The organism is Williamsia sp. Y844, from assembly GCF_056786475.1.
The window spans coordinates 517,432-745,978 of sequence record NZ_JBXCJB010000003.1 but is presented as its reverse complement, the minus strand read 5'-3'; the positions used below and the strand labels follow the sequence as shown (position 1 = coordinate 745,978).

Sequence of the window (228,547 nt, the reverse complement as noted above, 5' to 3'; positions counted from 1 at the left end):
AACACATGATGGGAAGCCACCGGGGATTGAGTAGGAATCTCGGAATCAACCGAGGTGCCCACTGCTGCAATGCGTGGAGTCGGGCCGATGCGACGGGGGCGCTGATGAGCAGTTCTCGGATGTTCTGTGCGGTTTCCGGGTCCGCGTCGAGTTCCTCCGCTTGCTCCACCATGCGTAGAGCGAGTTCGCGGCGATGTGTCTGGAGGCCGCGGGCCACACCGTCGGCGGCGATGGCTGCCGCCGACGCGAGATTCTCGTTTGCGCTCAGTGGCCTGATCTCCCTCATGATCCGACCGATGATGATCACGACAACCACCAGCACGTACATGATCTCGGCCGACGGCCCATAGAAATAGTCGTTGTTCTTGGTGACGAACTTGCCGACCTCGTCGAGGAAGAGCCCGAACCCGATGCCGCCGAACAGGACCGTGGCCACCCGCGCCCCGTAACCGATAAACCACCAATTCACCAGCAGCGCAAGCATCATCAATCCGCCGCCGTACAGAGCGTGAGCGATGTGGAGGGTGCCGCCACCGACCTGCGGGTAGTCGGTCAACCAGAGATATGCCCTGGTGACCAGGATGGTGGCGATCGCGATGATCAGGAATGCCTCGGCCGAGGAGGTTCCCGTCGCATTACGGGTGAACAACCCGATTTTGGGCGCCTGGCGGACAGTCGATGTCACAGCATTCCTCGGCTCGTCGAAATATGTAGGCGGACAGTGGTGAATCGAATTGTAGGCGTGCGCCCCGCGCGGTATGTCGCCTTCATAAGGGATACAAGGGGAGATGTCCGTTTTTCTTTCGAAGTCGGGTGAGCTGCGGTAATCACGCATACGCTGTACTGATGATGAAACTAATCCGGTCGGTAACTGCGGTGGCGGCCTTGTCCTGTGCCGCACTGATGGTGCCGACCACCGCGAATGCAACACCCGGTGAGGGCATTTCTGCGGTGACGTACGCCGATATCGAGATCCCCGCCGATCTCTTGCCCTTCATTCCCGATGGTTTGCATGCGGTGGCCAAGCAGATCACCATTGCGCCTGGTGGAACTACCGGTTGGCATTACCATGACGGTCCTGTCGTGGGAATCGTGCAGGCGGGCACATTGACTCACCCCGGGCCGGACTGTAAGCCTGTGATTTACAAGACCGGAGAATTGATCAACGAACCTGCCGGCGACGACAACGTCCATCAAGGGCAAAACCTCGGCAAGGTGCCGGTCATTCTTGATGTTGTGTACCTCGAACCTCTGGGCGTTCCGCTGTTCGAGGATGCGGCTGCACCGCCCTGCGCCGCCAAATAACAACCCGCAATTCCGCCGATCGTGCCGATTAAACCGCTGAACGTGCCGAAATAACAATCGAGCGGATGAAAGTAGCAATCATGAGGCCGCGAACCTTCAGTGTTTCCAGCGCCTGATTGTATGTTCGCCCGGTCGGCGGCAATTAGGGCACGTTCGACGGCGTTTTGGGCCCTTGCGCGGGTGGGACCTCTAGCATCGGTTGAGTGAAGATCGCAGGAAAAGTTGCCGTTGTAACCGGAGGTGGCGCCGGAATCGGTGCGGCCCTGGCTCAGGCGTTGGCCGCCGCCGATGTGAGTGTGTTGGTCGCCGACCTCAACGCTCCGGCGGCCGACGCTGTGGCCGCGCAGATCGTCGCGACATATCCGGGCCGGGCGATCGCGATGGGCGGTGACGTCTCCGACCCTGAGGTTCTGGAGGCGATGATCGGCCGAGCCGCGGCAGAGCTGGGGCCGGTCGAGATCTTTTTCGCCAACGCCGGAACCACCGCAGGGCTGGGTCTGGACACCTCCGACGCACTGTGGGAAGTGGCTCTCGACGTGAATGTCATGGCGCACGTGCGGGCCGCCCGGATCCTGGTTCCGCTGTGGCTGGAGAACGGCGGCGGCTATTTTGTGTCGACGGCATCGGCGGCGGGCCTGCTGACCCAGATCGGTTCGGCGCCGTACTCGGTGACCAAGCATGCGGTGGTCGGGTTTGCCGAATGGTTGTCGGTGACCTACGGCGACCAGGGGATCGCGGTCAGTTGTCTGTGCCCGATGGGGGTGGAAACCGCCTTGCTGCGCGAGGGCTTTGAGACGGACACACCAGGTGCTTCGGTGGCCGCGCGGGCGGTGACCGAATCCGGTGTGGTGCTCAGTCCGGCGGATGTGGCCGATCAGGTACTGGCGGCGATGGAAGATGAGAGATTCTTGATTCTGCCGCATCCCGAGGTCCTGGACTTCTACCGTAACAAGGGCTCCGACTACGACCGGTGGATCGCAGGCATGCGGCGCTTTCAACGCCATCTGGTCGCAGACGGAGATTGACCGGGTCACCCGACGACAACGAATGTAGGTATGTGGCAATGGATTTTGGGTACTCCGACCGCTGCGCCGACTATCGTGGGCGCCTGCTGGCCTTTATGGACGAACACATCTATCCGGCTGAGGAGGTCTATGCCCAGCAGATGCGTGCATCCGGCGATCCGCATTTTGATCCACCGATCGTCGAAGAACTCAAAACCGAGGCAAAAGCGCGTGGGCTGTGGAACCTCTTTCATCCCGACCCCCGGTTCGGGCCGGGTCTGAGCAACTCCGAGTACGCGCCGCTGGCCGAGATCATGGGGCACAGTGCGGTGCTGGCCCCCGAAGCCTGCAACTGCTCGGCACCGGATACCGGGAACATGGAAGTGCTCAGTCTGTTCGGTACCGACGAGCACAAAGAGAAATGGCTCGCTCCACTCCTGGACGGGACGATTCGTTCGGCGTTCGCGATGACCGAACCCGGTGTGGCCAGTTCGGATGCCACCAACATTCAGATGAGCATGCAGTCCGACGGTGACCACTGGATCCTCAACGGCCGCAAATGGTGGACCTCCAATGCCCTGCACCCCAACTGCAAGGTGCTGATCGTGATGGGCAAGACCGATCCCTATGCGGCCGTGCACGCGCAGCAGTCGATGATGGTGGTGCCGATCGATGCGCCGGGAATCACTGTGCTGCGCAATCTTCCGGTCTTCGGCTATCACGATCGCGAAGGCCACGCCGAGGTCCTGTTCGAGAACGTTCGGGTGCCGGACAAGGATGTGCTCGCGGGCCCCGGCGCCGGGTTCATGATCGGGCAGGCCAGGCTCGGCCCGGGCCGTATCCATCACTGCATGCGCGCCATCGGTATGGCTGAACGCGCTCTGGAACTCATGTGCACCCGAGCCTCCCTGCGCATCGCCTTCGGGAAACCGCTTGCTGCACAATCGAATATCCAGGACTGGATCGCCGAGGCCAGAATCGAGATCGAGATGGCGCGTCTGCTCACGCTGAAGGCGGCGTGGATGATGGACACCGTCGGCAACAAAGCGGCACGGACCGAGATCGCCGCGATCAAGGTGGCTGCACCGAACATGGCGCTCAAGATCGTCGACCGGGCGATACAGGTCCACGGCGGTGGCGGCGTCTCCGACGACTTCCCGCTGGCCAGCATGTACGCCCATCTGCGGGCGTTGCGCTTGGCGGACGGTCCCGACGAGGTGCACAAACGGACGATCGCGCGTCAGGAACTCGGTCGGTACCGAAAGATCGGGGCACAGCCGTGAGTGGTGCGGTCGGGATCGATACCGACGCCGTCTCGTCCTGGATCACCGGTCTGGGAATCGGCGCCGAAGAACCCATCACGTTCGACCGCGTCGGCAACGGTCAGTCGAATCTGACGTTTCGGGTCCAGGATGGAGCCGGCTCCCGGTGGATCCTGCGCCGGCCGCCGCTGGGCACGTTGCTCGCATCGGCACATGACGTACTACGTGAGCACCGGATCATGTCGGCGCTGCACGACACCGCGGTTCCGGTGCCGGAGATGATCGCCGCCACCTCTGATCCTGCGATCACCGATGCGCCGCTGGTTCTGATGAGCTTCATCGATGGAGCCGTCATCGACAATCCGGGTGCCGCGGAAGCTTTGTCATTGGATCAGCGTCGCCAGATCGGACTGAGCCTGCCGCGTGCACTCGGAACGATCCACGCAGTGGATCTGGACGCCACCGGACTGTCCGATCTGGCCAGTCACAAACCATACGCGGCGCGTCTGCTGAAGCGATGGAGTGCGCAATGGGACCATTCGAAAACCCGGGAGGTCGCCGAGATAGCCGATGTGGCACAGGCTTTGGCAGAACACACACCCGAGCAGGACGAGTTGACGCTGGTGCACGGCGACTACCACCTCAGCAACGTCATCACATCACCGCAAGACGGTCGGGTGGTCGGCGTCGTCGACTGGGAACTGTGCACACTGGGGGAGCCGCTGGCGGACCTCGGCAACCTGCTCGCTTTCTGGCCCGAATCCGGTGACGGATTGACCGGACATTTCACGGTGCCCACCGCACCGGGCTTTCCCAAACGTGCCGAATTGATCGACGCTTACGCCGAGGCCACCGGACGGGACGTCAGCCAGATCGGGTACTGGCACACGATGGCGCTCTGGCGGCTGACGATCATCGCCGAAGGGATCCTTCGGCGGTTGCTCAATGATCCCCGGAACGCGTCGCGGGATGGGGGGCCGACCAGGCAGGTTGTCGACGACTTGGTCGCGCTCACCGTTCAGGTGGGCAAAGACGCATCGATTATCTGACCTCCTGACCCTCGGACCCCTGACCCTCTGGCGGCGCTGACCAGTGCGTACTGTTCAGGCCGGTCGCGGGATCTGCGACATCTGTCCCTGGCCGATCCAGGCAGGTACCTCGCTACGGATGTCGCGGGCGGCAGTGATCTCGACGTCGCCGCACTTCAGTGCAGAGTTCCAGGAGCGATCGCCACGCCAGATCGCGGTCAGGTCCCGCAGGGTCGCGTCCACGGTGGCGTCGATGTCGAAACCGGGGTCGTAGTCGCAGACATCGACGTCGCCCCCGGATACCACCAGCCACCACCGGGACGCCTTGGCCGGGACTCCGGCGAGGTGGAAGGCCACCACCGTCCGCGAACGCGGCCACTGATCGATGGGGACGGTCCGGCGAATATCCCACAACAACAGGTGCGGATCGAGGTCGGCTTCGCCGAGTTCACCTATCCAGCGCATGCCCCACGAATTGAGCGCCTGGACGACTGTCGACAACTCTTTTCCGCTCTCGGTGAGCGTATATTCTGTTCTGCCGCCATCGATCTCGCGAGTGATGATCCCGGCGCGTTCGAGCGTCCGCAGTCGCTTCGACAGCAGCGCCGGGGACATCTTCGGGACCCCGCGCCGTAGTTCGTTGAAATGACTACTGCCGGCGAGCAGTTCACGCACCACCAGTAGGGTCCACCGCTCGTCGAGAACCTCCATGGCCTTGGCGACGGGGCAGAACTGACCGTATCCAGACATCGGGACTCCTTGCGTTGTCCTTGCCAGTACACACCCCGTCCGTTCGGCGCACCAGTACAGATTCGAAACCGGGTTCGGTACAGATCTGGAACTGGATGACGCGGTGAGGTGGTTGCAACATCGAAGACGTCAGAAATCCGCAAACCGGTTACGCCACACGAAGGAGTCCGGCGATGGCAACACGAACAACGACCCCCGACCCGATCAAGATCAAGCACCGAGCGTTGTGGGCGTCCGGTGACTATCCCGCCGTGGCCACCGAGGTGATCGCAAACCTCGGTCCGACGCTGGTCGACGCGGTCAAGATCCACGAAAACGACCGCGTACTGGACGTCGCCGCGGGTTCGGGTAACGCAGCCATCCCCGCTGCCGAGACCGGTGCCACGGTGGTCGCCAGCGACCTGACCCCCGAATTGTTCACGGCCGGGCGACAACTGGCCACCGAACGGCAGGTCCAACTCACGTGGCAGGAAGCAGATGTAGAAGCACTTCCATTCGACGACAACAGCTTTGACGTCGTGATCTCGTGTGTGGGTGCGATGTTCGCGCCGCACCACCAGGAGACTGCCGATGAGATCGTCCGGGTCTGCCGCTCGGGAGGACGGATCGGTCTGATCAATTGGACTCCGCAGGGGTTCATCGGCCAGATGTTCGCGACGATGAAGCCTTATGCACCTCCACCGCCTCCCGGTGCACAGCCGCCGCCGTTGTGGGGTCAGGAGGACCATGTGCGGACGCTCTTCGGCGACCGGATTGCCGAAGTCGCCGCAGTCAGGCAGACGTTGAAGGTGGACCGGTTCGAGACCCCCGAAGAGTTCCGGGAGTTCTTCAAGGCGACCTACGGTCCCACGATCGCGGTCTACAAGGCCAACGCTGAAAACCCCAAGGCGACAGCGACTCTGGACACCGGGCTGGCCGACCTCGCACGCAATGCCCTCGATGACGACGGTGTGATGGAGTGGGAGTACCTGCTTGTCACCGCAGTCGTGAGGTGACAGGCAGATCGCTCACTCGACGACCTGGTCGGCACTTTTGCCCGCCGCATTTTGAAAATGGGGTCAATTGTTGGCGTCCACCGCGACAGCCGGCATGGCGATCCACGGTTCCAAAGCACCCGGATCCTGCAATTCGATCCAGGCGATGACGTCTTGGTATGTCGCGCAGAGTGTTTCGGGTTTGCCGCAAACCTCGCTCATGAAGTCCGCGGTGGCGGGATTGAAGGCGTTCCCGCTCCAGTCGTTGAAGTGATTGGCGATCACCAGCGGGGCACGATTTCCCTCGTATGCCGTTTGTACATGTAGTCGTACGACTCTTTGACGATCTTGCGTATCTTCGGGGCGTCGCCGGGTTGGTTTTTTGCCTTGTTGAAGGTGTACCAGTAGTTGTAGTCGAGCGCGGTCTGCCGATGATTGAGCGGCGGCGACCACGTGTACGGAACCGGGAATTCCCAGACACTGCCCACCTTGGTCGGCCAATAGACGCCCGGTTGGCGTGCCGCCTTGGACGAATCCCAGGTCATGTCGTGTGCACCGAGAGCCGGAAACAATTGACCCATACCGCCTTCGAGGCAAGGTGTGCGCCCGCCCTTGACGACATCGGTTCCGAATGCCAGGTCGGGCGCGTTCGGCAGGTCGTTGATGGTCTTCCATTCACTCATCAGGTGGAAGAACTCATCGAGTTCGTGGTTCCATTCCGCGGTCGACCAGTCCTTACCGGGATTCTTTGTGCCTGCGCACCAGTGTCCTACGTAGTGGGTGCCCATTTCGTGACCGTCGTACCAGGTCTTGTTCAAGTATTCGACCTGTTCGATGACTTCTTCTTCGGTGCCACCGAATGCCAGGGCCGATTCTCCGGGTTTGTATCCAGGGCCCTGATATTCGGATTTGTTGTCGTCGGTGAGGAAGTACAGGCCGGTCATCAGCGCAGTGAATCGTGCGTCGACCTCCTTGGAGGTCTCGAGGAACAGGTCCCAGTTCTCCGACACCCCGACTCCGTCGAATGAGAAGAGGATGAATTGCGGTGGCTTTTCTCCAGTCGCCAGTTTCTTCATCGGCACATTGCTTGCGGTTCGCACCGGTCCACCATCGTTGGAAGTGCCCGTGTCCGAACCGGATCCGTCGACGACTGCTTTCGGATCAGCAGGTTGTATATAGCCCAGAAGGACGTCGGGTCGTTCGGCGCCACAGGCCGTGAGGATCAGAGCAGTCAAAGCAATGTTGAGCGTCCACAGCTTCGCCGGCCTGCGGTGGTATTTCTGCACCCTGGTTCGCCTTTCGCCAGGGGAGCCGTCAGGAATCGGGCTTAGGCCTGGATCAGAGCGAGCCTAACACCGAAAATGTCCGATTTGGCCGAATGACACTGCCTGGACCAGGCATTATTCGTTTGGTATCGCTAGCTGCCGGTCAGTGGTCGGCGGCTCTTCCACCACCGTGCCGGTGCTTCGAGGGGATTCCACGGCCGGTTTGTGCGGCGACGGGTCAGCGGATAGCAGGCCATGCCGATCAGCAGGGCGCTGAAGTGGCCGATTTCGGTGAATGTGATGTGTGACAGGAGCGGACTGCCGATCAGTGCGATCACCCCGACTGCGTAAATCCATCGCCATGGGTAGGCGAGACGGTAGGTGAGCACGCCGACGATCCCGGCGAGGAAGTAGCTGACCCCGATATCGCGCACATTGATCAACGATTCGGGCGCATGTCCGTGCTGGATTGCCCAATAGAGCACGCTCTCACTGAGCAGGGTGGCGAGGATATGGGCGACCAATCCGATACACAGCCAGAGTTGTTGGCCGAGCCAGCGTTCCGCGGGTGCGAGGAAGATGCAGAACAGGAAGAAGTAGGGGAGCCAGTAATAGCCGTCGAGCCAGAACAGGCTGGTGATCATCACGCGTATCGGGTCTTCGGACAAATGTGCGATGTTGGTGGATCCGTTGCCGAGGATTATCTCCAGGCGTTCGGGTGCCACGGAATGTTGAATGATCGTGGTCGCGAGCAGGACAGCGAGCCACGTGAAAGTCAGTGGTGCGCTACGTAGGTATCGGGCCACCCGGGAGTCCTGGATTCGACGGGCGACCTCGGCAACGGACCTCGCCCGTGTGGTCATACCCACCCTTTCTCGGACGTATGTGCTCTTCAGGTTGCCCCGCCCGGCCAAATCTGGCAACGCTGAGCGGAACAGGCGCCGGCCAGAAGTAACGCCACCATCGCCGTTGCCTGCTTCGGGGCGGGCGGTTCGCCGGTGATCATGTCGCTCCAGATGAACGATTCCCCGACGCGCACGATCGCATATGCCAGTGCGGTGATGTCGACGTCCGGTCCGATCTCAGGAATGGCCTGAAGCCGCACCACATTCCATTCGATGAGCCGGCCCTGAACAACGCTGTACCGAGTGCTGAGTACGCGCAGCGCATATTCGGGATCGTCGGAGACAAAACGCGAGAGTGGACGGTAACCACGCACGGCCGTGGCCATCTCGCCGAAATTGTGCACAAATCGTTCTGCTGTCGCGGGGTAACCCTCGCGGTCCTCCACTCGGCGCAATGCCTCGGCCACGATGCGCCACACGACCTCACCGATGATCACCTCACGGCCCGCGTACCACCGGTAGATGGTCGCGCGGCCGATGCCGAGTTCGCGGGACAGTTGCTGGACGTCGACCCGCCGGCCATTGCGGAACCAGCTGTGGGCGAGATCGATGACGTCGTCTCGGGTCGGGCGTGAAGACACCGCGGCGTGACCGTTGACGGCTCCCTGAGACATAAGTAGATTTTGTCTCTGGTGGCCTCGGTGGTCAACTGTGGCGGAGCAATGCGGGGGAGCACAGATGGATTTGGATTGGTCAGAAGCTGACGCGACCTTCCGCGACGAGGTGGTCGCCTTCCTCGACGAGAAACTCACGCCGGACCTGCGTCAGGCAGGTCGCCTCATGACGAGTGTCTACTCCGAGCACGAGGCGAGTATGGAGTGGCAGCGCATCCTGAACGAGCGTGGATGGGCGGCGCCGGCGTGGGCCGTCGAACACGGAGGGTGTGACTGGAGTCTGACCCAGCACTACATCTTCAGTCGCCAATCTGTGCTGGCGGGTGCGCCCTCGTTGTCGCCCATGGGTATTCGGATGGTCTCGCATGCGATCGCCGCGTTCGGGACGCAGGAGCAGAAAGATTTCTTCCTGCCGGGCATCCTCACCGGCGAGGTGTTCTTTTGCCAGGGGTACTCGGAGCCAGAGGCGGGTTCGGATCTGGCGTCGCTGACGATGGCCGCTGTCGACGAGGGTGACGATCTGGTCTGTACCGGAAGCAAGATTTGGACAACTCATGCGGCCGAGGCGAATTGGATGTTCTGCCTGGTCCGGACATCCAAGCATGAGAAGAAGCAGCAGGGCATCACCTTCCTGCTGATCGACATGACCTCGCCCGGCATTGAAATCCGCCCGTTGGTGATGACCTCGGGCGAACAGGTTCAGAACCAGGTCTTCTTCGATGGCGTGCGCGTGCCGAAGTCGAATGTCATCGGCACGATCGACGACGGCTGGACCGTCGCGAAGTACCTGCTGGTCTTTGAGCGTGGTGGGGCAGCGGCAGCCCCCGCGCTGCAGGTCATGGCCGAGTCGGCGGCCAAGGCGGCAGCCGGGGTGCCCGGTCCCGATGGCCGTCCTCTCATCGAGGACCCGGCCTTCTCCGCAAAACTCGCCGAGGCCAAGATCCGGACGAAGGTCCTCGAGATCCTCGAATACCGAACGCTGTCGGCGATGGCTTCGGGTAAGGATCCCGGGCCGGCGTCGTCGATGCTGAAGGTCCTCGCGACCGAACTCAGCCAGAAACTCACCGAGATCACCCTCGAGGCCGCCGGACCACGCGGGCGGGTGTATCAGCCGCATGCTGCCCGACCGGGTGGCCCGATCGCGGAGTTCTCCGAACCTGCGGGCGGATATGTCAGTGGTGAGCAGTGGCAAGCGGTGGCGCCACTGCGCTACTTCAACGACCGGGCGGGTTCGATTTACGCCGGTAGCAACGAAATACAGCGAAACATTCTGGCAAAAGCAGCATTGGGGCTCTGATGGACTTCAGCCTGACAAAAGAGCAGGAACTACTTCGCGACGGACTCACCAAGTTCCTGGCCACGCGATATGGCCTGGAAAGCAGTAGAGCGGCGGCCAAGACCGGCGCCGGCTGGCAACCAGCGATCTGGGCCGGCTTCGCCGACGACCTCGGAATCCTCGGCGCCACCCTGCCCGAAGAGGACGGCGGACTCGGCGGTGGTCCCGTCGAGCTCATGATCGTCACCGAGGCTCTCGGATTTGCGCTGGTTGTCGAACCGTTTGTCGACACCGTGGTGATCGGATCCGGATTGCTCCGGCGGGCCGGTGGTGATCGGGCCGCAAAGATCGTCGGGAACATTGTTGCCGGTACCGCGATCACCGCGTTTGCCGCGACCGAGCCGACGTCGGGTCACAGCTACAGCGATGTGGCCACCACGGCACGCCGTGACGGTGACGAGTGGGTGATCAATGGGGTCAAGACTGTGGTGACCAGCGCGCCGCTGGCCAACCATCTCCTGGTCACCGCCCGCACCTCCGGATCGCAGCGGGACACCGACGGCATCTCCCTGTTCGTGGTCGACGTCGACCCGGACGATCTACCTGCGGGCATCGACTCTCACGCCTACCGCACAATCGACGATCGTCAGGCCGCAGACTTGACGTTCACCGACCTGCGACTGCCCGCCAACGCCCTGCTGGGGGCAGAAGGCGGTGCCTGGGCGTCGATCGACAAGGCAGTCGACGAGGCCACCGCGGCAGTTACGTCCGAAGCCGTGGGTCTGATGCGAAAGGTACTGGCGGACACCGTGGAATATGCAAAGCAGCGACGTCAGTTCGGGCAGGCGATCGGCAGCTTCCAGGCGTTGCAGCACCGGATGGTCGACATGTACATGGAGCTCGAGCAGTCCATCGCCGCGGTCTACCTTGCCGTACTCAATCTCGAGGCTGAGCCGGTGGAGCGTTCATTGGCGGTTTCGGCGGCCAAGGCGACCATCGGACGTTCGGCGCGGTTCATCGGCCAGAATGCGGTCCAGTTGCACGGCGGCATGGGCATGACCGAAGAACTGGCGATCGCGCACTACTTCAAGCGACTCACCGCGATCGAGTACGAGTTCGGTCCGGCCGATCAGCACATCGCCCGATACGCCGCGCTCTCCGCGCGCTGAGCAGGAGTCTGGATCAGTGGGTGAGATCGTCGATCTGGTGGGCGAGCACGGTGTCCTTGCCGGTGATCCCGCCCTCTGAATGCGTGCTCAGGGTGAATGTGACGTTGCGCCAACGGATATCAATATCCGGATGATGATTGGCGGCTTCGGCTGCCTCGGCAACGCGATCGACCAACGCGATCGCTGCCGGAAAATCCGCGCATTCGATCGTGCGTGTCAAGGAATCGCCGGAACGCGACCAGAAAGTCAGGTCGGCGAGGGCCTTGGTGATGTCGGATTCGCTCAGTAGACCTGCCATCACCTGATGCTGCCAGTCGCTCGCGGATCGGGCAATACCCGAATTGTGGTTCGGTCGCGCCATCGGGCGCAATCGGCGTCTGACGGGCGGCGCAGCTTCAGCTATGCAAATATGACTGTGACGCTCACAAATCCGCATAGGTTGGTTGATGAAACACAACGTCCCACGAAGGTGCTCGCTACTGACGGTCATCGCGCTTGTATTCGGTGTGTGCGCATTGCAGCTATCCGCGGCGCCGGGAGCCGGAGCTGCACCCGGGTCGCCGCATCGCGTGCAGTCCACGAGCACGGGCTTGACCCTGGACGGAAACCCCTGGTGGCCCAGTGGATTCAACGCCTATCAGCTGGCGACCGATTGGTCGGTGAACGCCGGATGCGGCGCGATGGTCGACCTCGACTCCTACTTCTCCGCACTCGAACCCGGGTCACTGACGCGGTTCAACGCGTTTGAGCGGCTGGCGGTGAACAAATACACCGGACAACTCGATTTCGGTCCGATGGATGCGGTGTTCGAAGCGGCGGCCGACCATGACCAGTTGGTGGTCCCGGTGCTGGCGGCCGGTGACGGTGCATGCGAGGACGAGCTCTTCAAGGGATACGACTGGTACGACGACGACTGGGACACCGTGGTCCCGGCCGGGTCGCCGCTGCGGTTTGATCAGTGGGTGTCGACCGCGGTCAACCGGTGGAAATCGTCACCGGCGCTGGCCGGGTGGGAGCTGGTGGGTGAGCCCGAGACCAGCCTGTGCGCGAACACCGCCTGCCACTGGCAAACCCGGACGTGCCCGGCAGACGCCGGAGAGGTGCTGCGCGATTTCTTCGACGACGCCGGCGCGCTTGTTCGAACGGCCGACCCCAATACGCCGATCTGGGCGGGTCTCCTCGGAGGCGGCCAGTGCGGATCGGCGGGCGACGACTATCGACTCGTCAACGCGTCGAGCAATGTCGATGTTCTGGAGTACCACGACTATGGCGCCGATGGGGTACCACTGCCGGGCGACACCTGGAACGGGCTGGCCACGCACCTCGTTCAGGCGCAACTACTCGGAAAACCCTTGGTGGTGGCCGAAATCGGGCAGAACGCCGGGTCGTGTGGATCGCTGCCCGACCGGGTGGACGACTTCGACACCAAGGTGTCGGGACAGAAGCTGGCCGGCACCGCCGGTGCACTGTTCTGGGCGTTCGTGCCGGATCCGCGGCCCACATCCTGCACCTTCGACATCGGACCCGACGATCCGGTCTTCGATCTCGTGGAGGAACTGAACACGATCGGGTGAGCTTCGTCGCGCGGCATGGCTAGCCTGTTGTATGACCGTTGAACAGAAGCAATCTGAACGTCTCGAATCCGAACGCCTGATCCGCGCGAGCGCAGCCGACATCTTCGCGGTGCTCACCGATCCTCAGGGGCACGTGGCCATCGACGCGTCGGGGATGTTGATGGATGCAACCGGGGAGCGCGTCAAAGCTGTCGGCGATACGTTTGTGGTCCACATGGACCGGGAAGCGTTGGGCGACTTTCCACTGGGGGAGTACGACGTGACGGTGACCATCAAGACTCTTATCCCCGATGTCGAGGTCTCTTGGACGATTCTCGGTCGTCTGCGACCGCAGATCGGTCACGTCTACGGGTATCGGCTCGAGCCGGCGGCTGATGGTGCGACAAAGGTCATCTCGTTCTACGACTGGTCCGACATCCATCCGGAATGGCGAGAAAAGAACATCTTCCCGGTCATCCACACCAACTCGTTGGCAAGCACGCTGGGGATTCTCGACAGAACCGTGCGCCGCGGCTATCCGCGCCAGGCCGCGCGCGACTAGTTCGACCGAGGCGTGGGATCGTCGATTGTGGATAGTAGGTGAATCGATCGACGAGAATGTGAGAACTGCACCATGACGAAATCCCTCGAAGTGATCGACCGGGGCGCCATGCTCGAGTTCGGATTCGACGACGCACTGCGCTACCACGGCCCACTTGCGCCAGGTGGTGTTGCCCACGCCTTCAAAGTTCTCGAACGAGCACTGCCGGCGCTGGCGAAGGACGGGCCGGTCGAACGGCGGGAGATCGCGGTCACCACCTCACACGGTGGTCCCGGCGTGCGGGACACCTTCGAGCTCGTGACCCGGGCGGTCACCGAGGGCCGATACACGGTCGACGGCGCCCTGAAGCGTCCGGAACGCGGAACGACGATGGAGATCTACGTCTTCCAACTCGACTATCGCGGCGTGAGTGTCACGCTCGTGATCCGGGAAGGATTCGTCGTCGACGAGTACATCACCCTCTCGCGTATGGCCGCCCGTAGCGCCGAGGAGGAAGCGCGTCTGGTCGTGGTCAAGCAGGAGATGGCCGATCGCGTGATGGCGGTTCCGGCGGAGGCGGTCTACGACATCGTTCCGAGTGTGGTTTCCGGGTGATCATCGTCGGCCGCCTCTGAACAAACGCGTGGTGAGCGGGACCGCGGACCGGGGTGATCGGTCGCGGTCTCGTTCTGCGTTGGGTGTCAGGAATATCCCCGCGGGCACTTAGTTGATTTCTACATGCAACCAACATATAGTTGCGTAGTGCAATCAATTAATTAAGGGGGGAGTCACATGGCCATGTCCACTGAGGCAGCCCGTGCGTTGATAGTCGATCTGCACCTACTCGGCCGGATTATGCGCAGAACGCTTGCGACCGAAGACGACGGTGACATTCACCAGGGTGGTCTCGGGGTGCTGGCGGCACTGGCCGCCGGCGAACCCTGCCGGCAGACGGAACTCGCCACAGACCTGTGCCTGAGTCAATCTGCGCTCAGTCGTCACATCACCGAACTTGTCAACGGCGGTTACGTTGTCAGGCAATCCGATCCCGAAGACGGCCGTGCGACCCAGATATCGCTGACCTCGACCGGTCGGGAAGCGTTGCACCGCAAGCGCGATACACGCGCTCGCGAACTCCAGAAGGTACTCGCCGACTGGCCTGAAGCCGACGCCGAAGCCGCAGGGGTCGCGGTGCAAAGACTCAAACAATCGATGAACGAATACATGCATCGGACCGGACGGTCAGAACCCACGTCCCATCGCAAGGAAAGCCAGGAAATCTATGTCTAGCTCGACGACGGCGGCTGTGAAGCACGATCCGCTGGCGATGACACACCAACAAATTCTCAAGACGATGATCGGGCTCCTCGCGGGTCTGTTCACCGCATTGCTCAGTACCACGATCGTCGCGACCGCCCTGCCGACCATCATCGGCGACCTCAAAGGCTCACAGACGGCGTATGCCTGGGTCATCACCACCGCACTGTTGGCCAATGCGGCCTCGACCCCGATCTGGGGCAAGCTTTCCGACATCTTCAACAAGAAAGTGCTCGTCCAGAGCTCGCTGGTGATCTTCGTCGTCGGGTCGATCATCGCCGGATTTGCGCATACCGTCCCGATTCTGTTGGCAGCGCGTGTGATCCAGGGTGTTGGCATGGGTGGTCTGACCGCTCTGGTCGTCGCCATCATCGGCAGCATCGTCTCGCCACGTGAACGTGGCCGCTACTCCGGATACATGGGTGCAGTGATGGCCGTGTCGATGTCGGGTGGTCCGATCCTCGGTGGTGTCATCGTCGACAGTCCACTCGGATGGCGCTGGTGCTTCTTCGTGTGCGTGCCGCTCGCAGTGATCGCACTGTTCTTGCTGCAGAGGACGCTGCACATCAAGACCGACCGCAAGGAAGACGTCTCGATCGACTGGCTCGGCGCCACGTTGCTGACCGCCGGGATCTCCGTCCTGCTGATCTGGGTCTCGTTTGCGGGCAAGGCCGGCTACTACGACTGGCTCTCCAAGGAGTCCGCGATGTACGTCGCCGGTGGTGTACTGCTGCTGTTGGCGACAGTCATGGTCGAATCCAAGGTGAAGTCACCGATCATTCCGCTCAAGATCGTCGTCGAGCGGACCACCGGCTTGGCCATCATCGCCTCGATCGCCGTCGGTTTGGGAATGTTCGGCGCGACCACCTTCCTCGGCCAGTACTTCCAGACCGCACGTGGTTTCTCGCCGACACTCGCGGGCGTCCTGTCCATCCCGATGGTCGCGGGCATGCTGATCGGATCGGTCGGCTCAGGGCAGCTGATCAGCCGCTTCGGTAAGTGGAAGCCGTACATGCTCGTCGGTGCGACGTTGCTGATCATCGGCTTCGGCCTGTTGGGGACCATCGATCACGCGACCAGCCTGTGGCTCGTCGGAGGGTTCACGATGGTCGTCGGACTCGGCACCGGAATGCTGATGCAAAACCTGGTCCTCGTCGTCCAGAACACCGTCAGTGTTCACAACATCGGCGCCGCCTCGAGCAACGTCGCGTTCTTCCGAACATTCGGTGGCGCGGTCGGTGTATCGGTTCTCGGTTCGGTGTTGGCCACCCGGGTCGCCGATCTGTCGGCGTCGGGTTTGTCCAAACTGGGCATCCCGGGCGGTTCGTCGGGAGGCAACCTCGACATCGGTGCGTTGCCCGATCCGGTTCAAACGATTGTGCGAGCGGCCTATGGCGACGCCACCAGTGCGATCTTCCTGATCGCCGCGGCCGCAGCCGTGGTCGCGTTGATCGCAGTGGCGTTCCTTCCGAATCGCCCATTGCGCCAGACCATCGACATCGCGGCCGACGAAGATCCGATGCGCGAGGGTGGCAAACCGCCGCGCGATCTGATCGACGCCTGATCCACCTCCACCACAAACGAGCCGGTTGTACGAATTCGAGCCACAAATAGGTGACTCGTCTTCGTATGACCGGCTCGTTTGCTGATGGGCCTGGAACTGGCGACGGCAGGTCGATGAGCTGATGATCGGTATTGCGCCCATACTGGTGGGTGACGGTGTCAGGCTGTTCGATGCGCCGGGGGTCATACCCGGTCAAGCTGGAACGAACCGGGCTCACTCACGCCACTGCCGACTAATGTCTGGTTCCGGGTCACGCAGTAACCCAATGGGAGGCGACATGAACGAACTCCAACACATAGACCTGCACGGCGAGCGAATTGCGTATCAAGACGAGGGGAGTGGCGACGTACTCCTGCTGATCCACGGGATGGCAGGCAGTTCGACGACATGGCGCGCGGTGGCGCCCCTCCTGGCCCGCACGCACCGCGTGATCGCGCCCGATCTGCCCGGCCACGGAGAGTCCGGCAAACCGCGCGGTGACTACTCACTCGGTGCGTTCGCGGCGACCCTTCGGGATCTGCTGCGTGAACTCGGCATCGACAAGGTCACGGTCATCGGCCAGTCGCTCGGTGGCGGTGTCGCCATGCAATTCACCTACCAGCACCCTGAGTATTGCGAACGCCTTGTCCTGATCGGTAGCGGCGGACTCGGTCCGGACGTCAACTGGACCCTGCGGCTCCTGGCGGCTCCCGGAACCGAACTCGTGTTGCCGATCATCGCGCCGAAGCCGGTCCTGGCCGTGGGGAACAAGATCGGATCATGGATGGGCTCGATCGGAATCCAGTCACCGCGAACCGCTGAGACGTGGCGGTCCTATTCGTCGCTCGCCGACCGCGAGACACGGCAGGCATTCTTGCGGACGCTGCGTTCGGTGGTCGACCATCGCGGACAGGCGGTCAGCGCGATGAATCGGCTGTACCTGAACTCGGAGCTGCCAACGCTGCTCATCTGGGGCGACGCAGACAAGATCATCCCGGTCGCGCACGGTTACGCCGCACATGAGGCCATCCCGGGTAGCCGGCTCGAGGTCCTGCCCGGTGTCGGACACTATCCGCATGCCGAGGCTCCGCTGACGGTTGTGGACATCCTCGAGGACTTCCTGGGGGTCGCACCCGCACGGACCCGCACCACCAGCTGAGATCACCAGCTCGGGCGGAGCCGTCCGGGACCGGCGAGAACATTCAACGCCCTGACGAACGTGTCGAAATCCTTACGCGGCAGCCGTCCATGCCACGAATCGACGCATTCCTCAGCTGACTCCTGTGCCGCCTGCGTACAGGCATGTCCACGCGGGGTGAGCTCGACCAGTTGGATGCGGCGGTCGGCGTCACTGACCTTTTTCGTCAGATAGCCCCGTTCGATCAGGTATGCGATGAGTTGTGCAGCAGCCTGCTTGGTCACCTGTAGCTGCTCGGCGATGTCCGTTGCCGTGGTCGGCCCCGATGATGCCGCGGCGAAGAGGAATCCATGGACCGGCCGGACGTCGGTGAAACCGCGCCGGGCCATGCCGTCCTGTATCCCGTCGACCAATTGCGCCGACAGCCTCAGTAGTGCCGAGGCGGAATTCCAGTCATTGTCAGTCATGTGGAGCAGTATGCCATCGACAGACAAGCCTCTTGTCTATATGGTCAAGTGACTTGTCTATTACGTCTGGAGGCTCCCATGCCGATCATCCCGTCCACCGATGCCACGGTTTTCTCCGTGCACGGAAGCACTTTTCACGCCTATGTGAATCCGTCCCGGGGCAGTGAGCAACTCTGTGCCTGGCGCCTAGAGGTTCCGACCCGCCAGATCGGTGTCGCGCACCGCCCCGATCGGGAGGAGGTCCTGCTGGTCCTGCAAGGGGATCTGGAGGTAACGCTCGACGGTGTGTGCGCGCAGGCGCGGACCGGAGATGTCGTCGTGATCGGCGCGAACAGTGAGGTCAGGATCGATGGTGGAGGCGAGGATGCATCGGTGTGGGTGAGCACCACTGCGGGACTGCAGGCCACCACCGCCGATGGCGAGGTGATCGCGCCGCCCTGGGCTCGGTGAGCCGTACGGGGTGAACCGCATGGGTGGTCTGAAACGGACATCGGTGGACTCACGAATAATCCAGGTGAGGATGGATCTGCAGGCTTGCTAACGTCAAACATGTGACTGCCCCATGTTGACCCGTTTGTTACGCACCTACATGGGTGCCTATCGGTCCCAGCTGATGTGTGTCGTCGTACTGCAATTGGTGGCAACTGCCGCGATGCTGTACCTGCCCACACTGAACGCCGACATCATCGATTACGGCGTGGCCAAGGGCGATTCGGGCTACATCCTGCGGATCGGTGGATGGATGTTGGCGGTCTCGCTGGTCCAGGTCTGCGCCTCGATCGCGGCGACGTACTTCGGCGCCCGCGCGGCGCTCGGAGCCGGCCGCGACATCCGCCACGACCTCCTGCATCGGGTGGACAGTTTTTCGGCCCGCGAGGTCGGCACGTTCGGGGCGCCATCGCTCATCACCCGGACGACCAACGACGTCCAGCAGGTCCAGATGGTCGGAGTGATGGCCTGTTCGATGCTCGTGACGGCACCCATCATGTGTATCGGGGGCATCGTGCTGGGTATCGGCGTCGGCGGCAAGCTGGCCTGGGTTCTGGTGGTGGCAGTGCCCTTCCTCGGCGTGAGCATGGCCTACATCATCTATCGGATGGTGCCGGGCTATCGCGCCATGCAGACCCGCATCGATGTGGTCAACCGGGTCCTGCGCGAGCAGATCACCGGCATTCGGGTGGTTCGCGCCTTCGTCCGGGAACCACATGAACGCGCCCGCTTCTCCCGGGCCAACGATGACCTCACGAACGCGTCGCTCTACGTCGGCCGGCTGATGGCGCTGATGTTCCCGTCGGTCCTGCTGATCACCAACGTGACCATCGTGGTCATCATCTGGTTCGGTGGACATCTCATCGAGGACGGGAGCGTTCAGATCGGCGCCCTGACCGCGATGATCGCCTACGTCACCCAGATCCTGATGGCCGTCATGATGGCGTCGTTCCTGGCGATGATGGCGCCGCGGGCGGCGGTGTGCGCCGAACGGATCTACGAGGTGCTGGAGACCGAATCGTCGGTGGTTCCGCGGGCCGACCCGACACCGATGCGCGCGCATGCCGGGTTTGTCGAATTGCGCTCGGCGCGTTTTCAATATCCGGGCGCCGACGAACCGGTTCTACGCGACATCACTTTCACCGCGCGGCCGGGAACGACCACCGCCATCGTCGGATCGACGGGTTCGGGTAAGACCACGTTGCTGTCACTGGTGCCGCGCCTGATCGATGTCACCGACGGCGCGGTGTTCGTCGGCGGCACCGACATCCGCGACCTCGACCCAGCGGTGCTGCGGGCGGAAATCGGATTGGTCCCGCAGCGGCCCTATCTGTTCTCCGGGACCGTCGCGTCCAACCTGCGGTACGGCAAGGAGGACGCAACAGAGGAAGAGATGTGGGAAGCGTTGACCGTCGCCCAGGCAGCCGATTTCGTCCGGGACATGCCCGATCAACTCGAGACCAAGGTCGCCCAGGGCGGCACCACGGTGTCCGGCGGTCAGCGGCAGCGGCTGGCGATCGCCCGCGCGCTGATCCGAAAACCCAAGATCTATCTCTTCGACGACTCGTTCTCCGCACTCGACCTCAGCACCGATGCGCGCCTGCGGGCGGCTCTGCGTCCGGCAACCCGTGAGGCCTGCGTTCTCATCGTGGCGCAGCGGATCACCACGATCGCCGACGCCGATCAGATCGTCGTCCTCGATTGTGGGGCGGTCGTGGGGATCGGCACGCACGACGAATTGATCGAGACCTGCCCGACCTACGCGGAGATCGTGCAATCGCAGCTGTCCGTGGAGGGACGGGCATGACGCGGCCGGGAGGTGGCGGCGGACCGTCGATGGGCGCCGTACCGGTGGAGAAGCCCAAGTCCTTCGGCCCGTCCGTCAAGAGGGTGCTGCGCATGCTGGTCGCGCGCCGGCTGGCGGTGGGTGTGATGGCGCTCTTCGCGGTCACCTCGGTGGTCCTGACCGCCGTCGGGCCGTTGTTGCTCGGGCATGCCACCGACCTGATCTTCGCCGGGGTCATCGGCGACCAGTTGCCTGCAGGCCAGAGCAAGGCGCAGGCGGTCGCGACGCTTCGGGAGCAAGGCGACGACACATTTGCCGACATGGTGTCGTCGATGGATCTCGTACCGGGCGTGGGCATCGACTTCGGTGACGTCGCTCGGGTCCTGATCCTGGTTCTCGTCCTGTACTTCGTGTCCGCGGTGTTGAGCTGGCTGATGGGCCGAGTGCTCAACGTGCTCACCCAGCGCACGGTGAGGGAGCTGCGCGCCGAGGTGGAGGCGAAGATCCACCGGCTGCCGTTGCGATACTTCGACGGCAATCAGCGTGGAGACATGTTGAGTCGGGTGACCAACGACCTCGACAACGTCTCGCAGAGCTTGCAGCAGACGATCGCCCAGGTGCTCAACTCCGTTCTGACGGTCCTCGCGATCCTGGTGATGATGGTCTGGATCTCGCCGCTGCTCTCGCTCATCGCGATCGTCACGATTCCCTTGGCGGTCATGGTCACCGCGATGGTGGCCAAAAGGTCCAAACCGCACTTCATGGCGCAGTGGTCCAACACCGGCCGGCTCAACGGTCAGGTGGAAGAGGCCTTCTCGGGCCACGAACTGATCAAGGCGTTCGGTCGGCAGGACGATGTCGAGCGGCGGTTCGACGATCGCAACGAAAAGTTGTACAGCGCCAGCTGGAAAGCGCAGTTCGTCTCCGGAATCATCATGCCCGCCATCATGTTCCTCGGAAACCTCAACTACGTGGCCATCGCCGTGGTCGGTGGGCTGCGGGTGGCAGCGGGTTCGCTGAGTCTGGGCGATGTGCAGGCATTCATCCAGTACTCGCGGCAATTCACCCAGCCGCTGACCCAGATCGGGTCGATGGTCAACCTGATGCAGAGTGGGGTGGCCTCCGCCGAGCGGATCTTCGACATCCTCGATGCCGAAGAACAGAGCCCGGATCCGGTGATGCCCGAGTCGCCGGCGACCAGCAAGGGGCTCATCACTTTTGACGACGTGTCATTCCGATACGTGCCCGATCGCCCACTGATCGAAAACCTGTCGCTGGTGGCCAAACCCGGACACATGGTGGCCATCGTCGGTCCGACGGGTGCAGGCAAGACCACCCTGGTGAACCTGATCATGCGCTTCTATGACGTGGATTCCGGGACGATCAAACTCGACGGTGTGGACACCTCGCTCATGACCCGTGACGATCTGCGTGAGCGGACCGGCATGGTTCTGCAGGACTCGTGGTTGTTCGGCGGATCCATCCGCGACAACATCGCCTACGGTGATCCGGACGCCGACGACGAGGCGATCATGGAGGCCGCCCACGTCAGCCACGTCGATCACTTCGTGCGGGTTCTGCCCCAGGGATACGACACCGTCATCGATGAAGAGGGTGGCGGCGTCAGCGCCGGCGAGAAGCAACTCATCACGATCGCCAGGGCGTTCCTGGCGAAGCCGACCTTGCTCATCCTCGATGAGGCAACCAGTTCCGTCGACACCCGCACCGAACTCCTGATCCAAAAGGCGATGGCCGCACTTCGATCCGACCGCACGAGCTTTGTCATCGCCCACCGGTTGTCGACGGTGCGGGATGCCGACACGATCCTGGTGATGGAGCAGGGCCGGATCGTCGAGCAGGGTTCGCACGATGAACTCCTCGTTGCCCGCGGTGCCTACTACCGCTTGTACAACAGCCAGTTCACCGGACCCATCGAGACCGACGAAGACGAGGCAGGCGAGTTCGAAACCCCGGAATTGTCGAAGAGCTGACCGCAGAAGCGTGACCCGCCGTCGCGCTGCTCGATGTCGCGATCATTCGATGTCCAGGGGAAATGAGTGGTGCTCGTGGGTCACCGTCCAGCGCCCGTTCTCTTTGCGCAACCCGACGGTGAGCCGTAGTCGCCGATCGGGATCCTCGACGAAATCTTCGACGGTGCCGCAGCGCAGCAACATGTTCGCGAACGCGACGTCGTCGCCGGCGGTGATGCTCATGTCGACGATGTCGAAGGTTGCGCCGGAGGCCTGCCACTTGAAGAACTGGGGCCATGTCTGCCGATACTCGTCGATACCCCGGACGCCGTTGTCGGGCGGTGGAACGTCGAACATGACGATGTCCGGGGAATGGTCGGCGACAACCGCGTCCAGGTCGCCGGCGCGAACCGCCTCGGCCCAACTGTTGACGAGTGTGCGGATCTGCGCGGTGTCATCGGACATGATCTCGACACCTTTCTGACGGTCAGGGCCGCCGTGGAAGGTTTGATCCCTACCTTGGGTCTGACCGCCCCGATGCCGAAAACTCATCGGTCTGCCGCGGCGTGATGGCGGTGGCTCATCAACCGGATGTGGGTGTCCACCCCAGCTTCGGGCCGAGGTGCACGGCCATGTCGGTGAGGATCTGCAGGTAGTCGGGATCGTCGAACGAGAACGGCAACGCAAAGGTTGTCTCCTGCGTTCTCTGGAATCCCGCATGGGAGAACAACACATCGGCGATCTCGTCCGAGGTGCCGACGATGTCAGGGGCGAAGAGCATTTTGCGCGGGCCTTGCGGGGACAGCGTCCGGTCGAAGCGGGCCGCGGCATAGGCCCGGTACCTCCGAATCTGCTCGGGTGTGGCCGAGTCGGTTGGGATCACCACCAAACCCTGTGACACCCGGGCTTTTTCGGGGTGTCGATGGTGTGCGCGATAGGCATCGATGTGCTGTGCCTGAATGGTTGCGAAGTCCAGTGAGTCCGATCCATCGGCGGTGACCACCGAACTGGTCAGATAGTTCAGACCCTGTTGGCCGGCCCAGATCGCCGACGACAACATCCCGCCGTACCAGAGTCGGTCGATCAATCCAGGGGAGTGAGGCTGGACGATGCGTGAGAACTCTTCTATCCCAACGGTTCCCTCGAAGTCGCTGACCGGGACACCTCGTATGTTGTCCATGAGCCTGCGGACCCGGTCTTTGCTGAAGTTCTCGATCGCGTGCGTCTCGGGGTACAGGCTGGTCTTGAAATTGTCGTAGCGCATCGGAGTACCGACGGAGACGCCGGGATTGAGTCGTCCGCCGGAGAGGATGTCGACCGTGGCGAGATCTTCGGCCAGGCGCAGGGGGTTCTCGAGACCGAGTGGGATGACAGCGGTGCCGAGATCGATTCGGCTGGTCCGTTGAGTGGCGGCAGCAAGGACCGCAACGGGTGACGAGATCCCGAACTGCAGATGACGATGCCGCAGCCAGACACTGTCGAATCCCAGGTCCTCGGCGAGCTCGATGATTCTCAGGGTCGACTCATGGCCGTCGGCCGGGTTGGCTGGATCGAATCGCCCGATCGTGAGAAATCCGAGTTTGTCCAGTGGTTCACCGGGTAGTGGCACCGTTACCGTCCTTCGAGTTGGGATGCTGCGGATGCAATGCCGGAAAGCAGCAAATCCTTGTCATCACGTGGGCGCTCTGCTTTCATTACGCAACCAGCGGTATCGTAATCTGCGTCACATTTTTGGTGAGGCGCGCAAGCTTCCGGAGGGAAATCGGTGGCAGCTGAACAACCACTTGCTGACATGAAGTTGACGCGTTCCAGTAGGGACGCGGCCACACTTCCCCGGCGGCTCGCCGCCTGGTTGTCGACGGTCCTGCCCGATGGGGTCACACCCTCGGTTGCCGTCGACAGTGGCATAAACAGCAACGGGATGTCCTCGGAGACAATTGTGCTCACCGCCACCTGGGACGAGGGGGGTGAAACGACATCACGCCGGTACGTGGCACGTGTGACCCCGGCCGACGAGGATGTACCTGTCTTTCCCGAGTATCGGCTCGACCACCAATTCGAGGTCATGCGCCTGGTGAGGGAGCTGACCGACATCCCGGTACCGCAGGTGCGCTGGATGGAACCCACCGGCGACGTCCTGGGCACACCGTTCTTCCTGATGGACCACGTCGACGGGACCGTTCCACCCGATGTGATGCCATATACATTCGGCGACAACTGGTTCCATGACGCCTCGGCACTGCAGCAGCGAGCCGTGCAAGATGCCACGGTGGCCGTCATCGCGAAATTGCACTCGATACCGGACGCAGAAAACACATTCGGCTTTCTCGATGAGGGAACTGCAGGAGACAGCGCCCTGCGGCGCAACGTCAACTGGTGCAGATCCTGGTATGAGTTCGCTGCCCGTGACCTCGGCAGATCGCCGCTGCTGGACCGGGCATTCGACTGGCTCGAAGAGCACTGGCCCACGGACGCCGAGGCGGCGCAGCCGGTCCTGCTGTGGGGTGACGCGCGATTGGGCAACACGCTATATCGCGACTTCGCACCGGTGGCCGTACTCGACTGGGAGATGACGACCGTCGGTCCGCGTGAGCTCGACATCGCGTGGATGATTTTTGCACACAACGTATTTCAGCACATTGCCACCACGCTGGGACTTCCCGGGATGCCGGACACCTTGACCGAACATGATGTGGTCTCCACGTACACAGAACTGACCGGCGTGGCCGTTGGCGACCTCGACTGGTTCTACGCGTACGCCGCAGTGATCTGGGGTTGTGTGTTCATGCGAACCGGGGCCCGGCAGGTGCACTTCGGCGAAATCGAGATGCCCGACGAGGTGGATGGACTGTTCCATCATCGGGCGCTCCTCGAACAACTCATCGGTACCGGCAAAGGGGAAGCACAGTGATCGAACCGCTCGACGAGTACCCCATTCATCAAACGCCGCTACCCATCGGACTCGTCGACTCGAGTGATCGAAACTTCTACGACCGCAGCTACTTTAATGCCCACGACCGCACCGGCGACATATTTGTGATCACCGGTGCGGGCTATTACCCGAATCTGGGCACCAAGGATGCTTTTGTGTTAGTGCGGCGAGGTGACGTGCAGACCGCGGTTCACCTCGGTGACGCCATCGACTCCGACCGACTCAACCAGCACGTCAACGGTTATCGGATCGAGGTGGTCGAACCGCTGCGGACCCTGCGTCTGATCCTCGAACCCACCGAGGGCATCGCCATGGACATGACGTGGCAGGGTTCGTTCGACGTCCTGCAGGAACAACCGCACATCATGCGCACCGGCAGCCGAATCACATTGCAGGCGCAACGGTTTGCCCAGGTGGGTACATGGAGTGGCACATTGTCGATCGACGGCACCGACATCGCCGTCGATCCTTCGACGTGGGTGGGCACTCGCGATCGGTCCTGGGGTATCCGTCCGGTCGGAGAGCCCGAACCGACGGGCCGGCCTGCGGATCCGCCATTTGAGGGCATGTGGTGGCTGTACGTTCCGATGCGCTTCGACGACTTCGCGGTCATTCTGATCATCCAGGAAGATCCGACCGGATTCCGGACCCTCAACGATTGCACCCGGGTGTGGTCCGACGGCCGCACCGAACAACTCGGCTGGCCGCGGGTGGCGATCCGATACGCCTCCGGCACCCGGATCCCGACCGGGGCAACCATCGAATGCACCACGCCCGACGGATCCCCGCTGGTACTCGAGATCGAATCCCGGCTGGCGGTACCGATACATGTCGGCGGTGGATACGGCGGTGACCCCGACTGGATTCACGGCAGCTGGCACGGAGAGAAGTTCGTCGAACGGGTCAGCTACGACATCACCGACGCCGCGGTTGCCGGCCGGATGATGTTCGGAGTCATCGACCATGTCGGAAGGGCGGTCTGTACCGGTCCCGGCGCTGACGGTGTGGAGGGATTCGGGCTGTTCGAACATGGTGCGCTGGGGCGGCACGATCCCTCGGGGTTCACCGACTGGCTGACCCTGGCGCCCTGATCATCTCGCTGTTCAGGTTGGCGCTGTTCACCGTAGTGGAGGCGAACCGGCGTTGATCCGTTTGCCGATCGCCGTGAGTTGGCGGAGCTGAGCGCGACTGAGTCGATCGATGACCAGGGATCGAACGTTGGCGGCGTACCCGGGAGCGGTTTCGACCACTTTGTCCCAACCTGCTTCCGTCAGAACGGCATTGGTGAATCGACCGTCGTCCGGGCAGGGAAACCGCCTGACCCATTCGCGCTTTTCCAGGCGGGTGACCACGTGGGACAAACGCGACAGTGAGCCATAGGACATCTCGGCCAGTGTGCTCATGCGAAGTGTGCGATCGGGGGCCTCGGACAAGGCCGCGAGCACCTCGTACTCGAAGTGGGTGAGCTGAGCGTCGCGCAGCAGCTGTGCATCGAGCGCGTGGGGCAGGCGCGCCAACGCGGTCGCCACCTGGATCCAGGCGTCCATTTCTTCGTCGTCGAGCCACTTCGGCTCCGGCCCGCTCTGCATTGTCGAAGTGTATTACGACTGGGAGCCCCTGCCGCATTACTTGACGCATCAAGTTAAATTTACGTACTATTTACTTGATACGTCAAGTTAACTTCGAACATTAAGGCAGTTCAGAGAATGAATAACCCCATCATTCGTAGCGTAGGCATCCTCGTTGCGCGCATCGGTCTCGGCATCGTCTTCTTGGCGCATGGACTTCAGAAGTTCCAGCAGAACGGATGGGCCGGACCGAAAGCCGGCTTCGAGATGATGGATGTGCCGCTGGCCCCGGTGTCGGCCTTCCTGGTCACCTGGCTCGAGATCCTCGGTGGCATCGCCCTGATTGCCGGCGCCCTGACCCCGATCGTCGGTGCTCTGCTGTTCCTCGACATGCTTGGCGCGCTTTTCATCACGCATATCGACAACGGCATCTGGGCGTCCGACGGCGGATACGAGCTGGTCTTGTCGCTCGGGATGGGCGCGCTGCTGCTCGCCGTCGTGGGTGCCGGAAAGTTCAGCGTCGATGCGGCCCTGGGCACGAAGGTGGGTTGGCTTGCCGCCGACAACAAGCGTTCGAACGATCTGGTCGGTGCCAACAGCTGACACCACCATTGAAATCGCCGCGGACCGGTGCGCTCACCAGCGCGCCGGTCCGCGGCGGATTGATGCGGTGGGTAGACGTCGGAGTGGGTAGCCTGTGCCGGTGGGGATTCTGACGCCGCTGGCGGTAAAGATTGGCGCGCTCTCGTGGATGCCGAAAATGCTTCCACTCATCGAGAAGACCGACGTGCGCCTGCAGCGCCTCACCAGGGGGCGAGTGAGTGTGCTCGACATCGCCGGACTTCCCAATATCGTTCTGCGGGTACCCGGACGCAAGACCGGAAACATCCGGTCGACACCTCTGCTCTGTGCCCTGAAGGACGACGGCTGGCTGATTGCCGGTTCATACTTCGGAAACCCGGAGATGCCCAGCTGGGTGCTCAACATCAGGGCCTGCGAGACGGCCGAGGTCGTGCATCGCGGAAAAACGTTGAAGGTCAACTGGCGGGAGATCACCGGACCCGAGCGTGACGAGGTCTGGAAGATCCTGCTCGACACCTGGCCGAACTTTGCGATCTACGAAGAGCGGACCGATCGATTGATCCCGGTGTTCTTCCTGAGTAAGGTCACCGCCGACTCTTAGGTCAGTGGGCAGGGGCGATCGCAGTGGACATCAACGAGGTGGCCGACGAACTGTACGGTCTGGAACCGGCCGATTTTGTCGAGACCCGCACGGCCCGGGCCAAAGAAGCACGCGCCGCGGGGGATAAGGCGCTCGCCAACAAGATCGCCGGCCTGCGACGGCCGACCACCGTCGCGTGGATGGTCAACATCCTGTCCCGAGAGAACTCCGATGACATCGAGAATTTGCTCGACCTCGGTGAGGCGATGCGCGACGCTCAGCGCCACCTGGCCGGCGACGAACTGCGGACTCTGACGACCCAGCGCCAGCAGGTGGTTCGCGCATTGGCCAGGCAAGCCGGTGCACTGGCCGCAGGCAATGGGCATCAGGCGAGTGAGACCGCGCTCCGGGAGGTCGGTCAGTCCTTGCATGCGGCCCTGGCCGATCCCGAGATCGGAGAACTGGTCCGGGCCGGTCGATTGCTCTCCGCGGTCAGTTATAGCGGAATGGGTCCGGCCGGACTGACATTGGTTGGCGGAAGCGAACGCAAGCGCACGTCCACGCGCGCGCCCCGTGACGAGGCATCAGACGACGCCGTCAAGGCGACTCGGGCGCAGCTTGCCGAGGCGGAGGAAGCCGAGCGCACCGCGGTGTCGACGACCCGAGAAGCAAAAAAGGAGGCCGCCCTGGCCGAGTCAGCCGTCGAAGACGCGTCGGTTCGGGTGGAGGAACTGCGCGGGCAACTGGCGCAGGCTGAACAAGAACTTCAATTCGCCCGCCGCGCCGAACGGGTCGCAACCGAACATGCCGCGGAGTCGGAGCAGGAGACGAAGCAGGCCCGCGAACGAGTGGTGCAGTTCCGCGAGCGACTCGAATCGCTCGCGGCAGACCCCGATGGGAGCGGCCGGCCGCCGCGTTGAACCATAGGACTGTCGAATATGTTCTGCCGCTGGTCAGTTGGGCTCGCCGATGTCGATGCGGTGTGCCCGACGCTCGAGCCACTGAGCAAGCACACTTGACCCGACGCCGTGTATCACCACGCTGGCCATCACCGTGACCGTCATCGCATACAGGGTGTCGTCGGCGATCGTGCCGTCCAGCGCATTGAACGCCAGGAGCCCGAAAACGATCGACGCCGTACCGCGTGGGCCGAGCATTCCGATCACCAGTCGGTCGACGCGGCTCAGATCGGTGCCCATCAGCGACAGATACACCGGTCCGATACGCAGGACGGTCAGCGCGGCGATGCCGAGAATGATGATCTGCCAGACGAATCCGAACTCGAACACCAGGACCGACGCGCAGCCGAACACGAACCACATGGTGAGCGCAGCGAGCGCACCCACGTCGTCGACCAGGCTGAGTTCTTCGTCGCGGGGTCCATCCCTGCGTGCCGCTTTGTAGGCGATACCGCAGATGAACGCGGCCACAAAGCCATTGCCGTCCACCTGCTGTGCGCAACCGTAGGCGAAGAGCGGAAAGATGACGAGACTGATCCGGATCGACTGCTCGGTGGCGAACCCTCGTCTCAAGGACTGGTTGGTCAACCAGGCGGCGACGATGCCGACAGCGGCGCCGACAACAACCGCCGACAGCGCCGCGGGCAGCGCGGTCTCGAGTGCATCAGCCGGAGACTGTGCGTGCGAGTGGTCACCGGCAAGGGTGAGGGCAAAGATGAAGAGCGGCGCCACGATTCCGTCGTTGTAGCCACTCTCGACATTCAGGAGGTGACGTACCCGCGGTGAGATGCGTTGGTCACGAACGATTGATGACGCGGGAGCCAGGTCGATCGGGATGATGATGCATGCGATGAGCAGAAGGACACCGATGGACAGACTCGGTAGCAGTGCAACACCCAACAGCATGGCCGCTGCGATCGACAACGGCATCGCGATGAGCAACAACCGAAACGAGATTCGGCGTTCGCCTGCGAAGTAGCCGCCCTTGACCTCGGAGGCGTCGACGAACAGCAGCACCGCCAGGATCAACTCGACAATTCGTTCGGCCACGACTGTGTCGAGTGCGTTGCCGATGTCGTTGTTTGTGGTCAGTCCGATGGTGATGCCGGCCATGACCATCAGGAATGGCCCGGAGATCCGGAATCGTGCCAAGCGGCCGGCGATGAGGGACCAGCTGACGATCACCAGCATGGCGATCAGAATCGACGTCATCGTGTTGTCAGCTGTTGGCCGAAGTCCCCGAGCACCCGGTGATCGTATACGTGGCCGTGGCGCGCTGCGACCGGACGTGGCCGGTCGCAGCGCTCGGCATTTGTTGTGCCGGTGAGTTGTTGGGCGTTCAGCTCATGTACTCAGTTGCCGGTGAGTTTGCCGACGTTGCCCGGGCAGTAGATCGGGACCGCGATGTTGATCAAGGTGCGCGACTTCGAGTCGCTCAGACCGGTGTCGTCGGCGGTCAAGGTAATCGTGTCGTTCAGACTTGTCCCGTTTGTCAGTTCATCGCACACCGTCCGCGCGGCGGCGATCTGCTCATCGCTGTTACCGAATGTTGCGTCCTGAGATTTCAGGGCCTCGGTATACGTCTTGTCCTGGACGTTTCCGGCGGCAGTGGAAGCACTGTCGATGGCCCGCTCAGCGCTGCTACGCACCTGTTCGGTTGTATCCTGGACCTCTTCGCTGCTGCAGGCCGAAGCAAACAGCAAGCAGCTGACAAAGGAAACCAGTGCCACAAGCTTTTTCATATCGTCTCCGTTTCGTTGACGCTCATGGAAGAAACGATAAGCGATCAGTCGACGGGCTTGTCGATCCCGACCGAACTTGTCGGCGGGATCGGGTCTGAGGGTTCGGGGCCCGACTCGGGCGGGGCGTAGCCGATGGCGGGGCGGGCGAGGAGTTCGACCGCCAGTAGCGCGAGTACGGCGATCAGAATGGTCATGATGACGACCAGTCCCGACGGGTAGTCCCAGAAGACCAGGACGATGATCGCGATCGCAATGATCCCGATGCGTAGCGGCAACCGGAACTTCGCCGCGTACACCTCGGCCGGGTGCGGGACGCGGCCACTGCCGTTGCCGCGCGTAGCGTTCAGCGCCTTGCTGAACCCGCGCCGGATCGCCGCTGCCGAGGCGGATGCGCCGGTGAGGTAGCCGATCAAGGCGATCGCAATACCCAAGACGGCCACCGCACGCAGACTGGTGCGCAAGGGGACCACGAGGGTGTCGAGGAGGACCGCCGCAGCATCGCTGGACATGACGTCGGGTGGAACCGCGTCGAGGTAGACGGCGCGCCCGATGCTGATCGAAATGGCGAGCAGTGCCATCGCGATGGCAATCACCACGCCGACCAAGGAGAACGCGCGTCGTCGGGATCCGCTGGGCGCGGCCCAGATCGCGGCGGCGGCGACGAGTAGGGTGACCCACGGCAAGATGGATGCGGCCTTGTCCAACGCGGAGACCGCACGCTGGGCCTTGACCAGGTCGGGGGACTGGAAGATCACAAAGGACTTGTTGATATCGGGGATGTTCGCGGCGAACGAGAATCCACGGTCGACCAGCGCGCCGCGGACGTTGTCGATGATCGGTTTCAGCTCGATGCTGACGGTGCCTTCATCGTCGATCTGTACGGCCTTGGCCGTGTCCCCGGTCAAGACCGCCACCAGATTCTCGTGGGCCCGCCGGTTGGCGGCGGTCCACAGGGTCTTGAATTGATCTGAGGCAAGTAGGCGCTGGACCGTTTCATCGATGAACGATCGTGCTTGCTGGGTGAGCACCGGGGCAAGACCGGTCACCGCGGGTGGAACGTTGGGAGCGTTCGCGGTCAGTGCGTTCAGAGCGTCGGTCGTGACCTGCTCGATGTTGGCGCGGGTCATGATCGCGTCGGTGATCTGCGCGGCCAATTCGTCGTGCAGAACGGTGTTTTCGGCCAGTGGCGCCACCGTTTGGATGTATCGGTCGGTGTCGAGTACCTCGGCGCGGGCGAACCGTGCGAGCACGGCTGAGTACGCCAGAATCGCCACCAGCACCAGAAGTATCGCGGCGGCGGTCCAGCGCAAGCCCCGGTGTCCGCGCCGGGCCGTCGCGACACCGGTTGGTGCGGTCGATGGCTCGGCGAGTTCGCGGCGCAACCTGAGAAGTTCAGCGCGCTCTGAATCGTCGAGCGGTTCGGTGGTATTCGAGTCCATGATCGCGCCTCGTATCGTTGGTGACTGCACGGCGGCGCACGCAGATCATGCGCCGATCATCGACGCGCCGGCCATCAGCGTAAACCGACCAGCCTTTGCCGGAGTGCGTCACGATGGAAGTTCACCCGTGGAAGGTGAGAACGATTGTGGGCAAGGCAGTGAACACATGAATGACGACCGTGACCGCGACTCGGCAGGGCGCGCGCGGCAAGCGCGTCCGCGCGATGCACTTGGCCGGCCACTGGCCTACGGCGCTGCCGGTGTGGAACCGGTGTCGGAGGAGCCGATGCCACCGGCAGAAACCATCGCCGTGGCCACCGCGCTACTCGAACAGGGCCGTCCGTTCTCGGCACATGAGGTGTACGAGGTCCGATGGAAGACGGGTCCCGATGCCGAAAACGACCTGTGGCAGGGGCTCGCGCAAATCTGTGTGGCGCTGACCCATCAGGCCAGAGGTAACCACCGCGGTGCGATGCGACTACTCGAACGGGCGACCGCACGGCTGTCGGCGTACGCGGACACCGCCGGACCGACGTACGGGCTCGACCTCGACGATGTGATCAGCGGTGCACGGCAGGAGATCGTCGGGACGCAGTGATCTGCGATCTCGGTGTGCCCTGCAGAGTTTTGCCCAGGTTTGCCCGCAATGTCGTCGCGGAGTCGAGCAGGTAGTTCTGCCGGACCTTCCAGGGGCTGCGGTCGCCCTGGCGGGGGAACGCATCGATCGACCGCTGGACGTAGCCCGATGCCAGGTCGAGCAGGGGGAGTTCCTTGAGTGAGGGGTCGCGTTTGGGGACCACCGCGGCGAAGTTGTTGCGGTCCATGAAGTTCAGGACCTTGCAGACCAGTCGCGACGTCAGGTCGGCGCGCAAGGTCCACGATGCGTTGGTGTACCCGATGCAGATGGCGAAGTTGGGTACGCCGGTGATCATCGCGCCCTGCCAGACGAATTGCTTCGACAGTTCGACCTCCTCGCCGTCGACGCGGAGTTCAAGACCACCGAAAGCCAGGAGTTCGAGGCCGGTGGCTGTGACGATCACATCGGCGGGTAGAAACCGGCCGGACTCGAGGCGGATGCCTTCGGGCAGAACCGAATCGATGCGGTCGGTGACGATCTCGGCGTCGCCCTTCTTCATCGCCTTGAACAGATCCGCGTTGGGGATGGCGCACAGTCGCTGATCCCACGGGTCATACGATGGAGTCAGGTGCTCGGCCACCACTGCGGCATCGCCGAGGATCTTGGTACTCAGCTTGGTCAGCAGTGCGCGGGCAGCTTGTGGTCGCCGCTGGCAGAACTGATAGACACCGATGGCGAACAGGATGTTCTTGGTGCGGATCAGTCGGTGGGCAACGCGCGGTGGCAGGACGGCACGGAGCTTGTCGGCGATCTTGTCGCGGCTGGGCACCGCGCTGATCCAGGTCGGTGAGCGCTGCAGCATCGTCACGTGGGCGGCAGTCGGGGTCATCGAGGGGACGAGGGTCACCGCGGTGGCTCCGCTGCCGATGATGACGACCTGCTTGTCGGCGTAGTCGAGATCTTCGGGCCAGAACTGCGGGTGGACAACGGTTCCGGAGAAAGTGTCGAGACCGGGAATGTCCGGTGAGTAGCCCTTGTCGTAGTTGTAGTAACCGGCGCAGGAGTACAGGAACCGGCAGCGCAGGGTCTGCTCGACGACGGCACCGACCGCGCTGGTCTCGTGTGTCGTCAGCGTCCACAGCGCGTCGGCGGTAGAAAAGTCGGCGGCCACGATCTTTGTGCGGTAACGGATCTTGTCGTCGATCCCGAACTCGTCAGCCGTCTCCTGGATATATCGCAGGATCGAGGTTCCGTCGGCGATCGACTTCGCATCGCGCCACGGGCGGAATTGGTATCCGAGGGTGAACATGTCGGAGTCCGAACGCACGCCCGGATACCGGAACAGGTCCCAGGTGCCGCCCATGACATCGCGTGCTTCGAGGATCGCGTACGACAATCCGGGGCATTCGGTCTGCAGGCGATACGCCGCACCGATCCCGGACAGCCCCGCTCCCATGATCACCACGTCAAGATCCGCTTCTGGCGCGGCTGTAGTGGAATCGCCATTTCGTGAGATCGACATGTATCCAGCCTCCGTACTACCGACATGCGGTACTTGATTCTGTGCGACAACTATTTGATCATGGACGACATGTCCGTGATCCGATCGGCCGGTCTGCGAGGCTTTCGGGCTCTGGCTGCCGAACTCGGCGGCGACGCCGAACAGATCGCACGACTCGCCGGGCTCCCGCCTGCGGCCCTCGACAGCGACGACCTTTTGGTTTCGGACCTCGCGATGGCCCGCACGCTCGAGATCGCAGCTCAGCAGTTGGCCTGTCCCGATCTCGGCCTCCGGCTGGCCGCGCGGCAGGACCTGGGAATGCTCGGACCGCTGGCGCTGGCGATCGTGAACTCGTCGACGCTGGCAGACGCTCTCGAATGCACGTCGAGGTACCTCTTCGTGCACGCCCAGTCGCTGAGTCTGGCGCTCGAGACCGATCCCTACGGAGTCGCGGGGGTGGTCGCGCTGCGATACGGACCCGGCGCCGGGGTCGAGACGACCATTCAGGGTACCGACCTCGGGCTCGGCTTCCTTCATCGTTCGATCGAGCGACTGCTCGGTGGCAGCTATGGGCTTCGGACGGTGGAACTGCCTTATCAGCCCGTTGCGCCACTCGCTCGCTACGAGGACTTCTTCGGAGTGCCGGTCCGGACCAACCGGCAGTCGGCGATGCTGCGTGTGCCCCGCAGCATCGCATCTCGGCCACTTGCCGGAGCCGACGAGAACCTGCGGATGTTGTCGCGGGCGTTCCTTGCGGAGCAGGTTTCCGATGCCGGCGCGGCCACGGCCCCGCGGGTGCGGGCGGCGGTGCAACAGGTCCTGGGGACCGCGCCACCCGAGATCGGTTCTGTGGCAAGGCTACTCGCAACCCATCCGCGAACGTTGCAGCGTCGGTTGGCCGCTGAGGGCACGTCGTTCTCCGCGATACTCGATTCGGTGCGCCGCACAGAGGCGCGCCGGTACCTCACCACCACCGACATGCCCATGGGGCAGTTGGCCGCCATGATCGGGTTGACCGAGCAGGCAACATTCACCCGCTGCGCTCAGAGATGGTGGGGGAGTACGCCCACCGGTGTCAGGAAGGCCGGCCTTCGGCAGTTGGATCCGTCAGGGCCGCCTTCGCCCGCTTGGCCAGATCGACCGTCGCCATCCGCAGATCGGCTGCTGCGGTGATCGGTGTGGAGTAACCGACCCGCGTGTACGCGATTCCGCGAGGTGTGACCACCCGGAGATCGAGACCGTAGCGGTCGGCGCCGGTGCAGGTGGCCTCGGTGGTGTCGGGGAATCCACCGAGTCCCTGCGCCATCTCGACGAGGGAACCGGCGTGATCGTTGTTGAGATGTTCGATGGCGCGCGCGGAACCCGGTGTCACCGGATCGGGTGTCGCAGCCAGATAGGCCTGTGCAGTCGCCGAATCCATCCGCCCGTAACCGCCGACCCACCGAACGCGCTCGACCCGCAGGATCCAGAGTGCGAAATCGCTGTAGTCCACGTAGTACTTCGCGGCGGGAACCGCGGCCAGGTGCGCCTCGCGAGCGGCGGCGAACTCGTCACCGGTCGGTCGTTCGACGTGGCCGGCCAGGGTGATCCGCGCGCTCGCCAACGGATCGGACACAGCGTTGGGCGCGACGATCGCGATACTCGCCCGCGGGTTGCCTGCCAGGTTCCGGCCGTGCTCGGCCATATTCGAAACGCATAGGACGGGCGCACCACCGAGTAGTCCGTAGGTGATAAATGACGCCCAGGGGTCGCCTTCGGCGGTCAGACTGGCGAGCGTGCCGGCATTTGTAGACGCGGCAATCGTCTGGGCCTCTTCAGCAGCCGACGGACGCGTCGAGTCGGCAACCTCGGTCAAGGGTGCTGGAACGGAGGGTGCATCGCCGGGATCGCCGTGATCGAGAGTCATGTGCGAATCCTACGTGTCGAACGCGTGGCCACATGGGCGCTCGAGTCGCGGGTGGTAGGAATGATCGATGAGCTCAGAGCAGGCGCGTCGGTCGCTGTCATCGGCCATCGTCGTTACGACCGAGGACGTCGATGCGAGCCGGCGGGCCTATGAGCGACTGCTGGGAATCGACGAAGGCGTGCCGTTGACGGTCAACAACGCGTTGATCGAATTGTGTGTCGGCAGTTCAGAGACGACACCACATCGGGCATTGTTCGGCACCGCTGATTTCGCTGCGACCACCCGCTTGCTTCGCAGGCGCGGGCTGGCGCTCACCGAGACCGCCCCGGGACGAGCCGAGGCCGACGGCGAATCATCCGTCGGCGTGATCGAGGCCGCGCAGCTTGCACCGACGGCTGGTTCGGAGCTGACCGCCGTCGACCACCTCGTGTTCAATGCCGCGAGTCGTGACGGCGCCGTGGCGCTGTTCGGTGCGACCCTCGGCATGGATTTCCGGCTGGAGCAGTCGATCCACGAAAAGATTCACCAGCTGTTCTTCCGCGCCCCGACGATGGTCGTGGAGGTTGTTGTCGGACAAGGTGATCCGGGTTCGGCGACGACGGCTGCCGCGACGACCCTGTGGGGTATCGCCTGGCGATCGACCGACATCGACCTGACTCATCGCCGTCTTGTTGCCGCCGATGTGGAGGTCAGTGAGATGCGTACCGGCCGCAAACCCGGCACCCAGGTGTTCTCGGTGCGCGACCGCGCGCTGGGATTGCCGACCCTGGTCATCGACTGACCCGCAAACGCTCCACAAATACAAAGACGCTCCACAAATATGTGGAGCGTCTTCGTAGAGGTGGAGCGTTTGCGGACTGGTTACAGCGACAGGACCGACGCGGCAGCCGTTCCGGGCGCGCCGTACACCTGGGCGTAGCCGACCTTCGGGTTGCCGGGCACCTGACGGTCGCCGGCCTGTCCGCGAAGCTGGAGAACCAGTTCGTGGACCTGACGGATACCGGAAGCACCGATGGGCTCACCGTTGGCGATCAGGCCGCCGTCGGTGTTGACCGGCATCGAACCACCGATTTCGGTGGCGCCCTCGGCAATCAGCTTCTCCTGATCACCATCGGCACAGAAGCCGTTCTCTGCCATGTGGATGACCTCGGCTCCGGCGTCGGTGTCCTGCAACTGCATGACGTCGACGTCTTCGGGTCCGATGCCGGCCATCTCGTAGGCGGCCTTGGACGCGTACACGGTCGGCGACACATCCTCATCAACCGCGGCCCAGGTGGCGTGCACCTCGTACGCACCGTAGGTACGGGTGCGGATTGCGGTGGACTTGAGGAACACCGGCTTCTGGGTGAACCGCGCAGCAAGATCGCCGCGGCACATGATGACGGCAGCGGCGCCCTCGTCGGGTGCGCAGAACATGTAGTGCGTCAACGGGTAGTTGAGCATCTGGGCGCCGAGGATCTCTTCCTCGCTGATCGGCTTGCGGCGGAAGGCCTTTGGATTGAGCCCACCGTTGCGGTAGTTCTTGGCCGCAACCTTTGCCAGGGTCTCGACGGAGATGTCGTGATCGCGGATGTACCGGCTGATCTTCATCCCGAAGAACTGGGTGGTGACGAACTGGCCGTTTTCGGCGTACCAGGCGGGCAGTCCGAGCATTGCGGGATCTGCGGTGAAGGCTCCGCGGGGGTGCTTGTCGGTGCCGACGGCGATACCGATGTCGTACTTGCCCGAGCGGATTCCGTCAGCGGTCTGTTCGATCGCGCTGGCTGAGGTGGCGCAGGCGTTGAACACGTTGGTGAAGGGGATGCCGGTCAGGCCAACGAGCCTGGTGACCGCGTCGGTGTTGTCGACCTCGTAACTACCACCGATGCCGAACTGGATGTCTTTCCACTCTGCGCCGGCATCAGCCAGTGCGAGTTGGATTGCGTCGGCAGCCATTTCGATGGCTGACTTGGCGCCGAATCGGCCAAATGGGTGCAAACCCACGCCGATGATCGCAACGTCGTTCATATTCGCCTCTCCTCGCTCAGCTGTTCTCTGCCACCGGCGCAAACGCCCAGGTGATGATCTCGGTGCCGTCTTCTTCGGTGTAGAAGGGGATGAAGGTGAGTTCGACGTCCGTGATGGCCGCCAGCTTCTCCGGATCCGCTTCGGTCAGACGTGCTTCGACGCGAACCACGTCGTCGAGCTGGATGAGACCGACACCGAAGGTTTCGAACGTCGCTGCCGTCTCGCCACCGGCGTACGGAAGCTTCGGTACAAATCCCTGGGTGGTGAAGGCGATCAGTTTGCCGCGCCGGGGCAATAGGAGATCCGACATGTCCGGGCCGCTGCAGCGCGGGCAACGATTCTGGCGGGGCCAGGTCGTCGCGCTGCAGGCATCGCATTTGCTGCCGATGAGCTGCGGATTTTCCGCAGGCCAAGTTGAAACGTCGGGCGCGAGCGCCTTCGTCATGAGCCGTCCTCCATGGTCTGGGGCCCCACCTGAGTCCGGAGGGACCGGGGCTATCCATTCACACTATACGGAAATGACATTCTCGTCTACGAAAGTGCGATGCTCCGTGTGTCGGGCTGGGCCGGTGCTCAGTCCGATGGGACGCCCTGCCTCAGTGTGATCCACCAGGCGCTGTGCGTGAGAATAAAATTGTCTTTGTCTGCAATTCGAATTCTCAAACGGTGAACCCAGATATGTTCCGCTCGTACTTCTTCGACTACGTAAGGAACCTGAGTTGTCTCGAATTCTCGCCGGTGCGCATCGCCGGAATGCTGGACTCGCCGTCACCCTCACAGTGGCAGGTTCGCTCCTGCTGTTCAGTTCGCCGGTTGCGCTCGCAGCCCCGGTCGCTGATCCGGTCGGTGGGCTCGGCTTCGGCTCATCGGAATCGCCATCGATCCCGGCGACCCCAGTCCTGACCTCCGTCGACAATTTCCGTGACATTGCGGGATCTGTTGCCGGTTACCAGGGCATCGGGGGGCTCGATCTCAATCGTGGCACCATCTATCGTTCGAATGCGTTGCTTGCCAACGACATCGATTTGGCGACGCTCAACACGCTCGGCATCACCAGGGTCTATGACCTGCGGACGGCTCCGGAAATCGAGGGCAAAGCGGACCGCCTGCCAGACGGGGCGACCCGGACCTGGCTCCCGACCCTGGCCGGCGACATGCTGAGCCAGGTGAGCCAGCTGAAGACTCCTGCGGACTCGGTCGCCTTCATGGAGGACATGAATCGACGGTTCGTGACCGACGCCGAGGTGAGGAAGAGTTTCACCACGCTTTTCAACGATCTGGCATCTACGCGTGGTGCGCAGGTCATTCATTGCACCGCGGGCAAGGATCGCACCGGTTGGGCCACCGCTGTCCTCCAGAGCCTCGCGGGCGTCTCGCCGCAAACGATCATGTCGGACTACCTGCTGACGAACGAGTATTCGGCAGTCTCGATCGAGCGTCAGCTCGCTGGGGTCGGGGCCGCGCGCGGGCCCGAGGCAGTGGCGCTCTATTCGCCGCTCCTCCACGTGAATGAGAGCTACCTGCAAGCGGGACTGACACAATTGCAGGCCGACTACGGCTCGGTGTACAACTACCTGCTCTCCGGATTGGGCTTGAGTCCGCAGACAATTGCCGCTCTGCTCGCCAAGCTCATCGGCTGACCCGACCTGACTGAGGAGTGATGTGCCGGGGTGGCGCGGTGGACACCCCGGCACTGACCTGGGTATAGGCCTACCAGTGAACCCCGCCGAGCACGCGCGCCAGGATGAGCTGCTCGGATTCGCGTCGACCGGATTCCTCGCCGCGGGCAGCTGCTGAATCAGGGAAGACCTGATACGCCAGGTTCAGGATTCGGAATGCGAGCTTGGGCGTCAGCGTGTGGGCCAGCGCTCCGAGGTTGCCGATCTTTGTGTTGATCTCGTGTGGCTTGTCGACCAGTGCGGCGATGACCTTGTCCGCTGCCTGGCCCGGGCTGATCGTGGGGAACCGGTCGTAGATCTTTGTCGGCGCGATCATGGGTGTCCGGACCAGTGGCATGTGGATGCTGGTGAAGGAGATCCCGTCGCCGAAGAGTTCCGACGAGACCACGTTGGACCAGGAATCGAGGGCGGCTTTGGATGCGACATAGGCGCTGAATCGAGGCGGGTTCGTCTGAACTCCGATGGATGAGACGTTGACGATGTGACCGCGCCCCTGTTGACGCATCGTCGGCAGCAACCCGATGACCAACCTGATGGCACCGAAATAGTTGAGCTGCATGGTCCTTTCGAAGTCGTGGAAGCGGTCCTCGGACAATTTCAGCGACCGGCGAATCGATCTGCCCGCGTTGTTGACCACGAAGTCGATCCGCTCGAAATCCAGACTCAACTGTTTGGTGAGCGCGTCGATCGCGTCCAGATCCGATAGATCGCAGCCGTATGCGTGCGCGGTTCCGCCCTGACTTTCGATGAGATCTTTGGTGGCCTCGAGCTTTTCGATTCCGCGTGCGACAAGAATCGGGATGGCGCCCGCCTTGGCGACTTTGACCGCGGTGACCAGCCCGATACCCGACGATGCCCCGGTGATCACCACGGTCCGTCCGGCAAGGGCGTCGACCGTGCGGCGATCGGAGATGATCGAATCGTCGAGGAACTGCTCCCAGTAGGCCCACAACCCCGGTGCATAGGAGTCCAGGTCGGGCATTGTGATGCCCGAACCCTCCAGTGCGCTCACCGTCCGAGCCGAGGTGTACACCGCAGGGAAGGACACATGGGCCAACACTTCTGGCGGGATCCCGAGTCTTCCGACGGTCTCGCGCAACGCGAACTGAACCGCACCGAAGCGCATGGCGCTACCCAGCAGCTCTGCCGGTTGCAGTGCCTGCGGCAGGAGTTGGGTCGGGATGCGATCGGTGACCGACCTGTCGATGGGCAGAGCGAACTGAGGTGCCTTCGCCGCTGCGGCGAAGCTGTTGACCATACGCACGGTGTTCTGTGGCTTGGGATTCATCAGGTGGAAGGCCTGGCCGTCCAGGTCGGGTACATGCGCAAGGTGATCCATGGCGCGGGCAACGTAATCGACCGGTACGAGGTTGGTGTCTCCGAGGTCGATGGCGACGAGGGGAACGCCGGCAGACAACAGGTTACGAATCCGTTTGATCGCCGGGAAGAAGTAGTAGGGGCCGTCGATCTTGTCCATCTCACCTGTCTCGGAGTCCCCGACCACGATGGACGGCCGGTAGACCCGCCACGGAACAGTCGACTCTTCGCGGACCATCCGCTCCGACTCGAACTTGGTGCGGTGATACGGGGACGGCAGCCCCTGACCCTCGTCGAACATCGTCTCGTCGAAGACGCCTCTGTGGTCACCGGATGCCGCGACCGATGAAACATGGTGGAAGCAAGAGGCTTCGAGTGCTCCGGCCAACGCCAGTGCCGCCCGGGTGCCGCCGACGTTGAACAGTTCATTGGCCTCGTCCGAGGCAGTCATGTCGTAGATCGCGGCGAGATGAAAGAAGTGATCGATCGTGCCCCGGTGTTCATCGATCCAGTCGGCATCGACACCGAGTAGATCCTCTTGGAGGTCGCCGACCACCGGGATCACCCGGTCGGTGTTCCAGATCCGGATCTGCCGGTCGAGTGAGGCCCGCGATCGGTTACGCACCAGGACGAAGATCGGCCCGACACGGTTGTCGAGGAGTTGCCCGACAAGATGCCGACCGATGAACCCGGTTGCGCCGGTGACGAAGTAGGCCACGGGACCAGCGTAAGTCCACAAATGACACACGTCCCCGGGTTGCGAATACGCGAACCCGGGGACGTGTGTGGAAAAGCTTTGGTCGTGACTACTGCGCGAGTTGCGGTGCCAGTTGCTCGACGACGTAGGGGATGGTGAGCACGGACGGGACCGACATCGCGCCGCCGAGAACCTGGTCCACCCATACGACCCCGCCGCGCTTGACGACGTCGAGGTTCATGAACGCGGCATTCTGCTTGAGCTTGTCGTTGGATCCCTGCCAGTCCACGACGACGATCTTGTCGAGCGAGTTCAGCAGGTTCAGGTTCTCCGTAGAGATCGAACCGTAGAAACCGCTGGTGATCGTCGGCAAGAGTTCGGCCGGGAACGTCATGCCCAGTTCCGCCAGCGTTTGGCCACGTCCGTCGGTGTCACTGTAGATCGCGACGCCACCGTCGGTTCCGTTGGTGATCACCGCGCCCTTCTTGCCCACGATGGTGGGGTACTCGGTCTGGGCATCGGTGAAGACCTGCTCGGTCTCATCGATCAGCTTCTGAGTCGCCTCGGGCATCCCGACGGCCTTGCCGATCTGCGTTGCGGCAGCCTGCCACGGCACCTGCCAGTCCGGGTACTGGGCCTCACGCAGGATCGTCGGCGCGACCTTGCTCAGGGAGTCGTACTGCTCCTTGGTCACCGAGCTGTTCACGGCGACGATCAGATCGGGGTTCGTTGCCAGGATATTCGGGATCTCGGCACCGAGATTGGAACTGGCTTCGGCCAGCACGACCGGCGCGTTGTCGCCGATCAAATCCTCGTTCCAGGGCTCGGTCACGCGTTTGGCCTCAGGATCGCTGAACGGGGTCATCGTGGTCGGGACGATGCCAAGCGCCAGCAGGGTGTCGGCATCACCGACGCCCACCGAGGCAACGCGAGTGGGTTCTTTGTCGATGGTCACCGGACCGAAGTTCTGCTCGATGGTGACGGGGTACGCACCGGGCTCCGCGGAAACCGTTGCCGACGTGTCGTTGTCCTCGTCGGGTGAGGAGCACGCCGAGGCTCCGATGAGAGCGGCCACCGTCGCGGACGCGATGACAATCTTTGATACGGCGGAACGGCGGTTCTTCCAGTGCACTGGGGCTTCCTCACATAAATGGCTTAGGGCAGGCTCACCATACAGCGTTTGCCGGTTGGTAGGAAGAAGATGGTGCTTCCGGGTCGAATTGCGCACGTGCGGTGGCAGTATCGGGACGATGACCAGGAGTGCTTCGTATGTTCGGGTCGGCGGGGCCTATCTGATCGCGCTGGCGCTCGCCGGTGCCTGGCTCGGGTGGGGCCCGCGGACCGACGCCCTGTGGTTCGACACCTTGATTGCCGATGTGCTGGGAACCGTGGTGATCTTCGCCTTCAGCCGGTGGTACGGCAACTCGAGTTTCTACGACGCCTATTGGAGTGTGGTCCCGCCGCTGTTGCTGTTCTACTGGTGGTTTGCCGGCGGGCTCGGCATCGATCAGGTTCACTGCTGGCTTGTTTCGGTCGTGGTGGTCCTCTGGGCGATCCGGCTGACGGCGAACTGGGCTCACTCGTTTCCCGGCCTGCATCATGAGGATTGGCGGTACGGAATGCTCCGCGCCCGATCCGGCCGGTTCGGTTTTGTCACCGATCTGGTGGCGATCCACCTGATCCCGACCGCACAGGTTTTCCTCGGCATGATCCCGGTCTATGTCGCCGTGACCACCGGTGGCGACAACCTGTTGTGGCTCAGCGTGTTTGCGTGTGCGCTGGGGTTGGCCGCGGTCCTCCTCGAATGGGTGGCCGACGGTCAGATGCGTCGGTACGTCGGTAGCCGAAGTCCTGGTCAGATCATGGATCAGGGGGTGTGGAGCTGGTCGCGGCATCCGAACTACTTCGGAGAGTTCATCTTCTGGTGTGCGTTGGCGTTGTTCGGTGTTGCCGCTGCGCCCGCAGATGCGTGGTGGCTGTTCGTCGGTGCTGCCGCGATGCTTGCGATGTTCCTCGGGGCCAGTATCCCGATGATGGAGGAGCGCAGTCTGCAGCGCCGGCCCGGATACGAGGATGTGATCGATCGAGTATCCCGGTTTGTCCCACGGCCGCAACGAAAGGTGACGGTGTGAGCCGCAGGCGCGTGGTCATAGCCGGTTTGGGTGACAGCGGTGTCCTGGCCGCCATCCACCTCGCGGGGCGCTGCGACGTGGTGGGGATTTCGGTCAAACCCGGTCTCGTCAGTGGTCAGGAGTTGGGGTTGCGGCTCAGTCGTCCGGACTCGTGGTCCCGGGACTATCGGGTCGATTTCGACAGATTCCGGGGATTGGACGGGGTGCGAACCGTCCATGGAGCCCTGACCGGTGTCGACGTCGGAGCCCGGCACGTCACGATCACTGGCCCGGACGGGTCTGCGAGCGTCGAAAATTATGACGCCTTGGTGATTTCAACCGGCGTCGCCAACGGGTTCTGGCGGCGTCCCACGCTCCAGTCCAGCGCGGAGATCGACGACGATCTTCAGCAGGCGCACGACACCATCGCGCGGGCGCACTCGGTCATCGTCGTCGGTGGTGGTGCGGCCGCGGTCGGTTGCGCCGCAAATATCGCTGCTCGCTGGCCACATACCCGCGTCGATCTCTACTACCCGGGGCAGCATGCGTTGCCGCACCATCACCCCCGCACCTGGCGGCGCGTCAGGGACCGCCTGGACGACCTGGGAGTCCACCTGCATCCCGGGCACCGGGCTTTGGTGCCCAACGGATTTGAATGTGACCGGATCATCGACGACCCGGTTCGATGGTCGACGGGCCAATCACCTTCGGAGGCCGACGCCGTTGTGTGGGCGATAGGACGGACTCGTCCGAACACCGAATGGTTGCCCGATGAGTTCCTCGACGACGGCGGATTCGTACGGGTCGACAATCGTCTGAGGGTCCCCGGATGCCCCGGGGTGTTCGCAGTTGGCGACGTCGCCGCCACCGACGCGCTTCGAACATCGGCGCGCAACAGGGCCGATCGTCTGGTCGCACACAACGTCCGGGCCCACTTCGAAGGCCGTCAACTCAAGTCTTACCGGCCGAAGGGGCATCGGTGGGGTTCGGTACTCGGGGCGCAAGCCGACGGCCTGGAGGTCTTTGCGCCGACGGGTCAGGCTTTTCGATTCCCGGCGTGGTCCATCGATCGGGTGTTGCAACCCTGGATCGTCCGGCGCGGGATCTATCACGGGGTGCGGGATCGCGCCGACCTTTGAAAAGCAGCCGACCCCGCAACATCGGTGAGATGTTGCGGGGTCGGGAGACTGCTGGTGGGGGCAGCGACGTTGGTGCCCGATCAGCTGTGGATCACGGCAATCCGGCAAGGAAGAACCGAAGGATTTCCATCGCCCACGGAGTCGAGTTGAGGAATGCGTCTATGGCGGCATCAATTGGTGAGTACAAAGAAATCCTTGCTCCTCCAGATATGTCCGCAGCCCTCGTGTGTGCACGAGGGCTGCGGAGCGAGTGTCAGTTGATTACAGTACTGGACCCTCTCCGACGGTGATGATCAGATTCGGCTGATACCGGTTCCGCAGGGGGATATCGTTCGGATCCGCGCTGGTCGTGGCCGGTGGTGTGAGCACCGATGACGCGACATGAGAGAGTGGCGAAGACAAATCACTGAGTTGTCGGGGCAGTTCGCCGCGCCGGGCGTGTCCTGATGAGGCCGGTCTGGGACGGGTAGGGAGTTTTGCATGGGTGAGACGACGACGGATGTCTGGGAAGCGATGTCGACCGCTCGCGCGATCCGGAGGTTCACCGACGAACCTGTCGACGACGCCACGCTGGCCCGCTGCCTGCAAGCCGCGTCCTGGGCACCCTCGGGTGCCAATGCGCAGGCCTGGCGGTTCGTGGTGTTGCGCTCTCCGGAGCAGCGAATTGTTGTCGGCAAGGCCGCCAAGCACGCACTCGACGTGATCGAACCGGTGTATGGGATGTCGCGGCCTGCCGACGACGACAACAGTCGTCGCGCGCGGACAAACCGGGCGACGTACGAATTGCACGACCGGGCCGGCGAATTCACGTCGGTGCTCTTTGTTCAACAGAATTTCACCACCGCCTCTGAGCTGTTGCTCGGCGGCTCGATCTTCCCGGCGATGCAGAACTTCCTGCTCGCAGCCCGGTCTCAGGGGTTGGGCGCCTGCCTCACCGGGTGGGCGTCGTACGAAGGTGAACCGTTGTTCCGGGAGGCGGTCGGTGTCCCTGCGGACTGGATCATCGCCGGACATGTGGTGGTTGGATGGCCGCGCGGGCGCCACGGCCCCGTCCGTCGAAAGCCGCTGAGCGACATCGTGTCTTTGGATCGGTGGGACGGCGAACCGGGTGCGCTGGCGGATGCTCCGCCCCTGGTGAGCTGACGCGTCAGGCCTTGCGGTGAAGTTCGAGGATGGTGATCTCTGGGGGTGCCCCCACCCTCACCGGGGGTCCCCAGGCGCCGGCGCCGCGCGTCGTGTAAAGAATCGTGTCGCCGATCCGGTCCAGCCCTGATACCGAAGGTTGTTGCAAGGCAACAAGATAGTTGAACGGCCACATCTGGCCGCCATGGGTGTGCCCGGATACCTGCATGTCGATTCCGAGGTCTGACGCCTCGAATGCCTGGCGTGGTTCGTGCGCAAGCAGCAATGCGAACCGGTTGGGATCGCGCCCATCGAGCGCGGCGGCAAGATCAGGTTCGTAGGGTTCGGGCGAGGTGTAGTCGTGGATCCCCACGATGTCGATGCTCGCATCGTCCCGCTCGATCGACAGCCGCTCGTTTCGTAATGTGTGGATGCCCAACCGATCCCACACATCGAGCCAGCGACCACCGTCGTCGGCATAGAACTCGTGATTACCGCTGACGCCGTACACACCCAATGGTGCCGACAAGTCGGCCAGCGGTTCGAGGTCTGCGGCGACGTTTGCCACCGTTCCGTCGATGAGGTCGCCGGCGACGAGTATCAAATCAGGGCGCTGTTCGTTGACGAGCTTCACAACTCGTTTGGTGAACCCGACGCCGCGAGCCGGCCCGACGTGCAGATCCGATATCAGTGCGACTCTGAGTCCGTCGAATTCCGTGGGCAGACGGGGGAGCGCCACCGAGGCATCGACGATCTTCGGTTGTGCCGCAACAACTACGCCGTATGTTGTGGTGACCAGAGCCCCGACGACAACCGCCGCGGTGGTCAGGCGCACCACTAACAGACGTGTGCCCCCGGCTGCCCGATCACCGCTCGGCTCATCGGTGTCAATGCTCGATCGACTTCTGCGCAATACTCCGATCAGTCGGGCGGTCGCAGATCCGGCGGCGACCAGGATGAGGCCCAGGATCAGATAGAAGCCGACACCGAGCCATACCCACCCGGCGAATCCGAGTGGCCGGGCCCAGGATGTATCGAATTGATCGCCGCTGCCCATCCCGATGACCGCGAGCACCCACAGGAGGGCCAGTGCACTGTCGACAACAATCGACCACGGACGTGGAAGCCTGGTTGCCCGGACAAGCCTGCGGTGAAACCAATAGGTCAGCAGTGCGGCCACAACCGCAAAGACCATCAAACGTGTCATCGACGCACCGGGAACGGGAGATGGGGCAAGCTCTGCTCAGTCATATCCCGACCAGGCTAGCGGCGAATGCGCAGGAGGTGGTCATCGCCGGCCTGGTCACCGCTGATCGGCCACATGCGTGTGGCCCACCGGATCAGATCCGATGGGCCACAGACACTAAGCGCTGCTCTACGTGTTGGCGAGCTCGTAGCGGCGGCGGTATTCCTCTTTGGACGTCTCGTTGGTGTCGATATCCTTGGCTCGTGCGCGCAGTGCCCCGACGGTCGCCTGTTCGCGTGGGGTGTGCTTGAACGGATCCCAGTTGAAGAACTTGGCGACGTTTCCGAAGGTGATCTTGTCGATCTCTTCGTCGGTGAGTCCGGCGGCGTCCAGCTCCGGCTTCAGCGTCTCCGGTGACAACGGCCAGGTGGAGTCCGAATGCGGGTAGTCGCATTCCCACGCGATGGTGTCGATCCCGATGTGGTCGCGGTTGTTCAGACCGCTCGGTTCCGTGATGTAGCAAGCCAGGAAGTTGTTCTTCCACACGTCGGTGGGCGACATCCCCTTGGGGGTGAAGCTCTTACCTGTCCACGACTGGTTGACCACGTGGCGTTCGAGTCGATCGAGCCACGGTGCAACCCAGCCGACGCCACCCTCGCTCATCGCGAACTTGAGGTCGGGGAACTTCAGGAATACGCCGCTGAGCATGACATCGTTGGCCGCGATCGTGGAGATCAGCGGTGTCAACACCATCATGTCGTCGATGTTGAACCCTTCGGGCCGCTGGATCAGGCCGAAGCCGCCACCGATATGCAGGCTCAGGACGATGCCGTGCTCCACGCATGCGGCAAAGATCGGGTCCCAGTAACCGGATTCGAAACTGGGGAAACCCGACCCGTACGGGGTTTCCGGGATACTGATCGACCGGCATCCCATGGCAGCAAGGCGGTGGACCTCCTTCACCGACTCGTCGACGTCGAAGAAGGGGAGAATGCCCAGCGGGATGAAGCGACCGGGATGGGCGTCCGGGACCTCGCCGACCACCCAGTCGTTGAACGCCCGGCATGCAACCAGCGACAGGGCCTTGTCGGGCAGGCTTGCCAGGTGGGTTCCGGCAAAGCCGGGGAAGGTGGCAAAGAGCGTGGCCGCGAGGGTGCCGTTGGCATCCATGTCACGGACGCGCAGGTCCATGTCGTAGACGCCCGGCCGCATCTCGGCGTATCCGGTGGGGTCCATGCCCCACTCTTCCTTCGGCCACGAGACAACGGCGTTGAGGCCGGAGCTACCGACCACCTTGTCCTGGAACAGCCACGCTTGGACCTTGGGATTGCGCGGATTGGCGGTCAGCTTCGGCGCCTGATCCATGAGGCTCTTCGGGAAGTGCTTTTCAAAGATGTCGGCGGGCTCGACCACGTGATCGTCGATGCTGACCATCACCATGTCGTCAATATTCATCAAAGTCCTCTCGTACTGGGCAGCAGTGCCCGGGGGCAGGCCTATGAGAATGATACTCTCATTCACAGAGAAGATGGATCTTTTCAGGTGATTGAAGTCCGTTTTCGGTGCTACTGCAGCCCGTTCGAGAGGATGATGGACTCGCCTGATTTGCACCGTCCGTGGTCGGACACCAGATACAGAACCGCGTTGGCGACGTCTTCGGGCTCGAGAAGTCCGGGCCGTGGATGTCCCTGGGAGAAAACGGATTCGACATCGGCGGAGGTGGGTTCGTCGAGATCTGGACGGATCATTCGGTACGTCGATGGGTTGTGGATCATCGGCGTGTTGACGCCGGACGGAAGTACGGCGTTCACGGTGATCCCGTACTCGGCAACCTCGTATGCCACTGACTTGACCAGAGCGACAACCCCCGCTTTGGCGGCGGCGTAGTGGCCGGAATTGGCTGCCCCGGTGCCGGCGATAATCGATGAGGTGGCCACCAGTCGGCCCGCGCCTGCATCGATCATGTGGGGGAGAGTCGCCCGAAATGTGTTGAAGACGCCGGTGAGATTCACGTCCAACATGGTCTGCCACCGCTGAGTCGACATCGTTGCGATCGGTCCGGCGCTTGCGATTCCCGCGTTGGCCACAACCACATCGATCGCGCCGAATATGGTGGTCGCTCGGTCGACGAGATCCTGCAGGGCCATCAGGTCTCTGACGTCCGCGATATCTGCGAGGCAACGCCGGTCGAGCGACTCGACCATCCTGACGGTCTGTTCGAGGTCGTCGGGGGTGGCCCCCGGATAGTCGACCTCCTCGACCGAAGTGGCGATGTCGCACAGGACGATGTCCGCACCTTCGCGCGCAAGCGTCACCGCATGCGCGCGGCCCTGCCCGCGAGCCGCTCCGGTCACGAATGCGGTCTTTCCCTGGAGTGCAGCCACGTCGATACACCTTTCGCCGTCCTGGATGTCTGAATCCGTTCGATTCAGAGTTCCGCTCTGACGGTGTAGACCAGAACCGACGGCGGAAATCACCGAGCGGCAGCTCGACCAGAATCACCGAGCGGCAGCTCGACCAGAATCACTCCGTGGTCAGCGTGACCCTTCGGGTGGATCGAGCATGGGCACCAGGAACTGCCAGGCGATCGCGGCCAATTCGTCGTCGTCGTCGAGGTTGACGACGTGGCTGGGGATGGCCAGGAACGACGCGGAGATCCGGACCATCATCTCGGCGACGAGGTCGGTGTTCAGCGCGGCGGACACGTTGCCCGCACGTTGTTCCTGCCGTAGCTGGGCGGCCAGGAATTGGCGGACGGTGGCGAGCATCAGGCCGTCGTCGCCGATCATCGATCCCGCGATCAGGTTCGGTTCGGCCGAGATGAGGCCGCCGATCATCGGGTTGCCGCGGATCGCGCGAAGTGAGCTCACGAATCCCAGCACCACACGATCAGCGGCGGACTCGGCCTGTTGGATGTCGACGAGAAATCGGTCGAAGTATCGCCGGAACTCCCGGAGAATCACCTGCTCGACCAGTTCGTCTTTGGTGGCGAATCGGCGATAGACGGTGATCCGGGACAGGCCCGCCCGGCGCGCGACGTCCTCCATGGATGACCGCTGAATGCCCATCCGGCAGAACTGTTCGTATGCCGCGTCCAGCAGGCGGGTTCGGGTTCGATCGCCGTTATCCGCTTGCTCCAGCGCCTGGTGAAACGCACGTTCGATCAAGGATTTGGGTTCGGGTGATCGGGGGCTGTCTGTCGGCGCAGATGCCACTAGCCCTCCTTGTTCGGCGTCGCTGTCTCGTAACGATCATATTCCAGCCTGGGCTCACTTGTGATGTGCAGCACACTCTGATACGTATGATACAAGGAAACGCTCGTTGTTTCACTGAAACAGGATGAGGGATGGGGATAACGGAAATGGACAATCTCAACAGGCGCAGTCTGCTGAAGGCGGGCGGGGTCGTGGGGGCCGCCGGAGCAGTTGCGCTGGCTGCGCAGACAACGCCGTGGACGTGGTCGCCTGCCGGTTCGGTACCCGGCACGGGGGCGGGTGCCGACCCGCGTGGTGTGTGGGATGTGGAGGCCGATCCGGTTGTTGCGGCACTGTTCGACCGCGGTGAGGTGCCCAAGGTCAACGAACTGCTGCGTCACTGGACCAAGAATGGGCAAGCCCTCCCATCGGGTTTGCCTGCGGACCTGCGGGACTTCATGGAAGAGGCTCGCCAACTCCCCGGCTGGAGTGACCAGGAAAAACTCGCCGACGCGGTCAGGTTCAACCAGAAACGGGGTACGTACCTCGGCGTGATCTACGGGTTCGCCAGCGGGATGATGAGCACGGTCATCCCGAGGGAGGCCCGCGCGGTGTACTACTCCAAGGGCGGCGCGGACATGAAGGACCGCATCACCAAAACCGCCAAACTCGGCTACGACATCGGATCGCTCAACGCCTACCAGCCTGATGGTGAAATGGTGGTCACCTGTGTGAAGACCCGGTTGGCGCATGCTGCGGTGCGTCACCTGCTGCCACAATCCCCGCATTGGGTGAACTCGGCCCCAGAAGAGGTACCCATCAGTCAGGCCGACATCATGGTCACCTGGCATAGTCTGCCGACCACTGTGATGCGGAATTTCAAACGGTGGGGTGTGCCGATCGCGGCAGACGAATCCGCGGGCTTCTTGCACTCCTGGCAGTTGAGCGCCTATCTGCTCGGCGTGAAGGACGAGTACATCCCGGCATCGTGGGCCAGCGCCGAGTCTCAGGCACAGCAGGTACTCGATCCGATTCTCGCTCCGACCAATGAGGGCATTCAGCTCGCCGACATGCTGCTCGACCTCGGCATGAACCTCGATCTGACCTTGTTGAGCCGACCCATCCTCGGCGCGCTCACCCGATTCATGTTGGGCGACAAGATCGGTGACTGGCTGAGGCTCCCCACGGAGCCGGTGTGGACCCCGTTGCTCGAAACTGCTTGGGGCCCATATGTTGCCGTCCGTGAAGGGCTGCTCGATGTGGGTGTGCCCAAAGAGGCCTACTGGTTGTTCGACGAGTTCCTCCGCCAGTTCGTCCTTTTTTACATGTCCGAACTGAGAATGCCGATCAACATCACCATTCCGGTTGGCAACAACCCGCACTACAAGTAGCTGATCGACAGCCGATTCAGGACAGAATCTGTCCTGGTGGTGTGCAAGTCTGAGGTTTGAGCAGACTCGCCGCCGGTCCTGTGGCCGGTGGCGCCACCGCACACTACAAGAGGGGTAAGGCGATGAGCCGCGACTTTCAGGTGACTTTTGATTGTGGAGACCCGGCTGCGTTGGCGGGGTTTTGGGCGGACGTCCTGGGTTACGAGCTTCAGTCCCCGCCGCCGGGTTTCGATTCCTGGGATGCCGCGCTGGAAGCGATGAACATCCCGCCGGAGCGGCGCAATGATGCCTCGGCCGTGGTCAGTTCGGATGGAACAGGTCCACGACTGTTCTTTCAGCGCGTTCCGGAGGGCAAGACCGCGAAGAATCGAGTCCACCTCGATGTTCGTGCGGTTCCAGGATTGACCGGTGACGAGCGACTGGCGGCATTGGAGCAGGAATCCTCCCGGCTGGTGGCGCTCGGCGCGACCCGGGTGCAGCGTTTTGAACCCGATCCGCCGCTCGGCGCCGGTCACATCGTCATGACCGACCCGGAGGGAAACGAGTTCTGTCTCGATTGATGCGGCTGGGCGCTGCCGCCGTGTGCGGTGAGCATTGAGACGCTATTGATGATCCGTCTCAGCTGTGCGACCCTGCAAGGATGGGTGTATCTGCAAGGATGGGTGTTTCTGCGACAGGACGTTCGACTGATACCGCTGCGGATGTGGGCACGTCCCCGTGGGATTCCCAGCATGTCGAGTTCGACTATCAGGTGGACGACATCGAGGGGCAGATTCCCGCCGATCTCGACGGCGTTCTCTACCGCATCGGGCCGGGGCGTCTCGATGTCGGCGGACATCCGGTCAATCACATCTTTGACGGCGACGGAATGGTCTCGAGGATCGAAATCAACTCTGGTGGAGCGTATTACCGCAACCGATACGTTCGTACCCGGGCGTATGTGCGCGCCAATCGGGCGGCGCGACCACCCCGGGGCATCGGGACCCAGCGAGTCGGTGGAGTCTTGGCGAATGCGCTGCGCGGCCCGGCGAACATGTCCAATACCAATGTGCTGCTGCACAACAACAAGCTGTATTCGTTGTGGGAGGGCGGTCGGCCGCACCAGCTCGACCCGGAGACCCTGGAGACCCTCGGCCTCGACGACTTCGACGGAGCACTGAAACGCCTCGGCGCGTTCTCGGCTCACCCAAAAACCGATCCGGCAACCGGCGAGACCTTCAACTTCGGTCTCGACTTCTTTCCACGGCCGATGATCCGCTGCTACCGGCTTGCGCCGGGTGGAGGCATCGCCGAGCTTCAGAGTGTCCCGATCTCTCGGCTGGGATTCATCCATGATTTCGCCCTCACGCAGCGGTACCTCGTGTTCATCATCGATCCGATCGTGGTGAAGAACCCTGTTCCGGCTCTTCTTGGTCTTCGGCCGATCGACAACGTCCTGACTTTCGAGCCGCGCCGAGGGACGAGGATAGTCCTGGTTCCCCGTGGTGGTGGTGAGCCGATCAGCATCGATCATGACGCGCTGTTCCACTTCCACGTCAACAACGCCTATGACGGCGACACCGAAACTGTGGTCGAACTCGTTGTGCACGATCAGGATTGGGGCTGGGAGGGATGGAACGAGCATCTTCACAACTTTCGGAACAACCCCGGACCGGCGTTCGGCGGAACCCTGAAACGGCTCACCATCAACCGCCGAACCGGCAAAGTCACCGAAGAGCAACTCAACGACCTCGGCTGTGAGTTCCCCCAACTCGATCACCGGCAGGCCACGCTGGCCCACCGATTCTCGTACCTAGCCGAGGCGTCGACCGCTGGTGGGAACCCCGACTCCATCACCACCATCGACCACCGCGCCGGAACCCATGCCAGGTACGTCGCCGCTGCAGGCGACACCATCTGTGAGCCTCTCTTCGCGGCGGATTACACCTCGGGCGCGGAGGGCGACGGCTGGCTGCTGTCGCTCGAACACCAACCCGCACAACAGCGATCCCGAGTTGTTGTCCTGTCGGCGCGCAATCCTGATAGGGGACCAGTTGCGGCGATCAACCTACGCCATCACGTCCCCATGACCTTTCATGGCGCATTCCGGCCCGCTGCTGCGGGCCGACCATAGATCACGGGGTTTCCTTTGCTGGGCCGGTGATCGGTGGCGAGGGGAATGGGCAGTCTCCGCAGACACCTCCGGTGGGGGTGCGGTAGAAGAGGCAGCAGCTGCGTCGGCGATGGGTGATCGGATCCACTGTCAGCTGAAGTCGAGGATCGTTGAGGAGGGTGGCAACCCAACGGGACGTGGTATCCCCGGTGATCTGGGCGGCACCGAGCAACGCGGATGTGGTGTTGCCCCACAACAATCCGGGTGCGACGATGTCTCGCCAGGCTTCGATGCAGGGGTCGAGTTGGTTGTCGAGCACCTCGATCCGCGCCGATCGGCCCACCCGCGGTTCTTCGGCGTGAAGCTGCAGTGATCCGTTGACGGTGCGCCACAACAGTTCATCCGGTCCCAGGTGCACGCAGCGGCCGTCGTCCAGACGTGTTCCTGCCGCGATTGACCACAACTGTGCCGCATATCCGAAGAAAACCGTGGACGCGGCGACGCGTTCCTCATCGACGTTCAGCGCGAGGGCGACTTCCGCGACGACACGGTCCCGGACAGCGGGTTCTCGGAGTGTGGCGGTGGGTTGCCAGTCCGCGTCGGACACCGGCCCGGAACCGAGTGTGAAGTATGGTCCTGACTCGGCCATGCGGGCGAGCATCGCGGCAACGTCAGAGTTGTCCCGACCGGGGGCTTTCGCATCATTCATGGTTTGGCTCCGCGTCGATGTCGAACACCATCGTATGTGGGTCGAACCGCATCCGGCCACGGTTGAAGACCGTACCGACCTTGCCGGATCGGGCGATCGCCTGTGGTGTTCCGCTGGTCAGGCTGCCGTCCATCGCGAGCAGCCACATGTTGTCGGACACCCGCAGAGCGTCGCAGCAGCGTCGACTTGCCTGCCCCGTTGGGACCGACAAGGGCACTGGGGGATGAGGCAACTCGGTGAGTTGCACTGCGTACACGCATGGCGAGGACGCCTCTCTCGGGGAAATCCGCCCCGGGCAGAAAGGTACGGCAACGCAGAGTCTCCTGGCTCTCGGATCGTTGCTTGTTTCCGCCTTACAACCCCAATGGGTTGCGGCCGTGATGGAAAGTTGCATCCCCGATTACAGTGGCGGGACCGCGCCGGTCTTTCACCGGCTTCCTCTTTCGTTGTCGCTAGGACCGGCTGAATCTAACACAACGACGACACCCCGCCTGCCACAAGGCAAGCGGGGTGCAGTCGCAAAAGTCGAGTATCAGTTCAGGTCGAACCGGTCGTTGTTCATGACCTTGACCCACGCGGCGACGAAGTCATCGACGAACTTGGTCGGCGCATCCTGCTGGGCGTACACCTCAGCGATCGCGCGCAGCTGCGAGTGCGAACCGAACACCAGATCTGCTGCTGTCGCGGTCCACTTGGCATCGCCGGTTGCGCGGTCGGTGCCCTCATAGACGTTCTCTTCCGACCCTGACGTCTTCCACTCGGTGCCCATGTCGAGGAGGTTGACAAAGAAGTCGTTGGTCAGCACACCCGGTCGATCGGTGAACACGCCATGCTTGCTGCCACCGTGATTGGTACCCAGGACACGCAGTCCACCCAGAAGTACCGTTGCCTGGGGAGCGGTGAGATCGAGCTGGTAGGACCGCTCGAGGAACAGTACTTCCAGCGGCGTCTTCTCCCCGCTCGCTGCGAAGTTCCGGAATCCGTCGGCGCGCGGCTCGAGCACTGCGAAGGAATCCACATCGGTGCTCTCCTGAGAAGCATCGGTGCGGCCGGGCGTGAAGGGCACAGTGACGGTGTGGCCCGCGTCCTTCGCCGCCCGTTCGATGCCCGCCGAGCCGGCGAGCACGATCAGATCTGCCAACGAGATCTTCTTGCCGCCCGAGGCCGAGCTGTTGAACTCCTGCTGGATCTTCTCGAGCGCCGACAGCACCTTGGACAGTTCGGCCGGCTCGTTGACCTCCCAATCCTTCTGTGGCTCAAGGCGTATGCGAGCGCCGTTGGCGCCGCCGCGGAAGTCTGTGCTGCGGAAGCTGCTTGCCGACGACCAGGCCACGTTGATCAACTGTGCGACCGACAATCCGGAATCGCCCAGCTTGCTCTTGAGGGCTTCGATGTCCTGATCGTCGACCAACGCATGGTCCACAGAGGGCACCGGGTCCTGCCACAGTTGCGGCTCGGGAACCCACGGTCCGAGGTACCGGGTGACCGGTCCCAAATCGCGATGCAGCAGCTTGTACCAGGCCTTGGCGAAGGCCTCGGCGAGCTCCTCCGGGTGATCGAGCCAGCGCCGGGTGATCTCGGCGTAAACGGGATCTTCGCGCAGAGAGATATCGGTGACCAGCATTGTTGGGGCGCGACCCGGTCCACCGAACGGATCCGGGATGGTCCCGGCGCCGGCGCCGTCCTTTGCAATGAACTGCCAGGCATCGGCCGGACTCTTGGTCAGCTCCCATTCGTAGCCGTACAGGATCTCGAGGAAACTGTTGTCCCATTGAGTCGGGGTCGAGGTCCAGACGACCTCGAGGCCGCTGGTGACCTGGTCTTCGGCGTTGCCCTTGCCGTACCCGTTCTTCCAGCCGAGGCCCTGCTGTTCGATCGGCGCGCCCTCGGGCTCGGGTCCGATCAGATCGGCTGGATGGGCGCCGTGGGTCTTGCCGAAGCTATGGCCACCGACGATCAATGCCGCGGTCTCTTCGTCGTTCATCGCCATCCGGGCGAACGTCTCACGGATGTCGTGGGCGGCGGCAACCGGATCTGGCTTGCCTTCCGGGCCTTCGGGATTCACGTAGATGAGCCCCATGGTGGTGGCGCCTAGCGGTTTCGCCAGCTCTCGCTCGCCCTGGTAGCGCTTGTCGGTCCCGAGCCACTGGTCTTCAGGTCCCCAGAACACCTCTTCGGGCTCCCAGATGTCTGCACGTCCGAATGCGAAGCCAAAGGTCTGGAATCCCATCGACTCCAGTGCGACGTTGCCTGCGAAGACCAGCAGGTCCGCCCACGAGATCTTGCTTCCGTGTTTCTGCTTGACGGGCCAGAGCAGCCGGCGGGCCTTGTCGAGGTTGGCGTTGTCGGGCCAGCTGTTGAGTGGCGCGAAACGCTGCGCTCCCTGCCCGCCACCACCGCGTCCGTCATAGACTCGGTAGGTGCCTGCGGCATGCCAACTCATCCGGATGAACAAACCGCCGTAGTGGCCGTAGTCGGCAGGCCACCAGTCTTGCGAATTGGTCATCACCGCAGTGACATCGGCCTTGAGCGCATCGACGTCGAGCTTCGCGAACTCGGTCGGGTAGTCGAAGTCGTCACCGAGCGGGTTGGATTTCGATGCGTGCGCGTGCAGTATCGACAGGTCGATCTGTTCGGGCCACCAGTCCTTGTTCGTCAGTGGTGCGTGAACCTTCGGCTCCGGAGACGGGATTACCGGATTCTCGCTCTCACTGGTGCTTCTGGTCTCGGTGTCGGGATTGGGTGGACGGCTGTCAGAGGTCACAGGATTCCTTTCAGACGGTGATGAATTGGGCTGTGATCACGGATGTGACCGGTTCGTGGTGGGTTCGGTGCAGTCCGGACATCGACCCCAGTAGATGACCTCGGCCTCGTCGAGAACGAAGCCGTGGTCGTCGGAGGCTGTGAGACAAGGGCGTTCACCGATGGCGCAGTCGGCGTCGGCGATCACGCCACAGATGCGACACACAACGTGGTGGTGGTTGTCACCCACCCGGCCCTCGTATCGGGCGATATGGCCGGCGGGCTGGATACGGCGAATCAGTCCCGCAGTTGTCAATGCACTGAGCACGTCATAGACGGCTTGCCGTGACACCGTTGGCAAAACGGTGCGCACAACATCGAAGATCGTTTCGGTGTCGGCGTGGGGGTGGCCGCTGACGGCATCCATCACCGCTATCCGCGGCCGGGTTACCCGAAGATCTGAACCGCGTAGCCGATTCGCATTGTCCGGTGTGGAGGCCACGACCCCACGATAGGCACGTTCGTTGCTGTCAGTGTTGCGTTTTCTGGAATCAGTAAAAACTGAACAGGGCGAAATCGATCACTTACGAATGGTCATTCGTGGCCACGGTGGCTGTTTCAATACCGCGGCCGACCCGAGTGTCGCCGCGACGAGACCGGTGAGAACTCCGATCAGCGCGACACTTGCTCCGTCGATGGCAGGAGTCCACGTGGTCTTACCGTTGACTATCGTGTAAAGGCCCAGCGGGACGGTTCGGCCCCGTATTGTGCGTCGGGACACCGGAATCACGGTCGTCTGGTCATCGATCCGGACCGGCTCGCCGTACTGGAATTTCGGTTCCGTGCGGATCTGTGGCGTCTTGTCACCATGCTGATTCGAGTTCATCATCGGCCGGCTCTGGCGGTCAGGTTTGTACAGATACCGTCTGCCCATGTCGCGATCTCGTCCATGTTGCGATGGTCACCGTCCTCCGCGTGTGCGGCTTTGACTGCGAGTCGTTCGGTGAAGGACAGTACGGAGCGGTCGACCTTGCCGCCGAACGTGTGGTGCTCCACCGCCCAGGGCGTGGTGGCCCATTTCAGGTTCTCGGCGTCGTCACCAGGTGTGACCGGACCGCTGGAGAACAGCCACACCGGGCGGTCCTGGAGGTAGGGCAGCTCGCGGTCGACGAGCTTGGTGGCGTGTTTGAGCCATCGCCCGAGATAGATTGCGCTGCCGAGAATCACGGCATCGAAGTCCGCAACAGTTTCGACATCTTCGACATCGAGCACTGCAACCTCTGCCTCGACGCCCCGCTTCTTCAGCCCCGCCGAGATCTCCGCGCCCAGTTCTGCGCCGATCTCGCGGGTTGCCCCGTGCTTGCTGGCGGTGGCCACGAGAACTCGCATGATGCTCCCTGTCGTCGACAACGCGATGCTACCTCGATGGACTGATTCCTTCCATGGTCAGCGCGCAGGGGTAAAGCCGGGCGTCTGCACAAGACTTTGCTAGTTATTGACATATGTCGAAAAGGTGGCACTCTGGGTGATGCAGTAATTAGATGTATGTCGCACAGGTGGAGGTAGTGTCATGTCTCGTGTTCAGCTCGCCCTCAACGTCGATGATCTCGACGAGTCGGTCACGTTCTATTCGAAGTTGTTCGGCGTCGAGCCGGCCAAGCGCAAGCCCGGCTACGCCAATTTTGCCGTCGCCGAACCACCTCTGAAGCTCGTCTTGATCGAGAATCCGGGCAAGGGCGGATCGCTCAATCATTTGGGCGTCGAGGTGGATTCGAGCGAAACCGTTCACGCGGAGATCGCACGTCTGAGTGACGAGGGTTTGTTCACCGCCGAGGAGATCGGCACCACCTGCTGTTTCGCCACCCAGGACAAGGTGTGGGTGACCGGGCCTGCGAACGAGAAATGGGAGGTCTACACCGTCCTTGCTGATTCGGAGACATTCGGTACGGCCTCTGAGGTTTTGGCCGACGATGGCGCGTCGGGCGGACCCTGCTGCGGGAGCTGACCGACCAGCAGGTCTCTTCAGACCTTCGGCTTGCGTGCGGCTCGGGCGAATGCCTCCATCGAGGGATATTCCGCCACGTAGCTGAAGGCTTCGGACGGTGCAGGCGTGGCGCCCCAACCGGGTCGGTTGTGCCGACGGTTGACCCACACCGAGTCGAGTCCGTGGCGTTTGGCGGGGACATGATCGTGGAACAGGCTCTGCGCCACATGAAGTAGACCATCGGGAGGTATACCGAGTTCATCGAGCGCGGCGCCGAGGGCGTCGAAGTGGTTGGCTGCAGGTTTGTATGCGCCGACATCTTCGGCCGTGATGATCTTGTCGAAGTCGACACCGAGGCGAACGGGCTCACCGTCTGTCTACACGCCTGTCTACACCAGGGGTGCACCTGTGATCCGGGTGCGTGACCTGCGATGGACCACGGGGCCGCCTATTGCGTGCACACTGGAGTGGACCACTACAAGGAGTGAGATCTATGAGCAGCAACGGACCGTTCGGCTTCGATCCCGAAGACATCGACCGCATCGCTCGCGAAGCCGGTGACGGACTTCGCGACCTGTTCGGCCAGGTCGCCAAAGGGATGTCGCAATCAGGCGCTGAACAGCCACTCGTGGCGTTCTTCAGTGAGTCGATGTTCGGCAACTCCGCGGCGAAGACAAAGCCCTCTGCGCCTCCGCGGGAGACAACGGGTGACACCGGTGACGGGGTGTGGGCCATTTACACGGTCGATGACGACGGAACAGCGCGCATCGACCAGGTGTTTGCGTCGGAGCTCGACGCCCTGCGTTCACACAAAGACAATGTCGACACTCGACGCAAGGTTCGATTCCTGCCGTACGGGGTGTCCGTCGGCGTACTTGATGACAGCAGTACATAACCGATCTCGCTCCCGGTGATCGCGCTCCGGCGGATCAGTGAACACTTATCGTTCGATTCCCGGCGCGGTGACGGCGCACGGCGGCCCGGTTTGCGCACCGAACCGAGCAGTACTGTTGCCGCCCGTTCCTGGTGATGTCGACGACGACGCGTGCGCATGGGTCGCCGGGGGTCGTACCGGCAGCGCATCGCGATAGTCGATTCATCCCTCTGGTGGTGAGGTGCAGCGCAGTACCGACGCTGATCACGGCCAGTAGTACCTCGGGCATCGTCTGCCCGTCGTCGCGGTAGTGCAGATGCCACCCTTCGCCGTCGTGGTCGGTGAGGCGAGGGTAGGCGGTGGCCCGTTTCATCAGTGCGTTCAGTTTCACCGCGCGTGCGTCGGGAGTTGCGGCGTCGACGACATCGAGCCACTGATCGATCACGGCGCGAGTGCGGTGGTGGTCGGTCGGCTCGTCCGGGAAGTCCATGGTCATCCCGAATACGCGGGTCCGTTCGACTATGGCGGTTCGCGACTCCGGCCAATCGTCGGCCAGGGATGCGGCGAGGAGTACCGCATACTCCCCGTAAGGGTTGAGATGCATAAGGCCATTACATCATTGTGGGTGTATGAGCTCATCGCGCAAACCGCAATCGGCGGCGCATTCCACGCTCACGGCGGCGTGCGAGCACGCTTGGTCAAGTGAATCGCGGCACTCGACATCGGTCGGGGTGGTGATTTACCAGCGTTGTGTCCGCTGCGGGACTCGCCGGGTGGATTTGTGGACACCCGGACGGGTCGTGCCGGACGGGATCAGTGCCGAACTCGGCTCCGAATGATGCGATCGCACGATGGACAGTCCGGTCGGGGCTAGCATCCGAAGGTATGAGATTTCACAGTGTCGCCGTGCTCATCGCGGTCGCTGGGATCATGGCCATCGTCGCAACCGCGACCCCTGCCGTAGCGGACGACATGCCCGCGTTCGCGGCTCCACAGTGGTCTGGCATCGACGCGCGGGATATTCCCGCCCCGGCGGGGTCCGCTCCGGGGGAGCTCGTTGTCCAGACTGAACTCGACCCTGCGTTGTCACTGCCCGACGCGGCTATTGCTCGCCGATTCCTTTACACCACAAGGCGTTCCGCTGATACGGATGTCACCACGAGTACCGCCGCTGTGTTCTTTCCCGACGGTGCGGTTCCCGATGGTGGCTGGCCGGTCATCGCCTGGGCCCACGGCACCACCGGACTCGGTGACAACTGCACACCTTCGGCCCTTCCTCGGTCCGACCGCGACGCGACGTACCTCGGACACTGGTTGCGACAGGGCTACGCCATTGTTGCCACCGACTACGCCGGGCTCGGGACTCCCGGGCTCATGCAGTATCTCGGCTCCGAAGCGGCCGGCCGCAACCTTGTGGACTCGGTGATCGCAGCGCAGTCCGTCGGTGTGCCATTGGCGAAACGATGGGCTGTCGTCGGCCAATCCCAGGGTGCGGGTGCAGCGCTCGGTGCTGCGCAGCGTGCGACACGGCTATCTGCCGGATCGGGGCTCGACTATCGGGGTGTTGTTGCTACCGGCACACCCGCCTACATCGAGTATCCGGGGAGCCTGTTCGGGCCGGCTTTTCCACCGTTTGCCCTGCCGCCCGGACTCACCACTTACATGCTGTACATCCTTGCCGGGTTTCTCGACGCCCGCCCCGACATCGCCACCCGCTCTGTGTTGACGGCGCGGGCCGAACAACTCATCGACCTGGCCAGGACACTTTGCATTCCGGCGATGGCCGAACTCGCGAAAGACCTGGACTCACGAACGCTCTTCAGCAGGCCTCTGGACGAGGTGCCGGGTTTGTTTGCTGCAGTGCATGAGTACATGGCTACACCCGATCGCGGCTACGACAGGCCAATCTTCCTCGGGCAGGGCCTGTTCGACGTCGATGTTCCGGCCCCATCTGCGCTGACCTTGGCTGCCGCGCTCACCGCCAACGGGCAACCGGTGACGTTGCGTGTTTATCCGGAAGACCACAGCGGCACGGTGAACACCTCAACCGCCGACTCGACGCCGTGGCTGGCTCGGTTGATGGAGCCATGAATATCACTGGTCGTGGATCGGCAGGCGCCGGAGAATGTCGCTGATCTGCGGTGAGTTCTGCCTACGAACCGTGTCTATATAGGAGTGCGTTCGACCACGACTCAACACTGACAGGCGGAGTGGCAGATGGTTATCGTTGCGGGACACATCACGGTCGAATCCCGCCCACATCAACATCTTCGAACGGTGGGAGTCACGGGTGGCTGTTGAAGAATTCCGAAGCAGCGGCCCGGGTGACGACCAAGGTGCGGCCATTCGCTCGGCCTCGGTGGGAATACGACGTCACCGGCGAGCGATCCCTATTCGAAGGATGACGCTGCGGAAGTGTCACCGCCGCCTGCCGATTCGATGCCGAGGATCGCGTTCCGCGCGATCGGCCGCCTCAGGCGGATCCCGTGGAGTTCGATACTGTCATGGGCCAGAGCACATTCAGGCGACAAGATTTCAGGTGAAGGTAACGTGATGCCAGCCGACCGCACGGTCAAACGCCCCACGATGACGGACGTCGCTGAAGGCGCGGACGTTTCGATCAGCACGGTCGGTTCTGTACTCCGGCAATCGGTCTGCCCAACCGGAGATCAAAAGTGATGGCTCGGGTGCTCGTTGTCGGAGCCGTCAACGTCGACCTCGTGGTGACGGCCGACCGGCTACCTGGTCCGGGTGAGACGGTTGTCGGTCCTGGGGTCGAGCGCCATGGGGGCGGAAAGGGTGCGAACGCGGCCGTCGCGGCTGCACGGGCAGGTGCGGACGTTCGCTATTGCGGAGCGGTTGGGTCAGACGATACCGGCTCTGGTGCTCTGGCCGAACTCCGCGCTGAAGGCATCGACGTCACAGACGTGGCTGTGCTCGATGGGGTTTCAACGGGTATGGCTCTGATCGTGGTTGATGCCGGCGGGGAGAATCAGATTGCGGTTGGCGCCGGGGCGAACGCCGCGGTCGACCCCGCATCGGTGCGGGCAGCGGTGCAGCGAGCGGCGTCGTGGGCGGGCTGTGTCCTGGTCAGTACTGAGATCACTCCGGAATCAGTGATCGCCGCGGTCGAATCTGCTTCCGCCCATGGGATTCGATGTGTGCTGAACCCAGCACCGGTGACGCCGGGGCTGCTGGACCTCTTGCCACTTGCACCCCTGGTCACCCCCAATGTGTCTGAGCTGGGCGACCTCTACCGATTGCTCGGAGGTGAAGGTGACGCCTCGGTGGGGGATATGGCGGTGCAGGTCGCTGCCCGCACCAAGGCTGCAGTCGTCGTGACTCTGGGCGCAGATGGCGTCTTGGTGGTCGAGCCGGGGGGAGCGACGACGACGTTGCCTGCCCGAACAGATGTCACCGTTCGGGATACCACTGGTGCGGGAGATACTTTCAACGGCGTATTCGTGACTGCCCTGGCAACCGGAGTTCCCGTTCGAGATGCGAGTTCACGTGGCATGGCTGCTGCCACCCTCTCGGTGGGGCACGTCGGTGCGCGGGCGGGGATGCCGCGAGCGGATGCGATTGACGCTGCGTCGACAGCATCCAGGCGAGTGGTCGAGTAGGAAGCCGAATCTGCACGATCCGTCGACCTCGACGGAACCAGGTCCAATCATGCCCCCTCACCGCGCGGACCCCGAGTCGGTTCGGCGCGGTGAGGGAGTCCCTCAATCGATGAGTGCGTTCATCAGATCACTCACGGTGCCACCGTGTGCCAAGCCGAGGGCGAGTTCTCCGACGAGCTGGGTTGACTGACCCAGTGTCTTCGTTGCGTTGAGTCCGAACTTGGTCATCAGTTCGTCTGACGACAACGGATTTCCGGGTCCACCGCGGTTGACGCTGATCCGAACCTCGTGCCGGGTGCCGTCAGTGGTGACCACTCGCAGCACTGCCGGGAACTGATTCGGGTAGATCCGGTTGCACTCGGCATCTTCGACACAGGTCACCTTTGCCGCGAGGGCGAGCCTGTCCGCGTCGTATGCACTCGCGTCGGTGAAATCGCTGTGCCCAACACCCAGACCGCTTCCGCCGATCAGCGCCGCCGCGACCGTGTACGGACCCGAGAACGCGGCGTGATAGCCGGACTTCGGTCGGGCCTTGTCCTCGACGGGTTGTGGAATTGTGCGCAACACCGGACCCGAGACGCCGAGTTCGATCGACGTGATGTCCGACGGATTCACGCCGCGTTCCCGGATGGCCAGTGCGGCATCGATTCCGGCGTGCGTGAAGTGGTTGCAGGGATAGGGCTTGAAGAAGATGCCCGGAAGTTCCCAGTGCTCGCCGAGCCGGTCGACGACAGCAGATGCATTGGCCCGGTCGCCACAGTAGGCGTTGAGGAATCCGAATCTGCCCTCGATGACCGTGGGGGGACCGGTGAGGCCATTCATCGCCAGCTCGGCTGCGGTCACACCGGCATGTGCGGCCCACCCGCAATGGGCACGCTTGACCGTGCCGCCGGTGCGGTTGGCCTCGATGAGCCCGGCGCCCATACTGGCGGCGATGCCGATAGCGTGTGCGATCTTCGTCTCGTCGAGCCGGTAGACCATCGCGGCGGCGACGGCAGCACCGATGGCACCACAGATCGATGTCGCGTGAAGGCCTCGCTCGAAGAATTCCGAGTTGCCCAAAGCCTCGTCGTAGCCACCCATTCCGAGGCGTACGGCGACCTCGATACCGACACCGGCGGCGTCGAGCATGGTGCTCGAGTCGACACTTTCGGCTTCGGCCACGGCAAGTGCGGCCGGGATCACCGACGCCGACGGATGCAGAACCGAGGGCAGATGAGTGTCATCCGAGTCCATCGAATGGGCGAGCGTTCCGTTGATCAGCGCTGCAGTGGCCGCCGGAAAGCGCATTCCGGTTCCGATACCGGCCGCTGCCTCACGCCCGCCCCAGTTCTTCGCAACTGCGATCACGGCCGCGGCCGGACTCTCATGGCGTGCTGCAACACTGTTGCCGACCAGGTCGAGGACTCGACGGGCGACGTCGTCGCGAAGATCATCGGCAAGGCCGTCACGGGAGACGGTGTACGCCAGCGCCGCCAGCTGCTGGACGACGGTGAGCTGGGAACCGGATGTGTCCGGGGTTGCCGCACTCATGCCGACACCACTGCCACCGGCCGGACGGGTGAGGCGGTGATCGCGTAGCCCGCAGGCAAGGTGTCCACACCGTGCAGCCCGGCGATGTCGAGGAGGATTCCCCTGGTCATCATGAAATCTCGTTCGCTGCTGACCCGCCGTCGGGACGAACCATGTCGCCGTGCCGCCGGATCAGTGTCATTCGGAAGCCGGGATGATTTGGCGAACAGGGCATTCCGGTGAAATAGGGATGCCCGAGTTCGACATGGCGTAGGCCGGCGGCCACCGCCGACATCAGTGGATCTGCCACAGTGGTTGAGGACATCAAATACTCCTGTCGTTCGCACCGCCGGGATCTCCGGTGGCACCGTGATTAGTTGAGGGCGAAGCTCAGCGCTGGGCGCTTGTGCTCGCCGAAGTCTGGGCCGTACGGGCGCGGGCGAGTACGGCACGCGCCTGTTCGACGACGGCGTTGTCGATGAAGCGTCCGTGTTTGTCGATGAAGGCGGCGGTGCCCTCCGACTGTGCCTGCGCGGCGGCATCGACGGTCTCTTGAGCCCGATCGATCTCGGCCGATGCCGGTGTGAAGACATCGTGCACGATCGGTATCTGCCTGGGATGGATCACCGACCGGCCGAAAAACCCGGTATCGCGGCCGGATTCGCTGTCTGCCCGCAAACCGTCGAGGTCTGACACCTTGGTGTAGACGCTCTGGATCGGGGACTCGAGTCCGGCGGCCCGGACCGCGGCGACCAACCAGCCTCGTGACCACGCCAGTCCAGAGGCAGGTACCCGCAGGTCGGCGGCGAGGTCGGCTTCACCGGCACTGATGCCGGTGACCAGCGGATGTGCCGCAGCGAGTGCGGCGACGCCGAGAAGACCACGCGCAGACTCGACCAAGAGCTGCATCCGGATACCGGTCTCGTCTCCGATGGCCCGGATCAATTCGGGCGCTTCGGCTTTCGGTATCCGGATACCACCCATCGAACTGGAGGCCAGGGATGTGCCCGCCAGGGCTTCGATATCTGCGCGGTGCCACGGGCTGGCGGTGTCGTTCACCCGCACCCAGATCTGTGGTGAATCCGGTGTATCCGCCCACTGCTCGATCGTCGCGACAGCCGCTGATCGGGCGTGCGCTTTGGCATCCGGAGGGACCGCGTCCTCGAGATCGATGACGACGGCATCGGCACCGCTGGTGATGGCTTTCTCGATACGAGCTCCGGAGTGGCCAGGGACGTACAGCCAGGACCTAGGCGTTATGTGCACGGGTTGTATCCGTTCCGTTGTCGGTCGGCAGGCCACCACGCCATCCGAGTGTCCGGGACACCTGGTCGGCGGCTGCGGTCACAATCGGTACATAGCCGATAAGAACCTTGTTCGGCATCCGGTGGATCGGACCGCAGACCGAGAGGGCACCGATGGCAAGACCATCGAGATCGAAAACCGGGGCAGCGATCGATGATGCGCCTTCCTGCCTTTCGCCACTGGAGACGCACCAACCCTGTTCTCGGATCTCCTGCAGACTTCCGCGGAGGGCTTCCGGGTCGGTGATCGTCGCAGGGGTGAGGCGATCGAGGGGGTCGGCGAGTACGGCGTCGTTCAGTGCCTGCGTCTGGAATGCCAGGATGGTGCGCCCAGAACTCCCGGTATGCAGCGGAAAGCGACGACCGAGTTCCACCGTCATCTTGATCTCGTTGCGGCTCTCCACCTGGTCGAGATAGACGCGGCCGCGGCCGGCCATCGCTGTCACCGTCGCCGTCTCACCGGTTTGCTGTTGCAGGTCGGTCAGCAACGGCCGTGCGATCTCTCGCAGCGGGGACGATCGCAGAGCCGACGCGCCAAGCGCTGCGGCGGCAGGTCCGAGCGCGTACTCCCGATCCGGAGTCGTGATGACGAGCAGGCCGCGGTCGACGAACGTGGTCAGGACGCGGTGAACCACAGCCTTCGACAGGTTCAGCTCCCGTGCGACACGCGATACGCCGAGCGGTCCGTTGGTGAAATGCAGGAGGATGTCTGCGGCTCGGGCGGCCGACGTGGTGGTGTTGTTCACCGCGCCACTCATCGCCGGACCCCGACGGGTGCGCCGAGTACCTTGCGGATGATCCGCTGGCGCTCACGGCGAAGACGCGTGGACAGGGCTTCACCGGGCTCGTGGAGGTCGACGGACTCCACGGTGACTACGTCGTTGTCTTCGAGGACTTGTTCCAGGGTCATCACGCGGTCCCGCAAGATCCACAGTTCCTGGGTCAGTGTCGTGACCATGCGCGCCAGTTCGTCATTGGTGGCGTTCTCCAAGTATGAGGGACTACTCATCTTCTTCTCGATTCGTGTTTTGCGACAGCCGGTTTCGGTGCCCGCGGACGATGCGTTGGGTGACGGGCGATCAGGCCTGGGGTTTGACGCCGCGCGCAACCCACGGGTATTTGCCGGGGCCGACGCCGTATTCCTCGATGTCGACGAAGCCGGCATCGCGCAGCAACGCGCTCCGATCCAGCAGTAACGCGCCACGCCAGAACGGCTCGTTGCGGTTTTCGGTCTCCCAGTCGAGAACCACGCACCGGAACAGCGAATCCTGCTCCGAGTACGGTGCCACGTCGCCGATGATGACCTCGCCGCCGGGTCGGCACAGCCGGAAAGCCTCGGCGACGATCGTCCTTGCCGCAGGCACCGGAATCTCGTGAAGCAAGATGAAGGCGGTAACCATGTCAAAGCTGTTGTCGGCGTACGGTGTCGACTCACAAGCCGCTTGACGCAGGTCCCATTCCCAGCCGTTGCGGGCTGCGATGAGTTTGGCGTGCTCCAATTCAGTACGGCCGAGGTCGACACCGGAGATCTTCGCGTCGGGCCAGGCCTGCTGCAGAGCGGCGGCGTATCGCCCGGTGCCGATGCCCAACTCCAAAATCGACTCATAGGAGCGGAGGCGGCCTTCCTGCGCGACGAGAAGGCGCTGATCCGCGAACGACTCACCGGGCTTGACGGCGCCGATGCCACCGGTGGCGAAGAGTAGATCGTAGACGTAGTCATGGATCATGAAGCCCATCCGCTCATGGCCTTCCCATCCGCCCGGAGCGAGGTGGAATTCGGTGTCCGACCAGTATTTGGGTGCCTCGACCGTCGGGTCGAGAACAAGGTTTCCACCCTTGTGCGCGTTCGCCTCGTACTCGGCTTCGACCGCGCAGCTACCGTCGTCGTAGGCGTCCCGAGCTGCCACGAACTGCTGCTCTCCTGAGAATCGGGTGTAGAACCGGTCCCAGGTGTAGTTCTGGGACTGCTCCAGCAAACCTGCGGCGAATCTGATCTGGGCCTGCAGGCCCTCGGGCAGCTGCACACCCTCGGTCAGTGCGTCGAGGTCAGCAGACGCCGCCGACTGCAGTTCCTTCCCGCTCCACGCGGCCAAATCGGCGAGGAAATTGAAATTGGCGCGACCACGCTGCCGAAGCCCTGTTTTCATCGTTGTTCCTTGTCTTTCGAGACCGGTGGTCTGCGTGAGATCAATTGTTGGAGGACTGGTGCCGGCGGCGAACTCGCAGTGACGTCCGTTCGTTAATGAGCCTTGATCTCGCCTGCTGCCGTGGGTCCGTTCCGTTCAGCGGACCTCCTGATAGCCGGAATACGCCCGTATTAGGCATATTAAACATCATCGCGTGACGAAAACGTGTCTTCTTGTAACAAGAGTGTCTTGTGACCTCGTGTTTCTTCGTACAGTGGACGAATCCACTTACTGCAACTAACGTTCCGGGTAACGAAACGAAGGCTCGCAAATAGCCCTCGAATCCGAGCGGTGACCGAACTCGTTCCGAAGACCGTGCCGCCATCGGCGGCGACGGACAGTGAACTATCCTTCGCTCGCGGCCAGTCCAGCACTCCGCACGACAGAGAAGAGAGTCCAGTGGCGACAACCGATCGCAATGTGTTCAGCGTGCCCGGCGCCGACTTTCCAGATCGGCACCCAGTTCATCTGTGACGACCGCTGGGCGCTCTGCACTCAGCGCAGGTCTGGCGCTGCGACGAATGGCTGACGGTCACCGATCAACCGATTCCGACGAAAGACCGAGAACTGTGACGATGCATGAGTGAAAACGGACCCGACCTTGTCGTGGCAGGTGCCGGTGGTGGCCTGATCGCGGCTCTGCGTGCTGCGCAGGGCGGTCTCGACGTGCTGGTGGTCGAGGCGAGCGAGCATTTTCGGCGTGGCAACAACACGTCGATGTCGACAGCGATGGTGCCCGGCGCGGGTTCGCGTTGGCAGGCGGCTGCAGGCATCGACGACTCGCCCGAGCGCTTCGTCGACGACATGGTTCAGAAGACCAAGGGTGCGGTCGACATGCCGCTGGCCCGCGCGCTCGCCGAAGTCAGTGCGACACTCGTGGAGTGGATGGCAGATGACCTCGAGATGCCGCTCGATCTGGTCACCGACTTTCCGTACCCCGGTCACTCGGCACTGCGTTGCCACACCATCGAGGGCCGGCACGGAAGTGCCCTGATCGATCACCTCATCCGGCTGGTGTCCGCGCATCCGCGGATCGACCTGATGGTCCCGGCCAAGCTCACCGACGTCGCACTGGACGACTCCGGTGCGGTGTGTTCGGTGACTGTCACATCGCCCGATGGGGCGACCGAGGAGATCGAGACCACCGCTGTCTTGCTGGCCACCAACGGTTTCGGTGCCAACAGTGCGATGGTCTCGGAGTTGTTGCCCGAGATCGCAAATGCCGTCTATCACGGTAGTGAGCACTCGACCGGCGACGCGCTGGACATCGGAAGGCGGCTCGGCGCGGACACCGCCTTCCTGGACGGGTATCAGGGTCACGCGGCATTGTCCAAGAAGGCAACCACTCTCGTGGGCTGGGCGACGGTCATGCACGGGGGAGTGGTCCTCAACGTCGAGGGCAAACGATTCGGCGATGAGACCACCGGCTATTCCGAATACGCCGCGATCCTTGCCGCACAGCCTGGTTCGTCGGGCTGGATCGTCGTCGACAAAGAGATCTATCAGAGGTGTCTGCTGTTCACCGACTTCCAGCAGACCGTAGATTCTGGTGCCCTGGTGTGGGCCGATTCGGCCGAGCAACTCGCCGAGGCAACCGGACTGCCGCAGGCACAGGTCGTCGAAGAACTCGCCCGGGTTGCCGAGTACTCGAACGGCTCTGCCGCCGACCCGTTCGGGCGAGCGAGTTTCGGACGCACGCTCGAAGCGCCCTATGCCGCAGTGGAAATTGTTCCCGCCTTGTTCCATACCCAGGGCGGCCTCCGGGTCGATCGTCGGGCACGGGTGCTTCACGCCGAAGGCGCACCCATACCCGGCCTCTATGCCTCGGGCGGTGCGGCCATGGGAATCTCCGGCCACGGTGCATCCGGATACCTCGCCGGAAACGGTCTTTTACCCGCTTTGGGTCTGTCATACCTCGCTGCGAACTCGGTACTCGCCGCACTTTGAGAAACAGCCGAGAACATCTCTCGGCCGCATCACCGTCCACCCAGTTGAAAGGAACCACCATGGCGATTACATCGCTCCTGATCAAGAATGCACGGGTCGTTCAGACCGGACCGGAACATCCGGAAGAGGGCGAGTTCCTCGACATCCTGATCACCGACGGCAAGTTCTCGCGCATCGAGGCATCGATCCCCGTCGACCCGACCTATGAGGTCATCGACGCTGCCGGACGCATCGCCTTCCCCGGTGTCGTTGACGCGCATCAGCACTGGGGTATCTACAACCCGCTCGGCGACGACGCCGAGATCGAGTCACGGGCATCTGTGCAGGGTGGTGTCACCACTGCGCTGTCGTATATGCGCACCGGCCAGTACTACCTGAACAAGGGTGGCGCCTACGGTGAGGTGTTCCCCGAGGTGCTCGAGCAGACCGAGGGCAAGCCCTTCGTCGACTACGCCTACCACCTGGCGCCGATGTCGAAAGAGCACATCGCCGAGATCCCTTCGCTGATCGAAGATCACGGTGTCACCTCGTTCAAGATCTTCATGTTCTACGGAAGTCACGGACTGCATGGTCGCTCCACCGACCAGAGCGAATTCCTGATGATCCCGAAGGACGAGCGGTACGACATCGCACACTTCGAGTTCGTCATGCGTGGTATCCAGAAGGCGCGGGAGCAGTTGGCCGACAAGGCCGATCACATCTCGCTGTCTCTGCACTGCGAGACCGCCGAGATCATGAGCGCGTACACCAAGCTGGTCGAAGAAGAGGGCACGCTGACCGGCCTCGCCGCGTACAGCGCCTCGCGTCCGCAGCACTCCGAGGGTCTGGCCGTCACCATCGCTTCGTTCCTTGCGGACGAGACGCAGATGCCCAACATCAACCTGCTGCACCTGAGTTCGGCCAAGGCATTCGTCGCCGCGATGCGGATGGCAAAAGCGTTCCCGCACGTCAACTTCCGGCGTGAGGTCACCATCGGACATCTTCTCGCCGATATCGACACCGCGTACGGCCTCGGCGGAAAGGTCAACCCGCCGCTGCGTCCCCGGGATGACGTCGAGGCACTGTGGGAGCACGTCATCGCGGGCAACGTCGACTGGGTTGTCAGCGATCACGCCTGCTGCAAGGACGAGAAGAAGTTCGCCGAAGACCGTGGTGACATCTTCGCCGCGAAGTCCGGATTCGGTGGCGCCGAGTACCTTCTGCCCGGACTGGTCAGCGAAGGCCGCAAGCGTGGACTGAGCTGGCAGCGGATCGCCCGGCTCACCGCGACCAATCCGGCGGAGCGTTACGGACTCCCGGGCAAGGGTGCCATTGCGGTCGGCATGGACGCCGACCTGGCGCTCGTCGACCCCGATCACAACTGGACGGTTCGTCCGGAGGACTCGGAGTCCGCTCAGGAATACACCCCGTTCGAAGGCTTCGAGCTGGCGGCCAAGGTCACCGACACCTTCGTCCGCGGACAGCGCGTGCTGACCGACGGAGCGGTCTCCGGGACACCGGCCGGTCGCTACCTGCACCGCCCGTACAAATGAGTGATCCGGTGACCACCGATTCCACGGAGGTCCCCAGCGGGCCGGTTCCGACCGGCCCGCTGGCCGGCATTCGAATCCTCGATGTGTCGACCATCCTGGCCGGACCGTTGGCTGCCCAGATTCTGGGTGACTTCGGGGCGGATGTGATCAAGATCGAACATCCGACCCGTCCGGACGGCATGCGCGGCCATGGGCTGGAAAAGGACGGTCAACCGCTCTGGTGGAAGATGGTCTCGCGCAACAAGCGCACGCTGTCGCTGTATCTGGGCAGCGACGAAGGTGCAGCCATCTTCCGGCGTCTGGTTGCCGAGGCCGACGTGGTGATCGAGAACTTCCGGCCGGGCACGTTCGAGAAGTGGGGCCTGGGCTACGACGTCCTGTCCGAGATCAATCCGCGGCTGATCATGCTGCGCGTGACCGGCTTTGGTCAGACCGGGCCATACTCCGCCCGGCCTGCGTTCGGCACGCTGGTCGAATCGATGAGCGGCTTCGCGCACCTCACCGGTGCTGCCGATGGCCCGCCGACCCTGCCGGCTTTCGGACTGGCGGACTCGATCGCCGGTATCGCCGGTACCTCGGCGGTGTCGATGGCGCTGTTCCACCGGGAACGCACAGGCAAGGGACAGGTCATCGACCTCGACCTGCTCAGTCCGATCATGACGGCCGTCGGTCCGGGCATCATCTATGCCGATCAGCTCGGCATAGATCAGAAGCGGAGCGGGAACCGATCGAGCAACAATGCTCCACGGAACCTGTACCGCACCAGTGACGATCACTGGCTCGCCATCTCCACCAGCGCGAACTCCATCGCCGAACGTGTGCTGCGGCTCGTCGGGCACCCGGAGGTCATCGACGAACCGTGGTTCGCCACCGGCCGTCAGCGTGCCGCCCATGCAGATCTCCTCGACGGCTACGTCGGTTCGTGGATCGCTGAACGCACGCGCGACGAGGTGATCGATGCGTTCGAGTCCGCCGGGGCCGCAGTGGCACCGGTGTACAAGCCGAGCGACCTGCTCAAAGATCCGCAGGTTCAGCACATCGGCATGACAACAACGGTGGATGATGCCGATCTGGGTCCCATGCGGATGCAGAACGTGATGTGGCGGATGAGCAAAACTCCGGGCAACATCCGGCACACCGGTCGCGCACACGGTTCCGACACCACCGAGATCCTGTCCGAAATCGGTTGTGATGCAGATGAAATAGCTACGTTGCGCGAGCACCGGACGGTGTGATTTCCAGTCAACCGGTGATCGTGGGCTCAGTGCATCGGTGGCCGGACTCACGTCCGGTCAGTAGGTTTCGCGTACTCTCACGATCGTGAGCCAGGCCACCGCGATGTCACTGTCGACCCGAGTGAGAATCCAGCGCATTCTCATGCAGCTTGCTGCGCATATCCCGCAGGCAGTACTCCGGATGGCGGGCCGGCGAAGCCGAGTGAATGCGGACGGTGACCGGATCGCCGTCGAGATGGCCGTGACAGGTTTCTTGGCCGCGCATGTGAAGTCCTTCGACATCGCCGGGAAATCGGTCGCCGAGGCTCGTGTGGACCTGCGGGCCAATGCGGTTGCATTGGCCGAGGATCTTCCTCCGATGGCCGTGGAGGAGGACCTGTTGGTCGACGGGCCCGGCGGCATGCTCCCGATCACCCGCTATCGAGCTCAGACGGACTCGACGGGCGTCGTGGTCTTCTTCCATGGCGGTGGTTGGGTGATCGGGGATCGTGTCAGTCACGACAACCTGGTGCGCAGGCTGGCCATCGCGTCCGGTGCCGACGTTCTGTCGGTGGACTATCGGCTGGCTCCCGAACATCGGTTTCCGGCCGCCGTCGACGATGCGGTCGCTGCGTGGCGGTACGCGGTGGATTCCGCACCGCGCTGGGGTGTTTCGACGTCGCGGATTGCCCTCGCCGGGGACAGTGCCGGAGGAAATTTGAGTGCTGTTGTGGCCCAGCAGGTTCGAGATGAGGACGTGACGCCTTGCCTTCAACTGTTGATCTACCCCGGTACCGACGCCACAGCTCGACACGCATCGCGCCGGGAGTTCGCGAACGGGATGTATCTGACCGACGAGCGCATCGACTGGTTCCTCGATCACTACGTGCCCGATATCGCGATGCGCAGTGACCCTCGGGTGTCGCCGCTGCTGGCGCAAGACCTTTCGGGACTGGCCCCGGCATATGTCGTCATTGCCGGATTCGATCCACTCCGGGACGAGGGGATCGCTTACGCGCAGCGGCTCGCGGCGGCAGGCGTGTCCGTCACATTGGATCGCGCAGGCAGTCTGATTCACGGATTCGCAAATATGACCCTGATCAGTGCGGACGCCCGTGCTGCGGTCGACCGGATGGGTGCAGCATTGGCCGACGCGTTTCGTTGAGAAAGAGTGGAACCGTCCGGTCGGGTGTGCGAAACATTTCCGAAAAGGAGTTGTGGCATTGCGATTCAAGCGATCCCGGACGGGATCAGCATAAAATCAGTGTCCGAATATCTGTAACTAAAATGTGATTCAATTGTTATGGGCTCGTTGAATACCGGTTTGATATATCCGATATGCCCGCCAACGGTCCGTTACAGCGATTGGGTGCTCGTCGCGCAGGTGAACATCGCAAAATCTCCACATGGCCACCGATAACCGGAGAGATTCCATTTCCAAGTCGATATTCCAACGGCTGCAGCCAATTTGATCAAACGGAAACCCGCGGGGGCGCTTTGCCACTAGCGTGGGTTTTGTAATACTGCGTGACCACCCGATCTACGGGGGACCTTATGGAACTGACGTCCGCCGCTTCACAGGAACTGCGAGGTGGTTCGTCCCTCCTCCGCGTACGTGACCTTTTCGGCGAAGTCCACGACCAGATTGCGCACCTGGAGGGACCGAGTGCGCAAACCGACGAGCTCATCGAAGCACTGGCTTCGGCTGCGGCCGTGGTGGTCGACAACGCATGGCTCTACGACGAGTCGCAGTCGAGATTGGGGTGGACCGAGGCCATCAGTGATGTTCGAGCCGAGTTGCTGTCGGGTGCCGACTTCGACGCGGTTGTGGAGATGATCGCCCGACGGGCGATGGACCTGACGGGCGGAAATGTCGCAATCATCGCCAGACCGCGGGATCCGGAACAGCCTCGCGAACTGGTCCGCGAACTCGTCGTGACCGTGGCCGAAGGTGAGTGCATTTCGCAATCCGTCGGTCGCATCATCCACATCGCAGGATCAACTGTCGGTGCGGTGTACTCCGGGCGGACGCCACATTTGTGTGATGAGTTGGAAGGCGAGATCTCGGGCCTCACCATGAGTACCGAAGGTCCGGCCTTGGTCGTCCCGTTGAGTGGTGGGGACACGATCAGCGGCATCTTGGTCGTTGCCCGCCGGGGCGGGCAGAGTCCGTTCAGCCAAGACATGCTGACGCTGGCTGCGAACTTCGCTGATCAAACGGCGTCAGCACTGTCGGTGGCGGCGGCGAATCGGCGCACCCACGAACTGGAAGTGTTTGCGGACCGGGACCGAATTGCACGCGACCTGCACGACCACGTCATCCAGCGCGTTTTCGCCGCGGGGATGAACCTGCAGGGGACCGTACAGCGAACCCGGTCTCCAGATGTCCGACGCCGGCTCACCGGCACCATCGATGATCTGCAGGACGTGGTGCAGGAGATTCGCGCGACCATCTTCGACCTGCAGAACGAAGCGCCGCAGACCCCGCAGCTGCGCCAGCGGATACACGAGGTCATCGACAACCAGGCGGGGGATACCAGCGTCAAGACCTACCTGCGGCTATGCGGACCACTGTCCGTGGTCGGAGCCGATTTGAGTGACCACGTGGTTGCGGTCGTCAGAGAAGCGGTGAGCAACGGAGTTCGTCATGCCGCCGCCGAAACGATCACCGTGACCATTTCGGTCGGCAACGATCTCACTATCGAGGTCATCGACGATGGGATCGGCATGCCGACCGAAGTGGTTCCCAGCGGTCTGGGCAATCTGCGCTCCCGTGCACGTGAACTCGGCGGGGACCTGACGTTGTCCTCGCCGGGCACCGGCACCGGTCTGATGTTGTCGTGGTTCGTGCCGCTGTGACAGATGGCCTCTCGTCAATTGCCTCGTCGGGTCACTTGGTCTCGACGGTGATCTGCTTGCCCTGTGACTTGGCTTCCGACAGCGGCACCGTCACGGTGAGAATTCCCTTGTCGTAGTCCGCTGTGACCTTGTCCTCGACAAAACCATTCGGCAGCGGCATCGATCGGATGAACGAGCCGTAGGCGAACTCGGATCGAGTATCGGACTTCTCCTCAACGGTGCGCTCTGCCTTGAGCGTCAGCATGCCGTCCCGGACTGTCACGTCGACGTCCTTCTTCGGATCGATGCCCGGCAGCTCGGCGCGCACGACATACTTGTCATCGGTCAACTCGTCTTCGATCCGGATCAGATTCGAACTCGGTCGCATCGAGCCGAGTGCGGGGAATGCGGCGAAGAAATCTGCCACGTCGGGGATGAGTGATTGGATCGGATGGCGTGTCGCGGGCTTGTTCGTCGCGGGCTTGTTCGTCGCGGGCTTGTTCATCAGGGAGACCTCTCAGTCGGTTACGGTCTGCCTGTATTTCACCGGACTTCGATACGTCGGCGGGAGGGCAAAAAGACCTTGCTGTCGCGGCCGAACGAAAGGGCCGACAACCCTTATCGGCCGGGATTCTTGGGGTGCCTTTCGAGCTTGGCGGCGTATACGGCCGCCTGCGTGCGGCGTTCCATTCCGAGTTTCGCCAACAGCCGGGAGACGTAGTTCTTCACCGTCTTTTCCGACAGATGCATCCGGGCGGCGATCTGGCGATTCGTCAGACTCTCGCCGAGCAAGGCGAGAAGTGTCTGTTCCTGCTCGGTGAGTGCGTCGAGGGGACCGGTCGCCCCTTGCGTGCGGAGTTGATCCATGAGCGCCGCGGCCGCGGTGTTGTCAAGAAGCGACTTGCCTGCCCCGACATCTTTGATCGCTTTGGCCAGGTCCATCCCGGCGATGTTCTTTACGACGTACCCGCTGGCTCCGGCGAGAATGGCGTCGAGCATCGCCTGGTCTTCGGTGAACGACGTCAGCATCAGACACCGGAGATCGTCGAGTTTGGTGCGCAACTCCCGGCACAGTTCAATGCCGCTGCCATCTGGCAGTCGAACGTCGAGAACGGCCACGTCGGGTTTCAATGCCGGAATCCGGGCAAGGGCCTGAGCGTAGGTGCCGGCTTCCCCGATCACGGCCAGATCGGGGTCAGAGCCGATGATCTCGATCAACCCTCGCCGCACCACCTCGTGGTCATCGACCAAGAACACCGAGGTCACAGCTGCACTCCCCATATGGCGTGCTCCTCAGATGGTGATGACAGATCCGGTTGTGGCTCGCTCAATTGTAGGCGCAGGAAATGGTCCGTCGACCGCCTTGAGTAGTCGGGTCAGGGACGCGCGATGAGCACGGGACAAGACGCGGTGTTCAGCAGGACACGGCTCGTCGACCCGAGAACGCGGGCGATGAAGTTGCCGCGTCCTCGCGAGCCAACGACCAGCAGGGCGGCGTCGGTTGACGCATCCCGCAGTGCAGCGACCGGCTCGCTGTCGAGAACCAACTGGGAGACCTCGAGGTCTGGGTACTGTTCACGGTATCCGGCAAGCGATTCGGCAAGTACCGCCTCTTCGGCCGTACGCGCGTCATCCCACGACAACCCCCCGCGATCGGCCTTGAACACCGGGTGAAGTCTCGTGAAGTTCCAGGCGTGGATGGCCACGAGTCGAGCGTTTCGTAACGATGCTTCTTCGTACGCCAGACGCACAGCCAGTTCGCCCGATCTCGATCCGTCCACACCGACGACAACAGCATCCGGCGTCGTGTCCCGCGCCGGACCGGGATGTTCGCGAACCACCACGACCGGACACGCCGCGTGGGACGTCAACGCATCGGCGACCCTCCCGAGCAGGCCGGGGACTCGGGGAGTTTGTCCTTCAGCGCCGATAACCAGTAGATCCGCGCTCGCCGATATTCGCTGCAGGCCCAATCGGGGTTCGCACAAGAGGCGTTTCGTCTCGATGACGATGTCTGTAGCAGCGTCCGCGACCTCAGATTCTGCCAGCGACCTCGCCTCCGCCAGGTCCTTGTCGGCGCGCTCGTTGAGGAGATCGAAGTACGCGTCGGGTATCGGATAGTCGCTGAGGGTGATCAGATCGTCGTCGACACAGCAAAGAAGCAGCAGTCGGGCCGATCTGATCGCAGCTTCGCGTGCGGCCCACCGCACTGCGCCGTATGACGCTGCCGAGCCGTCGACACCTGCGACAATCGGTTTGTTCTCCATGTTCGCTCCTGACATCGAGCACAGGCCATACCGTAACCACGGTCCCATCTTTCAGTCCGGTTCGGTAGTGCCACAGGGCACCGCAACCCATGCCGAATGTCACCTGGGCCGATCGGCGATGAGATTGATGGTCGACCAACCCGCGACCGGGTCACTTTGCTCGGGCGATCTTCGATGAGTGGCGTCCGCACACCTGTTTGGCGGATCGCAACGGGATGCGGCCGGCCGCTTGTCCGCTGTGCCAATGGATTGTGGAATCTGAAAGGACATTGCGCCACAACAGGTTCCGTTGCACTCGAGTGTCGATACGCGCTTCCGGTGCGTGTCCATGATGCTTCGAGGTTCAGGCCGTATTCATGTGGGGGAGGCGGCCTGTCTTGTTGACGAAGGTCAACGAGCGTGACCGTCTCCCGATGACACTTGGCATTCGTTCGATGACTTTGTGCCCGCGCGGCCAAGAGGCCACGCGTGATGCACTGAGATTCGTGGCGTCATCGGCGGTTGCCGCCCTCTGCTAGAGACCACGAACTTCGGACAGAAGGGTCAGCACAGTAATGGAGATGATGAAGGCCGCGGTCGTCCAGAGTTTCACTGGTCCACTTGTCGTCGAAGAAGCTCCGATCCCGTCACCCGGCCCGTTCGAAGCCTTGGTCAAGGTCGACTATTCCGGCGTGTGCCACACGGATCTGCATGCGGCGCGGGGGGATTGGCCGGTCAAGCCGCAAGTCCCATTCATTCCCGGCCACGAAGGTGTGGGAAAGGTCATCGCGACGGGTGACAGCGTCACCCGGCTTGCCGTCGGAGACACCGTTGGAAACGCTTGGTTGTGGAGTGCTTGCGGCGAATGCGAATACTGCGAGACAGGCTGGGAAACATTGTGTCCCAACCAAATCAATGGCGGCTACAGCGTGGACGGATCGTTCGCAACCCATATGCTCGTCGACTCCCGGTACGCCCCGATCATCCCTGACAACGTCGACTTGAAGGCTGTGGGACCCATCCTGTGTGCCGGCGTCACCGTCTACAAGGGTCTCAAGGTCACCGATACCCAGCCCGGAGAGTGGGTGTTGATCTCGGGCATCGGTGGACTCGGGCATATCGCTGTTCAGTACGCGCGCGCCATGGGGCGGAGAGTGATTGCGGTCGATGTCGATGACGCCAAACTCGACCTGGCCAAACAACACGGTGCCGAGATCGGCATCAATGCCGCCAAGGTCTCCGATCCGGCGGCGGTCATCCTCGAGTCCACCGGTGGCGGCGCCCACGGCGCGTTGGTCACCGCGGTCAATGCCCATGCCTTTCCGCAGGCTGTGGCGGGTCTTCGTCGTGGCGGCACCGTCTCTCTGGTCGGTTTGCCGCCGGAGGCGTTTCCGCTCGATATCTTCACCACAGTGCTCTTCGGTCTCACCGTGCGCGGGTCGATCGTCGGTACTCGAAAGGATATGGCGGAAGCGCTCGACTTTTTTGCCCGTGGACTGATCGAACCCACATACACGGTGCGCGAATTACCTGAAATAAACGACATCTTCACTGCCATGACCGACGGCGATATCAACGGACGCATTGTTCTCGATCTCACCTGAACCACGTTGGCGCGGCACTGTCGTCGAATGGTGAGGCCGCCGGCGCACCGGAGAGAGAAAGGTACGACTGATGACCAACCCCTGGATGGACCAAAGCCCCTTCGACGATATGTTCAACCGATTCTTCGGCACTGAACGACCCCGTCCGCAGGTCCAGCGTGTCGACTTGGGGCGGCTGCTCAACGACGAGGCCAAACTGTTGGTGGCAACGGCTCGCGAGGCCGCAAAGCAGTGGAACAGTGATGAACTCACACCGGAACACCTGCTCTATGCAGCAGCGCAAGTCGAAACCTCGCAGAATATGCTGAGAGAGTTGGGAATTGATCCCGAGCAGCTCGCCACGGAGATGTATGAGCGCATCACCGCGGTCCCGTCAGAACCACACGGCGGCGACCTCCCGCTGAGTCCCGCCACCAAACTCGCGCTGCGTACCGCTCAGCAGCAGGCTTATCAGGCCGGTGTCAGCTATGTCGGGCCTGAACATATTCTTGTGGGAATCGCGTCGAGCGCCGAGACACCTGCAGCCCAGGCCTTGGCCGGCAATCTGAAACCTGATGGAGCGCAGTCAGGTTCGGGCGCTGGTGCCAACAGCGAGACGCCTACGCTGGAGGAATACGGTCGCGACCTGACCGCCGAGGCGCGTGCGGGGAACATTGATCCGGTGGTGGGTCGCGCGGACGAGATCGAACAAACCGTGGAGATCCTTTCCCGCCGACGCAAGAACAACCCGGTCCTCATCGGCGATCCGGGTGTCGGCAAAACTGCGATTGTCGAAGGATTGGCGCAGCGAATCGTCAATGGCGATGTTCCATCCACCCTCGCGGACCGTCGGGTGATCGCCCTCGATATCGGTCAGGTCGTGGCAGGAAGCAAGTATCGGGGTGAATTCGAAGAACGGCTGACCAAGATCCTCGACGAGATCAGGGCTCATTCGGATGAACTCGTCATCTTCATCGACGAGCTACATACCATCGTCGGTGCGGGTTCGAGCGGCGAAGGTTCAATGGACGCGGGCAATCTCCTCAAGCCGGCGTTGGCCCGTGGCGAACTCCACACCATCGGTGCCACCACCATTGACGAGTACCGCAAGTACATCGAGAAGGACGCCGCTCTCGAGCGTCGCTTTCAGCCGATCCTGGTGTCGGAGCCGTCGGTTGACGACACCATCGAGATTCTCCGGGGTCTTGCCGACACCTACGAGGCTCACCACCAGGTCCACTACACCGACGAAGCGCTCATCGCTGCCGCTGAACTCTCCGACCGGTACATCACCGATCGGTTCATGCCCGACAAGGCGATCGATTTGATCGACCAGGCCGGGGCTCGTGTGCGGTTGCGTACCAAGACACCTGGCACCGACGCTCGCGCCGTCGAAGAAGAGCTGGCCCGTCTTGAACGCGAGAAGGACTCAGCCGTTGCGGCCGAAAACTACGACCGCGCCGCGGAATTGAAGGCCGAGATCGCGGCGCAGAAGGACGGGGTTGACGAGTCCTCCGACAGCCGCACCCAAGATGTCACCATTGTGGACATCGCCGAAGTCGTCTCGCGCCAAACGGGCGTGCCCGTCGCCGAACTGACCGCCGAGGAACGCACAAAGCTCCTCGCGCTCGAGGACGTGCTGCATTCCCGCGTCATCGGCCAGGACAAGGCCGTCACGGTTGTCGCCGAGGCGGTGCGACGGGCACGGGCGGGGCTGGCCGATCCCAGCCGCCCCATCGGTTCGTTCCTCTTCCTCGGGCCCACCGGCGTCGGCAAGACAGAACTCGCGAAAGCGTTGGCAGAAGCCGTCTTTGGTGACGAGGACCGGCTGATCCGGTTCGATATGAGCGAGTTCCAGGAAAAGCACACGGTTTCGCGTCTGGTCGGAGCACCTCCCGGTTATGTCGGATACGAAGAAGCGGGCCAGCTCACCGACAAGGTGCGAAGGCAGCCGTATTCGGTGATCCTCTTCGACGAGGTCGAGAAGGCGCACGCGGACGTATTCAATGTCCTGCTGCAGCTACTCGATGATGGTCGCGTCACCGACGCACAGGGGCGCACAGTCGATTTCAAGAACACGATTGTGATACTCACCAGCAACATGGGATCGGACCTGATCCTCAACACACCAGACGCGGACACGATCGCCGTGCAGTTGATGGAACGTCTGCATTCGCATTTCCGTCCGGAGTTCCTCAATCGTATCGATGAGATCGTGACCTTCACGCGCCTCGACGAGGAGCAGCTACGCGCCATCGTCGAGCTGACACTCGACAGCACCCGCCGCCGGCTTCGCGCACAGGATATCGGGCTCTTGGTCAGTACCGCAGCCCAGGACTGGTTGGCGCGCACCGGTTACCAGCCGGAGTTCGGTGCGCGACCGCTGCGCCGGACGGTGCAGCGAGAGCTCGACAACAAACTGTCGCACTATCTGCTCGACGGCGCGCTCGTCCCGGGCGACACCGTCAACGTCGATGTCGCCGACGACACCCTGAAGATCACCTTTGATGCGGGCGATTCCGCAGAGGGTGACGAGAGCGCTGACATCAGTACCGAGAAAAAGCCGTCGAAACATTCGGTGTGACGAGGCGTCCAACGGTGATCGGTTGACCGGAGCAGTAGCCAGGTGTCCAATTCCCTGGACACCCGGCAGATGAACGTGCCACACTCGTGCGGTGACTTCCTCTCACACCTCCTACCGCATCGACGTCGCCGTGGCAGCGGTGAACGCCGCTCGCACACGGTCTTCAGTCGCTGATCTGGCGCAACGTCAGGTAGTTGCGGCGGCTATTGCGTTGATGCGGGCCGAAGGGCTCAGCGATCGGAAGATCGCGACCGCAATGGGCATCTCGAAATCGTCGATTCGGGCCATGTCTGTCGAGCCGACACCCGATCCTGATCAGCAGCGCGACGTCACACGGCTGGCACATCAGGTTTGGGTCGATGTCGCCGATCTCGCCGGGGAGCGGTTCGTCGTCGAGGGCGATGACATCCCGAGTTTTGAACGTATGGCCGCGCACGGCATCGAGCTTGCGTTCCCGGCTTCGCTGGGACGCGCGGACACGACCTCGCGCGAATATGTTCAGATGACCACGGGGCAGCGGATACTCGTCTTCTCCCAGTCGCGATGGAACGGTTTTCCCGACCAATCGGCCGCGTTGGGCTGGGACCATCGGGGAACCTACATCATCCATCGTTGCCCAGGCCTCCACGCCGATGGATGCGCCGAATCGCACACGATCATGCCGCCGAGTGAACTCGGCCTCGAGGATGGTGTCGAGGTCTACGGTTCGGGTTGGGACGACCGCAAGCCGACAGCACACCAGGTCTGGAAACTCCTCACCGCAGCCATCGAAGAACACTTCGAGGTGTTCGATCCTTCCTATCCGGAACTCGAATTGCGCAGGCGCCCGGGCACGACACCGCGGTACCCGACCCGCGCCGGGAACAGTGGTGTCGCCGCAGACGTGAGGCGACCTTCACCCCGTTGAATATCAAACCATCGCAACCCAATTCCGAGAAGAGGACATCTATTCATGGCTACTGAACAAGAATTGATCGCAGGCATAGCCGAGATCATCGAAGAGGTCACCGGTATCGAGCCAGAGGAGATCACCATCGAGAAATCGTTCGTCGACGACCTCGACATCGACTCGTTGTCGATGGTGGAAATCGCGGTGCAGACCGAAGACAAGTATGGCGTGAAGATTCCCGACGAAGATTTGTCTGCTTTGCGCACCGTCGGCGACGCCGTCGCCTATATCCAAAAACTCGAATCAGAGAACGCCGATGCTGCCGCGGCGATCCGGTCACGCATACAGGAACAAGACTGACTGTTTCCGAAGGTTTGTCCCGACCAATGCGGCAGGCGACGTAGCGTGATCTGTCGTCCTCGCCAAATGTTCGGGCAATTCGACAGGGTAGCCGACCTGATCCTCGCAGGGCAGTCTACTTAAGGGTCCGATGGTGTTGGTGCCCTGCCGATCTCACACCTTCCACACAGGGCAAGGTCGATCAGATGGGACCGTCGAGGTGTTGCTCGATCCGGAATACGGGATAAGACGCTGCGACACCGCGAAATTCGGACAGCGGTGCGGTGCGGGGGACCGGGATGTGGGGCCGGGCTCCTGGCGCCACCTGCACATAGCGCCGCAAAATCGGCGCTCGTTCATCGACGGGGATTTCGACGAGGCGCACCGGCTGCGTACCGAGCGTCGCCTCGCCGGCGGCCGCTCGTACATTGCGCACCCAGTTCGCGTCATCTCCCAGCATCGACACCAAATACCGTGAATCCTCGAAATCGGTGACCACCACCGGCACTGATACGGGTTTACCGCTGCGTCGGCCGCGAACCACCAGCGTCGCCGCACGCCCTGACGTCAACCAGCCTCGGGAATACAACCACGCCGAGAGCGAGTTCATCGCGCGAGCCAGCGCATGTGGGCGACCACCCCGATACATCCACCTCTTCGGGGCATACCACCACGGTCCACCCCGCCGCGTCTGGCTCGGGCTCTCCTCGGTCACCACCGCACCTCCCAAAAGCTGGTCATCACAACATAAACTCACTTCCGCCCTCGCCCGTCAACCGGCATGTGAGCGGGCTCCGGCTGCGATAACGTCGAAATTGCCGCACGGTCGATCGACTTCCCGGTTCGACGCGCTAGGTGATGGGCCCGAGTGCGGACCGTTTGGGGCGTGTGGCCGGTGCAGTGCCGTCTCGTCTGAATCGGTCTTTTCCGACTTTTGCGCGGATCGACTTGTGCGCCAGAGGTGTCTCGTTGGGCAACCTCTGATGAGCCCGGTGAGGAGCCCTGAATGTCCGAGCAGCTACAGAGCGTTACGCACACTGCGAGCGTTGAGAAGATCGTCGGGGATCTCGACGTCGACATCGAGCAGGGTCTGTCGAGTGGGGACCAGCGTCGGCGCCTCGCGGACTATGGCGAGAACAGCCTGGATGAAGCCGCACGTATCCCGCCCTGGCGCAGAATTGCCCGGTTGCTCGCCGACAAGATGACGGTGGTGCTCATCATCGCTGCGGCGGTCAGCGCTGCCGTCTCCCACGATTGGGAGACACCCGTCGTCATCCTTGCGGTGATCAGTCTCAACACGGTGCTCAATTACGTTCAGGAGACCCGGGCCGAAGGCAATCTGCAAGCTCTCCGGGATATGTCCGTAGCGGTCTCGCGGGTTCGCCGCGACGGGCGTGTGCAGAACGTGGACCGCACCGAGATCGTGCCGGGCGATGTGGTGCTGCTGGAGGCCGGCGACGTCATACCCGCCGACGGTCGGGTGGTCGAGACTGCGCGATTGCAGGTGGCCGAATCGGCGTTGACAGGGGAATCGAACCCGGTGGACAAGAGCGCCGCGGTGCTCGACGATCCCGATCTGCCCATCGGGGACCGGACGAACATGCTGTTCATGAACACCGAGGTCACCCGCGGACGAGCAACCATGGTTGTGACCGGCACCGGGATGAACACTCAGTTCGGAACCATTGCAGCGCTGCTTCATACCGCAGGGGCGGACAAGACCCCATTGCAGCGCCGCATCGATCAGCTGGCCACGTTGCTCACTGTTGTTGCATTTGTTGTGGTCCTGATCGTGTTCCTACTCGGGCTCATTCGAGGTGAGTCTTGGTCAGACATGTTGCTGACAGCGGTATCTCTCGCGGTGGCAACCATTCCAGAGGGTCTGACCGCGGTCGTCGCCTTCACCTTGGCGATGGGGGCCTCCCGGCTCGCCAAGCGTGGTGCCATCATCAAACAGTTGGCGGCCGTCGAGACACTGGGCAGTACAACGCGAATCGCCACCGACAAGACCGGCACACTGACTCTCAACGAGATGACCGTGCGCCGTCTCGAGGCAGCAGGTCAAACTTTCCGTGTCACGGGGTCGGGCTACACCACCGAGGGCAAAATCCTGACCGACGGTGAGCAACCTCTGCCCGACTTCCGCCGCGCACTCCTGGCGATGTCATTGTGCAACGACGCCAGTGTTTCCGAGGGTGTGCTGGTCGGCGATCCCACTGAAGGTGCCCTCGTGGTGCTTGCCGAGAAGGGTGGCGTGGACGTTGTCGGTGCCCGCCGGAGCTATCCGCGCGTGGCCGAGGTCCCGTTCGATTCCGACTACAAGTTCATGGCGACGTTTCATGTCCACCAGAGTCCCGACGACACCCCTGGGGTTCGCTGTTACGCCAAAGGTGCGCCGGGACCGTTGCTGGCACGCGCCAGTCAGGTGCGCGACGTCGATGGTGATCGTGTGCTCACCGATGAAGACCGGGCGGCGTTGGCGGCGATTGTTGACGAGCTGGCACGAGATGGTCTGCGTACCCTCATGATTGCCGGTAAGATACTCGAGCGCCTTCCCGAAGATGCAGAAGGGTTGTTCGACGCGGTCGACAGTTTGACCGTGTACGCCGTGGTCGGCATCCTCGATCCGCCGCGTCCCGAAGCCCGCGAAGCCATCGAGACTGCTCGGGGCGCCGGAATCGCCGTGCACATGATCACCGGTGATCACCTCACCACGGCGTCGACGATTGCCGGCGATCTCGGGATCGTCGGTGAGGCCGTGTCGGGTGCTGATCTCGACACGATCGACGACGCCGAATTACGCGAGCGCGCAGCGAGATTCGGCGTTCTTGCGCGAGTGGCACCCGAGCACAAGATTCGCTACGTCAGGGCTTTGCAAGAGGCCGGCGAAGTGGTGGCCATGACCGGCGACGGGGTCAACGACGCACCCGCCCTCAAACAAGCCGATATCGGTATCGCCATGGGTATCACCGGCACCGACGTGTCCAAAGGTGCGGCGAAGATGATTCTCACCGACGACAACTTCGCGACAATCATCGCGGCGGTGCGGGAAGGCCGTGGGATCTACGCGAACATCATCAAGTTCGTGAAGTTTCAGCTCACCACGGCGTGGGGCTTTGTATTGATCTTTCTCACCGCGGGAGTGGCCGGTATCGCCGGTGGGACACCGTTCACGGCGATCCAGATCCTCTGGGTCAACATCATCATGGACGGGCCGCCCGCGCTTGCGCTCGGCGTCGACCCGACCGAACCCGACACAATGCGGCAGAAGCCGCGTTCGCCGAGCGAACGACTCCTCAACCGCAATAGGCTACTTCGGATTCTTGCCCTGGGAATTGTCATGGCGACCGGCACGATTCTCGTCATCGCCGGCGCCGATGAGATCTTCCCGGAAACGGCCGACGATCCTCTGGTCGACACAACACTGGGTTTCACGACCTTCGTCTTCTATCAGGTCTTCAACCTTCTCAATGTGCGCTCGGATCGGGTTTCCGTGTTCTCGCTGCAGACATTCACCAACCACACGATCTGGTTGTCCCTCGTGGCGATCATCGTCTTGCATATCGCGGTCATCAACGTCGGTGTCCTGCAAGAGCTCTTCGACACCACCTTTTTGACCGGCTCCCAGTGGTTCTTCGCAATTGCGGTCGCCTCATCAGTGCTGTGGATCGAAGAGGTCCGAAAAGCTGTGGTGCGGAGGGTCTGGCCGATAGATCGGCAGCAGGCAGCGTGATGCTGTTCGCCGATCTCCGGTCAATTCGGTGTTCAGCTCGCCCAGGCAGGCCATGGCGAGTTCACGTCAGCCGCTTTTACGTAGGTCAGCGGGGGCAACGCAGATGTCCGCAAGGTCCTCGAGCGGCAGGTCGAGGGCACGGGCCAAGGCTGCAATGGTTGTGAATGCCGGAGTCGGCATCCGGCCGGTCTCGATCTTGCGGAGCGTCTCTGGTGAGATCGCCGCGGACTGCGCCACTTCGGCGAGCGTGCGATCGCCGCGAGCTTGGCGCAGATATGCACCCAGGCGCTGACCAGTCGCGAGTTGAGCAGGAGTGAGTGGGAGACGAACCATTCCGCCAGCTTACTCCAGGCCGGTATGAAAATACCGGCGAAACAGCTAGGCTGGTATTTAAATACCGGCCATCGGGTCGGTTGGAGAGGAACTCCCGTGCTCGAACTGAAGACACCTCGAGAGATCGACGCGATGCGCGTCACCGGCGCATTCATCGCCGAATTGCTCGACGACCTCACCGGCCAGGCGAAGCCGGGGGTGAATCTACTCGACCTCGAACACCGCGCCCGCGATCTGATCGCGCAGCGCGGTGCGCAATCGTGCTACTGGGACTACGCGCCGTCATTCGGGCGAGGCCCGTTCCGCAACGTCATCTGCCTGTCGGTCAATGATGCGGTGCTGCACGGCCTTCCGCACGACTACACACTGCGTGATGCCGATCTGCTGAGCATGGACATTGCGGTGTCGATCGATGGGTGGGTCGCCGACAGCGCCCGCAGTGTGATCGTCGGTGTCCCGCGCCCCGAGGACGAGCGCCTGATCGAAGCCACTGAACGTGCCCTGGCAGCGGGGATTGCGGCGGCGTTGCCCGGCAACCGCCTGGGTGACATCTCGGCCGCGATCGGCGCTGTGGCCGCCGACTACGGATACCCGGTCAACACCGAGTTCGGTGGCCACGGACTGGGTCGCACCATGCACGAAGACCCGCACGTCCCCAATATCGGACGTGCGGGACGAGGTCTCAAACTGCGGCCCGGGTTGACCCTTGCGCTCGAACCCTGGCTCGCCCGCAGCACCGACAAAATCATCTACGACGATGACGGGTGGACCATCCGCTCCGCTGACGGATCTCGTACCGCCCACAGCGAACACACGATCGCCGTCACCGACGGCGCCCCACTTGTGCTGACGTGCCTGGATCGTTCGCGGGCACGATGATCCTGGGATCAATTGCGGGGGAGGGGATTCCAGCGACACATCCCGGGTGTCGCCGTCAATCGGGTACCTCGATGACGCGCTGCTCGGACATCGTCGGGAGGCACAAGGCACCATGATCGAACCCGTTTCGTGTTCGTCGTAGGTCAGGACGTCGTCGCCGTCGCTTTTGTCCGTATCGCACGTCCGACTCCTGAACGGGGTACTGATAGGCCCTCCCGCAGCCGCGGCAGCCGACCTACATTCGAATCAACGGACCCAGTCGACGTGAAGATGTGGTCACGGTGAGGAGTGTTGTAGATGGCCGCGAACGCGCGAGCGCAGAAGAATCACGATGAGCTCTTTCCAGGGCATGTGTCGACACTGGCGCAGACCGATCCCGAGTTGATCGAGTACTTTGACAACTTCGCTTTCGACGAGGTACTCCAAGACAGTCGCCTCGAGATTCGGAGTCGACTGATGGTTCAGCTGGCCTCGATGATCGCAGGCCAGGCGCTACGCGAATATCGAGTCATGCTCGGAGCGGCGCTGACCGTGGGGGTGACACCGGTCGAGGTCAAAGAAATCGTGTATCAAGCGGTGCCGTACGTGGGTATGGCCAAGGTCTTCGACTTCCTGCACGCAACCAACGAGGTGCTGACCGAACGCGGTGTCGAGTTGCCGCTACCGGGCCAGTCCACAACCACCCCGGACAGTCGCATGGCGAAGGGCTTGGCAGTACAGAAGAAGATCGTCGGCACTGACACCGTCGAGAGCTTGTATGCCAACGCGCCCCAGGATCAGGCGCATATTCTGCGCTTGCTGTCCGCCAACTGCTTCGGCGATCACTACACGCGCACCGGACTCGACGTACCTACCCGCGAGCTACTCACGTTCGCGATGCTCGTCGCGCACGGCGGCTGTGACCCGCAGGTCAAAGCCCACGTCGCCGCCAACCTTCATGTCGGCAACGATCGCCGGGTCCTGATCGATGTCCTGACCCAACTCCTACCCTTCATCGGCTATCCCCGAACACTGAACGGTCTTCGCATGGTCGATGAGGTCACACAGGACAAATAGCCGCGGCACCTGGAAGAGGATGAAAGGACCGACCATGGCTCAGCGCACCTGGCTCATCACCGGTGTCAGCAGCGGCTTCGGCCGCGAACTGACCGAACAGCTCCTCACCGCAGGTGATCGCGTCGTCGGGACCGTCCGCGACACCAGCAAGGTCGACGACCTCATCGCTCGATACCCTCAGACGTTTATCGCCGAAGTGCTCGATGTCACCGATATTCCGGCCGTTCACGAGGTCGTCGATCGCAGCTTCTCGACGCTCGGTCGGATCGACGTCGTCATCAGCAATGCCGGGTATGGCCTCTTCGGTGCCGCGGAGGAACTCACCGACGCCCAGATCGACCGTCTGATCGCGACAAACCTCACCGGATCGATCGCCTTCATCCGCTCGGCGCTGCCGCACTTTCGTGCGCAGGGGAATGGGCGCATCATTCAGATGTCCTCGTACGGAGGACAGGTCGCATTTCCTGGCAACTCCATGTACCACGCCACCAAATTCGGGATCGAAGGCTTCGTCGAATCAGTGGCACAGGAGATCGCACCTTTCGGCATCGGGGCGACACTCGTCGAACCAGGCGGCGCCCGAACCGAGTTCCGCTACGGCAGTGCCCAAGTCGCCACCCTCATGTCGGCTTACGACAACAACCCGGCGCACGGTTTCCTGAAGATGCTCGACCCCGCCAATGGCCTCGCGCCCGGCGACCCTGCTCGTATGGCCGCTCGCATCATCGAGAGCGTCGACATCGAGCCGGCACCGTTGCGGCTGTTGCTCGGATCGCAAGCACTGGCGATCACTGTGGACACCCTTCGTAAACGTATCGCCGACTACGAGGCACAAGCCGACGTTGCCGCGTCGACGGACTTTCCGCCTGGTGAATGAGCCCGCCTGACAGCGGTTGTCATGCCGAACCCAAACGAAGGAACACCGATGAAAACATGGAATATCGAGGACGCCGCCGTCCTGGGCGCACCGGATGAGGTACAGGTCGTCACCTACCGGCGGGACGGTCGCGCGCGCCGGCCTACGACCATCTGGATAGTGCGAGACGGTGCCGACGTATTCATTCGTTCGACCAACGGGCGTACCGCGGCCTGGTTCCGCGCCGCGATCACCTCACACACCGGGCAGATAATGGCGCGGCAGAACACCTTTGACGTAATCTTCACCGAAGCGGACGACAAGGATCTCGCGCGGGTCGACGCCGCCTACCGGACCAAATACGGTCAGTACCCCTCGATCGTGGATCATCTCGAAGAAGAAGGGCCCCGGTCAGCGACCCTCCAGGTTCACCCGGGCTGAATGCTTGCTCGCCGGATCTTTCGCCGACCACGGATCGCCATCTACCGGAAGTTGACAATGACATCGCCCATTGACTCCGTCCCCGACCTGCGCGCTCTCGAGGGCTCGTGGACCTTGGACCCCGCCCGCACCTCGATAACCTTCCGCGCCAAGGCATTGTGGCTGTTCACGGTGACCGGTTCTTTCGATCCCGTCGGAGGCAGCGGAACTGTCGGCGATGATGGGAGCGTGACCGGAATGCTGGTCGTCGACGCAAGCTCCGTGAATTCCAGGAACCGGCAACGGGACGAGCATCTGCGTTCTGCTGATTTCTTCGACGTCCGGACATATCCCACCATCACCTTCACCGTGACGCAGGTGCGACCCGGCGATGGGGGACATATCGATGTCATCGGCGATCTGACCGTTCACGGCCAAACACGACCGTTGACTGTCCCCGCTCGTGTGGTCGCGGTGGATGACACCGCTACAGTCACCGCCGAAGTCCACCTCGACCGCAGCAATTGGGGGCTGCGCTACACGAAGAAGGGTTCACGCCTGGCCACTGACCTGATGGTCGAGGCCTCCTTCATCAAACCCTGAGTATCTTGCTCCCGAAGAACTCCATTTCGGAAGTTCCGAGGGTTCATCGTCGAAGAACTTGCCGGACGTCCTGGGGGACTCAGCTGATCTTGCGTCGGTAGATGGCCATCGCGGCGACGTACGCGACGATGAGGAGGCCGAAGCACCAGGTGAAGGCGATCCAGATGTCGCCGCCGACCGGCTCTTCGGCGAAGATGTCGCGAATCGTGTTGACGATCGCTGTGACTGGCTGGTTCTCCGCAAACCATTGCACCGGCGCGGGCATGGTTTCGCTGGGTACGAACGCGGAACTGATGAACGGCAGGAAGATGAGCGGGTAGGAGAACGCGCTCGCGCCGTCCACAGTTTTTGCGACAAGGCCGGCGATGACCGCAATCCACGTCAGCGCCAGAGTGAACAGGATCAGGATGCCGCCGACCGCGAGCCATCCCAATACACCTGTGCCCGTACGAAAACCCATCAGTAGTGCGACGCCGACGACAATCGTCAGCGACATCACGTTGGCGACCAGCGAGGTCAGCACATGTGCCCACAGCGCGCTGGACCGAGCGATCGGCATGGATTGGAATCGCTCGAAGATCCCGCCGTTCATGTCCATGAACAGGCGGTAGGCGGTGTACGCGATCCCGGACGCGATCGTGATGAGCAGGATGCCCGGCAGCATGTAGTCGATATACCGTTCCGGCCCGGTATCGATGGCGCCGCCGAACACGTAGACGAACAGCAGCATGAGGGCCACCGGGGTGACTGCGGTGGTGATGATGGTGTCCGGGCTACGCAGGATGTGGCGCAGCGAACGCCCGGTCAGAGCGGCGGTGTCGCCGTAGAAATATGTGGTGGTCATCATCGTTCCTTATTGGTCGCGCGCGCGTCGGCTCCGAGGCTCTTGCTGTCGTCCCCGACGATCATGAGGAAGACCTCCTCTAACGTGGGCTGCTTCTCGACGTACTCAACTTTCGCGGGCGGCAGCAGTTGCTTGAGCTCGGTGAGGGTGCCGTTCACGATGATCCGACCTTGGTGAAGGATCGCGATCCGGTCGGCGAGGTGCTCGGCTTCCTCCAGATACTGCGTCGTCAACAGCACCGTCGTCCCACTGTTGGCGAGTTCCTTCACTGTCTGCCACACCTCGGTGCGTGCCTGGGGGTCGAGGCCGGTGGTCGGTTCGTCGAGAAAGATGACCGGCGGGTTCCCGATGAGACTCATCGCGATGTCGAGACGCCGACGCATTCCACCCGAATACGTCGATGCTTTTCGGCTGCCGGCCTCGGTCAACGAGAATCGAGTGAGCAGGTCGTCGGCGATGTTGCCAGGGTTCTTCAGATGTCGCAGCTTGGCGACCAGCACGAGGTTCTCGCGGCCACTGAGGAGATCGTCCACGGCCGCGAATTGTCCGGTGAGGCTAATTGATTCGCGCACCTTCTGTGGCTGCGCGGAGACGTCGCAGCCTTCCACGCTCGCTGTTCCGGAGTCCTGCTTGAGAAGTGTCGACAGGATTTTCACAACCGTGGTCTTGCCGGATCCGTTCGAGCCGAGCAGGGCGAAGATGCTGCCTGTCGCCACGTCGAAGTCGACGCCGCGCAACACCGGCAGCTCATCGAACGACTTCTGTAACCCCTGTACACGGATCGCTGTAGTCGAGGTCATCGCTGTCCTTGTCGTTCAGCGTCCTCGATGGACTTGGCCAGGCGGGCGCGTTCCTTGTCGATCCAGTGCTTGCCGCTGTATGCCGCTGTGAACGTCTCAGCGAACTCGACCGGGTCGTCGCCGACGATCTCACGCACCGGTGTGCTGTCGATGGCCGCGCGCTCCCAGAGGTCGACGTGGTCGCCCATCATTTTCACGATGGTCGCGCCGTCGGTCACGCCACCGTAGTAGTTGAAGTACCTCTGCAGCGCGTTTGCGGCGGTGCGGTGCGGCTCGGGAAGGGCATTGATGCGCGCAGCGTGCCGCTTGTACTGCTTCTTCTCTTCGAACGATCTGATGATTGCTGAGATCCATCTGGCCATGACTACTTCCTTCGTTCGTGGAGTTGTTCGATTCGTTCGGAGAGGAAGTCCCATGTCCTCCAGAACTCGTTGAGCTGTTCGAGCCCTATGTCGTTGATCGAATAGACCTTTCGTGGTGGCCCTTTCTCGGAGGGGACCTTCTCCACATTCACGAAACCCTTCTGCTCGATGCGGACGAGCAAGGCGTAGACGGTGCCCTCGACGAGGTCCGTAAAACCCTGCTCGCGCAACAGTGCTGTGATCTCGTAGCCGTACGTCGGACGTACGGCTAGGTTTGCGAGCACAATGCCCTCGAGGGTGCCCTTGAGCATCTCCGTAATCTGGCTGCCCATCACTCACCTCCTTCTAATCTGTATCGCTGAGTACCGGTAGACGGTAACGCAGAGTACCGGTACATAGCAATACCAAATAGTGGAGCTGCACGGTTTGCGTCCCCTCGGCACGGGGTACCGACGGGGGAGTGATTGTGCCGCTTCTGGCTCAATGCGCATCGTTGGGCCGACAGTAAGGACAACTCACAAATGGGTGAGCGCACACCGGGGCTTTCGGGCGATCAATCGGAGAACGCCGGCGACACCAGTGGTGGCGACCAGCGCACTCCGCTCATAGAACCGCCGCGACTGCGAACCGAAGACGACCGTGCGGCAACGAGACTCGAGCTCTTCTTCGACCTTGCCTATGTGTTGGTCATCCATCAGTTGGCGCTGGCACTGAAGGATGATCTCGGGTGGCACGGTGTGGCCGTCTTCGCAGGTCTGTTCGTGGTCACGTGGTGGTCGTGGGTGACCACCACGCTGTACGCAAACCGGTTCGACACCAACGACGTCGTGTATCGCGTGCTGAAACTGGCTGCCACCTTTGCGATTGCGGTGATGGCGGCCAGCGCATCCACCGCCGTCGGGGCTGACGGGACCGTGGCGTTCGGCGTCGGCTACATCGCGACCCGCGTGATCCTCGCCGGTCTGTACCTACGTGCGTGGTGGCACATCAGCGAAGTACGGGTCACGATCAATCTGTATTTCGCGGCGACGGTCATCAGCGTGGTCATCTGGACTGTCTCGCTGTTCACTCCATCGCCGACCACCTACATCCTGTGGGCGGTCGGTATCGCGATAGAGGCGATGGCTCCATTCGCGGCCACCCGGTGGGGCCCGGACGTGCCGTTGCACCTCGAACATCTACCGGAACGCTTCGGCCTCTTCGTTATTCTGGTACTCGGCGAGTCCATCTCGGCCATCGTCCTCGGGATGCATGACACCCATTGGGCCTGGTCGTCCTCGTTGGTGGCAGCGCTGGGATTCACCATCGCCGCTTCGGTGTGGTGGATGTACTTCGACATCGGTGGCGCCGAAGCGAAGACCGAGATACAGGATGATGAGAGTGCGGTCGGTAGCGGACGCGCCGATGGCTACATCTACGGACATCTGCCAATCACGTTGGGTGCGGCCCTCCTTGGTGTCGGGATCGAGCAGTACGTCCTGCATCCGGTCGGTGAACTCAGCGCTGCCGGACGCTGGGTCCTGTGCGGTGGGCTGGCGTTGTTCATCGCCGGAGTGTGCGCCATCCTCGGGTGGAGTTCGGGCAACTGGCGAACGATCATCCCGTGGCCGGCACTGGCAATCCCGGTCGTCCTCATCGTGGGACTCATCGACAACGCACTTCCGTTCGCGTCGGCGATAGTTCTCGCCGTTGGCTCGATCCTTGCCGTTGTGACCGGTATCGTCCGGCGGCGCAGGAGCCCGGTCGAGACGACCGAGACCTGACCGATGTGTAGTCCTGCGAACTGACGGGTACCCGGATCAACGACCCGCGGAGTGTCACGGGAACGCAAGTCGAGGAGAGGGAGACATGGCGAAATATCGAGTGCTCAATCCTGACGAGGACGTCATCGACGAGGTCGAGTTCAACAACGCTGAAGACGCCTACAAATGGTTCAAGAACCGTGAGGTTCCATCGGGCCAGTTGGGGTTCCGTATGGAGGTCAACGTGGATGGCGACTGGCGATTCTTCGACCAGACCGACGGAACCCAATCTCGCAACTGATCCTGTGCCTTGCACGTTGCCCTGTTACCGATTTCAGCCATTCGGCGAATTGAGCCCTATTTCCCCGGTCTCGATTACTGGACGATATTTACGCGGCAACCGGGTTAGCCTGTGGTCGACATTCCGGCCACCAGGCCTGGGGTGCCCTCCGGAACAAGGTGAGTACCCAAGGTGGCCAATTCCTTTGCCGACGACCAGACTGCGGACAAACTCTCGTCTGAGCCCCTCGCGACGAACGAGCTGAAACGAACACTTGGGTCGTATCAGGTATTCGCCATATCGTTTGCATTCATCTCGGTGGCCGTCGGAATCTTCGCGACGTACGGTGATCTGCTCTCGACTGCAGGACCAGTCGGACTCTGGCTCTGGGTGGTCGCCGCCGTAGGACAAACCCTGGTCGCGCTAGTGGTCGCTCAGTTCGCGGCGCGGATCGCGCTGAGCGGCTCGTCGTACCAGTGGGCCTCACGGCTGGCGAACCCGAAGATCGGTTGGCTATTCGGGTGGCTCACGTTCTGGTACCTGGCGATCGCAGTGGTCGCAATGGACAGCGCGCTTGCGAGCCAGGCGTTCATGCCACTGGTCGGTATGGAGGAGAACGAGGGCACCGCTCGGGTGATCACCGTGGTGATCATGGTGATTCAGGCGGCATTGGTGATCGCCTCCACACGACTGCTGGGAATGATCACGTCTGCTGCGGTGGCCATCGAACTCGGCATCGTTGTGGTCCTGGTGATCGCACTGGTTGCAGTCGTGGTGTTCACCGGCAGCGGCGAGGTCAGCAATCTGACCTCCCGCGGGATCACCGCGGGCGAGAGCAACTACTTCGCAATCGGTGGCGGGCTGATGGCGGGGATGTTGATGGGCCTGACCACGCTCGTCGGATTCGACTCGGCGGCGAATCTCGCTGAGGAGGCCAAAGATCCGTTTCGCAGTGTCCCGCGCGCCATCGTGGCATCGGTGGTCGCAGCCGGAGTCGCCGGCTTGCTGTTCTTGCTCGCACTCACCGTCGCGATCAAAGACGTGGACGCGGTGAGCGCCAGTGGGTCACCGGTCGCGGCCATCATCCGGGATCAGCTGGGGCCGGTGATGGAGCGGTTCCTCCTGGCCGGCATCGCTTTTGCGATCTTCGGAGCCGGCATGGTGGTGATGGCCGCATGCTCACGGCAGGTGTTCGCGATGGCCCGCGACAAGCGCTTCCCCGCACACGGACTGATGCGGAGGGTCAACCCGCGCACCCAGACCCCGGTGTATGCGACGCTCTTGATCCTGGTCATCGGAGTCATCCTGATGGTCGCGCTACCCGGTGAAGCGTTGCTGCAGTTGATCATCGGGTCGACGATCTTGCCCGCACTCATCTACGGTTCGATCGTGATCCTGTATCTGGCTGTGCGCAAGCACCTGGAGCGCAGGGACGATGGATTCAGCCTTGGTCGCTTCGAGCAACCGGTCGCCGTTGCCGCGCTGATCTGGGTGGCAGGAGCGTTGTTTGTCCTCATCACCCCCGACGATGCCCGGATTCCGGAGTTGATCGTGGTCGGGTTGGTCCTCTCCGGCGCAATCTATTTCGCGAAAATGATGATCTTCGACCGTGAGGTTCTCGAGAGCGAGCCCGACGGCGGTGACGCGGTCTTGTCCAGCTGCCCCGAGCAGACAGCCTGAACGCAACCGTCACATCAATTCGAGTCCCGTCAGGAGATCGTCTGCGCGCCACTTCTGCAGAATGCTGTAGAACGCATTCGGGCCATGTCCAAAGTTCGAGGAGGCACCTGCTCGGACGTTGCCCTCATTGTTGAAATAGCCAGGGGTGCAGTTCCTTCGGTATTCAACGAGAGCGGAAGGCGACTCTCCGAGCACGTCGAGCCAGTACTCTTCGGCCTCTGGGGTGGCATCCACGCGCTGCACGTTCCTGGCCCGGGCCGTTGCGATGACGTAGGCAATGTGCCGGCCCATCTCGATCACGCTGCTCGTCCAGTTGTAGGCCGGAGCGACTTGGCCGGGCCCGTGTATGAACAGATTCGGGAAACCGTGCACATGCATACCGTGGAAAGTGCGTGCGCCCTTGGCCCAATACTCGGTCATGCGGGTTCCGTTCATGCCGACGGGGTCAACGCCCCAGGCTTTGAGCAGTCCGCGGCCGATGTCGAAACCGGTGGCGAGGACCAGGCAGTCGAGTTCGTACTCACGGCCGTCCACGACAACTCCGGTGGCGGTCGCCCTCTCCACCCCCGCACCCTTCGTGTCGACCAGGGTGACATTCGGTCGGTTGAACGACTCCAGGTAGTCGTCGTGGAACGACGCTCGTTTGCAGAGCATGCGGAAGTTCGGCATCAGCGCGGCGGCGGTATCGGGATCCTTCACGATGGACGCGATCCGGGCGCGGGCGACGTCCATGCCGGTCAGATCGTCGAGCTCGGCCTGCTTGAGATCCTCGCTGCTTCCGTACATTCCCTTGTTGTGACTCGCCACGACCGGAAACACCGTGTGGCTCCAGGCGTCGTCGATGAGATCTTCCGCAGTCAGGTCCACGTTCTGCTCGTTGAACGAGAACATGTGGCGGTCTTGCCAGCCGGGCTCCAGAGTCGCGGCCCAGGCTGGGTCTGTGGGTCGGTTATCCCGCGGAAGCACCACTACTGGTGTTCGCTGAAAGACGGACAAGTGTTGCGCGGCCTCCGCCAACGGTGTCACCAGTTGCAGCCCAGTCGCTCCGGTGCCGATCACTCCGACGCGCTTGTCCGCCAGGTTGGGCATACCGCCACCTTTTGGCCCCGGCCCTCCACCTGTATAGCCGTAATCCCAACGGCTCGAGTGGAACAGCGCACCACTGAAATCTTCGAGACCGGGGATGTCAGGTAACTTGGGCCGTTGTAGGGCCCCTCCCGCCATCACCACGAATCGCGCTTTGACGACATCTCCGCGATTGGTGTGAACCGTCCACCGTGCGTCGCCATCGTCCCACACCGCATCGACGACTTCGGTCTGGAAATACGCATCACGGTAGAGGTCGAACTTTCGAGCCATCGACCGGCAGTATTCCAGGATCTCCGGTTGGTAGACGTACCTCTCGGTCGGGATGTAGCCCATCTCCTCCAAGAGCGGCAGATAGATGTAGGACTGGACATCGCATTGTGCTGCCGGGTACCGATTCCAATACCAGGTACCGCCCACGTCACCCGCATTATCGATCATGCAGATGCGGTCCACGCCCTCCATTCGCAACATCGCGCCCAAGGCGAGCCCCGAAAGCCCCGCACCCATCAGTACGACGTCGACCTCGTCTTCAATCGAGGCGCGATCGATCGGCTGCGCCCACGGGTCGTGCGATTCCTCGATGTACCGATACTGACCGGTACCGTCCGCCCGAAGTCGTCGCGCTCGCTCGTCGGCGTAACGCTTCCGGATGTTGTCCAGGTCCATCGACTCAGGCAATTTCGAACTCCTCGGTCAGTAAGTCAATTCCCAGGTTGGCCTCACCCGGGAACGCGCCGCATCCTGCGGCGGTGAGGACAGGTCTGCCATTCCTCCCCGCCGACGCACGTCGGAGACGGGCTCCTGCGCAAACTTTCGAAAGAATGCGACGCCGAGGCTGTCGGGCCCCAAATGGGGCACCACATCCTCGGCGGTGGTGTGCGTCACCAAATTAACTATACCTGCGGTAAAGTTACTGTCCAGTGGGACACCCGGAAGAATGGCCTCTGGCAGGCGAGGACCTTCATCGAACTGCCCGCGCTGTTCCTGCGTTTCCGGAAGGACGCGTTCGTCAAATACGTCAGTGTGTATGTCGACGATCCTGTTGCGCTGGTGACCGAACTGCAGAACGAGGTTCGTTCGACATCGGCCAGCTACCGACCCAGACGGCATTCGCAGCTGCGAGGAATGCCAACACCCACCAGACTGCACGCAATACGGCCACGCCGGAGTCTAGAAGCTACTTGGTAGCGAACTCGGCCAAGTTGGTCGAAATGGGGTCCGCGGTTCCGTTGTTTTGCAGGGCTGCGGCGGTCAGGACGTCGAGGTGGTGGTAACCGGGGGCGATGACGGTCCTGCCGTTGGGGAGATCTTCTTGGGTGGTCATCACACCGGCGGTGATGCCACTTCCGCCGAGGAGGTTCAAGGTTGGGTGGGCGGTGAGGCCCGCGGGGTGGCGGAGGTGGTTGGTGATCGCGGGCGTGGTGGGTCCCAGGACGCTCTCGACCAAGAGCCTCATCGGGAAGTACTGCTCCGTGAAATCCAGGGGATGTTCAGCCAGACTCCTGGCGAGGTCGTTGATGTCGGTGACTTCGTGGGCGGGAGTGGTGTACGGGCGCCCGTCTCGATCGAGAGGCGCACTGCTGGTCACCTCGTTGAAATTCTGCCACGTATAGAGCGGGCCTTGTGCGATCGCAGGTATGACGAGGGGATCGGGACCGAGCATTCCCGCAGTAATTTGACGGTTTGCGACATTGAGGTCGTGTGACAGGGGAAAGTTCTTGTCGGCCAGTAATCCGCCATCGAACATGCCGACGGAGGTTTGCAGAAATGCCAAGGGTTGGGAGTTGTTGTCCATCAACCCGCCGAGGAGTGCCGCGTTGGTGAGGCGAATATCTCTGAGCGGTGTCGTATCGGTGGCGAGACCCGCTGCGTCACGGGAAAAGAGGAGCCGCAGCGAATTGTCGATATTGTTGTTGCGAACACTCTTCAGGAACTGGGTTTCACTGTCGGGATCGATGTGGGTGGCGGTGCCGACAAGGCCGAGAAGGTTCATGGTCTCGGGGTTGATCAGTGCTGGAAGGTTTGCCGATCGGGGTACCAGTCCGCGGGTGGTCAATCCATCCAGAGCGTCCATTCCGAGAGACGTTTGGGGGACCAGCGCGTTGAGTGTCGACATGTCTCCCAGTGGCAACGTCGTATTGATCGTGGTGTCGAGAGCGAAGTAGCCGGAGCACTGTTCGTAACCAGGTTGTCCATCGAAGTCCCATTGGACGAAATAGGCGGTCAGTGAGCCACCAAGCGAATGGCCACCGCAGAGCACCTTGTTTCGCCGTAACGCCGGGTCAGGTAGTTCGGCGCTCAGCAGTTCGTACTGATCGACGACCGTCTGCTCGATTCCGATGTGGGAGAGCCACGCCAGATCGGAATCGGGTACGAACCCGGCGAATCGCCGTCCATCGATGGCGCCCTGCCCGTAGTAGTAATCGATGGCGAAGTTGATGTCTTGGTTGGCGACCGCCGCGTCGATTCCGGTGTGATCCTCTAAGCAATTCGAGCGCCTATCCAAAGCCCAAAACTCGATGTGCCGGCCGCCGGCCGCGGCTGCGGCCACCGTATTGCGCGCGACGCTGTCGAATGCTGCCGCCCCTTCCAGAACGCCAGGCTGAGCAATCAAGATCTTGTCCGCGTTCGCGGAGGCCGTTGGCCCGTCGACGGCGCGATACCGTTGGTACGAAAGCCAATCGCAGGCAGCTGGATGTGCGCCTACCGAACTGGGAAGCGGAATATTGACGCGAACAACTGACTCGACGACCGAGGTGATCGGGGATGAGGTCTGCACGATTGATTCGGTGCGCTGATGCGACGGTGCGGAATAGGCGAGGGATGTTTGCCCCGCCATCAGAGCGGTTGTGGCCAGCAGAGTTCCCGATACCAGTGCAGCCGTAGACCGATTGATCTTCACGTGTGCCCCCCGACTCAACAACACTCTGTCGAACGCTGTTCGCCAGAATCGTAGCCTCCAACCGGCTCTGAATGTTCGTGTTGGCCTCGCTGCTTTATGAACGACGCGACGGAGATGCCGCAACCCTTGCCCCGCATCGTCAATCGGAGGAATCTGGGTGTCGAGCGCTTGCGTCGCAGGAGGGCGAGCCATGGACATGGTTGAGGTCGAGGGACTTCTGATCGCATACGAACGGGTCGGACACGGACCCCCGCTCATCCTCGTCCACGGCTACGTCGGCGACGGCCCGCGAACGTGGCGGCCGCAACTCGACGGGCTCGCTGACGACTTCACGGTGGTGGCCTGGGATGCACCCGGCGCCGGATCTTCTTCTGATCCACCCCCGGGCACCGGCATGGGGGAGTACGCCGACTACCTTGCCGGGTTCATCGCGAATCTCGGGCTCGACAATCCACATGTCGCAGGGCTTTCGTTCGGGGGATCACTGGCATTGGAGTTGTGCCGGCGTCACCCGGACATCGCGGCTTCTCTGACGTTGGTATCGGCTTATGCGGGCTGGCGTGGGTCGTTGCCTTCTGAGGTGGCCGACCAGCGGCTACGGCAGGCGTTGGAGTTGGCCGACCTCTCGCCTGAGGAACTGGTCGACGCACTGCTCCCGACGATGTTCAGCGGTTCGACCCCATGGGACGTGGTCGACAGGTTCGGCGCGAGCCTTCTGGCGGTTCGACCGGTCGGATTTCGAGCCATGGCGCGGGCCTCCGCCGTGGATCTGCGAGACGTGCTTCCCAGCATCGAGATTCCGACACTCCTGGTGTACGGCGATCACGACGTCCGGGCCCCGCTGACCGTCGCGGAGGCGCTCCGCGGCGCAATCGCCGGCTCCGAACTGATCGTGCTCAGAGGATCTGGGCATCTCTGCAACTTGGAAGCCCCGCACGAGTTCAACGAAGCACTACGCGCCTTCGCCCTCGGTGGACCGGACCGGCGTTGGCCAGCGCGACTGATTCGCTAGAGTAGTCTCTAGCAAATGATCACTTCCGTCAACGACGAACCGACACCTGTCAGCCGCGCCGAGAAGACGCGGCTGACCAGACGGAGGATTATCACCGCAGCGGCGGACCTGTTCCTCGACAAGGGCTACGGCTCAACAACTCTCGACCAGGTCGCTACGCGCGCTGCCGTCGCAACGCAGACGGTCTACTTCCATTTCGGAAACAAGGCGACGCTGCTCAAGGAGGCACTCGACATCGCGGCAGTCGGCGACGCCGAGCCGGTGCCGCTGCTCGACCGCCCGTGGTTCCACGAGGTGATGGCCGAATCCGACCCGGTCCGAATCATCGAGCTCTGGATGGCCGGCGACCGCGATATCTTGCAGCGGGTCGCTCCGTTGCTCTCAGTCGTCCGCGGCACCATCGGCAGCGATTCCGACCTTGCGGTGCAGTGGGAGGTCAATGAGGAACAGCGCCGCACCGCGTACCGCGCGCTGGCCGACCTGCTGGCCGATCGCGATGCGCTTCGCAGCGGGCTCAGCGTTGAGGACGCCGCCGACCTTGCCTTCCTGATCGCCAGCGTCGAGAACTACTTCGTCGCAACGAACACCATCGGCTGGACGCCGGAGCACTGGCAACGCACCACGACCTCGTTGCTCGTCGCGACACTGCTCGACGAGACGTAGGGCCGGGGAGTACATGAACTATCCCGATCCACTTGCGATCGGGCGCAAGCGATGATTTTGAAGGCGTTCACAGGTCTACCCTTTGACCGAAGCATCCAACACCACCGGAGCTGACCATGGGCCTGATCCACATCGAGCTGTTCACAACCCTCGACCTCGTCGGGCAGGCGCCTGGCGGCCCCGACGAGGATCCGGAGGGATTCCCGTTCGGTGGCTGGCAGGCGCCTCTGTTCGACGACGCCACCGGTGCACAGGTACATGCTGCATACGAGGGCACGGATGCCCTACTGCTCGGCCGGCGGACGTACGACATCTTTGCTGCTTATTGGCCGCATCAGGAGGGAGGCGAGGACAACGGGTTTGCCACGCTCTTCAATGGCGTTCCGAAGTATGTCGCCTCCCGTGGCAAGCCTGAGCTTTCGTGGGCGGGGTCGACGCAACTCGGCCCAGATCTGGCCGAGGCGGTGCGCGAGATCCGTGATCGGCACGAACACATCAAGGTTGTCGGGAGCCTGAACTTGGTACAGACCCTGTTGCGCGAGAAGCTCTTCGACCGGCTCGACCTTTGGGTGCACCCCATCGTGCTCGGTGTGGGCAAGCGGGTGTTCGACGGTGGCGCCGTGCCGACCAACCTCACCCTGCTCGAACCGCCGGTGGCCGGTGAGAGAGGAGCGGTACATCTGCGCTACGGCTTGGTCGAAGGGACACCCGAGACGGGGGATATGAGCGTCGATCCGTCCTGAGGCAGTTCTGCGCCTCATGTTCCTATTTGTCGGCGAATCGCCTGGGACAGAAGCCTTATGTCACTGCGACCGGTTGTCGGCGACGTTGGCTGTACACGGCACCCGCAAGCCAAGCGCTGTCATCGGCGGGGTCGCCGCGCATGAATTGTCAACGGCCCTGGAACCGTTCGATAGCGTCCTCAGTCGCGGGGGTGAAGAGGTTGACCAGGTTGCCGTCGGGGTCGCGGAACAGGATTGAGCGATTGCCCCAGGGCATCGTCGTGGGTTCTTGCACCCATTCGCTGACGAGCGATGAGAGGCGGGTGTATTCCGCATCGACGTTGTCGACGCGGAACTCGAGGATGACGCTGTGGTTGGCGGCCGCCCGCGCCGATCCGGCACCGAACAGCGGGACCGTCTGGGAGTGTCCGATAGCCAGCGTCGCCGATGGCAGAACGAATTCGGCGAAGGGCGGCGCAGGCCGCTCGGCCTTGACTCCGGTCACCTGCTCATAAAACGAGACCAGTCGGTCGAGGTTATCGGTGATGATGCGTACTGAAGCGAAATGCATGGACCGCGTCTTCCTTCTTGAATGGGGAGTAATGCTACGGTACCGTAGCGTAGCGTTTCGAGAGGAGCAACATCGATGCCACATCGAGTACCGGAGGGTGAGCCGACGGGGGCAACGTCGGCAAGGGTGGATAGCCGAGTCGAGCGCTCGAAACGGTCGGTTTTGGCAGCCACCGAAGAACTGCTGAACGAAGGCGGGGTAGGTGGCTTCAGCATTGACGAGGTGTCCCGCCGATCCGGTGTGGCCAAGACGACCATTTATCGTCACTGGCCAGACCGCAATGCGCTCGTCCTCGATGCCTGCTCTCAGATCACCGAACACCAGCAGATTCCCGACACCGGATCGGTCCAAGGCGATCTAACGGCGGCGCTGACGAACATTTCACACCTACTGCAGACAGCCAATTGGTCCTCGGTACTGCCGTCGATCATCGACGCCTCAGAGCGCGATCCTGCGTTCGCGGACATCCACAAGAAGATTCAAAGCGGCCACGCCGCCCCGCTGCGGGCGATCCTCGAACGTGCTGCGAATCGCGGCGAGCCACGACCGAACGACGAACACGCAACGACCATCGCACTTCTCCTCGGCCCCCTGTTCTACCGCCGCTGGTTCTCACGCGAACCAATCGACCAAGACTTTGTCACTGCCATAGTGACGCGCGCGATCGCGCACGATCAGGAGTGAGGGCAAGGCAATGAAGACCGGCACTTCTGCGAACGTGGACGCACATCCCGCGCCATTCGCTCCCAGAGGTGAGGTCCTGAAAACTGTTTGTGCGCAATATGTCTCCCGGCGACCGTCGATAGCACGGCGGCGATGCGGCCGCAGGACACGGCTTCTGAGCCGGTAGGTATGAGCTCTTGGTTTCGTGGTTGCGGCTCGATCAGCGTTTCCGCGCGACGTGGGGACTCGTCGACACCGTCGTCCCGACTCATGAGTGCTTCTGACTTTACGACCTCCGTCCGCGATCAGGGAGTGTCTGCTGGTTCCTGGATCATTGGACACTCCCTCGCGACGCCGTCGGCCTGTTGACTGGAACCACACGAGAGAGAGGATCTCGACATGGCCGAGAATAAAGTGTGGTTCGTTACGGGTGCGGCGCGCGGGATGGGTGTGGACATCACCCGGGCAGCGCTCGGCGCCGGCCACCGGGTGGTGGCGACCGCGCGTGATGCAACCAGGGTCACGGATGTGTTCGGGGAGCGTGAGGACCTGCTCGCGGTGTCACTGGACATCACCGACCCGCCCGCAGCAGCGGCAGCGACCGAAGCGGCGATCCAGCGGTTCGGCCGGATCGATGTGTTGGTCAACAACGCGGGTCTGTTCTACGCGGAGTTCTTCGAGGAGATCAGTCCGGAGCAGTACCGCCACCAGATGGAAGTGAACTTTTTCGGCCCAACAAACGTCACCCGTGCGGTGCTGCCGGTGATGCGCAAGCAGCGAAGCGGCCAGGTCGTAACGATGAGTTCGACCGCTGGTCTGGTCGGTCAGGAGTTCGTCGCCGCGTACTGTGCGTCAAAGTTCGCCGTCGAAGGGTGGATGGAGTCGCTGCGCTTCGACGTTGCCCCGTACGGGATTTCAACAATGCTCGTCGAGCCTGGGTTCTTCCGTACCGACCTGTTGGTCGAGGGATCCTCGACACTGTGGCCTGAGTTGTCGATCCCCGATTACGCCGAGCGCACGGCGGCAACAATCGAAGCATGGAAGGGCATGAACGGTAAGCAACCCGGAGACCCGGTCAAGCTGGCTGCCGCGCTTATCGAGTTGGCGGATTCGGCGGAGCCGCCGCTGCGGTGGGTGGCCGGCGCCGATGCGGTTGAGATTGCTGAGGGAAAGGCGCGAACCTTGCTGGAGCAGATCGACGCACATCGCGATCTGTCCACGTCATTGAACTTCAACGACGCCTGAAAACATCCGTCCGCCGTTCACTTCTCGACGCTTCGCATCCCCTTGACTTCAACCCGGCTTGAGGTTGCAGCATGGACCGTGGATCAAAATTGCTGCCCATGAGGAGGATCGTGATGCGACAAGTATTGCCTGATGTGTGGGAGACGCAGGAGGACAATCCCTTTCCGGGCTTGACCACACACGCTTATCTGTGGTCCGGAAACAGGAATGCCTTGTTTTACTCGGTTGCCGGCGATGCAGATTTCGACGAAATGGAGCGTCACGGCGGTTTCGTCGACCACTACCTGTCCCATGTGGATGAGGCAGGCCCGATGTTGGCCGCATTGCCGAGCGATTCGGGTCGAGGTTGCGCGCTCCGGCGGCAGAGGCCGACGCTATCGGCAAGTACGCCCGAGTCGATATTCCCTTGGCAGAACGTCACATCGACGACAACGGCATTGAGGTCATACCGACGCCGGGACACACCGTGGGTAGTACGTGCTATCTGGTGCCGGGTGCCGACGGTGCCCGCTATCTGTTCACTGGTGACCTGCTCTTCGTAAGCGCGTCGGGTGCCTGGACGGGCGGCTATATTGAGGCCTTCAGCGATGCCCGCGCGCTGGCCAAAAGTCTGCAACTGCTGGCATCTCTGGAACCGAATGTGGTGATTTCCAGTGCATTTGCGGGCGATTCGGCAGTCCATCGGGTCGAACCGCGGGAATGGCCCGATCACATCGATCAAGCGCTCGCAGGGTTGTCTGCGGTGAAGGGATCACTTCGTCTCTGACGAACCTCTCCGCCCAACTTGAGATATGGAACCCCGCTCGGGGTGACTCGGGGGATTGAATGATCGCGTCGCAGTGTCGAAAGATCAAGCGCACTATAAGATCTGGGCATACTCGTAGCTGTCACGTCCTGCGGTGGACGTGGTGATGGTCGCGGGTATCTCCGCCTGTGCCGGTTAAAGTTCGGCGCCATTGAGTTGCTGGCGCACCGTGGTCGAGATGAGGGCGAGCGCGGCGCCGAAATCACGCTGCTGAGTCTCACTGAGAGGGTCGAAAACCAGCTCTCGCACGCGTTCGACGTGGCCGGGCGCGCTGTCGACGACCTTCTGCAGCCCGGCCTCGGTCAGCGTGGCAAGTGTGTAGCGCCCGTTGCCCGGGTCGGGGCGGCGGGTGACCCACTGGCGCTGCTCGAAACGGACCATGACCTTCGACAACCGGGGCTGGCTGCTGTTGCACTGCGCAGCAAGGTCGCCGAGTCGCATCGTCAGGTCTTCGGCCATGGACAGGCGTGCGAGCACGCTGTACTCGAAGTTCGACGTACCGGCGTCCTGCTCCAACTGACGGTCGAGCAACGTGGGCAGTGCGATGACGACGGTCAGCAGGTCCTGCCACATCGCTTGCTGGTCCTCGTCAAGCCAATGCGGCGAAGCGGTCATGGCATCCGACTCTACATCAATCGCTCATTTGACTTGCCTGGGCAAGTCAGTCAATCTTGGTGACACTTGCCTAGGCAAGTCAACGGGTGGGCCGGCACGTACAGCGCTGGACCCAGTAACGACACACGAGGAGAGTCCGTGAAAGCGATTCGCTACCACCAGTTCGGCGATACCAAGGTTCTGCAAGAAGAGGAAGTGGCACGCCCCGTACCGGGATCCGGGCAGGTGCTGGTCAAAGTCGTTGCCACGTCGTTCAACCCGGTGGACGACCACGTCCGCCTAGGAGTGCTCGCGGAAGCCATTCCCACCCCATTGCCGATCACGCCCGGTCTCGACGTTGCAGGCACGGTCGTCGAACTAGGCGCGGGCGTGAGCGGCCTGCAGATTGACGACGAGGTCGTCGGCATGTTTCCGCTGGACCAGCATGGTGGCGCGGCGGAGTACGCGGTGATCGCGGCCGACCTTCTCGCCGCCGCGCCCACCACGGTGGCTCTCACCGATGCTGCAGCGCTTCCGCTCGCCGGCCTCGCTGCCCGGCAGGCCGCCATCGAGTTGGCCGACATCCAGAAAGGGCAGCGTGTGCTCGTCAACGGAGCAGGCGGCGCAGTGGGCGGCCTGGTCGTCCAGCTAGCGGTCGACGCAGGCGCTACTGTCACCGCGGTCGACGGACCGAAACATGCCGAACGCCTGCGCAATTACGGTGCCACGAAGGTCACCGGCCCCCTGGACCTCGACGCGGGTCCGACCGCGGTCGACGGCCCCTTCGACGTTGTCGTCAATCACGTGCGCCTCGATGCCGACGGACTTGCGAAGTTGACCTCGTACGTCGCCGACGGCGGCATCGCGGTCAGCTCCGCCGGCGCCGTGCCCGCCGACGATGCGCGGTCGGTGCGGACTGCAAGCGTGTGGGTGACGCCCAACGGCTCCCACCTGGCCGACCTGGTGTCCCGCCTGGATGACGGCCGCCTCGAGCTCGCCGTTGTCGATCGCCGACCGTTGCAGCAGCTACGAGCCGTCCACGATGACGCCGCCAGCGGCACGCTCGCCGGTAAAACTGTCATCACCGTCGACTAAATCCCGGAATGACGCCTCCTCACGGAATGCCGCGAGGGAGCGTCACGCCTTGCGCGCGTGGACTGGCACCGACTGTTCCTGGGGGCGACGTCGCATGACGGTGTATCACTTGGTCGCGGTGAATGACCGGAGGCGTTGTAGCCGTCGACTGTGACTGAAAAAGATTGCCTGCCTTTGTGTTCAGCGCAAGAGAGGCTGGCGCGTGGCGAGCGCTGTGTTGATTCATCGGATGTAATATGTGGTGGTTCTAGCGGTAGCCCGTCTCCATATCGAATGGGCAGACAACCAGTGAAGGATTGATCCGATGGCGCACGTACTACGTTTCGACCACGTCGGCGTCACCGTCGCTGACCTGGCCTCGGCCACGGCGTTCTTCGTCAAACTGGGTCTCGAAGTCGAGGGCACCGGGGCTGTAGAGGGCGAATTCGTGGAGACAGTCTGCGGGATCCCGGGCGCACACTGTGAGATTGCGATGCTGCGGTCACCCGGCGGAGGGTCCCGGCTCGAGCTTTCGAGCTTCGTCACGCCCGACCACGTGGCCGGATCGCCCACAGCGATGGCCAACGAGCTTGGCCTGCGCAATTTGTCATTCGAGGTCGGCAACCTGGAGAAGGTTGTCGACGAGCTAGCTGTCGACGGCTACGGACTCATAGGCGGCATCGGCGAGTACAAGAACAGCGTGCGCATGGCATACGTGCGTGGCCCGGACGGGATCATCGTGTCCCTGTTCGAACACACCTGAGGATCGACCTCGTAGCTCGGTGTGCCGGGGGAGTCATCCCGAGTCGCATCCCCGTAGAGATCGACACGTTTCGACTGCAGCAGACCGAGGAGGCTGACCGGGAGGACCGGCACGTCGGGGAATGCGCCTCAATCGAGTGCGTATGAGTCTGCCGAGCCCGTCTCCGCAGATGCAGCGACGTTAGGAGCGAGGCGAATAAGGTCCAGCTTGGTTTGATCCTCGGTATCGCTGGCGGCGGTGTAGGTGACGACGTGGAGGTCGGCACCCGGCACATCGAGAACATCGCAGTCCAACGTGATGTCGCCCACCAACGGATGTGCGATGGTCTTGCGGTCGGAGGAATGCTCGGACGGGACCGCAATTGTCCACAGTTGGGTGAACTCTGGAGATGAACTGCGCAGATCGCTGATCAGTGCGCGAAGGGCACGGTCGTGTGGATAGTGTGCCGCTGCGCGTCGTAGATCGGCGACGATACTGCTCTCGAACTTTGGGTTGGCGCCTGAGGCTGAAGAGCGCAGGGCGCGGTGTCCGGGGCCATCGCCGAAAATCGCCTTCACGAGGTTGCGTTCGCTGGCGGGTAGCAGCTCGGGATCTCCGTGCAACGCCACCCACGGTCGGTTCCAGGTCAGCAGTGTCCAGTCGGCGGCGAAAACTCCGATCGGTACGTCTGCGAGACGGTTGATGAGGCGCTGCACGCTGGCCGGTATGTGAGTCTTGACGGTGCCGTCCTGCGGGGGCAAGAGTCCGGCGCTGGTAAACAGGAGGTCTCGCTCCGAGCGATCGAGCTGAAGTGCGCGGGCCAGCGAACCGACGACCTGCGCGGATGGCCGAATGGCGCGGCTGTGTTCGAGTCGAACTACATAGTCCACCGACAGTCCGGCCAACATCGCGAGTTCTTCTCGGCGCAAGCCTGGTGCTCGACGACGCGACGTCACGGCGATGCCGGCGTCGACCGGGGCCAGTCGATCACGCCACTGGTGCAACAGTTCGCCGAATCTACTTGTCTCCATTGTTCGATTGTGCGCTGTTGGCGGGGGGCCTTGCCTAGGTACTGGCAGTCCTCAGCCTCAGCCGACCTCTTCCTGAATCTCTCGCACTGCGGAAAGGTCGTTGCCAGCGCACCGACCGATGCCCGACATCGCACGAATACCTCGTCGAACAACGGTCTTGCGACGCAGCGCTTTGCAATTAGGAGAGTTTATGTCTCGCACGATCATCATGACCGGAGCTACCAAAGGGATTGGGAATGTCGCCGTCCACCGGCTACTCGAAGCCGAACCCGATGCCAGCCTCGTAATACTCGCCCGGAACGCCGGCGGCCAGGCGTTGACGAAGGAGCTGACTGATCGGGGACACCACGTCACTTCAATCCCTACCGACCTGTCAGCTCTCGACAATGTCAGATCGTCTGCAGGCCGCATCGCCGCGGACATCGATTCAGGGAAACTCCCGCCGCTCGGGTTGATCGTGGCAAACGCCGGACTGCAGCACACCAACGACCTCACTGAAACGCGCGACGGATTCGAAACGACCTTTGCTGTCAACGTGTTGGCGAACCACGTCCTCATTCGTGCCTTGGAGTCATATCTGCAGTCGCCCTCCCGGATTGTGGTGACTGTCAGCGACACTCACTTCGGGGACTTAAAACACAACATGGGAATGGTCCCCGGACCCGTGTGGCCCGCAGACCCGGCGACGCTCGCCAGAGTCCGCGCTTTTGCAGCGCCGGAGTCGGTGACCGCAGGCCGTACCGCTTACTCGACGAGCAAACTTGCCGCGATCTACGCAATTCACGAGTATGCCCGCCGTCTGCCTTCGGGTGTCGACGTCGTCGGCTTCAACCCTGGTTTCGTTCCCGGTACTGACCTTGCGCGTGAGGCCGGGGCCGTTCAACGGTTCGCGATGGCTCGGATCATGCCACTGATGGCCCTCACGCCCATGGCCACCAAAAAGTCCGCAGCCGGTCGATATCTCGCTGATGCGGCACTGGGTCGAACCAAGGCGCCAAACGGAGGTTACATCGACCGAAGTAGCGAAGCGCCTTCGTCCGATGAGTCCTACAGTCCGGCGCGTGAGCACCAACTGTGGGACACGCTTGAGCATCTCGCCAAACCATTCCTTGCATGAATATCGTTGCGGCATAACAATTGCGAGGCGATAGTGATGTGTCACTTAGCCGCCTCGGATGGTGCCTGATCGGTTGATAATTCACGTTCCGGCTTGGATTCGTCGACGCATTATCGTCACAGCCTCTACTGTGTGACACAGAGCACAGTGGTGGGCTGGGGGACCGCACACCACGCCCGACGACGCCAGGGGATACGCCATGACAGCCGCCGCAGCTTCGACCAGCGAGCTCCACGGTGAACCGATGCGTTCCGGTCGCAATACCTGGAACAACCAGGTACGACGACATGCTCTGATGGCGCCAGACCAAGTCGCTGTGAAATATCTCGACGCCGCAACCACCTGGCGTGAACTCGACGACCGGTCGCACCGGTTTGCCGCGGCTTTGCAACGCTGCGGCGTCCAATTCGGTGATCGCATCCTGATCGCACTACTCAATCGCACCGAATACGTCGAGGCGGTGCTCGGGGCGAATCTGATTGGCGCGATCCCGGTTCCGGTCAACATCCGCATGAGCCCGGCCGAGGTCGGCTACCTGGTCCACGACAGTGGCGCCACGATAATTCTCACCGAGTGCCTGCTCGCGCCACTGGCAGATGCGGTGCGAGCGTCAACCGGCGCTATCGACACCACCATCGTCGTCGACGCCGGCGACAGCGGCGACCACCTCGACTACGAAACGCTCCTCGCCCAGGACCCTGCGGATCTGGCAGAGGTTGATGTCCCCGAAAGCACAGTCGCACTCATCATGTACACCTCGGGAACCACCGGAAAACCCAAGGGCGCCATGCTGACCCACGCCAACCTTCAATCCCAGGCGATGACCACGATCAATGCGTCCGATGGCCAACCAGGCGACATAGCCTCAGTCGTGCCGCCGATCTTTCATATCGCCGGCATCGCAGCATTCGCGCCGGTCTTCTATCGCGGCATCCAGGCGGTCATCCATCCGCTCGGCGCGTTTGATGCAGACGCCATGCTCGACACCATGGAGCGTGAAGGCACTACGTCGGTGTTCATGGTGCCGGCCCAGTGGCAGGCGGTCTGCGCGGCACAGCGAGCCAAACCTCGCCACCTCAAGCTGAGGACGATCAGTTGGGGAGCGGCCCCGGCCCCCGATACCGTGCTCCGTGCCATGAATGAGTTGTTCCCGGACGCACTCAACATGACTGCGTTCGGGCAGACCGAAATGTCGCCGGTCACATGCTTTCTCGAAGGTCAAGACGCCATCCGGAAGATCGGATCGATTGGCAAAGTGGTGCCGGCGGTGACTGCTCGCATCGTCGACCCTCTGATGGACGACGTCAAACCCGGCGAAGTGGGTGAAATTGTCTATCGCGGGCCCAATTTGATGAAAGGCTACTGGCAGAATCCGCAGGCTACGGCAGAAGCGTTCCGGGGTGGGTGGTTCCACTCCGGAGATCTGGTCCGGCAAGACGACGAGGGTTTTCTCTATGTCGTCGACCGCGCCAAAGACATGATCATCTCCGGTGGCGAAAACATCTACTGCGCCGAAGTCGAGAACGTCCTCTACAGCCATCCCGCCATCGCCGAAGCCGCGATCATCGGTCGGGCACACCCGAAGTGGGGTGAAGTGCCGGTCGCAGTCGTGGTCCTGGCCAACGGTGCTGACTCGCTCACGCTCGACGAACTCGGGCCTCACCTCAACGAGAACTTGGCGCGCTTCAAACACCCTAAGGACCTCGTTGTCGTCGACGAACTTCCGCGCAATCCTGCTGGGAAGGTGGTCAAACCGAAGCTCCGCGCAGCGTACGGCAGTAAGGACGCGGGTTTGATTCACTGATGGCAGCGAGCATCCGTGGAAATCTCCAACCAGTGCTTGGCGAGTCAGGCCCTCTGAGCTAATCGTCCGAGGATTCGGTTGAGCTCACGTGCCGTCAACCGCGTTCTCGGAGGGCCAGCGGCCAGTGATCATCTCGGTCATCTCGGTCACCCAGGTGTCGTCGAGGGCGGCGTCCCGGCGAATGAGGATGCGGAAAATTGCAGTGCCCGCGACCACCTCGACGAGCATCGGCAAGTGGTCATCGTCGCGGCGCTCCTGACCGAAGCGAGATTCGAGAGCGGTCAGATTCCCGGCCAATCGGGCGATCATCATGTTGTGCAGTTCGGGGTCGGCAACGGTGTCGGCGATCAGACCCGGCAGTGCCAATCGCACCTCTGGTCTGTCGAAGATCACCCTGATTGTCTCGACCAGAGCCCTGATCTCGTTGCGGATATCTCCCGAATGGTCCGGCGTGGGGATCGATTCGGCGAATAACACTGCCTCGTGGACAAGTTGCGCCTTGCCCGACCACCGCCGGTAGATGGCAGCCGTGGTGGTCCCGGCGCGCGCGGCGATCGCCGACAACGACACCGCGGAATAGCCCGTCTCGAGAATCAATTCTCGGGTCGCCGCAATGATCGCAGCATCGATCCTGCTGTCGCGCGGCCGTCCCGGCGCGGACTGCGCAGACCTCTTGCCATCCTTCGGGCTTTCTGCTGTCATGAGTTCATCGTAGTTCCAATACAGAGTGCATCGTATTTGAGGGAGTGCTTGTGAACTTGAGCCCGCTCGACGAGTATCCAATTCATCAGGCACCTGTGCCGTTGTCCTGGCCGGTTACGTCCGATCGAAACTTCTACGATCGGTCCTACTTCAACGTGCTCGACCGGGACGGTCGCTTCATGGCGCTGACCGGAATCGGGTATTACCCGCGACTCGGCGTCAAAGACGCCTACTTCGTCGTCCGTCGCGGCGACATGCAGACCGCGCTACACCTGAGCGACGCGATCGACGACGACCGCCTTCACCAGAACGTCAACGGCTACCGTCTCGAAGTCATCGAGCCACTGCAGGAGATGCGCCTGACACTGGCGCAGACCGAGGGAATTTCCGCAGACCTCACCTGGCGCGGGCTGTTTCCTGCGGCCCTGGAGAAACCGCACGAGATGCTCACCGAGCGGCGAGTGACGTTGCAGGCGTGCCGCTTCGCCCAGGTCGGCTCCTGGGAGGGCTGGATCGACGTCGACGGCGAACGGTTGGAAGTCAGTCATGACACCAGCGTGGCGAGCCGCGACCGATCGTGGGGGATTCGACCTGTCGGTGAGGCCGAGCCCGCCGGTCGGCCAGACGCTTCGTTTCGCGGAATGTGGTGGCTCTACCTGCCGTTGGCCTTCGACGACTACCAACTGTTCTTGATCCTGCAAGAGGATCCCGATGGCCACCGTAGCCTCTACGACTGCACACGCCGCTGGCGAGACGGCCGCGTCGAACAACTCGACGGAGTCCGCGCCACCATCGACTACAAGACCGGAACCAGGATTCCCCAGGGCGCCCATGTCGAGTTCATGAACCGCGCAGGGGACCGAATACAACTAGATGTCGAATCGAAGCTGTTCGCGCCCATCGCTTTCGGGTCGGGGTACGGTGGCGACTCCTCGTGGGCACACGGCAGCTGGAAGGGCGGTCCGTTCGCCGAACGCGTCAGCTTCGACCTCACGGACCCGGAGGTGATGGCCCGTGCGCCGTTCAGTCTCATCGACCACGTCGGCATAGCTGTGTGCACTGAAGCCGACGGGACGATCCGCGAGGGTGCGGGTTTGTTCGAGCACGGCGTGCTCGGTCCGCACCACCCGTCGGGCTTCTCCGACTGGACAGACGTAGCGGGCTAGGAGCGACACAATGAAGATCTCTACAGCGTTGTTCGGGCCCACCGATGCGGTCGAACGCGCACACGTGCTCAAGGAAGCCGGTGCATCCGGCGTATTCACCTTCGAAGGACCGTTCGACGTCTTCACGCCTCTGGTGCTGGCATCGTCGGTCAAGGGTCTCGACTTGATGTCGAACGTCGCGATCGCGTTCCCGCGCAATCCGATTCAACTTGCCCATCAAGCCAATGATCTGCAACTTCTCAGCGAGGGGCGCTTCATCCTGGGTCTGGGCACACAGGTGCGGGCGCAGATCGAGAAGCGCTACGGGGCCGAGTTCGATCGTCCGGTCGCGCGGATGAAAGAAATGGTGGGGGCGCTGCGGGCGATCTTCGCGACGTGGAATGAGGGTGAAAGGCTGGACTTCCGCGGTGAGTACTACCGCCATACCTTGATGACGCCGACCTTCGTACCCGGGCCGAACCCGTTCGGCCCGCCACCGATCTATCTTGGCGCGCTCGGACCTCGGCTGACCAAAGCCACGGCAGAAGTAGCTGACGGCCTGCTCGTGATGCCTTTCGGGACGAAGCGATTCCTGCACGGGACGACGCTGCCTGCCGTACGCGAAGGGCTGGCTGCTGCCGGCCGCAGCGAGGACGACTTCGAGGTGGTGCCGGAGATCATCGTGTCGGTCGGCACCGGACGAGACGATGACCATGCCTCGACTCGGATGCTGCTGGCGTTCTACGGCTCCACCCCGGCATACCGGCCGGTGCTCGACGCCCACGGCTGGGGCGATCTGCAGCCGGAACTCAACGCGATGTCCAAGCAGGGCCGCTGGCAGGAGATGGCCTCGTTGATCGACGACGACATACTGCACACCATCGCCGCCTGTGGTACCCCGGCCGAGGTGGCCGCGCACATCCGTGACCGCGTCGACGGTGTGTCGGACCGGATCTGCCTGTATCAACCAAGCCCCATCGAGGTCGACGCGCTCGCCGAAATCGTCGACGCATTGGGAGGATCATCATGCCCCTGACAGCGATCGAATTCGACCAGGTCACCGACGAACGTTACGGCGGCAAAGCGGCCGGACTCGCGCAGTTGCGCCGCCTCGGATTTCCGGTACCGGTGGGATTCGTCATCGCTGATGCTGCCGAGCGGGTCACGGTCGATGAAGTGGGGGAATGGTTCTCCCGCATGGCTGCAGTCGGAGCGATCCCAGTGGCCGTCAGGTCCTCGGCCGTCGGGGAAGACGGCGACGACCAGTCATTCGCAGGGCAATACGACACCGTGCTGGGTGTGGACTCCGTCGATGACTTCGCCGCGGCCGTGCAGACGTGCGCCGCCTCCGTGCATTCGCGACGAGCCTCGGCCTACAGCGGGCAACCCACGGCCACCATGCATCTGGTGGTGCAGCAGATGGTCGACGCGCGCGCCGCCGGCGTTGTGTTCACCGCGGATCCGGCAACCGGCCGGCGCGACCTCACAGTGATCGACGCCGTCGCCGGGCTCGGCGAAGCGCTGGTCGACGGTACGGCGTCGTCAGACCACATCGTCCTGGATTCGGACGGTAACCCCGCCGTTCGCGATGTCGGCGAGGTGCCGGTCTTGTCACCAGACGAGGTCGCGGATATCAGGTCCGGCGCCTTGCGCGCTGCGCAACATTGGGGCAGACCAATGGATCTCGAGTGGGCGATAGACCAATCCGGCAAACTGTGGTGGCTGCAGGCTCGACCGATCACCACCCTGCCCGGCGATCTGGGCGAGATGGATTCGCCTCTCGCGGGCGCAGACCACGTGTACACGCGCTGCAACATAGGCGAGATGATGCCGGGAGCATTCTGCCCGTTGACCGCAGCGGTCTCCGGCTTTGCCATCGACTACGCGATGCAGATGACGCAGGTGGTGGCGCGGGCACAGCAGAGCTACGAAAAGCCGTGGCTACAAGTCGGCTATTTCCAGGGCCACATGTTCCTGAACCTGACCGAGGGGACAGGTCTGAGCTCTGGACTCCTGGGCAATTCGTTGGAGCAGTTCTCCACCTCGATCTGCGGCCGGGTGGTCGACGAATTGGAGCCAAAACCACCAAAACCGTTCGTTAGCAAGCTGATCAACACGGTTCGGCTCACCACGTACGCGTTGTCCGCCGGCCCCGCGATTCGGCGCCTTCAGGAGCAGATTGCCGAGTTTCACATTCCGACCAGCGACGACCCCCGACTCGTGTTGCGCCAGTTGGACTCTGGTGTGCAGCAGTACTGCGATATCACGCTGACACATGTTCGGTCATCATCGCGCGCGGCGGTTGCGGCCAACATTCTGGAAAGCGTACTGATGAAACAAGCAGTCAAGGAAGGACGTGGCGAGGACGAGGGGCGAGCCGAAGCAACCCGGCTCATGGCCGGCGCCTCCGATGTCGAGAGCGCGCTCATGCTCGAGGAGCTCGACTCGGTGGTGAACACCATCGCTGCCGACGACGCGGCCGCTGAGCAGTTCTTGACAGGGGAGCCGGACGTCGCGGTCAACGAGTTGCGGGCCACGAGTAGCGCCGGCGGTATGGCGTTGGAGAAGTTCTTGACTCGTCACGGTCACCGCGGCTACCGCGAGCTGTGCATGCGTGACCCTTCCTGGGCCGAGGATCCGGAAGGGCTGGGCGCCATGATGCAGGTGATGGTGCGCTCGGCGCTCGATCCGACTGATCGGGGACCGGCAAAGGCCCACGTTGAAACGCCCAGCTCTTCCACCATCAGATTTCTTGCCCGGTTGGCGCAGGGAGGTGCACGTGGGCGCGAAGAGACGAAATCGAAAATGGCGCTGATGGCGCATGCGCTCAAGCGGGGCTATCGCCACCTCGGTGAGGTGCTGGCCAAGGACGGACGACTGCCTGACTCAGACCTGGTGTTCTTCTTCGACCGTGCGGAATTGAACCACGTCGTTGGTTCGGAAGACATCACCGATCTCGTGCAGAGCGCGCTGAAGCGTCGGGAAGCGCTGGCGTTCCAGAACTCTCTCGAGTTCGACGACGTGTCTGTCGGGCGACCGACCCCGCTCATCGCCCGGCCTGCGCCAGGTGTCACCGGCGATGAGATCATCGGCCGACCCGCAAGTCGTGGAACCGTGGAAGGCGTTGTGCGCGTCGCTAAATCGATTGTCGACGCACGCAAGTTGCAGCGAGGAGAAATCCTGGTGACGCCGGTCACCGACGTTGGGTGGACGCCGTACTTCACCGTCATCGCGGCGCTGGTCACCGATATCGGTAGCTCGGTTTCCCACGGCGCTGTGGTGGCGCGCGAATACGGTTTGCCCTGCGTCGTCAACACCTTGGTGGCCACCCAGACGCTCAAGACCGGTGATCGAGTGCGCGTCGATGGAGATCGAGGTGTGGTCACCCGCCTTTCGACCAATCCGGATTTCTCACAGTGAGCGAAGTTCGATCGTGCCGAAGAGGACGGTGCTGACCCGGGTGGGTTGACGCAACCGTTTTCGGGTACAGGACTTTCATGACTGACAAGAAGACCGACCCACACACCGAAGACGCCGGCACCGGACCTGAGGGCGCGGAATCCGACGTGCAGTCCGATCCTGCCGAAGGCGAGACGTCCGGCGACTGGTCCGGCGAAGGCGGGGCTACCCAGGATGGTCCCGCCACAGACACCGACTGACGGCGAGCACGCAACCACACTGTGGTCCTGGTCAACGAACTGTGTGGTCATGACGGCGTCGCCGAGCCACGAACCCGCTGTTTCTGTGGACATCTCATCTTAAGTGCCCGCGTCGAGTGGACGTCGGGGACTATGGGCTCATGGAAACCCAACACGACGCTTGGCCTGCACTGCCGTTGGATTCGTGGATCGACACCAGGGACACGCTTCAGCTGTGGACTCAGATCGTTGGCAAGACGCGCATGGCTCTCGGGCCGGAGATCAACCACTGGTGGGGAGTTCCGCTGTACGTGGACGCACGGGGACTCACCACGTCCCTGATGGTCGCCGGAAACCGCGGCCTCGAGATTCGCTTTGACTTCCTGGCGCACGAGCTACTGATCCTCGTGACCGACGGCAGCACCCGTCGGATGAAGCTTGAACCGCGGACCGTTGCCGACTTCTACGCCGAGTACATCGGCCACCTCACTGATCTCGGATTCGATATCGCGATGGTCGGAACACCCGTCGAACTGCCCGATGCGACCCCGTTCGCCGAGGACACCGCACACGCCTCGTACGACGCGGACGCCGTAACTCGCTTCTGGCGGTCGCTCGTCTCTGCACATGGTGTCTTTTCGAAGTTCCGTGGTGAGTTTCGAGGAAAATCCTCACCTGTTCATTTCTTCTGGGGCGCATTCGATCTGGCCGTCACACGGTTCTCGGGACGGTCTGCACCTCAGCATCCCGGTGGTGTTCCGAACTGCCCCGACTGGGTCATGCACGAGGCCTACAGCGACGAGGTTTCGAGCGCAGGCTACTGGCCCGGTGGCGCCGAGGAAGGCGTCTTCTACGCGTACGCGTATCCCCATCCCGACGGGTACGACACACATCCGGCGGTCGAAGCGCCTGCTCACTGGGACACCGCGCTGGGGGAGTATGTGCTGCCCTATCATCTTGTGCGACAAGCAGCGGATCCAGAAGCCATGGTTCTGAAGTTCCTCGCACAGACCCATCGCGCAGCGGTGGAGACGGCGGGCTGGAACTAGTCCGTACGCGCCAACACAAGTAGGCCTCGCAGCAGTGCTGGCTGCCCTTCGGGTGCCTCTGTGGATGTCAAGCGATCTGGCGTTCGAATAGCCGTAGATTTGGCTCTACGTGGCGGGCTGGAATCCGCCGATGCGCTGTTCGAGGAGTTCGGCCAGCCGCAGGGTTGTTCGGTCCTCGAACATCGGACCGATGAGTTGCACTCCGACCGGCAGACCATCGGGCGATCGGCCGGCGGGTACGGCCGTCGCAGGCAGACCCGGCATGGTTGCCAGACCAGCCCAAACTAGCTGGTCGAAGTATGGGTACTTGTCCCCGTCGATGTCTAGCGTGCGTCCCAATAGATCGGGGTTGTGGTCGTGAGGGAACGCGGGAGTTGGTGTAATCGGACAGACCACCGCATCGAGCTCGCCGAACAGCTGACGCCATCCGTGGCGGTGAATCTCGCGTCGGTCGTTCATTTCGATCCAATCGCGGTGAGTCAACACCATTCCGCGCAGCCGCGCCGCGTCAAGGCTGAGGTCGCCTGCACTCAGGCCGGCTGCGCGGGCCCGCAGCTGCTCGTACGTGTCGACGGGGAAGCGGGCCGTGGATCCTGAGAACAGGAACTGCGTGTAGAGAAGCGCAGCTTCGGTCAGATCCGGCAACAGTGGACTGAACCGTTCGACGCGGGCACCACTCGCGGCGAGCGCGTCGGCTACCCGAGTCACCCCTGCTCGCACAGCGGCCCCAGTCGGTATCAGAGGGTGCTGGTCTAGGACCAAGACCCGAAAGCCCCCGAGTGCCTCATGGCGCGCTGGGGGCAGCGTCATGTCGTTCGCCACGCCGAATGTCAGGGGGTCGAGTCCAGCCATCACGTCAAACAAAAGGGCGAGGTCACGGGCAGTGCGCGCCATCGGACCGACAACCGCGAGGTCAGCCTCGGTCGGCAGCGCTGGCGCAGGCGGCGCACTCATACCGCGCATCGCTGCCAGCCCAAGCGTCGGCTTGTGTGCGTAGACGCCACAAAAGTGGGCGGGGGTACGGAGCGAACCGGCAAGGTCGGAGCCGATGGAGAGTGCACCGAAGCCGGATGCCAGTGCCGCCGCTGACCCACCAGAGGATCCACCTGATGTGCGCCCGAGATTCCACGGATTGGTGGTGGTGCCGTAAATCTCGTTGAAGCTCTGTATATCTTGCAGCCCGAAGGGCACGTTGGTCTTACCGAGCACTACCGCGCCCGCGGCCTTCAAGCGCGACACCTGGACCGCATCTTCGGCAGGTATAAAGTTCCGGTACTGCGGCATTCCCCAGGTCGTGGGCATGCCGATTACGTTGTAGGACTCCTTGACCGTCACCGGCACACCGAGCAACGGCCGATCCTCACCCCTACCGCGTAGTTGATCGGCATGCAGCGCCGCTGCGCGCGCTCGATCGTAGTCCGATACGCAGATGGCGTTGACTACCTTGTCATTTCGCTCCATCCCATCGATTGCGGCGTCAGTCAACTCCACTGATGACACATCACGAGCACGCAAAGCGGACAACATTTCAGCAGCCGATCGAAAGTTCCATTCCATGATTTTGACGCTAACCGCTCCCCGGAGACGCCATAAAATCCCTTTTCCCGCAACCGAAATAACATGACGAGGCCCTTGATCAGATGCCTTGGCGATGTCCGTGTGGGCGTTGAGCTAAGCCAGCCCCTCAACAGCGCGCCCTTGGTGCGGCACGAAGCGCCCGAGCCAGCGCCCTACGCTCTCCTGCGCCAGGTTAGGAACCCGCCGGTTCGAACACCACGACGTACTTTCATACAAGTCGGAAGCGGGAGGGTGGACGCAATGCGGCCGTACCGATGAGTTTCGTGTAGATCCGCAGTCGATACGGCCGGGTGGGCCTGTGCTGGCGACCTTCCAGCGGAAACAGATGGAGGCAGTGATGAGCGTCGACGACTCCAAGCAGGAGAGCACGATTCGAACAGGCGGGCAGGGGACGCGAGTGCGTGATCCCCGGGTGTTGGTGGCGGGCGCGAGCGTCGCGGGACCGGCGCTGGCCCACTGGCTCCGGCGGTGGGGGGCCGAGGTGACCGTGGTGGAGCGGGCGCCCGAATTGCGTCCCGGCGGACAGGCCGTGGACGCGCGCGGGGTCGCGAAGGAGGTCATCAAGCGCATGGGACTGGATGAGGCGGTGCGCGCGGCGTGCACCGACACCGCCGGTGCGTACACCGTGGACGCGAACGGGCAAGTGCTGGAAACCTTTCGCGCCGACGACGATGGTGGCGACGGGTTCATAGCGGACATCGAGATCCTGCGAGGGGACCTGGCGCAAGTGCTCTACGACGACACTCGTGACGGCGTCGAGTACATCTTCGGCGACCGAATCGCCGAGCTCACCCAGGACGCAGACGGGGTCGACGTGGTCTTCGCGGGCGGCGACCGGCGGCGCTTCGAGGTGGTGATCGGGGCCGACGGGCTGCACTCTGCGCTGCGCGCAATGGTTTTCGGGCCGCATGAACGATTTCTTCGCCACCTCGGGCACGTGCTGGCTTTCTACAGTGTGCCCAACGAGTTCGGGCTGGACCGCTGGCTGCTGGAGTACCAGGACCAGGCGTCCGGGCGCTCAGCGCTCCTACGACCCATCCAGGACGCCACCCGGGCGATGGCCATGTTCTATTTCGGCTCGTCTGACTTCGATGTCGATCACCGTGACATCGCGGCCCAGAAGGTCCTGCTCCGTGAGCGTATGACGGGCATGAGCTGGTTGACCCCGGACATCCTCGCGCACCTGGACGACACCCCGGACTTCTACCTCGACCAGGTCGCCCAGGTGGTGATGGACCGGTGGTCGAGTGGACGGGTGGTGCTGCTCGGGGATGCGGCGTTCAGTTCGTCGCCGATGTCCGGGCAGGGGACCGGGCTGGCATTGGTCGGCGCCTATGTGTTGGCCGGTGAACTGGCCGCTGCCGGATGGAACCCAGACGACGGGTTCGCCCGTTACGAGGCCCGGATGCGCTCGTTCGTCGAGGCCAACCAAGAAATCGGACGGCTGAACGCTCGCACCCGCGACGTCCCCGGACCAGACACAGAGCCCAGCCCCGACTTCGCCGGCGAATGGTTCATGGAACTGGTCGGGCGCGCGATCAACGGCATCGAGCTGCCCGACTACGCGGGAGTGCCGGACTCCAGCGCACCGGCAGCATCGCCGATCACCTCGTCGGCCAAGCCGTAGGGGCGTCGCATCGAATCCGTCGCCGAAGCCAGGTGTTTCGGAAGCGGCGTCCGTCCGGATGGACGTCACAACACTACTGTTCCTTCATTCGATCGGGCGTGCAGATCGTATCGATCCGCCAGTATTTCATTTGCTGCAATAGGCAGAGGTTTACTGGATAAGTCTGATATCAGAAACTGAGCTATTTGCCCCGCACAACAAGCGGAGCAGGGTGTCGCGTCGATCGTCACTCCCGCTGTCGTTTCAGGGCGTCTCAACTGCTCTCGGCGCATGGTCGGTCAGTCCACGGGAGAAATCACTGGACGGGAACCATCTGTACGTCAGACTGTCCTGATGCTGTTGACCATCTCCGCCGAACGTTCACCGACTCTCGAGGTGCCGAGCGATCTCGGCTACCTGCTGCACAAGCATCCGGAGAAGGTCCAACCTTTCGATGTGCACGGCGGGACGGCGCACGTCTTCTACCCTGAGGTCAGCGACGACCGTTGCACGGTCGCGATGGTGCTCGAGGTCGATCCGGTTGCGTTGGTGCGGGGACGTTCTGGTGCGCACGACGGGTTCGCGTTGGGTCAGTACGTGAACGACCGCCCGTACGTCGCGTCGTCGTTGCTGTCGGTGGCGATGGGGAAGGTGTTCCGGTCGGCGCTGAACGGGCGATGCGCGAATCGAGAAGATCTGGTGGATTCCGCACTGGATCTGACGATCGCACTCCCGGCGGTCACGGGCGACCCTGCCTTGTTGCGACGTCTGTTCGGGCCGATCGGATGGGATGTCACTGCGACGCCGATCGTCTTGGACGCCACCAGGCCCGAGTGGGGTGATGCACCTTTGGTGTCGTTGACGCTCGAGGGGTCGCTGCGCCTGACCGACGCGCTGAGTCATCTCTACGTCCTGCTGCCGGTGCTCGACGACGCCAAGCACTACTGGGTCGGCGACGACGAGGTGGAGAAACTGGTCCGGGCCGGATCGGGCTGGCTGGCAACTCACCCGGAACGAGAACTGATCACACATCGCTACCTGGCCCACCAACGTGGACTGAAAGAAGCTGCAACACAACGACTCATCGAGCTGGACGACCGCCCGGTCGAGGACGCCGCGGAGGATGCGGAACCCGATGTGTCGCGTACACTGGTCCGGTTGCGCCACGACGCGGTGCTGCAAGTCGTGCGCGAGCTCCGGCCGGCATCGATCGTCGACCTCGGATGTGGGCCCGGCGCCCTCCTCGGATCGTTGCTCGAGCTGCAGGGTGTGGCACGGGTGATCGGAGCAGAAGTCTCCGACTCGTCGCTGGCGAAAGCGGCCAAGCGGCAGCACGTGGATCGGATGACCGAGCGGCAATCCGAACGCCTGACGTTGCTGCTGTCGTCGTTGCAGTACGAGGACGACCGCCTCGAAGGTCTCGATCTGGCGATCCTCATGGAGGTCATCGAACACATCGACCCAGAACGATTGCCGGCGGTCGTGGCCAACGTATTCGGGTCCATGCGGCCACGCCACGTCGTGGTCACGACACCTAACAGTGAGTACAACGTGAGGTACCCGGCGCTGGCCGCCGGCGGTTTCCGTCACCCCGACCACCGATTCGAGTGGACCCGTGCGGAGTTCGCGAACTGGGCCGGCTCAGTAGGCCAGACCTACGGGTACAACGTCGACCTCCGGCCAGTGGGCGAGCGTGACGACGAGGTGGGGTCGCCGACGCAGATGGCCGTGTTCGCACAACAGACTTCGAGTGGGGAAAGCGTATGAGCGAGCTGAGCATTCCCGAACTGTCTCTGGTAATTCTGGTCGGGACGAGCGGTTCTGGAAAGTCGACCTTCGCTGCGACTCACTTCCTTCCGACCGAGGTTGTATCCAGCGATGACTGCCGGGCCATGGTCTCGGACGACCCGAACGATCAGGCTGCGACGACGGACGCCTTCGCCCTGCTGGAGTACATCGCAGGCAAGCGACTCGACCGTGGCCGGCTGACGGTCATCGACGCGACCAACGTGCAGGCGTCATCGCGCAAGTCGCTGCTCGCCCTGGCCAAGGACCACGATGTGCTCCCGGTGGCGATTGTCCTGGATCTGCCGGTCGCATTGGCATTGGAGCGCAATGCTTCTCGGCCGGACCGGGACTTCGGCGCCCATGTGATCAAGCGTCAGCACGACCAACTCCACCGTTCGCTGCGCAGTCTCAAACGCGAGGGTTTCCGCACGATCCATGTCCTGGACTCGGTGGAGGCCGTCGCGGAGGCGTCGATCGTGCGGACCCGCCTGTTCAACGACCGCAGGCACGAGCACGGTCCGTTCGACGTGTTCGGTGACGTGCACGGCTGCCGCGAAGAACTCGAGATCCTGCTCGAGCGCCTTGGATATGCGATCAGCCGGGATGACACTGGGCGCTGCGTGGATGCCGAGCATCCAGATGGTCGCCAGGCTGTGTTCGTCGGCGATCTGGTCGATCGTGGTCCGGACTCCGCAGGTGTGCTCCGCCTGGTCATGGGCATGGTCGCCAACGGGAACGCCCTGTGTGTGTCGGGTAACCACGAGGCGAAACTCGTTCGTGCGCTGGGCCGTAAGGACGTGAAACCCACCCACGGGCTGCAGGAGACACTGGATCAGCTGGCGGCCGAGGACGATTCGTTCGTCGTCGAGGTGCGTCAGTTTTGCGACGGACTCGTCGCCCACTACGTACTCGACGAGGGCAACCTCGTTGTCGCGCACGCAGGCTTGAAGGAGAAGTACCACGGGCGGGCATCGGGCCGGGTCCGGGCGTTTGCTCTGTACGGAGACACCAGCGGCGAGACCGACGAGTTCGGGCTACCGGTCCGGTACCCCTGGGCCGAGGACTATCGGGGCTCGGCGACTGTCCTGTACGGGCACACCCCGGTGCCGGAGACCGAGTGGGTCAACAACACCATGTGCCTGGACACGGGGTGTGTCTTCGGCGGCAGTCTGACTGCGCTGCGCTACCCCGAGCGCGAGGTGGTGTCGGTGCAGGCACGGGCGACGTATTACGAACCCGTTCGGCCGTTGGCCCCGCCGCCGCGTGACCCCGAGGTGTTGAAGCTCACCGACATCCTCGGGCACCGCGTCATCGAGACCGAACACATGGGGCGGGTGTCGTTGCGCGAGGAGAACGCAGCCGGTGCGCTGGAGGTGATGAGCAGATTCGCCATCCCGCCGGCCGAGCTGCTCTATCTGCCACCGACCATGTCGCCGGTCGACAGCTCGTCACGCGAGGGTCTACTCGAGCACCCGGATGAGGCGTTCGGTCACTACGCGAAGCGATCCATCGATCGGGTGATCTGCGAAGAGAAGCACATGGGATCCCGCGCCATCGTGCGCGTAACGCGCGACGGATCCGGCGTCATCTACTCCCGCACCGGACGAGCGTTCTTCACCGACGATCAGCAGGCGATGGTGCTGTCGCGGATTGCCGGCGCCATCACCACGGCAGGCGTCTGGGCAGACCTCGACGCAACCTGGCTACTCCTGGATACGGAGATACTGCCGTGGACCGCGAAGGCGGAGGCGATGGTCCGCAGCCAGTACGCCAAGGTGGGGGCCGCCGCCACAACCGCGCTGCCGGCGACGATCGATGTGCTGTCGGCCGCCGCAGCGCGAGGGGCTGACGTCGGTGATCTACTCGACAGGACGCGAACCCGAGCCGTCAACGCCGAGCTCTTCGTCGACTCGTATCGCCACTACGTGCAGCCGATCGACAGCGCGTTGGGGATTGAGGTGGCGCCGTTTCAGATCCTCGCAGGTGACACGGCCACGTACGAGGCCCGCGATCACCAGTGGCACCTCGACATCGCAGATCGCCTGGTCGCCGCAGACCCGGAGCTGTTCCGACCCACGCGCCGCCTCGTCGTCGACACCACCGACGAATCGTCGTGCGCCGCCGGCGCGGCGTGGTGGGAGGACCTTACCGCGGGCGGTGGCGAGGGCATGGTCGTCAAGCCGTTCGACAATCTCGTTCGCGGTCCGAAGGGCCTGGTGCAGCCGGGCCTCAAGGTCCGCGGGCGCGAGTATCTGCGGATCATCTACGGCGCCGACTACACCAACTCGTCGACGCTGACCCGGCTCAAGCAGCGCAATCTCGGCCAGAAGCGGTCGATGGCTTTGCGAGAGTACGCACTCGGGCTCGAAGCCGTCCACCGGGCCGTTGCAGGAGAGCCGGTGTGGCGCATCCACCAGTGCGTGTTCGGCGTCCTCGCGATGGAGTCGGAAGCCGTGGATCCGCGATTGTGAAACAGGAGCCTGACCGGTCGTGATCGAAGCAACTGGACAACCGCGAAAGCCACCGTTCCGCAGTGAGTTTCGGTCATACGAGACGGCCGTACGTGTGAGCGCAGCAGGTCTACGGGGGACATGCTGAAATGCGAAGCGACTATAAACCGTTGACGTCCATGTGAATGATGAGGGGGATAGTTAGGAGGCTGACCGCGACAAAGCCGATCATGAAGCTGACGATAAACCAGCGTGATGGTTTCCAGCGCCAGAAAAGTACTCCGCCAAAGCTGTAGACGATCAAGGATGGGATCGCCCACGCGATCCAGTAAGTGATGGTAGGTCCAGGGATGTTGGGCGGTGGATCGTTGATCGGCACCGAATGCAACTCGGGAACGTTCAGTAGGTCGCGCAGCCCGTTCATCGACCAGACAACTGCGAACCACGCGATGCATATCCCCGACAGCAACCCCACCGCTAACTGGGCGACGAAGGCAAGCTCACCTCGCAGGGGACCGTTCCCAGCGTCCACACGCTGGGTATCTACGTCAGTGTCCCGCTCGCGACCGGTGCTCATACTTCACGCTCGTCTACTTCACACTCGTCAAGTCCGCCCATTGCCGCATCGTAGAAGGCAATCGACTTGCGGGGTTTATGAATAGCCCGTTGTAGTCGGCTCCAGTGCGTCATAGGTCGGAAGCGCGCAGCGAATCGATGTTTCGATTGCTATCAGAAACAATTGTCGGACAGACGTTTTCGTGACCGGTGACGAAAACGTACCCCGATGGCGTCAGGATCGGTGGCGCGGAGCAGCTTCGGGATGGGGGAGTGCCAGTCCCCGAACGGCCGCGTGAGCTCTGACTGTTCGTGGCCCGCGGTGGAGGCCTGCCTGTCGCGGGATCGCCGTCAAGAACTGATCTCCAGGTCTTTCACTGTCCGCCCGCGACACTCGGATCCTGAGCCGTGATGGATCGCGGCGTCAGCCGCTTCTGATCGGACCCGTCGGGGTTCATCGAAGCGAGCTCGGCGCGACTCGGGATGGCTATGTCGGTCACGAGCTCACCGGAGTCCGTAGTCGCCCTGGTGTAGACGATGCGCGATCCGTCGGGCGTGAATGCCGGGTGTATTGCGTATGTGTCAGTGAGGCGGGTGATCTCGCCGCCCGCGGTGGGCATCGAATAGATTTCCGATCCATTGTTGCCGCCGCGGTTGCTGGAGAAGACGAGGGTCGATCCGTCGGGAGAGTAGGCGGGGTCTGCGTTCCAGAACTGGTCACGCAAGACGACTTTCGATTCTCCGCCTGCCGTGGGTGCCTCGACGAGGTATCCGGAGACGTTGAAGATCACGCGTGAGCCGTCCGGAGAAAACGTCGGTCCCGAGGCCGCTTGGTTCTGCGCGATGACACGCACATCGGAACCGTCGCTGTTCATGATGTGGATGGAGCCGTTGCTCGTGAAGGCGATGATAGAACCGTCCGGCGAGAAGACCGGCTGGTAGCCGCCGTCGCGAATCGTCTTCGACTCGCCTGACTCTAGGTCGACAACTTCGATGAGCGTCCCGCCCCGGGTGTACGCGAGTTGTTCGCCGGACGGAGACAGCGCGGGGAAGTTCGCGTATCGCATGTCGGACGTGTCATCGCCCGGGGTCGGGGTGACCTGGCGCAGGCCGCCGCCGTCCGCGCCGGCTACAAAGACCTGACCCCACCCGTCGTCGAAGGCCACGAGAACCGGCGCCGGCGCTGGCCGAGCGTCGTCTGAGCATGCTGTCAGGACCACGAGAGCGGCGATGACAACGGACACTATCCGGGTGAACCGCATCGAGTGATGATGGCCGACGCAGAGCACCCGCGCGGGGCGAACTCAGACGTCCTTGATCTTGTCTGGTCGGGGATAGGCACTGCGGTGCTGGCACGGCGAAGCGGTAACGCACGCCGGTTGTTCGGCGAGTTGCTATTTGCAGACGGTCAGCCGAACCACGGGCATGTACGGTGGCCGGATGGGAGACGTGTTGGCAGAGTCTGGCCTGTCAGAGTGCACCCACGCAGATATCTGCGGGGGTCCTTCAGCAGCCTCCGTGACACTCATTCTTGTTGGCTTTCTGGCACTTTCGGCTTCGGTTGCAGCCTCAATGGTTGCCACATACGGCATCCTCAACGCACCGGAACCTGCATCGCGGCCGCGGTTGATATGGATACTCGTCGTCTGGGTGACTCCTCTGATTGGGGCCGGCCTGTGGTGGCTCCACACGCGGTCCGTTAAGCGGACTTAAAGGAACGTGCACGATCGACGTAACCGGCTGTACTGCGCATCAGCCACGATCGGGGAGCCATCCGGGAATGAGGGACCTCCCGCGAGGAGGAATTCACAGTGCGCGGCAGGCGCTTCCGATCAGATGCCGGCTGGCCCGGCACTCAACCTGCAGCAGATCACGCACGGTGATCGGTCAGGACCAATCAGGTCGTCGTGTCGAGGTCCAGGAGTAGCAACTCTTGGCGCAACTGACCCGTCTCGCGCTCGTGCGGTCGATAGGTGTGTAGTTGGAGTGGGGGTTCGGCGAGTTCGTAGAACCATTCGGTGCCCACGATGGGCTGAAGGTTCTCGTATTGCCTGGTCGGGTCGGGGTTGTCGATGTTCATCATGGGGCGGTAGTCCATGACGATGGATACCAGCTGCATTCGCGTCACGGTCGCCGCTGTGATCGAACGAGCTCGTCGCCCTCGGTGATCGGGTGCGGCTTGACCGGCCCTGCCGGTAATACGCACAGCACCAGTCAGATTGATGTTTTCGGGCACCGAACCGTCGACACGGCAGTCGATCTGCACGTCACCGGCTGTTGCGATGGCTGGCATTGGCGTCTGGTTCTCGCCGACTATCGGAGTGACGACCTGATCGTGCCGGGCCTGCAGCGTTGCGCTGAGGTGCCAGTCTGGGCGAAGGCCGGCCCATAGGTCGGCGAACCGTGAGTTCCAGGCAAGGTGCCATTCGCCATGGTCGCCAAGCCGTGGCGGTGCTTGCGCCGGTGTGTACTTAAAGATCGCGGGAAGAATCATCACCGACCAGTATGTCGGATGCCGGTCGACCTGGACTGGTGACAGCTATGAGGGAGTGACCAAGTCTCAACTAGGGGCGTCAGAGGGGTACTACTTGACATAATGTTTCTTATCGGCGCGCAGAGATAGTGAGTTCGAGAGGGGCCATTGGCGGTGAATCGATCTGCGTCGGCTCGATCCAAAACTTATTGAGGTAATCCAAGAAGACTTGAGTCGTCCGACGTCGCGCCAGATTCCACGACAAACCCTGCGGGGAATTCCGTTATCAATCTTGCCTGCCACCAGAGGTTGCAATCATGTCCGACGGGTCGCTCGGTATTCCTGGGCGCGCGCCTTACGTGATGTCTGCACATAATCGAAGCCGTGTGAATTATCAGAGGGCTGTTTGTGGTGTGTCGGCGCCCCTTGATCCGATGTTGAGCGAAGGTGCCGAGTGCCGCTTTAACTGCCCAAAACGTCACTGTGACAGTACATCTGCGTACATCTCGTGCAGCTATGGGGTGAATTTCTCAAGTGGCCGTGACAATACGTCAACACCCGCGGCTGGTCGCGGTATGTATACTGGTCAGATCGCTGTGTGGTGCCATTTGATGGATAATCAACATTATCCATCAAATGCTAGGATTCCTCCATGGCCTTTGGCGTGATTGATGACGACCGTTCCTCCGCGGATCAACATTCGGCCTACCCGGTCTGGTTCTTAGAGTTTATAGATGACCGGCAGACCCTCAAGCTATCGCCGCATACGATTAAGGCCTACCGTCAAGACTTTCTGGCGATCGCATCACGCCTGGTGCCGGTGCCGTCCGAGATGTTGGTCAGCGACATAGAGAGCACGGGAATGCGTGTGGCATTCGCAACCTACGCCGTTGATCACGAGGCTGCGTCGATCCGGCGGTGTTGGTCCACCTGGAACGTGCTGTGTACATATCTGTTTACTTCGGAGCTGATCTATGCGAACCCTATGCCTCTGATCGGTCGACCGAAACTCGCAAAATCATTGCCGAAGGCACTTCCGCCGTCGAGTGTTGAGGCCTTGGTCAAAACTGTTGCATATCAGAAGGATTCGACTCGAAAGACTGATTGGGACGAACGAGACACGGCTATAATTTTGACTGCGGTACTTGCTGGTCTTCGCGCCGAGGAATTAAGGCTGCTGGACGTGAAGGACATTCGGACAATCTCAGATGGGAGCGTCGTTCTGCACGTCCAAGGAAAAGGAAATATGGAACGGGCAGTACCAATTGAGGCTGGTCTGCTCGGTGTCATCAGGAAGTATCTTGAAAGCCGGCGCGTGCGATTTCCGGATTCGACCAGATCAGTCACGCGCAAGGCGGCGGCGGACCCGCTTGCCGGTTGGAAGCGATCCCTCCCCCTGTTCGTTGGTCGCGATGGAGAACGAATCACCCGAGGCACTTTGCAGTCGCGATTGCGGCGTGCTTTCAACTTGGCTGGTCCAGACGTGCAACGGGTCCCAGGAGCCTTGCTGCACAGCCTCCGCCACACATATGCGACGGAGCTCGCGAAATCTGATGTCAGCGTCTACACATTGATGAAGCTCCTCGGTCACGAGTCGATGGCCACGTCTCAGCGGTACGTTACGGCAGCGGGAACGGAGACTCGAAAAGCCGCAGCTCAGAACCCTCTGTATCACCTAGCGGATATGCCGGAGGGTGCGAGGCCAAATATCACGTAGGTTTCAGAAACGTTGGTGATAATCGGTTCTGGATTGCGGACTCGCTGTCAGCTGTCTGCGACCTGTACGTCGAGATGTGCCAGCACTGCTCGCGCTGCTTCGAGTTCATGACTGAGCTCGTCAATTCTTTTCTGGGCCGCCGACCGCGCCGACTCGATCACTGCGTCGACTGCCATGATCGCGGCGTCGTCGCCGAGTGTGTGCATCGCTCGCGCGACCCGGTCTGAGGTGACCTCGGTGGTCTTGCCCTTCTTGCTGCCGTGTGACACCGACACCGTCCAGGTGCTCTCACTCACCGACGTAACGGTCACACTGACAGCCGCTGAAGTTTTAGCGCGTCGTAGTGCTTTTACCGGGGCAGATTTCTGTTCCACTGGTCTCGACTTCGCGGGTTCAGGTTCAGGTTTAGGTACCGGCTTCGATTCCGTTGCAAAGGTTCTCGGTGACTTCGTTGCGGCTGATGATGCGGACGTCGCCTTGACCGGCCGCTGACGCACCGGAGTCGTGGAAGTTGCCGCCGTGCGAGTCTTGTGCAGTTCGTCGGCCTCGAACGGCAATTGATCGTCGACGCCTTTCGGGCTTACCGTCACCGTTGACCCGTCGACGGACATCACGCGCGCCGATGCTCCAGCGGGGAGATCGAGCGACGGCATCGGGTCACGGAGGTAGACGGTGACCCGCTTACCTGCAGCGAGCGCCGTAGACAACATTTCCAGGTCGTCGGTAGTCAATCCGGTTTTTGTACGCGAGTTCACGCTGTCTATGTTCGCACATGTGTGCGAACATGGTGCGATCGACCGCACATTACCGTTCACGCGATCCACAGGGACCACTCCGGCCACTACCCCCTCCCCGGCACCAGGCAGAGTACAGCGCCTGCCGACGCGAGGCTCGCGCCCCATTGGTGCTCGAATGGTGCTGTGGTGCAGCGGGTTTAGAATCTGAGCCTCGCTCAGCTGCTGCTCCCTACACTCCAGGGTTGGTGACAGTTCCTGTGTTACAACTGGTTTGGGCGCCGGTTTCCTACCGTGGGGCCTACTCCCCGACTTATGTCACGGTGACAAAAGTCGGCACCTATGCGTGTGTGAGCGACTCTGTCGCGTCGGCAGATATTTCGCATCTTGCGTATGCGTCGCAGTCATCTCCAGAGTGGGTCCGGTAAACTGCCGGTGGCAGATTTGTCCTTCAATCGGGAAAGGCAGCGGGATGGCATCAGTGGATAAGGATCTGGCGAACGTCCGTTACATCGTCAACGACGTGGAAGCCTCCATTGACTTTTACACCACGCACTTCGGCTTCACTCTTCGCTACAGTGCGGCCCCCGCCTTCGCTGACGTCGTTCGTGGTTCGCTGCGGCTACTGCTTTCCGGGCCGACGAGTTCTGGCGCCCGGATAATGCCCGATGGCGCTTTTCCCACGGCCGGCGGTTGGAACCGCATCCATCTCATCGTCGATGACCTCGCCGCAGAGATCGAACGGCTCAAAGCTGCCGGAGTTCCATTCCGCAGCGACACTGTCAGCGGCCCCGGTGGGCAACAGATACTTGTTTCAGACCCATCGGGAAATCTCATTGAATTGTTTCAGCCGGCGTCGTGACAGCGCCGACCGGTACGTCATGCGCGGCACCCTCTTCGGATCGGATTCGTACCCGGCGGGACGGGGTCAACCAGGCGGAAGGGGGGCCAACCACTCCCCCTCCGCTAGGCTCTCGACGTGAAGCGGAAACCCGAGAATACAGCAACACCGCTAGCCGCGAATCTCCTTGGGGCCGCGATATTGTTGACCCTCGTAGGGTCATTTTGGGCTCTCGTGGAGGCGGTTGACTGGTCGGGAAATGTGACGAGTCACCGCACGCCCGGGACCAAACCGTACAAGGGATACGAGAGCAAGAACTGGGGAATGGGTGATCGAATTCTCGTGTTTTTCGGGTTCGATTCCGAATCAGCAGCGGTCGTTTCCCAATCCCTACTCTGGACCTCGCGCCTTGGCTTCGCGGTGACCGCGATTCTCATCTTCCTGGTCGCTCGAGTCTTGATGGCGGCGCGGTCAACAAGGTGACCGCGACAGCACGGCTGGGTTTTGACGCATGAATTCTAGAGTGTGACAACGATTTTGCCGACCTGCTGTCCACCTTCGAGATAAACGTGGGCCGCCGCGATGTCGTCGAACTTGAATACTCTGTCGATCGTCGGGTGCAGAGCACCATTGCGCAGTCCGGCGCGCAAGAACGATGCGATTCGTCGCACTGCCACGGGATCGAGCGTGTGCTCGAAACTCGCATACCGGATCAAGGTGAGGGGATTCATCGGAACAGGAGCGGGCCTTGGATCGAGCCAGCCCACCGCCACGATTTTTCCATTGAACTTCAACGCGCCGGTAAGGTCAGCCAAGCCGGGGCCCATGACCGAGTCGAGGACGATTTCCACGCCCGCGCCGCCAGTGAACTGTTTGGCGACTTCGGCTATGTCTTCATCGTCGGAAACGATCACCGTGGCTGCGCCCGCCTGCATGAGGATGTCTTTCTTTGCGGTGCTGCGGGTGACCGCGATCGGGATGGCGCCGACGTAGTTCGCGATCTGGATCGCGGCCAGGCCCACGCTGCTCGACGCGGCGGTGATCAGTACGTGATCGCCGGGACGCATACCGGCTCTCTCGACGAGGGCGCCGTAGGCCGTGGAATACGACACCCACAACGCGGCAGCGGTGGTCGCGTCGATCGTGTCCGGCCGGGCAAAGATCCGGCTGGCCGGCACGATCGTGTACTCGGCATAGGTTCCGTTGACGTCGGCGTCGGGCACTGCGGTGATGATGACCTCGTCACCGACGCGGACGCACTCGACGCCCGAACCGACCGCGTCAACAGTGCCCGCGCCTTCGACGCCAAGCCGGGCATGTGGAAGCCGGATCGGCGCCGGGTAGTGCCCGGCGCGCATCATTTGATCGAGACGGTTGACTCCGAACGCGTCGATCTTGATACGCAGTTCGCCCACGCCCGGCTCGCTGATCGGCTCATCCACGATCTGCAAGACATCCGGCGCGCCGAACTCGTTGAATACGACGACTCGTGCCATGGTGGCGACTCCTTCTCGGTGGGCTGCATGCACCTCAGTTGGAGTGCATTGTTGTCAGACCCTATTCTTTATACAGTCGTGCAAGTAAAGCAAGTGCCAAAATCACGGAGGTTCAAATGGCGGGTCGGCCGGTTGATCATCAGCGTCGGGTTGCGTTATTGGATGCAGTCGTCGACTACGCGGTCGAGCAGGGGTTCTCCGAATTGACGTGGCGTCCGGTCGCGGCCGCACTCGGGGTCACATCCAACACGCTGGTACATCATTTCGGCACCAAGGAGCAGATGTTCCAGGCTGTCCTCGCGCGGCTACGAGAACGCCTCGTTGTGGATACCGAAGGGGCGCTCGGTGAGCAGCCCGACCTCGCAAGCGCAGCACGGGTGGCGTGGGAGCACACCTCGGACCCGAAGCGGGAACAGGAGTTTCGTCTGTTTTATGCCGTTTATGGGCGCGCTCTGCAAGCGCCACAACAATTCAGCGGTTTCTTGGATCAGGTGGTCACGGATTGGATGCGTTCGCTATGCGAAGTTCAGAGCCCAGGCGTCGATCCTGATACAGCCAGACAACGGGCGACACTGGTGATCGCAACGATTCGAGGGCTGCTGCTCGACCTACTCACCACCGGAGATCGTGACCGGGTCAACGATGCGGCCGAGACCTTTTTTGCCGGCCTGTAGTCGCCGAATTGCGAGCGGGCAGCCGAAAACCAGCTCCGCTGCCGCGCTCGCATGTGTGGGATTCCATCGCTGACCGGAGTGCGACTTCACTAGGGCGACAACCACTCTCCCGTGTATGAAACAGAAAGCCCTGAAACTGGACGAAACGGTCATGCAAGCGGCAAGCACTTCGGGGCGGTCTTGCCAGTGACTTGCATCACGCGTAGCGTCCGGGGAATGAGCAGTACCACCACTGCGATGCATATGAGCGACGGCATTGTCGATGCGCCGACGTCGTTGCTCTTTGCTGCGGTTGCTGTGTGCGGTCTTGCCTTTGCGGCCTGGCGGGCGCGATCGGAGCTCGATGAGCGAACAGCTCCGATGGCAGGCCTGGTGGCCGCCTTCATCTTCGCTGTTCAGATGGTCAACTTCCCTATCCTGCCTGGAGTAAGCGGCCACCTGCTCGGGGGTGCGTTGGCCGCAATCCTGGTCGGGCCGTACGTCGGGGCGTTGTGCGTGGCTATCGTGCTTGTTGTGCAGGCGTTGCTCTTCGCCGACGGTGGACTCACAGCTCTGGGCGCCAACATCACGAATATGGCGCTGATCGGAGTCGCTGTCGGTTATGTCCTGGCGCGACTTCTCGCTCCCCTGCTGGTTTCCCGCGGCGATACGGGAGTGGCCGGCATCGGGTTCCTTGCCGCCCTGGGCGGTACCGTCGCCGCGGCGATGGGATTTGTGCTCGAGTATGCCATCGGTGGAGCCTCGGGCTCCACGCTCGGAGAGGTGACGGGCTACATGCTGGCCACCCATCTCCTGATCGGGGTCGGCGAGGGCGTCATCACCGCGATCACCATTGTCGCGGTGGCCAAGGCACGTCCTGATCTGGTGTATCTGCTGCGTGCTGTGCGCCGAACAGACAGTGCGCGAAGCGCTTCGGACTATTCGGGCCGATCGATGACCAGATTTCTGCTCGCCTTCGCAGCAGCAGCGTTTCTGGTTGCCGGACTCCTGTCCTACGTGGCCAGTTCGCAGCCCGACGGTCTCGACGCAACCACCCAGCGGGGTTGCACCGTGGTCGAGGTCGATGGTGCCGAACAACTCGATGGTCAGTGCATTGCGCAAAATGCCGGTGAACATCACCGCTCCGAATCCTTCCTCGCCGACTACACCATCAACGGCAACGAGACGCTCACGGGCGCTGCGGGAATCGTTGGCGTACTGGCGGTATTCGCGCTCCTGGTCGCCGTCATCCGGCTGATCCGGGTGGGTAGGCGACGCCCGCCACTCGTGGCTCCCGCAGGTGCCTCCGACACCCGCAGCCAGGCGCCGTAACAGTGGGCGCGGGAAACTCGCTCTATCTACCTGGGAACTCGCCGGCACACCGCGCCGCCGCCGAAGTGAAGATCGTGGCGGCGGTCATCGCGGTGTTCGCCGTGGTCGCGACACCCCGAGAGTTGTTCTGGCCGTTCGGCTGTTACGTCGCCATCCTGATCGGAGTCTGGTGGTGGGCACACATCCCGCTACGCTGGATCCTGCCGCGGATGGTGATCGAGCTGCCTTTCGTCATACTTGCTGTGCTACTCCCCTTCGCCGACGGCGGCCCACAGACCGAGGTGCTCGGAGTGTCACTGTCGACCCAAGGGCTTTACGCCGCATGGGGCGTCATAGCCAAAGGCACTCTCGGTGTCGGGGTGTCGCTGACCCTGGCGGCAACCACGAACGTCCGCGACCTGCCTGCCGGACTGACTCGGCTGCGGGTACCCGGAATGATCGTCACCATCGTCGTACTCATGCTGCGGTACGTCGATCTGCTTGTCGCAGAAGCCATCCGGATGCGTATGGCGCGGATCTCGAGAGGCGACGATCCGCGCACCTTACGCCAGGTCGGGGCCACTGCGCGTGGAGCCGGAGCCCTGTTCCTGCGCTCCTACGAACGCGGAGAACGCGTCCACCTCGCCATGCTCTCGCGCGGATTCACCGGAGCCGTACCGCATTACGGGACGATCCCGGCAACCGCTACCACCTGGCTGTTGGCCCTGATCCCGACCTCGGCAGCGGTGGCTGTCAGTATCTGCGCCTGGTGGCTGCAATGACAGCGATATCGGCAGTGGCGGCGGGGACCGTGCGGGTGGTGGACCTGAGCTTCGCCTACCCCGACGGAACCGGCGCACTGCACGAGGTGAGCCTGCACCTCCCCGCGGGCGAGCGGGTCGCCGTCCTCGGACCCAACGGCGCCGGCAAATCAACCCTCATGCTGCAGCTCAACGGCGTGCTCACCGCGGATTCCGGTGAAGTTCACATCGGAGACGTTCAACTGGGGCCAGGCACCGTGCGCGAGGTACGGCGACGGGTTGGCCTGGTTTTCCAGGATCCTGACGATCAGCTGTTCATGCCGACCGTCGCCCAAGATGTCGCCTTCGGCCCGGCGAACTTCGGGGTGGTCGATACCGACCTCGACGACCGTGTCGCCGAGGCCCTCGACGCAGTGGGAATGTCCGACCGCGCCGACCGGTCACCAGCACACTTGTCGGTTGGTGAACGCCGCCGCGCCGCCTTGGCCACCACGCTCGCCTGCCACCCCGATGTCCTGGTGCTCGACGAGCCGGCCGCGAACCTCGATCCCGTCGCCCGGCGAGAGCTGGCCGAGGTTCTGCGAAGGCTGCCGACCACCATCGTGATGGTCACCCACGACCTGCACTACGCACAACGAATCTGCACGCGAGCCCTGATCCTCGACGGCGGCCGGATTGTCGCCGACGGCGATATCGCCAAGATCCTCGGTGACAGGGACCTTCTCGAACGCCACCGCCTTGCCTGAATCATCCCGCACCCGCTCAGCCCAGCCGACCATCGGATTGTCAGCAAACCAGACGGTTGGCAATACCTGCATTCGGCGCGACACTGGACACATGCCCGGTGCCGATATGACAAGCGACCTCGCGGTCGCCGAGGCGCGCTCGATCCTGCAACACCACCGTTTGCGGTGCACCGCCCCCCGCGTGGCCGTCATGACAATCCTGATGGCCGACCCGGCCGTCGGGCATCTGAGCGCACAGCAAATCGTCGAACGCCTCACCGAGCAAGGCGACCTCGTCGACCTGACCACGGTCTATCGCACCCTCACCACCATGGTCGAGGTCGGGATCCTGCACGCCCTCACCGTCGGAGACCGCGTCGCCACCTATGGATTGGCCGAACAACCCCACCACCACGCCGTTTGCACCCGGTGTGACGCCGTGATCGAAGTACCCGCCGAAAATCTCGCCGAGGCCCTCGCCCGCGCGAGTGACGGCAGCCGCTTCGAACTCCCAACCACAGCCGGGCTGACCCTGCACGGACTATGCCCGACCTGCCAGGAAGAGGCGAAATAAGTATTCGGTGTCGGCGCACGTGCGCCGACACCGAATACCCCTCGTGGCCAACTAGTTGACGTCGGCCATGGTCTTCCCGACGTCGGCAAGGGTCATCGGGACCCCATAGTCCTGGGTGTACTTGTACGGCGGGGTACTGCATCGGTATTGACCGTCATCGGGCTCGAAAGCGGGAGTCTCCCAGCCCTTTGATGTTGCCTTTTGTGCGTTGAAGCACGGTGACGGCGGGGTGGGTTCGGCAAGATTCTGCGGCGCTGTCAATCCACCACCGGTCCAAGCGGTTTCGGACTTACCTGCGTTGTAGAGACATGTCCGGGTCAGCTCGTCACCACAGCTCGCTGCGGCCTTGGCGAACAGCAACCAGGACGATATCGCCCGGATCGCCGGCAACGTGATCTCCGCATCGGGAGCGTACTCGGAGTAGAGCGCGAGCAGTTCCTTCATCGCCGGTTCGGGGCTGTTGAACGGGCTCACCCCACTCAGGTCGACGTAGTTGTTCTGGTAGTCAGCGGAGGAACCCAACAGGTCGATGAACTGCTGTCCGTACGCGTTGTTGTTGGCATCGATCCAGTCGAGCTTGTACTCCATGCTGGTCAGCACACTCTCGAGTTTGGCCAACTGCTGGAACTGACCGTAGAAGATCAGACCCTTGACGCCCTTGTTCTTCATGGCCTGTGCGTAAGGGGTCCAGTCGGAAATGCCCATCGCCGGATACAGGTCGTTGTAGACAAACGTTCCGCCTGCAGCCTCGGTGGATTCGACAGCCTGTTGACCGATCGACTTGGTCAGCGGCGAATCACCGTTGATGATCCCCACGGCATTCAGCGAATCCGGGTACGCCTCGTTCATCAGCCACTTCCGGAATGCGAAGAACGGATCGTAGCCTGCAGTTGTGGCCGGTGAAGCAGCGATCTGCAAGTCAGAGCCGGTCGCAGCCGGTTGCACCGACTGCGCCACGAAGTTCGGCAACGTGCAACTGAGACGTTCCTTGACACCCAGACCATCCAGTCCGCTACCACCACCGACCAGCGCGAAGTCCTCACGGCAGGCTGTGATCATTTGCTGTCGGGTTTCCATCAGTTTGGAATCGCGGGTGTTCGCGACAAGTTTTCGACCATTAATACCACCGAGTTCATTGCACCATGACGTGAAGACCTTCGCCGCATCCACAAACTCTTGGTTTTTGGTGAATCCCACATCCGAGAACACCCCTACCTGGATCTCGGTATCGGTAACACCCTGCGTAGGTGAGCCTTTCGCGGACCCAGACTGGCAAACATCGGCCAGATCCCCGAAGGAATTCGAAGCAGATTCCGCCGAGGTAGAGCCGCCCTCGTCTCCCCCGTCCTCACCACCACCCCCTCGGGAACTACAGCCGGCAAGCAGCACCACCATCGCTATGAGAGCGATGAGCAAACGATGTAGCTTCAAATTCTTCTTCCTTCTTTCAAGGACATCGGCCGCCCATGCGCACGACGTGTCCTGTTGTTGGCATGCGTAATACTCCTGTTGTGCAGGGTGGTGAGGCCTAGACCACAACTGTTGCCCCACAACAGGAAACGAAGCGACGTGGGTTCGTCGGGTGGCCGCCGTGATTGCGAAAGCGGGGCGGCCACCCGACGTCTTTGATTGCCGCTCAGTGAGTGACGTTTGCCTTGTCGAGGCACCGATGTAGCGCGTCCAGGTAATCCGAGGTGCCCTGGAACGGACCGCTCACACCGATTGCGACCTTGAGGAATGGACTGTACTCGTCGTTGACGTGGGTCTCCCAGCGAGTGACTTCACCATCAGGATTGGTGTTCACAAAGCTGTACGAGTAGAAGCCCATTCCGGTGCCGTCTGCAGTGTGACCCTGCCACCGGGTCTTCATCACGAAGCCGTCAGATGCGGGCCAATATTTGAAGCTCGCCGGCTTCCAATCGGAGAAGGTCAATGAATACGCCTTGGCCTCCATGGTCGCGGCTTGTGCTGTGTCCGAGGTGAATTCGCTCATCAGGAATTCCTGATCCCCGGTGAAATATGGTGAGGTGTACACCGCTTCAGGCGCGAACTTCCATGCCTCGTGCCCCTCGTCGTCGGTGTACTCTTCACCATCTTGCACACCCTGCCGAAGGTATGCGTTGCTGTAGCTTTCAGCCATCCGACCGTGATGAGCAATTCGTTCTTCGAGATTCATTCCGGTTTGCGCTCCGTTCATTCTCTGGTGAATACCAATGCCAGGAGGCGGGGGTAGTGATGTGGGTCACCGTCCGGCTGAGAGTGAAAGTAGCCGATCGGCTATCCTCGTGTGATGGTTTCAAAGAAACACACATCTGAGGTGCACCTCGGATCGATCTCGCGCAGCGCCGCACAGACGCGAGTCATCACCGCTGCGCTTGCGCTGTTCGCCGAACAAGGCGTGGGCGGAACGTCATTGCAGATGATCGCCGATTCGATCGGTGTAACGAAAGCTGCCGTCTACCACCAATTCAAGTCCAGGGACGACATCGTGCGCGCGGTCGCCGAGACCGGCCTGGCTCGACTCGAAACCGGGCTCGAGGCCGCGGAGGCGCAGCCGAGTCGCGAGCTCGCGCGCACCTTCCTTATCAACGATCTGATCGAAATCGTCGTCGAACGCCGCACGATGATGGCCATCCTCCAGCACGATCCGGTGATGGTTCGATTCGTCTCAGACCATGAACCGTTTCGGCACCTGATCGTCCGCCTATACGGGCTTTTGGTCGACGACGACGCCGAGACGAATGCCCAGTCCCGAGTGCGGGTGGCGATGTTGTCGGCCGCCCTCGGTGGCACCCTTGCTCACCCACTGGTCAAGGATCTTGATGACGAGACACTCAGGTCCGAGCTCCAGCACCTCACTCGACGACTATTCGTTCGCGCCGAGTCGCCGTAGGCACTCAAGCCCGCAACAGTTGTCGCACCCGTGCGGCCTCTCTCGTGAGGTGATCGCGCTCCGGAACGTTTGTCGCAGTGCGAGATGCCTCGGTGTACAGATCGGCGGCGACCTCGAGATCACCCGCGCGTTCGTGCAGGTATGCCGACGCCGCGACATAGCGTGGTAGGGCCGGATTCACGTCGACCAGCGCGGCCAGACCGGCTTGCGGCCCGTCGGCCTCGCCGACCGCCACTGCGCGGTTGAGCCGGACCACCGGGCTGTCGGTGATGAGCAGCAGTTCGTCATACCACTCGACGATCTGTACCCAGTCCGTCTCGGCGGTGCTCCGGGCATCGGCGTGCAGTGCAGCGATCGCGGCCTGTACCTGGTATTCACCCAGCCGGTCACGAGCAAGCGCCGCCTGTAGTATCGCCACGCCTTCGGCGATCTGTGTTGTGTCCCAACGCGATCGGTCTTGTTCGGTCAGCGGCACCAGACGACCGCCGGGTCCGGTACGCGACGCGCGGCGCGCGTGGTGGAGCAGCATGAGTGCAAGCAGCCCGGTGACCTCGGGTTCGTCGGTCAGCGCAACAACCTGCCGGGTCAGACGAATCGCTTCGGCCGCAAGATCGACGTCGCCGCTGTACCCCTCGTTGAAGACCAGATAGAGCACCCGCAAAACGGTTCCGAGATCGCCGTGCTGGTCGAGCCGAAGACCAGAGATCCGCTTCTTGGCCCTGCTGATCCGTTGGGCCATGGTCGCTTCAGGCACCAAGTATGCCGACGCTACCTGGCGTGTGGTGAGGCCACCGACCGCTCGCAACGTCAATGCGACAGCCGATGCCGGTGACAGCGTGGGGTGCGCGCACAGGAAGTACAGCTGCAGTGTCTCGTCCGCATCCGGTGCCGGACCGGGGACAGGCTCGACTTCGACGGCGAGTTCCCTACCCCGCCGCGAACTCTCGGCGCGAACAGCGTCGAGGAACCTGCGCCACGCCACAGCCACCAGCCACGCTTTCGGATCGCGCGGTGGATCGGCGGGCCAGGATTCGAGGGCCCGGATCAACGCCTCTTGCACGGCATCCTCGGCCGACGCGAAGTCTGCTCCGCGCCGGACGAGGACACCGATGACCGCGGGCACGAGCTCCCGCAGCAGAGACTCGTTCACTCGGTCACCGTGGGCGGGTCGCTGAGAAACGGCCGGACCTCGAGCCACTCGTGGATCGGCTTGCCCCCGGCCCCTGGCGCCGCGGACAGCTCCCCTGCCAGCTCCGCAGCGCGATCCCACGACGCCACGTCGATGATCATCCAGCCGGCAATGAGGTCTTTGGTCTCGGCGAACGGACCATCGGTCACCGGTGGGCGCCCTTCGCCGTCGTATCGCACAAACGCGCCATCGGGCGCAAGTGCCTGACCGTCGATGTACTCACCTGTTCCTTCCAAGCGGTTTGCGAAATCCTGCATGAACTTGATGTGTGCGTCGACCTCATCCGGCGTCCACTGGTCCATTGGTGCCCAGTCGCGAACGGGAGTCGGGCCGCCTCGGTAGTGCTTCAGCAGCAAGTACTTCATGGTGTTTCTCCTTCGTCGTCGCGGCGCGTTGTCGCCGCCTGCATATCTGAGACGGAGCCACCACCCCATTCTCGACATCCTGTCGCCCCGAAATCATCTTTTTCGTCAAGCGCTGCTCTCTCCCATCATCGGGTCTACCATTCGACGTGAATGTGGTCGTGCCGTTATGAGTTGGGGCGCTCGGTCGATTGCTTGAGGCCTCCCCGCTGATCTTTGGAGCGGGCTATCTGTGTGCCGGAGCGAACGATCGGATGCTGATGGATCTTGGCCTCTCGGGAAAGTTGGCGGTCGTCACCGGCGCCAGCAAAGGTATCGGGCTGGCGGTGACCACCGCGCTGACGAAGGAAGGCGCGCACGTCGTCGCCGGTTCACGAAGCCGGGGCCCCGATCTTGCCCGCCTGGAAGATGCGGGCCTGGTGACGTTCGTTCCCGTGGATCTGTCGACACCCGAAGGTCCGATCGCGTTGATCGAGCAGGCCATAACGCTTGGCGGTGTGGATATCCTCGTCAACAACGCCGGAGCGGTGACGCCGAGGCCGGCCGGGTTCGCAAGCGTGACCGACGATCAGTGGTATGACTCCTGGACTCTGGGCCTCATGGCAACCGTGCGAACAACCAGGGCCGCGATACCGCAGCTTCTTCGACGTGGCGGCGGAACGATCGTCACTGTCGGCTCGGTCAATGCCTTTCTCCCCGATCCTGGGGTCGTTGACTACAGCGCGGTCAAAGCGGCCCTCACCAACCTTTGTAAATCACTCTCGAAAGAGCTCGGTCCGCAAGGAATACGTGTCAACACGGTCAGTCCGGGACCGGTGTCCACCGGTCTGTGGCTGGGCGAGGGCGGCGTTGCCGAGACAATTGCCGGCGCCAGCGGCGGGCAGGCCGACGAGGTCGCCAAAAGTGCAGCAGCGCAGTCGGTCACAGGACGGTTCACAACGCCCGGAGAGGTTGCCGATCTTGTGCTCTTCCTGGCTGGAGATACATCTGCCAATGTGACCGGATCAGATTTCACCATCGACGGCGGCCTGATCCAGACGCTGTGAAGACCCTCTATCGAACGGAATGCGAATGGCCGCTGCACCTCAGAACAACCCTGTCCTGTTCATCCATGGTTTGTGGATTCATTCGAGCGCGTGGGAACCATGGATCTCTCTGTTCGCAGAGCGTGGCTATACGGCCACTGCTCCGGGCTGGCCCGGAGACGGCGTGACCGTGCAAGAGACCCGTGAAGCGCCGGAGAAGATGAACAACGTTGGAATACAGGACGTTTACGAGCACTACGCGGATCTGATCGGGACACTCGAGACCAAACCGATCGTCATCGGACATTCCTTCGGCGGTCTTATCGCTCAAGAACTCCTCGCGACCGACCTCGCCGCGGCTGCAGTCGCAATCGACCCGGCTCCGATCAAAGGAGTGAAGGCACTTCCCTTCTCGCAGCTGAAGTCCGGATTCCCGGTACTGTCGAACCCCGCGAACAAGAAGAAGACGGTGGCGTTGACCTCGAAGCAATTCCACTACAGCTTCGGCAATACATTGACACAAGAGGCGTCCGACGAGTTGTTCGAGAAGTGGACCATCCCCGGACCCGGCCGGCCACTGTTCGAAGACGCGACCGCCAACTTTCGCCGCAACTCCCCGGCAGCAGTGGACACGCACAAGGCGAGCCGGGGCCCTTTGCTCCTCACCTCAGGCTCCGAGGATCACACCGTCCCGGCGAAGGTGACGCGAGAAGTTCTCGCGATGTACGCCGGCGGTGATTCGATCACCGAGTATCACGAGTTCGAAGGCCGTGGACACTCCCTCACCATCGACGACGGCTGGGAAGAAGTCGCGGGTACGACACTGGCCTGGCTCAGCGACAAAGGTTTCTAGGGTCAGCAACTCAGATGCGGGACCTTACCGGGCGCGTTGCTCTCGTCACGGGCGCCACGAGCGGAATCGGGAAAGCCGCGGCATCCACGCTTGCAGCTCATGGTGCGTACGTGATCGTGTCCGGTCGTGACCTCGAGCGTGGAAAAGCAGTCGTCGAAGCGATTCAGAGTGACGGCGGTAAAGCTGACTTCATCAGTGCGGAATTGACCGGCGCCACAGCCGCCGTTGCTTTGGCGCAGGATGCCCTGGCGTTGACGGGGCACGTCGACATTCTCGTCAACAACGCCGGAGCCGCAGTCTCTGGGCCGACCCCCGACGGTACCGAGGAAGACTTCGACGCACTGTATACGCTCAACGTCAAAGCGCCGTATTTCCTTGTCGGTCAGCTGGTTCCGACCATGATCGAGCGTAAGTTCGGCGTGATCGTCAACGTGAGCACAATGGTTGCGAGCTTTGGGAGTTCATCGACGGGGATCTACGGCTCGAGCAAAGCAGCGCTGAACCAGCTCACCAAGGATTGGGCGGTCGAGTTCGGCCCCCGTGGAGTGCGTGTCAACTCCGTCGCGCCCGGTCCTACGCGGACTGAGGGGACGGAATTGGTGCTGGGTCCACTGCTCGACAAACTTGCGGCCAAGTCACCCTTGGGCCGGCCGGCCACGCCCGACGAAATTGCGTCGGTCATAGCCTTCTTGGCAAGTGATGACGCAGCCATGGTTCATGGTCAGCTCATTCACGTCGATGGCGGTCGGAGCATTGTCTGATGGCTACGAGCTCGCCATGCGTGTTCAGCTTTGAGTCGCGGTGGCGGCGGCCAGGATGGTCGTCGCCACTTCGCCGGGCCGTGACACAAGTGAGGCGTGGGAGGCGTCGACCTCGGTAGTGTGGCCGGCCGCTGCGCGAGATGCCATGAATCGCTGCAGGTCCGGCGGAATGACCTGATCCTGCTTGGAGACGAGGTACCAGCTGGGCACCGTCGCCCACGACGGGTCACCAGAGGGTTCGAGGTTGGCCACAAGGGCCGCGGACTTTTGGTGAGCGAACATGTCGGCTGCGGTCGCGTCGTCGACGTCTTGGGCGAAGATCTCATGGAAGTAGGGCTCGGCGATGTAGCCGTCGACGTTGTATCCGGCGATCCCGGTCGGGTCCTCGACAACCTTGAGTTCCAGAGCGGGCGGCAGCAGCCGACTACCGGGATAGATCAATGGGTTGAGCAGGCCTTGGACGAACTCACCCTGAGCGGGAGCAAATGCGGCAATGTAGACGTTCGCGACAACGTCGGGGTCGTGGGTGTTGGTGATGACCGCTCCGCCGTAGGAATGTCCGACGAGGACAATCGGACCGCTGATGGTCGCGAGCTGCTTCTCGAGCGCGGCGGAGTCATGGGCCGGCCCACGCAGCGGATTGTCAAAGGTCTGAACCGGATACCCGGCAGCTCCCAGTGTCGTCGCGACGTCCCGCCAGCCAGAGGAATCGGCAAATGCACCGTGAACGAGGACGACGGTCGGTTTTGGCGCCGGCCCGGCGTTCGCGGGAACGGCTGACAGGCAGAACACAGCGACGAACAACGCGATGATCGCCGCCAGACGAATGTGCAGCCCGGACCGTGTCGGACTGATGCGGGCAGTGGTGGACACCATGACCGATCCCCTCTCGTCGCAATTGAAGTAACAGACAACCTAGAGGTGATCTACCAGTCTGACTTGAACGTGAGTGCACTTCGCTGTACTCACAGCGCACTGTCAGGGCGGCACTGTCCGGCCGGCGTGGTCACGTGCTCGCTGAGTACATAACCGTGCACATACCTTCAGCTCGACCCGTTGCGGCGACCATATGTTGTTCTCCGACAGCGCATATGCCGCCGACGTCAGGTCTACCGGGAAGGACGAATCATGCCGATGTACACCGCTCTGGACGGTACGGAGATCTACTACAAGGACTGGGGCACCGGCCGCCCGGTGATCCTCAGTCACGGCTGGCCGCTGAACTCGGACAGCTGGGAGGTCCAGCAATTGTTTCTGGCCTCCAACGGTTATCGCGTCATCGCCCACGACCGCCGTGGCCACGGCCGGTCCACCCAGGCGTGGGAGGGCAACGAGATGAACACCTACGCAGACGATCTCGCCGGCCTGATCGAGTTCCTCGACCTCCGGCAGGTCACGTTGATCGGCTTCTCCACCGGTGGGGGTGAAGTGTCCCGATATGTCGGCCGACGCGGAACCAGCCGAATCGCTCAGATCGTGCTTGTATCCGCGGTCCCGCCGTACATGCTCAAGACCGACGACAATCCCGACGGTGTGCCCGTCGAGGTGTTCGATGGGATCCGGGCCGGATCGCTGGCCGATCGCTCACAGACGTACCGCGACCTGGCCGATGGCCCGTTTTTCGGCAACAACCGTCCGGGGCAGAACGCATCGCAGGGCATGCGCGACGCCTTCTGGCGGCAAGGACTCCAAGCCGGTGCCCGCAACGCATACGAGAGCATCGCAGCCTTCTCGGCGACCGACTTCCGGGAAGACCTGGACACGTTCGATGTGCCGACCCTGGTCATTCATGGCGACGATGACCAGGTCGTGCCCTTCGAGGTCGGCGGTAAAGCCTCCGCCGAGCGGATCAAGGGTGCCGAACTCAAGGTCTATCCCGGTGCGCCGCATGGAATTACTGACACTAACAAAACAATGCTCAACAACGACTTGCTGGCCTTTCTCGATGCCTACACCGTCCCCTGAGCTGACTATGGCAACTCATAGCGCGGGATGACCGCAATCGGCGTACGGTGATTGCCATTCGTCGGTTCTTCGAGGTGGTGCCCGTGGTCTTCGACAGTGTCGACCGAGCGAGGTGAAGCATGCCGGTCATGTTTCATTCTTCCCAACTTCCTGTGCACGAGCGAGCAGATGCCCTGAAGTCGATTTTTCTCGATCAGAGTTGGCCCCAGGATGTCGCCATCGGGGATCCGGCTGCCGCCGATGCGGTCCTCGAGATGGCTGAGATCGGACGGACCAGTATCTTTCAGGCGCACATCACCGGAATCACGTTGAGCCGCAAGCCGAAACAGATCCGGACCGGACCTTCGGAGGTGTTGGCACTGGCCCGGCAACGACGGAGCATCGGTCGGCACGATCAGTTCGATGTGCAGCGTGACGTACATCCCGGCGAGTTGATGCTCATGGACATGAACGCGCCCTACTCGTTCGGCTGGGACGGCCCCGGCGCATCGCAGGCACTGTACGTGCCCGTTGATCAACTCGGACTCCCGCGCGAAGTGACTGTGTCGGCTGCCTCCCGCCTACCAGCCAGCCCGCTGTACGCGCTGGTGAGCTCGCATATCGCCGAACTGTCCGCGACTGGTGACGCGCTCACGGCCACCCCTGCCGCACCGGATATCGACGAGTCCATGATCGAACTGACCCGCGCAATGCTTGCCTCGGCCTACAACGCGGACTACGCACGCGGAATGATGGCCGAGGTGCTGTTGCCCCGCATCCGTGGGTATATTCGTCAGCACCTTTCGGAAGCATCGCTGTCGCCGGACAGGATCGCTCGGGCCCATGACATCTCCACCCGAAAACTGTTCCGGCTCTGCGAGGATGCCGACTTCAGCCTCGAGCAGTGGATCATCACCAGCCGCCTCAAAGGCAGCCACGGCGAACTCGCGCGCCCGGAGACCCAAGACGTCCCGGTCGCCACCATCGCTCGGCGCTGGGGCTTCACCAATCCTTCCTACTTCGCGCGACGCTTCCGGGAAATGTACGGGCTCACTCCGCGCGCATGGCGGGATATTGCCGCCTACGAGAACACAACCCGATGACACACTCGGGCGAGGCGATGAATGCGGTTCGCGGTGGTGTCGCCCCGCACCTGGTGGTGTCGGAAACTCATCACGGTCGTGGGAGCAGATCCGTCAACCGTTGGGTCATGGGCGACGGGGTCTGGCTCATGAACCTCCGCTATCACGGGTTGGCGGTGTCCTGCCCACGCAGCAAACGCAGTGATCCGGATACGCGCGTACTCACCGTTGCCGTGCTGGACCCGGGTAACTGGACTTTGGTCAGAGAGGGAATGCGCACCGGAGAGCAGTGCGGGCGTCCGACACTTGTGGCATTCGATCAGTCGAGCACCTTCGACTTCCGAGGCCACGGGCATGGGTCCGCGATCGCGGTCCACATCACCCACGCCCGGTTGACACTCTCCATCGAAACCGTGCGCCGCGGTCTCGACAACCTCCACCGCGGCCTCCCCCTGTACCCCCTTGCGCTGGACCATCTACTACAACTCGGAAGTCTCGCGGACGACAATCCGCACATGCTTGTGGCGTTGAACATGCCCACGGTCGGCGTCGTTCGATCACTGCTGATCAGCGCGGCAGACACTGCCCGATCCGTCAGCGCTGCCGACGACCTGATCAACAGAATCGAACGCCATATCGAAAGCCATCTCGGTCACCCGGATCTCAGCGCCGACACCATTGCCGCCGCTCACAACATCTCCGTGCGCCAGCTTTACAAGAATTGGCCGGAGGAGCACGGCACCCTGGCCGGTTACATCGCCTCGCAGCGCCTCGCACAAGCCCGGTCGTCACTGCTCACTCACCAGCACCTGACCATCGCTGCAATCGCGCGGAAACACGGATTCACCCACCCGACCCACTTCACCCAATCGTTCAGGGCGACGTACGGTGTCACACCTTCCGGGTGGCGCCGCCGCAACCAGCCATTGTCCAGACAACGCTGATCCGTCGTCGCACCTGCCGGCCATTGAGATCACCGGCGGCGGGCAGCGATCCTTGACACGCCAATGAGACACTTCTACACTTTCGTCTCATGACTGAATTGCCGACCGTTCCTGCGGACGGGGCTGGGGATGAGGCAACCAGCGCCGACGCGACGGTTGCGCGAGTCGGCGACTACGCGCCTCTCGGCCCGGACTCGTTGACCTGGCAGATCTGGGGTACCTGGACGGGTATGTTCACCGGGCTGTGGGCCGGTTCGATGCAGAACATGCATCCCAAGTTGGGCGCTGCGGTCTGGGAACACTCCGACTTCTTCGGCGAACGCTGGCAGCGGTTGATGCGATCGCTCTATCCGATCAGCGGAGTGGTGTTCGACGGCGGCACGCAGACCGGCCGCGAGGTCCGCGACTATCACCGAGACATCAAGGGCCACATGGATGATGGCGGCCGCTATCACGCCCTCGATCCCGATGTCTTCTATTGGGCGCACGCCACCTTCTGGTACGGCAACATCCGTTTGTGCGAGCGCTTCGGACCGTGGCTGACGGAAGACCAGAAGCGGCAACTCTTTGAGGAGTCCAAGGCCTGGTACGCCATGTACGGCGTCTCGATGCGCCCGGTTCCCGATACCTACGAGGACTTTCTCGAGTACTGGGACCACATGTGCCGCAACGAACTCCGCGATCATCCTGCGGTTCGCACGGTGCTCGACATCGGCCAGTTGCCGCCTCCCCCATTTCTCCGGTTCATTCCGACCGCCTTCTGGGAGCGTTTCATCGCGCCGGGCAATCAGCGGTTCTTCATGTGGATGACCACCGGTTTCTATGACGCGCCGATCCGCGAGATGTTGGGACTGGAGTGGTCTGTCCGGGATGAGAAGTTGTTCACGCTCTTCGGCAAGGGCGTGAATCTGGTGATGCACCGACTGCTTCCCCAGCGGATACGGCGCCATCCGCGCCCACGCGATGCGTGGGACCGAGTCAATGGTCGGGTGGCGAAAGACGCACCTCTGGTGGAGACACCGGAACGCAACCTGCCGTCAGGTGCAGAACGCGACAACCCCATGCACTACTGCCCTGTTCACGCTGCCCGGCGCGCGACCTATCCCCTGCGCATCGACTGATTGCCCGGACTGCGCCCAGGCCCGGCCTCACCGGGCGTGTCCGGATTGTGTTGCAACGGTAGGTGATTCTGCGAGGTGGTCTGCCCATCCGTGCTCGCTCAGCCACGTCGTGATCCGTCCGACGGCGTCTGCCAGGTGGGCCTTCATATTCGGGCCCGAGTAGTAGTGCGTCGCGCCCCGGACTTCATAGATTTCGGCGTCGGTGTTCACAAACGCATCGTGGATGCGCCGCGTGTGGCTGGGGGTGCAGGCATCGTCGGCGGTGTTCCCGATGACCAGGACCGGCACTGTCACCGACGGCGCGCAGGCCACCGCATCGGCGTTGGCGTCATCCAGGCTCCACTGCGACAGCCAGCTCCGCAATGTGCAGAATCGCGCCAGGCCAACAGGACTCATGTTCACGACCTCCGGGTCACCGAGGTAGCAGACCCCTGGATCGCGATCATTCGGGTCGACAGTCGGATCAAGCCAGCGCGGGTCGGCCATCGTGCCGTGGACTACAAATGAAAACTCGTCTACCTCGCGGCCGGCCTCTCGCAATTGCGTCAGTTTCGCTTTGACCCACTGGGTGATTCGGCGATTCCGGGCCTCCTGTGCCGCGCGATAGCGGGCCAAGAATTCTGGACTGTATGGCGGCTGATTCGGATTCGATGGGTTGTACAGGTCGAGTTCGGGATCTCGGGCCGACGGATCATGCTCGTCCAGGATGGACGCGTCGATCCACTCGGTGAGGGTCTGGTGGCGGGAAACGTGGGCGGCAAGCAACATCAGGCCATCTGCCGGCGGCATGGTCAGCGTCGTGAGGTCCGGTCCGTCGCCCGACGGTGATGCCGTCACGGTGGGATGTTCGGCCTGGGCCTGATAGAAGGTCGACAGCGATCCGCCGCCACTCCACCCGGCGAGCACGATATTCCGATAGCCGAGAACGTCTTTGGCGTGCCGCACACATGCGGCCAGGTCTTCGGTGACTTTCTCCATCAACAAGGCCGTATCGTTGCCGCGGTACCGGCTGTTGCAATAGATCACATGGTGACCCGCACGGGCGAGAGCATTGATCATGGGCAGGTAGGCCCCGCCGCCGATCGGGTGCATGAAAACCAGGACGGTGTCGGCATCGGAGTCGTCGCGGAGCAGATGCCCTTCCAGTGCGACGTTCTCGCCGGTGCCCCCGTAGATGTCCCGCGCGAGAGAGGTTTCGGGAAAGACGACCAGGAACGGGGTGCGGCTGTATGTGCTCATGGGTGTTCCTTGCTGATTCGCCTGATGTCGGCGTTGACGGTGAGCGGACGATGTACGTCAATGGACATGACAGACCAGTTGACCCGGTCGTACTCGTCAGACTTTCGGCGTGCCCGCGCCCGGGCCGCCTCGGGTGGTCCGTGGTGGATACCTTGGGGCGCATGCGAAATGAGCCCGGGAGGCATGGGAATCCCGAACAGATCGCCGCTGTGGAAGAGTGCCACCTCGTCGTAGTCGGCGTTGCGGTGATACCACGGAAGTCGTTCGGTTCCGGGGCGTGACTCGGCAGGACGCGGCAGGAAGTTGAGGACCGCAACGCCTTCCGACTGCAGGAATATCTGGGCGGTGGCAGGCAGATGCACGCCCTCCGACATGATCGGATTGTAGTCGCGAATGTTGAACTTGAAGGGAAAGTAGTCGCCCTTCCAGCCTTCGACGTCGCACGGGTTGTGGTCGTACTCGAGCTCGCCGGTGGCGTCTTGCCGCACCAGGCGGATACGCCAGGTGGGTCCACCATCGGTCAAGACCTCGGGGTCGGGCACAAAGGCCATCGTCGGATCGAACGGATGGTGCCGCCCGAGGACGCCGGGGGCAGGAACCCGGAACTCCTCCACCGATTCCACGATGAGTATCGCGTGTTCGCCGGGCTCCGGGACTTGCCGGTAGGTCACTGCCTTGGGCAGCAGCACCCAGTCACCCGGTTCATAGGGAATCCGGCCGAACTCGGTCTGGAAGACGCCGCTACCGCGATGCACGAACATCAACTCGTCGCCGCCCACGTTGCGTGTGAAGAAGGGCATGGTGGCGCTGCGCCGACTCAACAGAAAGCGGACATCCGGATTGGAGAACAGAAGCAGCGGTGCACCTTCGGCGTCGACGAGGTCGGTGGGTTCGAGATCGTCCACCATGAGATCTGTTGGTGCGATGGTTCCCGTCGCCCGATATCGAGTGGGGTCATTGCGGCGATAGAGTTGAGCCTGCCTGCCTACGAAGCCGTATCGCCCGAGTTCGTCGTCTTTGAGACCGTCGAGGTCCCGGTGGACGTGATCGGGGGTTGTTCCCTTGCGGAACTGGACAAAAGACTCCATCTGCCGAACTCCTTTGCAGTTGCGGGTGAATCGCCCCGTCGGACGAGGCCGCGATGAGATCGATCAGGCCGGCCCGTTCGCGTATTCCAAGATGACCTCGACCGCGCGCGCCGCACTCTGACAGGCGCCTTCCATGGTGGTCGTCCAGTCGGTACGGGTCCAGTCCCCTGCCAGTGCCAGACCACGAACCGTGGTCCGCTGGTCGGGTCGGATGCCGGAGGTACCGGGGCGCTGCGCGAACGTGGATTTCGGCATGCGCACCACATGGCTGTGGATCACTTCCGCATCGGCGGCGTCGGGGTAGTACCGACGCAACATCTCCATCTGGATGGCGGTGATCTCGGCATTGGACTTCTGGGTGAGGTCGTATGCCGCCGAGACCGTCGTCGAATATAGATGGTTGCGTGCCGGGTCGCGAGCGTGCATCTGCTGGCGATCCCAGACCTGCTCGAGAACTCCCTCTCCGCCGTACAGGATCTCGCCCCAGTCGGTCATCCCGATCGGACGATCGAGGTACAGGTTGACGCTCACGATCGGCACCGGTGTCAAGTGTTCGATCGCCGCGTAGATCTGCTCGTGACCCGGTACTTGATCGAGTAGGCCCTTCACATTCCACACCGGAACTGCGCAGATGACGGCGTCCGCGGTGATCCGCTCGCCGTCGTTGAGGATGACGCCGGTAACCCTGTCGTCGACCACATCAACCGACGCGACGATCGCCCGGTTCCGCACCTCGACACCGTTGTTGGCGAAGACCTTGTGAGCGCCATCGATGAACAGGGTGTCGAGGTCGACAGTCGGGTACCCGATCGAGATGGGTGTCTTGGTCTGGCGGGCCTGCCGGATCCCGGTGACCAGCAGATCGGCCGGTACCTTCGCCGAGGAGATGGCGGGTTTGTCTCCGGTCAGCCCGATCACGATCCCGTCCCACAGGGCGTCACGTGCCGACTGGGGCATACCCATCCGCCGGAACCACTCGTCGGCGGTGATGGCATCGAGCCACGTGGGTTGGCGTAGCGCCTGGCGGATCAGGGTGACCTGCGCGCGTGCAGTTCGCAGCCGGTCCAAACCGGTGACTCCCGGAAGGTCGCCGATCGCGATCCGCAATCCGGCGATACCTCCGAATGCCGAACGCCGGGTTCCACCGCCGGGCATCCGGACGGTCATATGCCCGGGGAAGCAGACGTTCTCGCGCGTGCCGACGCTGTCGAGGTATCGCATGAGATGGACATACCCGCTTGCGAAGACATGCTGCCCGTTGTCGGGGACATCGTCGACGACATCCAAGGGCATGGCGATCGTCCGACCACCGAGCGACCCCCGCCGTTCCAGCAGTGTGACCCGATGGCCCGCCTCCGAAAGCCATACCGCCGATGCCAATCCGGCCAATCCCCCACCAATGACCACGCAATGCATGGACAGAGCGTAACCGTCAGCATTGACCTAAAGGCGCGATTCAAACAGTCGAGTGCTCGGGGATCGAAATCGAGAGTGCGCCAGGCGAGGACGCGTAGATTCCCTGAGTGCGTTCGTTTAAATAGCGTCAAATTTCGGTGATGCCCCGTGACGGCTCCGATGCTGCGGCGTAATCGTTGAACATGACCAATTCTTGTCAGGTTCGCCGCCATGGTTGATTCAGCACCCCTGGCTCTCATCGAAATAGCCGCACTGCGGTGATCATCAATTCCGACCGCAGCGCCGTCAGCGCGATGGGTTCCGGGCCGATCGCATATTTCGGTCGTGACGACAGCCTCAAGCATGCTTCGCAGCGCTTCACCCCGGCCTGCTCGAAACACACCGCCGGGCGCCCAGACCACGGCATACCCGGTGTCGTTGTTGTCGATGTGGATCTCGTCGCAGCGTCGAGAGTTGTCTTCGGCATCGACTGGCCGCGCCGCGGATCGGGGTCGATCGAACGCGCGGTGGTCAACACTGTCATGCAATGGACTCTTGAGTTCGGTGTGGAACGTGTCCTCATCGCCAGCCTTAAGCACGACACCGTCAGTACTGATCGCCCATTCCATCAATGGGTCAGTTCCCTGTCCAAAGGTATTTGGTACGACCATGCGCTCAATGATCTGCCGGCTCCCTCCATTGCCTCAATACTGCTGCCCGCCACCATCAAACCAAGCAGTGCTGCCGAAATGATCAATGATTGGAGGAGTGGCTCACGTGCGGACTGAACGAATCGAGATCGTGCTCTTGGCGGTCCGTCAATCGGTCGAATCTGCTTGGCCATAACCGAACTCGCCGCAGAAGGGCACGAACAGGTGACTGTGTGCGAATTCCGTCAAGATCGATTTGTTGAGCGTCAAAAGTACGTCAGGATCGCAGCTCAGCTGCCGGGAGCAGGAGTACAGATGTGGTTATGAGTGAAGATTTACGGGGAACAGACGGGCGCGACCGCTCCGCCGTCGGCCATCCATCGCCGCTGGACGTTCTGGGGCGGGCGCAGAGTTCCGGTCCCGACTGGTGGTCCCGGTTGTGGGAGGGTTCGCAACTGTGGGGGTCGTGCGAGCACAGTTACCTGCGCTACGGGATGTGGCGGGTTCGAATCACCATGTATCCCCCAGGCGCATCATCTGCTGATCGCACGCGTATCCGGGTCTGGCGGGGATGGTCGATGTGGAGCGTCACCGCGTGGTTGCTGGGAACCGTCGTCTTGCAGTCGTGCGGGGTTTCGGCTGTGATGGCGCTGGTCGTGTCCAGTGTGGTTGCGGTACTGATCGGGCTCGCGTGCAGGCAATGTGTGGGGTCGCTGCGTCATCAGGTCAAGACTGTTGCTGTGTTGACGATGTCAGGGTGCACAGATCAGACAGTTCTCGATCGGCGCGACAGATTGGTTCGTATGGCGGAAACCATGATCGTCGCGGATCGCACGCTGAAGGGCGGAATCATCGATCCCGTTGAGCATGAACTTGTCTGGCAGCGCATATATGACGAGATCGGCTTGTTGCAAGGGACCCTGGTGAAGTGACTGCTCGGTGATCCCGGCAGTCGGACGAAATGAGTTTGGGTGTGGCGATCATCGACAACGCCGTCTACGTCGACGGCAAAAGAACTGCAAACCCCGAGAGCCTCGATATCACCTATGACGTGATGCGGGAACGTCACGGTATGTCCTGGATCGGCTTGTATCGACCGGACCGCAACGAAATAGACTCGGTGGCAAAAGAATTCGATCTGCATCACCTGGCCGTCGACGATGCGATCGCCGCGCACCAACGACCAAAACTCGAAGGCTACGGAGAGCAGCTGTTCGTGGTGCTTCGGCCGGCGCGCTACGTCGGTCGCGCGAAGAGAGTCGAGTTCGGTGAGGTCCACGTCTTCATCGGCCCGGACTTCGTGATCACTGTCCGCCATGCGGAGTCCCCGGATCTCGCCAGGGTGCGGATGCGACTGGAATCGACGCCGGAGCTGTTGTGCCTGGGCACCGAAGCTGTCCTTTACGCGATCATCGATCAGGTTGTCGATGAATACCAGCCGGTTATAGCCGGTTTACAGGCCGACATCGACGAGATCGAAGACCAACTGTTCACCGGCCAACCGGAGGTCGCCCGCCGGATCTATGACCTGTCCCGGGAGGTGATGGAGTTCCAGCGGGCGACCGTTCCGCTGGTGACCATGATCGAAGCGCTCCGCGAAGGCTCTGAGGATTCCGACGTCGATATTGAACTGCGTCGCAGACTTCGTGATGTTCTGGACCACACCCTGCGCATCACTGACCGTGCCGATGCCTTCCGCACCACCCTGCAGAACGCACTGTCGGTCCACGCCAGCCTCGTGACACAACAGCAGAACGAAGAGATTCGCGCGATGACGCAGGTCAGCATCGAGCAGAACGAGCAGGTCAAGCGCATCTCGTCATGGGGTGCGATCCTGTTTGCGCCAACCCTCATCGCCGGGATCTACGGCATGAACTTCGAAGCGATGCCCGAGCTGGCCTGGGCCGGCGGCTATCCCATGGCCGTGGTGTTGATGGTGGCGGCGTCGGTGGCCTTGTACGTGGTCTTCCGGCGACAGAAGTGGCTCTGACGCCCAACGGTATTTTTGTTGCCGAACGATGAATCATGCGCTCTCAGAACAGAACTGTGCACGGTTCGGCCGGTTGACATCCGCGACCGACCAGTACCTTTCTGACAGATCGGGCACATCGGCCGACTCGACGCCACGTGCGGCGGCTGTTTCGAGAAAGGACCCACTCCATGACCAGTTCTGCAGCAACCCCGGACACGATCGTGTTGATTCACGGCCTCTGGATGACCCCACGCAGTTGGGAAGGATGGGTGACGCACTACGAGGCCCTGGGCTACAAGGTGTTGACACCGGCATACCCGGGTTTCGAGATCGAGGTCGAGGCGCTACGGGAAAACCCCGACGTCATCGCCAACCTCACCGTTCCCGAAACAGTGGATCACCTCGCGGCGGTGATCGAGTCGGTTTCCACACCGCCGATACTCATCGGTCATTCGTTTGGCGGAACGCTCACCCAGCTACTGGTGGCCCGCGGTCTGGGATCCGCAGCGGTGGTGGTGGATTCCGCACCCACCGAAGGTGTCCGGGTCAACCCGCCATCCCAGATCAAGTCTCTGTTTCCTATCCTCAAGAACCCGGCGAACCGACACAAGGCGGCCGGCTTCACCCCGAAAGAGTTTCACTACGCTTTCACCAACACACTGTCGGCCGAGGAGTCTGCGAAGGTGTACGACCGCTATCACATTGCCGCACCGGGTAATTGGGTATGGGCATACGGTCTGATCGCCAACTTCAAACCCGGACACCAGGAAACGTGGGTCGACTACAGCAACGACAACCGCGCGCCGCTGCTGTTCATCGCAGGCGGAGCCGACCACATCATGCCCGCATCGGTGAACAAATCCAACGCGAAGCACTATCACAAGTCGTCGGCACTGACAGACTTTTACGAGTTCGAGGGTCGGTCACATTGGACGTGTGCCGAGCCCGGATGGGAATCGGTTGCCGACTATGCGCTCGAATGGGCCCTCAAGAATGCCGCCGCTCCCCCCGCGGCCACCGCGTAGAGCCGCCGGCGGGCTATCGGCCGAGCGCACGCACCAACCGGACAAGGCGCTTGTTGTCGGCCAGATCCTCGACCAGGACCGGGTTCCCGTCACCATCGGCCAGCGGGATCGACCAGTTGGAATATTGGCTTTCGTCAGTACCCGGCTGGTTCTGGATCCGGCGTTCACCCACCGCGTCGACGAGTGCCACGCCGAGGAGTATGGACGGACTGCGCGCGATCAACGCATGCAGTCCGTCCACCACGGCCTCTGTATCGGCGTCGTCGGTGATCAGTCCCCTGGCGCGTGCCATCTCGATGATGGCGTCCCGATCGCGGGCATCAATCGCACGTTCGGTCGCCTCGTCCTGTTCGAGGAGTCCGAGTTCAGCGCGCAGACGAATGTGCTCGCCCGCCAGGTATCCCGCCGTCGGCGGTAGGTCGTGGGTGTTGACCGAGGTCAGACACAACCGGCGGTATGACTCTGGCGGGATCGGCGCATGGTCGCCGTGTTCGAACCACAGGATCGATGTCCCCAAAATGCCACGTGCGCTGAGGTAGTCCTGCACAAACGGCTCGAACACCCCGAGGTCTTCACCGATGACCACCGCACCCGCGCGCTGCGCTTCGAGTACCAATATCCCGATCAGCGCCTCATGATCGAAACGCACATAGGTGCCTGAGGCCGGTGATGCACCTGCCGGGATCCACCAGAGCCGAAACAGCCCGAGGATGTGATCGATCCGTAAACCTCCGGCGCGACGCAGCACGGTCCGGAGCATGTCCCGATACGGAAGGTAACCTTGTTCGGCCAGACGCCAAGGATGCCAGGGTGGCTGATTCCATAGTTGCCCTTGCTGATTGAAGGCATCCGGTGGTGCGCCCACCGATACACCGGTGGCCAGCGCGTCGCCCAGGGTCCACGCGTCCGCACCGCCCTGCTGCACGCCAACCGCGAGATCGTGGATGATGCCGATCTCCATACCGGCATCGAGCGCAACCTGTTGTGCAGTGGCCAATTGCTCGTCACAGATCCATTGCAGCCAGCTGTAGAACGCAATTCGATCGGCGAACTTGAGCCGAAGATGCGCCACACCCTCGGGGTCGCGCAGCGATTTACGCCATTTCGGGCTGGCTGCGCCGTATTTCTCGATCAGCGCACACCACGTCGCGAACTCGAGCAGGCCCTGGCCTTCCTCGGCGAGATACTTCTCGAGTTGCCCACGGCGACGTGGACTGAGCGGCACTTTGAAGACGGATTCGAGGATCTGCAGTTTGGCCCGGTAGATGGAATTTCGTCGGATCCGGTGGGGATCTGTATTGAGCTTCGCGAGTTTTGCGGCATAGGTCCGCATCTCGTGATGTGCCTCATCTGACAACTGCGAGGCTTCCGGAATGTCTTCTACGCGAATGTAGATGGGATTGACAAAGCGCCTGGTGGTCGGAAGGTACGGAGACCTTTCCATCGGCGGCTTCGGCTCGGCGGCGTGCAATGGATTGATCAGGACGTAGTCGGCGCCGTGGACCGATCCGGCGATATGCGCGATGTCGGCGAGATCGGACAGATCACCGATACCCCACGATCGACGGGATCGCACCGAATACAGTTGCGCCGCAAGACCCCACCGTCGGTCATGTGAAAGCCTGTCGGCGGTCGTCAGACGTTGCGGTGTGACCACGAGCGTGCACTGCGCGGCCGGAAGCTCGTCCGGGTCATGTTCGACGCCGATAGCAGCATGCAGCGTGTGCCAACCGGTCGGTAACTTCGATGGGATGGCGAAGGTGGCCTGACCGACGAGCTGCCCGTCGATTTCCCTGGGGTCGACCCAGATGTTGAGTTGCCGGACATCGATCCGGGCTCCGTCCTCGGTCTGTATCCAGACCCGCACAGCGTCACCGTGCGGCACATGGACCCCGATGGTGGCGTCGGAATCTGCGGTCACCACCATCACCGGAGGCAGTGTGCGTCGCCACGGACCGAGCTCGAGATCGGTCAGTGCCTGATCGATCTCGTCCACCGACCCCGCCGGGACGCCGAGCGCTTCGAGTATGTGTTGCAAGGTCTCGGTGGAGACGTTGCGGCGGGTTTTGTCCCAACCCTCATAGAATGTGGCGACGCCGCAGCGTTCGGCCAGATCTCTCAGCTGCTCGACGTAGCCCACGATCTTGATGCTGCCAGGTTCTGCCAGGTCGCGCTCATCAAGCAACCTGCGGTTGGTCCGGTGTTCGCAGATCCTTACGCAAGGGGTGGTCTGCCGGTACCTGCACCACGATGATCGTTGTGCCGTCGGGGTCCGCGATGTGCATCTCGATCAGGCCCCAGGGTTCGGTCCTGGCCTCGCGCACGATCTGAACGCCGCGCCCGGCCAACTCGGCCTGGGTGGCGGACAGATCGCGCACCTGTAGCCACAGCACGGTCGTGCTGGGCGTTGCGCCTTCCGAAAGATGCGCGGCGACCTCGATCAGGGTGCCGCCCGCAAAGAACACTGTGCCGCCCGGGTACTCCCGAGAGATCGCAAGTCCCAGCTGATCTCGATAAAACGCCAATGTCGTGTCGGGGTCGGCCGGGCGCAAGATGATTCGGCCACTGAGAACGTCCATGTGTCTTGTCTACCGGACGAGACGGTCAACCCCGGACGGGGCCGGTGATGACGCGCCCGTCGGTGCGGTGGACCGGAGGGGCGATGCGGTACACCAGAGGGATGAGCGAACATGTCGAGTCCGAGCGGGTGCCGGACCTCTTGGTTGATCCGCTGTCGGTACTGAGGATGCGGCGCAGCACCAAGTGGTCGTTCTATCCCGACGACGTGGTGCCACTCCCGATCGCCGAGATGGACTTTGCGCTGGCCGATCCGATCGCGGACGTTCTGCGGGAAGCGATCGATCGTTCCGACACCGGGTACGCCTCACCGGTTCCCGAGCTGGGTGAATCACTATCGGACTTCGCGGCGGCGCGATGGCACTGGGACATCGACCCCGCTCAGGTCACGCCGGTACTCGATGTCGGAGTCGGTGTGGTCGAGGTTCTGCGGGTGCTGTCCTCGGGTGGTGGGACGGTCGTCATCAGCCCGCCCGTGTATCCGCCGTTCTACCACTGGGTCGATGAGATCGACGGACGACTCAGGGAAGTGCCGTTGGCCCGCACCGATCACGGCTGGCGATTGGATCTGCCGGCTCTCGAACGGGCGTTCGCCGACCGACCGGCGGCCTACGTGCTGTGTAATCCGCACAATCCGGTGGGCCGGGTCCACGACCCCGAAGAGCTTGCGACTCTTGTCCAGCTGGCCAAGAGATACGGCGTCACCCTGGTCAGTGACGAGATCCACGCGCCGCTGATCCTGCCCGGGCGCGAGTTCACGCCCATTCTGACGATTCCGGGTGCGGCGGAGGTCGCACTGAGTGTGGTCTCGGCAAGCAAGGCCTGGAACCTGGCCGGTCTCAAGTGCGCCACCGTGGTGACGGCCAGTGCGCCCATGGCAGATCTGGTGCAGCGGTTTCCCGCAGACACGCGATGGCGGATCGGGCACCTCGGAGTGATCGCGTCGGTCGCCGCGTACCAGAACGGGGCGCATTGGCTCGATCAACTGATCGCAACCCTCGATCGTCGTCGCGAACAGATAGATCGTTTCGTCCGCGGTACGCCCGGGATCAACTGGTTTCTCCCGGAGGCCACCTACCTGGCCTGGCTCGACTGCTCGGGACTCGGTCTCGACGACCCGCAGGCGCACCTTCTCGAGCGGGGCAAGGTCGCGGTGGAACCCGGGCTGAGTTTCGGAAGTCCTGGGCAACAGCATGTCCGATTGAACTTCGGCACGAGTGCCGAAATTCTCGACGAGGCCTTCACTCGGATCCGGACCTGTCTCTGAATCCGCCTGACACTCGTCGGGACGGCCTCGTCGTCGGGTGTGCGGGTAAGTGGTACTGATGGAGGTGGAGCGCATGAGATGCAGAATCTCGTCCCTGCGCTCCGGTCGAAACCGGAAGGCACACAAGTGCCGCTGATGCATAGGAGTTCGACTGTGGGACAACCGATACCAGCCCCTGAACCGCCCAAGCCCGGTCCCGGCACCGAGCCTCCGATGCCGCCGATGCCCGATCCGGAGCCGCCGGTACCCACACCCGATCCGGTCCCCAGCCCGCCCGGACCCGACCCGGCGACCCCGATGCCGGGACCGAAGGTGATCTAGTGCCGGGTCAAGGTGTGAACTGACCTGTCGTCACCCACGCAGTGACGGGTCGATGAGCAATTGCAGTTTATCGGCCCGCACCGGGAGATCTCTGATGCGAACACCCGTCGCATGGAAGACAGCGTTGACGATCGCAGCTGATGAACCGACGTTTCCGATCTCGCCGATCCCCTTGCTGCCCATCGGATTGAGATCGTCGTCCTCCTCGTCGATCCACACCGCCTCGATGTCGCGGACATCGGCGTGCGAAGGCACGTGATAGTCGGCCATGTTCTCGTTGCCGAACCCGCCGTACACGGTGTCGGGTATGCCCTCTTCCATCAAGGCCATGCCCAGACCGAAGGTCATACCTCCGAGCAGCTGGGAGCGGGCCAGTTGTGGGTTCAGAACCCGCCCGACCGCGAACACCCCGAGCATCTTCTCCACAGCCACCTCGCCGGTGTCGACGTCCACCGAGACACGAGCGAAGTGAGCACCGAATGCCTCCCGCGGCATTGTCTGACGAGCTTGGACGTCGTCGCTGGTGTCGGCGACCACCTCCAGCGACTCCTGCGGTACGCCGACCTGGTGAATGCGATATCGCAGCTCGCGGCAGGCCTTGTGGACGGCAGAACCCCACGACGATGTTCCAGATGAACCCCCTGCGCCCGGTGCGGTTGGAAGTGCACTGTCGCCGAGGTGGAGACGAACTCCGTCAAAGGGCACTTCAAGCGCGTCGGCCGCAATCTGCGTGAGCACGGTACGGGCGCCGGTGCCGATATCCGACGCGGCCACAGAAACGTCGAAAGAGCCGTCCGGTCGCGCGAATGCGCGAGCACTACTGGGCGAGGTGAGCGCGGGATAGGAGGCGAGCGCGACTCCGGTGCCGATGAGCTTTCGGCCCATCAGGGTTGCGGCAGGCAGACGGTTTCGATCGGCCCACCCGAACTGCTCTGCACCGACCCTCAGTGCGCGTACGACATTGCGTGAGCTGAACGGCACCCCGGTTGCCGGGTCCACTTCCGGCTCGTTCTTGATTCTCAACTCGATCGGGTCGATGCCGAGTTCGTAGGCCAGCTCGTCCATGGCGCACTCCAGTGCGTGGACCCCGGGGCACTCCCCCGGTGCCCGCATCCATCGGGGGGTGGACACATCCAGCGCTGCCACCCGGTGGCTGGTCCGGCCGTGGTCAGACCTATAGATGTGTCTGGTTCCTTCGGCGGTCTGTTCGACGAACTCCATGATCCTGGATGTTTGCTGAACGGTGTCATGACAGACCGCTGTGAGGCGACCATCGGTATCAGCGGCCAACGCCACCCGGGAAAATGTCGGTGTCCGGTATCCGACAAATCGGAATGTGGCCGACCGGGGCAGCACAACCCGCACGGTTTGCTGCACGTGCAACGCGGCCATTGCGGCCAGGACCGCATTGGGCCTGGTGCTCCCCTTACCTCCGAAGCCGCCGCCGATGTGTTCCGCAATCACCCGAACGTTGTCGGGTTCGGTTCCGAAGAGTGTTGCCAGATCCTTTGCAACACCTGAAGGTGCCTGGGTTGAATCCCAGATCGTCAGCGTTGCCTTGTCGCCCATCTGTTGCCATCGAGCGATGCTGGCATGGGGCTCCATCGGGTTATTGTGCATCGCCGGTGTCGAATACCAGTGGTCGACAACATGATCCGCGGTGGCGAGCTCGGAGTCCGGTTCTCCGCGAACCGAACCGGCGGGAAAGCCGCCGTTGACCTCGTCCGGCTCATAGAGATCCGGGTGGTCGGCGCGCAGGATGTTGTCGAACTCGGCGGCCTCCTTGTAGTCGATAACGAGCGCGTCGGCAGCAGCTTTCGCGGACTCGGCCGATGTAGCGATCACCGCGGCAACGATCTGGCCGCGATAGTGGACGTCCGCGGACTGCAGGACGTGCAGTTCAGCGTCGTCGATGCTGTGCAGCCGCGGTGCGTTCTGGTGCCACAACACTCCGATGACTCCTGGGTGTCGCAGCGCCGTGTCGACGTCGACCGAGAGCACCCGTCCGACCCTGATCTGCGCGCCGACGTGAGCACAGTGTGCGACTGTGATGCCGTCCGGGCCCGGACGGTCAGCGGTGTACTGAGCGATACCGCGCACCTTGTCGGAACCGTCAACCCGATCGTGTCCGACTCCCAGTGCCGTCATTGCGATACTTCCTCGGTAGGTGTCAGGTCGACAAGTACTTGTGCCGCCAGCGACGTGAGCATCGGAACCTTGAACGCGTTGTCTGCCAATGGTTCTGCTGCCGCAAGCTCGATCCCCATCGCGGTGACGTATTCAGAGCGGACTGCAGGCCTGCCGATCAGGGCGTGCTCGGCAATCCGGGCACGCCACGGCTTGTGGGCGACGCCTCCGAAGGCGATACGTGCCGACACGACATGGCCGTCCGCCACCTCGAGGACGGCGGCCACGGAGACAAGCGCGAAGGCAAAGGAAGCACGGTCCCGAACCTTCCGGTACGTCGAGTTGCGCGCCGCCGGCAACGGCGGCAACCGCACCGACAGCACCAGGTCATCGCGTCCCAGAGTGTTGTCCATTTCAGGATGTTCACCGGGTAACCGATAGAAGTCGTCGAAGGCGATCTCCCGCCGACCTGCCGGACCGATCACATCGAGTTGAGGGTCGAGTACCGCCATCGCGACCGCCATGTCGGAAGGATGAGTTGCCACGCAATCCGGCGAGGCGCCGAGTATGGCCATCTCGCGGTTGATCCCCGCAAGGGCGGAACACCCTGATCCGGGTTCGCGCTTGTTGCACGCTTTGTCCGTATCCATGAAGTAGGTACATCGTGTGCGCTGAAAGAGGTTTCCGGCGGTGGTGGCCATATTTCGGAGCTGTCCCGAAGCGCCGTCGAGGAGAGCTCTGGACAGTACCGGATAGCGCTCGCGGACAAGTGGATTCGCGGCCAGCTCGCTGTTCCGCGCGGTGGCGCCGATATGTAGATGTCCCCGATCGTCGAGTTCGACGGTGTCGAGAGGTAGCGCTGTCACGTCGATGAGCGTCGCGGGTGAGCTCACGTCCAGCTTCATCAGATCGACGAGATTGGTACCACCGGCGATCAATTGCGCATCAGGATCGGCGCCGAGTTGTTTTACAGCCGAATCCACGCTTGTGGCCATCACGTACTCGAAAGTCTTCACAAGACCGTCCTGGGCTCATGAACCTCGCCGGCGACCCTGCGGACAGCAGCCAGAATATTTACATAGGCGCCACAGCGACAGATATTGCCGCTCAACCGTTCTCGGATCTCGTCGTCCTGTAGCTCGAGATCCTTCGCGGTGAGATCTCCGGTGGCCGCACTCGGCCAGCCGTTCTTGACCTCGTCCAACATTCCCACAGCCGAGCAGATCTGACCCGGCGTACAGTAGCCGCACTGGAGGGCGTCGCAATCAACGAATGCCCGCTGCAGTTCCCCGCCGGTAGACGTTTCCGAAATGCCCTCGATCGTGGTGATCCGGTGGCCCTGCGCAGCGACGGCGAACACCAGGCAACTGACCACCCGCCGATCGTCGAGCAAGACGGTACACGCGCCGCACTGCCCGCGATCGCAACCCTTTTTGGTGCCGGGTGCTCCGGCACGATCCCGCAGGGCGTCGAGCAACGTGGTCCGTGGGTCGCAATTGATGGGTACTTCGGAGCCATTGATCGACAGGGTGATGCCAACGTCAGCCCCCTCGGATCGAACGAAGTCTGTTGGGGGCTGATCATCCATGCGTTCGACGTACCCGCGGTGGACACACCGCAAACCAACACCGCACCGCCCCGCCACTCAGATGTGGCCCGCCGGGGTGTCAGCGATAAACCGTGAGGGCGCGAGGTTCGACATTCAACACGATGTGGTCCACGGGATCCTCGACCTCACCGTCGTGTGCGACGAGGATGGGGCCTGACCGGGAACGGACGTCGATTCGATCCGACTGCACCGAACGAAGTACCCGGCTCCGCTCGACGGTGCCGAAGAGGGATGCGATCACGGCGATTGTCCGGCCGAAGCGCTTGTCGGCACGGAGATACTGCAGGTCCAGAACCCCGTCGGCGAGATCGGAACGGGTCCCCGGGTTCAGGCCACGTGGCCAGTAGACGCCGTTGCCGACAAAGACGGCCCAGACCGGATGTTCTTCGCCGTTGATGTCGAGCCGGATCGGCTTTGTGCCCTTCAGTGCCCGATACAGCGAGTAGGCCGCGGCCGGCCATTTGCCGATCTTGTGCTCCAAGCGTTCTCTGAGTCGAACCATGCCGGGGTAGCCGCCCAAACCGGCGGTATTGAGGAAGAGCGTCCCGTTGACCCGTCCGATGTCGACTGTCCCGACCGATCCGGCGGCAACGGCCGCAGCGGTATCGGCGTAGGTTTCCAGGCCCAGTGCGCGAGCGAAGTGGTTGAGTGTCCCGGCCGGGAAGACAGCCAAAGGAAGATCGCGGTCGATGGCCAGCTGGGCAACCGTGGCAACGGTGCCATCGCCCCCGGCAACGGCCAATGCCCGGGCATCGGACGGGACCTGTTCGGACAGTGGGTTGTCGGGATCCCACTGAACGATATGAGCCGCTGGGAGAACTCCGAGGATGCGTTCCTTCGCGCCTTCGGAACTGCCGGCTTTGGAGTTGATCACAACAGTAAGACCGTCTCCGTCGGGCAGCGCCGGCGCCACACCCGGAGCAGTCCGGGCCGGGCCCGCCGGTGCAGCGGGCCACAGGTGGTGTCCGGCCAGCGCCACTCCGGCCCCGACCGCTGCGCCCGCAAGGACATCGCTGCGGTAGTGGACACCGAGATAGACCCGCGAGTAGGCAACCGCCGTGGCCAGCGGCGCCAAGACGATCAGGGTCCTCGGGCGCTCCAGGGCTGCGCCAACGGCAAAGGCCGCCGCGGAAGCGCTGTGTCCACTCGGAAACGACGAGGTCCATGGCATCTTGCGAAGTGCAGGCGGGAGCAGCGGATCAACTGGTGGGCGGCCGCGACTGAACATTGGCTTGAGGACCGCATTGGACAGCAGACTCGCTCCGGCCAGCGAACCGATCCCGCGTAAACCCGCACGCCGATAACGTTTTCCGCTGCAGGCGAGAACGCCTGCAACGGCGAACCACAGTTTGCCGTGATTTGCCGACAACGTCAGATATCGGAAGGTCGGCTCGACCACACCTGGTCCTTGCCCGACGGTAGATCTGCTGCTTCGTCTCACCTGTGCAGTCTAGGTAGCGCGACCGGACCAGCGCGGCAACACTGCCCGATCAGCTGTGGATGATGCAGGTGGTAGTGCCATGGGCAATCAGCTTGCCTGCTTCGTCGTAGATCTGTCCTTCTGCGGTCGCCGTACGCCGCCCTGTGTGGATCACCTTGCCGTGACCGATGATTCGGCGTCCATCGGTCGGAACCGAACGAATGTAGTTGACCTTGAGTTCCAGGGTTCCGTAGCCGACACCCGGCGCCAGTGTGGTGTGCACGGCACAGGCCATCACGGAGTCGAGGAGAGTGGCACAGATACCACCGTGCAGTGATCCGATCGGATTGGTCATATCCGGCCGGGCCCGCAAACTGAACTGCACGACGCCTTCTTCCAGGCTGTCGATCTCCATGCCCACCAATTGCGAGATGTTCGGTGGCTGGTCAGGGAGTGAGGTCAGGAAGCGAAGGACCTCGAGGCCGTTCATCTCCTCGAGGCGCGGTGCTGCCGTGTCGGGCGATGTAGAGCCGGACGATGCGGTGTCTGACGGTGCGGTTTGGGCGGTCACGGGCAACCCCTCCTGGTATGTTGTAGACCGATCGGTCCATGAAGTCGAAGCGTAGCATCGCCGATGGACCGACTGGTCCATTTGGCGATGGGGAGACGAAGCGAGGCAACCATGACCGGCTATCCGATGCAGCCAGTCGACGGCACAGCCGGGCCGCGAGAGCGCTTGGTCGACACGGCCATAGATCTCGTTCGACGCCGAGGTGTCTTCGCGACGAGTGTCGCCGACCTACTCAAACGCAGCGGTTCTGCCCGTAACTCCATCTACCAGCACTTTCCTGATGGAAAATCCGAGCTCATCGCCAATGCCACCGCCGCGGCCGGCGACCAGATGACGGCGTTCATCGCCCATCTGACAGCCACCCGAACCCCCATCGATGCCATCGACGGTTTGATCAAATGGTGGAAGCGCGAACTGGTCCGCTCGGAGTTCGCGCTGGGGTGTCCGGTGGTTGCCGCCGCCATGTCCGCGCCGGACGAACCTGTGGTCGCAGCGACCGCCAACGTCGCGTTCGACCGATGGCGAGATCTGGTGGCGCAGGCGGCGGTCGCCGACGGTGTCTCCGAGACGGCCGCCCGAGATTTCGGACTCTTTGTGGTGAATGCGATCGAGGGTTCGATCGTGCAGTGTCGTAGCCAGGGAGATGTCAGGTCACTGGATGTGGCGGCCGAGCAGTTGAAGGCGCTCTACCTTTCACTTCCCAAGGCAGATCATCCTTCATCGGCAACCTCGTCGTAGCGGGGCAGTACGGCAAATACCACGAGGTCTTTGGGCGTGCCCTTGGCGCGAAAGCGTCTGCGCCGCTTGATGTATTTGGTGTCGTCCGTGGCCGCCAATGTCGCCTCGGTCGCCAAGACCTCACCGGCTGACGCGGCATCGGCCACCCGGGCCGCGATGTTGACGTCGACACCGAGGAAATCATCGCCGACTGCACGCGGTTCGCCGGTGTGTAGACCCGCTCGGAGCGCGGGCCGATAGCCGTCCAGCGTGATGGCGCTGACCGCGAGTCCGGCTTCGTGCGCGGCCTCGATGGCATCGGTTCCGTCGCGGAACACCGCCATCAGGCCATCGCCGAGGTATTTGGTCACCGTGCCACCACGCCGGGTGATGATCTCCTCACTGGCGCGATTGACCTCACCGAGCAGTGTCAGGACGGCGTCGTCACCCGCGCCGAGAGCCCAAGTGGAAAATCCGACCAGATCGGTGAACAAGATCGTCACCGGGCCGCTTGCGGGCTTGGAGCTGCTGCCGCGCCGAGACAACAGTGCCTGCCACGATTCGACGGCAGCCAAACCGAGTTCACGGACAGCGCTGGGTGTTTCGCCCCTCGCCTGGGCGATCAGGCCGGCGACTCGGTCAGAGCTGCGCAACCGGTCCGCGTTCACATCGGCTCCGGCACCCGGGGTTCTCATCCGGACAGCACGTCCGATCCGCACCACGGTCGCGTTGCTGTCAGTGCGGGCCAGGAACTCCCCCACCTGGCGGGCTCCGTCTCGCGTCTGAGCAAAGCGACCGGCGATGTCAGGCCACCTTCACTTTCGAATCGCGAAGTTCACGCAAGGCGGTGCGCAGCCCTCGACGGCGTCCGGTTTCCGGGTCGGGCCCGAAACTCGTGTGCATCCCCTCGCGGACGTTGAAACGAAGCTCCGAAGCGGTTTCGGGGGCATCGTCGGCGGTTGCCGAGAGCATCACATTGGGTAGTGCCAACTTTGCGATGGTCCGGAAGGTCTGCAAATACTGATGTGCCAGCGATCCCGTGGTGTACGGCAGATCGTATTTGTCGCATAGTTCGCGGACGCGGACACCGATTTCTTCGTAGCGGTTGCTCGGCAGGTCCGGAAACAGATGATGTTCGATCTGATGACTCAGGTTGCCGGTCATGAACCGCATCAGCCGGCCGGCCCGAATGTTGGCCGATCCCAACATCTGTCGCAGGTACCAGCGGGCCTGGTCTTCGCTTTCGTACTCGGCCTTGGTGAACTTCTCGGCGCCGTCGGGAAAGTGTCCGCAGAAGATGACCGCGTACGTCCAATAGTTCCGGATGAAGTTCGCGGTGACGTTCGCCGTCAGCGTGTGCTTCCAGTTGGGGCCGGACAGCGCCGGGAAGATCACGTAGTCCTTGGCGGCCTGCTTGCCGACCTTACGGCCGATGATCTTGAGGTCCTTGGCGACGTCACGCATGCTTTTCTCACCCTTGCGGACCTTTTCGGCCTCGACATGGTGCAGGGCCACTCCATACTCGAAGAAGGTGCCGAGAAGGAAGTTGTAGACCGGGTTGCCGAGATTCCACCATTCCCAGCGTTGGTCCCGGGTGACTCGCAGGACCCCGTAGCCCACGTCATCGTCGAGGCCGACGATGTTGGTGTACTTGTGATGGATGAAGTTGTGGGAGTGCTTCCACTGAATGCTCGGGCACGTGGTGTCCCATTCCCATGACGAGGAATGGATTTCGGGATCATTCATCCAGTCCCATTGCCCATGCATGACGTTATGCCCGAGTTCCATGTTCTCGATGATCTTTGCAACGCCGAGCATCGCCGCACCCGCGATCCATGCCGGCCTCTTGTTGCTCGCGAACAACACTGCACGACCGCCGGCCGCCAGGCCGCGTTGAAACGCAATCGTTCTGCGGATGTACCGGGCATCGGACTCTCCGCGGGACTCTTCGATGTCCCGGCGGATCGCGTCGAACTCCCTTCCGAGAGCCTCCACGTCTGCCTCGGACAGGTGTGCGTATCGATCGATATCGGTGATCGCCATGGCAACTACCCCCTGTGTGACTTGTCGGTTCGTACGTGTGCCGGCTCAGAGATCCAGCGTGCATTCACCAGACACGGTGCTGATACATGTCTGGATACGGTCGCCTTCTCTACGTTCGTCCCCGGAGCGCAGGTCGCGAACGTACCCGCCTTCCAGCGGGACCACGCACGATTGGCAGATCCCCATCCGGCAGCCGAACGGCATCTGGATACCGAGTTCTTCGCCGGCCTCCAAAAGCGTTGTCGCCCCGTCGATATGTGCTTCTTTGTTGGACTTCGCGAAGGTGACGGTGCCACCTTCACCACCCTTGTCGGTGCGTGCGATGGCAAACCGTTCGATGTGTAACCGGTCCCGTAACCCAACCCGTTCCCACACCTCCTCTGCGGCGTCGAGCATCTCCACCGGGCCGCAGGCCCAACATTCGCGTTCCTGCCAATCAGGGACGACGGACGACAGGTCGTTGAGATCGACCTTGCCGTGCTCGCGGGTGAGACGCATCTTCAGCTCGTACCCGTCGGAGGTGTTCTCTAATCCGACGAGTTCGTCGTGGAAAATGACACTGTCGCGGTCTGGTGCGGAGTGGATGTGCACCACGTCGGGTATCTGCCCACGTCCGTCGAGTGCCCGGAGCATTGCCATCACCGGTGTCACCCCGGATCCGGCGGTGATGAAGAGAATCTTCTCTGGCGGCGGATTGGGTAGTGAGAAGTCACCTTTGGGTGCGGCGAGCCGGATGACGGCACCCGGCGCCACGCCATCGACGAGGTGGCTGGAGAGGAAACCGTCAGGATTGGCCTTGACCGTCACCGAAATGACTTTCCCATCGCCTGCGATGGATGTCAGCGAGTACGAGCGCCAGTGCCATCGGCCATCGATCTGAAGACCGATCCCCACGTATTGTCCAGGACGGTAATTATGGCGAAATCCCCAACCGGTCTTGATGTCTACGGTGGCGGTGTCGTGGGTTTCCTTGCGGACGTCGACGATCTTTCCCCGCAGTTCGCGTGCCGACCACAACGGGTTGAGCAGATGTAGGTAGTCGTCCGGCAACAGTGGCGTCGTTGCTCTGGCCACCAGACCACGGGCGACATTGACCTGCGGACGCGTCGCTTGAACCTGCGCGGCCGGACGCTTGCTCCATTTCACAAAGCCCACTGCCCACACTCCCCTCGCTCCGGATGGAAACGATAGCGGTTTGTATCGCCATCGCCGTGTGCGAGTTCGAGTGTACACATGTACACCGGGTGGACAGGGTCGTTCAGCGTCCGGCCGAGTCAGGAATCAGCTTGTGGTGGCGACATCCTTCTCGGGTGAATCGGAGTCCGCATTGTTGGCTTCGTCGCGGCGGTTGGCGTAAACACTCGACAACGCTGCTGCGCCGATGAACGCCACTCCGACCAGGCCGGTGATGATCTCGTTGATGTGCCACTTGATCGAGAAGAACAGAATCGCCGCGAGTGCGCCGATTGCCCAATGGGCGCCGTGCTCGAGGTACCGGTACTCGGACAGGGTGCCGGCACGGACCAGGTACACGGTGATGGAGCGGACGAACATTGCTCCGATGAACCCCAGTCCCAGCGCGATGATGATCGGATCGGCGGTGATTGCGAACGCGCCGATGACGCCGTCGAAGGAGAACGACGCGTCGAGGACCTCGAGGTACAGGAAGAGGAAGAAACCCGCTTTACCTGTCGCCTTTGCCAGGTCGGAAGGCCCACCTGACTTCTCGGCCTGTTCGTGTTCGGCTGTCAGTTCATCAGTGTGGAACAACTGGCCGAGGCTGTTGACCGCGATGTAGGTGATGATGCCGAGGACGCCCGCAACCAGGACCGTCGAGCGTTGGTCGTCGGTGGCGAGGAACTCCGCGATCAGTACAAGGCTGCCGCCTGCGATGACAACGGCGAGCTGATCGAGTTTGCCGATTGTGGCCAGTGGCTTCTCGAGCCACGTCAGCCACTTGATCTCGTTGTCCTCGAGGATGAAGTTGAGGAAGAGCATGAACAGGAACATGCCGCCGAACGCAGCAATCTGCGGATGCGCTGCGGTGAGGATCTCTTCATACGAATCCTGACCGGAGCCTTCTTCGGGCACATTCATGGCCAGGTCGAAGGCTTCGACCGGATTCAGTCCGGCCGTCACCCAGACGATGAGAAGCGGGAACAGCAGGCGCATGCCAAAGACGGCGATGAGGATGCCGACGGTGAGGAAGATCTTCTGCCAGAACTCACTCATCTTCTCCAGCACGGTCGCATTGATGACCGCATTGTCGAATGACAGTGACACCTCGAGGATGCCGAGAATCAGGCAGAGCGCAAGCGCGGTCCAGCCCCCGTAGAGGAATGCAACGCCCAACGAGACGATCGTGATTAGGATCGAGATCCCGAATGTGCGAATGACCACCCGTGCTCCTTAAATATCGCTCTTACGTATCAACAGCACTATCGCGGAGCCCCGGGAGGTTCCGCGATAGTGCTGAATCATATGACTTCAGTTATTCGACTCTAGATGTCGAACTAGACGTTGACGCCGTAGTCGCGGGCGATGCCTGCAAGGCCGGAGGCGTAGCCCTGGCCGATGGCGCGGAACTTCCACTCCGCACCATTGCGGTACAGCTCACCGAACACCATGGCGGTTTCGGTCGACGCGTCCTCGGACAGGTCGTAACGGGCGAGTTCGGTGCCGTTGGAGCGGTCCGTCACACGGATGTATGCGTTACGGATCTGCCCGAACGACTGCGAGCGCGTATCAGCGTCGTAGATCGAGACGGGGAAGACCACCGATTCGATGTTTGGCGGCACCGCCGCCAGATCGACGTTGATGACCTCATCGTCGCCTTCACCCTCACCGGTGGTGTTGTCGCCGGTGTGCTCGATCGAACCGTCCGGCGACCGCAGGTTGTTGAAGAAGATGAAGTGCTGATCGGAGACGACCTTCTTGTCAGCTCCGGTGGCGATGGCGCTGGCATCAAGGTCGAAGTCTGTGCCGGTGGTGGAACGGATGTCCCAGCCGAGTCCGACCGCCACTGCGGTCAGGTTCGGAGCCTCTTTGGTCAAAGAGACGTTGCCGCCCTTGCTCAAGCTGACGCCCATGTCAGTACCTTCCTGAGGTTGATTCATAAGTTGATTGAGGCCGATCCCGTGCCAAACGCTGGCATGGAGCCGAGCCTTGTCGTCAACCGTACGTGAATGTGGACATCGTTGGCACCGTCCACTCCGATACCTCCACATTTTTGCGCGATCTATGCACGGATCGAATGACAAGTGAGGCATCACCCGTGATCGTCGACCGCCACGGGCGGCGATTGTCGCCGCTCCCAGTAGGATGCGCGTGTGGCCGGGCGCTGGTTTCGACGAGATAGCCGTGACGTCGGTGGCGGGTCCACCGACGTCCTCACACGTGCCCGCAATGACATGGTCACCGGCTTCCTGGAACTCGATCAGCGGCTGTCCATATTGGCCGACGGTGTCGACGCCGCAGCAGCGCTGGGTCTGTCACCTGACCTGATCCGATCATTCTCCCCGATCCGGGATCAGTGCTACGAGACCATCAATCAGTATCTGGCGCTCAGCGATCCCGATGCGTCCGCTTCACTGGCCGACTACCAGAAGACGTCCGACCAGATCACGAAGTCCATTCAGCGGCTGGACCGGTTCTATGAGCAGAACTCGACCCAGATCGAACATGCCCGGACGGCATACGGCGCGATTCCCGACGAGGCCGCCCGGATTCGCCAGGAATCCGACCGTATGGCGGAGAAACTCGGCGATCTGACTACCAGTCAGTTGGGTTACACCTCGGTCAAAAGTGCTGTGGCTCAGTACGATAAGGCGCGGCAGCGGCTCGAGTCCGCGCAGCTCCAGGTGTCCCAAGGCGGTGATCGTGCCGAATTGCAGGCCAGTACGGCCGCGATGAGGGCGGCGATCGAGAAGTTGCAGCAGGCGATCGTGGAGGCGCCGAGCAAAGACGGCCAGGCGCGCGCTGCGCTGGCGTCGGTGCGGACGCGTCTGGCTGCGGTCCGTAATCGCAGTTCCCGCATGCCCGAGGCGTACTCGGCTCTACTCCGCGAGTTCAGTGCGGCGTGTTCGGCAGACCTCATCGGGTACGACGAACGAAGCGCCGCGGACCTGCAGCGCGCAGAGGCCGAAATCGACACCGCGGCAAGCAAAATCGCGTCCGATCCGGAAGCGTCGTTGGCCGCGATCACGCGGGCCCGCGCGGTACTCGCCGAGGCGGAGGAACTGGTGGATGGGGTCACCGACCGATTGAATGAACTTCGGGTGGTCCGGGCAGACCCACCGGCGGCCGCAGGTAGGGTTCGTTTTCAGATACGTGACGCACAACTGCTTGCGGTGAACCTGGGATTGGTCAAACAATGGGGTTCAGTACTCGACGCACAAGTGCTGCGTGTGGATCGTGCTGTTGCCGCATTGACCGGGCGGCACCCCGACTACTGGGGATATCTGGTTGACCTGCGAGCCATCTCTGACTTCGTCACCGGAGTCGTGAACAAAATGAAGGATGAGGCACGGCGCTGATGATCGAACAGTCCATCCCCGACGGCGAGGTGGGCCGCACCGGGCAAGTGGATGAACAAAAACCGAACACAGGGACAACGGCGCATGGCGCCAACCGAATCCGGCATTTCGCCGCCTTGGACGACGTCGAACGCGAACGGCTGTTCCACCGGTTTCCGGAGACGATCGAGGCCGAGGCCGGACCGGCGTTGCTCAGTGTGGCGATCGGCGCAACCCTGTACATTCCGGCGATTCGCGATCGTCTGGCCGAATTGATTCTCCGACAAGGCCGCAATGGGTCCACGTCGATGGTCATCGATCTCGAGGATGCGGTCGCCGATCACCTGGTGCCGGCAGCAATGGCAAACCTGGTGGCTGCACTCGACGATCTCGCCGACCATGCGGCGAATGTGCCGTTGCTGTTTGTCCGGGTTCGCAATGCGCAGCAGGTCGATGAACTGCTCGGACGCCTCGGGCGGGGAATCGAGGCGCTCGCCGGATTTGTCCTGCCGAAGTTCACCGCCGTGACCGGTGAGGACTATCTGAACCGGATCGACGGCGCGATCGCCAGTGCGGGCCGGATGCTCTACGCGATGCCGATCATCGAGTCGACGACGGTGTTACATCTGGAAACCAGGATGTATGCGCTGAGCGGTATTCGGGACCTGCTCGCCAAGCACCGGGACAAGGTCCTCGCCGTCCGGATCGGCGGAACCGATATGTGTGGCGCCCTCGGGATCCGGCGCGATCCCGACCTCACCATCTATGACGTGCAACCGGTGGCCGAGGTCATTGGAGCGATCGTCAATGTTCTCGGACGGACGGACGGCACCGGGTACACCATCACCGGGCCGGTCTGGGAGTACTACAACACCCACGAGAGAATGTTCCGGCCTTTGTTGCGGCACACACCATTCGAACAGATCGACGCCGTGAGGTTCCGCACGCATCTCGTCAGCCGCGACCTCGACGGACTACTTCGGGAGTTGGTGCTCGACCACGCGAACGGACTTCAGGGCAAGACCGTCATCCATCCCTCTCATGTCAACGTGGTGCACGCGATGAGCGCGGTATCGCACGAGGAGTACGTCGACGCCGTGGCCATACTCGGTGTCGACGACTCCGGCGGCGTGGAACCCTCGATCTATCGGAACAAGATGAATGAACGTCGCCCACACCGCGCCTGGGCAGAAAAGACACTCGTCCGAGCACAGGCGTTCGGGGTTCTGCAGCCGGAGATCGGCGTTGTGGACCTGCTGGCGTCGGTGGTGGAGCCATGAGCGGAACCGACAGTCGCCAGGTCATCACACCGCCCGTGTCGTACGCGACATCGGAGTTCGGTCTGCAGGCCGAGCATGTCAGCGGACATCGTGGCAGGCGGGTTGACGATCTCGTGCAACCCGGACTGCGCCGCAATCCCAAACGTGCGCACCTGTGGGTGTCGACGGTGTTGGGCAAACACATTCCGGTAGCGCCGGCGGTGATCTTTGCCGCCGCCGGAGATCTCGGCGACCTGGCCACCTCGGCGTTGCGCGAACGCGGCGTCGGCGACGCGCTCGTATTCGGATTTGCCGAAACGGCAACCGGTCTGGGACATGCGGTCGCTCAGCGGATGGGTGCGGGGCACTATCTGCAGTCGACGCGGCGCAACGAATCGCATGTCCCGGTCATCGCGCGATTCGAAGAAGGTCATTCGCACGCGACCGACCATTTGGTGGTCCCGACCGATCCGCAGAGCCTGCACACCGACCTTCCGGTGGTACTCGTCGACGACGAGATATCCACTGGGGCCACAGCACTCGATGCGATCCGGTCGATGCAGGAGATCCATCATCGGTCGCTGTACATCGTGGCTTCGCTGGTCGACATGCGTACCGACCGCGATATGGCCCGGTGCCGGGAGAGGGCCGGTGAGATGGGCATCGATATCGACTTCATCAGCCTCGCGCAGGGTGTCACGAGCATTCCCGAGGACCTCCCCAAGCAGATTGTTGCCCTCCAGCCCGGACCGCTCCACCAGTCCGGGACTCCGGGCCGGCTCGAGCGGTTGGACGTATCCTGGCCGCCGCACGTCCCCGACGGCGGCCGGTACGGATTCGACCACAGCGATTGGGCCGAATTCGATCAGGCCGTGACGGTGATCGGCGCGCAGGTGGCGGCAGCAGTGGATCTGACGCGCCCGGTGATCGTGATCGGGCATGAGGAGTTCATGTATCTGCCTCAGCGGATTGCCGGTGAGCTGTCGTCGGTTGTCGAGGCACCCGTCCTGAGCCAGACGACAACCCGGTCCCCCGCCCATGTCATCGATCACCGCGGTTACCCATTGCGTCGCGGTTATCGCTTTGATTCACCCGAGCCTGATGCGGCGGCAGATCGCTTCCTGTACAACGCAACCCGAGAACATCCGGGCTCCCAGCTCGTCATGGTGCTCGATGCCCCCGCGGACACGGCAGCACTGACCGCACCGAACGGGTTGGTCGAAACGCTGCGGGCCGGCGGCGACGACGTCCTCGCCGTGATCGTTTCCGGCACCGACTACCGGGCTCTGCAGGAGAGGCGGGGGCAGCAGTGAGCGTGCAACCAGAGGCCGGATTCGGTGTCCCACTGGTCGGGCCCGACTTCGGTAGTTATGCCCCCGACGAGGTGCGGTGGCTCCTCAAGGATCTGTCTCAGGTGGCTCTCGAAGCGGACATCGCATCCCGCGAACAGCGGATACAGGCCGGACTGGCCCACTATGCCGAAACGCTTCCTGTCGAGTTCCAGCCCGACGCCGCCTACCAGGAACTCTTTCACCGGGTCCTCGACGAAAGTGCGCATCGCCTGGCGGTTGCGGTGGGAGCGGTGACCGATCTGGTGCTCGCCGAGCGCGGTACCGACGTGGTGTTGGCATCGCTCGCCCGCGCAGGCACCCCCGTCGGTGTCTTGATGCGCCGATGGGCCCGCCATCACCACGGTGTGGACCTGCCGCACTACGCGGTATCGATAGTCCGGGATCGTGGGATCGACACGAACGCGATGAGATACTTGGCAGCACACCATGATCCGCAGAAAGTGGTGTTCGTCGACGGCTGGACCGGCAAAGGTGCGATCACCAGCGAGCTCGCGGCTGCGCTGGACGAACTCGCGCAGGCCGGCGGTCCCCGATTCAACCCGGACCTGGCGGTACTCGCCGATCCCGGGGCGTGTGTGCGTACTTACGGGACTCGCGACGACTTCCTCATCGCATCGGCCTGCCTGAATTCGACTGTGTCTGGTCTTGTTTCGCGGACTGTCCTGAACAGCGAACTCATCGGTCCGGCTGATTTCCATGGCGCGAAGTTCTACTCGGAACTGATCGATCAGGACGTCTCGGGCGTGTTGCTGGATGCCGTCAGTGCTCAATTCGATTCCGCCGCAACCGAGGCCGCCTCACGGTACTCGGACATCGTGTCGTCGGACCGAACCCCGACCTGGTCGGGTTGGCGCTCCGTCGAGGCCATTCGCGAGCAGTATGGAATCTCGTCGGTGAACTTCGTGAAGCCCGGTGTGGGTGAAACCACCCGGGTTCTCCTCCGTCGGGTGCCGTGGCGTGTCCTGGTCCAGAACGTCGATGATCCGGCGCACGAGCACATCCGAGCACTTGCCGACGCGAGATCGGTGCCCGTGGAGGTGGTCCCGGAGCTGGCGTACAGCGCTGTGGGCCTGGTGAAAGAGGTCTTGTGAGCGGTTGTACCCCGGCTTCACCCACCTCATCGGCGTTGGTGGCGTTGGATATGGACCGGACGCTGATCTATTCGGAAAATGCGATCACACAGGGCGCCCCGGATGCCTCGCGTGCGGCAGCGATGTTGGCTGCGGCACGTTGTGTCGAGCTCTACCAGGGAAAGCAGCAGTCGTACATGTCGGAGGCGTCGATCGGGTTACTCCTCGAACTCGACCGGATCGCACAGGTGGTACCGACCACAACCAGAACCATCGAGCAATTCCGGCGCATTGAATTGCCCATGGGCACAACGGAGTTCGCGATCACGAGCAACGGTGGAAACATCCTTGTCGATGGTCGGCCGGATGAAGCCTGGTCCGCGCACGTCGCCGGGTTGCTCGGCCGACTGGGTGCCGGGGTCGACGACGTCTACCAGCGATTGAACGACGATGCCCACGACACCCCCTGGCTACGCACGCTGCGGGTCGCAGACGGGCTGTTCTGCTATGTGGTTGTCGAACTCGACCTGCTGCCACCGGATGTGGTGCCTGCGTGGGCGAGTTGGGCCGCGGAGGTCGGCTGGAATGTCTCGCGGCAGGGCCGGAAGGTGTACGTCATGCCCAATCCCGTCACCAAACACATCGCCGTCGAGGAGGTTCGCAGACGCATGTCGGTGTGGCCTCGTGTGAGCCTGGCGGCCGGTGACGGCGTGTTGGATCAACCGATACTGGTCGGGGCCGACGCCGCGATCCGTCCTCGGCACGGCGAACTGGAAGAACTCGGCTGGCAGCACCCGAATGTTGCGATCACCACCGGACGAGGTCTGGCCGCTTCGGAGGAGATGCTGGACTGGCTGTTGGGGCGGGCAGGCACAATGGTGGGAGCCGTTAAACCGGACATGCCGTCCGACGCGCCGACAGGTGGGGACGGGGCCATCAATTCAATACCCAACGAAGGGCACAGGTGATGACAACAACACTGGTCAAGGGGCAAAACGGTCCGCTCAACGCATCGACGGTGGAGATCACCGTCGATCTTGCGGCGGCAGGTGACCTCTCGGCGTTGCTCGTCACCGACAGCGGCAAGGTCCGGACGGATGCCGATTTCGTGTTCTTCAACCAGCCCTCGGGTCCAGGCGTCACGCTGCAGACCGGTTCCGGCATCGGCACCCTGTCGATTGCTTTGGGCGCGATCCCCGCCGATATCGCCCAGGTCCGCGCGGTGATCACGCTCGAGAACGGCACCTTCGGTGCGATCGCTCCCCCGGTCGCACGTGTCATGTCCGGCGGACAACCGCTGTACGAGTACCGCATCGAGGGTTTGGCCAGCGAGTCGATCGTGATCGCGCTCGAGGTCTACCGCCGCGGTGGTGACTGGAAGGTTCGCGCCGTCGGCCAGGGTTATGCCGGTGGTTTCGCCGCCTTGGTCACCGATCATGGAGTTTCGGTGGACGATGCACCCGCCCCAACACCTCCCGTCCCGACACCTCCGGCACAGGCACCTCCCGCCCCGGCACCAGCCGCACCAGCGCCCAGCTATTCGCGCCCGCAGCCTGCGGCGGCACCCAGCTACCCATCTCAGCCGGCCGCACCAGCCGCGGCGGCCTACACACCACCTCAGCAACCGCCTGCCCCCGCCGGTCGGCCCGAAGTGAGCCTACGGAAGGGCCATCCGGTCAGTTTGGCCAAGGGCCAACGGGTTTCGCTGAACAAAGACGGCGGAGTTGCGCTCACCAACATCCAGATGGGTCTCGGGTGGGATCCCGTTGTGGTGAAGAAGCGGTTCGGTAACCGCAGCGCAGACATCGACCTGGACGCGTCAGTCGTCATGTTCGCCGATTCACAGGCTGCCGACGTCGTCTACTACGGTCAGCTGACGTCGAAAGATGGTTCGATCCGCCACCTCGGTGACAACCTCACCGGAGCAGGCGAAGGTGACGACGAAGTGGTCACCGTTGATCTGACCCGCGTCCCGATGCATGTGAACGCGCTCATCTTCATCGTCACGTCCTACCAGGGTCAGACCTTCGAGCAGGTTGACAACGCTTTCTGCCGCCTGGTGGACCAGACGACCAACTCCGAGCTGGCCCGATACACCCTTGCCGGCGGTATGCCTTTCACCGGCGTGGTCATGGCGAAGGTGTTCCGCGAGGGCGGGGTCTGGAAGCTTCAGGCGATCGGCGAGGGAATCACCGCGCGGCACGCCGGCGAGGCCCTGCCGCAGCTGCAGCGATTCTTGTCGAACGACTTCATGAAATAGACCCGGTGTGTGCGGGTCCGAGAGGAACTTTCGTCAGATGAATGAGCTGGTCGCCGGTCAGAACGCTCCGGCCGGTGAACATGCGCTGAGGTTTTCGGTCGCGGCGACGGGGTTCGAAGTCGACGTTGTCGGCCTCGTCGTCGACGACCGTCTGCATGTGCTCGGCTCCGATGACGTTGTCTTCTACAACCAGCCGGCGACGAGCGGTGTCACGCTGGCCGACGGCCAGTTGTCCATCGATCTCGACGCAGTGCGTCCTGGTGCCCGAGTGCTGTGCGCGGTTGGCTTCGATGACGTGCCCACCGAATCAGCGATGACCGGGATACGTGCGGAACTGACCGGTCGCGCGCAGTCGCCGGGGTTTGCGCTCACATTGCGCCCGACACTCGGCGAAACCGCGCTGCTGTGCTTTGAGCTGTATCAGCGGGTCGGTCAGTGGAAAGTGCGCGCGCTCGGTCAGGGCTACGAAGGTGGTCTGGCTCAACTGATGTCGAGCCACGGCGTCGACGTCGACGATGACGGCTCCGCGACCGACATTGCTTCGATGCCTCAAACTCCTGCCGCCCAACCAGTTTCGCCGGTCACCTCGGAAGACCTTCCGTCGGAGATGGTGCGGCTCGGATCCGACCATGGCGCTGCAATCGCCCGCGCCCACGTCATCTTCGAGGACGCGGCCCGCTCGGCGGCGGGTTTTGTTCAGTCCGAGGGCTTTGCGATCGAACGTCTCGATCGGGAACTCGCCGATGCGATGGCCGATCCGTCGCAGCGTAATTCCCCCGCGACGGCCCTCCTTCGGGACGCCGCGCAAAAACGATGCGATGAGCTGGTGGCAGCCGCGCAGGACCGGTTCGATTCCGATTCCCGGGTTCTGATGGCTGAACTCGCCGCCATCGATCCCCAGTTGCCGCCGGCGATGGCGTCGTGGCAGTCCTCTGCGTGGTCACAGACCGACGGGCATACCGGCAGTGGGTTGCGGTTGGGAGAACTCGCAGCGCCCGAACGGGGTGAACTGCGACTCCCGTTCTGTATTCCGACGCCGATCCCGCGGCCCCTCTGGGTGCTCGAGAACGGTCAATCGGTGGTCTCGGTGGTGACGTCCCTGACTTTGCGACTGGTGACCGCCGCAAGAATGCTCACCTCGGCGTCGCACGACGGCGTCACCATCGACGTCCTCGACCTCACCGGGAAGTTCGCGGCGCTGACCGCACTGCTCGCACCGGTGATGTTGGCGCCACCGGTCACCACACCGGACGCGGTGGCCCCGCGTCTGGATGTGCTCGAGTCGGCCATCGATCTGAACTTGATGGCCATGCAAGCGGGAACCGATGTGGGGAGCGGTCATGACGAGTTCGGCGTTCGGGTGGTGATCGTCGCAGACCTGCCGTTCGGCTGGGAGCCGAGCGATCTCGCCCGACTCCTGCGCATCGTCGATCGGGGAACCCGTCTGGGTTGGGCGTTCGTTTTCGCCGGGTCACTCGACGAACACGAGAGCGATCCACTGGTGGCCGCGATCGCCGACAACACCCTGGTGCTCCCGGTGACCGACGACGCGCGTGCGCACGACCCCTGGGTCGGCCTGGAGTGGACTCTCGAGGCCGAACAGCTCGATCCGCAATCGGAGGTCGCCCAACAGATCGTCGAGAGTCTTCGCAGCGGACAGTCGCGGTCGAATACCGGGCCACCGAGCTGACCGGACCGACCCGGGCCGACTGCTATCGCCAGCGCTCGGCTTCCTTGGCCAGTGCCACCAGTTCAGCGCCCAGCTCCGTCAACTCGTCGCGGCCGGCATCCTCGGCGACAGCGGTCGCGATGTCTTCGGCCGCACACCGCAGTCGGAAGAGACGCTCGATCAGATCTTCGGCCTCTCCGGCGCTCAGAACAACCGAATCCGCAGGGATGGAACTTCCTGCGACCAAGTTTCGTTGTTCGTATGCGCGTTGACGACAGGATTGCTTGCAGTACTTGCGTCGGCGGCCGACCTCGGACTCGACGATCTCGCGTCCGCACCATGCGCAATTGTTGCGTGCGGTGCCGCGTCGCGACGCTGTGGCCTGGGGTTCCATAAGCAGTGAGGTTACTCCGCGCCGACGTCGGCACCGGGGGCAGCCACCCACCAAAATTCCGTCCGCGGCGCGATCGCGGAGGATTTAGCAGGACATCCGCACACACGCGTAAGATGGATAAGTAATCCAACGAAGGGATAGTAGTTATGGCAGATCGAGTTCTACGCGGCAGCCGCCTCGGAGCGGTGAGCTACGAGACCGATCGCGATCATGACCTCGCGCCGCGGCGCATGGTGAAGTACCGCACCGACAACGGCGAGATCTTCGATATTCCGTTTTCCGACGAAGCCGAGGTCCCGTCGACTTGGCCGTGCAAGAACGGTATGGAAGGCACGATTCTCGAAGGTACGGTCACCGAAGAGAAGAAGGTCAAGCCGCCGCGCACCCACTGGGACATGCTTCTCGAGCGTCGCAGCGAAGAAGAGCTCGAGGTGCTCCTGACCGAGCGTCTCGACCTCCTCAAGGCGCGCCGTCGGGGCACCAGCAGCTAGAGGTCTGACAGATCGGCTCAACGCAAACGAGCCACTTATACAAAGACGAGCCACATATTTGTGGCTCGTCTTCGTATAGGTGGCTCGTTTGTCGTAGGTGCTACTTCTTACGCAGCTTGTCGAGGCGATGGGTCAGGCCCCAACGCGGCACCTTGAATGCGGCTTCGCGGACGATGCTGCCGCTCATCTTCGACTCCCCCAGCTCACGTTCGGTGAACGTGATGGGTACCTCGGCCACATCGAAACCGGCTCGCACCGTGCGCCAGCCGAGGTCGACCTGGAAGCAATAGCCGTGCGATTCGATGGCGCCCAGATCCAGTGTCTCGAGTACGTGACGTCGGTATGCGCGGTAGCCACCGGTGATGTCTTTGATCGTCACACCGAGCGCGATCCGCGAATAGATATTGCCGCCGCGGGACAGGATCTCCCGGCGTCGCGGCCAGTTCACGACGGTGCCACCGGGGACATAGCGTGAGCCGATGACCAGATCGGCGCCGGCGTTGACCCGGTCGAGCAGGCGATGCAGCTCCTCGGGAGCGTGACTGCCGTCGGCGTCCATCTCGACCAGGACCGCGTAGTCGCGGGCCAGACCCCATTTGAAGCCGTCGATATAGGCGGCACCCAGACCGTTCTTCACGGAGCGGTGCATCACATGGATTCGTCCGTCACCGTCGGCTGCTGCCAGTTCGTCGGCGAGATCGCCGGTACCGTCCGGGCTGCTGTCGTCCACGATGAGAATGTGCACCGACGGCTGGGTCGCCTGGACCCGCTTGACGATCAGCGGCAGATTCTCGATCTCGTTGAAGGTCGGAATGATCACCAGGGTTCCCGCCCCGTCCGTCCCCACGACCGGACCGGTTGTGCGTGAGTTGTCCTCAGGCCCCGTCACCATGCTCCTCCTTTGACCATCCCCGTAACCTAATGCCTTGTACCACCAGGACCAAAAAACCGCAGACCGTCAAGAGTACGGCCAGACGCTCGGGCCACGGTCCGATCTTGGTGGCCACGGTCTCGTCGGTGTGCAGCGGAATCGACTCCACCAACATCGCCGGCTCGAAGAATCCGCTGCGTGCGGTGGTGTGCCCGTCGGGCGCGATGATGGCGCTGACGCCGCTCGTGGCCGCGACGACCACTGCACGTCCGTGTTCGACCGCTCGCAGCTGTGACATTGCCAGCTGTTGATAGGTCATCTGCGTGCGCCCGAAGGTGGCGTTGTTGGTGGGTACCGACAGGAACTCCGCACCCGACTGGACAGCTTTGCGCGCTGACCGGTCGAAGGCGATTTCCCAACACGTCGATACACCCACCCTCACGGTTTCACCGCTGTTGGTTTCGACATCGACAACACCAGGGCCGGTGCCCGGTTTGAAGTTGCCCGCAGACTCGGCGTACGACGAGAAATGCGTGAAAAAGCTTCGCCAGGGCAGATATTCGCCGAAGGGCTGGATGATCTGCTTGTCGTAACGGCCTTGGATCTGACGACCGTCCGATGCCTGGCGACCATCCCACACCAGCACGGTGTTCGTGGGCCTGCCATCGGGATTTCGAACGAGTGTTCCGACCAGGATCGGGGCATCGACCGCGACGGATGCCATCGTGATCAGTTCGGCGGCGTCCTCGTTGGTCGTGGGATCGATGTCGGATGCGTTCTCCGGCCAGATCACGATGTCCGGCTGCGGTTGTTCACCAGCCCGCACCGCAGCGGCCAGAGCCATGGTTTCGCGCACGTGGTTGTCGAGCACGGCTCGGCGTTGCTCATTGAAATCAAGGCCAAGGCGCGGCACATTGCCCTGAATAGCGGCGACGGTGATCTGGTTGTCGGAACTGTTGCGTGAATCCACGGAGGGCCACAGGAACGCCGCCACGATCGGGGTGATCAGCGTCATGATCAGCGCCGGAACCAGCCGATTCCACTGCCGCGGCGCGGTGGCGGTCCACATCAACACCGCTGCCAAGCCGGCACCACTCAACGCCACGGAGAAGGACACCAGCGGCGCCCCGCCAAGCGAGGCCAGGGACACCATCGGACCACCGAGCTGTCCGAATGCGGCACGGCCCCATGGGAAACCGCCGAAGGGAAATGACGAGCGGGCCCATTCGACGGTGACCCATGCCAACGCGAACCACAGCGGCCAGGCAGGCAACCGGAGCAGGCGGACGGCGAGGACCCCGAACAACCCGGTGTACAGCGACATCACCACTGCCAACGCCACCCACGGCAACGGGCCGACGTAGACGCCTATCCACGGCAGCAACGGGAGGAAGAAGCCGAGCCCGTACGCGAAGCCGTGCAAGAAGCCGTCACGGAATCGGGTGACGTCCTTGAGGGACAGGGCCAGCACCATCAGTGACGCAATGCCCAGAAACCAGAGATTGCGAGGCGGGAAGGCCGCCCACATCAACAGACCACCGATCGCGGCGGTAACCGTCCGTAGGACCAACGGCGCGCGGACAAAAGCGCCGAGCCGGGCCGAGAGCGCCGACCCGCGTGATTCAACCGTGCCAGGGGTCACCGGGCGGCCCTGTCGTAAATCGCTCGTCCGGCGCGGACGGTGCGCACACAGTCCGGGAGTTTGCGTCCGGGTCGCAGATCGGGCAGCGCCGGTACGCGTGATCGTGGGTCGGTGGACCACCGCGCCACCTGGGGGTCGGCCGACCCCGCCACGACCAGTTCTTCGACCTCCCACACCGCGTAGTCGGCAGGCGCGCCCGGAACCAGCGTCCCGGCGACACCGTCGCGGTGACCGCCGGCCCGCCAGGCGCCGCGGGTCGAGGCGGCAAAGGCGGCGCGCGCCGAGATCGCGCTGGTCGGGTTGTTGTGATTGGAGGCGGCGGCGATGGCAGCCCACGGGCGCATCGATGTCACTGGTGCATCCGAGCTGAAGGACAGGCCAACACCCGCTTTGGCGAGTTGCGCGAAGTTGTTGAGCGATCGGCCACGTTCGGCACCGAGACGCTGTTCGTAGAGCTGGCCGGGGCCACCCCACAGGGCATCGAACAGCGGTTGCATGCTGGCGATCATGCCGCCCGCAGCCAGGATGGTGGCGTGGTCCGAGGTGACCATCTCAGCGTGTTCGATGCGGTGGCCCAGGCGCGCCAGCGCCGGACCGCCGAACTCGGCGGCAACATCGGCAACCGCCTGAACCAGCACGTCCATCGCCGCGTCCCCGATCACATGGAATCCCGACTGGATGCCGGCCTCGGTGCAGGCACGCAGATGGGTGGTCACGGTCTGCGCGTCGAGATAGCCGACGCCACACGTGTCGGCGTCGACGTAGGGCTCGCGAAGGAGCGCCGTGTGAGAACCGATCGCGCCGTCTATGAACAGGTCGCCGCCGAGCGCATGGGCGCGGGTCGACTCGATCAACGCCAATGCTTCTGCGGTATCGGATACCGCAGCGCCCCAGTAACGGCGGATCTCGACATCGTGTGCGAGATCGGCCAGCGAGAGGAAGTCGTCGAGTCCGCTGATGTCGGGTCCACCGTTTTCGTGGACGGCGACAATCCCGTTCGCGGCGGCATCGTCGAGCGCTGCCTGCTGGGCGCGATTGCGTCCGGTGGTACTCAGCAGCGCGCGGGCCGCACCGCGCACCCGATGGTGGGCGTCAGCGGTCAGCGGACCCTGCGGGTCGTACCCGAAGGCGCCGGTCAGCCCATCGGCGCGGATGCGCAAAGCGGTTGATGCGACTGCGGAATGTTCGTCGATCCGGGCCAGATACACCGGACGATCTCCGACTACGGCATCGATGTCCGCTGTCGAGGGATGTCCGTCCGGCCATGTCGACTCGTCCCAGCCCAACCCCCAGATGAGGTCGGTGTCGGTGTGTTCGGCGTTGTACCGGCGCAACCTAGCGAGGCAGTCTTCACGGCTGACCGCATCGCTGAGGTCGAGTCCGCGCAGGGCGAGCCCCGTCGACGTGAGGTGAACATGAGAATCGACGAACGCGGGTGCAACAAGTGCCCCGTCGAGGTCGATGACTTCAGCATTGGGGTGCAGTACACGTCCGACCGGATCCGAACCGACCCAGACGACCACGCCGTTTTCGATCGCAATAGCAGTTGCATCGGGGGCCACCGGCGAATAAATGTGCCCGCCGATCAGCAGTTGACTCTCCACGACCGTCCAGTCTGCCTGCCGGACGGTGGCGGGCTGTTGTCAGGGTTACCGACAGGGGTACAAGGATCAGAGGTCGGGGTGCGACTTGGGCAGTTGACGACGGGTCGGGTCGTGGTCGGCCGGGCCGTAGGTGGTGTCGACAACCTGTCCGTCGACAACGGTGACACCGGCCATCCCGCGGCCATATCGCGCGTAGCCCTCCATCGCGCCGACGACCTTGCGGGTACCGACAGCGATGACCAGTGGGCGCAGGACCATTCGAACAGGCTTGAGCAGCAACAGGATACCGATGACGGTCGTGACCAGACCGGGCACGACCATCGCGATGGTCGCACCGGCCAGCAGTGCGGTGTCAGCGACCGGTGCTGCCGATCCGGCAGGACCGGCAGGCGCTCCCGCAGCAGCGTTCTGTCCGGCGGCGCGGAGATTGGCGAGGACCTTGGCACCTTGGCGGCGGAGCAGCCAGAAGCCGAGGACCATCGTGGCGATCACCAGCAGGACCGCCCACGCGAAACCGATCGCAAAACAAAGCCCCACGAAGGCGGCTATTTCTATCGCCACGTAGGTGAGAAAGAGTGCGAGCTTCATGAGATCAACCATCCTGGTCATCGGCAGTGCGTACACAGGGTCAACGATCAGGCCGCCCGATTTTCTCCCGATCCCCCGAATTCAATCGCACCAGGCGCGATGGCTTCGAACTCGGGTCGTCTCAGGCCCCCTCGATGTCGCCTTCGGTCTCGAGAAACACCCGCCGCAGTTCATCGAGCATCTGCGGTGGAGGTGCCGACCACATCTCGCGCTGCGCCGCCTCCAGGAGACGTTCGGCGATGCCGTGCAGCGCCCAGGGGTTGGACTTGTTCATGAACTCCTGGTTGGCCTCGTCGAGCACGTACGACTCGGTCAGCTGCTCGTACATCCAGTCGGCCATCACGTTGGTGGTGGCGTCGTAGCCGAATAGGTAGTCAACCGTGGCGGCCATCTCGAATGCGCCCTTGTAGCCATGGCGCTGCATCGCGGCGATCCAACGCGGGTTGACCACGCGGGCCCGGAAGACCCGCGTGGTCTCTTCCGACAGGGTGCGCGTGCGAACGTTGTCCGGGCTGGTGCTGTCGCCGATGTAGGCCTCGGGATCCTTGCCGGTCAATGCCCGGACCGTGGCGATCATGCCACCGTGGTACTGGAAGTAGTCGTCGGAATCGGCGATGTCGTGTTCGCGGGTGTCGGTGTTCTTGGCGGCGACTGCAATGCGCCGGTATGCCGATCGCATGTCGTCGACCGCGGCCACACCTTCACGTCCGCGGCCATACGCGTAACCACCCCAGGCGGTGTACACCTCGGCCAGATCGGCATCGCTGCGCCAGTCCTTGGAGTCGATCAGTTGGAGCAGGCCTGCGCCGTAGGTTCCGGGCTTCGACCCGAAAATACGACTGGTGGCGCGGTCGACGTCGCCGTGGTCGGCAACGTCGGAACGCGCATGGGCGGCAACGTAGTTCGACTCGTCGGGTTCGTCGAGTGCGGCGATCATCCGAACGGCATCGTCGAGGATCGTGATCACATGTGGGAAGGCGTCCCGGAAGAATCCGGAGATGCGCACCGTGACATCGATACGGGGACGGCCGAGTTCGGCGAGGCTGATCAGGTCCAGTTTTGTCACCCGGCGCGACGCCTCATCCCAGATCGGCATCACCCCGAGGAGTGCGAGAACCTCGGCGATGTCGTCGCCGGACGTGCGCATCGCGCTGGTCCCCCACACGGACAAGCCCACGGACTTCGGATACTCGCCGTGGTCCGAGAGATAGCGCGCCAGAAGCGAATCCGCCATCGCGCGGCCGGTCTCCCAGGCAAGTTTCGACGGTACAGCCTTCGGGTCGACCGAATAGAAGTTGCGGCCGGTCGGCAATACGTTGATCAGTCCACGTAGTGGTGATCCGCTCGGCCCGGCAGGGATGAATCCACCACCGAGCGCGTGGAGAATCCGTGGGACCTCCTGGTCGGTTTGGCGGAGCCGAGGGACGATCTCGGAGCCTGCGAAGTCGAGGATCTTGCGAACATCGGCCGGGTGACCTTCGGCGACAGTGGCGATGGTCGCGGCGTCCCAGTTGCCCTTGGCGCAACCCGCCACCAATTCCCGGGCGATCGCTTCGATGCTGTCGGTGGCGTTGCGGCCTGCGGTTCCGTCTTCGGTGAGCCCCAATGCTTCTCGAAGTCCGGGAAGGCTCTGCGTTCCGCCCCACAATTGCCGGGCGCGCAACATTGCCAGCACCAGATCGACCTCGACATCACCGGCCGGTGGCTGTCCGAGGATGTGGAGTCCGTCGCGGATCTGAACGTCTTTGATCTCGCACAGCCAACCGTCGACGTGCAACAGCATGTCGTCGAAGACGTCTTCCTCGGGACGCTCCGACAACCCGAGATCATGATCCATCTTCGCGGCCTGCAAGAAGGTCCAGATCTGCTGGCGGATCGCCGGGAGTTTGTTCGGGTCGAGCGCGGAAATGTTGGCGTGCTCGTCGAGCAGTTGCTCCAAACGCGAGATGTCGCCGTAACTTTCGGCCCGTGCCATCGGCGGGATCAGGTGATCGACCAGCGTGGCGTGCGCCCGGCGCTTCGCCTGGGTGCCTTCGCCCGGATCGTTCACCAGGAACGGATAGATCATCGGCAGATCCCCGATGGCGGCATCGGTGCCACACGAGGCCGACATTCCCAGTGTCTTGCCCGGCAGCCATTCGAGGTTGCCGTGCTTGCCGACATGGACGACGGCGTCGGCGGCAAAGTGATCGTGCGACGACAACCAGCGATAACACGCCAGATAGTGATGACTCGGCGGCAGATCCGGGTCGTGATAGATCGCAACCGGGTTCTCACCGAAGCCGCGTGGTGGTTGGACCATCAGCACGATGTTCCCGAATTGCATTGCCGCGATCACGATATCGCCGTCCGGATTGACCGAGCGGTCGACGAACAGTTCGCCGGGGGCCGGCCCCCAGTGTTCGATCATCGTCGTCCGGAGGTCTTCGGGCAGCGTGCCGAACCAGTCGCGGTAGTCCGCCGCTGACAGCCGGATCGGGTTGGCTGCCAACGCTTCTTCGGTGAGCCAGTCGGGATCTTGTCCACCGGCGGCGATCAGCGTGTGGATCAGTGTGTCCGAATCGTTCTCGGCCAGACCGGGAACCGAGCCGTCGCCGGATTCCGGTCCGATGTCGTAGCCCGCGTCCCGCATGGCCTCGAGCAATCGGAGCAGGCTCTGTGGGGTGTCGAGCCCCACTGCGTTCCCGATCCGGGCATGTTTGGTCGGGTATGCAGACAACATCACGGCAACCCGGCGATCAGCCGGTGCGATGTACCGAAGTCGCCCGTGGCGCACAGCGATTCCGGCGACTCGTGCACACCGTTCGGAATCCGGGCGGTACCAGGGCAGGCCGTCTTCACCGATCTCCTTGAACGAGAACGGAACCGTGATGATCCGTCCGTCGAACTCGGGTACCGCAACCTGCGTGGCGACGTCCAATGGGGACATGCCATCGTCGTTCGCCGCCCATCCGGCACGGGACGATGTCAGACACAGTCCCTGCAGGATCGGGATGTCCAGACGGGCGAGTTGTTCGATGTTCCAGTTCTCGTCGTCGCCACCGGCCGACGCGGTGGCAGGCGTCGTTCCCCCGGCGGCAAGCACCGTGACCACCAGCGCATCGGCTACCGCAAGCTGTTCGAGCAGGTCATCGGGCGCGGTCCGCAGCGACGCGCAGAAGATCGGCAGTGCCCGGCCGCCCTTGTCCTCGATCGCGTCGCAGAGTGCGTTGATGTAAGCGGTGTTGCCTGCCAGATGCTGGGCTCGGTAGTAGAGAACCGCGATCGTCGGTCCGGTGGTCTCGACCTGGGATTTGCGGTCCAGAATCCCCCACTGCGCGGTGGTTGCCGGAGCACTGAAACCGTGGCCGGTGAGCAGCAGGGTGTCCGACAAAAACGCGTGGAGGTTTGCGAGATTGTCCGGTCCGCCCTGGGCCAGGTAGTTGTGTGCGTCGGCGGCGACCCCGGGAGCGACCGTCGACATCGACATCAGATCGGGATCGGGCAGCTGTTCACCGGAGAGCACCACGGTCGGCAATCCGGCGGCGATCACCGCGTCCAGGCCCTGTTCCCACATCCGGCGGCCACCGAGAATCCGCACAACCACCAGGTCGGCCCCGTTCAGGAGTCGAGGTAGGTCTTCATCGACGAGAAGGCGTGACGGGTTCGCGAGGCGATAGTCGGCGCCGCTGGCCTTGGCCGTCAGCAGATCCGTGTCCGATGTGGACAGCAGCAAGATCACGAGGACCTCCTTGCCGGGAATGCGCGCCCGGCGGTTGGGGTGTAGCAGCGGAGCAACAAGGGTCTGACTTGGGGTTTCCCCATTACAGTGGCGCGACCGTGCCGGATTCTCACCGGCTTCCTCGTTGCGGAATTGCATCAGCATATAAGACCGGCAATTCCAAGTGATCCGACGGCGATGAGTCGGGCAACTGACCGCCACCGAGCGGTGGAAAGTTGATCGGCGCCAGTACCGTGGAACGCATGAGTCGACCATCCGATCGTTGCCCCGGTGTGTTCTCGGCGCATCCGGCGGCAGATGGCCATCTGGCTCGGATCCGGCTGCCCGGCGGTCTGATCACCCCGATCCAGATGCAATCCCTGGTAGGGGTGGCGGATGACTTCGGCGACGGTCATCTCGAATTGACCTCGCGCGGCAACGTCCAACTGCGTGGGATCACCGACGTGGACGGTGCCGGCGAACGCATACTCGAGGCCGGCCTGATCCCGTCTCCCAGTCACGAGCGGGTCCGCAACCTGCAGCTTTCAGCATTGACGGGGCGGCGCGGAGGGCTGATCGATGCGCGGCCGATCCTGGACGACTTCGACATCCGCCTGCAGTCCGACCCGGTGCTGGCGAGTCTCCCGGCCCGGATCCTGTTCGGCGTCGACGACGGGCGTGGCGACATCCTCGCCCAGGGTCCCGACATCGGTGTGCTGGCGATCGATGATCGAGCGTTTGACGTGCTCATCGGCGGAAAGCCGACCGGACGTCGGGTCTCGGCAGATGATGCCGCGGCCCTCATGATCGACCTGGCGTATGCGTTTCTGGCTGACCGGTCCGACGAATGGCGCGTGCAGGATGTTGCCGATCGGACCACCATCGACAACATCTTGGCGACACTGCAGACAACTGGTGAATACCCGAGGTCAGAGCCTATTTCGGAACCACGGGTGGGTTGGTTGACGCAGGATCACGACGACCTGGTGGCACTCGGTTCGGTGGTCGCGCATGGACGGGTCCCGGCGCGAGTCGGCGAGTTCCTGGCTGCCATCGAACGCGACATCTACCTGACGCCGCAAAAAGAGATCCTGATCGTTGACCTGTCAGAAGGCATGGCCGACACCGTACTTCGGGTGATGGCACCGATGGGCCTGATCTTCGACGAGAGTTCACCATGGACCAAGGTCACCGACTGCACCGGATCACCCGGCTGCGACAAATCGCATGCCGATGTCCGTCGGGATTTGGAACTGCACCTGACGTCAGATGACGTCGCGGTCGACGACCGTGAGCACTGGGTCGGCTGCGAACGCGGGTGCGGTTCGCCTCAAGAGAACCATCTTCGGGTCGAAGCCACAGCGACGGGGTACAAGCGTCGCCGACTCTGATCGGCATCTATGGTGGCGAGCACTATGTACACCTACATTCGAGACGGCGCCGAGATCTACCGGCAGTCATTCGCGACAATTCGTGCCGAATCCGACCTCACCATGTTCGACGATGACCTGTCGCAGGTGGTTGTCCGGATGATCCATGCCTGCGGTCAGGTCGATCTGACCGCCGACGTGCGAGCCAGTGCAGGTCTGGTGACCGCGGCCCGCACGGCGATGGAAGCCGGAGCGCCGATCCTCTGCGATGCGAACATGGTCGCGTCCGGCGTGACCCGCAAGCGGTTGCCCGCAGACAACGATGTGCTCTGTCTACTCGGCGACAGTCGGGTCCCGGACTTGGCTGCGGAACTGGAGACCACAAGAACCGCTGCTGCGGTGGACCTTTGGCGACCGATGCTCGAGGGATCCGTGGTTGCGATCGGCAACGCGCCAACCGCGCTCTTTGCGCTCCTGGAGCTGATCGATGCAGGCGGACCACGGCCGGCTGCGGTCATCGGCGCGCCGGTTGGATTCATCGGCGCTGCGGAATCCTGTGCAGCGCTTGCCGATCGAAACGATCTCGAGTACTTGACGGTACTCGGCCGTCGCGGCGGGTCGGCGATCACCGCCGCCGCTCTCAACGCACTTGCCTCGAAGGTGGAATGACGATGACCAGCAGTGGAAAATTGTGGGGCGTGGGCTTGGGGCCCGGTGACAGCGAACTGGTCACCGTGAAGGCCGCCCGCGTCATCGGCGAGGCTGATGTGATCGCGTATCACTGTGCCCGCCATGGTCGTTCGATCGCCCGGTCGGTTGCCCAGCCGTACCTTCGGGAAGGTCAGCTCGAGGAACGGCTGATGTACCCGGTCACCACCGAGACCACCGATCACCCCGGTGGCTACCGCGGCGCGCTCGACGACTTCTATGCCGATGCCGCGGAAGTCCTCGCCGCGCATCTGCGTGCGGGACGTTCGGTGGCGTTGCTGGCCGAAGGTGACCCACTTTTCTACAGCTCGTACATGCATATGCACAAGAGGCTGACCGAGCGTTTCGACACCGAGATCATCCCGGGTGTCACGTCTGTGAGCGCTTCGGCAGCCGCCACCGGTATGCCATTGGTCGAAGCCGAGGAGACCCTGACCGTGCTGCCGGGCACGCTTCCCAAGGCAGAACTCGTCCGTCGACTGCGTGACAGCGATGCGGTGGCGATCATGAAACTCGGCCGGACATTCCCGGAAGTAGTTGCAGCGCTGCGCGAATCCGGTGTCATCGACCGGGCGTGGTATGTCGAACGCGCCTCGACGGGTGCGCAGAAGGTCATGCCCGTGGTCGACGTCGACGCTTCGACGGTGCCGTACTTTTCGATGGTCGTCATCCCCGGTGAGCTCAACAACGCGCAACCATCTGCACCTGTTGCCGGCGTAGCCGGTGAGGTTGTTGTCGTCGGCTTGGGACCTGGCGCCGACCGGTGGACCACCCCGGAAGTGCGTGCCGAGCTGGCGAAGGCGACCGATCTGGTGGGCTACAAGACCTATCTCGACAGGGTGACTCCCCGACCCGGACAACGTATGCATGCCAGTGACAACCGTGTGGAGTCCGAACGGGCCTGCATGGCACTGGATCTGGCAAAGAATGGCGCCCGGGTGGTAGTGGTGTCCTCGGGCGATCCTGGCGTGTTTGCGATGGCGGCAGCAGTCGTCGAAGAAGCAGCGGACCCGCAATGGCGCGACGTTCCCGTGCGGGTGGTGCCCGGAGTGACCGCGGCCAACGCCGTCGCAAGCCTTGCGGGCGCTCCGCTCGGACATGACTATGCGGTGATCTCCTTGTCCGACCGCCTCAAAAGCTGGGATGTGATCACGGCGCGGGTGCGGGCTGCACTGGCCGCGGATCTGGTGCTCGCGATTTACAACCCCGGATCGGTCAGCAGGAATTGGCAAGTTGCGGAACTCAAGGACATCGTTCTGGAATCCAAGGACCCGTCAACGCCGATCATCCTGGGACGCGACGTGGGTGGCCCTGAGCAGTCGATGGTGATCACTACCGTCGGGGAGTTCGATCCTGCCGTGGTCGACATGCGGACGCTGCTGATCATCGGTTCGTCGACCACAACGGTCGTCGACCGAGTCGGAGGCCCGGTGGCGTTCACCAATCGCCGCTACGAGAGCAGCTGACGCACCCAGACTGCGGCGGCGGAAGCCGTTTCGACGGTTTCGCCGCCGGGTGGGGTAGGTCGCCGAACCATGACGACTGGCAGTGAGAGTTGCCGCGCTGCTTCAAGTTTCGCCTGAACCAGCGGGCCACCACTGTTCTTCGTGACGACCACGTCGATGCGATGTTCACGCATCAGGGCAAGTTCGCCGTCGACGGTGTACGGCCCGCGGCTACGGATGATCTGATGCTGCGCTGGTATCGCTCGCTCGGGTGGGTCGACGAGGCGGATCAGAAACCAGGCGTCGTCGATGTCGGCGAAGGCGTCTACATCCTGGCGACCGGTGGTGAGGAAGACTCGGGGACTTCCCTGTTCGCCCGCCAACTCCGCCACGGTCCTGGCGGCTCCGGCGATGTCGGGTACGTCGATCCAGCGATCCCCCGGTTGCGAAAGCCATTCGGGGCGTCGCAAGGTCAGCATCGGTATATCGACTTCTGTTGTTGCGGTAACGGCGTTGGCTGAGATCTGACGGGCAAACGGGTGTGTCGCGTCGACCACTGCCGTGCAGTTGTTGTCCCTCAGCCACACTGTCATACCGTCGACGCCGCCGAACCCGCCGATGCGGACGCCGCCGACCGGTAGCGCCGGATTCTTGACCCTACCCGCGAGCGAGGTGACAACCCGCACTCCTTCGCCGACGAGTTCCTTTGCGAGAGCGCGGGCTTCTGCGGTCCCGCCGAGGACGAGGACTGTGCCCTCGCTCATGACGAATGAGGGTCGTTGCGCAGCTTGGTCATCCGGGCTGACGAGTAGAGATAGCTGTCCGGGAACTCATCCGCGACCAGGACGCGTCCGACAAAGATGACCGCGGTGCGCTGAATATCGTTCATTTCCAGCTGGTTCGGGAGCTCTGCCAACGTGCACCGAACGATCTGCTGGTTGTCGCGGCTGGCGAAGGCGACCACGGCAGTGGGACAATCGCTTCCGTAGTGCGGTGTCAGGGCGTCGGCTATCTGTTGGGCTCGATGGGCGGCCAGGTGGATCGCCATCGTGACACCTGTGCGGGCGAGTTCTTCGAGTTTTTCGCCTTCGGGCATGTCGGTTGACAGCGTGGATACTCGGGTGATCAGCAGCGACTGACCGACGCCGGGCACCGTGAGTTCTTGTCCCAATGCTGCGGCGGCCGCGGTGAAGGCAGGAACGCCCGGGACGATTTCGTAAGAGATTCCTTGCGGCTGCAGCAATCTGATCTGTTCTGCCACCGCCGAATACAGTCCGGGGTCGCCTGAATGGAGTCGAGCCACATCATGCCCGGCATGGGTCGCGGTCACGATGTGGTCGATGATCTGCGGAAGAGGCATCTTCGCTGTGTTGATCAAAGTGGCCCCGGGTGGACAATGTTCGAGCATCTCCGCGGGAACCAGCGACCCGGCGTACAGGCAGGTGTTGCACTGCGAGAGCAACTTTGCGCCGCGGAGGGTGATCAGGTCGGCGGCGCCGGGTCCGGCTCCGATGAAGTACACCGTCATAAGTTGGTCCTCGGTTTGTCGGCGATCCACTGTGTCACTGGGAGCGTTGGTCGCCAGGTTGTCATTGATCCGAGTGGCTCGGCGTGGTCGATCTGGAATCGACGGAGGCTACCACCCACTGCGGCATGCCATTTCACCAAGACTGCCTCAGATTCGAGTGTAACCGCGTTGGCCACTATCCGTCCGCCGTCGAGCAAGGCATCCCAGCACTCCTCCACCATCCCCGGGACCGTCACGCCTCCCCCGATGAAGATCGCGTCGGGATCAGGTGCGTGGGTCAACTGCTCGGGCGCAGCGCCGTGGACCGTCAGTCCTGCGCTCACGCCGAGCTCGGCTGCGTTGTGCACGATGCGTCCACGACGTACGTCGTTGGATTCGAAAGCAATTGCGGTGCAAGTCCGGTCGGTGCGCAGCCACTCGATGGCGATACTGCCTGCGCCCGCTCCGACATCCCAGAGCAGTTGGCGGGCGGCCGGCCGCAATGCGGTGACGGTCAGCGCGCGGACTGCCTGCTTGGTGAGCTGTCCGTCGTTGCTGAAGTCGGTGTCCGGCAGACCTGCCTGGCTACTGACGGCCGGACCGAGACAGTCGACAGCGATGATGTTGAGCTGGTCGCCGGCAGGCGCGGCCCACGTTCGTGCGATACCTGTGACCTGGCGTTCGCTGTCGGAGCCGAGCTGTTCGAGGACGGTGAGTTGCGACCATCCGAACCCGTGGGCCGTGAGCAATTCTGCGACGGCCGCCGGAGTGGTGTTGTCGCGGCTGAGGATCAGCAGCCGAACGCTGTCGGAGACTCCCGAGAGGATCGAATCGAGGGGGCGATCGACAACACTGCGGATGCGCGTCGTGGCAAGGTCCCAGCCGAGACGGGCGGAGGCCAGGCTGCCGCTCGATACCGAAGGCAGGATGCGCACGTGTTGCGCGCCCACCTGTTTCACGATCGATGCCCCGACGCCGTGGAACATCGGGTCACCCGAGGCGAGGATGTGAATGGTGTGCGGGTGCGTGTCGGCCAGTAGTCGCTGGAGGTGCTTCGACATCGGGCTGTCCCACCGGTGGAGCGTCGCCTCGAGTGGCGCCAACAGATCCAGCTGGCGCACGGAACCGTAGATGTCGGTGGCAGAGCGCAATTCGCGCTGCGAGTTTCCGGACAGGCCGTCCCAGCCGTCGGCGCCGATGCCGACGACCACAAACTTCAGATCAGTCATCGAGGCATCCGTCGCCAGATCGCCTGGGGCAGGAGCTTCATCACAAAGAAGACAGGACGCAGCTTTCCGGGGACCCAGACCACATGCTTACCTCGGTGCAGCGCTTTGACCACTGCGTCGGCAACCTGTGGTGCGGTACTCGACATCGGAGCAGGTTTGATCCCGGAGGCCATCAGATCTTTTGTCATGCTGCCGATGACAAATCCGGAGCGGACGAGCAATAGGTGTACCCCACTGCCGTGCAATGCATCTGACAATCCGCTGGCAAAGCCGTCGAGCCCGGCCTTGGTGGAGCCGTAGACGTAGTTGGCGCGCCGGACCCGGACGCCTGCAACGGATGAGAAGACGACGATGTTGCCTCGTTTGGCGGCCCGCATCGCGACGGCCAACGGAGTCAGCACGCTGATTTGGGCGAGGTAGTCGGTGTGCGCGATCTGTAGTGCGTGGGCGCTGTCGACCTCTGCCCTCGCCTGATCGCCGAGGATTCCGAAGGCCACGATCGCATCGTCGATGGGCCCGTGTTCGGCAACGATCTGCTGAATCAGGCCCTCATGTGTTGAGGTGTCGTTCGCATCGAACTCGACCATATGGACAGCTGCCGCATTTTCGGACTCCAGCCGTTCGCGCTGATCATCGAGGTCGGACGACCTCCGAGCCGCCAAGATCACGGTCGCCCCTGCAGCGATCCGAGCTGCAACCTCCAGCCCGATCTCACTGCGACCACCGAACAGCACAACCACTCGCCCATTACTCACCAGGCCAGTATCCCAAACGGCTCATCTCCGAGCTGCAGTCACTCCTTCAGCGGGCTGGGCTTCTTAGGTGCGCGGATCACCTGCAAGATGTCTCGATAGAATTCTTCAACGAGTTTGTTCGCTGAGATGACGACGTTTCCGCGATTCCGGCCCAGCGTGTGGGCACGGGTGATTTTGAACTGCTTGGGGAGCTTTCCATCCGCGGGAAGGAGCGCCTCGGGCTTATCGCGGAGAACTCCCAACAACGCACCCACGTTGGACGATGGACGCCCTGCCAGGATTGATTCGATCCGGGTGTCCGCATGGGCATCCGGGATCTGTTTGACGATCCAATTGATGCGGGTTGCAGGGCGTCCTTCGCGAGGGGCATCAATGATGGTCGAGCACTCCAGGACGTCCGACCGGAGATCGATGGCCAGCGTCAAGGTTCCGGTCGCGCCTGGGATACGCAGTGAGCCGAACATGAAACCCGAGTCCGCCAGCTGTTGAATTCGGCTTGTGCCGTCTGGTCGATACCGCGGGAAAATCGGTCGCACGTCCGCGCTCAGCAAGCACGAGAGGTCGTGGCCGATATGCCGGACCAACTGATCGAATAAATTGCATACTTCGATCGCGCCTTTGGAGTCGGCACTCAGGGTCTTGGTCTTCACTGCATCTCGAACCTGGCCCCACTGCGCCCCCATATCGGTGAAGCCATGCAATCCAGATTTTGGATGTTGCAGGTACCTGACAAACTCTTGCAAGATCCAACTCTGGGTCGAGTCTTGGACTTGTTTGTGCATCGACATCTGAATCGCAACGGATCGGATCTCGTCCCACGAAAGATGGTGTAGCGAAACCTTTTTGAGTTTGCGTTTATCGACTACTACGGGATGTTGGTCGTGTGCACCCAACAGCTGATTGCTGACCGTTATTACAGCGTCGAATCCAAGGCTACGGGCGATGTCGATGTAGGTCTCAACTTGGTCGGTGGTGAGCTTGGCTGACGAAGACTTCGCCTCGACCAGCGCAGTCCATTGCTTCGCTCCACGCGTGATTCTGATCAATCCGTCGGGACGAAGTTTCTTTTCATTCCATTCGAACTCGGGCTCGATGTACGTCTCGATGGATCCTGCGGGCCCACCGCTGCGTGCAACCATCTCACGGCCGAACTCTCGTACCCCGGCCATCACAGCCAAGAGCGCTGAGACCGCACGTCGTTCGCGTTCATCACCTGTACCAATTGCGGACACCGAGAACAAGCGAGAGCGATCCCACTCCGCCCCGCCTTCGGCCAGTTCGGGCACCAACGACCACGATGGCAGTTTCGGTGGACGGAGAGTCTTCTTAGTGGTCATTGAAGATTTCACCGACGGTTTGGTTGCAACTGACTCGGTCTCCAGCGCGATGACGGTAGGCGCAGCATCCACATCTGCCGGTACGGTTTCTTGGGCTTCGACTGTCGCAATGTGCGCATCAGATGAATCTCTGTCACCAGAGTCGGTGGGATCGTCGATCTCGACACCGAACTCTGCTGCCAACGCAGCGAGTCCACCCGCATAGCCCTGGCCGATCGCCCGAAACTTCCACGAGGAGCCCCGTCGATAGAATTCACCGAACAACAACGCCAGGACAGGTTCTTCGATCGACAGATTGAACACTGCTGTCGGACTCGCTGAATCACCTGGCATAACCGTGATTTCGAGATCTTTCGCTTCAGCGAAGGTCGATTCGGATTCGCCGTCGAGGCTGGCCGCAACCACTACCCGCTGAACTTCTTCTGGCAAACCGACAAAGTCCACGAACAGAAGGTCACCGTCACCGGGCTGGGTTGAAAGACTGGCTGAATCGTCGTCGCCGGCTTCACTGTCCTCGAGCCGAACCGCCCCGCCTGCTCCCTCGCGTTGGTTGTAAAAGACGAAATCCGAGTTTGATCGAACCTTGTCGGTCGCATCCAGTAGCAAGATGCTCACGTCGGGCGTTATTGCAGTCTCCCCGGGAAAGCGGCTCACGACGCCGACAGACAGAATGTCGTTACCCTGGCTTATGGATTCGACGGAAACATTCTGTCCGCGAACAAGTTCCAGTGCTTCAACGCGTTGATCGGTCATCACGTGACTATCGCACGACGTCGAGGTTGTGCGTAAAGAGGTCCACCAGATGAATAGGTGATGTGGTGTCCAGACCAGCCTGCTGCACGGGGATGCTTGATAGGACAGCGACTTGGCTAAGGTCGGCTTGTGCCCAAAACACCAAACGACTTAACCCCCGCAGCAATGGACTTCCTCACCGAACGCCACCTCGGGAGCCTGACCACCGTCCGTGCATCGGGGACCCCTCATGTTGTTGCTGTGGGATTCACCTACGACGCCGAGGCGAAGATCGCACGAGTGATCACCTTCGAAGGCAGCCAGAAGGTGAAGAACGTCGACCGGTCTGGATACGCCGCCGTGTTCCAGGTGAACGGACCGCAGTGGTTGACGCTGGAAGGCAAAGCATCGGTCCACCGTGACCCCGAGGCTGTCGCCGAAGGAGTCCGTCGCTATGCGGCTCGCTACAAGGAGCCCAAAGTGAACCCACGCCGGGTGGTCATACAGATCAACGTCGAACGCATACTGGGTTCGCAGTCGCTGATGGTCACCGCCTAGGCAAGACGCTACGCATCCTGGTCAGTGCTATCCGGTTCGGGATCGGGTTGGACCTCAGGTTCGCCGCCGGTCAGTTCCGCCAACTTGTCAGCCAACACCGCCCGGCGGTCGGCAAGAACCTTCTCCCAGGCCGCCGCGAAGGTTTCGTTGACATGCTGGGCACGGTTGACCCGCGGTTTGCGTTCCGGATCCACCGACACTGGTGGTATCCACCCGACCCTGCCCTTGTCAGGACCCTCGGTGATCATCACCGTCTGCCACTGACCAGGGCCGTCGCCGACAAGTTTGTGATGCGGCGGGCACGCTGATCCCATCAGATCGATGTCGGTCAGACCACCATTGATCCAGGCAATGAGGTGGTGGGCCTCGACCCAGGTCGCCGGATTGGTGCACCCGGGGTGTGAACAGCCTCGGTCGCGGGCGAACAACGCCAAACGTTGGCCTCTCTGCGCGGTGCGTTTGGCCCGGGCGAAATACAGCACCTCGGCGCTGTGGTTGGCGAACACGGCCAGGTATTTGTCCGAACGCGCAGCCAGGTGCAGGGCTTCTTTGACCGGAATATCCACCCCCGACGCCGTTTTGGCGATCCCCGCGCAATCCTCGAGCTGCTGTTTGGTCATCGTGATGATCAACTGCGCCGGCAACCCCCGATGCGACTTGCCGAGAAGGTTGCACTCCAAAATCGTTTTCAAAATCGCTTTGAGTGCATCGTGGCGCTGCTGGCCCATCGAGCGGGTATCACGCTCAGCCGCGGCCTTCATCAACTCCGGATCCTGTTTCGGGTCATCGCTGGCCCCGGTCGGTGAGTTCGGATCGGCCGGGTTGTTCATGCCCGGGGCGGCCCAGACATCCATCACCGTCGTGAACAACGCCAACGTTTCCGGATCCAGCGTGCCGGAGATTTTCGCCATCAAGTCCACACCCTGATTACCCAAACTCACCGAACGTTTACGGGCCCGATCCGAATCATCGGTCAGCCGGCCATCGGGATCGACCCGGGCCAGCACCTGACGGCCCGACGCCGCCAACTGAGTCGGATCCTGGCCGACGGCTTCTTCGGTCATCCAATGATCGACCACGTCATACACCGCCGAATCCGACGCTGACGGGATGTGTTTGCGCACATCTAGCATCACATCCATATGCGCTGCCCCGATCAGTCCTTGGGACCAGGCTTGTTCGGCGGCAGGGCATTTCGGTGCCAGCTCTTCGCCCTGCATCGTGTGAAATCGGCCGACTGCTTCCAACCCGCGAATCCGGGACATGGTTTGCCCTTTGGTCAACCGCAACTCGCCGCGGGTGAAACCAAACAGCGACGAATACCCGGCATCGGTAAACGACGACCGATCCGAAACCCGCAACAGATGCCGCAACCCGGTGAACTCGAGCTTGCGGACGATCCGTTCATGCACCCGCACAAGCTCATTGACTTCCGCATCAGACATATCGGAATCAGCGCAGTCCGCGATATCGGCAACCAGTAGCTCCAACTCGAGGTATTTGCGCACCAACACCGAAACCGAAGAAGGATCAATCGAGGAATCGTCAGTCATCATGCCCCCCAAGACATCTGATCGAACGCTTTCAATCAGTCTACCTCGGGGGACACCGAAAGTCGAACGGTTGTTCGAACGAATATGGTCGGTTGAGAACCTGGTTCAGACTGACTTCAGTTCGTGCGGTTGGGAATTGAATGCTTCGCAGCCATCATCGGTGACGACAACGATATCTTCGATGCGCGCACCCCAACTGCCGGAGAAGTAGATGCCGGGTTCAATGCTGAATGCCATGCCCGGCCGCAGTGGAATATTGTTGCCTGCAACGATATACGGCTCCTCGTGAACGGATAGTCCGATGCCGTGGCCGGTGCGATGAACAAATTTGTCGGCCAGTCCGGCGGCAACGAGCACGTCCCGGGCCGCGCTATCGATCTGCTCGGCAGTGACGCCGGGGCGGACGGCGGCCACAGCCGCTCGCTGAGCTTGTTGTAGCCACTCGTACTGCCGTGCGATCGCATCAGAAGGTGTTCCAACACAGTAGGTTCGGGTGCAGTCGGAGTTGTATCCCGGCGCGACAGGTCCCCCGATGTCAACGACAACGATGTCGCCGTCCTGGATCACCCGGTCCGATACCTCGTGATGCGGGTCGGCGCCGTTGGGACCGGATCCGACGATGATGAACTCGGCCCTGGTGTGTCCTTCGGCGATGATGGCGGCGTCGATATCCGCTGCGACTTCACGTTCGGTGCGGCCGACCTTCAGCCATTCCCCCACTCGGGCGTGCACTCGGTCGATCGCGGCGCCTGCGCGGCGCAGCGCTTCAATCTCGGCGTCATCCTTGATCATTCGCAGTTCACGCAGAACGGCAGTGGCAAGTTCCGGTGCGCTACCCCAATGCCCTGCCAACGGGACGGTGTGCAGCGCAGGGGTTGCGTCAGAGACCGCGTAACGATCACCGGCTCCCCCGGCGGCTCCAACCGCCAGTGCGTACGCATCCTGGCCGTCGACCCAATCGTGAACGGTCAGGCCGAGCTCACCGACGGCCGATTCCCGTAGCGCCGCCAACTCCAGTCGCGGCACAACCACTTCGGGAGCGCGATCCGCACTGATCACCAGGGCGGTGAGCCGTTCGAATGTCGTCGCTCGTGAGCCCGTGAGATATCGCAGGTCGGGTCCGGGAGTGATGAAAAGCGCCGACAGACCGGCTTTCGCCGTCAACTCCTGCGCCCGATCCAGACGTGACTTGTACACCGCTGCCGAGAATCGCTGATCCGCCATGGGTTCAAGGCTATCGGTCGCAGAGTTCGTGGTCTCGCCTGCAGTCTGACCTTCGTCACAAACCATCGGAAGTGTGTCCCACTCCGATCGCAAGATTCGATGAGTGATCTTTAACCGGGCGAAAACCTCGCTTTGCGCGGAGAATAGGGGCAACGAAAGATGTTTAGGTCTGAGGAAAACAGGAGGTCACCGTGGACCGTGAAGGCGTACGACGTCGACTACGGGCTGTTCCGACCGATGACTCTCAGGTCCAGTTCGCAAATCTGCACGGATACAAGCGGGCCTACCGGATGGCCGGATCGGGTCCTGCACTGCTGTTGCTGCACGGAATCGGCGACAACTCCCTGGCCTGGGAACCGGTGTTCACCCAGCTCAGCGAAAAGTACACGGTCATCGCACCGGACTTTCTCGGACACGGATTCTCCGACCGTCCGCGCGCCGACTACTCGGTACCTGCTTTTGCCAACGGAATGCGCGACCTTCTGACCTATCTCGACATCGAACGCGTGACGATCGTCGGCCATTCGCTGGGCGGTGGTGTGGCCGGGCAGTTCGCCTATCAGTTCCCCGAGATGGTCGAACGGTTGGTGTTGGTCGGTACGGGCGGAGTCACCAGGGACGTCAATCCGGTTCTGCGAGCGCTGTCACTACCGTTTTCCGAGTACGCGCTGGCCGCGGTCTCACTCCCAGGTGTGTTTCCGACGTTCGCAGCGGCTTCTCGCACGGTGCGTGATCGTCTGCCATTTGCGCTGTTCCGGGACAACAACGAGATCGTTCGAGTGCTCGAACGGATGCCAGAAAAGGGTTCGGCCGAGGTCTTCGCCCGAACTCTGCGATCAGCCGTCGACTGGCGTGGGCAAGTGGTGACCATGCTCGATCGATGTTATTTGAGCGCAGGTATTCCGACCCTGGTCGTGTGGGGTTCGGACGATCAGGTCATTCCGGTGCAGCACGCCCACATGCTCCACAGCGCAATGCCCGGCTCGCAGTTGGTCGTCTTCGACAAGGCCGGTCACTTCCCGTTCCGGGACGATCCAGACCGATTCGTCGACCTGCTGCTGTCCTTCGTGGCGTCGACCGTCCCTGCGAACATCAGTCGTGCAGATGTGAAAATCGCTTTGCGACAGGGTCCCTCGAGTCAACCACTCACCGGCGACGCCGAGTCCCAACTGGCTGTTCTCGATGTCCTGGGTTCGGACGAACGCAGCGCCACCTGACCGCAGTGCTCTGATGGCGGGCGCCGATCTGGCATGGTTTAGGCATGACTGCCCCAGTGATGTTGCTCGACGGTGCCAGCCTCTGGTTTCGGGCCTTTCATGCCCTGCCCGAGAAGATGACCGCACCGGACGGGCGTCCGGTCAACGCGGTCCGCGGATTCATCGACATGATCGCGTCATTGGTCACCCGGGAGCACCCGCAACGCTTGATCGTGTGTCTTGACCTCGACTGGCGTCCGGCCTTCCGCACCGACCTCATCCCGTCGTATAAGGCGCATCGCGTGGCCGAAGGCGCCACCGACGGCTCGGAGGAGGTTCCCGACACGCTGACACCCCAGGTCGACATGATCATGAAGATCCTGGCCGCCGCCGGAATTGCGACCGCGGGCGCGGAGGGCTGCGAAGCCGACGACGTCATCGGGACCCTTGCGGACTCCGAGGCCGTGGATCCGGTGGTTGTGGTCAGCGGTGATCGCGACCTACTGCAGGTTGTTTCCGACGACCCGGTTTCGGTGCGCGTGCTGTACGTGGGCCGCGGTCTGGCGAAGGCCGAGATGTTCGGGCCACAGGAACTGGCCGAGAAGTACGACGTACCAACATCGAATCCGGGTTCCGCCTACGCCGAGATGGCAATCCTGCGCGGCGATCCGTCAGATGGGCTGCCCGGCGTTACCGGCATCGGTGAAAAGACCGCGTCAAAGCTGCTGCACGAGTTCGGAAACCTCGACGAACTCGAACGCGTGGCATCCACCACGACCGACAAGCGGATTTCACCGCGCCAACGCAAGTCACTTGCAGAAGGCGCGGACTACCTGCGCGCGGCACGGACCGTTGTATTCGTGAAGACCGACGCCGAGATCATCGGCGACAGCGACGGTCGTCTCCCATCCGAGCCCGCCGACCCGGCAGCGCTGGCCGACCTGATCGAAGAACTCGGTGTCGGCTCATCGGTTGGCCGTCTGGGCAAGGCGCTCGGCTGGCAGGTGGGCTGACCCGCCCACCTGACAACCGACCAACTGCCTACTGTGTGGTCGGTTGACCGACCTCGTATTTGCCCTCGTCGTCCAGGAAGGTGATCTTGACCTGCTGGTTCGCGCCGGCAACGGTCGCGGTGCAGGTGAAGCTGTTGCCCTTCTTGATTTCCTGATCTTCGGGGCACTGCACATTCGCGACGTCTTTGGCCTGGTAGTCGTTCTCCAGGACCGACGCCACACCCTTCTGAGCGGCGTCTTGGCTGAGCACCTTCGTCACCGCGAAGCCCGGAAGCCAGAACGCCGTGACAGCAAGGACGACAGCGATGACACCAACCGCTGCGGCACCGATGATCAGTGGCAGCTTCTTCGAGTTCTTCGGCGGTGTCATACCCGCGAACTGGTCACCACCGGGCTGACCGTACTGGCCCGGCTGCCCATACTGACCTGGTTGGCCGTACTGATCCGGCTGCCCGGATTGGCCATACTGGCCCGGTTGGCCCTGCGGCGCACCGTATTGCGGCTGCTGCCCGTACTGGCCCGGCTGCCCGTACTGACCTGGTTGACCGTACTGATCCGGCTGTCCCGGCTGGCCATACTGTCCCGGTTGGCCGTACTGCTCTGGCTGCCCGTACTGACCGGGCTGCTGCGGAGGCTGCTGGCCCCAACCCTGTTGTGGCGGTTGGCCCTGCGGCGGCTGTCCGCCGGTCGGGTGACCATAGGTCTGCTGGTTCCACGGGTCAGGATTCTGTCCCGGTTGCCCTTGTCCTGGTTGCCACTGCCCGGGTGCCGAACCGCCACCCTGGTTGTTCGGGTCGTTGGGCCCGCTCATGTATTTCCCCTCCGCATGTCCGCGTCGCGCGATCGCAAGTCCAGGACTTCCGAACCCCGAACATACCGCACAACCCATGGCCATTCAGGCAGGCGCTCGGCGAGAACTCGCGGGCGCTCAGCCGAGTTCGACAGCCACGACTCCGCGCCGGATCGCCGTGATCGCCGCTGCCGCCGAATGGGCCAGTTTCGATCGATCTGTTCCTCCGAGGCGTGCGGCAACCCGCATCTGTTCGAGGAGGTCGATGACCTGCCGGCTCCAGCGGACGAAGTCTCCGGCCGGCAGGGATGTGCCCTGCTCGCCTGCTGCAGCGAGTACCTCGGTCAGTCCGCGGCCCGTCGCCCACAGGTGAATGGCCGTGGCGAAACCGGCATCTGGTTCGCGTGTCGGTTCCACCATGTGGCTCATCTCGACACGTGCCAGGTCTTTCCATGCGGCGTGCGTGCGGCTCAATGCTTCCCGGACCGTCGAAACGCCAGTCACCAGATCCGCGCCGCCGTACGAATCGCGGCGCGACTGGTACACCACCGCCGAAGCAACAGCCGCGAGTTCGGCTGCACCCAGGTGGTCCCACAAACCGGTGCGGATGCACTCACAGATGAGCAGGTCGCTCTCGCTGTAAACCCGGCTCAAGATCTCACCGGCAGGTGTGACGGTCATGTCACCGTTCGACTTGTGCTCGACCTGCTCGAGGTAGCCGAGTTCGCTGAGCACCGCGACGATCCGATTGAAGTTGACGGCCAGCGTGGACGTGCGGGCCGATACCGATTCCTCGAGCGCCGCGATCTCCCGCGACACCCGGTTGCGACGTTCTGCGAGTCGGAACAACTCGTCGTGTGCGGGGATCTGATGCGCCGGGTGCTCGCGCAACTCGGTGCGCAGACGGTTGAGGTCCGGGTCGTCGGCGGCGCGGGTGCGTTTGCTCTGCTTGCCGCGGGGCATGTCGATGCCGGTGGAACGCAGAGCCGAGGCGAGGTCGCGACGACCGCGGCCGGTACGACGATCGACCTGTTTGGCCAGCCGCATATGGCCGAGCACCTGAGGCGGGTTGAGGAAATCACGGGGACCAACCCGGCCGGCCCAGGCATCCTCGCAGAGCACCAACGGTTTCGGGTCGCGCATGTCGGTTGCGGGCTCCAAAACCACAGCCAGACCGCGATGGCGACCACCGGAAAGACTGATGACCTGCCCGCGCTTGAGGGCTGCGAGATCTTCAACAGTGCTCTGCTGCACGGCCATTCGGTTTTCGAACTTCAGCGAACGTTCGCGAGCTCGGATCTCTTCACGGAGGCGGGTGTACCCGAGGAAGCCGTCGATCCCGGCGTCGAGACCGCGGCCCTCGGCCCGTGCCTCCAGTTCCACCTCGATCTTGCGGAGCTGCCGGCGTGCGGTGTCGATCTGCCTGGCCTGCCCGACGACCGACCGGTCGGCTTGGAACTGCGCAAACGAGCGGTCCAGCAGGTTGCGTGAACCGGCCAGTCCAAGACGGCCGATGAGATTGACGGCCATGTTGTATTCCGGCGCAAAGGAACTGCGCAGCGGGAACGTGCGGGCACCGGCGAGTCCGGCAACCCGGGTGGGGTCGAGATCTTCGGTCCAGACAACGACGGCATGGCCTTCGACGTCGATCCCGCGACGACCGGCCCGGCCGGTCAGCTGGGTGTACTCCCCGGGCGTCAGATCGTTGTGCGACTCACCGTTGTACTTGATCAACCGCTCCAGCACCACGGAACGGGCCGGCATGTTGATGCCCAAAGCCAGTGTCTCGGTGGCGAATACAACCTTGACCAGACCTTTGACGAACAGCTCTTCCACCGCGTGCCGGAAGGCAGGCAGCAGTCCGGCGTGGTGCGCCGCAAATCCCCGGGTCAAGCCCTCGCGCCAGCTGTGGACACCGAGCACGTCCTGGTCTGAAGCGGTCAACTCGGCGACGTACTTGTCGACGATCGAATTCACCTGCTCGACCTGATCCTGTTCGAGCAGCCGCAAGCCCGAGCGCAGACACTGGCTCAACGCGCCTTCACAGCCGGCCCGCGAGAAGATGAAGCTGATGGCAGGAAGCAGGCCATCGCGATCCAGACGTGCGATGAGTTCTGGTCGTGGCACCGGACGTACACCGCTACGACGGTGATCGCTGCGTTGGCCACGTCCCCGTGGACCGCGGGGCGGGAAGTCGTCATCGCGTCGCGCGGCGAGCTCACGTTGCCGGATATAGCGGGTCAGCTCCGGATTGACCGCGGGCTTCTTGTTCGGCGTCTTGGGGTCACGATGGTCGAACAGATCGAACAACCGATTGCCGACGAGCATGTGCTGGTTGAGCGGGATCGGACGATGCTCGTCGACGATCACGGTGGTGTCGCCACGCACCGTCTGAATCCAGGATCCGAACTCCTCGGCGTTGCTGACCGTCGCCGACAGGCTCACCACCCGCACCGACGGTTCGAGATGCAGGATGACCTCTTCCCAGACGGCTCCGCGGAACCGGTCGGCAAGAAAGTGGACCTCGTCCATCACCACATGCGACAAGTTCTGCAGCGCCGGCGAATTCGCGTAGATCATGTTGCGCAGCACTTCGGTGGTCATGACCACGACCGGTGCGTGGGAGTTGATCGACGAATCGCCGGTCAGCAGACCGATGGACTCGGCCCCGTGCGCGCGAACCAGATCGGCGAACTTCTGGTTGCTCAGTGCCTTGATGGGTGTGGTGTAGAAACATTTCGACCCACCGGCGAGCGCCAGATGTACGGCGAACTCACCGACGATGGTCTTGCCCGCGCCGGTCGGCGCGCAGACGAGAACACCGTGACCGCCTTCCAGGGCGACGCAAGCGTCACGTTGGAACGGATCGAGCGCAAATGCCTGTCGCCCGGCGAACTTCTCGAGTTCTGTCCGCGTATCAGAGAGTGTCATCGTAGAGATCGGCTCCACTGCCTCGGGACGTCGCCGACACCGGTTCTGGTGGTTGCACCGGATCAGGAACATGCCCGACTGGGCCTGCCGAACCGATCGGAGCGGCTTCGTCGTCGCTCACGTTGCCCCATTCCTGGGCGTCACGCTTCGCTTTGCGGTAATCGTGCAGATGAGCGACCTGGATGGCGATCTCGAGCAAGACCGTCAGCGCCCCGGCCAGTGCCAGCATGGTGAACGGATCCGAGCCAGGGGTGAATAGAGCAGCGAAGACGAACATGCCGAAGATCAGACCCCGGCGCCACGACTTCAACCGCGCGTAGGTCAACACACCGACCATGTTCAGCGCGACGATCAGCAGCGGAAGCTCGAAGCTCACACCGAAGATGATCAAGAGGTGGATGAGGAAGCTGAAGTACTGGTCACCGGCGAGTGCCGTGATCTGAACGTTGTCACCGATGGTCAACAAGACCTCGAAGGCCTTGGCCATCACCAGGTAAGCGAGCACGGTCCCGGCCAGGAACAACCCGGCGGCGAAGCCGACGAAGGTGACCGCGTACTTGCGCTCCTTCTCGACCATGCCGGGCGTGATGAACTGCCACAGTTGGTAGAACCAGACAGGACAAGCCATGACGATGCCTGCGGTCAAACCCACTTTGAGGCGGAGCATGAACTGGTCGAACGGGCCCGTTGCAAGGAGGCGACAGGTGTCGTCGCCGGTCAAATTGGCCCGTGACGATGCAGGCAGATCACAGTAGGGCTGGCGCAGCAGGTCGCCGAGTGAGGAGATGCCCAGGAAGCCATGCGAGTACCAGACAAATCCGAGGATCGTGGTGAAGGCGATAGCAAGAACTGAGATCAGCAGTCGGTTTCGCAGCTCACGGAGGTGGTCGACCAACGACATGGTGCCGTCGGGATTCACCTTGCGCTTACGGCGCCGAGGGTCTAAAGGTATGCGCACGTGGTCGACTACTCAGGGGTCAGTTGCAGGCGGGTCACCCAGAGAGAAGCGACCCACCCACCAGAACGGCGAGGACGAAGATCAGGCAGAACGACGTTCGGATTCGGATGAATTCGTCGGTGTTCCGTCAAGACCCGAAGTGATCTGCGGCCGTGACTCGGGAGTCTGCGCCGATGCGGGCTTGTCGGAGTTGTTCTCGTTCTGCATCTCCTTGACCTCACTCTTGAAGATGCGCATCGAACGACCCAGACCGCGCGCGGCGTCCGGCAGCTTCTTCGATCCGAAAAGGATCAAGAACACGACCACCACAAGAATGATGTGCCATGGCTGTAATGCATTCATTGTGCAGTTACCTCTCCCATTGAGTTCCTCCGCAATGCTACCGGACTTGGACCAACCCTAACGGGTCGAACAGCGGCCTCACAGCTACCTCCCAGCTCACCTGCAGTGAGGGTCAGCCGTACATGGCGAGCGTGGCGGCAGCCCTCGAGCGGACCTCGTCGGCCACCTCGGGGTTGCGGACCCTGATCTTGCCGCCGAAGCCGAGGATGAACCGGGTGAGCCAGTCGGCCGACCCGTACCTCATGGTGGCAACCACCGGCCCCTGCGAGCCGGTCAGACCTTCGGGGTCGAGGGGCTCTATCAGGTAGTAGTCGAGAACCCAGACCACATCCTGATCGATCTCGATCACTGCTTCCGGCAGATCGGAGTCGCTGTCGAACAGGGCCAAAGCGCTGCCATCGAGCGATGGCGGCGGCGAACTCGGCTCATCGAGCACCGTTGCCGCTTCGATCCGGTCGAACCGGAACAAGCGAATGCCCTCGCTGCTGCGGCACCAGCCTTCGAGATACCCGCGGCCTTGGATCGCCTGGATGCGGATCGGGTCGACCACCCGATCCCCGACGACGTCCCGCGTCGCCGAGTAATACCGCAGCCGTACCGCGCGGTGGCCGCGGACAGCTTCACGCACCGCGGTCACTGCTTCGGAGTCACCTGGGCTGGACAGGTCCGTCGGGGTCTCGGTGACCGCTTCACCGAGACGCGATCCCATCGCGTTCTCGATCTTCGCGATGGCCCGTCGAGCTGCGGCGGGGTCGACGACCCCGGACGCATCGATCAACGAACGCAGCGCCACCAGCAGTGGTGCGGCTTCCGAGCCGGTCAGTTTCAATGGCCGGTCGATGCCGGCGGAGAACGTCACCGCAACACCGTCCTCGACGCTGCCGGGTGTGAACGACAAATCGATCAGGTCGCCCGGCGTGTATCCCGGAAGGCCACACATCCACAGCTGCTGGAGATCCTCGAGGACCTGCTTGGGGGTGGTTCCCAGGTCGACCGCGGCCTTTGCCGCATTGACGCCGGGATGGGCCAGGAAGTACGGGACCATGGCCAGCATGCGGTTCAGTCGATCGGTACCCGCACTCATTCGGCCACCTCGCTGAGGAACTTGAGTTCGTCGATCACATTGTCACGCAATTCCGGCGGATCGAGCACAAACGCATCGGTACCGGCGCCGAGCACCTGGCGGGTGAGGCCATCGGTCGACCTCATCGCGATGCTCAGGATGCTGCCTGCGCGACCGTCGTGTTCCCCGGGTTGCGCCGACGTCGATATGCGGCGCAGGCCGGCGGCCCGGTTCTCGGCGACCCACACCCGGGCGGTGACGGCAGGACCGGATCGATCGACGGCATCGGCGACGATCTGGCGAAGATCGATGTTGCTCGGTCGGGTCAGTTCACCGGCCTTGCCGAACGGGGTCACCGACAGGATGCGCGTGAGCCGGTAGGTACGGGTCTGCCCGCGGTCGCGATCATGTCCGACGAGATACCAGCGACCGAGATGGGTGACCACACCCCACGGTTCGACGGTCCGCGTCACGTGCGGCGACGTAGGGCCGGGCCGGTGCTCGAATCGGACCGGCCGGTTCTCGTCGAGCGCGGACAGCAACGCACCCAGGACCGCGGGCGATCCGATGCCCTGCGGGGCACTCGAATGAAGTGCTGTGGCGTTCTCGTCGAACGCGGACCCCGGATCCATCTCGACACCCGCAGCGCGCAACTTCATCAGGGCGCTGTGACTCGAAGCCGCAAGCTCCGGCGATTCCCACAGCGCAGCGGCCAGGGCCACCGCGGCGGCCTCGTCGGGATCGAGCGAGATGTCGGGAAGTTCGTACTCGGACCGGTTGATCCGGTAGCCGTCGACGGACGAGAACCCCGAGGACCGACCCGTTTCCACCGGAATGCCGAGGTCGCGGAGCTCGTTCTTGTCGCGCTCGAACATCCGGTTGAAGGCCTCATCGGACTTCGAATCCTGATATCCGATCACACTGCTGCGGATTTGGTCGGCGGAAAGATACTGACTGGTGGACAGCAAGCAGATCACCAGGTTCATCAGCCGTTCAACCTTGTTGGTCGCCACCGGACCAGACTAGGACACTGGCTTTCACATGGACGCGATCAGGCGTTCGACGCGCTCATCGACGTTGCGGAACGGATCTTTGCAGAGCACCGTGCGTTGAGCCTGGTCGTTCAGCTTGAGGTGCACCCAGTCGACGGTGAAGTCGCGGCCTGCCTTCTGCGCAGCGGCGATGAAGTCTCCGCGCAGCTTGGCCCGAGTCGTCTGGGGCGGCGTGTCCACCGCTGCCTGGATTGCCTCGTCCGTGGTGACCCGGGCGGCCAGACCCTTGCGTTGCAGTAGATCGAACACACCACGACCCCGCTTGATGTCGTGGTAGGCGAGATCGAGCTGCGAGATCTTGGGATCGGACAGGTCCATCGAGTACCGGTCCTGGTAGCGCTGGAACAACTTGCGCTTGATCACCCAGTCGACTTCCGTGTCGACCTTCGCAAAATCCTGCTGTTCGACGGCGTCGAGCATCCGGCCCCAGAGATCGACCACCTGTGTCATCTGCTGATTCGGCTCACGGGTCTTGAGATGCTCGACCGCGCGTGAGTGGTACTCGCGCTGGATGTCGAGCGCGCTGGCCGTGCGTCCACCGGCAAGCCGGACCGGACGACTGCCGGTGAGATCGTGCGAGACCTCGCGGATGGCCCGGATCGGATTGTCGAGTGCCAGATCGCGGAAGGCGACTCCGGCCTCGATCATCTCCAGTACCAGGGCCGCCGATCCGACCTTGAGCATCGTGCTGGTCTCGGCCATGTTCGAATCGCCAACGATCACATGCAGGCGCCGGTACTTCTCGGCGTCGGCGTGGGGTTCGTCGCGGGTGTTGATGATCGGGCGGCTACGGGTGGTCGCCGACGACACACCTTCCCAGATGTGCTCGGCCCGCTGGGACAGACAGAACGTGGCGGCCTTCGGCGTCTGCAGCACCTTGCCGGCACCACAGATCAACTGCCGGGTGACGAGGAACGGGAGCAGGACGTCGGAGATGCGTGAGAACTCCCCCGCCCGGACCACCAGAAAGTTCTCGTGGCAGCCGTACGAATTGCCTGCCGAGTCGGTGTTGTTCTTGAACAGGTAGATGTCGCCGCCGATACCCTCATCGGCCAGACGCCGCTCGGCGTCGATCAACAGATCTTCCAAGACCAGCTCACCGGCCCGGTCGTGCTCGATCAGCTGTTGCAGGTTGTCACATTCGGCTGTGGCGTATTCGGGATGCGAACCCACGTCGAGGTACAGACGCGCCCCGTTCTGCAAGAACACATTGGACGACCTTCCCCACGACACCACCCGGCGGAACAAATACCGCGCGACCTCGTCGGGACTGAGCCGCCGATGTCCGTGAAAAGTACACGTGACACCGAACTCGGTTTCGATACCCATGATTCGTCGCTGCACGTTTACAACCCTACTGCCGTGGGACCAGAGGAGAACTGTTTCAGTTGTCGGTTTCGCGGGCCGGGAGGAGGTCGACCAGGGCCGACCCCGTCAGACGCCGGAACGCGCGGCGCGGGCGACTGTGGTCGAGGACGGCCACTTCGAGGTCGCTCGGCTGCAGTGTGCGGGGTTCGGGCGCCGGGGAACTGCTCGACGACGACCCATTGGTTGCCGGTGGTGTTTCCAGGGCCGTGATCGCCGACGCCAAGGCCGCCTTCAGATCTGCCTCGGGATCGTACGAATCCTTCATCGATGCCGTGATCGACTCCGTGGAACCGCCCATGACGAGAAAGCGCGTCTCATCGACGATCGACCCGTCGTAGGTGATCCGGTACAGCTGCGACGGCCCGGGCTTGCCGGGACGACTGACCTCGGCCACACACAACTCGACCTCGTAGGGCTTCGGTTGTTCGGTGAACACCGCACCGAGCGTGCTGGCGTACGCGTTGGCCAGCGACAGTCCGCTGACGTCGGCGCGGTCGTAGTTGTACCCACGCATGTCGGCGTGCTGGATACCGGCCTTGCGCAGGCTCTCGAATTCGTTGTACTTGCCAACCGCGGCGAACCCGATGCGGTCATAGATCTCGCTGACCTTGCGCAACGTGTTCGACGGGTTCTCCGCCACGAACAGAACGCCGTCGGCGTAGGTCAATGTGACGACGCTGCGACCGCGGGCAATGCCCTTGCGGGCCAACTCCGAACGATCGCGCATGATCTGTTCGGCACTGGCGTAATACGGGAAGGTCATGCGTCACCGCCCTTCTTGATGTCGCGGTTGGTGGCGTCATCGTCGGTTCCGCGGTAATCCGCCGAACGCCGGCTGATCACGCCGCGGGCTGATTGCTCGATCGCGGGCGCGGAAACCTCTGCGGCACCGTCGGCTGTGACGGTCACGGCAGTGGGATAGAGACCACGCACCATGTCGGGGCCACCGGTGGCCGAGTCGTCGTCGGCTGCGTCGTACAGGGACTCGATGGCCACCGACAATGCCTCGTCGGCGGTCAGGTCGGTGCGATAGAGCTTCTTGATGGCCGACTTGGCGAACACCGAGCCCGATCCGATGGCCTGGTAGCCACCGTGCTCCTCGTGGCGATCGCCTGCGACGTCGAATGAGAAGATCCGGCCCGGACGCGCAGGATCGATGCCGTCGGGGTCGTAACCGACCAGCAGCGGGATCGCCGCCAGACCGGCCATTGCGGCCTGGAGGTTCGACCGGACCATCGACGCGAGCCGATTCACCTTGCCGTCGAGGGTGAGGGAAACGCCCTCGATCTTCTCGTAGTGCTCGAGTTCGACGGCGAACAGGCGGATCATCTCGATGGCAACGCCTGCGGTACCGGCGATACCGGCAGCAGAGTACTCATCGGTGATGAACACCTTGCGCATGTCACGGCTGGCGATCAGGTTGCCGGATGTGGCCCGCCGATCACCGGCCAGCACGACGCCGCCGGGGTAGGCCACAGCAACGATGGTGGTGCCGTGCGGAATGTTTGCAGCCATATCCGGCGAAACCCTGTTCCTGGGCAACAGATCTGGTGCGTTGTTACGCAGATAGTCGGAAAAGGATGAGATGTCCTGGCCGAGGGACCGGATCCGATCGGTCACTGGCCGCCCTTCTGTACATAGGCGCGGACGAAGTCCTCTGCGTTCTCTTCCAGCACGTCATCGATCTCGTCGAGCAGATCATCGGTGTCGTCGGCCAGCTTCTCGCGGCGTTCCTGACCTGCACCCGAATCTTCACCGGCGCCGTCGTCGTCATTACCGCCCGTGCGCTTGGTTTGTTCCTGCGCCATCGCTGCCTCCTTCAGACCACGGCCCCGCGGGGACCGTACGTTCTATCACCCTACCGGGCGAAAGTGATCTGGCCACGGATATGCACGTGTGGAGGCGGCGATTTCGCTACCGGCCGAGTCGGTTCTAGGTGGTGAGCTGGTTGACCAATTCGGCTGCGGAGTTGACCGAATCGAGCAGTTCACCAACGTGCGCACGGCTGCCACGTAGTGGTTCGAGCGTCGGAATCCGCACCAGCGACTCCCCACCGAGATCAAAGATGACCGAATCCCAACTCGCGGCCGCGATGTCGGCACCGAACCGACGCAGACACTCACCTCGGAAATACGCACGCGTGTTCTCGGGCGGACTACCGATCGCGTCCATCACCTGCTGCTCGGTGGTCAGGCGCTTCATCGACCCGCGGGCGACCAGTCGGTTGTAGAGCCCCTTGTCCAGGCGCACATCCGAATACTGGAGGTCGACGAGGTGCAGTCGCGGCGCGGACCAGGCCAGGTTCTCGCGCTGACGGAAGCCCTCGAGCAGTCGGAGTTTGGCGGGCCAATCGAGTATGTCCGCGCACTCCATCGGGTCGCGTTCGAGTTTGTCCAGGACGTCGGCCCAGGTGTCGATGACGTCTTTGGCGCGTGCGTCATCGCTGTGGTGCGCGTCGTGGAATGCGCTGACGCGCTCGTGGTAAATCCGTTGGAGCGCAAGGGCGGTCATCTCGCGTCCGTCGGAAAGTGCAACCGTCGCCTGCAGGGTCGGGTCGTGGCTGATGACATGCACGGCATGCACGGGCCGGGCCAGTTCGAGATCGCGCAGTTCGATGCCGGCCTCGATGAGATCGAGCACGAGCGAGGTCGTGCCGACCTTCAGATAGGTCGCGGTCTCCGCAAGGTTGGCGTCACCGATGATCACGTGCAACCGGCGGTACCGCTCAGGGTCGGCATGCGGCTCGTCGCGGGTGTTGATGATGCCGCGCTTGAGGGTGGTCTCCAAGCCGACCTCGACCTCGATGTAGTCGGCGCGCTGGCTCAGCTGGAAGCCCGACTCGTCGCCGGACTGCCCGATGCCGACGCGCCCTGAGCCGGTGAAGACCTGGCGGGAGGCGAAAAATGGGGTGAGTCCGGTGATCACCGCGTTGAACGGGGTCGACCGGGCCATCAGGTAGTTCTCATGCGTCCCGTACGACGCGCCCTTGCCGTCGATGTTGTTCTTGTACAACTGCAGCTTCGGGGCGCCGGGAACGCTGGCCACATGCCGGGCCGCGGCCTCCATGACCCGTTCGCCTGCCTTGTCCCAGATGACCGCGTCGAGCGGGTCGGTCACCTCGGGCGCCGAATACTCGGGATGGGCGTGATCAACGTAGAGTCGGGCGCCGTTGGTCAGGATCATGTTGGCGGCGCCGACCTCGTCGGCATCGATGATCGGGGCCGGTCCCGACCCACGTCCGAGGTCGAATCCGCGGGCGTCGCGCAGTGGCGATTCGGGCTCGTAATCCCATCGGGTGCGCTTGGCGCGTGGGACTCCGGCCGCGGCCGCGTACGCGAGCACGGCCTGCGTCGAGGTCATGATCGGGTTGGCACCTGGATCGTTCGGAGCCGAGATTCCATATTCGACTTCGGTTCCGATTATGCGCTGCATGGGGTTGAGCGTAGCGGTGCGTTATCTTCCGGTCGCGGACGAGCGTATGGATGGGTAGGGTTTGCGCAGTGAAAGCACTGCGCCGCTTCACCGTCCGCGCTCACCTGCCACCGTCCCTCCAGCCCCTGGCGAAACTGTCGACCAATCTCCGTTGGTCGTGGCATCCGGCCACCCAGGAACTCTTTTCGTCCATGGATCCGGCCCTGTGGTCCGCACTTCGAGATCCGCTGCGACTGCTCGGCGACATCGGGCCGGACCGGTTGGCCGAACTGGCCGACGACAGCGACTTCCTCACCCGACTCGGAGTGCTCTCGGCCGACCTCGACGAGTACCTCAGTGAGCCGCGATGGTTCCAGGAACAGGTCGCCTCGGGGAACCGTTTCCCGACCGGTATCGCCTACTTCTCGATGGAGTTCGGTGTTTCGGAGGTCCTGCCGATCTACTCCGGCGGGCTGGGGATCCTGGCCGGCGACCACCTCAAGTCGGCGTCGGATCTCGGGCTGCCGTTGATCGGTGTCGGGTTGCTCTATCGATCCGGCTATTTCCGGCAGTCGCTGACCGCCGACGGCTGGCAGACCGAGCGGTACCCGAACCTCGATCCACAGGGTTTGCCGGTCCGCACGGTCAATGATTCCGGCGGCAACCCGGTGACGATCCGCGTCCCGATGCCCGACAACCGTGTCTTGCGGGCCCGTCTGTGGATTGCCGACGTCGGCCGAATCCCGTTGCTGCTGCTTGACTCCGACATACCCGACAACGACACGGACCTGCGTGGTGTGACCGACCGACTCTATGGCGGTGACCAGGAACACCGGATCAAACAGGAGATCCTGGCCGGTGTCGGAGGCGTGCGCGCAGTGCGTGAGTACACACGGATCCAGGGACTGGCCGACCCCGACGTCTTCCACATGAACGAGGGTCACGCCGGATTCATGGGCGCTGAACGTATTCGGGAACTGGTGTCACCCAGCGGAGCGGGCCTCGACTTCGATTCGGCGCTCTCCGCGGTGCGCGCATCGACCGTCTTCACCACCCACACCCCGGTGCCTGCCGGGATCGACCGTTTCCCCGTCGACATGATCCGCCGGTATTTCGGCGACGAGCACGGGCAGTCCACTCTCCTACCCGGTCTGGAGCTGTCGCGGATCCTGGAACTGGGCAGTGAAAGCGACCCGGGTGTCTTCAACATGGCCCACATGGGACTGCGCCTGGGGCAACGAACCAACGGCGTCTCGAAACTCCATGGTGCGGTCAGCCGGGAGATGTTCGGGGCCTTGTGGCCGGGCTTCGATGCCTCGCAGGTGCCGATCGGTTCGGTCACCAACGGTGTGCACGCCCCGACCTGGTGCTCACCGCGGTGGACCGAACTCGCCTCCGATGGTGGCGAAGGTGTGCCCGACGAGTCCGCAACGCTCGCCGCGATGAAGAACGTGCCGTCGACCGAACTCTGGGCGACGCGCAACACCCTGCGCACGGAACTGGTCGTCGAGGTGAGACGTCGTCTGCGTCGCTCCGGACTCGAACGGGGCTATTCTGCCGCCGAATTGGGCTGGACCGCAGGTGTTTTCTCGTCGCGGGTGTTGACCATCGGGTTCGCCCGGCGGGCCGCGACCTACAAGCGACTGACCCTGATGCTGCGCGACACCGACCGGCTCAAGGCACTCCTGCTCGACAAGGATCGTCCGGTGCAGCTGGTCGTGGCAGGCAAGGCTCACCCCGCCGACGATGGCGGCAAGGCGCTGATCCAGCAGATCGTGCGCTTCGCCGACGCCAACGACGTCCGGCACCGGATCGTGTTCCTGCCCGACTACGACATGGCGATGGCGCGGTACCTGTACGGCGGATGCGATGTGTGGCTGAACAATCCGCTGCGCCCGATGGAAGCATGCGGGACCTCAGGCATGAAATCCGCACTCAACGGTGGCCTCAACCTGTCGATCATGGACGGCTGGTGGGACGAGATGTCCGACCACGCCAACGGCTGGGCGATCCCCACTGCGGACGGCGTGACCGACGACGAGCGCCGGGACGACCTCGAAGCCGCAGCACTGTACGAGCTGCTGGAGAACGTGGTGGTCCCGAAGTTCTACGACACCGGCTCCGACGGTGTTCCGGCTCGCTGGGTCGAGATGGTGCGTCACACGCTGCACACACTCGGGCCGCAGGTGCTGGCGTCGCGCATGGTCCGTGACTACACCGAGGAGTTGTACGCGCCTGCTGCCCTCTCGGGACACGCCACCACGGCGAACAGTTTCGAGGGCGCCAAGGATCTGGCCGCGTTCCGGGCTCAGGTCGATCGGTCATGGCCGTCGGTGAAGATCCTCGACGTGGACAGCGCAGGTCTTGACGACACACCTCTGCTCGGTTCGACGATGACGTTGACCGCCCACGTGGACCTGGCAGGCTTGCGCGCCGATCAGGTGGTGGTTCAGGCCGTCATCGGGCGCGTCGACGAGGCAGAGAACTTGACACAGGTGGCCACGCCCACGATGTCCCTCGTCACCGAGCATGCCGAACCCGGTGGCGAAGCGATCTTCGAGGTGTCGGTTCCGCTACCGATGACCGGTCCCGTCGGCTATACGGTTCGGGTGATGCCCTATCACCGATTGCTCACCGGCACCAATGAACTCGGGGTCGTCAAGGTCGCCTGACATACAGCAGCCGAACAAAGAAACGCTCCGCGTCACCAGACGCGGAGCGTTTCCTTTGTTCGAACTTCAGGTGCCGATTTACAGGTACTGGCCGGTGTTGGTCTCGGTGTCGATGGCCCGGCTGGCGCCGGAGCTCTTCCCGGTGACCAACGTGCGGATGTAGACGATCCGCTCACCCTTCTTGCCGGAGATACGAGCCCAGTCGTCCGGGTTCGTGGTGTTCGGCAGATCCTCGTTCTCAGCGAACTCGTCGAGGATCGAATCGAAGAGATGCTGGATCCGCAGACCCGACTGTCCGGTCTCCAACTGTGACTTGATCGCGTACTTCTTGGAGCGGTCCACCACGTTCTGGATCATCGCGCCGGAGTTGAAGTCCTTGAAGTACATGATCTCTTTGTCGCCATTGGCGTAGGTGACCTCGAGGAAACGGTTGTCGTCGCTCTCGTCGTACATCCGCTCGACCACCCGCTCGATCATCGCCTTGACGCAGGCATTGCGATCGCCGCCGAACTCGTTGATGTCGTCCGGGTGCACCGGCAGCGTCGGAACGAGGTACTTGGAGAAGATGTCCATCGCAGACTCGGCGTCGGGACGCTCGATCTTGATCTTCACGTCGAGACGGCCCGGTCGCAGGATCGCCGGATCGATCATGTCCTCGCGGTTGGAGGCACCGATCACGATCACGTTCTCGAGGCCCTCGACGCCGTCGATCTCACTGAGCAGCTGGGGCACCACGGTGGTCTCCACATCCGAGGACACACCTGAACCACGGGTCCGGAAGATCGAGTCCATCTCGTCGAAGAACACGATCACGGGGGTACCTTCCGACGCCTTCTCACGGGCGCGTTGGAAGATCAGCCGGATATGACGTTCGGTCTCGCCGACGAACTTGTTGAGCAGCTCGGGACCCTTGATGTTGAGGAAGTACGACTTCGCCTCGCGGGAATCCTCGCCGCGGACCTCCGCGATCTTCTTGGCCAGCGAGTTGGCGACCGCCTTCGCGATCAGCGTCTTACCGCAACCGGGAGGGCCGTACAGCAGTACACCCTTCGGCGGCCGCAGGTCGTACTCACGGAACAGATCTTTGTGCAGGAACGGCAACTCGACGGCGTCGCGGATCTGTTCGATCTGCCTGCCGAGTCCACCGATGTCCTCGTAACCGACATCGGGTACTTCCTCGAGGACCAAATCCTCGACCTCGGCTTTGGGAACCCGCTCGAAGGCGAAACCGGCCTTCGCGTCGATCAGGAGCGAATCACCGGGACGCAGTTTGCGGTTGCCCTCTTCCTCGGCCAGCACACTTGCGCTGAGCGGATCGGCCAGCCAGACCACCCGCTCTTCGTCGGCATGACCGACAACCAGCGCGCGATGACCGTCGTCGAGAACCTCACGCAGGGTGCTGATCTCGCCGATGGAATCGAATGCACCTGCTTCGACGATGGTCAGTGCCTCGTTGAGGCGTACCGACTGGCCGCGTTTGAGCGTTTCCACATCGATGTTCGGCGAGCAGGTGAGGCGCATCTTGCGTCCGGAGGTGAAAACGTCGACCGTAGAGTCCTCGAAAACACCCAGCAAAACCCCATAACCGCTCGGTGGCTGACCGAGACGGTCGACCTCTTCACGCAGCGCGATCAGCTGTTGACGCGCTTCTTTGAGGGTGTCGAGCAGCTTGGCGTTGCGGGTGGTCAGCGTTTCGAGACGGGCTTGCATGTCGCTGTCGCTCGCTGCTCGCCCGAAGGGGCTGGGATCCGAACGCGGCGCGCTCGGTGGCCGGGGTGAGGCCGAACCCCACTCTCCTTCGGGCGTGACGTCCGCGTTCAGACCGCCGCCCCCCAGGGGCTCGTTGCTGCCTGATTCCGTCATTTCTGACTCCTCTCCGGCGAGTCGACTCGGCGTCACCATCACTCGGCGAACGTACGGTCGATCCTGTTACCCGAGGTTACCGGCGAAACGTCCGGCGTGCCCCATCCCTCGCGGACCGTGATGTTGTCGATGTGTTAATTGTGTGTCGCCGCAAGGTTTTCCGAGTTTACTCGGATTGCTCCGGGATCGGTTGGTTCTTACTCGGACGCCGATGCGGGCGGGGCGCGACAGTCCCTTCGGCAAGGCGGCGGGCAGTCACCAGAAACGCGGTGTGACCTTGCATTTTGTGACTCGGCCGAACGGCAAGGCCGACGACGTGCCAGTCGCGGACCAGCGACTCCCAGGCCCGGGGTTCGGTCCAGCAGGTCTGCGCACGGAGGGCCTCGACAACCCGCGACAGCTGAGTGGTGGTTGCAACATAAACAGCCAAGACCCCGCCTGGTTTCAATGCCCGTTTGACGGTGTCGAGCGTTTCCCACGGCGCGAGCATGTCCAGGACCACCCGGTCGACGTCCGCGGTGCCCGGGTAATCCGAGAGGTCGGCGATGGTCAGATCCCAGTTGGGTGGCGGTCCGCCGAAGAACTCTTCGACGTTGCGCACCGCATGCTCGGCATGGTCGTCGCGGACCTCATAGGAGCGCACGGTGCCGTGTTCGCCGACCGCGCGCAGCAGCGAGCAGGTCAGGGCGCCGGACCCGGCACCTGCCTCGAGCACGGTGCACCCGGGATGGATATCCGCCTCCATGACGATCTGGGCGGCGTCCTTCGGGTAGATGACCTGAGCCCCGCGCGGCATCGACAGGACGTAGTCGACGAGCAGCGGACGCAAGGCCAGGTAAGGGGTATTGGAGGTCGAGGTGACCACGATGCCCTCGTCGGCGCCGATGAGGTCGTCATGGGCGATGCCGCCTTTGTGTGTGTGGAAACTCTTGCCGGCCTCGAGGCGCACGGTGAACTTGCGGCCTTTGGCATCGGTCAACTGAACACGATCCCCGATGGCAAACGGACCTGTGGTGGACATTGCGGGAGCGTGCCTTCCTGGCGAACAGCGGAAACATCCCTCACACGCAGCGCCGAACAGCGGTGATGTCGAAGCGCGATGACATCGCCTGCGGCAGGCTCGGCGCAAATGATGAGGGTTGTCGTTGGTCAGGCATACCCTGCCAGGTGTGAGCGTGAGTACCGAATCCCACCCCGAGAGTCAGTCAGAGTCCGGCCCGGGCGGACACCCGATCCGGGTCCCGGCGTTGTCTCCCAGCCGGGCCGGAGACTTCAAACAGTGCCCGCTCCTCTACCGATATCGCGCCATCGACAGGCTTCCCGAAATCCCGACGAAGGCCCAGGTGCGCGGCACGGTTGTACATGCGGCGCTGGAGAACCTGTTCGACATGCCCGCCGGACTGCGGGTTCCGGAGTCTGCCGAACTGCTCGTCGACGGTGCGTGGGGTGCTCTCTGTGAGCAGACACCCGAATTGCGTGAACTGGTCCCCGACGATCAGGTCGACAAGTTCCTGTCCGACGCACACAAGCTCATCACCACCTACTACACGCTCGAGAACCCCACGGCGTTCACGCCCGAGTCCTGCGAATTGCGGGTCGAAGTCGATCTGGCCGGTGACGGCGACGACGACGGTGTCCTCCTGCGCGGTTTCGTCGACCGGATCGACGTGGCGCCGGACGGCCGGGTCCGGGTGGTCGACTACAAGACGGGCCGCTCGCCGGGTGAGAGCTTCGAATCACGCGCGTTGTTCCAGATGAAGTTCTACGCCCTGGCGATCTTCCGGCTCCGCGGCATCGTGCCTGCCCGGCTCCAGTTGCTCTATCTCGCCGACGGACAGTCGCTGGTCTACACGCCCGACGAAGCCGAACTAGAACGCTTCGCCAAGACTTTGAAGGCGATCTGGAAAGCGATTCTGACTGCCGGAGAGACCGGGGATTTCCAGCCGAAGAAAAGCCGGATGTGCCAGTGGTGCGATCACAAGGCGCATTGCCCCGAGTTCGGTGGCACCGTACTCCCCTATCCCGGATGGCCCACGGTTCCGGTCGCGACGAATACCGCCGACACCTCTGGCGCATAGCCGCCAAGGCCCGGCGATCGAGCCGGATGGCAAGATCGACGATTGTGTCTGAACAAGCTGCTTACTATCTACCACTTGGTCGCAACGACGATCACGAACACTTCATGCCCACCGAACACACGGTCAGTGTGTGGGGCGATAAGTTGCAGCATGGTGGTCCCCCCATCGGACTGCTGGCCCGATCACTGTTGCGACACCAGCCCGATCCCGCGCAGGAATTCACCCGCATCACCGTCGACATCCTCGGCGCGATCGGCATGGCGGAGAACCGAATTCACACGACGGTGCTGCGGCCCGGCAAGCAGATCAGCCTGCTGCAGGCCGAACTGTCGGTTCTCCAGGCAGACGGCACGTACCGGACCGCCGCCCGGGCTCAGGGCTGGCGGATGGCAACTGCCGAAACCTCGGAAGTCGCACGCATTCCGGAGCCACCGATGACTCCCGCACCCGAGGCGATCGAAGCTGCTCCCGGGATGACCGGTATCGGTCCCTTGATCGGCGAATGGGCGACACGAGGGTTTGTCGGAACGCTCGATTGCCGCATCGCCTCCTCCGATCCGGAGGTCGGACGCGAGGTGTGGGTGCGACCGAAGTTCCCGCTGGTGGCCGGCGAACAGACCACGAACATCGAGAAGTTCTTCACCGTCCTCGACATCGCCAACGGCGTCGGCTCGCGGCTCGCGTTCGGCGAGTGGACGTTCATGAACACCGACACCACCGTGCACCTCTACCGCCAACCGGTCGGCGAATGGACCGGAATCAAAGCCCGGATGACCGTAGGGCCGCAGGGTTACGGACTGACCGGTGCGGAGTTGTACGACACCACGGGTGCGGTCGGGCGCTCAGCCCAGACCCTGCTCATCCGACCGGCTGGATGAGCAGGACCGGCTGACCAACGCTCAGAAGCGGCAGGACCGGATGTCGGAGGCCAGAATGGCCTTCGCACCGAGGTCGGACAGATCGTCCATCAGGTTCTGGTGCTGCTTGCGCGGAACCAACGAGCGCACAGCCACCCAGTTCTCGTCGGCCATCGGCGCGATGGTCGGCGACTCGAGGCCGGGCGTGATCTTCATGGCCTGATCGAGCAGGTTCTTGGGGCAGTCGTAGTCGAGCATCACGTACCGCTGCCCGAACACCACGCCTTGGACACGGGCGATGAATCGCTCGGCCGCCCTGCTGCGTTCGACGCCCTTGCGCTGCAACAGGACACCTTCGGAATCACACAGTGACTCACCGAACGCGGTCAACTGGTGTTGGCGCAGGGTCCGACCGGAACCGACCACGTCCGCGATCGCGTCGGCCACACCGAGCTGGATCGAGATCTCGACGGCACCATCGAGACGGATGATCGTCGCCTCGATACCTCGGGCAGCCAGATCGGAACGCACCAGATTCGGGTACGACGTGGCGATCCGCTTGCCCGCCAGATCGGCAACCGTCCAGTTCGAGTCGCTCGGTGCGGCGTAACGGAAGGTGGAAGCGCCGAAACCGAGTCCAAGGCACTCTTCGACGTCGGCGCCTGAGTCGACCGCGAGGTCGCGGCCGGTCAGTCCGAGGTCGAGTTCACCCGAACCCACATAGATCGCGATGTCCGTCGGGCGAAGGAAGTAGAACTCCACCTCGTTCGCCGGGTCGAGGACCGTGAGGTCTTTGGAGTCGGAGCGACGACGGTAGCCCGCCTCGCTGAGGATTTCGGCGGCGGACTCTGACAGCGCCCCCTTGTTGGGAACGGCAACGCGCAGCATGTGAGTGGGGTCCTATCGGAAATGTGGTCGGGCAGGAGTTCGGCTGGTGTTCACGGGATGGATCGAGTTCACAGATGCTTGTAGACGTCGTCGAGAGTCAGTCCACGATTGATCATCATCACCTGCAGCCAGTAGAGCAACTGAGATATTTCCTCGGACAGCGCCTCAGGAGACTCGTGCTCGGCCGCCAGCCACACTTCGCCGGCTTCTTCGATGATCTTTTTCCCGAGGGTATGGACACCCTTGTCGAGCGCTGCGACGGTGCCGCTGCCCTCCGGCCGGGTGGTGGCCTTGTCGGTCAGTTCGGCAAACAGCTCATCGAAGGTCTTCACGGTGCTTGATTGTCCCATTGAATGCCTCGGCCAGATCGTCGAGGGTCAGTCCAACCAGGTTCTGCCGCTGCGTCCGCCCCTCGCCGGCGGGGACAGGAGCGGTCG

Annotated in this window: 217 protein-coding genes, 2 pseudogenes and 2 riboswitches (2 of these 221 running past the window's edge); of the genes and pseudogenes, 111 read left to right on the top strand and 108 right to left on the bottom strand. The window is 62.8% G+C overall.

Annotated features, from left to right (window positions below):
- Positions 1-685 carry the 5' portion of a hypothetical protein gene (locus AC1TQG_RS20320; protein WP_482139632.1) on the bottom strand. 458 nt of this gene lie to the left of the window's left edge, so only the first 685 of its 1,143 coding nucleotides appear in the window; its start codon is at positions 683-685; the stop codon falls past the left edge of the window.
- Between the two features lie 161 nt (positions 686-846).
- On the opposite strand from AC1TQG_RS20320, the gene AC1TQG_RS20315 reads away from it, so the two are divergent.
- From AC1TQG_RS20315 to AC1TQG_RS20300, 4 genes are all read left to right on the top strand, one after another.
- Positions 847-1,305 carry a cupin domain-containing protein gene (locus tag AC1TQG_RS20315; RefSeq protein WP_482139945.1) on the top strand — a complete coding sequence of 153 codons (459 nt, stop codon included), beginning with the start codon at positions 847-849 and terminating at the stop codon, positions 1,303-1,305.
- A gap of 203 nt (positions 1,306-1,508) precedes the next feature.
- Positions 1,509-2,330: an SDR family oxidoreductase gene (locus AC1TQG_RS20310; protein WP_482139631.1), complete on the top strand. Its 822-nt coding sequence runs from the start codon at positions 1,509-1,511 to the stop codon at positions 2,328-2,330.
- Between the two features lie 38 nt (positions 2,331-2,368).
- Positions 2,369-3,592, top strand: coding sequence for an acyl-CoA dehydrogenase family protein (locus AC1TQG_RS20305; RefSeq protein ID WP_482139630.1), 1,224 nt, complete (start codon positions 2,369-2,371; stop codon positions 3,590-3,592).
- Positions 3,589-4,620 carry a phosphotransferase family protein gene (locus tag AC1TQG_RS20300; protein ID WP_482139629.1) on the top strand — a complete coding sequence of 344 codons (1,032 nt, stop codon included), beginning with the start codon at positions 3,589-3,591 and terminating at the stop codon, positions 4,618-4,620. Before AC1TQG_RS20305 ends, AC1TQG_RS20300 begins: the two co-directional genes overlap by 4 nt.
- Positions 4,621-4,674: 54 nt before the next feature.
- Here AC1TQG_RS20300 and AC1TQG_RS20295 read toward each other — a convergent pair whose 3' ends face one another.
- A complete protein-coding gene (locus AC1TQG_RS20295; protein WP_482139628.1) occupies positions 4,675-5,349 on the bottom strand; it encodes a winged helix-turn-helix transcriptional regulator in 675 nt (224 codons plus the stop codon).
- A gap of 173 nt (positions 5,350-5,522) precedes the next feature.
- Between AC1TQG_RS20295 and AC1TQG_RS20290 the strand changes: the two genes are divergently transcribed.
- Complete coding sequence (locus tag AC1TQG_RS20290) at positions 5,523-6,344, top strand: class I SAM-dependent methyltransferase (protein WP_482139627.1); 822 nt, start codon at positions 5,523-5,525, stop codon at positions 6,342-6,344.
- 63 nt (positions 6,345-6,407) lie between these two features.
- Here AC1TQG_RS20290 and AC1TQG_RS20285 read toward each other — a convergent pair whose 3' ends face one another.
- From AC1TQG_RS20285 to AC1TQG_RS20270, 4 genes are all read right to left on the bottom strand, one after another.
- Positions 6,408-6,608 (bottom strand): hypothetical protein, encoded by a 201-nt coding sequence (locus AC1TQG_RS20285; protein WP_482139626.1) that lies wholly within the window; start codon positions 6,606-6,608, stop codon positions 6,408-6,410.
- Positions 6,605-7,609: a polysaccharide deacetylase family protein gene (locus AC1TQG_RS20280; protein WP_482139625.1), complete on the bottom strand. Its 1,005-nt coding sequence runs from the start codon at positions 7,607-7,609 to the stop codon at positions 6,605-6,607. Before AC1TQG_RS20280 ends, AC1TQG_RS20285 begins: the two co-directional genes overlap by 4 nt.
- Before the next feature lie 131 nt (positions 7,610-7,740).
- Positions 7,741-8,451, bottom strand: a complete 711-nt coding sequence (locus AC1TQG_RS20275) for a rhomboid-like protein (protein ID WP_482139624.1) — start codon at positions 8,449-8,451, stop codon at positions 7,741-7,743.
- Positions 8,452-8,480: 29 nt separating this feature from the next.
- Positions 8,481-9,107 carry a QsdR family transcriptional regulator gene (locus AC1TQG_RS20270; RefSeq protein WP_482139623.1) on the bottom strand — a complete coding sequence of 209 codons (627 nt, stop codon included), beginning with the start codon at positions 9,105-9,107 and terminating at the stop codon, positions 8,481-8,483.
- Between the two features lie 64 nt (positions 9,108-9,171).
- Between AC1TQG_RS20270 and AC1TQG_RS20265 the strand changes: the two genes are divergently transcribed.
- Together AC1TQG_RS20265 and AC1TQG_RS20260 are read left to right on the top strand one after the other, a co-directional pair.
- The gene (locus AC1TQG_RS20265) at positions 9,172-10,404 is read left to right on the top strand and encodes an acyl-CoA dehydrogenase family protein (RefSeq protein ID WP_482139622.1); all 1,233 of its coding nucleotides are present in this window, start codon (positions 9,172-9,174) and stop codon (positions 10,402-10,404) included.
- The gene (locus AC1TQG_RS20260) at positions 10,404-11,552 is read left to right on the top strand and encodes an acyl-CoA dehydrogenase family protein (protein WP_482139621.1); all 1,149 of its coding nucleotides are present in this window, start codon (positions 10,404-10,406) and stop codon (positions 11,550-11,552) included. Before AC1TQG_RS20265 ends, AC1TQG_RS20260 begins: the two co-directional genes overlap by 1 nt.
- A gap of 13 nt (positions 11,553-11,565) precedes the next feature.
- On the opposite strand, the gene AC1TQG_RS20255 is transcribed toward AC1TQG_RS20260, so the two are convergent.
- A complete protein-coding gene (locus AC1TQG_RS20255) occupies positions 11,566-11,850 on the bottom strand; it encodes a 4a-hydroxytetrahydrobiopterin dehydratase (RefSeq protein WP_482139620.1) in 285 nt (94 codons plus the stop codon).
- Between the two features lie 148 nt (positions 11,851-11,998).
- On the opposite strand from AC1TQG_RS20255, the gene AC1TQG_RS20250 reads away from it, so the two are divergent.
- The 6 genes from AC1TQG_RS20250 (at position 11,999) to AC1TQG_RS20225 (ending at position 17,665) form a co-directional block, all read left to right on the top strand.
- Positions 11,999-13,126, top strand: a complete 1,128-nt coding sequence (locus AC1TQG_RS20250) for a beta-mannosidase (protein ID WP_482139619.1) — start codon at positions 11,999-12,001, stop codon at positions 13,124-13,126.
- A 31-nt stretch (positions 13,127-13,157) separates the two neighbouring features.
- Positions 13,158-13,667: an SRPBCC family protein gene (locus tag AC1TQG_RS20245; protein WP_482139618.1), complete on the top strand. Its 510-nt coding sequence runs from the start codon at positions 13,158-13,160 to the stop codon at positions 13,665-13,667.
- A gap of 72 nt (positions 13,668-13,739) precedes the next feature.
- Entirely contained in the window at positions 13,740-14,261 is a 522-nt protein-coding gene (locus tag AC1TQG_RS20240; protein ID WP_482139617.1) for a hypothetical protein, read from the top strand.
- Between the two features lie 183 nt (positions 14,262-14,444).
- Positions 14,445-14,936, top strand: a complete 492-nt coding sequence (locus tag AC1TQG_RS20235; protein ID WP_482139616.1) for a MarR family winged helix-turn-helix transcriptional regulator — start codon at positions 14,445-14,447, stop codon at positions 14,934-14,936.
- Positions 14,929-16,527 (top strand): MDR family MFS transporter, encoded by a 1,599-nt coding sequence (locus AC1TQG_RS20230; protein WP_482139615.1) that lies wholly within the window; start codon positions 14,929-14,931, stop codon positions 16,525-16,527. The genes AC1TQG_RS20235 and AC1TQG_RS20230 overlap by 8 nt, the downstream gene beginning before the upstream one ends.
- 277 nt (positions 16,528-16,804) lie before the next feature.
- On the top strand, positions 16,805-17,665 hold the full coding sequence (locus tag AC1TQG_RS20225; RefSeq protein WP_482139614.1) for an alpha/beta fold hydrolase: 861 nt from the start codon (positions 16,805-16,807) through the stop codon (positions 17,663-17,665).
- Between the two features lie 2 nt (positions 17,666-17,667).
- Here the strand turns inward: AC1TQG_RS20225 and AC1TQG_RS20220 are convergent, their stop codons facing one another.
- Positions 17,668-18,111, bottom strand: coding sequence for a MarR family winged helix-turn-helix transcriptional regulator (locus AC1TQG_RS20220; RefSeq protein WP_482139613.1), 444 nt, complete (start codon positions 18,109-18,111; stop codon positions 17,668-17,670).
- Between the two features lie 78 nt (positions 18,112-18,189).
- Here AC1TQG_RS20220 and AC1TQG_RS20215 point away from each other — a divergent pair, with 78 nt between their 5' ends.
- The 3 genes from AC1TQG_RS20215 (at position 18,190) to AC1TQG_RS20205 (ending at position 22,377) form a co-directional block, all read left to right on the top strand.
- Positions 18,190-18,561: a cupin domain-containing protein gene (locus AC1TQG_RS20215; protein WP_482139612.1), complete on the top strand. Its 372-nt coding sequence runs from the start codon at positions 18,190-18,192 to the stop codon at positions 18,559-18,561.
- A 112-nt stretch (positions 18,562-18,673) separates the two neighbouring features.
- Positions 18,674-20,407: an ABC transporter ATP-binding protein gene (locus AC1TQG_RS20210; RefSeq protein WP_482139611.1), complete on the top strand. Its 1,734-nt coding sequence runs from the start codon at positions 18,674-18,676 to the stop codon at positions 20,405-20,407.
- Complete coding sequence (locus tag AC1TQG_RS20205) at positions 20,404-22,377, top strand: ABC transporter ATP-binding protein (protein ID WP_482139610.1); 1,974 nt, start codon at positions 20,404-20,406, stop codon at positions 22,375-22,377. Before AC1TQG_RS20210 ends, AC1TQG_RS20205 begins: the two co-directional genes overlap by 4 nt.
- 42 nt (positions 22,378-22,419) lie before the next feature.
- Here the strand turns inward: AC1TQG_RS20205 and AC1TQG_RS20200 are convergent, their stop codons facing one another.
- Together AC1TQG_RS20200 and AC1TQG_RS20195 are read right to left on the bottom strand one after the other, a co-directional pair.
- Positions 22,420-22,821, bottom strand: a complete 402-nt coding sequence (locus tag AC1TQG_RS20200; protein WP_482139609.1) for a YybH family protein — start codon at positions 22,819-22,821, stop codon at positions 22,420-22,422.
- A gap of 118 nt (positions 22,822-22,939) precedes the next feature.
- On the bottom strand, positions 22,940-23,965 hold the full coding sequence (locus AC1TQG_RS20195) for an LLM class flavin-dependent oxidoreductase (RefSeq protein WP_482139608.1): 1,026 nt from the start codon (positions 23,963-23,965) through the stop codon (positions 22,940-22,942).
- Between the two features lie 183 nt (positions 23,966-24,148).
- Between AC1TQG_RS20195 and AC1TQG_RS20190 the strand changes: the two genes are divergently transcribed.
- Positions 24,149-25,267, top strand: a complete 1,119-nt coding sequence (locus AC1TQG_RS20190) for a phosphotransferase family protein (RefSeq protein ID WP_482139944.1) — start codon at positions 24,149-24,151, stop codon at positions 25,265-25,267.
- Positions 25,264-26,379: an Rv3169 family protein gene (locus tag AC1TQG_RS20185; RefSeq protein WP_482139607.1), complete on the top strand. Its 1,116-nt coding sequence runs from the start codon at positions 25,264-25,266 to the stop codon at positions 26,377-26,379. Before AC1TQG_RS20190 ends, AC1TQG_RS20185 begins: the two co-directional genes overlap by 4 nt.
- 27 nt (positions 26,380-26,406) lie before the next feature.
- On the opposite strand, the gene AC1TQG_RS20180 is transcribed toward AC1TQG_RS20185, so the two are convergent.
- Positions 26,407-26,877: a MarR family winged helix-turn-helix transcriptional regulator gene (locus AC1TQG_RS20180; RefSeq protein ID WP_482139606.1), complete on the bottom strand. Its 471-nt coding sequence runs from the start codon at positions 26,875-26,877 to the stop codon at positions 26,407-26,409.
- A 117-nt stretch (positions 26,878-26,994) separates the two neighbouring features.
- Here AC1TQG_RS20180 and AC1TQG_RS20175 point away from each other — a divergent pair, with 117 nt between their 5' ends.
- The 3 genes from AC1TQG_RS20175 (at position 26,995) to AC1TQG_RS20165 (ending at position 28,938) form a co-directional block, all read left to right on the top strand.
- Positions 26,995-27,459: a DoxX family protein gene (locus AC1TQG_RS20175; protein ID WP_482139605.1), complete on the top strand. Its 465-nt coding sequence runs from the start codon at positions 26,995-26,997 to the stop codon at positions 27,457-27,459.
- A gap of 100 nt (positions 27,460-27,559) precedes the next feature.
- Complete coding sequence (locus tag AC1TQG_RS20170) at positions 27,560-28,039, top strand: nitroreductase family deazaflavin-dependent oxidoreductase (RefSeq protein WP_482139604.1); 480 nt, start codon at positions 27,560-27,562, stop codon at positions 28,037-28,039.
- A gap of 23 nt (positions 28,040-28,062) precedes the next feature.
- A complete protein-coding gene (locus tag AC1TQG_RS20165; RefSeq protein WP_482139603.1) occupies positions 28,063-28,938 on the top strand; it encodes a hypothetical protein in 876 nt (291 codons plus the stop codon).
- A 33-nt stretch (positions 28,939-28,971) separates the two neighbouring features.
- On the opposite strand, the gene AC1TQG_RS20160 is transcribed toward AC1TQG_RS20165, so the two are convergent.
- The 3 genes from AC1TQG_RS20160 to AC1TQG_RS20150 all read right to left on the bottom strand — a co-directional run bounded on the left by AC1TQG_RS20160 (position 28,972) and on the right by AC1TQG_RS20150 (position 32,158).
- Positions 28,972-30,189 (bottom strand): cation:proton antiporter, encoded by a 1,218-nt coding sequence (locus AC1TQG_RS20160; RefSeq protein ID WP_482139602.1) that lies wholly within the window; start codon positions 30,187-30,189, stop codon positions 28,972-28,974.
- Positions 30,190-30,329: 140 nt separating this feature from the next.
- Complete coding sequence (locus AC1TQG_RS20155) at positions 30,330-30,719, bottom strand: DUF732 domain-containing protein (protein ID WP_482139601.1); 390 nt, start codon at positions 30,717-30,719, stop codon at positions 30,330-30,332.
- Between the two features lie 44 nt (positions 30,720-30,763).
- Positions 30,764-32,158 (bottom strand): hypothetical protein, encoded by a 1,395-nt coding sequence (locus AC1TQG_RS20150; RefSeq protein WP_482139600.1) that lies wholly within the window; start codon positions 32,156-32,158, stop codon positions 30,764-30,766.
- Positions 32,159-32,324: 166 nt separating this feature from the next.
- Between AC1TQG_RS20150 and AC1TQG_RS20145 the strand changes: the two genes are divergently transcribed.
- Entirely contained in the window at positions 32,325-32,756 is a 432-nt protein-coding gene (locus AC1TQG_RS20145; protein WP_482139599.1) for a DUF309 domain-containing protein, read from the top strand.
- On the opposite strand, the gene AC1TQG_RS20140 is transcribed toward AC1TQG_RS20145, so the two are convergent.
- The gene (locus tag AC1TQG_RS20140) at positions 32,719-34,257 is read right to left on the bottom strand and encodes a flavin-containing monooxygenase (protein ID WP_482139598.1); all 1,539 of its coding nucleotides are present in this window, start codon (positions 34,255-34,257) and stop codon (positions 32,719-32,721) included. The two genes, AC1TQG_RS20145 and AC1TQG_RS20140, sit on opposite strands and share 38 nt — an antisense overlap.
- Before the next feature lie 60 nt (positions 34,258-34,317).
- Between AC1TQG_RS20140 and AC1TQG_RS20135 the strand changes: the two genes are divergently transcribed.
- Positions 34,318-35,409, top strand: a complete 1,092-nt coding sequence (locus tag AC1TQG_RS20135; RefSeq protein ID WP_482139597.1) for an AraC family transcriptional regulator ligand-binding domain-containing protein — start codon at positions 34,318-34,320, stop codon at positions 35,407-35,409.
- Here the strand turns inward: AC1TQG_RS20135 and AC1TQG_RS20130 are convergent.
- Positions 35,312-36,142 carry a HugZ family pyridoxamine 5'-phosphate oxidase gene (locus AC1TQG_RS20130; protein ID WP_482139596.1) on the bottom strand — a complete coding sequence of 277 codons (831 nt, stop codon included), beginning with the start codon at positions 36,140-36,142 and terminating at the stop codon, positions 35,312-35,314. The two genes, AC1TQG_RS20135 and AC1TQG_RS20130, sit on opposite strands and share 98 nt — an antisense overlap.
- A 67-nt stretch (positions 36,143-36,209) precedes the next feature.
- Here AC1TQG_RS20130 and AC1TQG_RS20125 point away from each other — a divergent pair, with 67 nt between their 5' ends.
- Complete coding sequence (locus AC1TQG_RS20125) at positions 36,210-36,923, top strand: VOC family protein (protein ID WP_482139595.1); 714 nt, start codon at positions 36,210-36,212, stop codon at positions 36,921-36,923.
- 80 nt (positions 36,924-37,003) lie between these two features.
- Here AC1TQG_RS20125 and AC1TQG_RS20120 read toward each other — a convergent pair whose 3' ends face one another.
- Both AC1TQG_RS20120 and AC1TQG_RS20115 read right to left on the bottom strand, forming a co-directional pair.
- The gene (locus tag AC1TQG_RS20120) at positions 37,004-38,149 is read right to left on the bottom strand and encodes a thiolase family protein (protein WP_482139594.1); all 1,146 of its coding nucleotides are present in this window, start codon (positions 38,147-38,149) and stop codon (positions 37,004-37,006) included.
- Between the two features lie 16 nt (positions 38,150-38,165).
- The gene (locus AC1TQG_RS20115; RefSeq protein WP_482139593.1) at positions 38,166-38,594 is read right to left on the bottom strand and encodes a Zn-ribbon domain-containing OB-fold protein; all 429 of its coding nucleotides are present in this window, start codon (positions 38,592-38,594) and stop codon (positions 38,166-38,168) included.
- A gap of 274 nt (positions 38,595-38,868) precedes the next feature.
- On the opposite strand from AC1TQG_RS20115, the gene AC1TQG_RS20110 reads away from it, so the two are divergent.
- The gene (locus AC1TQG_RS20110) at positions 38,869-39,789 is read left to right on the top strand and encodes a tyrosine-protein phosphatase (protein WP_482139592.1); all 921 of its coding nucleotides are present in this window, start codon (positions 38,869-38,871) and stop codon (positions 39,787-39,789) included.
- 70 nt (positions 39,790-39,859) lie between these two features.
- Here AC1TQG_RS20110 and AC1TQG_RS20105 read toward each other — a convergent pair whose 3' ends face one another.
- Together AC1TQG_RS20105 and AC1TQG_RS20100 are read right to left on the bottom strand one after the other, a co-directional pair.
- Positions 39,860-41,863: an SDR family oxidoreductase gene (locus AC1TQG_RS20105; RefSeq protein WP_482139591.1), complete on the bottom strand. Its 2,004-nt coding sequence runs from the start codon at positions 41,861-41,863 to the stop codon at positions 39,860-39,862.
- 88 nt (positions 41,864-41,951) lie between these two features.
- On the bottom strand, positions 41,952-42,974 hold the full coding sequence (locus tag AC1TQG_RS20100) for an ABC transporter substrate-binding protein (RefSeq protein WP_482139590.1): 1,023 nt from the start codon (positions 42,972-42,974) through the stop codon (positions 41,952-41,954).
- A gap of 118 nt (positions 42,975-43,092) precedes the next feature.
- Between AC1TQG_RS20100 and AC1TQG_RS20095 the strand changes: the two genes are divergently transcribed.
- From AC1TQG_RS20095 to AC1TQG_RS20085, 3 genes are all read left to right on the top strand, one after another.
- The gene (locus tag AC1TQG_RS20095) at positions 43,093-43,974 is read left to right on the top strand and encodes a DUF1295 domain-containing protein (RefSeq protein ID WP_482139589.1); all 882 of its coding nucleotides are present in this window, start codon (positions 43,093-43,095) and stop codon (positions 43,972-43,974) included.
- Complete coding sequence (locus AC1TQG_RS20090; RefSeq protein ID WP_482139588.1) at positions 43,971-45,092, top strand: FAD-dependent oxidoreductase; 1,122 nt, start codon at positions 43,971-43,973, stop codon at positions 45,090-45,092. The genes AC1TQG_RS20095 and AC1TQG_RS20090 overlap by 4 nt, the downstream gene beginning before the upstream one ends.
- A 480-nt stretch (positions 45,093-45,572) precedes the next feature.
- Positions 45,573-46,235, top strand: a complete 663-nt coding sequence (locus AC1TQG_RS20085) for a nitroreductase family protein (protein ID WP_482139587.1) — start codon at positions 45,573-45,575, stop codon at positions 46,233-46,235.
- A gap of 4 nt (positions 46,236-46,239) precedes the next feature.
- Here AC1TQG_RS20085 and AC1TQG_RS20080 read toward each other — a convergent pair whose 3' ends face one another.
- The 4 genes from AC1TQG_RS20080 to AC1TQG_RS20065 all read right to left on the bottom strand — a co-directional run bounded on the left by AC1TQG_RS20080 (position 46,240) and on the right by AC1TQG_RS20065 (position 50,615).
- On the bottom strand, positions 46,240-47,421 hold the full coding sequence (locus AC1TQG_RS20080) for a metallophosphoesterase (RefSeq protein ID WP_482139586.1): 1,182 nt from the start codon (positions 47,419-47,421) through the stop codon (positions 46,240-46,242).
- 168 nt (positions 47,422-47,589) lie between these two features.
- Positions 47,590-48,855, bottom strand: a complete 1,266-nt coding sequence (locus AC1TQG_RS20075; RefSeq protein ID WP_482139585.1) for an amidohydrolase family protein — start codon at positions 48,853-48,855, stop codon at positions 47,590-47,592.
- Between the two features lie 110 nt (positions 48,856-48,965).
- Positions 48,966-49,784 carry a mycofactocin-coupled SDR family oxidoreductase gene (locus AC1TQG_RS20070; protein WP_482139584.1) on the bottom strand — a complete coding sequence of 273 codons (819 nt, stop codon included), beginning with the start codon at positions 49,782-49,784 and terminating at the stop codon, positions 48,966-48,968.
- A gap of 150 nt (positions 49,785-49,934) precedes the next feature.
- A complete protein-coding gene (locus tag AC1TQG_RS20065) occupies positions 49,935-50,615 on the bottom strand; it encodes a TetR/AcrR family transcriptional regulator (protein ID WP_482139583.1) in 681 nt (226 codons plus the stop codon).
- A 146-nt stretch (positions 50,616-50,761) separates the two neighbouring features.
- Here AC1TQG_RS20065 and AC1TQG_RS20060 point away from each other — a divergent pair, with 146 nt between their 5' ends.
- The 3 genes from AC1TQG_RS20060 to AC1TQG_RS20050 all read left to right on the top strand — a co-directional run bounded on the left by AC1TQG_RS20060 (position 50,762) and on the right by AC1TQG_RS20050 (position 54,098).
- The gene (locus AC1TQG_RS20060; protein ID WP_482139582.1) at positions 50,762-51,985 is read left to right on the top strand and encodes an oxygenase MpaB family protein; all 1,224 of its coding nucleotides are present in this window, start codon (positions 50,762-50,764) and stop codon (positions 51,983-51,985) included.
- A 122-nt stretch (positions 51,986-52,107) separates the two neighbouring features.
- The gene (locus AC1TQG_RS20055; RefSeq protein WP_482139942.1) at positions 52,108-52,545 is read left to right on the top strand and encodes a VOC family protein; all 438 of its coding nucleotides are present in this window, start codon (positions 52,108-52,110) and stop codon (positions 52,543-52,545) included.
- A 143-nt stretch (positions 52,546-52,688) separates the two neighbouring features.
- Positions 52,689-54,098 (top strand): carotenoid oxygenase family protein, encoded by a 1,410-nt coding sequence (locus tag AC1TQG_RS20050; RefSeq protein ID WP_482139581.1) that lies wholly within the window; start codon positions 52,689-52,691, stop codon positions 54,096-54,098.
- 1 nt (position 54,099) lies between these two features.
- Here AC1TQG_RS20050 and AC1TQG_RS20045 read toward each other — a convergent pair whose 3' ends face one another.
- The 6 genes from AC1TQG_RS20045 to AC1TQG_RS20020 all read right to left on the bottom strand — a co-directional run bounded on the left by AC1TQG_RS20045 (position 54,100) and on the right by AC1TQG_RS20020 (position 58,917).
- Entirely contained in the window at positions 54,100-54,786 is a 687-nt protein-coding gene (locus tag AC1TQG_RS20045) for a (2Fe-2S)-binding protein (RefSeq protein ID WP_482139580.1), read from the bottom strand.
- Positions 54,779-54,946, bottom strand: a complete 168-nt coding sequence (locus AC1TQG_RS20040; protein WP_482139579.1) for a hypothetical protein — start codon at positions 54,944-54,946, stop codon at positions 54,779-54,781. The genes AC1TQG_RS20045 and AC1TQG_RS20040 overlap by 8 nt, the downstream gene beginning before the upstream one ends.
- Positions 54,947-55,081: 135 nt before the next feature.
- Positions 55,082-55,283: riboswitch (cobalamin riboswitch) on the bottom strand.
- Positions 55,284-55,318: 35 nt separating this feature from the next.
- Positions 55,319-57,550 carry a catalase/peroxidase HPI gene (katG, locus tag AC1TQG_RS20035; protein ID WP_482139578.1) on the bottom strand — a complete coding sequence of 744 codons (2,232 nt, stop codon included), beginning with the start codon at positions 57,548-57,550 and terminating at the stop codon, positions 55,319-55,321.
- Positions 57,551-57,586: 36 nt separating this feature from the next.
- Positions 57,587-58,030, bottom strand: coding sequence for a Fur family transcriptional regulator (locus tag AC1TQG_RS20030; RefSeq protein WP_482139577.1), 444 nt, complete (start codon positions 58,028-58,030; stop codon positions 57,587-57,589).
- A gap of 78 nt (positions 58,031-58,108) precedes the next feature.
- Complete coding sequence (locus AC1TQG_RS20025; protein ID WP_482139940.1) at positions 58,109-58,414, bottom strand: hypothetical protein; 306 nt, start codon at positions 58,412-58,414, stop codon at positions 58,109-58,111.
- Positions 58,414-58,917: a flavodoxin domain-containing protein gene (locus AC1TQG_RS20020; protein ID WP_482139576.1), complete on the bottom strand. Its 504-nt coding sequence runs from the start codon at positions 58,915-58,917 to the stop codon at positions 58,414-58,416. Before AC1TQG_RS20020 ends, AC1TQG_RS20025 begins: the two co-directional genes overlap by 1 nt.
- A gap of 181 nt (positions 58,918-59,098) precedes the next feature.
- Between AC1TQG_RS20020 and AC1TQG_RS20015 the strand changes: the two genes are divergently transcribed.
- Positions 59,099-59,533 carry an ArsI/CadI family heavy metal resistance metalloenzyme gene (locus tag AC1TQG_RS20015; protein ID WP_482139575.1) on the top strand — a complete coding sequence of 145 codons (435 nt, stop codon included), beginning with the start codon at positions 59,099-59,101 and terminating at the stop codon, positions 59,531-59,533.
- Between the two features lie 17 nt (positions 59,534-59,550).
- Here AC1TQG_RS20015 and AC1TQG_RS20010 read toward each other — a convergent pair whose 3' ends face one another.
- Positions 59,551-59,739: a hypothetical protein gene (locus AC1TQG_RS20010; RefSeq protein ID WP_482139574.1), complete on the bottom strand. Its 189-nt coding sequence runs from the start codon at positions 59,737-59,739 to the stop codon at positions 59,551-59,553.
- Positions 59,740-60,005: 266 nt separating this feature from the next.
- On the opposite strand from AC1TQG_RS20010, the gene AC1TQG_RS20005 reads away from it, so the two are divergent.
- Positions 60,006-60,407, top strand: coding sequence for a hypothetical protein (locus AC1TQG_RS20005; protein WP_482139573.1), 402 nt, complete (start codon positions 60,006-60,008; stop codon positions 60,405-60,407).
- 34 nt (positions 60,408-60,441) lie between these two features.
- Here AC1TQG_RS20005 and AC1TQG_RS20000 read toward each other — a convergent pair whose 3' ends face one another.
- Entirely contained in the window at positions 60,442-60,990 is a 549-nt protein-coding gene (locus AC1TQG_RS20000; RefSeq protein ID WP_482139572.1) for a CGNR zinc finger domain-containing protein, read from the bottom strand.
- A gap of 281 nt (positions 60,991-61,271) precedes the next feature.
- Between AC1TQG_RS20000 and AC1TQG_RS19995 the strand changes: the two genes are divergently transcribed.
- A complete protein-coding gene (locus tag AC1TQG_RS19995; protein ID WP_482139571.1) occupies positions 61,272-62,477 on the top strand; it encodes an alpha/beta hydrolase in 1,206 nt (401 codons plus the stop codon).
- Positions 62,478-63,064: 587 nt separating this feature from the next.
- A complete protein-coding gene (locus tag AC1TQG_RS19990; protein WP_482139570.1) occupies positions 63,065-64,009 on the top strand; it encodes a PfkB family carbohydrate kinase in 945 nt (314 codons plus the stop codon).
- A gap of 102 nt (positions 64,010-64,111) precedes the next feature.
- Here the strand turns inward: AC1TQG_RS19990 and AC1TQG_RS19985 are convergent, their stop codons facing one another.
- From AC1TQG_RS19985 to AC1TQG_RS19960, 6 genes are all read right to left on the bottom strand, one after another.
- Positions 64,112-65,542, bottom strand: coding sequence for an MmgE/PrpD family protein (locus tag AC1TQG_RS19985; protein WP_482139569.1), 1,431 nt, complete (start codon positions 65,540-65,542; stop codon positions 64,112-64,114).
- A gap of 109 nt (positions 65,543-65,651) precedes the next feature.
- Positions 65,652-65,846: a hypothetical protein gene (locus tag AC1TQG_RS19980; RefSeq protein ID WP_482139568.1), complete on the bottom strand. Its 195-nt coding sequence runs from the start codon at positions 65,844-65,846 to the stop codon at positions 65,652-65,654.
- A gap of 65 nt (positions 65,847-65,911) precedes the next feature.
- Complete coding sequence (locus tag AC1TQG_RS19975; protein WP_482139567.1) at positions 65,912-66,787, bottom strand: HpcH/HpaI aldolase/citrate lyase family protein; 876 nt, start codon at positions 66,785-66,787, stop codon at positions 65,912-65,914.
- Positions 66,771-67,583 (bottom strand): IclR family transcriptional regulator, encoded by an 813-nt coding sequence (locus AC1TQG_RS19970; protein ID WP_482139566.1) that lies wholly within the window; start codon positions 67,581-67,583, stop codon positions 66,771-66,773. The genes AC1TQG_RS19975 and AC1TQG_RS19970 overlap by 17 nt, the downstream gene beginning before the upstream one ends.
- Positions 67,580-67,834: a hypothetical protein gene (locus AC1TQG_RS19965; RefSeq protein WP_482139565.1), complete on the bottom strand. Its 255-nt coding sequence runs from the start codon at positions 67,832-67,834 to the stop codon at positions 67,580-67,582. The genes AC1TQG_RS19970 and AC1TQG_RS19965 overlap by 4 nt, the downstream gene beginning before the upstream one ends.
- Before the next feature lie 70 nt (positions 67,835-67,904).
- Positions 67,905-68,972 carry a class I SAM-dependent methyltransferase gene (locus tag AC1TQG_RS19960; protein ID WP_482139564.1) on the bottom strand — a complete coding sequence of 356 codons (1,068 nt, stop codon included), beginning with the start codon at positions 68,970-68,972 and terminating at the stop codon, positions 67,905-67,907.
- A gap of 618 nt (positions 68,973-69,590) precedes the next feature.
- On the opposite strand from AC1TQG_RS19960, the gene AC1TQG_RS19955 reads away from it, so the two are divergent.
- The 5 genes from AC1TQG_RS19955 to AC1TQG_RS19935 all read left to right on the top strand — a co-directional run bounded on the left by AC1TQG_RS19955 (position 69,591) and on the right by AC1TQG_RS19935 (position 76,563).
- Positions 69,591-70,958 (top strand): FAD-dependent oxidoreductase, encoded by a 1,368-nt coding sequence (locus tag AC1TQG_RS19955; protein WP_482139563.1) that lies wholly within the window; start codon positions 69,591-69,593, stop codon positions 70,956-70,958.
- Positions 70,959-71,017: 59 nt separating this feature from the next.
- Entirely contained in the window at positions 71,018-72,490 is a 1,473-nt protein-coding gene (locus tag AC1TQG_RS19950) for a dihydroorotase (protein ID WP_482139562.1), read from the top strand.
- Complete coding sequence (locus tag AC1TQG_RS19945; protein ID WP_482139561.1) at positions 72,487-73,725, top strand: CaiB/BaiF CoA transferase family protein; 1,239 nt, start codon at positions 72,487-72,489, stop codon at positions 73,723-73,725. The genes AC1TQG_RS19950 and AC1TQG_RS19945 overlap by 4 nt, the downstream gene beginning before the upstream one ends.
- A gap of 85 nt (positions 73,726-73,810) precedes the next feature.
- Positions 73,811-74,869, top strand: coding sequence for an alpha/beta hydrolase (locus tag AC1TQG_RS19940; RefSeq protein WP_482139560.1), 1,059 nt, complete (start codon positions 73,811-73,813; stop codon positions 74,867-74,869).
- 389 nt (positions 74,870-75,258) lie between these two features.
- The gene (locus AC1TQG_RS19935; RefSeq protein WP_482139559.1) at positions 75,259-76,563 is read left to right on the top strand and encodes a GAF domain-containing sensor histidine kinase; all 1,305 of its coding nucleotides are present in this window, start codon (positions 75,259-75,261) and stop codon (positions 76,561-76,563) included.
- Between the two features lie 31 nt (positions 76,564-76,594).
- Here the strand turns inward: AC1TQG_RS19935 and AC1TQG_RS19930 are convergent, their stop codons facing one another.
- From AC1TQG_RS19930 to AC1TQG_RS19920, 3 genes are all read right to left on the bottom strand, one after another.
- A complete protein-coding gene (locus tag AC1TQG_RS19930; protein ID WP_482139558.1) occupies positions 76,595-77,047 on the bottom strand; it encodes an Hsp20/alpha crystallin family protein in 453 nt (150 codons plus the stop codon).
- 113 nt (positions 77,048-77,160) lie between these two features.
- A complete protein-coding gene (locus AC1TQG_RS19925; RefSeq protein WP_482139939.1) occupies positions 77,161-77,808 on the bottom strand; it encodes a response regulator in 648 nt (215 codons plus the stop codon).
- 110 nt (positions 77,809-77,918) lie between these two features.
- Entirely contained in the window at positions 77,919-78,809 is an 891-nt protein-coding gene (locus AC1TQG_RS19920; RefSeq protein ID WP_482139557.1) for a universal stress protein, read from the bottom strand.
- A gap of 554 nt (positions 78,810-79,363) precedes the next feature.
- On the opposite strand from AC1TQG_RS19920, the gene adhP reads away from it, so the two are divergent.
- The 4 genes from adhP (at position 79,364) to acpM (ending at position 84,204) form a co-directional block, all read left to right on the top strand.
- On the top strand, positions 79,364-80,392 hold the full coding sequence (gene adhP / locus AC1TQG_RS19915) for an alcohol dehydrogenase AdhP (RefSeq protein ID WP_482139556.1): 1,029 nt from the start codon (positions 79,364-79,366) through the stop codon (positions 80,390-80,392).
- Between the two features lie 70 nt (positions 80,393-80,462).
- Positions 80,463-82,955, top strand: a complete 2,493-nt coding sequence (locus AC1TQG_RS19910) for an ATP-dependent Clp protease ATP-binding subunit (RefSeq protein ID WP_482139555.1) — start codon at positions 80,463-80,465, stop codon at positions 82,953-82,955.
- Between the two features lie 91 nt (positions 82,956-83,046).
- Entirely contained in the window at positions 83,047-83,862 is an 816-nt protein-coding gene (locus tag AC1TQG_RS19905) for a hypothetical protein (RefSeq protein WP_482139554.1), read from the top strand.
- Between the two features lie 45 nt (positions 83,863-83,907).
- Positions 83,908-84,204: a meromycolate extension acyl carrier protein AcpM gene (acpM, locus tag AC1TQG_RS19900; protein ID WP_482139553.1), complete on the top strand. Its 297-nt coding sequence runs from the start codon at positions 83,908-83,910 to the stop codon at positions 84,202-84,204.
- 181 nt (positions 84,205-84,385) lie between these two features.
- On the opposite strand, the gene AC1TQG_RS19895 is transcribed toward acpM, so the two are convergent.
- Positions 84,386-84,898: a PNPOx family protein gene (locus AC1TQG_RS19895; RefSeq protein ID WP_482139552.1), complete on the bottom strand. Its 513-nt coding sequence runs from the start codon at positions 84,896-84,898 to the stop codon at positions 84,386-84,388.
- 291 nt (positions 84,899-85,189) lie between these two features.
- Between AC1TQG_RS19895 and AC1TQG_RS19890 the strand changes: the two genes are divergently transcribed.
- Positions 85,190-87,916: a cation-translocating P-type ATPase gene (locus AC1TQG_RS19890; protein ID WP_482139551.1), complete on the top strand. Its 2,727-nt coding sequence runs from the start codon at positions 85,190-85,192 to the stop codon at positions 87,914-87,916.
- A 66-nt stretch (positions 87,917-87,982) separates the two neighbouring features.
- Here the strand turns inward: AC1TQG_RS19890 and AC1TQG_RS19885 are convergent, their stop codons facing one another.
- On the bottom strand, positions 87,983-88,249 hold the full coding sequence (locus AC1TQG_RS19885) for a helix-turn-helix domain-containing protein (protein WP_482139550.1): 267 nt from the start codon (positions 88,247-88,249) through the stop codon (positions 87,983-87,985).
- A gap of 96 nt (positions 88,250-88,345) precedes the next feature.
- On the opposite strand from AC1TQG_RS19885, the gene map reads away from it, so the two are divergent.
- From map to AC1TQG_RS19860, 5 genes are all read left to right on the top strand, one after another.
- Complete coding sequence (gene map, locus AC1TQG_RS19880; protein ID WP_482139549.1) at positions 88,346-89,128, top strand: type I methionyl aminopeptidase; 783 nt, start codon at positions 88,346-88,348, stop codon at positions 89,126-89,128.
- A gap of 297 nt (positions 89,129-89,425) precedes the next feature.
- Positions 89,426-90,184, top strand: a complete 759-nt coding sequence (locus AC1TQG_RS19875; RefSeq protein WP_482139548.1) for a carboxymuconolactone decarboxylase family protein — start codon at positions 89,426-89,428, stop codon at positions 90,182-90,184.
- Positions 90,185-90,218: 34 nt separating this feature from the next.
- On the top strand, positions 90,219-91,061 hold the full coding sequence (locus AC1TQG_RS19870; protein ID WP_482139547.1) for an SDR family oxidoreductase: 843 nt from the start codon (positions 90,219-90,221) through the stop codon (positions 91,059-91,061).
- A 48-nt stretch (positions 91,062-91,109) separates the two neighbouring features.
- Complete coding sequence (locus tag AC1TQG_RS19865; RefSeq protein WP_482139546.1) at positions 91,110-91,481, top strand: DUF2255 family protein; 372 nt, start codon at positions 91,110-91,112, stop codon at positions 91,479-91,481.
- Positions 91,482-91,538: 57 nt separating this feature from the next.
- Entirely contained in the window at positions 91,539-92,063 is a 525-nt protein-coding gene (locus tag AC1TQG_RS19860) for a YceI family protein (protein WP_482139545.1), read from the top strand.
- 79 nt (positions 92,064-92,142) lie between these two features.
- Here AC1TQG_RS19860 and AC1TQG_RS19855 read toward each other — a convergent pair whose 3' ends face one another.
- Genes AC1TQG_RS19855 through AC1TQG_RS19840 form a run of 4 tightly spaced genes read right to left on the bottom strand, consistent with a single transcriptional unit; the run spans position 92,143 to position 94,401 of the window.
- The gene (locus tag AC1TQG_RS19855; RefSeq protein WP_482139544.1) at positions 92,143-92,907 is read right to left on the bottom strand and encodes an ABC transporter permease; all 765 of its coding nucleotides are present in this window, start codon (positions 92,905-92,907) and stop codon (positions 92,143-92,145) included.
- Positions 92,907-93,707: an ABC transporter ATP-binding protein gene (locus AC1TQG_RS19850; RefSeq protein ID WP_482139543.1), complete on the bottom strand. Its 801-nt coding sequence runs from the start codon at positions 93,705-93,707 to the stop codon at positions 92,907-92,909. The genes AC1TQG_RS19855 and AC1TQG_RS19850 overlap by 1 nt, the downstream gene beginning before the upstream one ends.
- On the bottom strand, positions 93,704-94,069 hold the full coding sequence (locus tag AC1TQG_RS19845; RefSeq protein ID WP_482139542.1) for a DUF1048 domain-containing protein: 366 nt from the start codon (positions 94,067-94,069) through the stop codon (positions 93,704-93,706). Before AC1TQG_RS19845 ends, AC1TQG_RS19850 begins: the two co-directional genes overlap by 4 nt.
- 2 nt (positions 94,070-94,071) lie before the next feature.
- Positions 94,072-94,401: a PadR family transcriptional regulator gene (locus tag AC1TQG_RS19840; RefSeq protein ID WP_482139541.1), complete on the bottom strand. Its 330-nt coding sequence runs from the start codon at positions 94,399-94,401 to the stop codon at positions 94,072-94,074.
- A gap of 189 nt (positions 94,402-94,590) precedes the next feature.
- On the opposite strand from AC1TQG_RS19840, the gene AC1TQG_RS19835 reads away from it, so the two are divergent.
- The 3 genes from AC1TQG_RS19835 to AC1TQG_RS19825 all read left to right on the top strand — a co-directional run bounded on the left by AC1TQG_RS19835 (position 94,591) and on the right by AC1TQG_RS19825 (position 97,771).
- Positions 94,591-95,832 (top strand): low temperature requirement protein A, encoded by a 1,242-nt coding sequence (locus AC1TQG_RS19835; RefSeq protein ID WP_482139540.1) that lies wholly within the window; start codon positions 94,591-94,593, stop codon positions 95,830-95,832.
- An 85-nt stretch (positions 95,833-95,917) separates the two neighbouring features.
- Complete coding sequence (locus tag AC1TQG_RS19830; protein WP_482139539.1) at positions 95,918-96,112, top strand: hypothetical protein; 195 nt, start codon at positions 95,918-95,920, stop codon at positions 96,110-96,112.
- A gap of 171 nt (positions 96,113-96,283) precedes the next feature.
- Entirely contained in the window at positions 96,284-97,771 is a 1,488-nt protein-coding gene (locus AC1TQG_RS19825; RefSeq protein WP_482139538.1) for an APC family permease, read from the top strand.
- Between the two features lie 9 nt (positions 97,772-97,780).
- Here AC1TQG_RS19825 and AC1TQG_RS19820 read toward each other — a convergent pair whose 3' ends face one another.
- Positions 97,781-99,538: a flavin-containing monooxygenase gene (locus AC1TQG_RS19820; protein ID WP_482139537.1), complete on the bottom strand. Its 1,758-nt coding sequence runs from the start codon at positions 99,536-99,538 to the stop codon at positions 97,781-97,783.
- 499 nt (positions 99,539-100,037) lie between these two features.
- Positions 100,038-101,699 (bottom strand): hypothetical protein, encoded by a 1,662-nt coding sequence (locus tag AC1TQG_RS19815; RefSeq protein ID WP_482139536.1) that lies wholly within the window; start codon positions 101,697-101,699, stop codon positions 100,038-100,040.
- A 253-nt stretch (positions 101,700-101,952) separates the two neighbouring features.
- Between AC1TQG_RS19815 and AC1TQG_RS19810 the strand changes: the two genes are divergently transcribed.
- From AC1TQG_RS19810 to AC1TQG_RS19800, 3 genes are all read left to right on the top strand, one after another.
- A complete protein-coding gene (locus tag AC1TQG_RS19810; RefSeq protein WP_482139535.1) occupies positions 101,953-102,774 on the top strand; it encodes an alpha/beta fold hydrolase in 822 nt (273 codons plus the stop codon).
- A 15-nt stretch (positions 102,775-102,789) separates the two neighbouring features.
- Positions 102,790-103,437, top strand: coding sequence for a TetR/AcrR family transcriptional regulator (locus tag AC1TQG_RS19805; protein ID WP_482139534.1), 648 nt, complete (start codon positions 102,790-102,792; stop codon positions 103,435-103,437).
- 116 nt (positions 103,438-103,553) lie between these two features.
- Positions 103,554-104,180, top strand: a complete 627-nt coding sequence (locus AC1TQG_RS19800; protein WP_482139533.1) for a dihydrofolate reductase family protein — start codon at positions 103,554-103,556, stop codon at positions 104,178-104,180.
- Positions 104,181-104,328: 148 nt separating this feature from the next.
- Here the strand turns inward: AC1TQG_RS19800 and AC1TQG_RS19795 are convergent, their stop codons facing one another.
- Positions 104,329-104,730: a VOC family protein gene (locus AC1TQG_RS19795; protein ID WP_482139532.1), complete on the bottom strand. Its 402-nt coding sequence runs from the start codon at positions 104,728-104,730 to the stop codon at positions 104,329-104,331.
- Positions 104,731-104,805: 75 nt separating this feature from the next.
- On the opposite strand from AC1TQG_RS19795, the gene AC1TQG_RS19790 reads away from it, so the two are divergent.
- The 3 genes and pseudogenes from AC1TQG_RS19790 to AC1TQG_RS19780 all read left to right on the top strand — a co-directional run bounded on the left by AC1TQG_RS19790 (position 104,806) and on the right by AC1TQG_RS19780 (position 107,404).
- Positions 104,806-105,414, top strand: a complete 609-nt coding sequence (locus tag AC1TQG_RS19790) for a TetR/AcrR family transcriptional regulator (RefSeq protein ID WP_482139531.1) — start codon at positions 104,806-104,808, stop codon at positions 105,412-105,414.
- A 378-nt stretch (positions 105,415-105,792) separates the two neighbouring features.
- Complete coding sequence (locus AC1TQG_RS19785) at positions 105,793-106,638, top strand: SDR family NAD(P)-dependent oxidoreductase (RefSeq protein ID WP_482139530.1); 846 nt, start codon at positions 105,793-105,795, stop codon at positions 106,636-106,638.
- 113 nt (positions 106,639-106,751) lie between these two features.
- Positions 106,752-107,404 (top strand): annotated as a pseudogene (locus tag AC1TQG_RS19780) (MBL fold metallo-hydrolase).
- Positions 107,405-107,578: 174 nt separating this feature from the next.
- Here AC1TQG_RS19780 and AC1TQG_RS19775 read toward each other — a convergent pair.
- Complete coding sequence (locus AC1TQG_RS19775) at positions 107,579-108,058, bottom strand: MarR family winged helix-turn-helix transcriptional regulator (RefSeq protein WP_482139529.1); 480 nt, start codon at positions 108,056-108,058, stop codon at positions 107,579-107,581.
- 138 nt (positions 108,059-108,196) lie between these two features.
- Here AC1TQG_RS19775 and AC1TQG_RS19770 point away from each other — a divergent pair, with 138 nt between their 5' ends.
- Positions 108,197-109,132: an NADP-dependent oxidoreductase gene (locus AC1TQG_RS19770; protein WP_482139528.1), complete on the top strand. Its 936-nt coding sequence runs from the start codon at positions 108,197-108,199 to the stop codon at positions 109,130-109,132.
- 304 nt (positions 109,133-109,436) lie between these two features.
- The gene (locus tag AC1TQG_RS19765) at positions 109,437-109,874 is read left to right on the top strand and encodes a VOC family protein (protein WP_482139527.1); all 438 of its coding nucleotides are present in this window, start codon (positions 109,437-109,439) and stop codon (positions 109,872-109,874) included.
- A gap of 128 nt (positions 109,875-110,002) precedes the next feature.
- Here the strand turns inward: AC1TQG_RS19765 and AC1TQG_RS19760 are convergent, their stop codons facing one another.
- Positions 110,003-110,884, bottom strand: coding sequence for a helix-turn-helix transcriptional regulator (locus AC1TQG_RS19760; protein WP_482139526.1), 882 nt, complete (start codon positions 110,882-110,884; stop codon positions 110,003-110,005).
- 190 nt (positions 110,885-111,074) lie between these two features.
- Between AC1TQG_RS19760 and AC1TQG_RS19755 the strand changes: the two genes are divergently transcribed.
- Together AC1TQG_RS19755 and fadD5 are read left to right on the top strand one after the other, a co-directional pair.
- Complete coding sequence (locus AC1TQG_RS19755; RefSeq protein ID WP_482139525.1) at positions 111,075-112,001, top strand: SDR family NAD(P)-dependent oxidoreductase; 927 nt, start codon at positions 111,075-111,077, stop codon at positions 111,999-112,001.
- 199 nt (positions 112,002-112,200) lie between these two features.
- Entirely contained in the window at positions 112,201-113,805 is a 1,605-nt protein-coding gene (gene fadD5, locus AC1TQG_RS19750) for a fatty-acid--CoA ligase FadD5 (protein WP_482139524.1), read from the top strand.
- 84 nt (positions 113,806-113,889) lie between these two features.
- Here fadD5 and AC1TQG_RS19745 read toward each other — a convergent pair whose 3' ends face one another.
- Positions 113,890-114,507, bottom strand: coding sequence for a TetR-like C-terminal domain-containing protein (locus AC1TQG_RS19745; protein ID WP_482139523.1), 618 nt, complete (start codon positions 114,505-114,507; stop codon positions 113,890-113,892).
- Between the two features lie 50 nt (positions 114,508-114,557).
- Here AC1TQG_RS19745 and AC1TQG_RS19740 point away from each other — a divergent pair, with 50 nt between their 5' ends.
- The 5 genes from AC1TQG_RS19740 (at position 114,558) to AC1TQG_RS19720 (ending at position 120,339) form a co-directional block, all read left to right on the top strand.
- A complete protein-coding gene (locus AC1TQG_RS19740) occupies positions 114,558-115,673 on the top strand; it encodes an Rv3169 family protein (RefSeq protein WP_482139522.1) in 1,116 nt (371 codons plus the stop codon).
- A gap of 10 nt (positions 115,674-115,683) precedes the next feature.
- Entirely contained in the window at positions 115,684-116,688 is a 1,005-nt protein-coding gene (locus AC1TQG_RS19735; RefSeq protein ID WP_482139521.1) for a TIGR03617 family F420-dependent LLM class oxidoreductase, read from the top strand.
- The gene (locus AC1TQG_RS19730) at positions 116,679-119,072 is read left to right on the top strand and encodes a PEP/pyruvate-binding domain-containing protein (protein ID WP_482139520.1); all 2,394 of its coding nucleotides are present in this window, start codon (positions 116,679-116,681) and stop codon (positions 119,070-119,072) included. The genes AC1TQG_RS19735 and AC1TQG_RS19730 overlap by 10 nt, the downstream gene beginning before the upstream one ends.
- Before the next feature lie 77 nt (positions 119,073-119,149).
- Positions 119,150-119,311: a hypothetical protein gene (locus AC1TQG_RS19725; RefSeq protein ID WP_482139519.1), complete on the top strand. Its 162-nt coding sequence runs from the start codon at positions 119,150-119,152 to the stop codon at positions 119,309-119,311.
- A gap of 140 nt (positions 119,312-119,451) precedes the next feature.
- On the top strand, positions 119,452-120,339 hold the full coding sequence (locus tag AC1TQG_RS19720; protein ID WP_482139518.1) for a DUF5996 family protein: 888 nt from the start codon (positions 119,452-119,454) through the stop codon (positions 120,337-120,339).
- Between the two features lie 105 nt (positions 120,340-120,444).
- Here the strand turns inward: AC1TQG_RS19720 and AC1TQG_RS19715 are convergent, their stop codons facing one another.
- Positions 120,445-121,896 (bottom strand): amidase, encoded by a 1,452-nt coding sequence (locus tag AC1TQG_RS19715; RefSeq protein WP_482139517.1) that lies wholly within the window; start codon positions 121,894-121,896, stop codon positions 120,445-120,447.
- 358 nt (positions 121,897-122,254) lie between these two features.
- On the opposite strand from AC1TQG_RS19715, the gene AC1TQG_RS19710 reads away from it, so the two are divergent.
- The 3 genes from AC1TQG_RS19710 to AC1TQG_RS19700 all read left to right on the top strand — a co-directional run bounded on the left by AC1TQG_RS19710 (position 122,255) and on the right by AC1TQG_RS19700 (position 127,782).
- The gene (locus AC1TQG_RS19710; RefSeq protein ID WP_482139516.1) at positions 122,255-123,544 is read left to right on the top strand and encodes an FAD-dependent monooxygenase; all 1,290 of its coding nucleotides are present in this window, start codon (positions 122,255-122,257) and stop codon (positions 123,542-123,544) included.
- A gap of 333 nt (positions 123,545-123,877) precedes the next feature.
- Positions 123,878-125,290: a 3' terminal RNA ribose 2'-O-methyltransferase Hen1 gene (locus AC1TQG_RS19705; RefSeq protein ID WP_482139515.1), complete on the top strand. Its 1,413-nt coding sequence runs from the start codon at positions 123,878-123,880 to the stop codon at positions 125,288-125,290.
- Entirely contained in the window at positions 125,287-127,782 is a 2,496-nt protein-coding gene (locus AC1TQG_RS19700; protein ID WP_482139514.1) for a polynucleotide kinase-phosphatase, read from the top strand. Before AC1TQG_RS19705 ends, AC1TQG_RS19700 begins: the two co-directional genes overlap by 4 nt.
- Positions 127,783-127,921: 139 nt before the next feature.
- On the opposite strand, the gene AC1TQG_RS19695 is transcribed toward AC1TQG_RS19700, so the two are convergent.
- The 3 genes from AC1TQG_RS19695 to AC1TQG_RS19685 all read right to left on the bottom strand — a co-directional run bounded on the left by AC1TQG_RS19695 (position 127,922) and on the right by AC1TQG_RS19685 (position 130,435).
- Entirely contained in the window at positions 127,922-128,338 is a 417-nt protein-coding gene (locus tag AC1TQG_RS19695; protein WP_482139513.1) for a hypothetical protein, read from the bottom strand.
- A 352-nt stretch (positions 128,339-128,690) separates the two neighbouring features.
- Positions 128,691-129,578 (bottom strand): TolB family protein, encoded by an 888-nt coding sequence (locus AC1TQG_RS19690; protein WP_482139512.1) that lies wholly within the window; start codon positions 129,576-129,578, stop codon positions 128,691-128,693.
- A gap of 635 nt (positions 129,579-130,213) precedes the next feature.
- Entirely contained in the window at positions 130,214-130,435 is a 222-nt protein-coding gene (locus tag AC1TQG_RS19685) for a hypothetical protein (RefSeq protein ID WP_482139511.1), read from the bottom strand.
- A 1,006-nt stretch (positions 130,436-131,441) separates the two neighbouring features.
- On the opposite strand from AC1TQG_RS19685, the gene AC1TQG_RS19680 reads away from it, so the two are divergent.
- Positions 131,442-132,506, top strand: coding sequence for a tyrosine-type recombinase/integrase (locus AC1TQG_RS19680; protein WP_482139510.1), 1,065 nt, complete (start codon positions 131,442-131,444; stop codon positions 132,504-132,506).
- A 47-nt stretch (positions 132,507-132,553) separates the two neighbouring features.
- Here AC1TQG_RS19680 and AC1TQG_RS19675 read toward each other — a convergent pair whose 3' ends face one another.
- Positions 132,554-133,270 (bottom strand): DUF6319 family protein, encoded by a 717-nt coding sequence (locus AC1TQG_RS19675; protein WP_482139938.1) that lies wholly within the window; start codon positions 133,268-133,270, stop codon positions 132,554-132,556.
- 451 nt (positions 133,271-133,721) lie between these two features.
- On the opposite strand from AC1TQG_RS19675, the gene AC1TQG_RS19670 reads away from it, so the two are divergent.
- Positions 133,722-134,102 (top strand): VOC family protein, encoded by a 381-nt coding sequence (locus tag AC1TQG_RS19670; RefSeq protein ID WP_482139509.1) that lies wholly within the window; start codon positions 133,722-133,724, stop codon positions 134,100-134,102.
- A 497-nt stretch (positions 134,103-134,599) separates the two neighbouring features.
- Here AC1TQG_RS19670 and AC1TQG_RS19665 read toward each other — a convergent pair whose 3' ends face one another.
- Entirely contained in the window at positions 134,600-135,577 is a 978-nt protein-coding gene (locus AC1TQG_RS19665; protein ID WP_482139508.1) for a zinc-dependent alcohol dehydrogenase family protein, read from the bottom strand.
- A gap of 116 nt (positions 135,578-135,693) precedes the next feature.
- On the opposite strand from AC1TQG_RS19665, the gene AC1TQG_RS19660 reads away from it, so the two are divergent.
- The 6 genes and pseudogenes from AC1TQG_RS19660 (at position 135,694) to AC1TQG_RS19635 (ending at position 139,601) form a co-directional block, all read left to right on the top strand.
- Positions 135,694-136,251, top strand: a complete 558-nt coding sequence (locus AC1TQG_RS19660; protein ID WP_482139507.1) for a TetR/AcrR family transcriptional regulator — start codon at positions 135,694-135,696, stop codon at positions 136,249-136,251.
- 216 nt (positions 136,252-136,467) lie between these two features.
- Positions 136,468-137,151, top strand: a pseudogene (locus AC1TQG_RS19655) (energy-coupling factor ABC transporter permease); the annotation flags it as partial.
- 33 nt (positions 137,152-137,184) lie between these two features.
- Positions 137,185-137,562, top strand: a complete 378-nt coding sequence (locus tag AC1TQG_RS19650; protein ID WP_482139936.1) for a PDGLE domain-containing protein — start codon at positions 137,185-137,187, stop codon at positions 137,560-137,562.
- A 2-nt stretch (positions 137,563-137,564) separates the two neighbouring features.
- Positions 137,565-138,323 carry a cobalt ECF transporter T component CbiQ gene (gene cbiQ, locus AC1TQG_RS19645; RefSeq protein WP_482139506.1) on the top strand — a complete coding sequence of 253 codons (759 nt, stop codon included), beginning with the start codon at positions 137,565-137,567 and terminating at the stop codon, positions 138,321-138,323.
- Positions 138,320-139,048 carry an energy-coupling factor ABC transporter ATP-binding protein gene (locus AC1TQG_RS19640; protein ID WP_482139505.1) on the top strand — a complete coding sequence of 243 codons (729 nt, stop codon included), beginning with the start codon at positions 138,320-138,322 and terminating at the stop codon, positions 139,046-139,048. The genes cbiQ and AC1TQG_RS19640 overlap by 4 nt, the downstream gene beginning before the upstream one ends.
- A gap of 91 nt (positions 139,049-139,139) precedes the next feature.
- The gene (locus AC1TQG_RS19635; protein ID WP_482139504.1) at positions 139,140-139,601 is read left to right on the top strand and encodes a Fur family transcriptional regulator; all 462 of its coding nucleotides are present in this window, start codon (positions 139,140-139,142) and stop codon (positions 139,599-139,601) included.
- Positions 139,602-139,652: 51 nt separating this feature from the next.
- Here the strand turns inward: AC1TQG_RS19635 and AC1TQG_RS19630 are convergent, their stop codons facing one another.
- On the bottom strand, positions 139,653-140,996 hold the full coding sequence (locus AC1TQG_RS19630; RefSeq protein WP_482139934.1) for an ABC transporter substrate-binding protein: 1,344 nt from the start codon (positions 140,994-140,996) through the stop codon (positions 139,653-139,655).
- Between the two features lie 241 nt (positions 140,997-141,237).
- Positions 141,238-141,777 (bottom strand): hypothetical protein, encoded by a 540-nt coding sequence (locus AC1TQG_RS19625; protein ID WP_482139933.1) that lies wholly within the window; start codon positions 141,775-141,777, stop codon positions 141,238-141,240.
- 114 nt (positions 141,778-141,891) lie between these two features.
- Between AC1TQG_RS19625 and AC1TQG_RS19620 the strand changes: the two genes are divergently transcribed.
- Positions 141,892-142,494: a TetR/AcrR family transcriptional regulator gene (locus AC1TQG_RS19620; RefSeq protein ID WP_482139503.1), complete on the top strand. Its 603-nt coding sequence runs from the start codon at positions 141,892-141,894 to the stop codon at positions 142,492-142,494.
- A 4-nt stretch (positions 142,495-142,498) separates the two neighbouring features.
- On the opposite strand, the gene AC1TQG_RS19615 is transcribed toward AC1TQG_RS19620, so the two are convergent.
- Positions 142,499-143,644 carry an RNA polymerase sigma factor gene (locus tag AC1TQG_RS19615; RefSeq protein WP_482139502.1) on the bottom strand — a complete coding sequence of 382 codons (1,146 nt, stop codon included), beginning with the start codon at positions 143,642-143,644 and terminating at the stop codon, positions 142,499-142,501.
- The gene (locus AC1TQG_RS19610; protein WP_482139501.1) at positions 143,641-144,048 is read right to left on the bottom strand and encodes a YciI family protein; all 408 of its coding nucleotides are present in this window, start codon (positions 144,046-144,048) and stop codon (positions 143,641-143,643) included. The genes AC1TQG_RS19615 and AC1TQG_RS19610 overlap by 4 nt, the downstream gene beginning before the upstream one ends.
- Before the next feature lie 257 nt (positions 144,049-144,305).
- Between AC1TQG_RS19610 and AC1TQG_RS19605 the strand changes: the two genes are divergently transcribed.
- The 3 genes from AC1TQG_RS19605 to AC1TQG_RS19595 are packed head-to-tail and all read left to right on the top strand — an operon-like array spanning position 144,306 to position 146,684.
- Positions 144,306-145,091: an SDR family NAD(P)-dependent oxidoreductase gene (locus tag AC1TQG_RS19605; protein ID WP_482139931.1), complete on the top strand. Its 786-nt coding sequence runs from the start codon at positions 144,306-144,308 to the stop codon at positions 145,089-145,091.
- Positions 145,092-145,116: 25 nt separating this feature from the next.
- On the top strand, positions 145,117-145,923 hold the full coding sequence (locus AC1TQG_RS19600; RefSeq protein WP_482139500.1) for an alpha/beta hydrolase: 807 nt from the start codon (positions 145,117-145,119) through the stop codon (positions 145,921-145,923).
- A 14-nt stretch (positions 145,924-145,937) separates the two neighbouring features.
- The gene (locus AC1TQG_RS19595; protein WP_482139499.1) at positions 145,938-146,684 is read left to right on the top strand and encodes an SDR family NAD(P)-dependent oxidoreductase; all 747 of its coding nucleotides are present in this window, start codon (positions 145,938-145,940) and stop codon (positions 146,682-146,684) included.
- 24 nt (positions 146,685-146,708) lie between these two features.
- Here AC1TQG_RS19595 and AC1TQG_RS19590 read toward each other — a convergent pair whose 3' ends face one another.
- Positions 146,709-147,560 (bottom strand): alpha/beta hydrolase, encoded by an 852-nt coding sequence (locus tag AC1TQG_RS19590; RefSeq protein WP_482139498.1) that lies wholly within the window; start codon positions 147,558-147,560, stop codon positions 146,709-146,711.
- A 252-nt stretch (positions 147,561-147,812) separates the two neighbouring features.
- Between AC1TQG_RS19590 and AC1TQG_RS19585 the strand changes: the two genes are divergently transcribed.
- The 4 genes from AC1TQG_RS19585 (at position 147,813) to AC1TQG_RS19570 (ending at position 151,775) form a co-directional block, all read left to right on the top strand.
- Positions 147,813-148,649, top strand: a complete 837-nt coding sequence (locus AC1TQG_RS19585) for an alpha/beta fold hydrolase (protein ID WP_482139497.1) — start codon at positions 147,813-147,815, stop codon at positions 148,647-148,649.
- Between the two features lie 128 nt (positions 148,650-148,777).
- The gene (locus AC1TQG_RS19580; protein WP_482139496.1) at positions 148,778-149,731 is read left to right on the top strand and encodes a helix-turn-helix domain-containing protein; all 954 of its coding nucleotides are present in this window, start codon (positions 148,778-148,780) and stop codon (positions 149,729-149,731) included.
- Positions 149,732-149,838: 107 nt separating this feature from the next.
- The gene (locus AC1TQG_RS19575) at positions 149,839-150,654 is read left to right on the top strand and encodes a helix-turn-helix domain-containing protein (RefSeq protein WP_482139495.1); all 816 of its coding nucleotides are present in this window, start codon (positions 149,839-149,841) and stop codon (positions 150,652-150,654) included.
- Between the two features lie 89 nt (positions 150,655-150,743).
- Positions 150,744-151,775: an oxygenase MpaB family protein gene (locus AC1TQG_RS19570; protein ID WP_482139494.1), complete on the top strand. Its 1,032-nt coding sequence runs from the start codon at positions 150,744-150,746 to the stop codon at positions 151,773-151,775.
- Positions 151,776-151,802: 27 nt separating this feature from the next.
- On the opposite strand, the gene AC1TQG_RS19565 is transcribed toward AC1TQG_RS19570, so the two are convergent.
- From AC1TQG_RS19565 to AC1TQG_RS19555, 3 genes are all read right to left on the bottom strand, one after another.
- The gene (locus AC1TQG_RS19565) at positions 151,803-153,014 is read right to left on the bottom strand and encodes an alpha/beta hydrolase (RefSeq protein ID WP_482139493.1); all 1,212 of its coding nucleotides are present in this window, start codon (positions 153,012-153,014) and stop codon (positions 151,803-151,805) included.
- Entirely contained in the window at positions 153,011-154,102 is a 1,092-nt protein-coding gene (locus AC1TQG_RS19560; RefSeq protein ID WP_482139492.1) for a homogentisate 1,2-dioxygenase, read from the bottom strand. The genes AC1TQG_RS19565 and AC1TQG_RS19560 overlap by 4 nt, the downstream gene beginning before the upstream one ends.
- A gap of 63 nt (positions 154,103-154,165) precedes the next feature.
- Positions 154,166-155,518, bottom strand: a complete 1,353-nt coding sequence (locus AC1TQG_RS19555; protein ID WP_482139491.1) for a hydroxysqualene dehydroxylase — start codon at positions 155,516-155,518, stop codon at positions 154,166-154,168.
- A gap of 257 nt (positions 155,519-155,775) precedes the next feature.
- On the opposite strand from AC1TQG_RS19555, the gene AC1TQG_RS19550 reads away from it, so the two are divergent.
- The 4 genes from AC1TQG_RS19550 to AC1TQG_RS19535 all read left to right on the top strand — a co-directional run bounded on the left by AC1TQG_RS19550 (position 155,776) and on the right by AC1TQG_RS19535 (position 159,144).
- Positions 155,776-156,285: a hypothetical protein gene (locus AC1TQG_RS19550; protein WP_482139490.1), complete on the top strand. Its 510-nt coding sequence runs from the start codon at positions 155,776-155,778 to the stop codon at positions 156,283-156,285.
- 185 nt (positions 156,286-156,470) lie between these two features.
- Positions 156,471-157,079, top strand: coding sequence for a DUF6611 family protein (locus AC1TQG_RS19545; protein ID WP_482139489.1), 609 nt, complete (start codon positions 156,471-156,473; stop codon positions 157,077-157,079).
- A gap of 29 nt (positions 157,080-157,108) precedes the next feature.
- Positions 157,109-158,137 carry a magnesium and cobalt transport protein CorA gene (locus AC1TQG_RS19540; RefSeq protein WP_482139488.1) on the top strand — a complete coding sequence of 343 codons (1,029 nt, stop codon included), beginning with the start codon at positions 157,109-157,111 and terminating at the stop codon, positions 158,135-158,137.
- A gap of 170 nt (positions 158,138-158,307) precedes the next feature.
- Positions 158,308-159,144 carry an alpha/beta hydrolase gene (locus AC1TQG_RS19535; RefSeq protein WP_482139487.1) on the top strand — a complete coding sequence of 279 codons (837 nt, stop codon included), beginning with the start codon at positions 158,308-158,310 and terminating at the stop codon, positions 159,142-159,144.
- Between the two features lie 13 nt (positions 159,145-159,157).
- Here AC1TQG_RS19535 and malQ read toward each other — a convergent pair whose 3' ends face one another.
- Both malQ and AC1TQG_RS19525 read right to left on the bottom strand, forming a co-directional pair.
- Positions 159,158-161,284: a 4-alpha-glucanotransferase gene (gene malQ / locus AC1TQG_RS19530; protein ID WP_482139929.1), complete on the bottom strand. Its 2,127-nt coding sequence runs from the start codon at positions 161,282-161,284 to the stop codon at positions 159,158-159,160.
- Positions 161,285-161,321: 37 nt separating this feature from the next.
- The gene (locus AC1TQG_RS19525) at positions 161,322-161,723 is read right to left on the bottom strand and encodes a VOC family protein (protein ID WP_482139486.1); all 402 of its coding nucleotides are present in this window, start codon (positions 161,721-161,723) and stop codon (positions 161,322-161,324) included.
- 101 nt (positions 161,724-161,824) lie between these two features.
- Here AC1TQG_RS19525 and AC1TQG_RS19520 point away from each other — a divergent pair, with 101 nt between their 5' ends.
- Together AC1TQG_RS19520 and AC1TQG_RS19515 are read left to right on the top strand one after the other, a co-directional pair.
- Positions 161,825-162,988, top strand: coding sequence for a MalY/PatB family protein (locus AC1TQG_RS19520; RefSeq protein WP_482139485.1), 1,164 nt, complete (start codon positions 161,825-161,827; stop codon positions 162,986-162,988).
- A gap of 153 nt (positions 162,989-163,141) precedes the next feature.
- Entirely contained in the window at positions 163,142-163,309 is a 168-nt protein-coding gene (locus tag AC1TQG_RS19515) for a hypothetical protein (protein ID WP_482139484.1), read from the top strand.
- 30 nt (positions 163,310-163,339) lie between these two features.
- Here AC1TQG_RS19515 and AC1TQG_RS19510 read toward each other — a convergent pair whose 3' ends face one another.
- The 5 genes from AC1TQG_RS19510 to AC1TQG_RS19490 all read right to left on the bottom strand — a co-directional run bounded on the left by AC1TQG_RS19510 (position 163,340) and on the right by AC1TQG_RS19490 (position 168,955).
- A complete protein-coding gene (locus tag AC1TQG_RS19510) occupies positions 163,340-165,457 on the bottom strand; it encodes a xanthine dehydrogenase family protein molybdopterin-binding subunit (RefSeq protein WP_482139483.1) in 2,118 nt (705 codons plus the stop codon).
- Positions 165,454-166,452 carry an FAD binding domain-containing protein gene (locus tag AC1TQG_RS19505; RefSeq protein WP_482139482.1) on the bottom strand — a complete coding sequence of 333 codons (999 nt, stop codon included), beginning with the start codon at positions 166,450-166,452 and terminating at the stop codon, positions 165,454-165,456. The genes AC1TQG_RS19510 and AC1TQG_RS19505 overlap by 4 nt, the downstream gene beginning before the upstream one ends.
- A complete protein-coding gene (locus AC1TQG_RS19500) occupies positions 166,449-167,024 on the bottom strand; it encodes a (2Fe-2S)-binding protein (protein WP_482139481.1) in 576 nt (191 codons plus the stop codon). Before AC1TQG_RS19500 ends, AC1TQG_RS19505 begins: the two co-directional genes overlap by 4 nt.
- Positions 167,025-167,103: 79 nt before the next feature.
- Positions 167,104-168,444 carry a phosphatase PAP2 family protein gene (locus AC1TQG_RS19495; RefSeq protein ID WP_482139480.1) on the bottom strand — a complete coding sequence of 447 codons (1,341 nt, stop codon included), beginning with the start codon at positions 168,442-168,444 and terminating at the stop codon, positions 167,104-167,106.
- A gap of 91 nt (positions 168,445-168,535) precedes the next feature.
- Positions 168,536-168,955, bottom strand: coding sequence for a PaaI family thioesterase (locus AC1TQG_RS19490; RefSeq protein WP_482139927.1), 420 nt, complete (start codon positions 168,953-168,955; stop codon positions 168,536-168,538).
- Positions 168,956-169,147: 192 nt separating this feature from the next.
- Between AC1TQG_RS19490 and AC1TQG_RS19485 the strand changes: the two genes are divergently transcribed.
- Positions 169,148-169,774, top strand: coding sequence for a TetR/AcrR family transcriptional regulator (locus AC1TQG_RS19485; RefSeq protein WP_482139479.1), 627 nt, complete (start codon positions 169,148-169,150; stop codon positions 169,772-169,774).
- Here AC1TQG_RS19485 and AC1TQG_RS19480 read toward each other — a convergent pair.
- The 5 genes from AC1TQG_RS19480 to AC1TQG_RS19460 all read right to left on the bottom strand — a co-directional run bounded on the left by AC1TQG_RS19480 (position 169,747) and on the right by AC1TQG_RS19460 (position 174,885).
- Positions 169,747-170,514 (bottom strand): adenylate/guanylate cyclase domain-containing protein, encoded by a 768-nt coding sequence (locus tag AC1TQG_RS19480; protein ID WP_482139478.1) that lies wholly within the window; start codon positions 170,512-170,514, stop codon positions 169,747-169,749. The genes AC1TQG_RS19485 and AC1TQG_RS19480 overlap by 28 nt on opposite strands.
- Positions 170,515-170,557: 43 nt before the next feature.
- The gene (locus AC1TQG_RS19475) at positions 170,558-171,796 is read right to left on the bottom strand and encodes a fatty acid desaturase family protein (RefSeq protein WP_482139477.1); all 1,239 of its coding nucleotides are present in this window, start codon (positions 171,794-171,796) and stop codon (positions 170,558-170,560) included.
- A 45-nt stretch (positions 171,797-171,841) separates the two neighbouring features.
- The gene (locus AC1TQG_RS19470) at positions 171,842-172,951 is read right to left on the bottom strand and encodes a ferredoxin reductase (protein WP_482139476.1); all 1,110 of its coding nucleotides are present in this window, start codon (positions 172,949-172,951) and stop codon (positions 171,842-171,844) included.
- 126 nt (positions 172,952-173,077) lie between these two features.
- Positions 173,078-174,196: a DUF475 domain-containing protein gene (locus AC1TQG_RS19465; RefSeq protein ID WP_482139475.1), complete on the bottom strand. Its 1,119-nt coding sequence runs from the start codon at positions 174,194-174,196 to the stop codon at positions 173,078-173,080.
- A gap of 113 nt (positions 174,197-174,309) precedes the next feature.
- Positions 174,310-174,885, bottom strand: coding sequence for a TerD family protein (locus AC1TQG_RS19460; protein ID WP_482139474.1), 576 nt, complete (start codon positions 174,883-174,885; stop codon positions 174,310-174,312).
- Between the two features lie 240 nt (positions 174,886-175,125).
- On the opposite strand from AC1TQG_RS19460, the gene AC1TQG_RS19455 reads away from it, so the two are divergent.
- The 7 genes from AC1TQG_RS19455 to AC1TQG_RS19425 are packed head-to-tail and all read left to right on the top strand — an operon-like array spanning position 175,126 to position 183,941.
- Positions 175,126-176,331, top strand: a complete 1,206-nt coding sequence (locus tag AC1TQG_RS19455; RefSeq protein WP_482139473.1) for a hypothetical protein — start codon at positions 175,126-175,128, stop codon at positions 176,329-176,331.
- Positions 176,331-177,590, top strand: a complete 1,260-nt coding sequence (locus tag AC1TQG_RS19450; RefSeq protein ID WP_482139472.1) for an HpcH/HpaI aldolase/citrate lyase family protein — start codon at positions 176,331-176,333, stop codon at positions 177,588-177,590. The genes AC1TQG_RS19455 and AC1TQG_RS19450 overlap by 1 nt, the downstream gene beginning before the upstream one ends.
- Positions 177,587-178,882 carry a phosphoribosyltransferase family protein gene (locus AC1TQG_RS19445; protein ID WP_482139471.1) on the top strand — a complete coding sequence of 432 codons (1,296 nt, stop codon included), beginning with the start codon at positions 177,587-177,589 and terminating at the stop codon, positions 178,880-178,882. Before AC1TQG_RS19450 ends, AC1TQG_RS19445 begins: the two co-directional genes overlap by 4 nt.
- The gene (locus tag AC1TQG_RS19440) at positions 178,879-180,012 is read left to right on the top strand and encodes a cysteine protease StiP family protein (RefSeq protein WP_482139470.1); all 1,134 of its coding nucleotides are present in this window, start codon (positions 178,879-178,881) and stop codon (positions 180,010-180,012) included. Before AC1TQG_RS19445 ends, AC1TQG_RS19440 begins: the two co-directional genes overlap by 4 nt.
- Entirely contained in the window at positions 180,009-180,959 is a 951-nt protein-coding gene (locus tag AC1TQG_RS19435) for an HAD family hydrolase (protein ID WP_482139469.1), read from the top strand. The genes AC1TQG_RS19440 and AC1TQG_RS19435 overlap by 4 nt, the downstream gene beginning before the upstream one ends.
- Positions 180,959-182,251 (top strand): TerD family protein, encoded by a 1,293-nt coding sequence (locus AC1TQG_RS19430; protein WP_482139468.1) that lies wholly within the window; start codon positions 180,959-180,961, stop codon positions 182,249-182,251. The genes AC1TQG_RS19435 and AC1TQG_RS19430 overlap by 1 nt, the downstream gene beginning before the upstream one ends.
- Before the next feature lie 37 nt (positions 182,252-182,288).
- A complete protein-coding gene (locus AC1TQG_RS19425) occupies positions 182,289-183,941 on the top strand; it encodes a TerD family protein (RefSeq protein ID WP_482139467.1) in 1,653 nt (550 codons plus the stop codon).
- Between the two features lie 22 nt (positions 183,942-183,963).
- Here the strand turns inward: AC1TQG_RS19425 and AC1TQG_RS19420 are convergent, their stop codons facing one another.
- Complete coding sequence (locus AC1TQG_RS19420; RefSeq protein WP_482139466.1) at positions 183,964-184,314, bottom strand: hypothetical protein; 351 nt, start codon at positions 184,312-184,314, stop codon at positions 183,964-183,966.
- A 146-nt stretch (positions 184,315-184,460) separates the two neighbouring features.
- Between AC1TQG_RS19420 and AC1TQG_RS19415 the strand changes: the two genes are divergently transcribed.
- On the top strand, positions 184,461-184,805 hold the full coding sequence (locus tag AC1TQG_RS19415; RefSeq protein ID WP_482139465.1) for an RNA polymerase-binding protein RbpA: 345 nt from the start codon (positions 184,461-184,463) through the stop codon (positions 184,803-184,805).
- Between the two features lie 100 nt (positions 184,806-184,905).
- Here AC1TQG_RS19415 and AC1TQG_RS19410 read toward each other — a convergent pair whose 3' ends face one another.
- The 5 genes from AC1TQG_RS19410 to cobN form a co-directional block, all read right to left on the bottom strand.
- A complete protein-coding gene (locus AC1TQG_RS19410; protein ID WP_482139464.1) occupies positions 184,906-185,697 on the bottom strand; it encodes a polyprenol monophosphomannose synthase in 792 nt (263 codons plus the stop codon).
- Positions 185,681-187,204 (bottom strand): apolipoprotein N-acyltransferase, encoded by a 1,524-nt coding sequence (gene lnt / locus AC1TQG_RS19405; protein WP_482139925.1) that lies wholly within the window; start codon positions 187,202-187,204, stop codon positions 185,681-185,683. Before lnt ends, AC1TQG_RS19410 begins: the two co-directional genes overlap by 17 nt.
- A gap of 110 nt (positions 187,205-187,314) precedes the next feature.
- Positions 187,315-188,922: an amidohydrolase gene (locus tag AC1TQG_RS19400; RefSeq protein WP_482139463.1), complete on the bottom strand. Its 1,608-nt coding sequence runs from the start codon at positions 188,920-188,922 to the stop codon at positions 187,315-187,317.
- 66 nt (positions 188,923-188,988) lie between these two features.
- Positions 188,989-189,531, bottom strand: a complete 543-nt coding sequence (locus tag AC1TQG_RS19395) for an FxsA family protein (protein WP_482139462.1) — start codon at positions 189,529-189,531, stop codon at positions 188,989-188,991.
- Positions 189,532-189,631: 100 nt separating this feature from the next.
- The gene (cobN, locus tag AC1TQG_RS19390) at positions 189,632-193,231 is read right to left on the bottom strand and encodes a cobaltochelatase subunit CobN (protein WP_482139461.1); all 3,600 of its coding nucleotides are present in this window, start codon (positions 193,229-193,231) and stop codon (positions 189,632-189,634) included.
- A 52-nt stretch (positions 193,232-193,283) separates the two neighbouring features.
- A riboswitch (adenosylcobalamin (AdoCbl) riboswitch) is annotated at positions 193,284-193,359 on the bottom strand.
- 114 nt (positions 193,360-193,473) lie between these two features.
- Here cobN and cobG point away from each other — a divergent pair.
- Genes cobG through AC1TQG_RS19375 form a run of 3 tightly spaced genes read left to right on the top strand, consistent with a single transcriptional unit; the run spans position 193,474 to position 196,754 of the window.
- Positions 193,474-194,601: a precorrin-3B synthase gene (cobG, locus tag AC1TQG_RS19385; RefSeq protein WP_482139460.1), complete on the top strand. Its 1,128-nt coding sequence runs from the start codon at positions 193,474-193,476 to the stop codon at positions 194,599-194,601.
- Positions 194,602-194,625: 24 nt separating this feature from the next.
- Positions 194,626-195,249 carry a precorrin-8X methylmutase gene (locus tag AC1TQG_RS19380; RefSeq protein WP_482139459.1) on the top strand — a complete coding sequence of 208 codons (624 nt, stop codon included), beginning with the start codon at positions 194,626-194,628 and terminating at the stop codon, positions 195,247-195,249.
- Positions 195,246-196,754, top strand: coding sequence for a precorrin-2 C(20)-methyltransferase (locus tag AC1TQG_RS19375; RefSeq protein ID WP_482139458.1), 1,509 nt, complete (start codon positions 195,246-195,248; stop codon positions 196,752-196,754). The genes AC1TQG_RS19380 and AC1TQG_RS19375 overlap by 4 nt, the downstream gene beginning before the upstream one ends.
- Here the strand turns inward: AC1TQG_RS19375 and AC1TQG_RS19370 are convergent.
- From AC1TQG_RS19370 to AC1TQG_RS19350, 5 genes are read right to left on the bottom strand one after another with little or no spacing between them, the layout of a single operon-like run.
- Entirely contained in the window at positions 196,739-197,497 is a 759-nt protein-coding gene (locus AC1TQG_RS19370) for a cobalt-precorrin-6A reductase (RefSeq protein WP_482139457.1), read from the bottom strand. The genes AC1TQG_RS19375 and AC1TQG_RS19370 overlap by 16 nt on opposite strands.
- Positions 197,494-198,261, bottom strand: a complete 768-nt coding sequence (gene cobM / locus AC1TQG_RS19365; protein ID WP_482139456.1) for a precorrin-4 C(11)-methyltransferase — start codon at positions 198,259-198,261, stop codon at positions 197,494-197,496. The genes AC1TQG_RS19370 and cobM overlap by 4 nt, the downstream gene beginning before the upstream one ends.
- Positions 198,258-199,469 carry a precorrin-6y C5,15-methyltransferase (decarboxylating) subunit CbiE gene (gene cbiE / locus AC1TQG_RS19360; protein WP_482139455.1) on the bottom strand — a complete coding sequence of 404 codons (1,212 nt, stop codon included), beginning with the start codon at positions 199,467-199,469 and terminating at the stop codon, positions 198,258-198,260. Before cbiE ends, cobM begins: the two co-directional genes overlap by 4 nt.
- A complete protein-coding gene (gene dprE2 / locus AC1TQG_RS19355) occupies positions 199,466-200,224 on the bottom strand; it encodes a decaprenylphospho-beta-D-erythro-pentofuranosid-2-ulose 2-reductase (protein ID WP_482139454.1) in 759 nt (252 codons plus the stop codon). Before dprE2 ends, cbiE begins: the two co-directional genes overlap by 4 nt.
- Positions 200,225-200,262: 38 nt before the next feature.
- On the bottom strand, positions 200,263-202,314 hold the full coding sequence (locus tag AC1TQG_RS19350) for a TerD family protein (protein ID WP_482139453.1): 2,052 nt from the start codon (positions 202,312-202,314) through the stop codon (positions 200,263-200,265).
- A gap of 129 nt (positions 202,315-202,443) precedes the next feature.
- Between AC1TQG_RS19350 and AC1TQG_RS19345 the strand changes: the two genes are divergently transcribed.
- Positions 202,444-202,851, top strand: coding sequence for a PPOX class F420-dependent oxidoreductase (locus AC1TQG_RS19345; protein WP_482139452.1), 408 nt, complete (start codon positions 202,444-202,446; stop codon positions 202,849-202,851).
- Positions 202,852-202,859: 8 nt separating this feature from the next.
- Here AC1TQG_RS19345 and AC1TQG_RS19340 read toward each other — a convergent pair whose 3' ends face one another.
- Both AC1TQG_RS19340 and AC1TQG_RS19335 read right to left on the bottom strand, forming a co-directional pair.
- Entirely contained in the window at positions 202,860-204,407 is a 1,548-nt protein-coding gene (locus AC1TQG_RS19340) for a DUF222 domain-containing protein (protein ID WP_482139451.1), read from the bottom strand.
- Positions 204,408-204,509: 102 nt separating this feature from the next.
- Positions 204,510-205,628: a M24 family metallopeptidase gene (locus AC1TQG_RS19335; RefSeq protein WP_482139450.1), complete on the bottom strand. Its 1,119-nt coding sequence runs from the start codon at positions 205,626-205,628 to the stop codon at positions 204,510-204,512.
- A gap of 191 nt (positions 205,629-205,819) precedes the next feature.
- Between AC1TQG_RS19335 and AC1TQG_RS19330 the strand changes: the two genes are divergently transcribed.
- Positions 205,820-206,845, top strand: coding sequence for an alpha/beta fold hydrolase (locus AC1TQG_RS19330; RefSeq protein WP_482139449.1), 1,026 nt, complete (start codon positions 205,820-205,822; stop codon positions 206,843-206,845).
- Between the two features lie 59 nt (positions 206,846-206,904).
- Positions 206,905-207,837, top strand: coding sequence for a 5'-3' exonuclease (locus AC1TQG_RS19325; RefSeq protein ID WP_482139924.1), 933 nt, complete (start codon positions 206,905-206,907; stop codon positions 207,835-207,837).
- A gap of 28 nt (positions 207,838-207,865) precedes the next feature.
- Here AC1TQG_RS19325 and AC1TQG_RS19320 read toward each other — a convergent pair whose 3' ends face one another.
- The 11 genes from AC1TQG_RS19320 to dop form a co-directional block, all read right to left on the bottom strand.
- Complete coding sequence (locus AC1TQG_RS19320) at positions 207,866-208,648, bottom strand: DUF4333 domain-containing protein (protein ID WP_482139448.1); 783 nt, start codon at positions 208,646-208,648, stop codon at positions 207,866-207,868.
- Positions 208,649-208,765: 117 nt separating this feature from the next.
- Positions 208,766-211,558, bottom strand: a complete 2,793-nt coding sequence (locus AC1TQG_RS19315) for a DEAD/DEAH box helicase (RefSeq protein ID WP_482139447.1) — start codon at positions 211,556-211,558, stop codon at positions 208,766-208,768.
- Positions 211,545-212,516, bottom strand: coding sequence for a twin-arginine translocase subunit TatC (gene tatC / locus AC1TQG_RS19310; protein WP_482139446.1), 972 nt, complete (start codon positions 212,514-212,516; stop codon positions 211,545-211,547). The genes AC1TQG_RS19315 and tatC overlap by 14 nt, the downstream gene beginning before the upstream one ends.
- An 81-nt stretch (positions 212,517-212,597) precedes the next feature.
- Positions 212,598-212,858, bottom strand: a complete 261-nt coding sequence (gene tatA / locus AC1TQG_RS19305; RefSeq protein WP_482139445.1) for a Sec-independent protein translocase subunit TatA — start codon at positions 212,856-212,858, stop codon at positions 212,598-212,600.
- A gap of 112 nt (positions 212,859-212,970) precedes the next feature.
- Positions 212,971-213,942, bottom strand: coding sequence for a helix-turn-helix transcriptional regulator (locus AC1TQG_RS19300; RefSeq protein ID WP_482139444.1), 972 nt, complete (start codon positions 213,940-213,942; stop codon positions 212,971-212,973).
- Entirely contained in the window at positions 213,939-214,934 is a 996-nt protein-coding gene (locus AC1TQG_RS19295; RefSeq protein WP_482139443.1) for a helix-turn-helix transcriptional regulator, read from the bottom strand. The genes AC1TQG_RS19300 and AC1TQG_RS19295 overlap by 4 nt, the downstream gene beginning before the upstream one ends.
- Before the next feature lie 24 nt (positions 214,935-214,958).
- Entirely contained in the window at positions 214,959-216,317 is a 1,359-nt protein-coding gene (gene pafA / locus AC1TQG_RS19290) for a Pup--protein ligase (protein ID WP_482139442.1), read from the bottom strand.
- 40 nt (positions 216,318-216,357) lie between these two features.
- Positions 216,358-217,104, bottom strand: coding sequence for a proteasome subunit alpha (gene prcA / locus AC1TQG_RS19285; RefSeq protein WP_482139441.1), 747 nt, complete (start codon positions 217,102-217,104; stop codon positions 216,358-216,360).
- A complete protein-coding gene (prcB, locus tag AC1TQG_RS19280; RefSeq protein WP_482139440.1) occupies positions 217,101-217,961 on the bottom strand; it encodes a proteasome subunit beta in 861 nt (286 codons plus the stop codon). Before prcB ends, prcA begins: the two co-directional genes overlap by 4 nt.
- Positions 217,958-218,149: a ubiquitin-like protein Pup gene (locus AC1TQG_RS19275; RefSeq protein ID WP_482139439.1), complete on the bottom strand. Its 192-nt coding sequence runs from the start codon at positions 218,147-218,149 to the stop codon at positions 217,958-217,960. Before AC1TQG_RS19275 ends, prcB begins: the two co-directional genes overlap by 4 nt.
- A gap of 124 nt (positions 218,150-218,273) precedes the next feature.
- Positions 218,274-219,773 (bottom strand): depupylase/deamidase Dop, encoded by a 1,500-nt coding sequence (gene dop, locus AC1TQG_RS19270; RefSeq protein WP_482139438.1) that lies wholly within the window; start codon positions 219,771-219,773, stop codon positions 218,274-218,276.
- 68 nt (positions 219,774-219,841) lie between these two features.
- Here dop and glgP point away from each other — a divergent pair, with 68 nt between their 5' ends.
- On the top strand, positions 219,842-222,424 hold the full coding sequence (gene glgP, locus AC1TQG_RS19265; protein ID WP_482139437.1) for an alpha-glucan family phosphorylase: 2,583 nt from the start codon (positions 219,842-219,844) through the stop codon (positions 222,422-222,424).
- Between the two features lie 78 nt (positions 222,425-222,502).
- Here the strand turns inward: glgP and arc are convergent, their stop codons facing one another.
- Positions 222,503-224,287, bottom strand: a complete 1,785-nt coding sequence (gene arc, locus AC1TQG_RS19260; protein WP_482139436.1) for a proteasome ATPase — start codon at positions 224,285-224,287, stop codon at positions 222,503-222,505.
- Between the two features lie 166 nt (positions 224,288-224,453).
- On the bottom strand, positions 224,454-225,308 hold the full coding sequence (locus AC1TQG_RS19255) for a tRNA (adenine-N1)-methyltransferase (protein WP_482139435.1): 855 nt from the start codon (positions 225,306-225,308) through the stop codon (positions 224,454-224,456).
- Between the two features lie 148 nt (positions 225,309-225,456).
- Between AC1TQG_RS19255 and AC1TQG_RS19250 the strand changes: the two genes are divergently transcribed.
- Entirely contained in the window at positions 225,457-226,365 is a 909-nt protein-coding gene (locus AC1TQG_RS19250) for a RecB family exonuclease (RefSeq protein ID WP_482139434.1), read from the top strand.
- Between the two features lie 104 nt (positions 226,366-226,469).
- Positions 226,470-227,243: a thioesterase family protein gene (locus tag AC1TQG_RS19245; protein WP_482139433.1), complete on the top strand. Its 774-nt coding sequence runs from the start codon at positions 226,470-226,472 to the stop codon at positions 227,241-227,243.
- A 21-nt stretch (positions 227,244-227,264) separates the two neighbouring features.
- Here the strand turns inward: AC1TQG_RS19245 and hisG are convergent, their stop codons facing one another.
- The 3 genes from hisG to AC1TQG_RS19230 all read right to left on the bottom strand — a co-directional run.
- Entirely contained in the window at positions 227,265-228,110 is an 846-nt protein-coding gene (hisG, locus tag AC1TQG_RS19240; protein WP_482139432.1) for an ATP phosphoribosyltransferase, read from the bottom strand.
- A gap of 68 nt (positions 228,111-228,178) precedes the next feature.
- Positions 228,179-228,460, bottom strand: a complete 282-nt coding sequence (locus tag AC1TQG_RS19235) for a phosphoribosyl-ATP diphosphatase (protein ID WP_482139431.1) — start codon at positions 228,458-228,460, stop codon at positions 228,179-228,181.
- On the bottom strand, positions 228,426-228,547 hold the 3' portion of the coding sequence (locus tag AC1TQG_RS19230) for an HAD family hydrolase (RefSeq protein WP_482139430.1). Its footprint extends 625 nt past the window's final position; the window shows 122 of its 747 coding nt (coding positions 626-747); its start codon lies off the right edge, out of view — the gene reads right to left on this strand; its stop codon occupies positions 228,426-228,428. Before AC1TQG_RS19230 ends, AC1TQG_RS19235 begins: the two co-directional genes overlap by 35 nt.

Excerpts from the sequence above, each read along its gene's own strand:
- AC1TQG_RS20315 (WP_482139945.1), top strand. The coding sequence starts at position 847 with ATGATGAAACTAATCCGGTCGGTAACTGCGGTGGCGGCCTTGTCCTGT.
- AC1TQG_RS20305 (WP_482139630.1), top strand. The coding sequence starts at position 2,369 with ATGGATTTTGGGTACTCCGACCGCTGCGCCGACTATCGTGGGCGCCTG.
- AC1TQG_RS20295 (WP_482139628.1), bottom strand. The coding sequence starts at position 5,349 with ATGTCTGGATACGGTCAGTTCTGCCCCGTCGCCAAGGCCATGGAGGTT.
- AC1TQG_RS20290 (WP_482139627.1), top strand. The coding sequence starts at position 5,523 with ATGGCAACACGAACAACGACCCCCGACCCGATCAAGATCAAGCACCGA.
- AC1TQG_RS20275 (WP_482139624.1), bottom strand. The coding sequence starts at position 8,451 with ATGACCACACGGGCGAGGTCCGTTGCCGAGGTCGCCCGTCGAATCCAG.
- AC1TQG_RS20270 (WP_482139623.1), bottom strand. The coding sequence starts at position 9,107 with ATGTCTCAGGGAGCCGTCAACGGTCACGCCGCGGTGTCTTCACGCCCG.
- AC1TQG_RS20265 (WP_482139622.1), top strand. The coding sequence starts at position 9,172 with ATGGATTTGGATTGGTCAGAAGCTGACGCGACCTTCCGCGACGAGGTG.
- AC1TQG_RS20260 (WP_482139621.1), top strand. The coding sequence starts at position 10,404 with ATGGACTTCAGCCTGACAAAAGAGCAGGAACTACTTCGCGACGGACTC.
- AC1TQG_RS20255 (WP_482139620.1), bottom strand. The coding sequence starts at position 11,850 with ATGGCAGGTCTACTGAGCGAATCCGACATCACCAAGGCCCTCGCCGAC.
- AC1TQG_RS20250 (WP_482139619.1), top strand. The coding sequence starts at position 11,999 with ATGAAACACAACGTCCCACGAAGGTGCTCGCTACTGACGGTCATCGCG.
- AC1TQG_RS20245 (WP_482139618.1), top strand. The coding sequence starts at position 13,158 with ATGACCGTTGAACAGAAGCAATCTGAACGTCTCGAATCCGAACGCCTG.
- AC1TQG_RS20240 (WP_482139617.1), top strand. The coding sequence starts at position 13,740 with ATGACGAAATCCCTCGAAGTGATCGACCGGGGCGCCATGCTCGAGTTC.
- AC1TQG_RS20235 (WP_482139616.1), top strand. The coding sequence starts at position 14,445 with ATGTCCACTGAGGCAGCCCGTGCGTTGATAGTCGATCTGCACCTACTC.
- AC1TQG_RS20230 (WP_482139615.1), top strand. The coding sequence starts at position 14,929 with ATGTCTAGCTCGACGACGGCGGCTGTGAAGCACGATCCGCTGGCGATG.
- AC1TQG_RS20225 (WP_482139614.1), top strand. The coding sequence starts at position 16,805 with ATGAACGAACTCCAACACATAGACCTGCACGGCGAGCGAATTGCGTAT.
- AC1TQG_RS20220 (WP_482139613.1), bottom strand. The coding sequence starts at position 18,111 with ATGACTGACAATGACTGGAATTCCGCCTCGGCACTACTGAGGCTGTCG.
- AC1TQG_RS20215 (WP_482139612.1), top strand. The coding sequence starts at position 18,190 with ATGCCGATCATCCCGTCCACCGATGCCACGGTTTTCTCCGTGCACGGA.
- AC1TQG_RS20210 (WP_482139611.1), top strand. The coding sequence starts at position 18,674 with ATGTTGACCCGTTTGTTACGCACCTACATGGGTGCCTATCGGTCCCAG.
- AC1TQG_RS20205 (WP_482139610.1), top strand. The coding sequence starts at position 20,404 with ATGACGCGGCCGGGAGGTGGCGGCGGACCGTCGATGGGCGCCGTACCG.
- AC1TQG_RS20200 (WP_482139609.1), bottom strand. The coding sequence starts at position 22,821 with ATGTCCGATGACACCGCGCAGATCCGCACACTCGTCAACAGTTGGGCC.
- AC1TQG_RS20190 (WP_482139944.1), top strand. The coding sequence starts at position 24,149 with ATGAAGTTGACGCGTTCCAGTAGGGACGCGGCCACACTTCCCCGGCGG.
- AC1TQG_RS20180 (WP_482139606.1), bottom strand. The coding sequence starts at position 26,877 with ATGCAGAGCGGGCCGGAGCCGAAGTGGCTCGACGACGAAGAAATGGAC.
- AC1TQG_RS20175 (WP_482139605.1), top strand. The coding sequence starts at position 26,995 with ATGAATAACCCCATCATTCGTAGCGTAGGCATCCTCGTTGCGCGCATC.
- AC1TQG_RS20160 (WP_482139602.1), bottom strand. The coding sequence starts at position 30,189 with ATGACGTCGATTCTGATCGCCATGCTGGTGATCGTCAGCTGGTCCCTC.
- AC1TQG_RS20155 (WP_482139601.1), bottom strand. The coding sequence starts at position 30,719 with ATGAAAAAGCTTGTGGCACTGGTTTCCTTTGTCAGCTGCTTGCTGTTT.
- AC1TQG_RS20150 (WP_482139600.1), bottom strand. The coding sequence starts at position 32,158 with ATGGACTCGAATACCACCGAACCGCTCGACGATTCAGAGCGCGCTGAA.
- AC1TQG_RS20145 (WP_482139599.1), top strand. The coding sequence starts at position 32,325 with ATGAATGACGACCGTGACCGCGACTCGGCAGGGCGCGCGCGGCAAGCG.
- AC1TQG_RS20140 (WP_482139598.1), bottom strand. The coding sequence starts at position 34,257 with ATGTCGATCTCACGAAATGGCGATTCCACTACAGCCGCGCCAGAAGCG.
- AC1TQG_RS20135 (WP_482139597.1), top strand. The coding sequence starts at position 34,318 with ATGGACGACATGTCCGTGATCCGATCGGCCGGTCTGCGAGGCTTTCGG.
- AC1TQG_RS20130 (WP_482139596.1), bottom strand. The coding sequence starts at position 36,142 with ATGACTCTCGATCACGGCGATCCCGGCGATGCACCCTCCGTTCCAGCA.
- AC1TQG_RS20125 (WP_482139595.1), top strand. The coding sequence starts at position 36,210 with ATGAGCTCAGAGCAGGCGCGTCGGTCGCTGTCATCGGCCATCGTCGTT.
- AC1TQG_RS20120 (WP_482139594.1), bottom strand. The coding sequence starts at position 38,149 with ATGAACGACGTTGCGATCATCGGCGTGGGTTTGCACCCATTTGGCCGA.
- AC1TQG_RS20115 (WP_482139593.1), bottom strand. The coding sequence starts at position 38,594 with ATGACGAAGGCGCTCGCGCCCGACGTTTCAACTTGGCCTGCGGAAAAT.
- AC1TQG_RS20095 (WP_482139589.1), top strand. The coding sequence starts at position 43,093 with ATGACCAGGAGTGCTTCGTATGTTCGGGTCGGCGGGGCCTATCTGATC.
- AC1TQG_RS20085 (WP_482139587.1), top strand. The coding sequence starts at position 45,573 with ATGGGTGAGACGACGACGGATGTCTGGGAAGCGATGTCGACCGCTCGC.
- AC1TQG_RS20080 (WP_482139586.1), bottom strand. The coding sequence starts at position 47,421 with ATGACACGTTTGATGGTCTTTGCGGTTGTGGCCGCACTGCTGACCTAT.
- AC1TQG_RS20075 (WP_482139585.1), bottom strand. The coding sequence starts at position 48,855 with ATGAATATTGACGACATGGTGATGGTCAGCATCGACGATCACGTGGTC.
- AC1TQG_RS20060 (WP_482139582.1), top strand. The coding sequence starts at position 50,762 with ATGGACAATCTCAACAGGCGCAGTCTGCTGAAGGCGGGCGGGGTCGTG.
- AC1TQG_RS20055 (WP_482139942.1), top strand. The coding sequence starts at position 52,108 with ATGAGCCGCGACTTTCAGGTGACTTTTGATTGTGGAGACCCGGCTGCG.
- AC1TQG_RS20045 (WP_482139580.1), bottom strand. The coding sequence starts at position 54,786 with ATGAATGATGCGAAAGCCCCCGGTCGGGACAACTCTGACGTTGCCGCG.
- AC1TQG_RS20025 (WP_482139940.1), bottom strand. The coding sequence starts at position 58,414 with ATGAACTCGAATCAGCATGGTGACAAGACGCCACAGATCCGCACGGAA.
- AC1TQG_RS20020 (WP_482139576.1), bottom strand. The coding sequence starts at position 58,917 with ATGCGAGTTCTCGTGGCCACCGCCAGCAAGCACGGGGCAACCCGCGAG.
- AC1TQG_RS20015 (WP_482139575.1), top strand. The coding sequence starts at position 59,099 with ATGTCTCGTGTTCAGCTCGCCCTCAACGTCGATGATCTCGACGAGTCG.
- AC1TQG_RS20005 (WP_482139573.1), top strand. The coding sequence starts at position 60,006 with ATGAGCAGCAACGGACCGTTCGGCTTCGATCCCGAAGACATCGACCGC.
- AC1TQG_RS20000 (WP_482139572.1), bottom strand. The coding sequence starts at position 60,990 with ATGCATCTCAACCCTTACGGGGAGTATGCGGTACTCCTCGCCGCATCC.
- AC1TQG_RS19995 (WP_482139571.1), top strand. The coding sequence starts at position 61,272 with ATGAGATTTCACAGTGTCGCCGTGCTCATCGCGGTCGCTGGGATCATG.
- AC1TQG_RS19990 (WP_482139570.1), top strand. The coding sequence starts at position 63,065 with ATGGCTCGGGTGCTCGTTGTCGGAGCCGTCAACGTCGACCTCGTGGTG.
- AC1TQG_RS19985 (WP_482139569.1), bottom strand. The coding sequence starts at position 65,542 with ATGAGTGCGGCAACCCCGGACACATCCGGTTCCCAGCTCACCGTCGTC.
- AC1TQG_RS19980 (WP_482139568.1), bottom strand. The coding sequence starts at position 65,846 with ATGTCCTCAACCACTGTGGCAGATCCACTGATGTCGGCGGTGGCCGCC.
- AC1TQG_RS19970 (WP_482139566.1), bottom strand. The coding sequence starts at position 67,583 with ATGAGTGGCGCGGTGAACAACACCACCACGTCGGCCGCCCGAGCCGCA.
- AC1TQG_RS19965 (WP_482139565.1), bottom strand. The coding sequence starts at position 67,834 with ATGAGTAGTCCCTCATACTTGGAGAACGCCACCAATGACGAACTGGCG.
- AC1TQG_RS19960 (WP_482139564.1), bottom strand. The coding sequence starts at position 68,972 with ATGAAAACAGGGCTTCGGCAGCGTGGTCGCGCCAATTTCAATTTCCTC.
- AC1TQG_RS19955 (WP_482139563.1), top strand. The coding sequence starts at position 69,591 with ATGAGTGAAAACGGACCCGACCTTGTCGTGGCAGGTGCCGGTGGTGGC.
- AC1TQG_RS19950 (WP_482139562.1), top strand. The coding sequence starts at position 71,018 with ATGGCGATTACATCGCTCCTGATCAAGAATGCACGGGTCGTTCAGACC.
- AC1TQG_RS19945 (WP_482139561.1), top strand. The coding sequence starts at position 72,487 with ATGAGTGATCCGGTGACCACCGATTCCACGGAGGTCCCCAGCGGGCCG.
- AC1TQG_RS19935 (WP_482139559.1), top strand. The coding sequence starts at position 75,259 with ATGGAACTGACGTCCGCCGCTTCACAGGAACTGCGAGGTGGTTCGTCC.
- AC1TQG_RS19930 (WP_482139558.1), bottom strand. The coding sequence starts at position 77,047 with ATGAACAAGCCCGCGACGAACAAGCCCGCGACGAACAAGCCCGCGACA.
- AC1TQG_RS19920 (WP_482139557.1), bottom strand. The coding sequence starts at position 78,809 with ATGGAGAACAAACCGATTGTCGCAGGTGTCGACGGCTCGGCAGCGTCA.
- adhP (WP_482139556.1), top strand. The coding sequence starts at position 79,364 with ATGGAGATGATGAAGGCCGCGGTCGTCCAGAGTTTCACTGGTCCACTT.
- AC1TQG_RS19910 (WP_482139555.1), top strand. The coding sequence starts at position 80,463 with ATGACCAACCCCTGGATGGACCAAAGCCCCTTCGACGATATGTTCAAC.
- acpM (WP_482139553.1), top strand. The coding sequence starts at position 83,908 with ATGGCTACTGAACAAGAATTGATCGCAGGCATAGCCGAGATCATCGAA.
- AC1TQG_RS19890 (WP_482139551.1), top strand. The coding sequence starts at position 85,190 with ATGTCCGAGCAGCTACAGAGCGTTACGCACACTGCGAGCGTTGAGAAG.
- AC1TQG_RS19885 (WP_482139550.1), bottom strand. The coding sequence starts at position 88,249 with ATGGTTCGTCTCCCACTCACTCCTGCTCAACTCGCGACTGGTCAGCGC.
- AC1TQG_RS19875 (WP_482139548.1), top strand. The coding sequence starts at position 89,426 with ATGGCCGCGAACGCGCGAGCGCAGAAGAATCACGATGAGCTCTTTCCA.
- AC1TQG_RS19870 (WP_482139547.1), top strand. The coding sequence starts at position 90,219 with ATGGCTCAGCGCACCTGGCTCATCACCGGTGTCAGCAGCGGCTTCGGC.
- AC1TQG_RS19865 (WP_482139546.1), top strand. The coding sequence starts at position 91,110 with ATGAAAACATGGAATATCGAGGACGCCGCCGTCCTGGGCGCACCGGAT.
- AC1TQG_RS19860 (WP_482139545.1), top strand. The coding sequence starts at position 91,539 with ATGACATCGCCCATTGACTCCGTCCCCGACCTGCGCGCTCTCGAGGGC.
- AC1TQG_RS19855 (WP_482139544.1), bottom strand. The coding sequence starts at position 92,907 with ATGACCACCACATATTTCTACGGCGACACCGCCGCTCTGACCGGGCGT.
- AC1TQG_RS19850 (WP_482139543.1), bottom strand. The coding sequence starts at position 93,707 with ATGACCTCGACTACAGCGATCCGTGTACAGGGGTTACAGAAGTCGTTC.
- AC1TQG_RS19845 (WP_482139542.1), bottom strand. The coding sequence starts at position 94,069 with ATGGCCAGATGGATCTCAGCAATCATCAGATCGTTCGAAGAGAAGAAG.
- AC1TQG_RS19840 (WP_482139541.1), bottom strand. The coding sequence starts at position 94,401 with ATGGGCAGCCAGATTACGGAGATGCTCAAGGGCACCCTCGAGGGCATT.
- AC1TQG_RS19835 (WP_482139540.1), top strand. The coding sequence starts at position 94,591 with ATGGGTGAGCGCACACCGGGGCTTTCGGGCGATCAATCGGAGAACGCC.
- AC1TQG_RS19830 (WP_482139539.1), top strand. The coding sequence starts at position 95,918 with ATGGCGAAATATCGAGTGCTCAATCCTGACGAGGACGTCATCGACGAG.
- AC1TQG_RS19815 (WP_482139536.1), bottom strand. The coding sequence starts at position 101,699 with ATGGCGGGGCAAACATCCCTCGCCTATTCCGCACCGTCGCATCAGCGC.
- AC1TQG_RS19810 (WP_482139535.1), top strand. The coding sequence starts at position 101,953 with ATGGACATGGTTGAGGTCGAGGGACTTCTGATCGCATACGAACGGGTC.
- AC1TQG_RS19805 (WP_482139534.1), top strand. The coding sequence starts at position 102,790 with ATGATCACTTCCGTCAACGACGAACCGACACCTGTCAGCCGCGCCGAG.
- AC1TQG_RS19800 (WP_482139533.1), top strand. The coding sequence starts at position 103,554 with ATGGGCCTGATCCACATCGAGCTGTTCACAACCCTCGACCTCGTCGGG.
- AC1TQG_RS19795 (WP_482139532.1), bottom strand. The coding sequence starts at position 104,730 with ATGCATTTCGCTTCAGTACGCATCATCACCGATAACCTCGACCGACTG.
- AC1TQG_RS19790 (WP_482139531.1), top strand. The coding sequence starts at position 104,806 with ATGCCACATCGAGTACCGGAGGGTGAGCCGACGGGGGCAACGTCGGCA.
- AC1TQG_RS19785 (WP_482139530.1), top strand. The coding sequence starts at position 105,793 with ATGGCCGAGAATAAAGTGTGGTTCGTTACGGGTGCGGCGCGCGGGATG.
- AC1TQG_RS19775 (WP_482139529.1), bottom strand. The coding sequence starts at position 108,058 with ATGACCGCTTCGCCGCATTGGCTTGACGAGGACCAGCAAGCGATGTGG.
- AC1TQG_RS19765 (WP_482139527.1), top strand. The coding sequence starts at position 109,437 with ATGGCGCACGTACTACGTTTCGACCACGTCGGCGTCACCGTCGCTGAC.
- AC1TQG_RS19760 (WP_482139526.1), bottom strand. The coding sequence starts at position 110,884 with ATGGAGACAAGTAGATTCGGCGAACTGTTGCACCAGTGGCGTGATCGA.
- AC1TQG_RS19755 (WP_482139525.1), top strand. The coding sequence starts at position 111,075 with ATGTCTCGCACGATCATCATGACCGGAGCTACCAAAGGGATTGGGAAT.
- fadD5 (WP_482139524.1), top strand. The coding sequence starts at position 112,201 with ATGACAGCCGCCGCAGCTTCGACCAGCGAGCTCCACGGTGAACCGATG.
- AC1TQG_RS19745 (WP_482139523.1), bottom strand. The coding sequence starts at position 114,507 with ATGACAGCAGAAAGCCCGAAGGATGGCAAGAGGTCTGCGCAGTCCGCG.
- AC1TQG_RS19735 (WP_482139521.1), top strand. The coding sequence starts at position 115,684 with ATGAAGATCTCTACAGCGTTGTTCGGGCCCACCGATGCGGTCGAACGC.
- AC1TQG_RS19730 (WP_482139520.1), top strand. The coding sequence starts at position 116,679 with ATGCCCCTGACAGCGATCGAATTCGACCAGGTCACCGACGAACGTTAC.
- AC1TQG_RS19725 (WP_482139519.1), top strand. The coding sequence starts at position 119,150 with ATGACTGACAAGAAGACCGACCCACACACCGAAGACGCCGGCACCGGA.
- AC1TQG_RS19720 (WP_482139518.1), top strand. The coding sequence starts at position 119,452 with ATGGAAACCCAACACGACGCTTGGCCTGCACTGCCGTTGGATTCGTGG.
- AC1TQG_RS19715 (WP_482139517.1), bottom strand. The coding sequence starts at position 121,896 with ATGGAATGGAACTTTCGATCGGCTGCTGAAATGTTGTCCGCTTTGCGT.
- AC1TQG_RS19710 (WP_482139516.1), top strand. The coding sequence starts at position 122,255 with ATGAGCGTCGACGACTCCAAGCAGGAGAGCACGATTCGAACAGGCGGG.
- AC1TQG_RS19705 (WP_482139515.1), top strand. The coding sequence starts at position 123,878 with ATGCTGTTGACCATCTCCGCCGAACGTTCACCGACTCTCGAGGTGCCG.
- AC1TQG_RS19700 (WP_482139514.1), top strand. The coding sequence starts at position 125,287 with ATGAGCGAGCTGAGCATTCCCGAACTGTCTCTGGTAATTCTGGTCGGG.
- AC1TQG_RS19695 (WP_482139513.1), bottom strand. The coding sequence starts at position 128,338 with ATGAGCACCGGTCGCGAGCGGGACACTGACGTAGATACCCAGCGTGTG.
- AC1TQG_RS19690 (WP_482139512.1), bottom strand. The coding sequence starts at position 129,578 with ATGCGGTTCACCCGGATAGTGTCCGTTGTCATCGCCGCTCTCGTGGTC.
- AC1TQG_RS19685 (WP_482139511.1), bottom strand. The coding sequence starts at position 130,435 with ATGCAGCTGGTATCCATCGTCATGGACTACCGCCCCATGATGAACATC.
- AC1TQG_RS19680 (WP_482139510.1), top strand. The coding sequence starts at position 131,442 with ATGGCCTTTGGCGTGATTGATGACGACCGTTCCTCCGCGGATCAACAT.
- AC1TQG_RS19665 (WP_482139508.1), bottom strand. The coding sequence starts at position 135,577 with ATGGCACGAGTCGTCGTATTCAACGAGTTCGGCGCGCCGGATGTCTTG.
- AC1TQG_RS19660 (WP_482139507.1), top strand. The coding sequence starts at position 135,694 with ATGGCGGGTCGGCCGGTTGATCATCAGCGTCGGGTTGCGTTATTGGAT.
- AC1TQG_RS19650 (WP_482139936.1), top strand. The coding sequence starts at position 137,185 with ATGACCAGATTTCTGCTCGCCTTCGCAGCAGCAGCGTTTCTGGTTGCC.
- AC1TQG_RS19640 (WP_482139505.1), top strand. The coding sequence starts at position 138,320 with ATGACAGCGATATCGGCAGTGGCGGCGGGGACCGTGCGGGTGGTGGAC.
- AC1TQG_RS19635 (WP_482139504.1), top strand. The coding sequence starts at position 139,140 with ATGCCCGGTGCCGATATGACAAGCGACCTCGCGGTCGCCGAGGCGCGC.
- AC1TQG_RS19630 (WP_482139934.1), bottom strand. The coding sequence starts at position 140,996 with ATGGTGGTGCTGCTTGCCGGCTGTAGTTCCCGAGGGGGTGGTGGTGAG.
- AC1TQG_RS19625 (WP_482139933.1), bottom strand. The coding sequence starts at position 141,777 with ATGAATCTCGAAGAACGAATTGCTCATCACGGTCGGATGGCTGAAAGC.
- AC1TQG_RS19620 (WP_482139503.1), top strand. The coding sequence starts at position 141,892 with ATGGTTTCAAAGAAACACACATCTGAGGTGCACCTCGGATCGATCTCG.
- AC1TQG_RS19610 (WP_482139501.1), bottom strand. The coding sequence starts at position 144,048 with ATGAAGTACTTGCTGCTGAAGCACTACCGAGGCGGCCCGACTCCCGTT.
- AC1TQG_RS19605 (WP_482139931.1), top strand. The coding sequence starts at position 144,306 with ATGGATCTTGGCCTCTCGGGAAAGTTGGCGGTCGTCACCGGCGCCAGC.
- AC1TQG_RS19600 (WP_482139500.1), top strand. The coding sequence starts at position 145,117 with ATGGCCGCTGCACCTCAGAACAACCCTGTCCTGTTCATCCATGGTTTG.
- AC1TQG_RS19595 (WP_482139499.1), top strand. The coding sequence starts at position 145,938 with ATGCGGGACCTTACCGGGCGCGTTGCTCTCGTCACGGGCGCCACGAGC.
- AC1TQG_RS19590 (WP_482139498.1), bottom strand. The coding sequence starts at position 147,560 with ATGGTGTCCACCACTGCCCGCATCAGTCCGACACGGTCCGGGCTGCAC.
- AC1TQG_RS19585 (WP_482139497.1), top strand. The coding sequence starts at position 147,813 with ATGCCGATGTACACCGCTCTGGACGGTACGGAGATCTACTACAAGGAC.
- AC1TQG_RS19580 (WP_482139496.1), top strand. The coding sequence starts at position 148,778 with ATGTTTCATTCTTCCCAACTTCCTGTGCACGAGCGAGCAGATGCCCTG.
- AC1TQG_RS19575 (WP_482139495.1), top strand. The coding sequence starts at position 149,839 with ATGGGCGACGGGGTCTGGCTCATGAACCTCCGCTATCACGGGTTGGCG.
- AC1TQG_RS19570 (WP_482139494.1), top strand. The coding sequence starts at position 150,744 with ATGACTGAATTGCCGACCGTTCCTGCGGACGGGGCTGGGGATGAGGCA.
- AC1TQG_RS19565 (WP_482139493.1), bottom strand. The coding sequence starts at position 153,014 with ATGAGCACATACAGCCGCACCCCGTTCCTGGTCGTCTTTCCCGAAACC.
- AC1TQG_RS19560 (WP_482139492.1), bottom strand. The coding sequence starts at position 154,102 with ATGGAGTCTTTTGTCCAGTTCCGCAAGGGAACAACCCCCGATCACGTC.
- AC1TQG_RS19555 (WP_482139491.1), bottom strand. The coding sequence starts at position 155,518 with ATGCATTGCGTGGTCATTGGTGGGGGATTGGCCGGATTGGCATCGGCG.
- AC1TQG_RS19545 (WP_482139489.1), top strand. The coding sequence starts at position 156,471 with ATGAGTGAAGATTTACGGGGAACAGACGGGCGCGACCGCTCCGCCGTC.
- AC1TQG_RS19540 (WP_482139488.1), top strand. The coding sequence starts at position 157,109 with ATGAGTTTGGGTGTGGCGATCATCGACAACGCCGTCTACGTCGACGGC.
- AC1TQG_RS19535 (WP_482139487.1), top strand. The coding sequence starts at position 158,308 with ATGACCAGTTCTGCAGCAACCCCGGACACGATCGTGTTGATTCACGGC.
- AC1TQG_RS19525 (WP_482139486.1), bottom strand. The coding sequence starts at position 161,723 with ATGGACGTTCTCAGTGGCCGAATCATCTTGCGCCCGGCCGACCCCGAC.
- AC1TQG_RS19520 (WP_482139485.1), top strand. The coding sequence starts at position 161,825 with ATGAGCGAACATGTCGAGTCCGAGCGGGTGCCGGACCTCTTGGTTGAT.
- AC1TQG_RS19510 (WP_482139483.1), bottom strand. The coding sequence starts at position 165,457 with ATGACGGCACTGGGAGTCGGACACGATCGGGTTGACGGTTCCGACAAG.
- AC1TQG_RS19500 (WP_482139481.1), bottom strand. The coding sequence starts at position 167,024 with ATGGATGATCAGCCCCCAACAGACTTCGTTCGATCCGAGGGGGCTGAC.
- AC1TQG_RS19490 (WP_482139927.1), bottom strand. The coding sequence starts at position 168,955 with ATGAACGGCCTCGAGGTCCTTCGCTTCCTGACCTCACTCCCTGACCAG.
- AC1TQG_RS19485 (WP_482139479.1), top strand. The coding sequence starts at position 169,148 with ATGACCGGCTATCCGATGCAGCCAGTCGACGGCACAGCCGGGCCGCGA.
- AC1TQG_RS19475 (WP_482139477.1), bottom strand. The coding sequence starts at position 171,796 with ATGGCGATCACCGATATCGATCGATACGCACACCTGTCCGAGGCAGAC.
- AC1TQG_RS19460 (WP_482139474.1), bottom strand. The coding sequence starts at position 174,885 with ATGGGCGTCAGCTTGAGCAAGGGCGGCAACGTCTCTTTGACCAAAGAG.
- AC1TQG_RS19450 (WP_482139472.1), top strand. The coding sequence starts at position 176,331 with ATGATCGAACAGTCCATCCCCGACGGCGAGGTGGGCCGCACCGGGCAA.
- AC1TQG_RS19445 (WP_482139471.1), top strand. The coding sequence starts at position 177,587 with ATGAGCGGAACCGACAGTCGCCAGGTCATCACACCGCCCGTGTCGTAC.
- AC1TQG_RS19430 (WP_482139468.1), top strand. The coding sequence starts at position 180,959 with ATGACAACAACACTGGTCAAGGGGCAAAACGGTCCGCTCAACGCATCG.
- AC1TQG_RS19425 (WP_482139467.1), top strand. The coding sequence starts at position 182,289 with ATGAATGAGCTGGTCGCCGGTCAGAACGCTCCGGCCGGTGAACATGCG.
- AC1TQG_RS19420 (WP_482139466.1), bottom strand. The coding sequence starts at position 184,314 with ATGGAACCCCAGGCCACAGCGTCGCGACGCGGCACCGCACGCAACAAT.
- AC1TQG_RS19415 (WP_482139465.1), top strand. The coding sequence starts at position 184,461 with ATGGCAGATCGAGTTCTACGCGGCAGCCGCCTCGGAGCGGTGAGCTAC.
- AC1TQG_RS19410 (WP_482139464.1), bottom strand. The coding sequence starts at position 185,697 with ATGGTGACGGGGCCTGAGGACAACTCACGCACAACCGGTCCGGTCGTG.
- lnt (WP_482139925.1), bottom strand. The coding sequence starts at position 187,204 with ATGTGGGCGGCCTTCCCGCCTCGCAATCTCTGGTTTCTGGGCATTGCG.
- AC1TQG_RS19395 (WP_482139462.1), bottom strand. The coding sequence starts at position 189,531 with ATGACCAGGATGGTTGATCTCATGAAGCTCGCACTCTTTCTCACCTAC.
- cobG (WP_482139460.1), top strand. The coding sequence starts at position 193,474 with ATGAGTCGACCATCCGATCGTTGCCCCGGTGTGTTCTCGGCGCATCCG.
- AC1TQG_RS19380 (WP_482139459.1), top strand. The coding sequence starts at position 194,626 with ATGTACACCTACATTCGAGACGGCGCCGAGATCTACCGGCAGTCATTC.
- AC1TQG_RS19375 (WP_482139458.1), top strand. The coding sequence starts at position 195,246 with ATGACGATGACCAGCAGTGGAAAATTGTGGGGCGTGGGCTTGGGGCCC.
- AC1TQG_RS19370 (WP_482139457.1), bottom strand. The coding sequence starts at position 197,497 with ATGAGCGAGGGCACAGTCCTCGTCCTCGGCGGGACCGCAGAAGCCCGC.
- cobM (WP_482139456.1), bottom strand. The coding sequence starts at position 198,261 with ATGACGGTGTACTTCATCGGAGCCGGACCCGGCGCCGCCGACCTGATC.
- cbiE (WP_482139455.1), bottom strand. The coding sequence starts at position 199,469 with ATGACTGATCTGAAGTTTGTGGTCGTCGGCATCGGCGCCGACGGCTGG.
- AC1TQG_RS19350 (WP_482139453.1), bottom strand. The coding sequence starts at position 202,314 with ATGACCGATCAACGCGTTGAAGCACTGGAACTTGTTCGCGGACAGAAT.
- AC1TQG_RS19340 (WP_482139451.1), bottom strand. The coding sequence starts at position 204,407 with ATGATGACTGACGATTCCTCGATTGATCCTTCTTCGGTTTCGGTGTTG.
- AC1TQG_RS19335 (WP_482139450.1), bottom strand. The coding sequence starts at position 205,628 with ATGGCGGATCAGCGATTCTCGGCAGCGGTGTACAAGTCACGTCTGGAT.
- AC1TQG_RS19325 (WP_482139924.1), top strand. The coding sequence starts at position 206,905 with ATGTTGCTCGACGGTGCCAGCCTCTGGTTTCGGGCCTTTCATGCCCTG.
- AC1TQG_RS19320 (WP_482139448.1), bottom strand. The coding sequence starts at position 208,648 with ATGAGCGGGCCCAACGACCCGAACAACCAGGGTGGCGGTTCGGCACCC.
- AC1TQG_RS19315 (WP_482139447.1), bottom strand. The coding sequence starts at position 211,558 with ATGACACTCTCTGATACGCGGACAGAACTCGAGAAGTTCGCCGGGCGA.
- tatA (WP_482139445.1), bottom strand. The coding sequence starts at position 212,858 with ATGAATGCATTACAGCCATGGCACATCATTCTTGTGGTGGTCGTGTTC.
- AC1TQG_RS19300 (WP_482139444.1), bottom strand. The coding sequence starts at position 213,942 with ATGAGTGCGGGTACCGATCGACTGAACCGCATGCTGGCCATGGTCCCG.
- prcA (WP_482139441.1), bottom strand. The coding sequence starts at position 217,104 with ATGACCTTCCCGTATTACGCCAGTGCCGAACAGATCATGCGCGATCGT.
- AC1TQG_RS19275 (WP_482139439.1), bottom strand. The coding sequence starts at position 218,149 with ATGGCGCAGGAACAAACCAAGCGCACGGGCGGTAATGACGACGACGGC.
- dop (WP_482139438.1), bottom strand. The coding sequence starts at position 219,773 with ATGCAGCGCATAATCGGAACCGAAGTCGAATATGGAATCTCGGCTCCG.
- arc (WP_482139436.1), bottom strand. The coding sequence starts at position 224,287 with ATGACGGAATCAGGCAGCAACGAGCCCCTGGGGGGCGGCGGTCTGAAC.
- AC1TQG_RS19255 (WP_482139435.1), bottom strand. The coding sequence starts at position 225,308 with ATGTCCACCACAGGTCCGTTTGCCATCGGGGATCGTGTTCAGTTGACC.
- AC1TQG_RS19245 (WP_482139433.1), top strand. The coding sequence starts at position 226,470 with ATGCCCACCGAACACACGGTCAGTGTGTGGGGCGATAAGTTGCAGCAT.
- hisG (WP_482139432.1), bottom strand. The coding sequence starts at position 228,110 with ATGCTGCGCGTTGCCGTTCCCAACAAGGGGGCGCTGTCAGAGTCCGCC.
- AC1TQG_RS19235 (WP_482139431.1), bottom strand. The coding sequence starts at position 228,460 with ATGGGACAATCAAGCACCGTGAAGACCTTCGATGAGCTGTTTGCCGAA.